The following is a 223,819-nucleotide window of genomic DNA, read 5'->3' as shown; positions in this document are numbered from 1 at the left end:
CTCATGATCGCCGCCGGGAACAGCAGCGATTCGAACACCGCCGCCATCACCACATAAATCATCACCACCGCGATCAGCAGGTTGAACAGCATCTGCTTCATGGCGTCGTCGTCGTTGCCGAAGTTGCCGCCGTCGAACGTGTAGCCATAGCCGGCGGGGAAGCTCATCGGCTTGAGCACGGCCTCGATCGCCTTGCGGCCATCCGGCGCGGTGACCTTCTCGGCCAGGTTGGCCTTGAGGGTCAGCGTGGTCTGGCGGTTGGTCCGGCCGATCTGCGTGGCCGAGGACATCACATCCACGCTGACCAGGCTCAGCAGCGGTACGGTACGGCCATCGCCGGTACGCACGCTGAAGCTGGCGAGGTCTTCCGGCGTGCTCTGCTCGGCACCGGCGAAGCGCACCCACACCGGCACTTCGCTGTCACCCCGGCGGAACTCGCGCAGCGGCGCGCCACGCAGGGCCAGGCCGACGAAGCTGGCCACCTGTTCGGCATTGAAGCCGAACGCCGCCGCGCGCTCGCGATCCACCCGCACTTTCAGCTCACTGCCCTTCTCGCCGTTGTCGATACGCACATCACGCAGTTCCTTGCGCTGTGCCAGCAGCGGCAGCACTTCCTGGCCGATTTCCTGCAGCATCGTGCTGGAATCGCCGATCAGCTGGACCTGCACGCCCTGGCTGCCGCCGCCATCGCCCTGGTTGCCGCCGATGAAATAGTCGGTGCGCGCCGAGCGCGGCAGGTTCTTGCGGATCTCCTCCTGCAGCGCCTTGATGTCCTTGGCATGCGCCGCATCCAGGGTGACCGTGGTCGAACTGCCTTCCTGCTCGCTGTACCAGGAGTAGATCTGCTGGATGTGCAGGCGCTCCCGGTTCTGCTCCAGCCAGCCCTCCACCCGGGCCACCTCGTCGGACATCTGCCGGTAGGTGTAAGCGCCCTTCCACATGTAGCCGATGAAGATGTCCTTGCCCCCTTCACCGCCGAACATGTCGATCTTGGTCAGTTTCATCGGCACCAGGCTGACCAGCACCACCAGCACGATGCCGAAGATGCTCCAGCCCCGGTGGCGCAGGGTCCAGTCCAGCAGCACCGCATAGTGGCGCTGCACGCGGGCGATCACCCCATTCTGGTCATGCACCAGCTTGGGCGTGGCCATGCGCGCGGACAACATCGGGATCAGGCTGACCGCCACCAGCCAGGAGGCCAGCAGCGAGACCGAGATGGTGATGGCGATCTGCGCCATGAAGATGCTGATGTTGTTGGTTTCACCGAACAGGTTCGGCACGAACACGATGCAGTGGCACAGGGTACCGGCGCTGAGCGCGATGGCGACGTTGCGCGTGCCGATGATCGAGGCCAGCCGCGGCTGGTCAGGCATGCGCTCGCGTTCCTGGTAGATGCTCTCCACCACCACCACCGCGTTGTCCACCAGCATGCCCACAGCCAGAAGCAGCCCCATCATGGTCAGGATGTTCAGCGTCACCCCGGCGAAGTACATGAAGCCCAGGGTGATGACGAAGCAGATCGGAATGGCCAGGGTGACCATCAGCGTGGATGGCCAGTGGCGCAGGAAGAAGAACAGCACCGTCACCGACAGCAGCAGGCCCACCGCGCCGGCCTCGGCCAGTTCCAGCAGCGAGGAGGTGACCACCTTGCCCTGGTTGTTGATGACCTTGATCTGCACGTCACGCATCGAGGGCTGGGCACGGATGGCTTCCACTTCCGCCAGCGCCGCGCGCGACACCTCCACCAGGTTGGCGCTGCGCTCCTTGTAGATGTCCAGGCCGATGGCCGCATTGCCATCCAGGCGACGGCCGTAGTTCATGCGCGCCGGCTTCAGCCGCACATCGGCGATGTCGCCCAGCCGCAGGCCCTTGGCATTGATGACCAGGTCACGCAGTTCCTGCAGGTCGGTGATTTCACCCACCGGCTGCACGCGCACCCGCTGGCCGTGGTTGTCGATCTGCCCGGCGGAAATGGAGAAGTTCAGCGTACGCAGGCGCTCGCTGAGCTCGTTGATGCTCAGCCCATGCGCGTTGAGGCGGTTGGAATCGATGGCGATCTCCACCTCGTTCGGTGGCGCACCGGAGATGTTCACGCGGGCCACGCCGGGAATGCGTTCGATGCGGCGCTTGAACTCCCGGTCGAGCATGTCGTAGGCAGTGGTCAGGTCCGTGTTGCTGGCCAGGCGCACCTTCAGCACCGGATCATCGCTGCTGGACCACTTGAATACGTTGTAGCGCTGCAGGTCGTCGGGCAGCTCGCTGCGGATGGCATCGATACGCTCGCGTGCATCGGAGGCGGCGATGGCGATATCGCGGTCCCAGTCGGTGAACTCGATGAAGATGCTGGCCCCTTCCGAGGTGGCCGACGAGCGCATGCGCTTGATGCCGGTCATCGTCGCCAGGGTTTCCTCGACGGGCCGGATGATGGTGCGCTCCACTTCTTCCGGGGTCGAACCGGTGTAGGGCACCTGCACGAACAGGAACGGTGCGGAGATGTCCGGCAGCGCCTCCAGCGGCAGCCGGAACGAGGCGATCAATCCCACCACCACCAGCGACACGAAACACATGATGGTGGTGACCGGACGGCGGATGGAAAACTCGGCAACGCTCATGCCGGCTCCCCTTCACCTGCCGCCGGCACGGCCGTCGCATCGTCCTGCCGGCCACGCTGGCGGTAGTACGCATCACCGCGGCGGTCCATCAGGTCGTACACCACCGGAATCACCAGCAGGGTCAGCAGGGTGGACACCAGCAGGCCGCCGATCACGGTGATGGCCATGGGCGCGCGCACCTCGGCACCCTCGCCCATCGCGATCGCCAGCGGCAGGAAGCCGAACAGCGTGCACAGCGTGGTCATGATGATCGGCCGCAGGCGCGAACGGGCACCTTCCACCAGCGCTTCGTGCTTGGCCACGCCGGTTTCGCGCAGCTGGTTGACCTTGTCGATCAGGATGATCGCGTTCTTGGTCACCAGGCCCACCAGCAGGATCAGCCCGATGAACACCACCACCGAGATCGGCTTGCCGGTCAGCAGCAGGGCCAGCACGGCACCTACCAGTGCCAGCGGGATGGTGAACAGGATGACGAACGGATGCAGCAGCGATTCGAACTGCGAGGCCATCACCAGGTAGACCAGGAAGATCGCCAGGCCGAAGGCGAACACCAGCGAGCGGGCCGACTGCTCCAGCTCCTCGCCCTGGCCGCCGATGTGCATGCCGACACCGGCGCCCAGCGGCTGTTCCGCCACCATCGCCTGCACCTCACGCATCGCCGCACCCAGGTCGATGTCGCGCAGGTTGGCCGACACCACCGCCACGCGTCCCTGGTCGGCACGGTGGATTTCGCTGGGGCCACTGGTGGCGACCACCTCGGCCACCGCATCCAGCGTGACCGGACGGGTGCTGCCGGGATTGACGATCAGGCGGCGGATGCTTTCCACGCTTGCCCGGTCACCTTCCTGCGCACGCACCAGCACGTCGATCTTGCGGTCGCGGAAGCTGTAGCGGGTAGCCACGTCACCGCGCACCTTCTTCACCACCACATCGGCGATCTGCCGGGTGGTCAGGCCCAGCGCACCGGCACGTTCCTGGTCGAAGCGGATCTGGATTTCCGGGAAGCCTTCTTCCACGGTCGACTTGACGTCGGCGTAGTGCGGGTTGGTGCGCAGCATTGCCGCCAGGCGCTGGCCGGCGGTTTCCAGGCCTGCCATGTCCTGCCCGCGCAGTTCGATTTCCAGCGGGGTGGAGAAGGAGAACAGCGCCGGGCGCGCGAAATCCACCTGCACGCCGGGGTGCTGTGCCATCGAGCCGCGCAGACGATCGGTGATCGCCGCCTCGGCGCGTGCACTACCGCCACCGGCCATGACCACGGTCAGCTTGCCGATGTTTTCCCCGCTTTCGGTGGGGTTGGCATCCAGCCGCGTACCACTGCCGCTGACGCCGTACAGCGAAGCAACATCCTCTCCCTTGCCATGGGCCAGCTGCAGCTCGCGCACCAGTGCATCGGTGTCCTTCAGCGGCGTGCCGGCCGGCAGCTTCACGGTCATCTCGAAGCGGTCCTGGGCCAGCTGCGGAATCAGGTCCGCGCCCAGCATCGGCACCAGGGCCATGGTGCCGACAAAGGCTGCGGCCGCCAGTGCCAGGACCTTGCCCGGGTGGGCCAGTGCGCTGGGCAGCAGGCGCAGGTAGCCGCGTTCGGCACCGGCATAGGGTTTCATCGCCAGGTCGCTGGCCTTGCGCATGACCGGGCCGACCACGGCCACCACCAGGCGCCAGCTGCGCACCACCAGCCATGCCACGGCGAAGCAACCGCCGCGCAGCACGGCACCCAGGCCACGGCGGGTACCCGCCACCGGCTTGAGCCAACGGCTTTCCGGGCGCCACGGCGCAGCGGCGTCCTCTTCCGGGAATGCCAGCGGCGGGCGGCCCTTGAGCGAACTCAGCATCGGGATCAGGGTCATCGACACCAGCAGCGAGATGGCGATGGCGATGGCCACCGTCAGCGCCTGGTCGCGGAACAGCTGGCCGGCGATGCCATCGACGAACACCAGCGGCAGGAACACCGCGATGGTGGTCAGGGTGGATGCCACCACCGCCATGCTCACTTCACGGGTACCGGCAATGGCCGCCTGCAGGATGCCCAGGCCGCGCTCGCGTGCCTTGGCGATGCTCTCCAGCACGACGATGGAGTCGTCCACCACCAGGCCGGTAGCCAGTGCCAGGCCGCCCAGCGACATCACGTTCAGGCTCAGGCCGAGCTGGCCCATGAAGAAGAACGTGGCGATGATCGAGACCGGCAGCGACAGGCTGATCACGAACGTGCTCCAGCCATCGCGCAGGAACAGGAAGATGATCAGGATCGCCAGCAGGCCACCGATCACCGCATCCTTCTTGACGTCGCTGATCGCGTGCTCGATGAAGTGCGACTGGTCCTCGATGGTGGTCAGTTCGGCATCGGCCGGGAAGGTCGACTTGATCTGCTCCAGGCGTTCGCGCAGCGCGGCCGAGGTGGTCACCGTGTTGGCATCACCTTCCTTGTAGATGGCCAGTTCGACCGCTTCCTTGCCGCCCAGGCGGATGATCGCCTCGCGTTCCTTGTAGCCCTGGCGAACCGTGGCCACGTCCTTCAGGCGCACCGGCATGCCATTGGCCACCACGCTGGAGCCACCGCCGGACGAGGCGCTCTGTGCCGCCGAGGCGGCCGCCACCGCCGCCGCCGAGCCGGTGGATGCGGCGATGGTGAACATCTGCTGCAGGGCGGCGTCGGCCGCGCTGCCGTTGGACGACTGCGTGGTGACCAGCAGGTTGCGGATCTCCTCCAGGTCGGCGAACTGGTTCACCGTGCGCACCAGGAAGCGCTGCGAGCCTTCTTCCAGGCGCCCGCCGGAGATGTTGATGTTCTCTTCCTTCAGGCGCTTGATGACGGTGTCGATCGGCAGGTTCAGCTGGGCCAGCTTCTGCTGGTCGATGTCCACCTGGATTTCGTCCTCCAGGCCACCGCCCACCTTCACTGCGGCCACGCCGGCCACCGGCTCCAGCTTCTTCTTCAGGTCTTCATCGGCATAGCGGCGCAGGCTGGTCAGTTCGCGCACCGCATCCGCATCGCTGGCCGGGGCCACCTTGGCCGACAGCGCCAGGCGCATGATCGGCTCGGTGGAGGGATTGAAGCGCAGCAGGACCGGCTTCTTGGCCTCCAGCGGCAGGTTCAGCGCCTCCATCTTGTCGCGCACTTCCAGGCTGGCCTGGTCCATGTTGGTGCCCCAGGCGAACTCGAGCACCACATCACTCTGGCCCGTGCGCGAGACCGATTTGAGCTTGCGCAGGTTCTTCACCACGCCGACGGCTTCTTCCACCGGCTCGGTGATCAGCGTTTCGATTTCCATCGGCGCCGCACCGTTGTATTCGGTGCGCACGGTCAACGTGGGGTAGCTCAGGTCCGGCAGCAGGTTGACCTTCAGGTTGCCCAGCGCGATGAAGCCGAACAGCAGCAGCGTCACGGTGCACATGGCGATGGTGACGCGGCGGCGGGTGGCGAATTCCACCAGGCCACCGCCCATGCTGCCGGGGGCGCGGCCGCTGTGCGGGTCCGCGCCGTGGTCGTTGCCCGCAGCGGTCATTGCGTGCTCCCGGCCTTGGCTGCCGGGGCCGCCGCCTGGGCCACCGTCTTGGCCTTGGGATCGGCGATCACCTGCACGGCGGTGCCGTCGCGCAGGGCCACCTTGCCGGCGGTGACCACCTGGTCACCGGGCTGCAGGCCTTCGCGGATCTCCACCCACGGCCCTTCGGCGTACCCCAGCTTCACCGGCACCCGCGCGACCTTGCCTTCGCGGACCCGGAAAACAGCCGGTTCGCCATCGTCAAGCAGCGCCAGGCGCGGGACCACGAGCGCGTCGGTACGCTGGTCATAGTCGATGCGGATACGGCCGAACATGCCCGGCTGCAGCCCGATGGCCGCATCGCCGAAACTGCTGACGACACGAAACGTGCCGCTGCCCGAATCGACCACCGGTGCGGTGCGGTCCACCTTGCCGGTGAAGCTCTTGCCGGGCAGCGCATCGGCCACCAGCGTCACCGGCTGGCCGGCCCGCAGGGTCGCCAGTTCACGTTCGGGCACGTTGAGGGTGGCTTCCAGGCGCGAGTTGTCGACGATGCGGAAGATCGGAGTGTTGATCTGCACGAAGTTGCCGGTCTTGATCGAACGCGAGGCGATCACGCCGGAAATCGGTGCCACCACCGTGGTGTAGGACAGCTCCAGGGTGGCCAGCCGGTACTGGGCGCGGGCATGTTCCAGGTCGAAACGCAGCTGGTCCACATCCGAGGCACTGACCATCTGCTGCCCGACCAGCTTCTGCGCACGCTGGTAGTTGTTTTCCAGCTTGCGCATCTGCGCTTCGCTCTGCGCCACCGCCAGGCGGGCGCGGTCCGGGTCCAGCCGGACCAGCGGCTGGCCCGCCGTGACCTGCTGGCCTTCTTCCACCAGCACGGCCAGGGCGACGCCGGAGGTCTTGGCGACCACCTGCGATTCGGCCCGTGGTTCCAGCGTGGCCGTGCCCGTGTAGGACGCCGCCACCGCGCGGCGGCTGGCCTGGGCAACCTCGACGGGCACCGCCTCGACTTTGGCTTCCTCGGCGGCCTTGCCGTCCTTGGTTTCAGCGGCCTTGGCTTCACCGGTGGCGCTGGCGCCGCAGCCGGACAGCAGCAACGTGGTGGTGATCAGCAGGGCGGCAGCGCAGAGTCCGCTGCGGCGGCCGGCAGGAGTGATTTGGTGCGACATCGTCGGGTCCCTGGAGGATGGCGTGGGCAGGTGTGGTAGCAAAGTAATGCACCACTTCACGGCAACACCATATCCCAAAGGTCATGGTGCCCTGCCGCCCGTCGGCCGCCCCCCATTTCAGCTAGATGAAACCTGAGGCTATACTCGGGTCGTTCCGTACCCCACGCCGGAACGACCAGACCCGAATCCCCGGAAACGACATCATGCGCCCGCAGCCGCTCGCCGCTTGTCTCGCTCTGGCCGTCCTCCTGCCCCTTGGGGCCGCCGCACAGCCCGCTCCTGCAACACCCGCCCCCGCCGCTCCCGTGGCGGCTCCGGCCCCCGCTGCCGCCACGCCGGCCGGCAACTTCGACAATGGCCGTGTCCTGGCCTACACCTGCCAGGGGTGCCACGGCATCACCGGTTACAAGAACGCCTACCCCAGCTACCGCGTGCCCAAGATCGGCGGGCAGAGCCAGCAGTACCTGGTGCAGGCCCTGAGCGAATACCGCCAGGGCAAGCGCAAGCACCCGACCATGCAGGCGCAGTCGATGAGCTTCAGCGAACAGGAGATCGCCGATCTCGCTGTTTACCTGTCCACCGTCAAGTAAGGCCCGTCCATGTCGAAAGCCGCGCATTGCCTGCGTCACGCCATCGCCCTGTCCGCTGCCCTGCTGCTGGCCGCCTGTTCGCAGTCGCAGGTGGAAAACAGCGATAAATCCGCCGCCGATCCCGGCCACGCCAGCGGCGAGCACGGTTCCTCTTCCTCGGCCGGCCTGCCCGCCGGGCGCATCGCCGCCGGCGAGGCCCGTGCCAAGGTCAAGGGCAAGGCCACCCACCAGAGCTGCATCGACTGCCATGGGGCGGACGGCAATGCGCCGATCGACCCGACCTACCCGAAGCTGGGTGGGCAGTACGGTGATTATCTGGCCCATGCCCTGCAGGCCTACCGGGCCGGTGATCGCCAGCATGCGCTGATGACGCCGCAGGCGGCGGATCTGAGCGACCAGGACATCGCCGACCTGGCAGCGTACTTCGGCAGCCGGCCCAGCCAGCTGCGGGACCTGCACGGGTTGAAGTAGCGCCGTTGTCGGTGCGGACCGTGGGTGGGTGCGGACCGCTGGTCCGCACCGATGGATCCATCCACGCATGGCATGGATCTACAGCAACCGGCGCAGACAGCGCCGATCAACGGCCGACGGTCAGCCTTCCAGTTCTTCCCAGCGCGCGTAGGCGGCATCCAGCTCGGCCTGCACCTTGGCCAGCTGCTGGGTATGCGCGGTGACTTCGGCGCTGCTGCGGGTATAGAACGACGGGTCGTTCATCGCTGCGGTCAGGCCCTCGACGTCACCTTCCAGCTTCTCGATGGTCTTCGGCAGCTGCTCCAGCTCGCGCGCTTCCTTGTAGGCCAGCTTGCGCTTGGGCGCGGCAGGCGCGGTCGCGGCAGCAGCCGGTGCGGCCACCGCCGGCTTGGCAGCAGCCACCACGGCCGGTGCCGGCGCCACACTGGCCGCATAGCGCTGCCAGTCGCTGTAGCCACCCACGTACTCACCGATGACGCCATCGCCTTCCATCACCAGCGTGGAGGTCACCACGTTGTCGATGAAGTCACGGTCATGGCTGACCAGCAGCAGGGTGCCGGTGTAGTCGCCCAGCAGCTCTTCCAGCAGCTCCAGGGTTTCCACGTCCAGGTCATTGGTCGGTTCGTCCATCACCAGCAGGTTGGACGGCTGCGCGAACAGCTTGGCCAGCAGCAGGCGATTGCGCTCGCCACCGGACAGGCGGGTGATCGGTGCGCGCGCCCGCTCGGGGGTGAACATGAAATCCTGCAAGTAGGCGTGCACATGCTTGCGCTTGCCGTTGAATTCCAGGAAGTCACGGCCTTCGGCGACGTTCTCGATCGCGCTCCAGTCTTCGCGCAGTACCGCGCGGTACTGGTCGAAATAGGCGATCTGCAGGTTGGTGCCGGCGTTGACTTCACCCTGGGCCGGCTGCAGTTCGCCCAGCAGCAGCTTCAGCAGCGTGGTCTTGCCGCTGCCATTGGGACCGATCAGGCCGATGCGGTCGCCGCGCAGGATGGTGGTGGTGAAATCGCGCACCATGCTGCGCTGGCCGAAGGCGAACGAAACATCCTTGACGTCGATGACCTTCTTGCCGGAGCTGACACCCTGGGCGGCCTCCATCTTGACGTTGCCACTGAGTTCGCGACGCTGCGACCGTTCGGTGCGCATCGCCTTCAGGCGGCGCACACGGCCCTCATCGCGGGTACGGCGGGCCTTGATGCCCTGGCGGATCCAGACTTCTTCCTGCGCCAGCAGCTTGTCGAAGCGGGCGTTCTCCTGCGCCTGGGCGTTGAGCCGCTCTTCGCGGCGGCGCTCGTAGTTGGCCCAGTCGCCCGGCCAGCTGGTCACCTGGCCACGATCGATCTCGACGATGCGGGTGGCCAGCGCGCGCAGGAAGCGGCGGTCGTGGGTGACGAACACCACGCTGCCGCTCCAGCCCTTGAGGAAGGCTTCCAGCCAGTCGATGGCCTCGATGTCCAGGTGGTTGGTCGGTTCATCCAGCAGCAGCACGTCCGGGCTGGACACCAGCGCGCGGGCCAGCAGCACGCGGCGCTTCATGCCACCGGACAGGCGCCCGAACTCGGCCTCGCCATCCAGATCAAGCTTGGTCAGGGTTTCGCTGACACGCTGGTCCAGGCCCCAGCCGTTGGCGGCGTCGATCTTGGCCTGCACGTTGCCCAGCGCTTCGCCATCGAATTCCTCGGCATGGCTGAGGTGGTGGAATTCGGCCAGCCACTGGCCCAGTTCACCCAGGCCATCGGCCACCACGTCGAACACGCTGCCGGCCGCGCCGTGCGGCACTTCCTGCTCCAGGCGGGTCACGCGTACGCCCTGCTGCACGCGGACTTCGCCGTCATCGGGCTTGTGGTCGCCGGACAGCAGCTTGAGCAGGGTGGATTTGCCGGCGCCGTTGCGGCCGATCAGGGCGATGCGCTCACCCGGTTCGATCGCCAGTTCGGCTTTTTCCAGCAACAACGGGCCGCCGACGCTGAAGTCGACGTTCTGCAGAGTGATCAGAGGCATCCGGCCATTGTACGGGCTGCGGGCGCCGGCCGGAATGTCACCTGCGGCGCCAAGGCAATGACCGATCGCGCGTCGGCATTTCAGGCATTCCCCGCACTCCCTGCATGTCCGGGAACCTGCGCATCCCCCAGCAGCGCCTGCAGGCCCGGCAGCCATTGCTTGCCGGGATGCCTGACCAGCCACAGCGTGCGCTGCAGCGGGGGCAGCGGGGTCTCAAGTAGCCGCAGCCGCCCCAGGGCCAGGGGCTCTTCCAGCGCATGACGCGACAGGCAGGCCACGCCCAGCCCGGCGATGGCCGCCTGCTTGATGGCCTCGGTATTGCCCAGTTGCAGGGTCTGGCCGAACCCATGCAGGTGCGGCAGCAGCGCCTGCTCGACCGCCTCGCGGGTGCCCGATCCCGGCTCGCGCAGCAGCCAGCGCGTGCCGCGCAGGTCATCCAGCGACCAGCGCGGCGGCTGATCGGCAGCGGCCACCACCACCAACGGGTCCTGCTGCCAGGGCGTGACCTGCAGCCCACGCTCGTGGCAGGGCCCTTCGATCAGGCCCGCGTCGACCTCCAGCCGCTGCACCGCGGCGACCACCCCGGCACTGTTGTCGATGCGCAGGTCGACCTCGGCCTGGGGGGCCCGGCGCAGCAGCGCGGCGATGCGTGCTGGCAACAGGTAGTTGCCGATGGTGGTACTGGCGGCCAGCACCAGCCGCAGGGGGCCGCCACTGGCCGGATCGCTGCCGGCGGCAAGCTGGCGCTCAAGGTCGGCGGCGTTGACCAGCAGGGCCCGTGCCGGCGCGAGCAACGCCCGGCCATGGCCGTTGAGGACCAGGCGGCGGCCGACGCGGTCGAACAGGGGCGTGCCGAAGTGTGCCTCCAGCTCCTGCAGGGCCGCACTGCTGGCCGACTGGGACAGGGCAATCGCCTGGCCGGCAGCGGTGGTGCTGCCGTGGTCGGCGACGGCGATGAACACCTGGAGTTGGCGCAGGGTCAGGCGCATTCACTTACCTATTGAACAGGTAGATTAAAGAAATATTATCCGTTTTACAGGTCATATGCCGGCAGGCACGCTGTGATGGTCCCCACCACCTGTGGTTGCCATGAACGCCCCCGCCCTCTCCTCCTGGTCCCTGCCGGCCCTGCGCCAGCGCTGGCAGCCGCGCCTGCCCGGCCTGCTGCTGGTGGCGGCCCTGTCGGCCGTCGCCCTGTGGCTGGCCGGTTTGCCCTGGCTGCAGAGCCATGGCCTGAGCGCCCTGACCGTGGCCATCGTCGCCGGCATCGTCATCGGCAACACGGTCTATGCGCCGCTGGCCCCGGCCAGTGCCGCCGGCGTCGGCTTCGCCAAGCACTGGCTGCTGCGTGCCGGCATCGTGCTGTACGGGCTGCGCCTGACCTTCCAGGACATCGGCCATGTCGGCACGGCCGGCATCCTGATGGACGTGCTGGTGGTGGCCAGCACCTTCGGCCTGGCCTGCTGGCTGGGCACCCGTGTGTTCAAGCTCGATCGTGATGCGGCCATGCTGATCGGCGCGGGCAGCGCGATCTGCGGTGCGGCGGCGGTGATGGCCGCCGAGCCGGTGGTACGCGGCCGCGCCGCGCAGGTGACCGTGGCGGTGTCCACCGTGGTGGTGTTCGGCACGCTGTCGATGTTCCTGTACCCAGTGCTGTACGAGCTGGTGCAGGCGCACGGCTGGCTGGCGATGGACGCACGGCAGTACGGGCTGTTCACCGGCGCGACGGTGCATGAAGTGGCCCAGGTGGTCGCCGCCGGGCGCGCGGTCAGCGAAGCCGCCGCCGATACCGCTGTCATCACCAAGATGGTGCGGGTGATGCTGCTGGCCCCGTTCCTGGTGGTGCTCTCGCTGTGGCTGGCGCGTGGCAGCAAGGGCACGCATGACGGCACCGGCAAGGCACGCATCGTGGTGCCGTGGTTCGCCTTCGGTTTCGTCGCGGTGGCCGGCATCAATTCACTGCACCTGCTGCCGGCCGGGTTGCAGGCCGCGCTGATCCAGGCCGATACCGTGCTGCTGGCGATGGCCATGGCGGCGCTGGGCCTGACCACGCATGTGTCCGCGCTGCGCCAGGCCGGGCTGAAGCCGCTGCTGCTGGCGCTGGTGCTGTTCGGCTGGCTGCTGTTCGGCGGGCTGGCGATCCACCAGGGCGTGCTGGCGCTGCTCGGCTGAGAACACCGGCAACAGCATCCACGCATGGCGTGGATCTACCTGCAGCCCGGTGTCGATCCACGCCACGCGTGGATCGCCCAGGCCCAGGATCGACCCATGCCACGCGCGGACGGCCCGGCCCCACGATCGATCCATGATCGACCCGCACCAGGCGTCCCCCGGTAGATCCACGCCATGCGTGGATCAATGCCCGCCCCGGGGCAGGACCTGCCGCGCGCGCAGGTACAATGTGGCATGACTGACTTTTCGACCCTGCCGCTGAGCCCGGCCCTGCAGCCCGGCCTGGATGCCCTCGGCTACACCACTCTCACGCCTGTGCAGGCGCAGAGCCTGCCCGCCATTCTCGAGCGCCGCGATGTGATCGCGCAGGCCCCCACCGGCAGCGGCAAGACCGCCGCCTTCGGGCTGGGCCTGCTGCAGGCGCTGGACCCGGCGCTGGTGCGCGTGCAGGCGCTGGTGCTGTGCCCCACCCGCGAACTGGCCGACCAGGTCGGCAAGCAGATCCGCAAGCTGGCCACCGGCATCCCCAACCTGAAGCTGCTGGTGCTGACCGGCGGCGTGCCGCTGGGCCCGCAGCTGGCCTCGCTGGAAGGCCATGACCCGCATGTGGTGGTGGGCACCCCGGGCCGCGTGCAGGAGCTGGCCCGCAAGCGTGCGCTGAACCTGGGCGCGGTACGCACCTTCGTGCTGGACGAGGCGGACCGCATGCTCGACATGGGCTTCGAGGAGCCCATCCGCGAGATCGCCGGGCGCACCCACAGGGATCGGCAGACGCTGCTGTTCTCGGCCACCTTCCCCGACAGCATCCGCGCCATCGGCCGCGACCTGCTGCGCGATGCGGTGGAAGTGACCGTGGAAGGGGCCGACCATGCCCCGGCCATCCGCCACGTATTCTGCGAAGTGGAACCGGCACACCGGCAGAAGGCGCTGGCCGGCCTGCTGCTGAAGTACACGCCCGAATCGGCGGTGGTGTTCTGCAACACCCGCAAGGACGTGGACGAGGTGGCCAATTCGCTGCAGCAGTTCGGCTTCTCCGCACTGCCGCTGCACGGGGACATGGAACAGCGCGACCGCGAGGAAGTGCTGGTGCGCCTGGCCAACCGCAGCTGCAACGTGCTGGTGGCCAGTGACGTGGCCGCACGCGGGCTGGACGTGGAAGAGCTGGCGGCGGTGATCAACTATGAGCTGCCCACCGACGTGGAAAGCTATCAGCATCGTGTCGGCCGCACCGGCCGCGCCGGTGCCAGCGGCCTGGCGATCAGCCTGGTCGCCGGGCGCGAAAAGACCCGTGCCGAAGCCATCGAAGCCGTGCGTGGCGAGCCGCTGGACTGGCAGAAGACGCCGCTGGCCACCGCGCGCCCGGCCGAGCTGCCGCAGGCGGCCATGCGCACGCTGCGCATCGATGGCGGCAAGACCGACAAGCTGCGTGCCGGTGACATCCTCGGCGCGCTGACCGGTGATGCCGGCCTGTCCGGCAAGCACATCGGCAAGATCGCGATCTACGCCACCCGTTCGTACGTGGCCATTGCCCGCGAACAGGCCAGCAAGGCCGTGGCCAAGCTGGAAGCCGGCAAGATCAAGGGCCGCCGCTTCCGGGTGCGGATGATCTGACTGCCGTCGGGCGGCGATTCGACGTGGTGGTGGCCAACCTTGGTTGGCCCATCCAGGCAGCGCCAACCAAGGTTGGCGACTACCGGCTCATCGGGATTCGCTGGAACGCCAACCAAGGTTGGCGGCTACCGGTTCATCGGGATTCACTGGAATGCCAACCAGGATTGGCGACTACCGGCTCATCGGGATTCGCTGGAATGCCAACCAAGGTTGGCGGCTACCGGTTCAACGGGATTCGCTGGAACGCCAACCAAGGTTGGCGGCTACCGGCTCATCGGGATTCGCTGGAACGCCAACCAAGGTTGGCGGCTACCGGTTCAACGGGATTCACTGGAACGCCACCAAGGTTGGCGGCTACCGGTTCAACGGGATTCACTGGGTAGTGGCCAACCTTGGTTGGCCGTTCCAGGCGGCCGGGGTCAGAACACCAGTTCGGTGTGCAACGGCAGGCTGGCGTCCCAGCGGCCGCGGCCACCCAGGCCATCCAGCTCGACCAGCACCCCGGCGCCGACCACGTCCACGCCCAGGCGGCGCACCAGCGACAGCGCCGCCACCAGCGTGCCACCGGTCGCCAGCACATCATCGATGAGGGCCACCCGCGCGCCGGCCGGCAGTGCGTCGGCATGGATCTCGATGCAGTCGCTGCGGTATTCCAGCGTGTACTCCTCGCGCAGCACCTTGCCCGGCAGCTTGCCCGGCTTGCGTACCGGCACGAAGCCCACGCCCAGTTCCAGTGCCATCGCCGCGCCGAGGATGAAACCGCGCGATTCGATGCCCACCACCGCATCCAGCTTCTGTTCGCGCCAGCGATCGGCCATGGCACTGATCGCCCCGCGGAAATCCTCGGCATGGGCAAGCAGCGGCATGATGTCCTTGAACAGGATGCCGGGCTTGGGGAAGTCGGCGATGTCGCGCAGGCGGGAGGCCCACTGCGGAGCGACGAGGGCGTCGGTCATGTCACGTTGGCTATCTGATGGCGGCATAGGGTACCTGTTCCCGGCGCCGCCTGCCTGCCGGGGGTGTCGGCCGGGCTGCGCGCAGCCTTCGTCTGCCAGAGGGCGCGCGCAGCCCTGACCCAATCGCTCACGAACTGCAGGACAGCATCGAGCAGCCGGCGCGGTTGTCGGCCCAGGCCGGGCGCTTGCCGGCGAAGTGCGCCAGCCCGTCCCGCTCGGTGTACGGATCACGCAGCACGGCCTGCAGCGCCTCCACGCCCTCCATGTCGCCCTGCTCGGCACGGTCGATGGCTTCCTGCGCCAGCCAGTTGCGCAGCACGTACAGCGGGTTGGCCGCGCCCATCCTGGCCTGCCGCTCGGGCGCGGCCAGCGGGTCGTCACGCAGGCGCGCGGCATAGTCCTGCAGCCACTGCGCCAGCGGCGCCTGCACGGCCTGCCGGCGGGCCTGGTCGTAGTACACCGCCTCCAGTACGGCAGCATCGGGCGCCGCCGGGTCGATCCGCATCAAGGCACGCCAGGCCAGGGTCATGTCCATGCTGCCCTCGTGCATCAGCTGCTGCCAGCGCTGGTACAGCTGCAGATCGGCATCGCTGGCGGCGGACAGCCCCAGCTTGGCGGCGGCGTCGCGGCGGGTGCAGGCCACGAAGGTGGACTGGAACGCGGCCAGCCCGGCCTGCAGCGGGGCCACATCGGCAAACAGCGGCGACAGCGCCTGCGCCAGCCGGCCCAGGTTCCAGTAGGCCACCTGCGGCTGGGTACCGAAGCGGTAGCGCCGCCCCTGCGCATCGGTGGTATTGGGGGTCCAGTCCGGGTCGTAATCCTCCACCCAGCCATAGGGGCCGTAGTCCAGGGTGAGGCCCAGCACGGACAGGTTGTCGGTATTCATCACCCCGTGCACGAAGCCGACCCGCATCCAGTGCGCGACCATTTCGGCGGTACGCACGGCGATCTGCGCGAACCAGTCACCCAGCAGCGTCTCGCCCTGCCCCTGCAGCGCGGGGAAATCACGGCGGATGCAGGCCTCGGCCAGCTGGGCCAGCAAAGTGGTTTCACCGCGCGATGCCGGCAGCTCGAAGGTGCCGAAGCGGATGAACGACGGCGCGACGCGGCACACCACCGCACCGGGCTCCGGTTGCGGGTGGCCGTCATAGAACATGTCCCGCACCACCGCCTCGCCGGTGCCCACCAGCGACAGTGCCCGCGTGGTGGGCACGCCCAGGTGGTGCATGGCTTCGCTGCAGAGGAATTCGCGGATGGACGAGCGCAGCACTGCGCGGCCATCGGCGCCCCGCGAATAGGGCGTGGGCCCGGCGCCCTTCAACTGCAGTTCCCAGTACCGGCCATCGGCCGCTACCAGCTCCCCCAGTGAAATCGCCCGGCCATCGCCCAGCTGCCCGGCCCAATGCCCGAACTGGTGGCCGCCGTAGTTGGCCGCCCACGGCTGCATGCCCGGGTACAACGCGTTGCCGCCGAATACGCGGGCGAAATCCGCCGTGGCGACGCTGGCCGCATCGAAGCCAAGCAACCCGGCCACCTCCGGCGACCAGGCCAGCAACGTGGGATCGGCCACCGGGGTGGGCAGTACCTCCGACCAGGCAGCACCGCGCACCTCGCGGCGGCGCGGGCCGGTTTCGGGATCACCCGGCAGCAGGGTGCGCAGGCGGTTGTCGAAGCGGGGGGCATAGGCGTCCATGCAGCACAGCATGGGGGCGCCACGGCCCTGCCTCAATCGCCGCGCAGGGCCTGCAGGCTGCCGCCGTGCGCCTCGGCACGCTGGTAGGCAGGGCGTTCGGCGATGCGCTGCAGGAAACCGCGCAGTGCCGGCTTGTCCGCAAGGCCGTCGCCGCGGGCTGCCGCCGCCTGGATCGGGAAGCTCATCTGGATGTCGGCCGCGCTGAAGCGCTCGCCGGCAAACCATGGGCTTTGGCCCAGGCGCTGTTCCATCCAGTCCAGGTGCAGGCGGCGCTGCGGGCCGACGAAGCTGCGTTCGGCCTTGTCGGCAATGCGCCGGGCGATCGGGCGCGCGAAGAACGGCATCGGTGCCGTGCGGATGCGGCCGACCACCAGGGTCAGCAGCAGCGGTGGCATGGCCGAGCCTTCGGCGTAGTGCAGCCAGTAGCGGTAGGCGATGCGCTCGGCGCTGTCGGCCGGTGCGGCCGCGGGCGAGAACTGGCGCTGGGTGTCGTAGCGGTCGGCAAGATAGTCCAGGATCGCCCCGGATTCGGCCAGGACATGCCCGCCATCCTGCAGCACCGGCGCCTTGCCCAGCGGGTGGACCTGCCGCAGCGCCGGCGGCGCCAGCAGGGTTTTCGGATCACGCGGGTACTGCCGCAGTTCGTAGTCCAGCCCCAGCTCCTCCAGCATCCACAGCACGCGCAGCGAACGGGAGTTTTCCAGGTGGTGGACGATGCGCATGGCGGTTTCCGGAAAAGGGGTGATCCGAGGGTAGTGCCGGGGCCGTGAACCGGCGGTCCCCAAAACAAAAACGCCGGAAGCTTTCGCTTCCGGCGTTCTGGCTACCGTAGGGCAGCAGACGGATTAGACCGCCTGCACCTGGTCAGCCTGCATGCCCTTCTGGCCCTGGACGGCGATGAAGGTGACCTTCTGGCCTTCCTGCAGGGTCTTGAAGCCGGTGCCCTGGATGGCGCGGAAGTGCACGAACAGGTCCGGGCCGCTTTCCGGGGTGATGAAGCCGAAGCCCTTGGCGTCGTTGAACCACTTGACGGTGCCGGTCTGACGATCAGACATTTTACTAACTCCTGGAACTATGTTGAAAAAAATCGCAGCCACCGGGTATCGGGGCCGAGACTGAGTTGCAGGCGTTGGTAAAGCGGATCGATGAGCGGATCGTGAGATCAACTGCACCAGGCCACGATTCACGGTGACCCTAGCAAACACAGTGGGTCGCACGATACGCGGGTTTTTTGGAAAAAGCGATAGCCCCGCTATTCATTGGCGGCCGCCGGGCGCTAGGCGTGGCAAGGGCTGACAGCCAATCGCGGCTAAACCCGAGTCCCCATTCAGGTTTTTCCTACTCTACACTGCCCGGATGAATGAACCTGAATCCGCCCGTCCCCGCATCTGGGTGGACGCTGACGCCTGTCCCGTGGTCATCCGCGACATCCTGTTCCGCGCCGCCGAACGGGTTGGCCTGGAGCTGACCCTGGTGGCCAACCAGTGGATCCGCACCCCGCCCTCGCGCTGGATCCGGGCCATCCAGGTCCCGCAGGGGCTGGACGTGGCCGACAGCGCCATCGTCGAACGGGTCGCCCCCGGCGACCTGGTGGTGACCCAGGACATCCCGCTGGCCGCCCTGGTCCTGGAGCGTGGCGCGCTGGCCCTGCACCCGCGTGGCGAGCTGTATACCGCCGACACCATCGCCCAGCGCCTGTCGGTGCGCAATTTCATGGAGGAACTGCGCGGCGCCGGGGTACAGACGGGCGGCCCTCCCCCGCTGCACGCGCGCGACCGCCAGGCCTTCGGCGCCGCGCTGGACCGCTGGCTGGCCCGCATCGGGCGGCACTGACCCGGGCTGCATGGGCAGCCTGCCGGCCGACCCTCTATCATGGGCGGTCTTTGCCCCCGGAATTCCCATGGCCCTCACCGCCACCATCCGCAAGGCCGAGCTGCAGATCAGCGACATGGATCGCGGCTACTACGCGACCCACAACCTGACCCTGGCCCAGCACCCGTCGGAAACCGACGAGCGCCTGATGGTGCGCCTGCTGGCCTTCGCGCTGAATGCCGACGACCGCCTGGAATTCGGCCGCGGCCTGAGCACCGATGACGAACCGGACCTGTGGCAGCACGACTACACCGGCGACATCCTGCAGTGGATCGACCTGGGCCACCCCGACGAATCGCGCATCCGCAAGGCCTGCAACCGCAGCCGGCGGGTGCAGGTGGTCAACTACGGCGGCAATGCTTCGGACATCTGGTGGGGCAAGCAGGGCAAATCCCTGGCCCGCTTCGACAACCTGTCGGTGCTGGACCTCGACGGCGGCTTCGTCGAGCAGTGGGGGCAGCAGATCCAGCGTGCCATGCGCTGGAGCGTGCTGATCCAGGACGGCGAGGTGCAACTGCTGAACGACCAGCTGCAGCTGGACGTCATTCCGGCCTGGCGCAAGCGCGCCAAGGAATGAGCGCGGCGATGGAGGCGCGCGGCGGGGGCTCGCCCGGCAGGAACGGCGTGATCGCCTGCGATGTGCTGGTGATCGGTGCCGGCGCGGCCGGCTTGATGTGCGCGCTGACCGCTGGCCAGCGCGGCCGCTTCGTGCAGGTCATCGACCATGCCAACAAGGTCGGCAAGAAGATCCTGATGTCCGGCGGCGGCCGCTGCAACTTCACCAACACCGGCACCACCCCGGCCAATTTCCTGTCGGCCAACCCGCATTTCTGCAAATCCGCGCTGGCCCGCTATTCGCCGTGGCACTTCATCGAGATGGTCGAGCGCCACGGCATCGCCTATCACGAAAAGGAACTGGGCCAGCTGTTCTGCGATGTGTCCTCCAAGCAGATCGTGAAGATGCTGCTGGACGAGTGCCAGGCGGCCGGCGTGCAGATCCGTACGCACTGCGGCGTGGACCGCATCGAGCGCGGCAGCGACGGGTTCCGCGTGCATACCGCACAGGGGATGTTCCATGCGGCCTCGCTGGTGGTGGCGACCGGCGGGCTGTCCATTCCCAGCCTCGGCGCGACCGGCTTCGGCTATGAGATCGCCCGCCAGTTCGGCCATGCCGTGCTGCCTACCCGTGCCGGGCTGGTGCCGCTGACCCTCAGCGGTACGCACCAGGAACGCCTGGCCGAGCTCAGCGGTGTCGCGTTGCCGGTCGAAGCCCGCTGCAACGACGTCAGCTTCCGCAACTCGATGCTGATCACCCACCGTGGCGTCAGTGGCCCGGTGATCCTGCAGATCTCCTCGTTCTGGCAACCCGGCGATGCGCTGGCGCTGGACCTGCTGCCCGGCCAGGACGCTGCCGAGTGGCTGCGCCAGATGAAGCGCGAGCGCCCGGCCGCCGAGCTGCGCACGGTGCTGGCCGAGGTGCTGCCCAAACGCCTGGCCCAGCGGTTGTGCGAACACTGGCTGCCGGACCGCCCGGTGCGCCAGATCGATGAGCCGCAGCTGCGCCAGGCCGCCCAGCTGCTGGGCGCGTTCCCGCTGGTGGCCAGTGGTACCGAAGGCTATCGCACCGCCGAGGTCACCCTGGGGGGCGTGGATACCGCCGAGGTGTCCTCGTCCACCTTCGAATCCCGGCGCTGTCCCGGCCTGCATTTCATCGGCGAAGTGCTTGACGTGACCGGCTGGCTGGGCGGCTACAACTTCCAGTGGGCCTGGGCCAGCGGCCACGCCGCCGGCAGCGTGGTGTGACCCCCTTCGCCGTTCCTGCGCCGCGACAGCCGCGCGCATGGACGCAGCGGCGCGCATCGTGTATCTAATCTGCAGATCGGGGAGTAGTACATGCAAAACGCCAACGACATCACCATCCGCCTGCTGATCGTCGAAGACAGCGGGGAACACGCCGAAGCCATCGTCAGCGCGCTGCGCAACAGTGGCATCGCGGTACGCCCGTGGCGCCCGCAGAATGCCGACGAGCTGGTGCAGGTGCTGGGCAGCCAGGCCATCGACCTGGTACTGGTGTCGCCGTCGCAGGGCATTCCGCTGCTGCTGGTCAGCCAGCAGATCGCCGCCAGCGGCAAGGACATCCCGATGATCCTGCTGGTGGAGCGCATCGACGAGGAGCAGCTGGTGCAGGCCAGCGCCCAGGGATTGCGTGCCCTGGCCCTGCGCAGCCGGCCCGAGCACCTGCTGGCGGTGGTCCGCGACCAGTGGGTGGACCTGCAGGCGCGTCGCGGCCTGCGCCGCATCGAGGCCCAGATGCGCGAGACCGAACGCCGCTGCGATGCGCTGATCGCCTCCTCGCGCGATCCCATCGCCTACGTGCACGAGGGCATGCACATCCGCGCCAACGATGCCTACCTGGACATGTTCGGCTACGAGCATTTCGACGATGTCGAGGGCATCTCGCTGCTGGACATGGTCGCCGCCCAGCACGTGGACGACTTCAAGCAGCTGCTCAAATCGCTCAGTCGGGGTGACGCGCCGCCGCCGCAGTACCAGCTCGACGCACGCCACCAGGACGGCAGCGCCTTCCCGGCCACGATGGAATTCACCGCCGCCACCTACGAAGGTGAAAGCTGCCTGCAGGTCGTGTTCCGCCGCCGCCTGGCCCTGGACACCGAGCTGGCGCGCGAAGTGGAAGACCTGCGCCAGCGTGACCAGGTTACCGGCCTGCTCAACCGCCCCACCTTCATGGTCCACATGGAAAACGCGGTGGCCCAGGCCGGGCGCAGCGAAGGCCAGTTCGGCCTGCTGCTGGTCGAGCCGGACCACTACGCACGCCTGCTGCCGGATATCGGCCTGGATTCGGCCGACGCCCTGATCGGCGCACTGGCCACGCTGCTGGCCGATGTGGTCGGTGACCCGGCCGCCGTGGCACGGTTCGGCGAGCACAGCTTCGCCGTGCTGCAGGCCGGTGCCTATGCCGAGACCATGGCCCTGGCCGAGCGCATCCGCGCCGCCTATGCGGCCCATGTGTTCAGCATCGGCGCCCGCTCGGCCACCGTCACGGTCAGCATCGGCGGCGTGCAGGTGGGCGAGAAGATCGCCAGCGTCGGCCAGGTACTGGCACGGGCGACCGAATGCGCAAAGGCCGCATCGGCGCTGGGCAACACCGTGCGCGTGTTCGACCCGGCGGCGGTCGACCGGGTGGAGGAGGAACGCATCCAGCGCTGGGTTGCCCGCATCCGCGAGGCACTGGCCGGTGACGGCTTCCAGCTGCACTACCAGCCGGTACTGAACCTGCAGGGCGAGCCGCTGGAACTGTACGAGGCCTTCCTGCGGCTGGAGAACCACGGCGAACTGCTGAGCCCGACGGCCTTCCTGAGCATCGCCGAGGAACATGGCCTGCTGTCGGACATCAATTGCTGGGTCGCCGCCCGCGCCATTGCCGTGCTGGGCGAGCGCGCACGCGCCGGCCATGCCACACAGATGCTGGTCAAGGTCACCCCCGACTCCTTCGACGACCCTCGCATGATCGCCACGCTGCGCAACGAACTGCACAGGCACGGCGTGCCCGGCGAGCGGCTGTGGCTGCACGCGCCGGAGGCGAAGGTGTTCACCCACCTGCGCAGCGCACAGAATTTCCTGGCGGCTGTGGCGCCACTGGGCTGCCGCGTGGGCCTGGAACAGTTCGGCTCGGGGCTGGACTCGTTCCAGTTGCTGGCGCACTTCCAGCCCCAGTTCCTCAAGCTCGACCGTGGCTTCACCAGCGACCTGGCCGCCACCCGCGAGAACAGCGAACGCATCAGCCAGATCACCACGCGCGCGCAGGAAGCCGGCATCCGCACCATCGCCGAGTTCGTCAGCGATGCCAATTCGATGACCCTGCTGTTCAGTGCCGGCGTGGATTACGTGCAGGGCGACTTCGTCGGCCCTGCCCTGCCCGCGATGAATTTCGAGTTCGGCTGACGGCAGCGCCGGGCATCGCCCGGCGCTGCCTGTGGCCTCAGGTCAGATCGACCAGGTTGTCGATCTTCACGTCCGGGTTGACGTCGGCCTCGTAATCCACGCCTTCGATGCCAAAGCCGAACAGGCGCAGGAAATCCGCCTTGTAGCCGGCCAGGTCGCTGATCTCGTACAGGTTCTCGTTGGTCACCTGCGGCCACAGCGCCAGTACCTTGCCCTGCACTTCCGGGGCCATTTCCTTGTAGTCGGCACGCAGGCGGCCTTCCTCGTCCACCAGGGCGACCGTGCGGCCCTGGCCATCGACCTGTTCGTGACGCAGGCGGTCGACCGCCACACCGTCGGCCTTGCCGCCGTAGAGGATGTCGTACAGCACGTCGAGCTGCTCGATGCAGCCTTCGTGCGTGCCCTGCGCCTTCATCACCTTGAACAGCAGCGACAGGTACAGCGGCATGGTCGGAATGGCCGAGCTGGCCTGGGTGACCACGGCCTTGAGCACCGACACGCGCGCATCGCCGCCGATCTTCGCCAGCGACGCGCGCAGGCCCAGCACCTTGTCGTCGAGGTCCTTCTTGGCTGCGCCGATCGAACCGTTCCAGTAGATCGCCTGGGTGATCTCTTCACCCACGTAGGTGAAGGCGGTGGTGGTGCAGCCGTTGGCCAGCACGCCGGCATCGGACAGCGCATCGATCCACATCTGCCAGTCTTCGCCGCCCATCACCGCGACGGTACCGGCGATTTCCTCGGCCGTGGCCGGCTGCAGGTGGGTCTCGGTCAGCACTTCCTTGTCGGTATCCAGGCCGCGCAGGACGATCGGCTCGCCGATCGGCTTCAGCGTGGAGCTGATGATCTCGCCGGTTTTAGGGTGCTTGCGGCGCGGTGCGGCCAGGCTGTAGACCACCTGGTCGACCTGGCCGAGGTCGGCCTTGATCATCTCGATGGTGCGGGCCTTCACTTCATCGGAGAAGGCATCGCCGTTGATGCTCTTGGCATACAGGCCGGCTTCGCCCGCGTACTTATGGAAGGCGGCCGAGTTGTACCAGCCGGCAGTGCCCGGCTTGGTTTCGCTGCCCGGGCGCTCGAAGAAGATGCCCAGGGTGGCCGCGCCGCTGCCGAACGCGGCGGTGATGCGCGCGGCCAGGCCGTAGCCGGTGGAGGCACCGATGACCAGCACGCGCTTGGGGCCGTTCTGGATCGGCGGGCGGGCGCGGATGTAGTCGATCTGCTGCTTGACCGCGGCCTCGCAGCCGGTCGGGTGGGTGGTGACGCAGATGAAGCCGCGGACGCGCGGTTTGATGACCATGGATACCTCGGGTTGGCAGGTGCGGCGCGCCAGGCGCGCGGCAGGAACACGGGCGCGCGGGCGCGCGCGAACCGCAGGATCGTAGTGTGCGGGGGCCGAATGCACAACCGACGCAGGCGTAGGGTGGGGTTTCTTCTGCAGGGTTGCACCCTGCACCTGCCGAGGCTTGAAGCCAGGCAACGTCAACGTCAAGAGCAGCGCGGGCCTTCTGTTGGTTGGGCGGGGCGGTGTGGGGTGGCAGGACACGCCGTAAACCCATCCATGGGGGCTCGTAGGCGCCATCCATGGCGCCTGCGGTCCTGCCACCCCACACCGCCCCACCTCTGACAGATCCTCGTGATCGGGTAGATCCACGCCATGCGTGGATGCCTTTCGATCACCTATCGAACTATTCGATGTCGATTGGCATTGATCCACGCATGGCGTGGATCTACCAACCGATTGCGGCCAACTGTCGAAGGCGGGGTGGGTCCGGTTGCGGGGGCGTGAGCGCCATGGATGGCGCGACCGAGCCTACAGGGACGTATTTACGGCGTCCCCCGCAACCGGACCCACCCCGCCATCCCACGGATAGCCCGCTGTTGCGGTTGCGGTTGCTCCGGCAGGTGCAGGGCGCAGCCCTGCAAACAAAAAACCCCGCTTGCGCGGGGTTCTCTGTGTGCTGCGTGCAGCAAAGGCTTATGGGCGGCGCGCCAGCGCTTCCACGTCCTTGGCCTTGGGCAGCAGGTCCTGCTTGCTCACGCGCAGGAAGCCCACGGTCAGCATCGGCACGGCCACCAGGATCGAGGACAGCACCACGATCACGGCACCGATCATGTGCGTCTCGGCCAGGCCTTCCATCGAGCTGCCGCCGTACATGTACAGCGCCAGGGCCGACAGGAAGAACATCACCGCGGTGATCACCGTACGCGACAGCGTCTGGTTGATCGAACGGTTCAGCACTTCCAGCGGCTCCACGCGCAGGCTGCGGAAGTTTTCACGCACGCGGTCGAACACCACGATGATGTCGTTGATCGCAAAGCCCATCACCGACAGCAGGCCCGCCAGCACCGTCAGGTCGAATTCGCGGCCCAGAAGGGACACGTAGGCGACCGTGACCAGCAGGTCGAACAGCGCCACGATGCTGGCGGTCACGGCGAACTTCCATTCAAAGCGCACCGCGATGTAGATCAGGAAGCCGGCCAGCATGAAGATGGTGGCGTACAGGCCGTTCTTGGCCAGGTCCTTGCCGATCTGCGGGCCGACGAACTCGTTGCGCAGGATGGTGGCCGGGTTGTCAGCGCTGGACACGGCCTTGAGCACCGCATCGGCGGTGGCCTTGTCCTCAGCGCTGGCGCCGCCACTGCCCGGGGCATGCTCGCCATGCGGGGCCAGGCGGATCAGCAGGTCGGTGTTGCCACCGAAGCTCTGCACCTGGGCACCGTCAAAGCCGTTGGATTCCAGCTTGGTACGCACCTGCTCGACGTCCACCGGGCGCTCGAAGCGGGCTTCGATCAGGGTGCCGCCGGTGAAGTCCAGCGCGTAGTTGAAGCCCTTGAAGGCAATGATGCCGACCGAGGCCAGGAACAACACGATGGTGACCACCATGGCGGCATTGCGCCATCGCATGAAGTCGATCTTGGTGTCGTTCGGGAGGATGTGCAGCGGAAACAGTTTCATTGTGCGTGTCGTCCCGTCAGATGGCCACGTTCTGGAGCTTCTTGCGGCTGCCGTAGATCAGCGTCGCCAGCGCGCGCGACACGGTGATCGCGGTGAACATGGAGGCGAAGATGCCGATGATCATGGTCAGGGCGAAGCCCTTCAGCGGGCCGGTACCGAAGGCGAACAGGGCCAGGCCGACAATCAGGCCGGTCAGGTTCGCATCGAGGATGGTGCCGGAGGCGCGCTCGTAACCGGTCACGATGGCGGTCTTGCCCGGCACGCCGGCGCGCAGTTCCTCACGGATGCGTTCGTTGATCAGCACGTTGGCGTCCACCGACAGGCCGACCGACAGCGCCAGACCGGCAAAACCCGGCAGGGTCATCGTCGCGCCGAACAGCGACATCACCGCCACCACGATCAGCAGGTTGAACAGCATCGCGGCCGAGGTGATCACGCCGAACATGCGGTAGTACACGCTGAAGAACACCAGGGTGAACAGGAACGCGAACACCACCGCGCGCATGCCGTTCTGGACGTTCTGCGCACCCAGGCTCGGGCCGACCACGCGCTCTTCGACGAAGTCCATCGGCGCGGCCAGCGAGCCGGACTTCAGCAGCTTGGCCAGGTCCTCGGCCTCCTTCTTCTGCAGGCCGGTGGTCTGGAAGTTCTTGCCGAACACGCCGTTGATGTTGGCCACCGAGATCACTTCCTCGTTGACCTTGAAGCCACGCACTTCCTGCCCATCGACCTGGGTCACGGTCGGCACGCGCTCGGTGTAGACCACGGCCATCGGCTTGTTCACGTTGGCGCTGGTGAAATCGAACATGCGCTGGCCGCCGACGTTGTTCAGCGTCACGCTGACCGCCGGGGCGCCGCTGTTCTGGTCGGTGACGGCCTGGGCGGCCACCATCTGGTCACCGGTGACGATCACGCGCTTGTTCAGCATGATCGGGCCACGGCCGTCACGCTGCTGGTAGATCTTCGCTTCCGGCGGGATGCGGCCGGAAGCGATCGCATCCTGGGCATTGCCTTCAACCACGGCGCGGTATTCCAGCGTCGCGGTGGCACCGATCATGCGCTTGGCCTCGGCGGTGTCCTGCACGCCCGGCAGCTGCACGACCACGCGGTCGGCACCCTGGCGCTGGATGATCGGCTCGGCCACGCCCAGCTGGTTCACGCGGTTGCGCAGGGTGTTGATGTTCTGCTCGATCGCCCCGTTGGCGATCTGGCTGATTTCCGACTCCGGCACGGCCACGGTGATGCGGTTGCCGGTCACGTCATAGCTCAGCGTCGGCTGGGCCTTGACCAGTGCGGTACGTGCACGGGCACCGGCATCGTCACCGGCCGAAGGGCTCAGGTTGGCGACGATGGTGTTGTCCGCGCGGCGCTCCACCGACTGGTAGGCGATGCGGGCATCACGCAGGGTGCTGCGCACGTCTTCGGTGTAGGCATCCAGGCGCTTGTCCAGCGCGGCCTTCTGGTCGACCTGCAGCACGAAGTGCACGCCACCCTGCAGGTCCAGGCCCAGCACCATCGGGCGACCGCCCAGGCGGCCCAGCCAGTCCGGCACGGTCGAGGCCAGGTTCAGGGCCACGGTGTAGTTCTCGCCCACGCTGTCGCGCAGTGCATCGCTGGCGGCGGACTGTGCCTTCAGGTCCGGCAGGCGGACGATCAGGCTCTCGCCTTCCTTCTCCGCACCGATCGTGGTGATGCCCGCCGTCTTCAGGTCGGCCAGCACACGGTCACGCAGCGCATCGTCGATCTGCCCGCCGCGGTTGGCGGTGATCTGGATGGCCGGGTCCTTCTGGTAGATGTTGGGCAGCGCGTACAGCGCACTGAGCGCCAGTACGATCAGGATGACGACGTACTTCCAGCGTGGAAATTCGAGCATTGCTAGGGTCCCGCGCGGCGCCAGTCCCGGCGCCGCGGTTGTGCTTCGGAAAGGAAGGAGCTTACTGGGCCGACTTCAGGGTGCCCGGCGGCAGCACGTTGCCGACGGCGCCCTTCTGCACGCGGATGCGCACGTTGTCAGCCACTTCGACGGTGATGAAGTTGTCGCCGATGTCGGTGACCACGCCGGCGATGCCGCCGTTGGTCAGCACTTCGTCGCCACGCTTGATCTTCTCCAGCATGGCCTTGTGTTCCTTCTGCCGCTTCATCTGCGGGCGGATCATCAGGAAGTACATGATGGCGATCAGGATGATCGGGAACAGCAGCGTGGTCAGGCCCATGCCCTGCGGCTGGCCACCAGCGGACTGGGCGTGGGCGGCGGGGATCAGGAAGGCAAGCAGGTTCATCGTTGGTCCTTTGGTTGGGCGGCGCTTCGGCCGTTTCACGGGCACGAGGTGTCGACCGCGGATCTGGGTCAGCCTTGAAGTATGCCACGGGCCCGGACATTCGTCCCCGGGCCCTTCGGCAGGGGGGCCCGGGCTACAGGGCCGGGGCAACCGCCCCGCGGGCTGAATAGAAGGACTCGCGGAAGGCCAGGAAGGTTCCCGCCTCGATGGCCGCGCGGATGTCGGCCATGAGCTTCTCGTAATAGAACAGGTTGTGCAGGGTGCCCAGCATGGGCGCCAGCATCTCGTTGCAGCGGTCCAGGTGGCGCAGGTAGGAACGGGTGTAGCCGCCGGCGCAGGCCACGCAGCCGCAGCCGGGCTCGATCGGGTCCATGTCCCGGGCGTACTGCGAATTGCGGATGCGGACGGTGCCGAACGAGGTGAAATAGTGGCCGTTGCGCGCGTTGCGGGTCGGCATCACGCAGTCGAACATGTCCACGCCCCGGGCCACGCCCTCCACCAGGTCCTCCGGCCGGCCCACGCCCATCAGGTAGCGCGGGCGGTCGCCGGGCAGTTCCGGGTCCAGGTGGTCGAGCATGGCGTTGCGCTCGTGCTCGGGCTCGCCCACGGCCAGGCCGCCGATGGCATAGCCATCGAAGCCGATCTGCTGCAGGGCGTCGGCCGAACGGCTGCGCAGGCCGGTGTGCACGCCGCCCTGCACGATGCCGAACAGCGCCGCGTCGTTGCCCAGTTCGTCATGCGCGTTGCGGCTGCGCTGGGCCCAGCGCAGGCTCAGCTCCATCGAACGGCGGGCGACGTCTTCGGTGGCCGGGTAAGGGGTGCACTCGTCGAAGATCATCACCACGTCCGAATCGAGCACCTTCTGGATCTTCATGCTCTCCTCCGGCCCCAGGAAGACCCGGGCACCGTCGGTCGGCGAGGAGAAGGTCACCCCCTGCTCGGTGATCTTGCGGCGGTGGGCCAGCGAGAACACCTGGAAGCCACCGGAATCGGTCAGGATCGGGCCATCCCACTGGCAGAAGCCATGCAGGCCGCCGTGGTCGGCGATGATGTCCAGGCCCGGGCGCAGGTACAGGTGGAAGGTGTTGCCGAGGATGATTTCCGCCCCCAGCGCGCGCACCTGGTCCGGCAGGATGCCCTTGACCGAGCCATAGGTCCCGACCGGCATGAACGCCGGCGTCTCCACCGTGCCACGCGGGAAGGTCAGGCGGCCACGGCGGGCGCGGCCGTCACGGGTCTTGAGCTGGAACTGCAGTCGGGACATGGAGCGGTCGTTCAGGCAAATAGTCGTCCATTATCCCCCCAAACCGGCCATTCCCGGTAGCGGCGGGCCCTACCCCGCCTGCGGGAACAGCAGCATCGCATCGCCATAGCTGAAGAAGCGGTAGCGCTGGGCAATGGCGTGCCGGTAGGCCTCGAACACCCGATCCTTGCCGGCGAAGGCGGAAATCATCATCAGCAGGGTGCTTTCGGGCAGGTGGAAATTGGTCACCATCGCGTCCACGCTGCGGATGCGGTAACCGGGGGTGATGAAGATCTGCGTCTCCCCGGCGAACGGCAGCAGTTCGCCCTCGCGCATGGCGCTTTCCAGTGCGCGCACCACCGTGGTGCCCACGCCGATCACGCGGCCACCGGCCGCCCGGGTGCGCCGCACCTGCTGTACCAGTTCGGCACCGACGTTCAGCCACTCCCGGTGCATCACGTGATCCTTCAGGTCATCGGCGCGCACCGGCTGGAAAGTACCCGCCCCGACGTGCAGGGTGACGTGGCCGAAGGCCACGCCGCGGGCCTGCAGCGCGGCCAGCAGCGGCTCGTCGAAATGCAGCCCGGCGGTCGGTGCGGCGACCGCGCCCACTTCACGGGCGAACACGGTCTGGTAGCGCTCGCGATCATCCAGGCCCGGCTCGCGCTGGATGTACGGCGGCAGCGGCAGGCGGCCGGCGTGCAGCAGCCACTGCTCCAGCGCCTCGGGCACATGGAACTGCAGTACATAGAACTCGCCATCGCGGCCCAGCACTTCGGCCTCGCCACCGGCATCCAGGGCGATGCGGCTGCCGGCCTTGGGCGACTTGCTGGCCCCGACCTGCGCGCGTGCCTGCTGCCCGCCGAGCAGGCGCTCGATCAGGATCTCCACACGGCCGCCGCTGGCCTTCTGCCCGAACAGCCGGGCCGGGATCACCCGGGTGTCGTTGAACACCAGCAGATCACCCTCCCGCAGCAGCGACGGCAGGTCGCGCACCTGCAGGTCGGTGAAGGCTTCGGGGGCCGGCGGCACCAGCATCAGGCGGCTGGCCGAACGCTCGGCCAACGGCGCCTGGGCGATCAGTTCATCCGGCAGGTCGTAATGGAAATCGGACTTCTTCAAGGTGGCAGCTGGCAACAGGTCGGCAATGGCACGCATTGTACGGCGCACGCCACCGGCGCGGCCCGCCCCCGCGCGAACATCGCGCAAAATGCTGCTATGCAGCAGCTTATTGCGGGGTTATCGCGCAAAAAAACAAGTGCTAGCATCGAACCGGAAGTCCGATGCATGTGCCCTGCCCCAGCGCGCGGTCGACGCGCGTTTTGCTTTTCAGGGGCACCTGCGACCCATCGTTTCAGGAGATCTGCAATGAGCTTCATCGAACGCCTCGCCCCCCTGCGCACCCAGCCCGGCACCCGCCTGACCACCGGCCTGGACGACACCACCCTGGCCCGCCTGGCGGAACGACACCCGCAGCTGGTGGACGCCGTGGACGCCGCCGCTGCGGAATTCGAGCGGGTCAAGGCCGGCCTGGGCGACGTGCTGGCGCTGGATGAGCATGCGCAGATCGAGGCGATGCAGGACGGCTTCGTCAACTTCTATGCCGACGATGCGGTGACCCCGTACGTAGCGCTGGCCGCCTGCGGGCCGTGGGTGGTCACGCTCAAGGGCGCGGTACTGTATGACGCCGGCGGCTACGGCATGCTCGGCTTCGGCCATACGCCCGACGCGGTGATCGAGGCCATGGCACGCCCGCAGGTGATGGCCAACATCATGACCCCGAACCTGGCGCAGCACCGCTTCATCACCGCCCTGCGCGCGGAGATCGGCCAGCGCCGCGGCGGCTGCCCGTTCACCCGTTTCATGTGCCTGAATTCCGGCTCCGAAGCCGTCGGCCTGGCGGCGCGCATCGCCGACGTCAATGCTAAGCTGCAGACCGACCCGGGCGCCCGCCACGCCGGGGCGGCCATCAAGCGCGTCGTGGTCAAGGGCAGCTTCCACGGCCGCACCGACCGCCCGGCGCTGTATTCCGATTCCAGCCGCCGCACCTACGTGCAGCACCTGGCCAGCTACCGTGGCGAAGATTCGGTCATCACCGTGCCGCCGTATGACGAAGCCGCCCTGCGCCGGGTGTTCGACGAGGCCGCCCGCAACCAGTGGTTCATCGAGGCCGTGTTCCTGGAGCCGGTGATGGGCGAAGGCGACCCGGGACGCTCGGTACCGCCGGCGTTCTATGCGCTGGCCCGCGAGCTGACCCGCGCCCACGGCAGCCTGCTGCTGCTCGATTCGATCCAGGCCGGCCTGCGCGCCCACGGCATGCTGTCGGTGGTGGACTACCCGGGCTTCGAGGGCCTGGATCCGCCGGACATGGAAACCTATTCCAAGGCCCTCAATGCCGCGCAGTACCCGCTGTCGGTACTGGCCGTGACCGCGCATGCCGCGCAGCTGTACCGCAAGGGCATCTATGGCAACACGATGACCGCCAACCCGCGCGCCCTGGATGTGGCCTGCGCCACCCTGGCCGGGCTGACCCCGCAGGTGCGTGCCAACATCACCGAACGCGGCGCCGAAGCCGTGCGCCGGCTGGAGCAGCTCAAGGCCGAGCTGGGCGGGCTGATCACCAAGGTGCAGGGCACCGGCCTGCTGTTCTCCTGCGAACTGGCCCCGCAGTTCAAGTGCTACGGCGCCAATTCAACCGAAGAATGGCTGCGCCGGCACGGCATCAACGTGATCCACGGCGGTGAGAATTCGCTGCGTTTCACCCCGCATTTCGGCATGGACAGCGAAGAACTCGAGCTGCTGGTGGGCATGGTCGGCCGGGCCCTGCGCGAAGGCCCGCGCCGGGAACAGGCCGCGGCGGCCTGACCCCGCCGCCCGCCCTGCCGCCCGGGGTACCTGGCGGCAGGGTCATCGAGCACGCGCCACGCCGAAGGCGCATAATGGTCCGGACACCCCGTCCCCTGAGCGGCCCCGCCGTGCAGCGACGGGGCGTTTTCGTTTCCGGCCAAGACAGGAACTTCCATGAAGTCGATCTGTGTGTACTGTGGTTCCAACGCCGGCAGCAAGCCGGCCTACACCGAGCGCGCCATTGCCCTGGGCGACCGCATCGCCCGTGATGGCATGCGCCTGGTCTATGGCGGCGGCAACGTCGGCCTGATGGGCACCGTGGCCAATGCCGTGCTGGCCGCCGGCGGTGAAGTGACCGGCGTGATCCCGCGCCAGCTGGCCGACTGGGAAGTCGCCCACCGCGGGCTGACCGAGCTGGAGATCGTCGGCTCGATGCATGAGCGCAAGTCGCGCATGTTCGACCTGGCCGACGGCTTCGTTGCCCTGCCGGGTGGCTTCGGCACGATGGAAGAAATCTTCGAGATGCTGACCTGGCGCCAGCTGGGCATCGGCAACAAGCCCTGCGCGTTCCTGGACGTGGACGGCTTCTATGCCCCGCTGATCGGCATGATCGACCGCATGGTCGAAGAGCGCTTCCTGCACCCGGAGCAGCGCCAGGACCTGTGGTACGGCTCGGACATCGAGGACATGCTGGCCTGGATGAAGAACTACCAGCCGGCCCAGGCCTCCAAGTGGATCGACGAGAAGCGCCGCGCCGCGCTGCGTTGATCCGGCCCGGCGCGACGGCTCAGGCCGTCGCCGCCGACCACGGCCCGGGGCGCCCCAGCAGGTAGCCCTGGCCGTAATCGCAGTCCAGCTCCTGCAGCGTGTTGCGCTGGGCCTCGGTTTCGATGCCCTCACCGATCGTCTCGATGCCCAGCGTGCGCGCCAGCGAGATCACGCCCTGTACCAGTGCGCGGGTGCTCTGCGTTTCGCCGTGCAGGCCGGCGATGAAGCTCTGGTCGATCTTCAGCGTATTGATCGGGAAACGGTGCAGGTAGGACAGCGCGGAGAAGCCCGTGCCGAAATCATCCAGCTGCACCTGGATGCCGCGTTCGCGCAGGGCCTGCAGGATGCGCAGGGTACGCGGGCCATCATCGAGCAGCGCCACTTCGGTGATCTCCAGCCGCAGCCGGCGGGGATCGGCGTCGAAGGCTTCGACCAGGCCGAACAGGCGCTCGGTGAAATCGACCGAACGGAAATGCCGCGGTGACACGTTCACCGATACGTAGCCATGGCCGCCACGGGCCAGGGTGGCGATCACCTGTTCGTAGAGCAGCCAGTCCACCTGCTCGATCAGGCCGCTTTCCTCGCCCAGGTCGAGGAAGGCGCTGGGTGGCAGCACGCCACGGCGCTCATGCTGCCAGCGCAGCAGGGCTTCATGGCCCACCACCACCCCATCGACCAGGCGCACGATCGGCTGGTAGTAGGGAATGAAATCGCGGTTGTTGATCGCCCGCCGCAGGTCGGCTTCCAGGTCCAGGCTGCGCATGGCCTGCTCGCGCATGTCTTCGTCGAAGATCGCGCAGCGGTCCTGGCCCTGCGCCTTGGCCCGGTACATGGCCGCGTCGGCATCGCGCAGCAGCTCCTCGCCGTTGCGATAGCGCGGGTTCCACAGGGCGATGCCCAGGCTGCCGGACGGGAACAGCTCACGCCCAGCCACCCACATCGATTCCTGCAGCGCCAGCAACAGCCGCTGGCCGAAATCCAGCGCCTGCACCAACCCCTGTGGGCACTGCAGCAGCACGGCGAACTCATCGCCGCCCAGCCGGGCAACCACATCATCGGGCCCGACCATCGACACGATGCGCTTGGCGACCTCCACCAGCATGCGGTCGCCTGCGGCGTGGCCGATGCTGTCATTGACCAGCTTGAAGCGGTCCAGGTCCAGGAACAGCATCGCGAATATCGCCCCGTCGCTGCTGCGCGCCCGCAGCAGCGCATCGTCCAGGCGGTCGAGCAGGTGCAGGCGGTTGGGCAGCCCGGTCAGCGCATCATGCATGGCCTGGTGGGTCAGCCGCTGCTCGGCGCGCAGGCGCTCGGCGATCTGCCCGAGCAGTTTCTCGTTCACCTCGGCCAGTTCGCGGGTACGTTCTTCCACCCGCTTTTCCAGCTCGGCATGGGCCAGCCGCAGCCGCTGCTGGTCGCGCTGGCGGGCCAGGCCCGTCCCGATGTTCTGCGCCACGAACGTCAGCAGCCGCTGGTCATGCACCGTGAAACCAACCGCATCGCTGTAGCTCTGCACCACGATCACGCCCACCGCTTCGTCGTCACGCAGCAGCGGCACGCCCAGCCAGCAGCGGGCGCGCACGCCCGAGGCCCGCACCTCGCCGCTGGCGTTGAGCGCGGCGATCTTCGCGGCCGAGGCCAGCAGCGGCACGCGGTTGCGCACCACGTATTCGGTCAGCCCGTCGCTGAAGCGCCGCGGCGCCCGTGCGGGGGTGTACTCGTCCACCGAATAGACGAACTCCAGGCCATCGCCAGCGGCATTGACCAGGGCGATATAGAAATTGCGGGCATCGAGCAGGCTGCCAACGACCCCGTGCACCTGCCCGTAATACTGTTCCAGGCTCTCGGCGGACATCGCCATGCCGGCGATGTTGAACAGCGCCGTCTGCAGCTTCTCGGCCCGGCGGCGCTCGAACACCTCATCCTGCAGGTTGCTGTTGGCGCGCTGCAGCTCCTGGGTGCGCCGTTCGACCTGGCGTTCCAGCTGTACCTGCGCCTGGCGCCGGTCCATCGCGGTCTGGATGTGCTGGGCGACAAACCCCAGCAGCGCCCGCTCGGATTCGCCATAGCGCCCCCGGTGCTCGTAGCTCTGCACCACGATGGCACCGGACACCCGCCCATCGCGCAGCATCGGCACGCCCAGCCAGTCCAGGCTTTCCGGGCCGCGCTGCGGGTCGGGCGATTCGTGCTCGCGCGCCAGCAGTTCGCGTGACGGGCCACTGAGCGGCCGCCCGTGGCGCAGCAGGGCGAACGTCAGGCTGCGCGGCATTTCCCGTTCTTCGTAGAACCGTTCGGGGTCGGCCACGAAATCGTCGAGCTGGTCGGCGAAGTACAGGAAGCGGATGCGCCGGCGAACATCGTCGTACTCGACGATGTAGCAGTTCTGCGCATACATCAGCGTGTTGAGCACGCCGTGCACGCGGTGCAGCATCTGCCCCATCTCCAGGTCCGCACCCGCCAGGTCGGCAATCTGGAACAGTGCCTGCTGCAACCGTTCGGCATCTTCCAGTGCGCGGATCTGCCCGGCCTGGCGGCCCCGTTGCAGCGCCAGTTCCATGGCCAGCCGCGCCAGCGCCCACCACGAAGCGGCCGGTGAGGCACCTTCCACCGCCAGCACGAACCGCGCACCGTCATGCATCCAGTGCTCGCGTGGAATCGCGCCGCCGCCTGCGGCCGCACCGGCCCACGGGTCCAGGGCAGGCAGGCTTCCATCATCGGGGTAGCTGCGCTGGCCGCGGCCCAGCCGGGCCTCGTCCCAGCCGGCCGTCAGCCGGCCCGGTCCGGGCATCAGGGCATGCAACGCCTGCAGCAATGCCTCCGACACCACGGCATCGCGTTGCGGCTCATCCTGCGCACTGGCTGGCTGTTTGGACAAATGGACATCTCATGGCACCGGAAGCCCGGCACCTCCCCCTGAATTGTCGAGCATAACGCGCCGATGGGGGGGCAATGGAAGCCCGGCAACCCCATTGTGTGCGCTGGCGCGTTGTTACGGGTGAATACCGATGGCCCCCCGCATGCTGCCCACCCGCTCCCCCGCCTGCCATGGCTATGCGCCACCGTGTCCAGCCGCTACGCTGTGCGCCGTGGACGCCACTGCCCTGCCAACCGATGAAGCCTTGATGCTGGCCTGGGCCGGTGGCGACCTGCAGGCGTTCGAAGCGTTGTACAGCCGCCACCGCAAGCGCCTGTTCGGGTTCCTGCTGCGCCAGCTGCGCGACAGCGCCCTGGCCGAAGAACTGTTCCAGGACGTGTGGCAGCGGGTCATCAGCGCCCGTGCCGGCTGGCAGCCGGAGGCAGCCTTCACCACCTGGCTGTTCCGCATCGCCCACAACCGCCTCAATGACCACTGGCGTGCCTCGCGCCATCGGCCAGCGGCGCCGGCCGACGCCGACCTGCGGCTGGCCGCGCTGGAAGACGGACAGACCCCGGAAGCGGAACTGTCCGACTTCGAGCAGCGCCGGCGCATCCAGCTGGCAATGGAACAACTGCCGCCGGAACAGCGTGAAGTGCTGGCCCTGCGGCTGGAACAGGAACTGAGCCTGGAGGAAATCGGGCAGATCACCGGCGTTGGCCGGGAAACAGTGAAATCGCGGCTGCGCTATGCGATGGACAAGCTGCGGTCGGGGTTGAACCCATGAACGCAAACGAACCACTGACGCCGGAAGAACGCGACCTGGCGCGCCTGCTCGGGCGCGCGGGCGACAAGGCCCCGCCGCCTGCGCTGGATGCGGCGATCCTGGCCGCTGCGCGCGCCGCCACCGAAGGCACGCCTGCGCCTGCCCGCCGCGATACCGCGCCGGTACAGCGCGCCGTGCGGAAGCGCCCACGCTGGCCGGCCGTGTTCGGCGTGGCCGCCTCGGTGGTGTTCGCCGTGGGGCTGGCCTGGCAGCTGCGCCCCGAAGCGCCCCGCCTGACAGCACCGGACGCCGCACGCGACGACACCACTCCCCAGGCAGCCGCCGATGTCGCCGCCACGACGGATGCCCCGGCCGCCGCCGAGATGGCAAGCGCCCGCGTGGAGGCCGCTCCGGCGGCACCTGCCGCAGCGGACGCCGCGCCCCCGCCCCCGCCTGCCCCCATGGCCCGCCATGCCGCGCCCGCCCCGCCACCGCCGGCCGAACCCGCCGCACCGGTGCAGCGCCCCCGGATGGCCGAGCGCAGCGTCGCCCCCCCGTCCCCGCCGGCACCACCGGCGCCACCGGCGCCCGCTGCATCGGCCGCCTATGCAGCGCCGGTGCCAGCGCCCGAACTGGCCGCCGTGGCCCCCCCACCGGCCGCGGCGGACATGGCCGACAGTGTGGCGATGGACCGTGCCACAGGGAGCGCCGCCGCCGTGGCCGCCAAGCAGTCCCGGCCGTTGGCAGCCCCGGGGGTCATGCGCCGCAGTGCCGCCGGGGCGCTCAGCGCCGAGGCCGTGCAGAGCGAGATCGCTGCCGATGCACAGCTGGCGCGCCGCCAGTGGCTGCGCAAGATCCGCGACCGCCGTGATGCCGGCCAGCGTGACCTGGCCCGTGCCAGCCTGGAGCGTTACCTGCAGCAGTATCCGGAAGCGCGCCTGCCCCGGGACCTGCGCCCGTTGCTGGACGACTAGCCCGGCGCTGCGCCGGCGACCTGCCATGCAGGCAGGCCGTAGAATGGCGGGGATGTCCGACACCCTCGCCACCGCTGTCAGCCACAGCCTGGAAATCAAGCACAGCCGTTTCACGGCCCACGCGGCACCGATCGACGGCCCGGCCCATGCCCTGGCGTTCCTGCAGCAGGTCGCCGTGGCCGATGCTACCCACAACTGCTGGGCCTACCGTCATGGACAGGATTACCGGTCCAGCGATGACGGCGAACCCTCCGGCACTGCGGGCCGGCCGATCCTGGCCGCCATCGATGGCCAGGGCTTCGACCAGGTGATGGTGGTGGTCACCCGCTGGTACGGTGGCATCAAGCTCGGCGCCGGCGGCCTGGTGCGGGCCTATGGCGGCACGGCAGCCGAATGCCTGCGCACGGCGCCGCGCCAGCCCCTGGTGGCCCTGGCACAGCTGCAGCTGATGGCCGGATTCGAGGATCTGGGCGCCCTGCATGCCGCCCTGGCCGCACACGGTGCCGACAAACAGGATGAACAGTTCGATGCGCAGGGCGTGCGCCTGCAGGTCAGCCTGCCCCGGGACCAGGTCGATGCATTGAAAATGCGTCTGCGCGACGCCACTCGTGACCGTATCCGTTTCCGTGATGATGCCTGAGCATGACTGACAAGGACGCTTCCCCCGCCCCGCCGCTACGCCGCCTCGGCAGCCTGCGCACGCTGTGGCCGTTCGTGCGCCGCCATCGCGGCCTGTTCGTGGCCTGGCTGATTGCCCTGGCGGTGTCCTCGGCGGCCACCCTGAGCATGCCGCCGGCGGTCAAGCAGATGATCGACAACGGCTTCAGCGGCGGCGGCCAGCAGATCAACCAGGCCTTCGCCCTGCTGATGGCGGTGGCCGTGGTGATGGCGCTGGGCACCGCCGCGCGCTTCTTTTTTGTCTCGCTGCTGGGCGAGAAAGTGGTCGCCGACCTGCGCAGCCAGCTGTACGCCCATCTGATCCAGCTCGATGCCGGCTTCCATGACCGCAACCGCAGCGGTGAACTGGTCTCGCGCCTGACCGCCGACAGTGAGCTGCTGCGCAGCGTGATCGGCTCGACGATGTCCGTGGCCCTGCGCAGCAGCGTCACCGTGGTCGGCAGCCTGGGCATGCTGTTCGTCACCAGCCCGCGGCTGGCGGCGTGGACGCTGCTGGGGATTCCGCTGGCGGTGCTGCCGATCATCATCGGTTCGCGCAAGCTGCGCGCGGTCTCGCGTGCCAGCCAGGACCGCATCGCCGATGCCAACAGCCTGGCCGCCGAAACCCTGGGAGCGGTGCGCACCGTGCAGGCCCACGCGCGCGAGCCCTACGAGCGCGGCCGCTTCGAGCGTGCGCTGGGCGATGCCATCGGCGCCGCCCGCACGCGCATCCGCGCACAGTCGGTGGTGACGGCCGCAGCGATCCTGCTGATCTTCGGCGCCATCGTCGGCGTGCTGTGGCTGGGCGCCCACGATGTGGTCGATGGCCGCCTGAGCGCCGGTACGCTGGGCCAGTTCGTGCTGTACGCCCTGATCGGTGGCGGCTCGGTCGGCGCCCTGGCCGAGGTGTGGAACGAGCTGCAGCGCGCGGCCGGCGGCATGGGCCGCATCAGCGAGCTGCTGCAGGAACGCGTGCAGATCCAGGCCCCGGAACAGCCTGCCACCCTGCCGGCGCCGCTGCGTGGCGAGATCCGTTTCGACGATGTGGTCTTCCATTATCCGCAGCGCCCCGACCAGGCCGCGCTGGACCATTTCGACCTGCACGTGCGTCCCGGCGAAACCGTTGCCCTGGTTGGCCCGTCCGGCGCCGGCAAGAGCACGGTGCTGTCGATGCTGCTGCGCTTCCACGACCCGGCCTCCGGCACGGTCAGCGTGGATGGCAGCGATGTGCGCCTGCTGGACCCTGCCGCACTGCGCGCACAGCTGGCGCTGGTGCCGCAGCAACCGACCCTGTTCGCCGCCAGTGCCCGCGACAACATCCGCTATGGGCGGCTGGAGGCCAGCGATGCCGAGGTGGAACAGGCCGCGCGCGCCGCCGAAGCCGATGAGTTCCTGCGTGCGCTGCCGCAGGGCTATGACAGCGAACTGGGGGAGCGCGGCGCACGCCTGTCCGGTGGCCAGCAGCAACGCATCGCCATTGCTCGTGCCCTGCTCAAGGATGCACCGATCCTGCTGCTGGACGAAGCCACCAGCGCCCTGGACGCACAGAGCGAACGCAGCGTGCAGCAGGCGCTGGAACGGTTGATGGCCGGGCGCACCACGCTGGTCATCGCCCACCGCCTGGCCACCGTGCTCAAGGCCGACCGCATCGTGGTGATGGACCACGGGCGCATCATCGCCCAGGGGACGCACGCGCAGCTGCTGGCCGAAGACGGGCTGTACGCTGAACTGGCCCGCCTGCAGTTCATCGATTGACGACAGGGCGCTAACAACGGCCAGCGCAGGCTGGCCGTGTACCGCCACCGGCTGCCCACAGGAGGTCGCCATGTCGTTCCGCCAGTTTCCCGCCACCGATCACAATGGCGACAGCCACATCATTCTCGAATTCAAGCCGGAACCAGCTGCCATCAGCCACGGCAGCGATGCGACGCCACGCTACGAGCTCGATGACGGGCGTGCGCTGGTGCGCAACGGGCGCGAATTCAGCACCGAGGGTGGCGAACTGCGCTTGACCCTCTGATCGGAAGTGGGCACGGCCATCGGCCCGCGCGGCCTGGCCGCTGCGCGCGCCGGGCAGGGCCCGGCGCTGCCGCACAGGACTGGCCAATTTTTCGCCAGCCATCTTGACAGCCTTTCCCGGCAAGGGCTGCCACGGGTTATCCACATGTTTGCGCAGCGCTCATCCACACCACCTGTGGATGATTGCCCCGGTGTCAGCGTGGCAGTACCCGGCCGATGCCGCTGGCATCGACCTCGGCAGCCGCTGCATCCACGGCCTGCACCGGCGTACCGGCAACGAAACCGATGCGGAAATGTACTTCGCCGCCTGGCGTGCGCGAGGAATGGATCGACGCCAGGCTGATGCCATGCTGCTCGAACACATGCAGCAGTTCACGCAGTGAACCCGGGCGGTCCTCGGGCAGATGCACCGACAGCGCGTTGGTTTCGGTCAGGTCGGCCAGCAGATAGCCGACCCGCTCGAAGGTGTAGTTGCCCTCGGCCAGTACCTGCGGCCCGAAGGCGGCCTGGTTGTCGGCCAGCAGCTGCTGGCGGAAGGCTGCACGCGCGGCATCATCGCCCTGCCCGACCTGCGCCTGCAGCGCGCGCAGCTGCCCCACCAGGCGTTCCAGCATCGGCGCCACATAGGGGTTGCCGAACTGGATGTCCTCATAGATGGCCGGGTTGAGCGAGAGGATGCGGGCGATGATCGCCGTGTTCAGTTCGAACGAGGCCGAACGGTAGGGCATCAGTGCGGCCAGCGCACCCAGCTGCGGCTGGTACTCGCGCAGCACGCCGGCCTGCGCGAGGTGGCTGGCGTGGACCATGGCCTGCACCAGCGCCATCACCTGGTCGTGGTGATCGGGCGTGGCCTGCACACACTCGGCCTGCAGCGCAGCACACAGCGCCTGTACCCACGGCTGCCAGGCCTGCAGGCGCGCCTCGCAGACCACCATCACCCGACCCTTCAGCGTCGGCGCCTTGGGCGGTGCGGTCATCGGATGCAGGCCGACCACCTCGGCGTGGGAGGTGAGCATGGCCTGCACCGGCGCCTCCTTCACCGAGGTCACGTCCAGCCACAACCGCCCCTGTTCACGCCCTGCCGAGCGCTGCACGTACTCGGCGATCAGGGCGGGCGTGTGCCGGATCGGCGCGGAGAACACCAGCACGTCGGCCTGCTCCAGCAGCATGTCCGGCGAATGCGAGCCCGGGTCGGCCGGATCATGGCCGATCACCTGCAGCTGCATGCGCTCGCGGAAGAAGCGGGCCAGCCAGCGGCCGTAGGCACCGTCGCTGCCGACGATGCCCACGATACGGGGGGCTGCGCTCATGCGATGCGCTCGGCACGGAAACGATTGGCATCGGCCAGCGCCGCCGGCGCCGCGGACAGCACGTCAAATTCCTCGTAGCCGTGGGCCAGTGTTGCTTCAAGCGCGGCATGGGTACCGGCCACCGCCCGGGAGATGGCCTGCTGCATGGTTTCGCCGCGCAGCAGGAAGGCCACGATCAGCGCCATCAGCACATCGCCGGTGCCGGCCACATCCACCGGCAGCAGCGGCGAGGTCCAGCGCCAGGTTTCCTGCGCGCTGACCGCCAGGGTGACCAGTTCACCGGGGGCACCGCCCACGCTGTGTGCCAGCACCCACTGCGGGCCGCGTGCCAGCAGCACCCGTGCTGCAGCGATGGCATCGGCTTCGGCCAGCGCCGGCAGGCCGGTCAGGCGGCCCAGTTCGAAGGCGTTGGGGGTGACCAGCCACGCATGCGGCAGCAGCCGCTCGGCGAAGATCGCCTCCAACCCGGGCTCCACGTAGGGACCGGTGTGGGTATCGCCGATGACCGGGTCCAGGCAGTAGCGCAGCTGCGGGCAGGCCGGCAGCACCGCATCCAGCCAGTCGGCAAAGGCCGCGCCGTTGCCGACGCTGCCGAAGTAGCCGGATACCAGCATCTTCGCGCGCTGTGGCAGGCCGCGTTCGGCGGTGCCGCGCAGCAGGTCGGCGAACCAGTCGCTGGGCAGCACGCGGCCCCGGGTGGTGTCGTAGAACGGGGCATTGCTCAGCAGCGTGGTCGGGATTTCCGCCACCCGCACGCCCAGCGCGCGCAGCGGTGGTACCGCGGCGCTGTTGCCGGCATGGCCGTACACCAGTTGCGACTGGACCGAAATGACATCGATCGGCGAGGGCCCGTCGGGCCGCTGGCGGCGGCCGTGGACCAGGTGGTTGTCGAGGGATTCGCTCATGCCCGCATTCTACGCCCAAGGGGGTTTTCGGCAGGGCTGCGCCCTGCACCTGCCGAAGCCTCAAGCAACGGCAACGGCAACAGCAACAGCGGGCTATCCGTGGGATGGCGGAGCACTGTGGGTTTGCGGGGACGCCGTAAACCCGTCCATGGGGGCTTGGTCGCCGCATCCATGCGGCTCACACCCCGCAATCCCACAGTGCCCCGCCTTCGACAGTTGGCCGGAGGCCAGTAGATCCACGCCATGCGTGGATGCTTCTCGATGGCTCATCGAATATTCGATTTCGATGGAAATTCATCCACGCATGGCGTGGATCTACCGTGTCGACCAAGGTCGACACCTACCAACAGCCGCGGGAAACTGTCGAAGGCGGGGTGGGTCCGGTTGAGGGGGCGTGAGCCGCATGGATGCGGCGACCGAGCTTACAGGGACGTACTTGCAGCGTCCCCCTCAACCGGACCCACCCCGCCTCCCCCCAGGAAACCAGCCTCTGCTGTTGCTTCTGCTCTGGTTTCGGCAGGTGCAGGGCTGCAAGCCCTGCAACCCACCCCACCCTCAGTGTGCAGTCGGCCGCGACGGCGGCAGCCAGGCGGCCACGATACCCAGCAGCGGCAGGAACGCGGTCAGCTGGTACACGTATTCGATGCTGGTGTGGTCCGCCAGCAGGCCCAGCACCGCCGCCCCCAGCCCGCCCATGCCGAAGGCGAAACCGAAGAACAGGCCCGACACCATGCCGATGCGGTGCGGCATCATTTCCTGCGCATAGACCACGATGGCCGAGAACGCCGAGGACAGCACGAAGCCGATCAGCACCGCCAGCACCGTGGTCCACAGCAGGTCGGCATGCGGCAGTGCCAGTGCGAACGGCGCCACGCCCAGGATCGAGGTCCAGATGATCGGCTTGCGGCCGATGCGGTCACCCAGCGGGCCGCCGAGGAAGCCACCGGCCGCCGACGCCACCAGGAAAGCGAACAAATGCAGCTGCGCCTGCTCCACCGGAATGCCGAAGTGGTGGATCAGGTAGAACGTGAAGTAGCTGCCGATGCTGGCCATGTAGAAGTACTTGCTGAAGATCAGCACCAGCAGGATGGCCAGCACGCGGGCGACCGTGCGCGGCGGAATCTGCGGCGCGGCCACCACATGCCCGGCCGGACGCGGCGCCCCCAGGTGCAGCGCGTACCAGCGGCCGACATAGGTCAGCAGCGCAATGCCGATCAGCGCAGCCCCGGCGAACCAGGAGGCCGCATGCTGGCCATGCGGCACGATCACCGCCGCGGCGATCAGCGGGCCCAGCGCGGTACCGAAGTTGCCCCCCACCTGGAACACCGACTGGGCCAGGCCATGACGGCCACCGGACGCCAGCCGCGCGATGCGCGAGGCCTCGGGGTGGAAGATCGCCGAACCGATACCCACCAGCGCCGCAGCCACCAGCACCAGCGCGTAGTTCGGGGCAAAGCCCAGCAGCAGCATGCCGCACAGGGTGGAGGCCATGCCGATCGGCAGCGAGTACGGCGCCGGATGGCGGTCGGTCTGCAGGCCGACCAGCGGCTGGAAGATCGAGGCGGTCAACTGGTAGGTGAGCGTGATCAGCCCGATCTGGGTAAAGCTCAGGGCGAATTCGCCCTTGATGACCGGATAGATGGCCAGGATCAGCGACTGCATCATGTCGTTGATGACATGCGAGGTGGAGACGGCGGCCAGCACGCGGGTGGCGGCTGAACGCTGGGGGGCGGAGGTTGAAGCCAATGTCGACATGGGGGCGCAGACAGGAACCGTGGGGCCGACCATGCTAGGGTGGCGGCCCGCCCCCTTCCGCCGCGATCTGGTCATGCCCTATCGCAAAAAGGACATTTCTCCACCCTGCCCGCTGCGCGAAGGCGCTCCCTGGCGGGAAGTCCCCACCCAGCGCCCGGTCACCTGCCGGGTCCGCGATTACCCGGCCGGCTTCCATATCTCGCCCCATTGGCACGAGCGGCACCAGCTGGTGTATGCGATGTCCGGCCTGATGGTGGTGCGCTCGGAAGTTGGCCGCTGGGTGGTGCCGTCCACCCGGGCGATCTGGATGCCGGCCGGCATGGCACACGCGGTGGACTGCATCGCCGACGTGCACATGCGCAGCCTGTACATCGACCCGGGTTTCGCGCCGGCCCTTCCAGCCGAACCTTTCGCGGTGGGGGTGTCGCCCCTGCTGCGTGAACTGCTGCATGCGGCCAGCCTGATCGATGCGCCCTTCGAGGAACACACCCGTGACGGGCGGGTGGTGCGGCTGCTGCTGGACGAACTGCATCGCATGGATGTGCTGCCACTGCACCTGCCGGAACCGGCCGATCCGCGCCTGCGCCGGATCTGCCAGCATCTGCAGCGCCATCCCGAAGACGAAGCCACCCTGCCGGACTGGGCCCAACTGCTGGGTGTTGACGTGAAGACCATCCAGCGCCGCTTCGCCGCCGAACTGGGCATGACCTTCGGGCAGTGGCGGCAGCAGGCCCGGCTGCTGGAGGCGATGGAACGCCTGGCGACCGGCGCGAAGGTGATCGATGTGGCCCTGGCCACCGGCTATGACAGCCCCAGCGCATTCACCAGCATGTTCAAGCGGCAGCTGGGGCAGACACCGGCGGCATTTTTCCGTTGAAGCGTTGAGCCGCATCCACGCATGGCGTGGATCCACCAGGGCGCGTCACAGGCCCGAGCGCCCGGAAACGAAAACGCCGGGCAGTGCCCGGCGTCATCGTCGTTGCAGGCTGCCGCCGGGAATCAGGAGGTCATCCGGTCCCAGAAACCCTTCACGCCATCGAGGAAGGTCGCCGACTTCGGCGAATGCTTGCGCGCTTCCTCGCCGATGAAGGTGGCTTCGAACTGTTCCAGCAGCTTGCGCTGGTCGCTGGTGAGGTTGACCGGGGTTTCCACCACCACGCGGCAGTACAGGTCGCCTTCGCTGCGGCTGCGCACCGACCGCACGCCCTTGCCGCGCAGGCGGAACAGCTTGCCGGTCTGGGTTTCGGCCGGGATGCGGATTTCCGCTTCGCCGCCCAGCGTGGCCACGCGCACGGTATCGCCCAGCGCCGCCTGCGAGATGCGGATCGGCACTTCGCAGTGCAGGTCGTCGCCATCGCGCTGGAAGATGTGGTGCTCGCGCACGCGCACTTCCACGTACAGGTCACCCGGCGGTGTTCCGGCGGGACCGGCTTCACCCTCGCCGGCCAGGCGGATGCGGTCGCCGGTATCGACGCCCGCCGGCACCTTCACCGACAGCACCTTGTCTTCCTCGACACGGCCGTTGCCGTGGCAGGTCTTGCAGGGCTTGGCGATGATCTGGCCACGGCCACCGCAGTTGTGGCAGGCCTGCTGCATGGCGAAGATGCCACGCTGGATGCGCACCTGGCCGCGGCCATGGCACACCGTGCAGGTTTCCACCTTGCCGTCTTCCGAGCCGCTGCCATCACAGTCGCCGCATTCGGCCAGGGTCGGAATCTCGATGCGGCGCTCGATGCCCCGTACCGCTTCTTCCAGGTCCAGCTCCATCACGTAACCGATATCGGCACCGCGACGGGCCTGGCGTGGGCCACCGCCGCCGGCACCGCCAAAGATGTTGCCGAAGATGTCGCCGAAAATATCGTTCATGTCCGGGCCACCCGGACCGCCGCCACCGCCCATGCCATGCTCGAACGCAGCGTGGCCATGGCTGTCGTACATGCGGCGCTTGTTGCCGTCGGACAGCACTTCGTAGGCTTCCTTGCACTCCTTGAAGGAGGCTTCGGCCGCCGCATCACCCGGGTTGCGGTCCGGATGGAACTTCATCGCGCAGCGACGGTAAGCCTTCTTCAGCTCCTCGTCGGTGGCGGTGCGGGCTACGCCCAGGACTTCGTAGTAATCGCGCTTGCTCATAGAGTGAATCAGGTTCCAGTACGTCGGGATTCGTCAAAGCGCAAGAGCGGAACCAGGTCCGCTCTTGCGTCGGGCGCCCCGACACGCCGGTTGGCGGCCAGGACCCTGATGCGACGACGGGACGCTGGCTGGCAGCGTCCCGCGTCGTTCTGGATCAGGACTTCTTGTCGTCCTTGACTTCGGTGAACTCAGCGTCCACCACGTCATCGTGCTTGCCACCGGCGGTACCGGCATCGGCAGCCCCCTGGGCGCCGCCCTGGTCGGCCGAAGCAGCGGCGAACAGCGACTGGCCGGCTTCTTCCAGCACCTTCGACTTGGCTTCGATCTGCGCCTTGTCGTCGCCCTTCATCGCGGTTTCCAGGTCGGCCAGTGCGGCCTCGACCTTGCCGATGACATCGCCGCCGACCTTGCTGCCGTGCTCGGTGATGGCGCTGCGGGTGCCGTGGATCAGGGCATCGGCCTGGTTACGGGCCTGCACCAGTTCCTGGAACTTCTTGTCTTCTTCGCGGTTGGCTTCCGCGTCGGCGACCATGCGCGCGATCTCTTCCTCGGACAGGCCCGAACCGGCCTTGATCTCGACCTTCTGTTCCTTGTTGGTCTTCTTGTCCTTGGCCGACACGTGCAGGATGCCGTTGGCGTCGATGTCGAAGGACACTTCCACCTGCGGCAGGCCACGCGGGGCCGGCTCGATGCCGGACAGGTCGAACTTGGCCAGCGACTTGTTGAAGCGGGCCTGCTCGCGCTCACCCTGCAGCACGTGCACGGTCACGGCCGACTGGTTGTCCTCGGCGGTGGAGAACACCTGCGAGGCCTTGGTCGGGATGGTGGTGTTCTTCTCGATGATCTTGGTGAACACGCCGCCCATGGTCTCGATGCCCAGCGACAGCGGGGTCACGTCCAGCAGCAGCACGTCCTTGACGTCGCCACCCAGCACGCCGCCCTGGATCGCCGCACCCAGTGCCACGGCTTCGTCCGGGTTGACGTCCTTGCGCGGTTCCTTGCCGAAGAACTCGGTCACCGCCTGCTGCACCTTCGGCATGCGGGTCTGGCCACCGACCAGGATCACTTCGCTGATGTCGCTCGAACGCAGGCCGGCATCGTTCAGCGCGACGCGGCACGGCTCGATCGACTTCTTGATCAGGTCTTCCACCAGCGCTTCCAGCTTGGCGCGGGTCAGCTTGATGTTCAGGTGCTTCGGACCCGATGCGTCAGCGGTGACGTACGGCAGGTTCACTTCGGTCTGCTGGGCGCTGGACAGCTCGATCTTGGCGCGCTCGGCAGCGTCCTTCAGGCGCTGCAGGGCCAGCGGATCCTTGCGCAGGTCGATGCCCTGGTCCTTGTTGAACTCTTCCACCAGGTACTCGATGACGCGGTTGTCGAAATCTTCGCCGCCCAGGAAGGTGTCGCCGTTGGTGGCCAGCACTTCGAACTGCTTTTCACCATCGACGTTGGCGATTTCGATCACCGAGACGTCGAAGGTGCCGCCGCCCAGATCGTAGACGACGATCTTGCGGTCCTTGTTGTCGCCCTTGTCCAGGCCATAGGCCAGCGCGGCCGCGGTCGGCTCGTTGATGATGCGCTTGACGTCCAGGCCGGCGATGCGGCCGGCGTCCTTGGTCGCCTGGCGCTGGCTGTCGTTGAAGTAGGCCGGCACGGTGATGACCGCCTCGGTGACCTTCTCGCCGAGGAAGTCCTCGGCGGTCTTCTTCATCTTTTCCAGCACCTTGGCCGAGATTTCCTGCGGCGCCATCTTCTTGGCATCGCTGGTGGCCACCCAGGCATCGCCATTGTCATGGGCCAGGATGCTGTACGGGACGTGGGCGATGTCCTTCTGCACTTCGGCGTCGGTGAACTTGCGGCCGATCAGGCGCTTCACCGCATAGAAGGTGTTCTTCGGGTTGGTCACGGCCTGGCGCTTGGCCGAGGCACCGACCAGGACTTCGCCGTCCTTGGTGTAGGCGACGATCGACGGGGTGGTGCGATCGCCTTCCGAGTTTTCGATGACGCGGGCCTTGCCGCCGTCCATGATCGCCACGCACGAGTTGGTGGTGCCGAGGTCGATACCAATGATCTTGCCCATGGGGGAGACTCCTGAAAATGTTCGGTCAGTCCGGCCCTTCGGCCGGTGGATGAATGGGATGTGGGGGAGGCTCGTGGAACATTCAAGCCGTCACCCGAACGCTGTGTTCAGCGGTTTGAAACTTTCGCCGGGCAGGACCCGGCGCTACCGGTCCGGGCAGGCAGCGCCGGGCGATGCCCGGCGGCCCTGCGCCCGGACCGAGGGGTCAGTCGGCGGCCACCACCACCAGCGCCGGCCGCAGCAGGCGCTCGTTCAGCAGGTAGCCCTTCTGGAACACGGTCACCACGCTGCCCGGGGCGGCACCCGGGGCGGGCACCTGGCTGATGGCCTGGTGGTGTTCAGGGTTGAACGGCTGGCCGGTCGGGTCCAGCAGCACCAGCCCGTTGTCGGCGGCAACCTTCAGCAGCTGCTTGTAGGTCAGCTCCAGGCCTTCGCGCAGCGGGTGGGCCTCATCGCCGGCAGCCTTCAGGCCGGCATCCAGGCTGTCGAACACCGGCAGCAGTTCGCCCAGCAGCTTCTCGTTGGCGAACTTGCGGGCCTGATCGATGTCACGGGCCACGCGCTTGCGCTGGTTCTCCAGGTCGGCACGTTCGCGCAGGGCGTCGGCCCTGACCTGCTCGACCTCGGCGCGCAGGCGCTCCAGTTCGTCGTTGACGCCGTGGGCGGCGGCTGCATCGGCCGCGCTCTGCTGGGATTCGATATCTGGATGTTCTTGGTTCATGTCTGGGTCCCTGGCGGTCACTCCCCGCCTCCATCCCCCCTAGTGTGGGCGGGATGCTGCGTTTCAAGCGTCGGTGGCCCCCGAACCCCGTCCGGACGGCGAAAAGGCCGCGCCCAGGGCCTCGGCCGTGGCCTGTACCAGCGGAATCATGCGGTCATAGGCCATCCGCTTGGGGCCGATCACCCCCAGCACGCCCAGCACCTGGCCGTTGGCCGTATACGGGGCGGTGACCAGCGAGACCCCCTGCAACGGCACCACCCCGGTCTCCTCACCGATGAAGATGCGCACGCCCGGGGCCTGGATGGTCCGCTCCAGCAGCTGCAGGATCTCGCGCTTGCTGGAAAACAGTTCGAACAGCTCGCGCAGGCGCTCCAGGTCGGACAGGTCCTGTACGCCCATCAGGCGGGTCTGGCCCGCCACCAGCATGTCGTCAGCCGGCGGCTGCAGGGCCTGCTCGGCCAGCTCGATGCTGTGCGAGAGCAGCTGCTCCAGCTCCGACTGCGCATCGCGCAGCTCCAGCAGCAGGCGGGTGCGGATCTCGGCCACCGGCAGGCCGGCGAAGTGCGCATTGAGGTAGTTGGCCACCCGTTCCAGTTCGCCCGGGTCGAAACCACGCCGGGTCTCGATCACCCGGTTCTGCACTTCGTTGTCGGCAAACACCAGGATGGCCAGCACCCGGCGCCCGTCCAGCGCCACGAAATCGATCTGGCGGAAGGCGAACTGCTCGCGCCGCGGCGCACTGACCACGCCGACGAAATGACTCATCGCCGACAGCAGTTCCGAGGCGCTGCCCAGCAGGGCCTGGGTACTGCCGCCGCCGGCCAGCTCCTGCCGCAACCGGGCCAGTTCCCCCTCGCCCGGCGGCTGCATCTGCAGCAGGCTGTCCACGAACATGCGGTAGCCATGGGCGGTCGGTACCCGGCCGGCGGAGGTGTGCGGCGAGGCCAGCAGGCCCAGGTCTTCCAGGTCCCCCAGGATGTTGCGGATGGTCGCCGGGCTGACATCCAGCCCTGCCACCCGGGCCAGCGTCTGCGACCCGACCGGCTCACCATCCTGGATGTAGCGGGCGATCAGCGTACGCAGCAGGTGGCGCGCGCGCGGCGCCAGGGGGTCGGAAGAACCGTGCATGGAATCAGCCTGTGAGACACAGGCACTAGATAATGGCCTGACCCGACCTTGGCAAGTCATTGGAGCCGCCGCCCGCGCATGCTAGCGTTGCGCGGCTTGCCAGACCCACTCCCCATGCTCAGACATCTTTCCATCAAGGATTTCGCCGTCGTCCGCGCCACCGAACTGGAATTCGGCCCCGGCATGACCGTTGTTTCCGGTGAAACCGGTGCCGGCAAGTCGCTGATGGTCGACGCGCTGGGCTTCCTGTCCGGCCTGCGCGCCGACAGTGGCGTGGTCCGCCATGGCGCGGCCCGCGCCGAGCTGTCGGCCGAATTCGCGCTCGACGCCCTGGAGGGCGCCCGTCGCTGGCTGGCCGACAACGAACTGGATGACGACAACCAGTGCCAGCTGCGCCGGGTGATCCGTGCCGACGGTGGCTCACGGGCCTGGATCAACGGCCGCCCCGTCACCCTGACCCAGCTCGGGGAACTGGCCGCGTTCCTGGTCGAGATCCATGGCCAGCACGAACAGCAGGCGCTGCTGTCGCGCCCGTCGCAGATGGGCCTGCTCGACGCCTACGCCGGCAACGCCGCCGAACGCCGCCGGGTACGCCAGGCGGCGGCCGTCTGGCAGGCGCTGGTGGACGAAGCCGAGGCCCTGTCGCAGCAGGGCGATGTCAGCGACCGCATCGGCTTCCTGGAACACCAGCTGCGCGAACTGGAACGCGAAGACCTGGAGCCCGACGCGATCGCCGCGCTCGGCGCCAGCCACCGCCGCCAGGCCCATGCCAGCGCCCTGCTGGCGGCCTGCGAAGGGGCCAGCGGCCAGCTCAACGGCGATGACGGCATTTCCGCACTGGGCCTGCTGCAGCAGGTCCGCCACGACCTGTCGCGCGTCGCCGAACACGATCCCCGCCTGGGCGAGGTGGACGGCCTGATCGACAACGCCGCCATCCAGCTGCACGAGGCGCTGGCCCTGCTCGACCGTGTCCACGACGACCTGGACGCCGACCCCGAGCAGTTCGAGGAGAACGAACGCCGCCTGGGCCGCCTGCACGACCTGGCGCGCAAGCACCGCGTGCCGATGGACGAACTGGCTGCCCAGCGCGAACGCATGCAGGCCGAGGTGGAACAGCTGCGCGGGGCCGACGTGCGCCTGCAGCGCCTGGCCGGTGAGATCGACAAGGCCGCCAGCGCCTGGCGCGAGCAGGCGGCCGTGCTCAGCGCCAGCCGCCAGCGCGCGGCCACCGAGCTGTCGGCCACCACCACCGGCCTGATCGCCGAGCTGGGCATGGGCGGCGGCCAGTTCCTGATCGCACTGGAACCGCTGGACGTGGCCCGGCCCGATCCGCTGGGCGCCGAGCGCGCCGAGTTCCTGGTGGCGGCCAACGCCGGCCAGCCCCCGCGCCCGCTGCGCAAGGTGGCCTCCGGCGGCGAACTGTCGCGCATCTCGCTGGCCATCGAAGTGGCTGCGCTGGACCTGGATGCCGTACCGACCATGGTGTTCGATGAAGTCGATTCGGGCATCGGCGGCGCGGTGGCCGACATCGTCGGCCAGAAGCTGCGCGCCCTCGGCGAGAAGCGCCAGGTGCTGTGCGTTACCCACCTGCCCCAGGTCGCGTCCAAGGGCCATGCCCACTACCGCGTCAGCAAGGCGCCAGTGGATGGCATGACCCAGAGTGCCGTGGAGAAGCTGGACGCCAAGGCCCGCGAGGAAGAACTGGCACGCATGCTCGGCGGCGTGGAAGTGAGCAAGGAAGCGCGCGCGGCGGCCCGCAAGCTGCTGCAGGCCTGAGTGGCGGTAACGCGCCCGCTGGGCGCGCAGGCAACCTCAGCGGGCACCCACCGGGCCGTCGTTGCCGCTCACCCCAGAGGCCGCGACAGGTCCACCTGCCCAGCCAGGAAGTCCAGGAAGGCGCGCACCCGCAGCGGCAGGTAGCCGCCCTGCCCCAGGTACACCGCGTGCACCTCCTCCAGGTCGCCCGGGTTGGACTCCTCCAGCACCGGCAACAGGCGCCCGGCGGCGATGTCCGCCAGCACCTGGAACGTCGCAAGGCGGGCCAGCCCCACCCCGGCGATGGCCAGTTGGCGCAGGGCATCCCCATTGCTGGCGCGGACACTGCCCCGTGGCGGCACGACATGCAGTTCCCCGTCCACCTGCAGCGGCCAGCCCGGCTGTGCCCGGGCATGGCCGATGTCCAGGCGGTTGTGGCCCTGCAGCGCATCGACGCTGCGCGGCAGGCCATGCCGCGCGGCGTAGGCCGGCGAGGCCACGATCATCATCGGGGTCGCCCCGAGACGGCGCGCCACCAGGCGTTCATTCTTCAGCGGCCCTGCACGCACCGCCACATCGGTCCGCTGCTCCAGCAGATCGATGACTTCATCGTTGAGCGCGACATCCACCGTGACCATCGGGTGCGCCGCCAGGAATGCCGGCAACAGCGGCAGCAGGAAATGCTGGCCGAACGGCACGTTGGCATTCACCCGCAGCCGGCCACGGGGCACTTCATGGGCGCTGGCGCAGCGCTCGGCCTCGTCCAGGTCGGCCAGCACCCGCACCCCGCGCTCGTAGAACGTGCGTCCTTCGCTGGTCAGCTGCACCTGCCGGGTGGAACGCTGCAGCAGGCGCGTGCCCAGCCGCTGCTCCAGCCTGGCCACCAGCTTGCTGACCGCCGAGGGGGTCATCTCCAGGGTCCGGGCCGCGGCGGAAAAGCCGCCCGCCTCGATCACCCGGATGAAAACCTCCAGTTCCCCGGACCGGTTGATGTCGTTGCGCGCCATGGCAGTGAATCCAATTCACGGATCGGGACAGGAACGCATTCTATTTCACAACCGGACCCGCGTACGCCGGCAGGCGCCCCAACGAAAAACCCCGGGCCGGGCCCGGGGTCTGCTCGCCTTCGCCACGCCGGTGTCAGCGTCGCTTCTTGCGCACGTACAGCACCAGCGAATGCTCTTCCAGCTCGTAACCATGTTCGGCGGCGATCTTGCGCTGCAGCTCTTCGATCTGGCTGCTTTCGAACTCGATGATCTTGCCGGTGTCCACATCGACCATGTGGTCGTGGTGGCCGCCACGGTCCAGTTCGTAGACGGCCTGGCCGCCTTCGAAATTGTGCTTGAGCACCAGCCCGGCCGCCTCGAACTGGGTCAGCACGCGGTAGACCGTTGCCAGGCCGATCTCGTCGCCATGCTCCAGGAGCTGGCGGTAGATGTCTTCGGCCGTCATGTGGTGATGGGGGGTGCGCTGCTCCAGCAGTGCCAGGATCCGCATCCGCGGATGGGTCACCTTCAGGCCGACTTTGCGCAGGTCGTGGGTTTCCATAAAGCTCCGTTCATTGGCGATTTAGCGCCAGCTGCCTCGGATTGGGTCGCGGTGGCACGCCGGGAGTGTATCATCGGATCGATTTCCTCAACCGCCCTTCCTCGATGCGCAATCTCCTGCTGGTCGCCGCCGTCGCCCTGTCCACCACGGGCTGCGGCATCATCTACAAGCAACCCATCTATCAGGGCAACCTGATCCGGGAAGATGCCGTGGCCAAGCTGCAGGTCGGGCAGAGCAAGCAGCAGGTCAATGCGCTGCTGGGCACCCCGTCCATTCCGGACCCGTTCCACGCCCAGCGCTGGGATTACACCTCCAGCCAGCGCGTGAACCGCTTGGGCCGGACCGAAGTGAAGAACTTCACCGTGTACTTCGACAATGAAGCGGTCACCCGCTGGGAAGGCGACTACTTCCCGGCCAACGACCAGACCCTGGCCCAGCAGACCGTGCGCCAGTTCGGCCGCAACCTGCCGAAGGAAAAGAAGAAGGGCGGTCGCTGAGGCGCCATCGGCCCGCCCGCACCGGGCGGGTCCGGTTCAGCCGCCGCGCGCGCGCCGCCGGCGGTTGTCCTTGGGGTCGGCCAGCAACGGCCTGAGCAGTTCGACCCGGTCACCGTCCAGCAGGAGCTGGCCCGGCGCTGCCAGAACCCCGTGCACCGCCACCGCCGGGCAGTCCGCGGCCCCGGGAATCGCGCAGGCGGCCACGGCATCGGCCACTGTCGCCTCGTCCGGCAGCTGGAGCAGGCGGCTGTCCACCCGGTCCGGCCAGGCCAGCACCACCTCGACGGCAATCATCGGCTCAGCCCTCGTCGGCGACGCGGACGAAATCATTCACCATCCGGTCGGCCAGCCCCTGGAAGCCGATCGCCAGCGCCGGCCCCAGCAGCCGCGAACTGGGCTCGAACTCCAGGATCAGGCTGACCTTGCAGGCATCTTCGGCCAGCGCATGGAATTCCCAGCGGCCATGCAGCTGCTTGAACGGGCCGTCGCGCAGCTGCATGTCGATGCTGTGCGGGCGCTGCAGGGTGTTTTCGGTCATGAACCAGGTGCTGAACGAACCCAGCCCCAGGTCCAGCCGGGCCACCAGCCGGTCCTGCCCCTGCTCGAGGATGCTCGCCCCGGAGCACCAGCGGAAGCGGCGCGGATAGGCCTGGACATCGTTGACCAGATCGAACATGTGCGCGGCCGAGTGTTCGACCAGGGCGCTGCGGCGGATGGTAGGCATAAGACGGAAGCGTTCGGCAATCGACCGGGCGGGCCCGAATCGGAGACAATACGGAAATGAGCAAGAACAGCGGCAAGGATAAAGCAAAGAGCGCGACGGCCAACAAAACCATCGCGTTGAACAAGCGTGCCCGCCACGAGTACCACATCGAGGAGCGCTTCGAAGCCGGCCTGGCCCTGCAGGGCTGGGAGGTGAAGTCGATCCGCGCCGGACGCGGCAACATCATCGACGCCTACGCGTATGTGAAGCGCGGGGAGATCTACCTGATCGGCGCGCAGATCACCCCGTTGATCCAGGCCTCCACCCACGTGGTGGCCAATGACCGGCGCGAGCGCAAGCTGCTGCTGCACCGGAACGAGATCGACAAGCTGATCGGCAAGGTCGAGCGCGACGGCTACACGATCGTGCCCACCGCGATGTACTGGAGCAAGAACAAGATCAAGCTCGAGGTTGCGCTGGCCAAGGGCAAGCAGAACCACGACAAGCGCGATGCCGCCAAGGACCGTGACTGGGCGATCGAAAAGCAGCGCGTGATGCGCCGGGGCAACCGGGACGCCTGAGCGGGCACTGCCCGGCGGTACGCCGCTGGGGACCGGTCAGCCCGCCAGCATGCGGCGCTGGCAGCGCGGCGCCAGCGCCGCATGCATCACCGCCAGGTGCATCACCACCGCCAGTTCCGGGGCATGGCGGTCATCGCCCTCCCGCCACTGGCGGGCCATCTGCGCGGCATCGGCCGGCAGCAGGGCCATCAACTGGCCGTCATCCATCGCGTCGGCCGCGCACTGCAGCTGCCGGGCCATCTGCCGGGACTGGTGCACATAGGCCAGCACGCTGGTACCGGCCAGCGCCATCAGCACCAGCGCCAGGCCGTGCTCGAACCACAGGGCCAGGACATCCGGCCCCCAGGCCGCCAGCGCCAGCACGGCCAGGCCGAACACCCGCCACCCCATCCACTGCGCCTGGTTGCGGCGCGGCCAGTGCACCACCACGGCGCTGGCCAGCAGCGCCGTGGCCGCGATCGCCGGCAGCGCGGCCAGGCAGGCGGCCAGCAGGGTCAGCGACAGCAGCGCCCAGACCCAGCCCGGCGGCAATGCACGCTGCTGGTAGGCCGCACCGACCGGCCCCACCAGTTCCCGCAGGCTGCGCTGTTGTGTCACGTCCGTCACCGAAGGCCTCCGACTCGCACTGTCCTGATCCTCGCCCTCAGTGTGTCGCAAAAAGGTTTGGATGACGTTAGCAACTCGCTATGACCGTTTCCCTTCATCGCCCACGGCCCGCCAGCAGCCCTCCATGAATGGAAGCCACCATAAGCAGCAAGGCAACCGCGCCCGCTGTCGGCGACCATGACGCAGCGCACACCCGGCCACGCCGCCGCCTGCCACGATCTCCCTCCCCCACGCCTGCTTATCTGGATACTGATGGACACCTCGACGCACACGCTTCCCCAGGGCATCGCCGCAACGCTCCGCTCCCCCGCCGGGGATGGCAGGAAGCCGGCGGTCATCCTGTGCCACGGCTTCTGTGGCATCCAGGACCTGCTGCTGCCCGATTTCGCCAACGCCTTCGCCAACGCCGGTTTTGTCACCGTTACGTTCGACTACCGGGGCTTCGGGGCCAGCGAGGGCGAACGCGGCCGGCTGGTGCCGGCTCTGCAGATCGAGGACATCCTGACCGTCATCGGCTGGACCCGGAGCCTGCCGCAGGTGGACCCGGCGCGCATCGGCCTGTGGGGCACCTCGCTGGGAGGCGGCCACGTCTTCGGTGCTGCTGCCCGCGATGGCGACATCCGCGGCATCGTCAGCCAGCTGGGTTTCGCCGATGGCGAGGCGGTGGTGACCGGCCAGATGAGCGACACGGAAAAGGAAGGCTTCATCGCGACCCTGGACAAGATGGCGGAGAAGCAGAAGGTCACCGGGAAGGAGATGTTCGTGGGCGTCACGCGCGTGCTGAACGACCCTGAATCCAAGGCGTTCTTCGAGGAGAACCGGGTCAAGCACCCGGCCATGGACATCAAGATCCCCTTCCTGACGGTCAGGGAGACGCTGAACTACGCACCGGCCCTGGCCGCCGCGCAGGTCACCTGCCCCACGCTGGTGGTGGTGGCCGGCCAGGACACGGTCAATCCCCCGGCCCAGGGCCGCGCCCTGTTCGATGCCGTCGCCGCGCCGGTGAAGCAGCTGCACGAAGAACCCGGCGCCCGCCATTACGACATCTACACCGGTGACCACTTCGGCAAGGTCGTTGCACTCCAGACCGGATGGTTCCAGGCGCACCTGTGATCGGCGCGCGGCCTGCCGCGTGACTGTTCAGGAAGATTGCCGTAGTATTCGCCGTGTTGGGCAGGACCCATGCCAGCGTTTCCGGCCGGGGTCCTCAACGCCTTGCAAGACTTGAAGAAACCGGGGGTGCATTGGTTTCGACGGGGGTTGTGAAGTTGCCTGGCGCATGCCGAGGGGGTAGCTTTCCTCGTAAATCCAGCTGCAAAACTCTAGTTGCCAACGACGACAACTACGCTCTGGCCGCTTAAGGCCTAAGCCTCGAAACCGCTTGTGTCCATGCTCGCGGTGTAGAGTCACTATCATGGAATCGCGCTGGACGGCTGCCTGTCAGTCCGGCACTAGAACACAACAGGCTGGTTCCCGGATGCGCTTTGCGCACCGTGCTGTTCGGGGACGAGATCCAACGGTGAGCTAAGCATGTAGTGCTGGGGATGGAGTGCCTTCGGACGGCGGTTCAATTCCGCCCACCTCCACCAACTGTAAGCGGAATCTATCGCTAAGCGACTGATTTCGCAAGGGTTAGGCCCGGAGTTTGATAGACACGTTTGAGCCGAGCGAGGTATCAAACGAGGTATCAAACTCCGGTGCCGAAGCCTTATCTCCTACGCCGCAGCAGCGGCGTCTACGCTCGGTTCTTTGTTCCCACGCCGCTGCAGCCCTTGGTTGGGTCGCGCTACCTACTGCGCCCCCTGTATTTGCCAATGGGCGATGCCGCACGGCTGGTCGCCGCCCAGATGGCAATGGCACTATCCCAAGCATTCGACACAATGCGAGGGGGCGTGAACGTGGATTTGGAAGAAGTCCTGCGGAGCATCCGCGAAAACGGACACCGCGACTTGACGATCAAGGGAGTGACGCTGCCCAACGGAGTTTCCATCGCCGAGGCAGAGATCAACACCCCGCAAGACGAAGCCATGCTGTTGCGGGTCTTGGAGGACCTTGCGAAGAAGGATCCACTCCAAGCTGCCGTGCTCGGGATATCCCCAACCTCTATTGCCAGACCGGGACCCCTGCTGTCCGAACGCATCACCGTCTATCTGGGCGACATGCGGAGGGCCGAGCGCAGCGCCAAGAACGTGCTGGACACCGAACACAGCCTTGGCCTCTTCCTGGCGCTGGGCCAGGACAAACCGATCGAGCAGGTCACGGCCACAGACGTCCGCTCTTTCCTCGATGCCCTGGAGGTCTACCCGAGCAATGCGAGCAAGAAAAAGGAGTTTGCGGGCTTGGCCCCAGCCGACATTCTGGCAAGGGCCAAAAACGGTGGCTACGCGGGGTTGAGCATGCGGACGAAAGAGAAGCATCGCGATCGCATCGCCGCATTCTTCAACGCCCAAGCCGCAGAAGACCTCATCCCCAAAGCGCCTCACAAAGCGATCCTCAACCGCGCCAAGACGAAGACGGACGCACCCAGCCGCGAGCCCTTCTCAGCCGAAGAGTTGGCGTTGCTGTTCGACCACGATGCGTTCACTGCATGGGCAATCAAATACCCTCACCGCTGGTGGGGAACCGTCCTCGGCTTCGCCACAGGAGCCAGAGTTGGCGAAATCGGCCAGTTGTATACAGATGATGTGGCGCAAGAGAGCGGCCAATGGGGTGTCCATATCCGGGCCCGTCGCACTGATCAGCGACTGAAGAACGCCCATAGTTCGCGTTTCGTACCGTTGCCTACCTCAGTGCTTGCTGCCGGCTTTCTGGCCTTCATCGACGATGTGAAACGCGCGGGCCATGACCGCGTGTTCCCTCACCTGCCCTATTCCGATACGAACGGTTACGGTGACAACCTGGGCGATCAGTTCCGGAGATACGCTATCCAGCGCGGGCTGACTGGCCGGCTGAAGTCGTTCCACTGCTTCCGGCACAACGTCGCCAATGCCTTGGTCAACGAACATCACGTGGCCATTCAAGTGGTCCAGGAAATCACGGGACATGATCTGACACTGCCACCCGGGCTGAAGCATTACGTCAACCCTGGCACCATCCCGAGCCGTTTGGCTGCACTTGAAGCCTACGGCCCACCAATGCCATTGCCCGCATACACACCGGGGCAGTTCGACCGAGCGTTCAAACAGGTCCGCCACATGGAGCGTCGGCGGGGTCAGGCTGCCGACAAGCGTAAAATTTCCGCCAACAAGAATTGAGGTAAGCACATGGAAGAACCCACAAAATCATTGAAAGCTGCATCCATCAATGAGATCGAAGCCGTCATTGCAGAAGCCCTTTCCCGCTTTACGAAGTTTGCTCCTGAGGTTGATGTCAGAGCCTTTGAAACAGTCAAGGTGGACGGTCCCGATGCCATCGGATTCGACACCTATCGGTTTGAGCTGAAGGTCAAGGTTCCGCTGTATCAGCGTTCAGACCGTGATCTGAACGATACAGACGTAGTTTTCTAAAGCGGCCGCGCGTCGGATCTGCTTTTCGGGAAGGGGAAAAGCTTGCAAAAGCTTTCCCTTAACCCCTAAGAGCTTTGCTAAAGCCCCCCCTGCTTTGCCCTTCAGCTGTCGGGTCCCCTCCGGGGCCCCTCCAGCCGAAGGGCAAAGTCTCCCCTAGGACCCGACACCGAAAGGCGCCCGGGGATGACTTTGGCCCCGTGAGTTGGCCTCCTACGGAGGCCCCCAGCACTCAGGGCGCGGTGATAATCAGACGACACCGCTTCGACAGGTTCAGGCAGTCTGACTGCCCCGGCTCTGGGTCCTGTCACCAAGCTCTCGCCTGGCGTCTCTCCAGTGGGCTACCCCGCCCCCAGGCGCGTTCTTCCTGGGAATAACTCCTAGCTGCATTCCATTGACCACAAACCCGTTGGTGGACGGACAGAGAAGGGGATACGCTCCCGGGCCAGATTGAGCACTCCCGGTTACCCCTCGACAGATGATCCACCTGGGTTGGCGCAAGTTGCAGGCCATACAGCGCCCTGTCCCCTTGCTTCAAAGCTCATGCGCTCCGGTGGCGGTCAACCCAAGCCCCACAATGAGGCTCCCGTTCCTTGTGCATGACCCGGCTTGTTTCATCCGGGCACCGTGATACGGCTACCAATGGCCTTGGGAGCGGCTGACGAGGAGGCGAGAAAGGAAGGGGCTTGCGGTCCATCCGAGGCTTGCTAGAGTGGCCTCGAGGGGCCAGTGCCTGGGCATGTCGTAGCTGCAACTACCTTGCTCGCCTCCGGGTCTGGACGCCCGGGGGCCACAAACTCAGCGTAGTCCGCCCCTGCAATCTGTCAATAGGAGGGAGCGGGCTGTGAATAGGTAGTGCATAATCGGCCAAGGGGGAGGAGTATCAGTCCGTGAGACGAGCATCCCCCATAATTTTTCACAGGGGGAAATTAGGATGCCTACCTACCGATTTGATGCATTCAAGCTCAATGTTACCGCAACTGGTGAAGTGGCTTCAGCTGGCGACGTCATGCGATTGCTTAGCGAAAGTGAAGATGACAATTCTGCGCAGGTAGGAGCATTCACCCGAGACCTATGGCGACTTAGGAGGAATAGGAGGCCCACCGGCTGGTTCGGTCAGTTTCGAAAATTTCGCGAAGGGGATCTGCCGTTGGTTGGTGCCCCTGGCGAAGAAGGTGAAGAGCTGGCAATTGCTGAAGACAAGGGACTAATTGAGAAGAATTTCTTCTTGGTATGTGCGCCCCACGATATTCTGCTCTGGCACGTAAATGGCCATGCGAATACGCCGAACCAGTTCACTCAGTTCTTGAGTGAGCTTGTAGGCGCTCGCGTCGTCGCGGATCCAATCGTTCAGCCCAATGCAATGCGTAGGCTAATGAGGGGGGGCGTCGAGCTGCGCAAAGTGCATATGCGGGTAGCTAGACCGACAAATCCAGAATGGTATCCGAATGATGATTTTAGTCGCGAGATCATTGATCTTCTCGCGAAGGGCGGTGGCGATAGCCTGACGTTGCAGTCGAGCGTCGATGGCCGCTTGGCACCGACTAACCAGACTGAGCTTGCGGGTCGATGGAAGCGAGCCATTCGCGAACTGGTCGGTGACGGTCTTGCAACATCAGCAAGGGTTGAAGTCCTTGAGGATGGAGTTGATTATCCCATTGATCTCATCGCGGACAGACTTCTTTCACACATCACGGTCGAACACGATGGCCGCTATGCTCCCACCGAAACCATGCTCCAAGCACTTGCTGATGCTTGGGCGGACATAAGAGGTTCGGTTGATGAAATATTTGGAGAAGAGGGTGCTTCGCTTCGCCGGTGAGGCATTAGTATCATTAGGTTGCGGGGCTGCGTTTTACTTGTTTGCCAAGTATGACGCCGCCCGTCTTTATAGTCTTGCCAACACGCTGGCCACAGTGAGTGGCGTGCTATTTGGTTTTCTTCTGACAGCAATTGCAATGATGGTGAGCCTTCCCGATCGGAAGTTAGTGGCAAACATGCGTCTAACGGGTCACTATGGAGTGCTGGTAAGGGGGGCGCTACAGACATGTGGTTTCCACTTTTTAGCACTATCCGTATCGCTTCTCTCTATATTTTTGGAGGGTCGCGCTTTGGCTCTTGTGGTCGGGATCGCTCTGGTTTGCGAGGTCTTTGCAATACTTAGGACGTTTCAGTCTGGGCGACGATTTTGGGTCATACTCGAGGCATTGGACGCCGCCAAGTAGGTTTTTTCGCGGAGCTGAATGACCATGAATTGGGATGAAGATATCTCTTGCCTTGGAATTAGTGATTACGAGAAGAATGGCTTGCAGGTTTACCGCAACTACACGCTTGCCTTTGAACGTGAAAGGCTCAAGAGGTTCGTTGGCCATGTGGATCGCGCGGCTACAGATACCTCTGGCCTCGAGAAGGTTTTAGATCATCTGCTTTCAATTGAAGTCAGGGCCGCTCCGGTTGTGGTCTGTGCTTACGTTGATGACGAATTGGCAAGAATGTTCCGGCGGGAAATTCCCGCAGATGTCCCGGGCGGCCGCTCTGATTTGCTTACGGGTTATGGTTCGCTATCCCGGCTTTCACAGCGCATACAAATTTCCCATGCTTTTAACTGGCTTTCGGCAGACCTGGCGACAGAGCTCAATGTGCTTCGAAAACTAAGAAATGAGATCTCGCACAGTTGGGACCTGGATGATCTTGAGGCAAAAATAGATCGTGTGGTGAAGCGCAGGCAGAAAAGAATCGAAACAGTCCTACTTCCGCCTGATGACTTGCTTATCGAGAGGATGGAGAGTTTGCCGCTCGGGCAGATCTTTAAGGTTCGTTTAATCTGGATATTAGCAAGGGCATTCTATGAATGTGAGCTATGGGCTAAGGCGGTAAAGGCTCGTCTCGATCCCTTCGATGCCATCTATGGTGAGCCACGCACCAATCTGCTTTCTGCAGTCTCAAAAATAGCGACAAATGCTACGATACAAATATTGAGAGTGTAAATTTAGTTTTTTGGAATTACTCCAAGGCGGTTGATTTGATGGCGCTATAGACTAGAGCCACTAGCGGGGGCAGTAAGATGTAAGCAGGTGCCGCCCCAAGTGATAAAATGGCCAAAACTGCCCGCACTTGCTCAGAGTGGGGCAGTAGATCTGCCGCGCTGCCGATCAGGCATGCCATCGTATGGGCGACGACGACCCCGGCCCAAGTCCAGAGAAAAGCGCGCCAGAAGCCTCCACGCGGAAGACTGTGCTCTGCGTAGTGAGGGAATGGCTGGCGGCTGATCCATGCTCGCCGTCGGTTGGCTCGATGGGTTATCCAGAAGAGAAAAGCCAACAGCAGCCACAGCCCAAGGCCGGCTAAGACAGCGAGCCAGCCGAATGGGCTGCCATTTTGAAGCATCTCCAAGCCGCCGCTGGCGAGAACCAGCCCAGCGCCTCCCAAAAGGACAGAGGCGCAGCCCACGTTCGCGTAAGAGTTCATGGGTCAGGGCTTGTGAGCGGTCCAAGCGCCATTGGACTTGCTGAAACGAACGGGCTCCACGATGGGCCGCACCAGCTCAGTGCCCGAGACATTGAGGACCACCTCGCCCCCAAGGTCACAAATGACCCCATCCGCAGGAGCTGCATCCCGACACCCTGAAAGCTTGAAGTCCCGGTAGCCAACAACGGTCATGGATCCACCGGAGACCTGGGCGAACTCGGTCCCGATGGCAGCCTGGGCTTCCTTAGTGGATGGCTGACTGCTGCCACAGGCGGAAAGCCCGAAGGCGATGATGGTGAAGGCCAACGCAACACGGATGAATTTCATGGTTCCCCCAAGGTCGGCAGCGGAAGTGCTACCTTTCAGGTAGAAACTACCTCAAAGGGAGCCTTGCCGTCATGCTTTGGGTCGTCGCCTTCTTCGGCTGTTCATGTGTCCAAGGCTCCACCATCGCCCCGCAGCCTCTTCGCGGCCCGCTTGAAACAGGCACGGACGCTGCGTGGCGTTCCCAGTCAAAGGGCGCTGGGGCTGCTCATGGGGCTTGAAAAGCACGTGGCAGCCAATCGGGTGAACCGTTACGAGAGCCAAGCCAGGGGCATCGATCTGGACGGGCTGGGTAAGCTGGCTGAGGTGCTGGGTGTGCCCGTGGCCTACTTGGTAGCCGAGGACGCCGCTACGGCAGACGCGGTCCTGGCGCTTGCCCAGCTCTCTCCGGAACAGCGCGCAAGAGCGGTTGCGGCGCTGCTCAAGGTCGCGGCGACGGGCGACGGTGCGGACTGACGGGGCTTGCCTCCGGCAAGCCTTGCCCCGCCGCAGGCAACGTTGGGAAACTCTCGCGCTTGGGCTCAGATGAGAAAGCTGGCTTGTGCGACGACAGCAGTTCGGGGAACTGTGTGAGGAATTCCACCTGCACCACATCGAAGGCCACCACCGCTTTGTTCCGGGCTTCTCTAGTCTTGTCCCGCCTCTGGCGTGCCTGTTTCTCCGCTGCTTGGGCTTTCTGCTTTTCCTCCTGCGCCATCTGTGCGGCCAAGCTCTGGGTTGTAGGCCTGCCGATGGCCCGCAGCACGCGGTTACGTAAATCATCGGGCTGGGGCCTGACATTGGCGTCGGCCTCCGCACGTCGCCGGTCCAGCCCGGCCAATTTCCTTCCCTCCTTGGCCACCACATGATCCCGCCGCTTCTGGACAAGGTCGTCATGCCGTTCAATCAGCGTCCGGGCACTGGCCCGCTGTAGAGGCGTCGCGTCCTGTTGCTGGAGTGCCAGGCGTGCGCGCTTCAGCATTTGCTCAATCATCTCGTTCAGATCTTTTGCGATTTGCTCTGCTGCCATGGTTTCCCCCTGTCTTGAAGCAGTGTTTTTGCGTGAGGCCCGCTCGACGGCTGCCGCCGCCTTGCCCTGGAGACCGGCCGCAGGTGCGGCCTGCCGGGACACGGAAGTCCCGGCTTTGTGCGAAGCGGGACGCTTTGCACGCGCCCGGACGGCGGCTTTTCGCTGTGCCGCCTGGTCGATGGCCTGAACCTCGGCAACGGCTTCGATTCGCAACCGCTGGACGCCTTCTTTCCGCCGCTCAAGCAACGCCCGCGCGTGCAAGGCTTGCTCGTCCACCTGCACCAACGTTCCGTCCTTGGCGGCCTTTGCTTTGAGTTCTTCAAAACGGCGGGTGTGGCGGTCGAAGCGCCGGGCTGCAGCGGCTTTTACCCGGTCGTTGTTCCGCACGCGCTTGGGCGTGTGGCCCCGACGGCGGGCCGCGGTCAGGTCTTTGCCTTCGTGCTGCGTGGCTCGGCGGTCCAAGCGGGCCGCGGTGGCAAAGTCGCCCCGTTGGGCGGCGTCGGCTTGTTGGGCATCCAGGCGACGGTGGTCCACCCGAGCGGTGGCCCCGGCTTTCGCCAAGGCGGTGTTGACCATCCGTGCCCAGTGCTCGCGCTGGGTGTCGGCCATGGTGGGCCGTTGGGCCTTCTTGCAGGCGATGGGGTCCAAGGCTTCGGCCTTCTTCCCCAAGGTCCCGTCCGCGTTGACCGAGCACGCGCTGAGCAGGATGTGGGCGTGGTGGTTGCGCTCGTCGCCGCCCTTGCTGGGTTCGTGGATAGCGAGGTCTGCGGCAACACCGTAGGTGTCAGACAAATGCTTGGCGAAGGCATGGGCCAGTTCGCGCCGTGCATCGGCGTCGAGCTCGGCGGGCAAGGCGACTTCCACTTCGCGGCAAGTGATGGCATCGCCGCGCTTGTGGTGGGCTTCCACCCGGTTCCAAAACTCGGCACGGTCGGCGGTGGCGTCACCGGGTAGGCACAGCGCGGCAAAGGCAACGCCGCTGCGGCGGGTGTAATCGTGGACTTCGCCCGTGCGCGCGTCTTCGATGCAACCCCCCGCCCGATAGGCAGCGCCCGCCGTGGAGGACTTGCCGTCCTTGCGGGAATACGCCTTCGCGGTGAGGTGGTAAATCGCCAATCGGGTCTCCAAGCGCAGCCCCCTGGGGGGCGAGCAAGGGGGACAGGCGTGCGAAGCGCGCCGGGGTGTCGGGGGCATAGCCCCTGACCGCACGTAATCCCGAAGGGATTACTCTAAGTGCGCTCTTGCTTTGCTGTCGGGGTGGGAACCCCCCCCCCTCGCAACGCTCGAGAACCGGGGCGCTCGCTCAGGTTCCCATGCACGTGGGAACTGTCAAATGCAGGGAAAAGCTAACGTCAAAAGCATCGGCCGGCTTCGCCGCCCGGCGGTTCGGCTCGCTTCGCTCGCCGTCGTTTGGAGGCTTCGCTCCGTTGCGCTCCGCGCCCATGCAAAGGGGATTGACGGATGGCCTGTGCATGGTTGCATGCATAGAGACAGGCAACGAGCAATGGCATGGCAACCGATGTAGAGAAGCAACGCGAGAAGTTGGACCGCATGATGACCAGCTTGGCGAAAGAACAAGCCAAGCTCTTGATGGCGGAGAAGGCCGAGCAGCGAAAGCAGCAACGCGAAGCCGCGAAAGCCAGGCTCAAGGAACGTTCGGCATTGTTCCGTTCGGCGGACGCCCATCGAAAAATTGTTCTCGGCGGGCTGACCATCGCGGCTGGTGCCGACGACTGGGATCCAGCGGAAATCGTTGGAGCGTTGCTGCTGGTCGCTGAGCAACTGGCACAGCATCCGGGCAAGCGCGAGCACCTCCGGCAAAAAGGCATTGCACACCTGGAAGCGCGCGAAGCGACGCGCAAGGCGGCCCAGTCATGAGCGCGTTTCGGTTCATTCAACAACGGCCAGGACGGGGCTTCGGGCTGGTGGAAGTGCTGCTGGCTCTGGGCGTGATTGCCGTCATGGCCGCCGCCGTTTGGTGGGTGTTTGGCCCGACCAGCGTGGCCGCACAAGTAAAAGAGACGCAGTTGGACTTTAGCCAAACGGCCACCTCCATTGAACGGTCGATGGGCATTTTGGGGGGCTATTCGGGGCTGACAACTGCAATGGTCCGTGCCGATGGGTTGGCACCCCAGCGGCTTCTGCGGAACGGCACGTTGACCAACACGTGGGGCGGCAGCGTGACGGTCATGGCCAGCACAGTGAAACAGGGCAACGACGCCTTCTTGTTGGAGACCCGCAACGTGCCCAAGTCCGCCTGCGCAAAGCTGGTGGCTGCCATGGCAGCAGACCCCAGCGTCTGGGACGCTCAAGTCAACGGCCAATCCGTCTTCAAGGACAACATGTATGACCCGGCAGCCGCTGCTGCGGCCTGCCAGGCTCACGGTGGAGACCGCATAGGCTTCGTCTACTTCTCCGGACTAGCGGCGGGTTCATCGGTCGCGGCCCCGCCGCTTGCCCTACCCTCTGTTCCTCCCGGAGTAGCGCCCCCCGCCTCCGAACCCGTAGGTGCCCCAGTCGGTCCCGTTGGACCAGTGGGGCCCGCCACTCCGGTGGGCCCGATAGCCCCCGCCCCGCCAGTCGCGAACCCCGCTCCTCCCTCCGTTTCCCCTCCTGGCATCACGCCGGTAACGCCGCCCCCTCCGGCCGAACCGCCTGTTCGGCCAGTCCCCCCTCCGATCCCATCGGTGGCACCGTGCACGGTGCCACCGACGCAGACGCAAAACCTGAACTGCCCAGCGGGACAAATTGGGACCGTGACGCAACAACGTGTGGGCTATTGCGGCGAAATCGGTGGGCCATACGAGGCCTGGGCCACGGCGGCCTATGGCCCATGGACCACTGTTTCCAACACCTGCGCCCCCGCATGCGTGCTTCCTTCGCCCAGCACCGTGACCGATACCGAAACCAAAACCGTCTCTCAAACCCTGGGGTGCCCTGCTGGTCAGACCGGTTCCATCGTGCAAACCAGGCAAGAGCAGCGCAACCAGACACGCTTCGCCTACTGCCCCGCGCCGACCGGTTCACCGGCTTGGAGTGGATGGTCAGGGTGGTCGGACTGGACCCCGATCACCGGCTGGGCCACGACATCCAACACCTGTGTTCCTTCCAAATCCTACGCCTGGAAGCTGGTCAAGCATGAAGGAGACATCCTCAACAGCGGGATGATGTGCACCTCCGCGAGCTATACCTACAACGGCGCAACAGTGCCCGGTTCCTCAATCCCGAGCTGCTCGGCAGCCGTCGAGGGGCAGACATACCTTTACAGGCTGACCCGTGCGGCCTGCCCGCCAGTGTTCATGCCGGGCGTGTCCATTGACACCTACCAATGCGTGGGACAGTGACACTTGGCCGGCGGGGCCTATGTCACGTCGGTTCTTCTTGCCACGGCCGCTCTGGAACAACAGACGGCCGTTGGTGATCAGGTAGCCGGGGCCGGCGTTGAAATCCCGCTCGGAGAACTCCCCGCCGTTCTCCACCCGCAGTTGCCGAACCCGGCGCAGGGAGGCATCTCCCAAAGCAGCGGCTGCTGCCTTGGTGCCTTCCGTAAGGGTGACGTAACCGCCGCCATCGGCCGGGGGGTGGGAGTGAAACGTCTCATTGGTGGTGGTCATGCCCTCGGGGACCACGCCATAGGCGAACACGCACTCGAATTGGCTCCGCAGGGTGATGAGCTTCAGCCCCCACCGCTGCCCATCGGTGGCAACAAAGGCGCAGGCCTCAGCCTGGTTCTCTGCCGTCCAGGCGGCAACTTCGGGGGCGATGCGGAGCAAGAACGCTTCTTTGGCTTCGCCGGGTTCACTGGTGTAGGTCGCCACCGGCCATGCCTTGGCTTGAACCGTCTTCAATTCAATTCCGGTGGGCGGAATTGAACCACCCTGCGCCCAAGCTTGCCCGCAGGCCAAAAGAGCCACAACCACCACAACGAATGAGATCCGCACAACTGCTCCTCACAGTTGTGCCTTTGCACCCCGGCACGGTGCAGGGGTATCATTCGAGGTATCAAATCTGGCGCCATGTCTTGCTCAAGAATCGTGCAAGATCAATGAGTTACCAGAGGGCGTCAATCGGCTCCGCCCACCTCCACCAATAGATGGTCCGTCATGGACCGCAAGAGCCCGGAAACCCTTACACCATAAGGATTTCCGGGCTTTCTTGTTTTCGGCACCGCCCGCCTGTGTTCGTTGCAACCCACGAAATGGCAGGGGCACACGGGCGGCAGGAGAACTGACCGCGCAAGAGTTTCTGCGGGGCGCCTGGTCGATTGAAGGCCGAGGTGCCATCAAGTCCGCCCACCGCATCCTGCAGCAGGTGGTCGATGGCACTGTTGGCGGACAGGCCGCGATCGATGGGCGGCCTGGACGGCTTCATGGGTGGCCGGGCGTTTCCCCTCGAACTCCGACGGCCCAGCAGGCTGCTGGTCGGCAGAGCCGAAATCACACAGCGTGATTCGTGATTATTTACTAAAAGCCACAAAAGCCCCGGCTTGCAAGGCTTTGGACGATACTTGCCAGGAGGGGAACCTACGGAGAGCTGAGCTCGACTGCAGCCTTGGCGCGCCTCCAAGACTCGTTCGAGTCGCTAGTGCCCTCTGGCTGATTGACCGAGATCGTTTCAACGTTCACCAGCCAAGAGGTCATCAGATCACTGGCCAGGTTGAGATCTGCGGGTGTGCGCTTCCCCTTCTTGAATGCGGCGTAGGCTGCCTTGCCTTTAGGTACCGCATCCGATACACAGGCTGCGACCTCGGCATTCCGCTCTTTATTGATGAGTATGCCGCGCTCGTTAGCTTCTTTATCCAGTTTTGACTGGTTTTTCATCAAATCCAGCATGTAGCGATCCGTACTCGCACGACCGTGGCCAATGCTGTACAACTCGACATCGTTTCGAATTTTCTGCCTTGCAGCCTGAGAATCCAGACTGAGTTGCTGGATGTCTCGCTGCTCGCTGCTGCGATGGGTCGCCGCCAGTGTGCTGCAAGCGGCTCTCGTGTCATTGACGACAGAGGCAAGCGAGGCCACGTTACCCACGCTCTGGGCAGATGCTGGCGCCGCAGCCACTACCGCAAGAAGTATCCATTTGCTCATAGCGTCTCCATACATGTGTTGGCCGGGCTTGGTCGCCCTTTATTTTCCCGAATCGATCGCTCAATGCCGGCCCGCCTCATCCTGCCGACCAGCACCTTGAACCACTTCATCCGCGATTTCCAATAGCACTGGATCCTATACCATCGCCAAGAGCTTTCCCATCAACGCAAGACAGGTCCGAAGCACGGTGACCGTGGTCCAAATCCTTGCAAAGTCCTGGCGTTGAACCGGCACCCCTCCGAACAGCGCTGCGATTGCAACTCCCAACGCGGAAGCGACAAGGGGCACCTCGGAATGGACGCCCCCCCCCTATGGTGAAGATCCATGCGTTGGTGATTACGGCCAACGATCTGTCTGCGGAAGACGAACCGGGGCTCATCGAGTCGGACGAGTTCATTATCCCGCCGACGCCAGATGCGTGGATGCGCCGCCCGGCCACATTCCCACTGCATTTCGAAGCAGCAGGAGTGCGGCCGACCAGCTTTTCAGGCCTGTGTCCCCCTACTGCATGGCCATGAATGTTTCCGATGCCTTCTACGACACCGTCCACCAGCGCCCCGCCCGCCGGGCGTGCAGTTACGGGCCGACGAACACCAGGTTGAACCGCGCATCGACAGACCAGCGGCCGCTGTTGTTGCTGGCGGCGACATTGAACGAAAAGCCGCTGCCACCGCCCCAGTTGGTGCCGGAGAAGCTGACCCCCAGGCCACCGTTCAACGAGCCGGTGATGCCTGCGCTGATGCCGCCGCCGAAGTCGTAGCGTGCGCCGATGCTGCTGTCATTGAAGTTCACCGTGGTGCTGCCGAACTTCAGCTGGCCACCGATGGCCAGGCCGGTCCCGGTGTCGTAGGTGGTGGTGACGTTGGCGTTCTGGTTGCCCACGGTGTAACCCACCGACGCCGTCACGCGGTCCTGTGCATAGGACACGCCCAGGTTGGACAGGCCTTCCCTGACCTGCAGCGTGGCCGCGCCGCTCTCGATCGCGCCGGTGAACTGGGCACGGTCGAAGGCGCCCTTGTAATCAACCCCGACGATGTCAGCGCCCAGGAAGCGCGGATTGGCTTCGACCGACCAGCGATCATCCGGTACCGGCTCCGAATCGGTGGGGTCCTTCGGGCCCATCGGGCGGACGTCCGGCAGGTCCTTCAACTTCAATGTCAGGTCTTCATTGCTCATGGTGTGTTACCTCCTTGGTTTGCCCAGCGGGCGGTTGATCCAGGCCATCGTCTGAAAAAGAAAAGGGCCGCTTCTGGCGGCCCCTGCACACGCGTTTTTCCACAGCCGTCTTCACCGCGAGGGCGGCGGCTGGGGCTTGCCCTGCACGGCTTCGATCGCCTCCAGTTGTGCCTCGTACTGGTCAAGGCAGCGCTTGCGGCCACTGCTCACCTCGAACACGGCCGAGGGCGCGCCGGTGCGCACCCAGGCGCAACGCCGGGTCAACGCCGCATCAAGGGGGACATAGGTCGCCACCGGCACCGGGATGATCGCCGGCGCCGGCGGATTGTTCCTGGGCGGCGCAGCGCCACAGGCGGACAGCAGCACGACGGCGGCGGCAGGCAGCAGGCGCATGTCAGTACCCCTTCAGGGCCGGGCAGGCCGAATCGAGCAGCGCCAGTGCGGCCTTGCAGCTTTCCGGGCGCTGGCCATAGCGCGCCTCCCAGGACGCGGTTGCCTGTCGGGACGCCTGGAGCCTGCCGGCCAGTGCTTTCAATGCGGCGGCACTTTCAGCCTTCAGTGCTTCGCGCTTGGTGGCCTCCGCCTGCAGGGCGGCAGCAATGGCCGCCAGGCGCTGGTCGCGTTCGCGAACATCGGCCTGCAGCCGCCTGGCATCGGCATCCCAGTCGACTTTGATCTTCGCTACCTGCGCGCCGAGATCACGGATGCGCTGCTTCCTGCCGTGGGCTACCAGGCTGCTGGCAAGGCAGCCCAGCGCCAGCACCACGCAGGCCAGCCGGAGCTTGCTGCCCGGCCTGCCCAGCCATGCCAGACCATCGGCAGCACCGCCAATGACCAGGCGCCAGAACATCTGTACGAATCGAATCAGGGAATACATCGGGTACTGCCTCCAGAATGCACCGCAGGCACTGGCCATATTGGCCAGCGCCCTGACAGCGGCGATGAATGACGCGGGGAAGGAAAGGATGTCCGGCGGCGGGCACGCCACGCGGAATGCCGCATGGCCATCGGCAGGTTTCCAGACCCCGGAAACGCAGAAGCCCCGGCGCGGGCCGGGGCTTCAGGAACAGTTGTTGACTGTTGCATTTATTGAACATCGCGCGGTGCACCTTGTCAACACCGCTGCGCCTTAGCGGCACCCTCCCCCCGCCCGACGCGCTGCCGGCAGCACGCGATCGGCAGACGTCCCACGCTGCGTGCTGAGGCACTACAATCGCGCCGGATCCGCCCCCGCGCTCGCCGATGGCAGCCCAGGGGCGCAAGCACCAGGCAAGGCCAGCCGGAAGCGATGAAGGCGCTTCAGGGCCTGCGCCTGCAGGGAGGACGCCGCGATCGTCGCGATCACGGCAATGACCGGTGGCCGATGCCACCTGACAGGGGAAACACATGCGCACGCTTGCACTCACCATCACCATCGCCGCACTGCTTGCAGGCTGCAGCGGTCCCAGGGACACGGTCATACCGACCGATCCGGCGAAGCTGGACAGCATCAAGCAGGACGTTCAGAAACTCTCTCCGGAAGACCAGGCGCTGTTGTCGGCCTACATGGTCCGCCGGGTGCTGCAGGCGGCATTCACCGGCGGCGACCCGGCCGGGAAGATGGGTGTTCCCGCCGGCACGACCATCGGCGCGGCCATCGATGAACAGAAAAAGTTCATCGCCGACCAGAAGCTGCAGGAAGCCAAGGAAGCCGCGCTCAAGGCCGAACTCAGCGCAAAGCGCGAAGCGGCGATGAAGCAGATGCGCGATGCCGTAACGGTGGCCCTGGTCAGCAAGGAAATCACCCAGGAGCGTGGCTACAGCGGCATTGTCATGGACGAGTTCATCTCCATCCGTGTCGGCTACCAGAACAACACGCAGAAGCCTGTTTCCGGCGTCAAGGGCATCCTGTCGATCACCGACCTGTTCGGCGACAGGATCACCGAGTTCGCCATCTCCATGGACGACACGATTGACGTGGACCACACCGTCACCTGGACCGGCCGGCGCAGCGTCAAGTTCCCGCAGGGCGACAATGACGACCGGAAGCTGGTCGCGCTGGAGGATGCCAAGTACAAGGTGACGTGGAATCCTGAGGTGATCGTCTTTGCAGATGGCAGCAAGATGGAGCTTCCCCCGGGCTGAACCCCTGCCCGGGATGCGTGGCGGCCGCCGGCTGGTGCCCACCGGCGGCCTGCGCGCACAATGCGGGCTCACCCCTGCAGGAATGGACGCATGCACCCGGTTCTGACGCTGCTGCTGGCCAGCAACCTGGCCTTGGCAGCCCCCGCACCTGCCGCACCCGCCGCACCCGCCGCACCCGCCGCACCCGCAGAAGGATTGCAGTCGCTGGCCTGGCTGGCCGGTTGCTGGCAGCACGACAATGCCGAAGCCGGTACCGGCGAACAGTGGATGCCCCTGGCAGGCGGAACATTGATCGGCACCAGCCGCACCATCCGCAACGGGCGCACGGTGGCCCATGAGTTCATGCAGCTGCGCCAGCGCGAGGATGGCAGCGTCGTGTTCATCGCGCTGCCATCAGGCCAGCGCGAAACCGCCTTCGTGCTGACCGGCCAGGATGACAACGGCACGACCTTCAGCAACCCGGACAACGATTTCCCGCAGCGGATCATCTATGCGCAGCGCGGCACCGATCGCCTGCATGCCCGCATCGAAGGCGCGCACGCTGGCACGCCCCGCGCCGTGGACTTCCCGATGCACCGCATCGCCTGCGCAGGACCATGATGCACTGCGCAAGGAATGCGTACTGCCAGGTGCCTGCCGCTACGCAATGACGGGGATTACCCCGATGCCCTCGCGCCGGCGCTGGCTTGCGCCGCGCAGCCATGCTATGCAGCGGCTGCGCATGAGCGCGGATGCAAGGAGAGCTTAAGGATGATCCGTAGTCTTCCATGGGCCATGCTGATGGCCGCTGTCACCGCCACGGCAACCCTGGCGCCAGCCGGCCAGGCACATGCCCAGCGCGTCGATGAACCGCTGACCGAGTGCGTGCAGATCTGGGTGAGCCATTCGTATTCGTACCAGCGCTGCTACGAGTACTACATCGACGAGCATGGCAACCGGCAGGTGACCTTCATCTACCACATCGGCCCGGACGGCCAGAAATACGTTCCCAACGAGTAAGCCATCGGCTGCAGGAACGCAGCCCATCCCGCATTGAACGACAAGGAGAGCATGCAATGTCGCTTCGCAGTCTGTTCACCGCTTCAACCCTGGGCATGGTCCTGGCCCTGGGCAGCCTGGGCCCGGTCGACACCGCCCGGGCGGATGTACCCGGCTTCGTCACCGAATGCGTACCGTTCCAGGTTGGCCGCGGCTACCACCAGCGCTGCACCATCTACGAAGTACACAGCGACGGAACCCGTACCGAACAGGGCGTCTACCACATCGACGAAAACGGCCAGTGGTACGTGCCGAACGAATGATGCTGGCTGATCCCACAGTGCTTGACCCACAAGGAGGTAAGACATGCAACTGAAGGCCCTGGTACTGACAACGGCAACCGTGCTCGTGGCGGTGGCATCCTGGACGGCGGTTCCCGAGGCGAAGGCGCAACGCCTGCCCTCGGACATCGCATGCGAACCCTTCAAGGTCCATGCGAACGTCTACCACCAGCGCTGCACGCGCACCCATTACGATGCCAATGGCAATGTCATTGGAACGTCGGTGTTCTATATCGACCACAACGGCCAGTGGTACATGCTGCCCGATTGATGGCGATGGCGTCCGGGGGCCGGAGCTGCCTGCCGGACGCCACACCTGCGATGTGCCATTGCGGTCGGCACGGAAGATCGTGACAGGCACAGGCGCTTCCAGACATGACCACGACAAGGAGAGCACGACATGCTTCAACATCTGCTGCGGGCATCGGTACTCGGCCTGCTGATCGCCGCCGGTACGCTGGTGCCCAGCGTCCCCGCACAGGCCTCGCCGCAGGGCGTGGTGACCGAATGCGAGCAGATCCGGGTAGGCCGGGCCTGGCACCAGCGCTGCACCGTCTATGACGTTGCCGCCGATGGCACCCGCGAAATGATCTCGGTGTACTACATCGATGAGTTCGGGATGCCTTACGTGATCTAAGCCGGCACCTGCGCCGGGCGGCCACCCGTGGTCGCCCGGCGTCCAACCCCATCGCCGTCACCCGGCCGTTCACGCGGCATGCCCACCTCGACAGGAGGCCGCATGCGCCCCGATTTCAGCACGACGCTTGACCGTTGGTTCGACGTCACCGTCACCACCCGCTACCACCAGGCATCGATCGTACTGGCGCCGCTGCTGGCGCTGCCCTTGATCTTCCTGCTGGGGCCGCGGATCGGCATCTGGGCACTGCCCATCGCCCTGGTCGCCACCGTGCTGCTGCCCGCCTTCGTGTATGCCTGCTGGCCGCGGCGTGATGCGCTGCACGTGGGCACCGACGGCCTGGTGTTCAAGCGCGGCCGCTTCGTGCCCTTCGTGGAGATCACCCGTTTTGGCACCGGTGACTACCTGCGCATCGACCGCTACGACGCCCCCACCCTGCTGGTCGGCTGCCGCCTGGGGCGCGAGGAACTGCGCGCACTGGAAGAGCGCTTCCAGGCCTCCTTGCGCGCCTGGGAACGCTTCGCACCGCCGGGCACACCGCCGGTACCCGGTACGCCGTTCTACGGCTCGGGGCTGGCACGCGTGATCGGCGTGCTGCTGTGCCTAGGCGGATGCGGCGCGCTGATCTTCAGCCTGATGGCCGGCTCGGCCCTGGCGGGAACGGCGTGGTTCCTGGTCACCCTCACGGTGGCGATACCGATGCTGCTGGGCGGGCGGCCCTGAACGACCCGGACCGGCATACCGCCGCCGGTCGGATTCATGACATCCTTGAGAAAACGTTTTCATGGAGGGAGGAATCCACGATGCTGTCCATCCTGCGCCGTCCGGCGCTGTTCGCTCTGCTCGCCCTTGCCCTGCCCGCCGGCGCGGCCTGGGCGGCGTCGCCCGCACCGTTGACGGTGATGTCATTCAATGTCCGCACGCCGGCCGACACCGCGCCCGGCAAGCGCTGGGAAGACCGTCGCGATGCCATGGTCAAGGTCATCCGCGATGCCCATCCGGCGGTGGTTGGCACCCAGGAACTGGTGCAGGCGCAGGCCGATTACCTGGTGGCGCACCTGCCGGGCTATCGCTGGTTCGGCGAAGGCCGCCGGGGCGGCCACGGCGATGAACACATGGGCGTGTTCTACGACACCGCGGTGCTGGCAGTGGAGGACTCGGGCAACTACTGGCTGTCCGATACACCGGAGGTCCCCGGCAGCATCACCTGGGGCAACCTGTACCCCCGCATGGTGACCTGGGCCGTGTTCCGCCGCCTGGAAGACGGCCGCCGCTTCTACTTCATGGATACCCACCTGCCCTACCGGGACGAGGATGAGCCGCGCCGGGTGAAGGGTGCCCACCTGATCGCCACGCGGTTGGCACAGCTGCCGCCCGACCTGCCGGTGGTAGTGACCGGTGATTTCAACAGCGAGCCGGGCGGCACGACCTACGCCGCCTTCACGCGGGTGCTGCAGGACACCCGTACGCAGGTGGCCGCCCCCCAGGGGCCGCGCCTGACGTTCCATGATTTCACCGGAACGCCCACCGCCGAGCTGGACTGGGTGCTGGTGCGCGGCTTCCGTGCCCGTGAGTTCGCCACGCTGGATACGCGCGTGGACGGCATCCTGCCCTCGGACCACTTCCCGCTGCGCGTCGTGCTGGACTGGCCCTCCCGCTGAGGGCTCACGGCGCCCGCCGGCCGGACGGCGGGTGCCGCGCCAGCAGGCGGTACAACGCCTGGTGCTGGTTGCGCGCCTGGCAGATGCGGGCGCAGATGGCCAGGAACACCGCCATGCACATCAGCCCGACCCCCAGCAGTGAGTCGGGCAGCCGCAGGATGCCCACCGCCGCCGCCAATGCGGCCAGGACCAGCAGCAGCACCACACCCACCGACAAGCTGGCCCCGGGCGGCCCGGGATCACCGAACAGGAAGCGCTGGGCGTCCCAATTGCCTGCCATCGCACGTTCTCCCGGAAACCTGCGGCTGTTGTTGCACGCAGGCGGACGAAAAGGCAGAGGCATTGGCGTCAGAACAAGGGCAGATGACGCGGCCCAGGCCGTTTACTGCCACCGGTCATGGATCGCACGCGGCATGCGGCACGGTTTCCCCACCCCTCCCACCCTGTGCGTGGCAGGGGTCAGGACCTGAATAGTGATGAAAATCACACTGTTAAACCGGCCCATGCGCGCTACGATACTGAAAACGACACGATCGCCGCATCGGCAAGGAGCAGCACGATGGCACGTACATGGATTGTCCTGGGAGACCGCCTGAGCAGCGGGGGCCAGGTGCTGCAGGGATCGACCACCACGGACATCGACGGCAAGCCGGTCGCCCGCATAGGCGATCCTGCGCTGTGCGCGCGCCATGGCAGCACGCGCATTGCCAGCGGTGACAGCACGGTGGTCATCGACGGCCAGCCCGTCGCACGCCACGGCGATGTCTGTGCCTGTGGGTGTTCATTGATCGCCGGCAACCAGGCGCGGGTGTTCCTGGACGGCGGTGGCGGTGGCGGTGGCAGCGGCGGCGGCGCGGCATCGACCGCCGCAGCGGCGGCCGCCGTGGCCGGCCTGCTGGGGGCGGCGGCCAAGCAACTGGACAAGTCCCCTTCGAGCGGGCGCTTCGATCAGGCGCTGCGCTTCCTCACCCCGTCACGGGAACCGCTGGCCAACGTCCCCTATGTCCTTGAGCTGGACAACGGTGAGCAGGTCTCGGGCACCACCGACGCCGACGGTGCCACCGCTCGCATCGAAACCGATGCCGCCGTGCGCATCGTGCAGGCCACCCTGCGCGAGGCCAGCGGCAGCGCGACCTGCTGTACGCCCGAAGCCGGCACCGAAGACAGCGTGACCTTCCCGGTGCAGGGCGCGGCCACCACCGAGGAGGCCTATGGCGCATCGGTGGTCGAGGTCGAGGCGAGCGGGCATGAGCGCAGCCTCACCGCCGGTGAGCTGGAGATCGCACGCAAGGTCTTCGGCAGCGCGGTGGACTACAGCAAGGTCAAGGTGCACAACCACGGCTACTGGTTGTTCTTCGGCTTCCAGGACAAGAACACCGCTGTCACGCCCAACGGCGAAATGTATTTCCCCAAGGGCATCTATGAAGAAGACTACGCCGCCCTGGGCGTGGACAAGCAGCACTGGTTCATCCACGAAATGGTACATGTCTGGCAGTACCAGCTCGGCTACGCCATCAAGTGGGTGCGCATGTTCCGGCCGAACATGAAGTACGAGTATGCCCCGTCCAACGAGAAGCGGCTGTGCGACTTCAACATGGAACAGCAGGGCGACATCGTGGCCGATTACTTCGTGGCCAACTTCACCACGTCCCCTTACCAGGCCACCATCGCGGCGCGCGTCGGGGCGGCGAACGTGGCCTCGGTGCTCGCGCCGATGATGGCCGACTTCCTGGCCGACCCCACGGCCACCAGCAACCTGCCCAATACGAAGGAGTGACCCGGATGCGCGCGCTACCCCTGCTCGCCGTGCTGTGCCTGCCCATGCTGGCCTGCGCATCGACATCACGGCACCAGCCCGCCAGCGTCAGCGACCGCCAGGGCACCCCCTGCGTGGCCGCCACCGGCGATGCACGCGCCACCGTCACGGTCAGCCACGTGGAGCTGTTCGAGCGCAGCGCGGGCCGCGAACGGCCGTTGGCCACGGCCGAACTGGGCGCGACAGGCCGTGCACTCCCGGCCGGGCAGTGCCTGCCGCTGGATGAAGCGCCGGCGCTGGCAGCCATCGCACTGGCACCGGGCCAGGCCTACGGCGTGGTGCTGGTGGCGACGGTGCCGGCCACCGATGGCCCCTCGCGTCGCTGGTACCGCGGCCTGTTCTGCGTGGTCGGTGAACCGGGACATCGCCGCGTGCTGCCGCTGCGTGCCACCCCGGGTGAGCAGCAGCAGGACCTGGCGGCCTGCCAGCTGCGCCAGGCGCCGTGAGCGGCTGTCCATGAGCCGGCCCGTTCCTGCCGGAGACATCCGGTGAGTGACGTCGAGCGATGCTCCTTCACCCGGCACTCCCCTGCCCGATCGGCTGCCACCAGGCAGCGCAGGGCACTCAGCCCGTGCCCATCTGCTCGGCGTCCGCGCGCTTGAAGGTGGTGCGCGGGCTGATGCGCCCGATCAAGCGGATCAACCTGCTCGCCCCGGGCAGCACCTCGTCGCGCTCTTTCTCAAGCCCCCGCAACGCGGCACGGCAGAGTGTGGCAACGTCCATCTGCCTGTGGGCATTCATGTCCTGCTGATCCGTGTTGAACGCCGTACCCGTGGCGGGCGGCGCCAGTTCGACAACCTTGACCCGCGTTTTCGCCAGCTGTACGCGGAGCGATTGCGTGTACGAGTGCATGGCCGCCTTGGTGGCACAGTAGATGGGCTTGAGCGCCATCGGAACGAATGCAAGACCTGAGGTGACATTCACGATGGTGGCGCGCTGCTGACGCTTCAACAAAGGCAGCAGCTGGTTGATCAACTGGATCGGACCTGTCAGGTTCGTTCTGATCTCATCTTCCAGATCATCCAGCGGGCGATCCGTTTCGTTCAGATTGCGCTTGCGCCCGATGCCGGCGTTGTTGATCAGCATGTTCAAGGAAGGAAAGGTTTCGGAAATCGACCTGCAGGCGCTCACGATCGATGCCGGATCACGCTGGTCGCAGATGAACGTGTGCAAGGCAGGGACTGCACTGCGGACCTCTGCCAGGCGGGATGCCGACCTTCCGGTGATCAGCACGGTGTTGCCCGCTGCGAGCAGCTGCCTGGCCAGCTCCAGCCCGATCCCGCTTGTACCGCCGGTAATCAGGATGGTGTTGTTGGAAAGATTCAAAGGGAGCCTCCCGTCAAAACCGTCGATGATGTAGCCAAGTGCCAGGGGTGCCGCAGCACACAGTGCCTGGGTGAAATATGCCGCTGCCCGGCGCGCCACCAGGCAGGCGCGCTCATGCCTGGTGGCGGGCTTGCCGCTCGCGCCAGCGATTCGGCGTGGTGCGCTCCCATTCCCGGAATGCACGGGTGAACGAGTTGGGCTCCGCGAAGCCGAGCAGCATGGCGATCGCGATGGCATCCAGATCGGTCATGGCCAGCAATCTGCTGGCCGTGGTACGCCGCACGCCGTCCAGCTGCTGCTGGTAGGTCGTTCCGAGTTCCGAGAGGCGGCGCTGCAGGGTCCGGCTGCTGGCCCCGATGCGCCTGGAGACTGCGGCGATGCTGGATGGACGACCTTCACTCAGCTGCCGTGCGATGGCCACGCGCACCTGGGCAACGAGCGCTGGAAATCCCGCCCCCCCAGCAAGCCTGTTCTCGATGCCCTCCACCACGAGCGCAAAAGCACCGCCGTTCGCCGTTACAAAGGGAACGTCGAGGGCCGCGCGATCGAACACCATTGCATCGCTCGTCGCCGAGAAAGCAATGGGGCACCCGAAATGGTGGCGCAGAAGGGCATGGTCCATCGGCCGCCGCGTTAGCTCGAGCCGGAGGGGAGCGATCCTGCCGGCACTGCCTTTGTGCGCCATCGCCTTCAACGCGGCCATTGTGGTATCCACCAGCAGGCGCGGCACTTGGCCCGTTGCCTGAAGCCAGCGATAGCGAACGATGGCCTCCTCACCCTTGAGTTCGACCTCGACCAATTCGGGACAGGTGAGGTGCTTGTAGCGGGCAAGCGCCGCGATTGCCTGGCGGAAGTCCGGTGCATGCAGCGCGACGATGGAGGGGGTTCCGTAGCCGCGGCCAATGCCTTCCGAGCCGAAACGAAGGCCTGCCGACCGGTCGTTGATCTCGCCTTCGACGGCTTTCCAGAGACGGAAGAAATCGTCTGTCGCGAATGCATGCGATGGCTTCACGCCGGCAAGCGCACAAAGCCGCTCGACCGAGAATCCAGCGCTGGCGATCACCCCCGGGGGTATCGCGAACATGTCGCGGCCTTTCATGACCGCTGCCACGCCATCTGATGCCACCCATCCGGCGGAAAGTGGCCATACGGGAGTACCTGCGGCGTCAGCCGGGGCTGCCGCAGTGAATGGGATGCACCAATCGTCCCTGATGCCTGGAGGGTCTGCACGGTGTCATCCTGCGCAGGCACTGCCGGATGTGTGCGGGTGCACCGGATGCACGGCAATGGCATCTGCAGCAGGGGGGCCAGCGCACGATGGCGTGCTTTCATGTTCAGCATTGTCACGAGGGTCTCGTTCATAACCGTGCCTGTCCAGATGGGTGCAGCGCTGGAATGGAAAGGGGGCTGTTGTGCGCTGTGGCCAATGGGATCGAACGGAACATCCGCACCTTGCATCATCGTGCGGCGGCCATGGAGAGAACGAGAACCGCAAACAGCCCCATCAGGATCCTTGGCGGCAGGTACGGGATGAAAACACAGGCGAAAACAAGCCAGCTTGCGGCCGCCAGCACCAAGAGCAGGAGCCCGGGCCACTGGCTGAACATCGCAGGTGCCTGCCTTGCCACGAGCAGGCCCAGGCAACCGAAGAGCACAAGCCCCAGCCCATAGGCCGTGTGAAGGCCGTAATAGAGCGTTGTTTCCACGCCGGGAGCACGCACCTGCCGAGCGAACGGTGCCACGACGTCGATCACGAAATGCAGAACACCGGCCGCGATCAGCCACGAGAAGGAAAGGTAAGCCAGAAATTGACGCATGGTTTGGACTCCGCGGGGGACGCGCCGGGGCCACCACAACATCGGGACCGGTCATTCGGGGAAGATACGCAGCCTCCGGAGGCGCACCAAATCCGATCGCGCCAGATGCAGGCCCCTCCTCCCGGTAGCAGGCTTTGCTGGAGAAGCACCGTTGCGTCCGCACCCGACGCCCTCCGGCGTACCGGCGGCGAACCCCGGGGAAACAAAAAACCGGCAGGGTCCTGCGACCCTGCCGGTTCCTGTCCACAGCGATGGCGCAGGCTCAGCGCGCCATGGCCACCGACGGCTGCGGCGATTGGCCCCAGCCGCCCAGCGCCTTGTACACGCCCACCACGCTGACGTTGACGTCCGCTTCGGCCGAAGCCAGCGCATCGTCGGCCACCAGCTGGGTCCGCTGTGCATCAAGCAGGGTCAGGAAGTCCTCCGAACCCTCGCGGTAGCGCACCTGGGCCAGCGCGGCAGCGCGGCGTGCCGACTGTGCCTGTTCGGCCACGATCGACAGGCGCGACTGCTGCTTGGCATAGCGGGTCAACGCGTTTTCGGTATCTTCCAGTGCCAGCAGCACGGCCTGTTCGTACTGCGCAGCCACCCCATCGGCTTCGGCCTTGCTGGCACGCAGGCGCGCCCGCACGGTACCGAAATCGAACGCGGCCCAGCTCAGCGACGGGGTCAGCGACCACGCCTTGTTGTTGCCGTTGACCAGGCCGTTGGCATCGCCGCCGAGGAAGCCGACGAAGCCACTCAGCGACAGCCGCGGGAACAGGTCCGCCGTGGCCACGCCGACACGCGCGGTGGCGGCCGCCAGCCGGCGTTCGGCCACGCGCACGTCGGCGCGCTGGCGCAGCAGTTCGCGGGTGTCACCCAGCGGCAGTGCCTTGGCGAAGGCCGGCATCTCGCGCGGGGCCAGCAGGTCCTGCACGGCTTCCGGGCGCATGCCCATCAGCACGGCCAGGCGATGGCGCGACTGTGTTTCGGCCACTTCCAGCAGCGGGATGTCGGCCTCGATCGCCTTCAGGCGGGCGCGACTGCTCTGCACGTCCAGTTCGCTGCCGGCACCCAGTTCCCAACGGGTTTCGGTCAGCTTCTGGGTATCGCGCAGGTTCACCAGCGTCTGCTGGGCCACGGCGATGCGCTTCTGCGTGCCACGCAGCTCGAAGTAGTTGCGCGCCACTTCGGCGGCCACCAGCACCTGCGCATCGGCCAGGTTGGCCTGCTCGGCGTCCAGGTCGGCACGCGCGGCTTCTGCAGCACGGCGCTTGCGGCCGAACAGATCCAGCTCCCAGCCGGCGTCGAAGCCGAGCTGGTAGCTTTCACTGAACACCCGCTGCCCACCCAGCTGCGGATCGGGTTGCTTGCGCCGGTCGTAGCTGCCATCGGCAGTCACGTGCGGCGCCTGGTCGAAACGGCTTTCCACGAACACGGCGCGGGCCTGGCGCACGCGGCTGACCGCCACGCGCAGGTCCAGGTTGTCGGCCAGTGCGTTGTGCACCAGCTGCTCCAGCACCGGGTCATCGAACTGTGCCCACCAGCTGGCCACCGGCGATGCGGTGCTGAACACCGGTGCCGCCGATCCTTCCAGGGTCACCGGTGCCTGCACCGGTGCCTTGTAGTTCGGGCCAACGCTGAGGCAGCCGGCCAGCAGCAGGGCGCTGGACACGGCCAGGGTCATCGTGCGGATCACCATGGCAGCACCTCGCCCAGGTAGGTGAAGCTGCCGCTGGGGCCACCCTCGCCGACCAGTGCCATCTGCACGCTGGAACGCGCGCCTTCGGCGATTTCGATCTCGCCGTGGCCACCGTTCATGTCGGTCTTCACGTAGCCGGGGTGCACGGTGTTGACCTTGATCGGGGTGTGGCGCAGCTCATGGGCCAGGCTCAGGGTCCAGCTGTTCACCGCCGCCTTGGAGGCGTTGTAGGCCGGAATCTTGAAGTCATAGATGCCCGAGGCCGGGTCGGCATGCAGGGTCTGCGACCCCAGCATGCTGGACACGTTGACGATGCGGCCCGACTTGGCCTGCTTGATCAGCGGCAGGAACGCCTGGGTGACCGCCACCAGCGCATGCACGTTGGTGTCGAAGGTGCGGCGCCAGGTGTCCTGCGACTGCTCGGAGGGTGCCTGGGCCGGGTTTTCGATCATGATGCCGGCGTTGTTGACCAGGATGTCCAGGCGACCATGGCGCTGGCGCACCTGCTCGGCGGCCTCGGCGATGCTGGCCGCATCGGTCACGTCCAGCTGGATGGCTTCCACCGGCAGGCCCTCGGCCTGCAGCTTCAGCGCCTGCTCCACCGCGGTTTCGCGCTTGCGGCCGGCCAGCAGCGTGTGCACGCCGGCTTCGGCCAGCTGGCGCACGGTTTCGGTACCGATGCCGCGGGTGGCGCCGGTGACCAGCGCGATCTTGTTGCTATGGGAATTCATGGGTACATGCCTTTTGAAGAGGAAGCAGGCGCCGGCCGGAGCCGGCGCTGCCAGGTTGCATGTCAGTGGTGGATGGTCGGCTCACCGTGCTGGACCAGCTTGCCGCCACCGTTGCGGGTGACCAGCTTGCGCAGTGCCACGTAGAACACCGGGGTCAGGAACAGGCCGAACAGGGTCACGCCCAGCATGCCGGCGAACACCGTGATGCCGGTGACCGAGCGGACCTCGGCGCCTGCACCATGGGACAGCACCAGCGGCACGGTGCCGGCGATGAAGGCGATGGAGGTCATCACGATCGGGCGCAGACGCAGGCGGCAGGCTTCCAGTGCCGCTTCGACGATGCCCTTGCCGCCCATTTCCAGTTCACGGGCGAACTCGACGATCAGGATCGCGTTCTTGCACGCCAGGCCCATCAGCACCACCAGGCCGACCTGCACGAACACGTTGTTGTCACCGCCGGTCAACCAGACACCAAACAGCGCCGACAGCAGGGTCATCGGCACGATCAGGATCACCGCCAGCGGCAGCGACCAGCTCTCGTACAGCGCCGCCAGCACCAGGAAGGCGAGCATGATGGCCACCGGGAACACGATGAAGGCGGCCTTGCCCTGCGTGGCCTGCTGGTAGCTCAGGTCGGTCCATTCGGTGGTCATGCCCACCGGCAGCACCTTGCCGGCGATCTCGGTCAGCTTGTTCATGGCCTGCGCCGAGGACAGCAGGCGCGGGTCGGCTTCACCGGCCAGGTCAGCGGCCGGGTAGCCGTTGAAGCGCAGCACCGGGTCCGGGCCGAAGGTTTCCTTGATGGTGACCATCGAGCCGATCGGCACCATCTCGCCACGGTCGTTGCGGGTACGCAGCTTGCCGATGTCTTCAACGCTGTTGCGGAACTGGCCGTCGGCCTGGGCGATCACCTGCCAGGTACGACCGAACTGGTTGAAGTCGTTCACGTAGGCCGAGCCCAGGTAGGTCTGCAGGGTGTCGAACAGCTCGGTCAGCTGCACGCCCTGCGCCTTGGCCTTGACGCGGTCCACTTCCGCATCCAGCTGCGGCACGTTGGCCTGGTAGCTGGAGATCGGGAACGCCATGCCCGGGGTCTGCGCGACGGTGCCCTGCATGGCCTGAACGGCATTCTGCAGCGCGCCGTAGCCCAGGTTGCCACGGTCTTCGATGAACATCTGGTAGCCGTTGCCGTTGCCCAGGCCCAGGATCGGCGGCGGCATCAGCGAGAAGGCGAAACCTTCCTGCAGCCCGGCGATCTTCTGGTTGATCTCGGCGTTGATCTGCGCGGCGGTACGGCCATGACGCTCGTTGAACGGCTTGAGCGGGATGAACGCCACGCCGGTGTTGGGCGTGTTGGTGAACTGCAGCGCGTTCAGGCCGGGGAACGAGATGGTATGGGCAACACCCTCGGTTTCCTGGGCGATCTTGGCGACCTTGCGCAGCATTTCATCGGTACGCGCGATCGAGGAACCTTCCGGCAGCTTCACGCCCGCGATCAGGTACAGCTTGTCCTGGGTCGGGATGAAGCCCGGCGGCACCAGCTTGAAGATCACGCCGGTACCGACCAGCAGCACTGCATAGACCACGAACACCGCACCACGACGGCCGAGGATGCGCGACACGCCGCGCTCGTACTTCTCCGAGCTGGACTTGAAGAAGCGGTTGAACGGGCGGAACACCCAGCCGAACAGGCGGTCGATCAGGCGGCTCGGGCCATCCTTCGGTGCACCGTGCGGCTTGAGCAGGCGGGCGGCCAGGGCCGGCGACAGGGTCAGCGAGTTGATCGCCGAGATCACCGTGGAAATGGCGATGGTGACGGCGAACTGCTTGTAGAACTGGCCGGTGACGCCGGACAGGAAGGCCATCGGCACGAACACCGCGCACAGCACCAGCGCGATGGCGATGATCGGGCCGGACACTTCGCGCATGGCCTGGTGGGCCGCGGCGAGCGGGGTGAGGCCTTCTTCGATGTTGCGTTCAACGTTTTCCACGACCACGATCGCATCGTCGACCACGATGCCGATCGCCAGCACCAGGCCGAACAGGCTCAGCGTGTTGATCGAGAAGCCCAGCAGGTACAGCGCGGCGAAGGTACCCACCACCGACACCGGCACGGCGATCAGCGGAATGATCGACGCACGCCAGGTCTGCAGGAACAGGATCACCACCAGCACCACCAGGGCGATGGCTTCCAGCAGGGTGGAGACCACGGCCTTGATCGAGTCGCGCACGAAGATGGTGGTGTCATACACCGCTTCGTACTTGACGTCGGCCGGCATCGTCTTCTGCATCTCATCCATGGTGTGGATGACCGCATCGCGGATTTCCAGCGCGTTGGCGCCCGGGGCCTGGAAGATACCGATGCCCACCGCGTTCTTGCCATCCAGCTGCGAACGCAGGGTGTAGTCGCCGGCACCCAGTTCCAGGCGGGCGACGTCGGACAGGCGCACCACTTCACCATCGGTGCCGCTCTTGAGCACGATGTCACCGAATTCCTTTTCGGTCTTCAGCCGGCCCTGCGCATTGATCAGGGTCAGGAACTGGCTGTTGGGCATCGGCTCGGCGCCGAGCTGGCCGGCCGAGACCTGCACGTTCTGCTCGCGCATGGCACGCACGACGTCGCTGGCGGTCAGGCCGCGGGCGGACACCTTGTCCGGGTCCAGCCAGGCACGCATGGCGTAGTCGCCGCCACCGAAGATCTGCGCGTCACCCACGCCCTGGATACGGGCCAGCGCGTCCTTGACGTGCAGGCGGGCGTAGTTGCGCAGGTACAGGGTGTCGTACTTGCCCTTCGGCGAGGTCAGGTGCACCACCATCAGGAACGTCGGCGACTGCTTCTGGGTGGTCACACCCTGCCGGCGCACGTCCTCGGGCAGGCGCGCCTGCGCCTGCGCCACGCGGTTCTGCACCTTCACCGCAGCATCGTCCGGGTCGGTGCCCGGGCGGAAGGTGATGGTCATCTGCAGCACGCCATCGGAACCGGCGACCGACTTGATGTACATCATGCCTTCCACGCCGTTGATGGCTTCTTCCAGCGGCGTGGCGACGGTTTCAGCGATCACCTTCGGGTTCGCGCCCGGGTAGACCGTGCGCACGACCACCGACGGCGGTACCACTTCGGGGTACTCGCCGATCGGCAGGATCGGGATGGAGATCAGGCCAGCGGCGAAGATCACGATCGACAGCACCGCCGCGAAAATCGGCCTGTCGATGAAGAAACGGGAAAAGTCCATGGAGGAATATCCTGGGGAAAGGCCGGCGTCGGCATGCAGCCGCCCTGCCCTCGCCCGGCGGGGCGAAGGCAAACGCGGCCGGCGACAACACCGGCATCAAACGGAAACGCGGATCAGTTCAGAGCGGTCGCGTCGTGCCCGGCGCCCGGTGCAGCCGGCGCTGGCTGCATCGCCACCGCCTTGGCCTGCACCGGCATGCCCGGCATGAAGACCTTCTGCACGCCATCGATGATCACCCGGTCGCCCGCGGCAAGGCCCTGCTCGACGATACGCAGGCCGTCGGCGCTGCGGCCGAGCTGGATGTCACGGCGCTGGGCCTTGCCATCCTTGTCAACCACGTAGACGTACTTGCGGTCCTGGTCGGTCAGCACGGCCTTTTCATCGATCAGCTTGGCCTCGAACTGGCCGCTGCCCAGCAGCTGCACGCGGGCGAACAGGCCCGGGGTGAACTGGCGGTCGCGGTTGTCCATGAGCGCGCGGACGCGGATGGTGCCGGTGCTGCGGGTGACCTGGTTGTCGAGGAAATCGACCTTGCCTTCGTGCGGGAAGCCTTCCTCGCCGCTCAGGGCCACCTTCACCGGCAGCGCGCTGCCGCTGTCGCGCTCGCTCGGGCGCTCACCCTTACGTGCCATCTGCGCATAGCGCAGGAAGGTGCCTTCATCGGCATCGAAGTAGACGAACACGGTGTCCAGCGAGACCAGCGTGGTCAGCACGCTGGCGGTGTCGCCGGCGGTGACCAGGTTGCCGGCGGTGACGATCGCGCGGCCGGCACGGCCGTCGATCGGTGCGCGGACCTTGGTGAACTCCAGGTTCAGCGCGGCGGCATCCAGCGCGGCCTGGGCGGCCTGCACCGCGGCAACGGCCTGGTCGGACGCGGCGCGGCGCTGGTCGGCGGTCTCGGTGGAAATGGCCTGCTGCTCGGACAGGCGCGCGGCACGGTCCGATTCGCTGCGGGCCAGGGTCGCCTGGGTGCGGGCGCGGGCCAGTTCGGCGCGGGCACGATCGTACTCGGCCTGGTAGCTGCGGGCGTCGATGGTGAACAGCACATCGCCCTTCTTCACTTCCTGGCCTTCGACATAGTTGACCTTGTCGATGTAGCCGGACACGCGCGGGCGCAGTTCGACGCTCTGGACCGCTTCGACGCGGCCACTGAACTCATCCCACTGGCTGACCTGCTTGACCAGCACCGGGGCGGCGCTGACCTGCGGCGGCGGCGGCATGCCGGCTTCTTCGGCATGGCCGCCACTGCAGGCCGCCAGCACGGCCGCGGCCAGGATCGACACGCCGGCCATGGCCAGCCGTCGGGTGAAACGATGCGGGGTGGAATTGGGGGAAGTCATGAGATGCATCCGTACGGAGGGGTGGTTACAGCAAATTCGGGAACAGCGATTCCAGGAGCAGGAAAACGCGGGGCCGCCTAGCGTGCGACCTCAACCAAGGTCAAGGTCAAGTGTTGCCTGCGGCGTCGTGCCACATCGCCTGGCGGTCCAGGCGCAGCAGCCCGCGGGGCAGTTCGGCATCACGGGTGTCGCAGCGCACGATGGCGCGGTTGTCACGGCAGTTGTCGAGCAGGGAAACCAGGCGCCGGCCGACCAGCAGGGCGCTGGGCCATTCGATGCAGGCGTTGGCCGCATTGGCCGGGGTGCATACCGGGCTGCACACTTCCAGCATCTGCGCGCGCACGCCCAGTGCCTGTGCTTCCTGGTGCAGCACCTGCGCATACATGCGCGTGGCCGAGGTGGTGATGGACGCTTCCCCGTAGCCCGCCCACGGCTTCAGGCCGGCCGGACTGCCAACCAGCACGTAGCGGCGCGGGTAACCGTCATCCTGCAGCAGCGGCAACAGGTGGCGACCGGCATGCACGTGCGGCATCAGGTCGGCCTGCAGCGCCTGCAGCAGCGCATCACCGGAGCGGTCGGTCACCCGGCCGCGGTTGTAGGGACCGCCCATGGCATCGACCACGGCCGCCAGCGGCCGCGGGCGGGCCGCAACGCGTTCGGCCACGGTACGGGCCGAGCCATCGTCGCTGAGCGAGCCCAGCAGGGTCTCCAGACCCGGCTCATCGGCGAACTGCTCGCGCAGTGCCGCCAGGCGCCCCGGATCGCGGCCCACGACCAGGACCGGGCTGCCAGCTTCCAGCAGCGCGGCCACCAGGCCCTGACCGACCGCACCGGTGCCACCAAGCACCAGCACTTCCGGGGTCAGCGTCCCGTTCATGGGATATTACCTCCCATGCTCGGGATAATCCCAATCCGGCCCAGTCGGTCCAGATGGCGGGGGCCGAGACGGACCGAGCCGCCACGCTGCTGACGCAGCGGCGCGGTAAACTCACGGAAATCCTTGTGTACCAAGGAACTGGGGCGCGCTTCCACGGTCATTGCCTGGTCCAGAGCGTCCTGGCCGACAAGGCGGAAGCGGGCAAGAATGTTGCGCAGGCTCATGGCTCGCGGGCTCCATTTCGAGAATGGCGCCACGATAGACCTCAAACCTTTACTTGATTAGTCCTGATTAAGGGGAATAATCATCCCGCTCCCGGCACAATCTTTCGGGCAATCTACTACCGTCCCCTCCTCCCAGGACCCCCGACCATGTCCCACGATCTCAACGAGACGCTGATCTTCGTCAAGGTGGTCGAACAGGGCAGCTTCATCGCTGCGGCCAAATCCCTTGGCCTGCCCAAGACCACCGTCAGCCGCAAGGTGCAGGAACTGGAGACGCGCCTGGGCGCGCGCCTGCTGCACCGGACCACCCGCCGCCTCGGCCTGACCGAAGCCGGTTCGATCTACCACGAGCACTGCCAGCGCATCGCCCGTGAGCTGGAAGAAGCCGAAAGTGCGGTCAGCCAGCTGCAGTCCGGCCCGCGCGGCTGGCTGCGTTTCACCGTGCCCTACACCATCGGCATCACCTGGATCGCCCCGTTGCTGGGCCAGTTCCACGCGCAGTACCCGGAAATCCGCGTGGACATGCACCTGGGCAACGAAAAGCTGGACCTGATCGCCGGCGAGGCCGATCTGGCGCTGCGCGTGGGCACCCTGCCCGACTCCAACCTGGTGGCGCGCAAGCTGGGCACGCTGCGCACGCAGGTGTTCGCCGCACCGTCCTACATCGAGCGCTACGGCGAACCACTGCACCCGGATGAACTGCAGTTCCACCGCATCCTGGCCATGCGCAAGCCGTACCACAGCCACCCCAACCGCATCACCTGGCAGCTGGGTGAGAACGGCGGCGAACTGCGCGAGTTTCCGGTATCGCCACTGATGGTGGCCAACGATGCCTCGGCGCTCAACGGGGCGCTGGTCTGCGGCGAAGGGCTGCTGCTGACCGGTGATGTGATGGCCAAGCCGTTCATCGAATCGGGCATGGTGCGCCGCGTGCTGGCCGGTTGGACCGGCCCGGAAATGGACTTCAACGCGGTCTTCGCCGGTGGCCGTCTGGTGTCGCCGAAGGTGCGCGCCTTCGTCGATTTCCTGGTGGAAAAGCTCAACTTCGACGCCAACTACATGCTGGCGCAATGCCCGGCGGCGAAACTGGCCCAGCAGCAGAGCGAAAAGGCCGAAGCCGAACTGGAAGCCACCGGCAAGCGGATCCTGGAAAAGGTGGCCGCACCGGCGGCGTGAACCACCGGTGCCCTGCCGGCGCGCCACGGTGTGCCGGCCACGGGCGCCACCTGCAGAAATGCCGCCTGCGAGGGCGGCATTTCTGTTTCCGGCGGCTCCGGCTGCACCGGAACCGCAACACCGCTGCGCGTTACTGCTTCAACGGAATCACGCGGATTTCCACGCGGCGGTTCTTGGCGCGACCGGCGTCGGTGCTGTTGTCGGCGATCGGATAGGCCTTGCCCGCGCCCAGCGTTTCGATACGCACGCTCTGCACACCCTGGCCGATCAGGTACTGCGCCACCGAATCGGCGCGCTCCTTGGACAGGCGGTTGTTCACCGCATCGCTGCCGATGCTGTCGGTGTGGCCAACCACTTCGATCATGGTCTGGTTGTAGTCACGCAGGGTACCGGCCACGCCATTGAGCGAACCGTAGAACTGCGGCTTCAGCGTGGCCTTGCCGAAATCGAAGGTGATGCCATCGGGCAGGTTCAGGGTGATGTTGTCGCCCTGGCGCTGCACATCGATGCCGGTGTTGGCGGTGCGCTCGCGCAGCGCGCGCTCCTGGCGGTCCTGGTACTGGCCGATGGCCGCGCCGCTGAGCGCGCCGATGCCGGCGCCGATCAGCGCATGCTGGCGGCGTTCGGTCGCGCTGTCGCCGCTGAGCAGGCCGGCGGCCACGCCGATCGCGGTGCCGATCAGGGCATTGCGGCCGGTGCGGTTCTGCTGCTCGGTCGGATTGCCGTACTGGTCGCTCTGGACGTAGGAGCCGCCGGTGGCGCACGCACTCAGCGCGGCGGCAGTCATCAGGGCCAGTGCGAGATTGCGGGTGGTGTTGCGGATCATGGATGGTCTCCTTGTATGCCGGCCGGTGCGGCGTGCGAACGCTCCGGAGCATATACAGCCCGGTGCGATGCCGGGATGATGAGTGTGAAGGCCGGACGCCCGGCATTCAGCTTTCTGACCAGCCCTTCATTCCGCTGCTTTACGCCCCGCCCATACTCCGGTAGGCGGCCAGTGCCGCGTCGCGTCCCGCGGCCAGGTCGACCAGTGGCATGCGCGGGTAATCGGGCACCTTCTCGGCCAGCAGGTGCGGATGCTGCCATGGCGCGAAGCGCGCCTTGACCGGCAGCGCGGCCAGTTCCGGCACCCAGCGGCTGATGTAGCGCGCGTTGGGGTCGAACTTCTCTGCCTGGGTGACCGGGTTGAACACGCGGAAGTACGGTGCGGCATCGGCTCCGGTGCCGGCCACCCACTGCCAGCCCAGGGTGTTGCTGGCCAGGTCCGCATCGACCAGCGTGTCCCAGAACCAGCGCGCGCCATGCAGCCAATGCGCACGCAGGTGCTTGCACAGGTAGCTGGCCACGATCATGCGCACGCGGTTGTGCATGTAACCGGTATGCCACAGCTCGCGCAGGCCGGCATCGACGATCGGCACGCCGGTACGGCCCTGTTGCCAGGCCTGCAGCTGCGCAGGGCTGGGCGATGCCCACGGGAAGCTGTCGAAGCGCGCGTTGAGGTTGTGGTCGGTGGTACGCGGGAAGTGGTGCAGCAGGTGGTAGGCGAACTCGCGCCAGCCCAGCTCCTTCAGGTAGACATCGATATCGGCCGTGCGCCCGGCACTGCGCCGGGCTTCCAGTGCTTGGGCGATACGCCAGGGCGCGATCTCGCCGAAGTGCAGGTGCGGCGACAGCAGCGAGGTGCCGACGCGGTCCGGCAGGTCCCGCTGTTCGCGGTAGCCGGACAGGGCGCCATCGAGGAACACCGCCAGCGCTTCCAGCGCACCGGCTTCGCCCGGCTGCCAATGCGCCCAGAAGCCGGTATCCCAGTCCAGCGCAGGGGCCAGCTGCAGGGCGTCCAGCGCCACGCCCTGCAGGGCAGGCCCCTTCAGCTGGCGCGGTGCAGGCTGTGGCAACGGCAGACGCAGGCGGGTCAGCGCGTTGCGCCAGAACGGGGTGAACACTTTGTACGGCTGGCCCTGCTGGGTGGCCAGGTCCCACGGTTCGAACATCAGGCTGCCGTTGCTGCTCTGCGCATTGATGCCCTGTTCGCGCAGGGTGCGCTTGATCAGCGCATCGCGCGGCTGGGTGGCCGGTTCGTACTTGCGGTTCCAGTACACCGCTTCGGCACCGCTTTCCTGCACCAGTGCCAGCAATACCTCCAGGCTGTCGCCCTGGCGCAGCAGCAGGCTGGAACCGCACGCCCGCAGGTCCGCATCCAGCGCCGCCAACGAACGGTGCAGCCACGCATCGGAGGCGGCGCCCGGCGCCCACGCGCCTTCTTCATGCGGGGCGTGGATGTAGACCGGCACCACATCGTGGCCGGCATCGAGCGCAGCCTGCAGGGCGGGATTGTCCTGCAGACGCAGGTCACGACGGAACCACACCAATGCTACCGACACGCAGGCCACCCTCTGGAAACAGGGACACATGATAGCCAGCGCGGGTGAAGGCCAGGCACGCGCGGCACGCCGCGGCGCGGCCCTAGATCGCCGGGCGGTCGCCGTCGGGGCGGTGCCAGGTGACCAGCACCATGTGCGCCAGCGGCACCATCACCGGCAGGCCGAGCATCCCGACCAGCGAAACGCCGTCCAGACGGTCGAACAGGGCGCCGGCCAGCAGGCTCAGCAGGCACAGCGCGGCCCCCAGCCCGGCACTCAGGCATGCCCACCAGGGCGAGCCACGCAGCGTCAGGCCATTGAACAGGAACCCACCGGCAAGGCGCCAGAAGCCCAGCAGCGCGATGCTGGCAAGCACCACGCCCAGCAGTGTCGGCAGGCGATCGGGATGGTCATTGGGCTGCAGCATCACCAGCAGGCCGAAGCCATCGAGCAGCGTCAGCGGGAACGCGAGCAGCAGCAGTTCCAGCACCAGCAGCGTGGCACCGACGCCACGTACCCAGGTCGAACCGGCCATCAGCACCCCCGTGGTGGAAGCGGCGAGCATACCGCAGCGCCCTCACCTGCGCGCGCTGCGCAATGCGTTGCCCGGCAGGTGCCTAGCGCGCCTGGAAGCGCTGCATCGCCTCGCCGATCAAGCGCTTCGCCTCGGCGGCATTGCCCCAGCCATCAAGCTGGACCGGGTTGCGACCGGCGGGCAGATCCTTGTAGGTGCGGAAGAACGCCTCGATGCGCTGGCGTTCGATCGCGGGCAGGTCGGCCAGATCGCGGATGCCCGCATAGGTCGGATCAACCGCGTCGGTCGGCACGCCGATGATCTTCTGGTCATGTTCGCCGCCGTCGATCATCTTCAGGTAACCGATCGGGCGGAAGCGGATGATCACGCCCGGGTGCAGCGGCTCGCGGGTCAGCACCAGCGCATCCAGCGGATCGTTGTCGCCGGCCAGCGTGCGTGGCATCGAGCCGTAGTTGGCCGGATAGGCCACGGGCATCGACACGAACCGGTCCACATGCACCAGCCCGTCGTCCCTGATTTCATACTTGGTGATGCTGCCGGCGGGAATCTCCACCGCCAGGTGCACTTCTTCCGGTGCCTGCGCGGGTTGCGCGGCCAGCAGCGGGCGCAGCACCGCCGTCCCCGCCAGGCTGGCCCCGGCCACCAGGGCCAGGGCGGCAGCCAGCGCCGCCACCGCCCCTGCACGTCGGATACCCATCATCGTCTCCCCGCATCGAAAGGCGATGCACCGGGCCCGCCGGTGCACGGCACATGGTTCATTCCCAGCAACGGTCGGCGCGTCCCTTCAGGGTCTGCGCGCGCTGACAGTCGCGGGGTGCGATGCGTCCCTGCGTGAGCTCCACCTTCTGCTTGCGCCCATCGGCGCCGCGGACCAGCTCGAAGCCATCGTACAGCTGCCCGGTGACAGTACGCGCCTGGTAGCGCAGGCGCTGGCCATCGATGTCCAGCACCTGGAACAGCTGGGTATCCTCGGCGACCGGGTCCATCGTCCGCCGCGCCTGGCCGGACAGCCGGTACTGCTTCGGCCCGGCCACGGTGACCACGAACTGCGGCGTGGCCGCATTGCCTTCGCCGCGGCGCCCGTAGGTGTGGTCGTGGCCCTGCAGTACCAGGTCCACCGCATGCCGGCGCAGCACTGGCAGCAGCACTTCGCGCAGCGCGGTGTTCTCGCGCCCTTCGCGTGGCGAATAGAACGGCTGGTGCAGCAGCACGATGGTCCAGGGATTGGGATTGCCGGACAGGACCTGATCCAGCCACCCGGCCTGGGCCTGGGCCGTACCCAGGTCCAGCGCGGAGGTGCCATCGAGCACGACGAAACGCACGCCCTGCTGGTCGAACCAGTACGTGGTCGACGCCACGCTGCCTGCCCCGTTGCCGGGCAGCGCGAAGGTCACCGGCCAGTGGCGGCCGAGCACCCGCCGCTCCTGCGGGGTGTCCTCGAATTCCTCGAAATACTCATGGTTGCCGATGGCCGGTGCGACCAGCGTCTCCTGTGCCAGCCAGCCGGCTGCGGCGAACCACTCGCCCCATTCGCTGTCATCGGCATGGTCACCGCCGCTGACCAGATCACCGGCGAACAGGCTCAGCGTCGCACCCGGCGCGGCTTTCTGGCCAGCCCGGATGACCCGGCTGACATGGCTGAGGTTCTTGTTCTGCGTATCGCCGAAATACAGCACGGTGAGCGGTGTGCCCGCCTCGCCTGCGGTCCGCAGCTGGTTCCAGGCCCCCCAGGTGTCCTTGCCCTGCACGCGATAGACATACAGCGTGCCCGGCTGCAGCCCGGTGATATCGGCGCGGTGGTGGTGCGACAGGCCGTTTTCACTCTGCAGCGTGCGCGTGCTGGCGGTAATCCGGGTGACCGGGCCGATCGCAGGGGAATCACCGGCGATGGCGATTTCCAGCAACGGTGCCTGCACGCTGGCATCCGTGCGCCAGGCTACAGCGAATCCATGCCGCGGGTCGGCCGACGGTGAGGCAACGATACGGTCGGGGAAGCCGCTGGCCGCGTAGTGGCGGTTGCCGGCCGGCACCTGGGTGTTCGGCTCGGCCACCACGCCCGCCGTGGCCGCCAGCGCGGCCGTACTGCCGAACAGGCAGGCCAGGCCCAACGCCAACGCTGCCATGCGTACACCCCTCATGCGCCGCACTCCAGCGGCAAGCCAAACTGGCGGGCGATCACCTCCCAGTCGAAGGCCACCACGCCCTGGTCGTCGTGCACGGCGTACAGCGCGCCCTGCGGGAAGCGCGGCGACGGCTGCTGCATCATCCAGATGCCATCGGTGTTGGCCACCGTGTTGCCCTGGAATGCGCCGACCGGCGCCAGCGTATGCCGGTCGAACAGGTGGAACACGCTGCGCTGCTTGCCCTGTTCGGTGGTGATCCACCAGCCGTCCTTGCCACAGGTCCGCAGCATCACGCCTTCGGCCTGCGCCTTGAACACGTCCCGGCCGAAGGTGGTACCGGTGAAGCGGCCTTCCAGCGTGTAGACCTTGAACTCGCTGGCGTAGCTTTCGTCTTCCTCGGCAATCAGCAGCCGATCGTTGGCCGGATCGCCCCAGATCGATTCGACCACCCGCAGCGCACCGGCCTGGCTGGTGTCACCGATGCTGGCAACCAGCTTCGCCTGCACATCGGCACCGTTGCGGGTCACGTGGTACTGGCGTACGCGCTTGTCCAGCTCAGCCAGCGGCGGCAGCTGGTCATTGCCCTGTGCATCCTTGCCGTTGTCCCAGGAGTCGGTCACGTAGACGGCGTAGCCGTCGCTGCGCGTGTCCACCCACAGGCCATACGGCTTGCGCAGATCCTGCGCGCCAAACACCGCCAGCGGGGTGAAGTCCGGCAGGGAGAAGACCTGCACGCGGTGGTTGTCACGCTCGACGATCCACAACAGGTCGCCAGTGATGGAGATGCCGTTGGGACGGTCGAACGTTCCCGGCGCGGTGCCGTGGCTGCCGACATCACGCAGGTGGGCGCCGGTGCTGCCGTCGTACACCACCAGCTTGTCGGTGGTCTTGGCGGTGGCGATCAGCCAGGTCGTGCCATCAGGCGCCTGCCAGGCCGCCGGCGAATCAATGTTGTCGGCCGGCGTCATCGGAGTGAGGAATGCCTCGGCGATGGTCGCCACCGTGCGCGTGGCCGGTGCGGCGGCGCCGGTGGCCGTGCCCGATGCCTGCCGGTCGCAGCCGGCAAGCAGCACGGTGGCCATGGCAGCCGCCAGCACCATCGTGGTACGCGCGCCCATCACAGGGCCACCTTCAGGCCGACCGCATAGGTCCGGCCGTATTCTTCCATCTGCAGGGTGCGCGAGCGCGTGCCCTGGTACAGCTCAAGTGGCTTGTCCAGCAGGTTCTGTGCTTCCAGGTACATGCTCACGCGCGGGCTGAACTTGTAGTCCAGCGAGAAATCCAGCTGGGTATTGGGCGCCACGTAGATATCGAATGCACGGCCCGCGCCGAGGGTATCCAGGTACTCGCTGCGGTGCACGGCGGCCAGGCGGGTGCTCAGGCCATATTTTTCATAGCCCACATGTGCGCTGTACACGTTCTTCGAAGCGCGCGGCAAGGTGAAATCCTCACCCGCGCGGCTGGCGATGCCGGCATCGAACGAGGTGTCCAGCCAGGTACCGCTGGCGCCCACCAGCAGGCCATCCCAGCCGGCCGGCAGGAAATCCAGTTGCTGCTGCCAGTTGAACTCGGCACCGCGCACCTTGGCCTTGTCGCCGTTGATGGCGGTGATGACCGGCAGGCCGTCGTAGCCGGGCACGCCCTGCTGGCGGGTTTCCACGATGTAGCCATCGATGGACTTGTGGAACACGCCCAGTGACAGGATGCCGCTGTTGCCGATGTACTTTTCCACCGACAGGTCCAGGTTGGTGGATTCGTACGGGTCCAGGCCAGGGTTGCCCAGGCGCACTTCATTGTCGTTGCGGGCCACGCCCACACGCGGCGAGGCGTCACCGAAGCCCGGGCGCGCCACGGTCTTGTTGGCGGCAAAGCGCAGCACCCAGTCGTTGCCGGCGTCATAGCGCAGGTGCAGGCCCGGCAGCACATTGGTGTAGCTCTTGCTGGCCTGCACCGGGGTGACGGTGAAGGTGCGGCCGTTGGACGCCACGTCCAGGCGGTTGCCGGTCGCGCTGAAACGGGTGCTTTCCACGCGTACGCCGCCGATCACGCGCAGCGCGCCGATGTCCCAGGTACCCATCGCGTAGCTGGCGAAGATGTCTTCGCGGGCAGTGTAGTCGCCTTCCAGCGAGGTTGCCGCGTTGCTGCCGGCATCCTGCGGGCGGCCGCTGTACTCGCCGCTGTGCTGGGCCCAGTAGGCACGCATCGCATCCGAATCCATGCCCTGGCCCAGGGTGCCGTGACGGTGGTCGGGCGAGCCGGTGGTCCAGTCCTTGAGGTTGATCGCCGGGCCGACGCGCAGCGAGGTTTCATCCACGTTCGCGTCGCGGTCGCGCCAACGGCCCAGCAGGCCGAACTTGTAGCTGCTGTTGTCACCATCGAAACGCAGATTGACCTGTGCGCTGCGCTCCTGGTCGTTCACCTGCTTGGGCTTGTAGACGATGCGGTCGAACTTGTAGTTGGCGTTGTCCAGCCACTGGTCGTTGTCGAAACTGTAGCTGGGCAGGCGGCTGCGCTGGTCCAGCGTGCCGTTGAAGGCCTTGCCGTTGAGCTTGAAGCGCGCCTCGATCTCGTCATCCACGCGCTCTTCGGTACGGGTATAGCCGACCTTGTAGTCGAGCACGGCACCGGTCAACATGTTCTCGCCGCCGGCACTGACCGCGAAGGTGTTTTCTTCCTTGGTGCGATAGCGCACGCGCTTGTCGATCGAATCCTTGGGCATGCCCACCAGGCGGTACTGGTCTTCGCCGGTACGCACCATGTTGGCCGCATCGAAATTGAAGATCACCCGCTGACGGGTTTCGGCATCGTCGAACTGGCTGTACAGCGTGCGCAGGTAGTAGCGGTTGTCCGCGTCGGGGCGCCAGTCCAGGTTGAGGTTGGCGCCGATGCGCTTGCGCTCGATTTCATACTTGCGGTGCTGCAGGTTGATGGCGTGTACATCGCCCGGTGCCACCTTCGTCGGATCGACGCCGTCGGCACCCTCGTATTCCACTTCGCTGTTGTCCGACTCGAAGGTGCGCTTCTGGTAGTTCACGCCAGCGGCCACGCCGAAGGTGTCGTTGAATACTTCGCTGTAGTTGATCGAGGCCTTCGGGCTGGTTTCACCGGACAGCTGCTGGTGGCTGCCCTCGATCTTGCCGCGCAGGCTGCGGCCACTGCGGTCGAACGCCGAGGCCGATTCGACCAGGATCGCACCGCCGATGGCATCGCCGGGCATGTCCGGGGTCGGCGACTTCACCACGCGCAGGCGCTCGGTGGAATCGGAAGGAATCACGTCCAGCGGCGCAGCACGGCTGGAATCCTCCGGTGTGCCGATGGCGATGCCGTCCACGCTGACGCTGTTGAGGTTGGCATCCAGCCCGCGCACCACCACGAAACGGCCTTCGCCCTGGTCGCGGGTGACACTGATGCCCGGCAGGCGCTGCAGGGATTCGGCCACGTTCTGGTCCGGGTACTGGCCCAGCGCATCGGACGACACCGCGTCTTCGATGGCATCGCTGCTGCGCTTGAGGTCCACCGCGCGGATCTGTGATTCCAGCTGTGCGCGTACTTCGATGCGGTCCAGGTCGACCGCATCGGCGGCCACTGCGCCGGTTGCTGCCACCACCTGCTTCCCGGCCGCCTGCAGCGGTGCTGCAGCCCCCATGGCCAGGGTCAGGGTGATGGCCATCGCCAGCGGCGTCTTGATGTGCACTGTGAAGCCCCATGCGTGTTAAGAATGGGTCCGCACGGTATGTCCGCAACGTTGCATGCCCGTGACATGGATCTGCACAATCCCGGTCCCGGCCGGTGCCCGGACCGGCCCTGGCACCGGCGCCACAGGGGGCCCGGCAGGGTCTGGCACTACTGCGTACAGCGGCGATCCGGCACACTGTACGCCTGTTCAATTTCCCTTTTCCGACCATGAAAATCGTCGAAGTGCGCCATCCGCTGGTGCAGCACAAGATCGGCCTGATGCGCAACGCATCGCTCAGCACCAAGGATTTCCGCGAACTGGCCAACGAACTGGGCACGCTGCTGGCCTACGAGGCCACTGCCGATCTGGACACCGAAGCCCACACCCTGCCCGGCTGGGCCGGCCCGGTCACCGTGCAGCGCATCGCCGGTGCCAAGATCACCGTGGTGCCGATCCTGCGTGCCGGCCTGGGCATGCTCAGCGGCGTGCTGTCGCTGATTCCGGCCGCGCGCGTGAGCGTGGTCGGCCTGCAGCGTGACGAGGAAACCCTGCAGCCGGTGCCGTATTTCGAGCGCCTGACCGGCCGCCTGGAAGAGCGCGATGCGCTGATCCTGGACCCGATGCTGGCCACCGGCGGCACCCTGATCGCCACCATCGACATGCTCAAGCGTGCCGGTGCCCGCCGCATCAAGGGCATTTTCCTGGTCGCCGCGCCGGAGGGCATCGCCGCCGTGCAGGCTGCGCACCCGGATGTAGAGATCTACACGGCCGCCATCGACGCCCAGCTCAACGACAAGGGCTACATCCTGCCGGGCCTGGGCGATGCCGGGGACCGCATCTTCGGCACCCGCGTGGTGGGTTGATACCAGCAGAAAGGGGACGGGTCGGACCCGTCCCCCCGGGCGTGGAGGCCATCACCGGCAGATTTCACGCCGTCTTCCCCCACCCCGCCGAATGCTCCGCGCACCCGCCCCGTGCTTTGGAGATCGCGATGATCCGTTCGACCCTGTTGGCCGCCCTCCTCGTGCTTGCCGTGCCCACGCTCGCGCAGGCGACCACCCCGCAGCAGCAACGCATGGCGGACTGCTCGGCCAAGAACAAGGGCAAGACCGGCGAGGAGTACAAGGCCGCGCAGAAGGCCTGCCTCAGTGGCCAGCCGGCCAAGGCCACCACGCCGCAGGAGCGCATGAAGCAGTGCAACGCCGATGCCGCCAGCAAGAAGCTGGCCGGTGATACGCGCAAGACGTTCATGAGCAGCTGCCTGAAGGCGTCGTAACAACGGCCACGCGTGCAGAGCTGGGCATGGCCCGGCCCTGCACCCCCTGGGCAGGCGCTCAGCCCAGCGCGCGCGCCCTCAGTTCGCCCTGCTCGTGCAGGGTCACGAACCGGCCCTTGTCATCACGGCCCAGCTGCGCCAGTGCGATCTGCGGGTCATGGGTGAAGAACAGGTGCACGTTGCGCGCCAGCTTGTCTTCCAGGAACTGCCGCTTTTCGTCGATCAGCAGCTCGGCATTGCGGTCATAGCCCATGGTGATCGGCACGTGCACCCAGGACCGGCCGGGAATCAGGTCGGCGCAGAACACCACGCCCCCATGTGCCTGGCCGTCTCCACCTGCCTGGCCGACGATTTCGGCCAGCATCAGGCCCGGCGTATGGCCGTCGCTGAAGCTGAAACGCACGCTGCGGCCCAGTGCCTGCGAATACTCGCCATCGACCACCTCCAGCCGTCCGCTGGCCTCCAGCAGGGCCGGCAGTTCGGGAATGAAGCTGGCGCGGTCGCGCGGATGGGGGTTCAGGGCACGCTGCCAGTGCTCGGCACCGACCACGAAGGTCGCGTTGGGGAACAACAGTTCCGGCCCCCGCCCTTCGATCCACGGCGCCAACAGCCCGCCGGCATGGTCGAAATGCAGGTGGCTGAGCACCACCACATCGATGTCTTCATGCTCGAAGCCGGCCTCGCGCAGTGACTCCATCAGCACGTGGTTGCTTTCCTGCACGCCATAGCGCTCGCGCAGGCGCGGCTCGAAGAACGCCCCGATGCCGGTCTCGAACAGCACCGTCTTGCCTTCCAGCGGGCTGGCCAGCAGCGCACGGCAGGCCAGCTCGATGCGGTTGAGCTCATCCGGTGCCGCCCATTTTTCCCACAATGCACGCGGTGCATTGCCAAACATCGCCCCGCCGTCCAGGCGCTGCGTGTTGCCACGAATCGACCATAGTTTCATCCGGCAATTATCTGCCCGGGCTTGTTAAGGATTCGCTAGGCGGAGCGATGGCAACCGTAACAAAAGGCCCGGCCGGGTGGCCGGGCTCCGGTCGCGCCGGGCCGGGCCCGGCGCGCGCAATGCTTACCGTGCCGGCACAACCTCGGCGGCACCCACCGGATTGCGCGGGTCGCTGCCACCGAACAGGGCATTGCTGCGACGGTCCCATTCCACGGTCTGCAGGTTGCCCCAGACATGACTGGACCCGCGGCCGCCGGCGGCCACATCGCCCGGCAGGTCGATGGTGTGGCCCATGGCGCGCAGCTGCTTGACGGTTGCCGCGTCGAAGGCGGCGTCCTCGGCCTCGATCACGTCCGGCAGCCACTGGTGGTGGTAGCGCGGCAGCGCCGCGACCTGCTGCGCATCCAGCCCGGCGTCGTAGCCGAGGATGCCCAGCAGCACCATGGTGATGATGCGGCTGCCGCCCGGCGTGCCCAGCACCACCACCTTGTCGGCATTTTCCATGAAGGTGGGCGTCATCGAGCTCAGCATGCGCTTGCCCGGCTTCGGCGCGTTGGCCTCGTAGCCCATCACCCCGAACGCATTGGGCGTGCCCGGCTTCAGCGCGAAATCGTCCATTTCGTTGTTCAGCAGCACGCCGGTGCCCTTGGGAATCAGGCCCGAGCCGTACAGCAGGTTCACCGTCTGGGTGGCGCCGACGCGGTTGCCCTCACGGTCGATGATCGAGAAATGCGTGGTTTCATCATCCTCCAGCGGCGTGGGGTTGCCCGACAGCAGATTGCTGGGGGTGGCCTTGTCCGGGTGGATGGTCGCGCGCAGGCCCTGCGCGTAGTCCTTGCTGGTCAGCACCTTCTGCGGGATCTGCACGAAATCCGGATCGCCCAGGAAGAACGTGCGGTCGCGGTAGGCACGGCGCATGGCCTCCACCACCAGGTGGGTGCGGTGCGCCGGGTCCATCGCCTTGATGTCCCAGCCTTCCAGGATCTGCAGCATGGCCGCCAGCGCGATGCCACCGGAGGACGGCGGCGGCGCGGTGGTGATCTTCCAGCCGTTGTAGTCGAACACGATCGGCTCGCGCAGCTTGACCTGGTAGCCGGCCAGTTCCTCGGCCGTCCAGCGGCCACCGGCCTGTTTCACCCCGGCCAGCAGCGCCTTGCCGGTCTGCCCGCGGTAGAAACCATTGAAGCCGCCGTCGGCCAGCCGCTGCAGCGTCTGCGCCAGTTCCGGCTGCTTGAACAGATCGCCTTCGGCGATCGGGCGGCCATTGCGCAGGTAGACCTCGCGCGTGCCGGGGTAGCGCTCCATCACCTCGCGGCGCGAGGCATAGCCCTTGGCCATGCGCTCGTACACCGGGAAGCCGTCGCGGGCGATGCGGATGGCCGGCTGCAGCGAGGCCTTCAGCGGCAGCCGGCCGTGCTTGGACGACAGTTCCACCAGCGCGGCCGGCAGGCCGGGAATGCCGGCCGACCAGGGGCCGTTGACCGAGCGGTCGCGGTCCAGGTTGCCCTTGGCATCCAGGTAGGCCTGCGGCGTGGCCGAGGCCGGTGCGGTCTCGCGCGCGTCGAGCATCACATCCTTGCCGGTGGCCGCATCATGCAGCAGGAAGAAACCGCCACCGCCCAGGCCCGAGCTGATCGGCTCGACCACGGCCAGCGTGGAGGACACCGCCACGGCGGCGTCGAAGGCGTTGCCGCCCTGCGCCAGGATTTCCAGGCCGGCCTCGGTGGCCAGCCGGTGGCCGCTGGCCACGGCGGCGCCGTCAGGGTGGGCCGCACGGACCGGGCCATCGGCCCACGCCAGCGGCGTGAGCAGCAGGCCAAGCAGCAGCAGGGGGCGGGCGATCAGCTTCATTCGGATGGGGGCTCCGCATAGAGTTCGGGATGATCGTGCTGCAGCTGGCGCAGCTTGGCCAGCAGCTGGTCCTGCGTTTCCACGATCTCCGGGTCCGGGTCGATGCACTCGACCGGGCAGACGACCACGCACTGCGGCTCGTCGAAGTGGCCCACGCATTCGGTGCAGCGGGCGGGGTCGATCACGTAGATGGTTTCACCCATCGCAATGGCCTGGTTGGGACAGGCCGGCTCGCATACGTCGCAGTTGACGCAGAGCTCATTGATTTTCAGCGACATGGCGGTACTCCTCGCCCGCGCCTTGGACCAGAACCGGCCTGCGCGGGCGCGCAGGCCGGTCATCGGCGGCTTCCTGGCCGGAAACCGCCCGGGCCACGCCAGGGGCGTGGCCGCCACGGCGGGACTTACTTGGCTTCGACGAACACGTACTCGGCGCCGGTCGGCTGCACGGCAGCCTGCACGCGGGCATTGTCGGCAGTGCTGCCGATGTAGACCACGCGGACCTTCTTCATCGAGTCAGCCGGCACGTCCTTGAACACGGCCAGGATCATGTCGGCCATCTTGCCCGAGGCCGACGAACCGAAGGCCAGCATGTTGCCCGGCTGCACGCCACGGGCAACGGCCTGGGTGGCGCTCTCGACCTGGCGCTCGTACTTGGCGGCGAATTCCGGATCGCTTTCCGGCGGCAGGTAGTACAGGAACGGGCTGTTGGTGATGTTGCCCATGTTCTGGATGGCAACTTCCTGCAGGTACTTCTTCCAGCCGGCATCGTCTTCCTTGGCCGGAGCGACCAGGGCCTGCTTGGCTTCATCGGCCGGTGCGACGGCCTCTTCCTTCTTGCAGGCGGTGAAGGCCAGGGCAAACGAGGCGATCAGCATCGCGCGCATGGTGGTGTTCATGGGTTTCCTCCCGTGGTGGTTCAGGTGTTGGGGGTGTTACGACTGGGCCGACTTCGCTTCGCGGACCTTGCGCAGGGCGTCGAGCACCGAGGCCGGCACGAAACCGGACACGTCCCCTCCCAGGCGTGCGATCTCGCGGACCAGCGAGGACGAAATGAAGCTGTGCTGCTCGGCCGGGGTCAGGAACAGGGTCTCGACCTCCGGGATCAGGTGGCGGTTCATGCTGGCCATCTGGAATTCGTACTCGAAGTCCGACACCGCGCGCAGGCCGCGCAGCAGCACGCCGCCCTGCACCGAACGCACGAAATGCGCCAGCAGGGTGTCAAAGCCACGCACTTCCACGTTGGGGTGGTGGCCGAGCGCGCCCTGGGCCAGCTGCACGCGCAGCTCCAGCGGCAGGGTCGGCCCCTTGGACGGGCTCTGCGCCACGCCTACCACGACCTTTTCAAACAGCGGCGCGGCCCGGCTCACCAGGTCGATGTGACCGTTGGTGATCGGATCGAACGTCCCGGGGTACACGGCGATGCGGCGGTTGGCCACGGTCATGGGCGATCGGACATGTTCAGATGAAGTCAAAGTGTAGCAGCGGCGCGCCGGTACAGGGCAAAGCGCACCTCGCGGGTGCCCCCCTCGCGGTGCAGCAGCCAGTCCGGCGGCAGCACGGGCGCATGGCCGGCCGGCGATTCCAGGTACAGCCAGGGGGTGCCGGCCAGGTGCCGCGGCAGCTGCTCCAGCACGCCCTGCCAGAGGCCATCAGCGAACGGCGGGTCGATGAACACCAGATCGGCCTGCTGGGCCGGAGCGCCCTGCAGCCAGCGCAGGGCATCGGCCTGGACCACGGCAACCTGGTCGGCGGCCTGCAGCTTGGCCACGGCGGCGGACAGGTTGCGCCCCAGCTGCGCGTCGCGCTCGACCAGGGTGGCGTGCGCTGCCCCGCGCGAGACCGCTTCCAGCCCCAGCGCACCGCTGCCGGCGAACAGGTCCAGCACCCGCGCGCCGGGCAGTACCGGCATCAGCCAGTTGAACAGGGTTTCGCGCACGCGGTCGCTGCTGGGCCGCAGCCCGGGCAGGGTCGGCACCGGCAGGCGGGTGTTGCGCCAGCGGCCACCGATGATGCGGACCTGGCCGTCATTGCCGCCACGGCCGCTCACCGGCGCCCCCGGCAGGAGGTGTTCGAGAAATTCAGCATGAGCAGGATTGTAGTTCGGCCGGCCCGCGGCCGGCACCCGCAGAAGCAACGTCAACGTCTACGTCAAAAGCTGGCTTCCTGAGAGATGGCGGGGTGGGTCCGGTTGAGGGGGACGCCGTAAACCCATCCATGGGGGCTTGGTCGCCGCATCCATGGCGCTCCCCCCCCTCAACCGGCCCCACCCCGCCTTCGACAGTTTCCCGCGATCTGCAGTAGATCCACGCCATGCGTGGATGAACATCTGTCAGATATCGAAGGAATTGATGAAATCAGAAGCCCAGCCGTTGCCACCGTCACCAGGAACCTGTCGAAGGCGGGGCACTGTGGGTTCGCGGGGTGTGAGCCGCATGGATGCGGCGACCAAGCCCCCATGGATGGGTTCACGGCGTCCCCGCGAACCCACAGTACCCCGCCATCCCACGGAATGCCCGCTTTGGCTTTGGCTTTGGCTTTGGCTTTGGCTTTGGCTTTGGCTCCGGCCTCTGCGGGTGCAGGGCGCCGCCCTGCCCGACCAACCCCTTGATTTCGGGACAATCACCCCTACCCCTTGGGCAGGCCGCACGCGCTGGCGCGGCATTGCACATGGAGCCCTACCCGATGACCGAGACGATCCAGACCGAAACCCTTGGCTTCCAGACCGAAGTCAAGCAGCTGCTGCAGCTGATGATCCACTCGCTGTATTCCAACAAGGAAATCTTCCTGCGCGAGCTGGTCTCCAACGCCGCCGACGCCGCCGACAAGCTGCGCTTCGAAGCGCTGACCCAGCCGGCCCTGCTGGAAGGCGACGGCGACCTGCGCGTGCGCGTCAGCTTCGATGCCGCCGCCCACACCATCACCATCGAAGACAACGGCATCGGCATGAGCCGCGCCGAGGCCATCGCCCACCTGGGCACGATCGCCAAGTCCGGCACCGGCGATTTCCTGCGCCAGCTGTCCGGCGACCAGAAGAAGGATTCGCAGCTGATCGGCCAGTTCGGCGTCGGCTTCTACAGCGCCTTCATCGTTGCAGACGAAGTGGAAGTGACCTCGCGCCGCGCCGGCCTGGCCGCCGCAGAGGGCGTGCGCTGGACCTCCCGTGGCGAAGGCGATTTCGACGTTGCCACCATCGACAAGGCCGAGCGCGGCACCCGCATCGTGCTGCACCTGAAGGACGGCGAGCACGATTTCGCCGACGGCTGGCGCCTGCGCAGCATCCTCAAGAAGTATTCGGACCACATCGGCCTGCCGATCCAGATGCCGAAGGAAGGCGAAGACGCCGCCGGCGAGTGGGAGACCGTCAACCGCGCCAGCGCGCTGTGGACCCGCCCGCGCACCGAGGTCAGCGACGCCGAGTACACCGAGTTCTACAAGCACGTCGCCCACGACCACGCCGACCCGCTGGCCTGGAGCCACAACAAGGTCGAAGGCAAGCTGGAATACACCTCGCTGCTGTACGTGCCGGGCCGGGCACCGTTCGACCTGTACCACCGCGATGCCCCCAAGGGCCTGAAGCTGTATGTGCAGCGCGTGTTCGTGATGGACCAGGCCGAGCAGTTCCTGCCGCTGTACCTGCGCTTCATCAAGGGCGTGGTCGATTCCAACGACCTCTCGCTCAACGTCTCGCGCGAGATCCTGCAGTCCGGCCCGGTCATCGATTCGATGAAGTCGGCGCTGACCAAGCGCTCGCTGGACATGCTGGACAAGCTGGCCAAGGACAAGCCGGAACAGTACGCCACGTTCTGGAAGGAATTCGGCCAGGTGCTGAAGGAAGGCCCCGCCGAGGACTACAACAACCGCGAAAAGGTGGCCGGCCTGCTGCGCTTTGCCTCCACCCGTGGCGAGGCCGATGCGCAGAGCGTGTCGCTGGCCGATTACATCGGCCGCATGGCCGAAGGACAGGACAAGATCTATTACCTGACCGGCGAGAGCTACAGCCAGGTGCGCAACAGTCCGCACCTGGAAGTGTTCCGCAAGAAGGGCGTGGAAGTGCTGCTGCTGACCGACCGCATCGACGAGTGGCTGATGGGCTACCTGACCGATTTCGACGGCAAGGGCTTCGTGGACATCGCCCGCGGCGACCTGGACCTGGGCGCGCTGGAAAGCGAAGCCGACAAGCAGGAACAGGAAGCGGCGGCCAAGGACAAGCAGGGCCTGGTCGAGCGCCTGAAGACGGTACTGGGCGATGACGTGGCCGACGTGCGCGTGTCGCACCGCCTGACCGACTCGCCGGCGGTGCTGGCCATCGGCGAACAGGACCTGGGCCTGCAGATGCGCCAGATCCTGGAAGCCAGCGGGCAGAAGGTGCCCGACAGCAAGCCGGTGCTGGAGATCAACCCGAGCCACCCGCTGATCGCCAAGCTGGAAGGAGAGGCCGATGGTGCGCGCTTCGACGATCTGGGCCGGGTGCTGTTCGACCAGGCAGCCCTGGCCGCCGGTGACAGCCTGAAGGATCCCGGTGCCTACGTGGCGCGCCTGAACAAGCTGCTGCTGGAACTGTCGGCCTGACCGATGGGGTGGTCGCCGGGCATGGCCCGGCGCCGCGATGGGTAGATGCCAACCTTGGTTGGCGCGCCTCCGCCCCGGTAGACGCCAACCTCGGTTGGCGCTCCTCCGCCCTGGTAGATGCCAACCTTGGTTGGCGCCCGCAGAAGAGCGTGCCAACCAAGGTTGGCACCTACCAGGCCGGGTCAAGCATGCCAATCGAAGGGTTGCACGCACCAAGGCAGGTCAGGCATGCCGCCCCAAATTGCCCATCGCGGTTGTCCGCCATCCGGCGGGTCTGCTCAGGCCTGCCGGTCCAGCAACGAACCCAGCAGCTGGTCCTGCCGACGGATGACGGTGGCGTTGGCGGCGAAGGCCAGGACCTCGGCCTTGGCCGCAAGCAGGTCGCCCAGCGGTGCCATCGGGTCCGGGGTGGTGGTGCCCACCTCGGCCTGCACGCCGCCCTCGGCGGTGGTACTGCGCTGCACCTGCAGGCGGGTCGCATCGGGCGTAGCGACGTTGGCCACGTTGTGCGCGGCCACCTGTACGCCCCGCTGTGCCGCGCGCATCCCGCCAAGCGCGGTTCCCATCACATCGTTCATGGCGGTCTCCGGGCCGCACGGCGCAACCCTCCGGACCGGTTATCGGCCGCTGCGCGCCCCACTTGAGTACACACGGGCCGGACGGGCCCGGGTGGTAGCATATCTCCCTGACTTCAGTGCCTTTTGCCAATGCTCAGTTTTTTCCGCCGCAAGAAGCCCCAGGACGCCGCTGCGACCGAGGCACCCAAGACCCAGCACTATTCGGCCGATGAGCTGGCGGCGGCCTTCCCGCCCGCCGCCCCTGCCGAGAGCGCGCCGGCCGGGCCTGCCCCTGTGGAGGGCGCACCCACTGTCCCGGTAGCGCCCCCGCCGGCCGCGCAGGTCACCCCGCCCACCCCGGTGGCACCCGCTGCGCCCGCGCTGGCGCCGGAACAGGTGGCTGCACCGGAAGACACCGGCGCCGAGGCGCTTGCCGCGGCTGCGGTGCTGGCACCGCTGGCCCCGGTCACCCCGGTGGCGCAGCCGGCCGCACCCGCCGCGGACCTGCCCGTCCTGATCGACGCCGAACCGGCGCCGGCCGGCAAGCCCGGCTGGCGCGAGCGGCTGCGCAACAGCGCCTTTGCCCGCAGCTTCGGCGGCCTGTTCTCGCGCAACCCCAAGCTCGACGATGACCTGCTGGATGAAATCGAGACGGCACTGCTGACCGCCGATGTCGGCGTGGGCGCCACCACCGACCTGGTGGAAGGCCTACGCAAGCGCATGAAGGCCCGCGAGTTCGCCGATGCGCAGGCGCTGCTGGCCGCGTTGCGCGCCGAGCTGATCGCCATCCTGCAACCGGTGTCCAGGCCGCTGCTGATCGATCGCAACGCCAAGCCGTTCGTGGTGCTGACCGTCGGCGTGAACGGCGTCGGCAAGACCACCACCATCGGCAAGCTGGCCAAGCGCTTCAAGGACGAAGGCCACAGCCTGATGCTGGCCGCGGGCGATACTTTCCGCGCCGCCGCCGTGGCACAGCTGCAGGCCTGGGGCGAACGCAACGGCGTGTCCGTGGTCGCCCAGGGCCAGAACGCCGATGCCGCCTCGGTGGCGTTCGATGCACTGCAGGCCGGCAAGGCCCGCGGCACCTCGGTGCTGATCGCCGATACAGCCGGCCGCCTGCACACGCAGTCCGGGCTGATGAACGAACTGGGCAAGATCCGCCGCGTGCTCGGCAAGATCGACCCCAGCGCCCCGCATGAAGTGCTCATGGTGATCGATGGCACCACCGGGCAGAACGCGCTCTCGCAGCTTCGCCAGTTCAAGGCCGCTGTGGATGTCACCGGGCTGGTGGTGACCAAGCTCGATGGCACCGCCAAGGGCGGCGTGGTGTTCGCACTGGCCCGTGAGTTCGGCATTCCGATCCGCTTCGCCGGCATCGGCGAACGCCCGGAAGACCTGCGCGTGTTCGATCCGGAAGCGTTCGTGGACGCACTGCTGCCCGAAGCACTGGGCGGCTGACCTGCCGCGCAGCCACGCATGGCGTGGCTCTACCCGCAGCACCGCCCCTGGTAGAGCCACCCCATGGGTGGCTGCCCCTCTGGAATGCCGATGCCCCGCCAGCCCAACGCCAGCGCCACGACTCCGCAGGACGACGCCTTCGTCGCGCGCCTGCTGCACTGGTTCGATGGCCATGGCCGCCATGACCTGCCCTGGCAGCACCCACGCAGCCCCTACCGGGTATGGCTGTCGGAAATCATGCTGCAGCAGACCCAGGTCGCTACGGTCATCGGGTACTTCCACGCCTTCCTGGCCGACTTCCCCACCCTGCCCGCGCTGGCGGCCGCCGACAACGACGCGGTGATGGCCCGCTGGGCCGGGCTGGGCTACTACGCCCGCGCCCGCAACCTGCACGCCGCCGCCAAGCGCTGCGTGGCCGAACACGGCGGCGAGCTGCCACGCGATTTCGATGCCCTGCACGCATTGCCCGGCATCGGCCGCAGCACGGCCGGCGCCATCCTCAGCCAGGCCTGGAACGATCCGTTCGCGATCCTCGACGGCAACGTCAAGCGCGTGCTGACCCGCTACCACGGCATCGAGGGCTTTCCTGGCCTGCCGGCAGTGGAAAAGCAGCTGTGGGCACTGGCCCAGGCCCACGTGGCACATGTACCGGGCGGCCGCATGGCCGACTACACCCAGGCCCAGATGGACCTGGGAGCAACCGTGTGTACGCGCAGCCGGCCCGCCTGCGTGATCTGCCCGCTGCAGGATGGCTGCGTGGCACGCCGCGACGGTCTGGCCGCACAGTTGCCCACCCCCAAACCCAGCAAGGCCTTGCCCGAACGCGAAGCCGTGGCGTTGCTGCTGCGCGATGGCCAGGGCCGCACCCTGCTGCAGAAGCGCCCGGATACCGGCATCTGGGCGCAGCTGTGGACGCTGCCACAGGCCGACAGCGGCAGCGCCCTGCAGGACTGGTTCGACAGCCACATCGACGGTTCGCTGGAAGACGCCGAAGAACTGCCGGGGCTGCAGCACACCTTCAGCCACTACCGGCTGCACCTGCAGGTGCTGTCGCGCCGGGTCAACGGCCTGCGCATGGCGGCGCCCAGCCTGCGCTGGGTCACCGATGACGAGCGTGCTGCACTGGGCCTGCCCGCACCGATCCGTAAACTGCTCGACGGCGCGGCACCTGCCGCACCGAAGAAGCGTTCCCCTGCCAAATCCCGCAACCGAGACTGACCACCATGCCCCGAACCGTCTTCTGCCAGTACGAACAACGCGATGCCGAGGGCCTGGATTTCGTCCCCTATCCGGGCGAGCTTGGCCAGCGCGTGTTCAACGCCATCGGCAAGCCGGCCTGGGCGGCGTGGCTGGCCCACCAGACCATGCTGATCAATGAAAACCGTCTGTCGCCGCGCGATCCGCAGCACCGCGCGTTCCTGGAACAGGAGCTGGTGAAGTTCCTGTTCGAGAAGGACGCGGAAAAGCCAGCCGGGTTCACCCCCGAGGCGTGACCCCCGGGTATCGGCGCGCCCACGCAGCGCGCGGGCCTGCCGGACGCACGGGCAAGGCACGTCCCACCGGGCCCGGCCCGGCCGCTCACCTGGCCGGCGCGGCCGCTGCCTCGCGCTCCTGCAGCTGGGCCTGGCGCAGCTCCTGCTCGGAGGCCTTGAGCGCCTTCACGTCCAGCTTCTGGATGGTGTCGATGAAGCACGGTACCTGCGGCAGGCCCGTCGGGTCGCGTACCAGCACCTTGTCGAACGCACGCGATACACGCGAGCCCTGGCTGGTGATGCCGATGGCGCTGGCGAAATCCAGGCCCTGGCAGGAACCGCGCAGCTTCAGCAGGTAGGCCTCGCTGGGACGCGTCCACACCGCCAGGGCGCGATCGCCCAGCGCCGTCCAGCCGTTGAGGCCGCCGAACAGCAGCATGTCATTGACCGGCGGACCGGCGTGGGCGCTGTACAGCGCCAGCTTCTGCGCGTCGTCCAGGCGGCCGGTCGTGGCGCATGCTGACAAGGCCAGGGACAGGACGGCGATGACGGCAAACGGCTTCATGGCGCGGCTCCAGCAAGGGGTATGGCCCCGATGATGCGCCTGCCGGCGTGACGGCGGAACCGTGCCGTCACGCCTGTTCAGGCAAGGGCAGGCATGCCCCGGCCGGGCTCAGACCTCGGCGTGGGCGAGCGCGTGCAGGCGCCCCTCGCGCAGCTCCAGCACCCGGTCCAGTCGGCGTGCGAGCGAACGGTCATGGGTGACCAGCACCAGGCTGGTGTGGCGTGCACGGTTGAGTTCGAGCATCAGTTCGAACACCGTGGCCGCCGTGCGGTCGTCCAGGTTGCCGGTGGGCTCATCGCCCAGCACGCAGGCGGGGTGGTTCACCAGCGCCCGCGCCACGGCCGCACGCTGGCGTTCGCCGCCGGACAGTTCACCCGGCTTGTGGTCCAGGCGATGGCCCAGGCCGACCGCCTCCAGCAGCGCGGTGGCGCGCTGGCTGGCATCGGGCACGCTGGTGCCGGACAGCATCACCGGCATCATCACGTTTTCCAGTGCGGTGAATTCCGGCAGCAGGTGGTGGAACTGGTAGACGAAGCCCAGCGCCTGGTTGCGCAGCAGCCCGCGCGCGGTATCGGACAGCGCCGACATGCGCTGGCCGGTCACGTAGACCTCGCCGGCGGTCGGTACGTCCAGCCCGCCCAGCAGGTGCAGCAGCGTGCTCTTGCCGGCACCCGACGCGCCGATGATGGCCACCGTCTCACCGGCGTTGACCTGCAGCGACAGGCCATCGAATACCGGGGTCTGCATGCGGCCCTCGGCGTAGGTCTTGCCCAGCGCCTCGGCACGGATCACTTCATCGCCGCGGTTGACGACCTTATTCATAGCGCAGGGCCTCCGCCGGCTGGGTGCGTGCTGCCCGCCAGGCGGGGTACAGGGTGGCCAGGAAGCTCATCAGCAGCGCCACCAGGGTAATGACCACGATATCCCGGGGCTGCATGTCGGTCGGCAGGCCGGTGATGTAGTACACGTCCTCCGGCAGCAGCTTGATCTTGAACACGCTTTCGATGGCCCCCAGGATGCGCTCCAGGTTCAGGGTCAGGGTGATGCCACCGATCACGCCGGCCACGGTGCCGAAAATACCGATCAGCGACCCCTGCACCATGAACACCGACATCACCCCGCCCGGGGTCAGCCCCAGCGTGCGCAGGATGGCGATGTCCGCCTGCTTGTCGGTGACCAGCATCACCTGCGACGACACCAGGTTGAAGGCGCCCATGGCGATGATCAGCGAGAGCAGGATGCCCATCACCGTCTTTTCCATGCGCAGGGAGTGGTAGAGGTTGGCGTTCTGCTGGGTCCAGTCGCTGACCCGGAACGCGCCGCCCAGGCCATGCGCCAGGTCGACACCGACTTCCAGCGCCTTGTCCATGTCATGCAGCTTCAGGCGCACGCCGGTGGCACCGTCGGCACGCAGCACGCGCTCCAGGTCCTGCATGTTGGCAAAGCCCACGCCACGATCGACTTCGTTGTAACCGGCCTCGAAGATGCCGCTGACGGTGAAGCGCTTCATGCGCGGCACCGCACCGGCCGGGGTGCCCTGCACTTCGGCGAAGGTGACCAGCACCTGGTCGCCGACATCCACGCCCAGCCAGATGGCCAGTTCCTTGCCCAGCAGCAGATTGAAGCTGCCCGGGGTCAGGCTGTCATACCGCCCCTTGGTGACCTTCTGGTCGATCACCGACACCTTCGGTTCCAGCGCCGGCTCGATGCCCTGGATGATCGCACCCTGCACGCGCGGGCCGCTGATCATCGACTGGATCTCGATGTACGGCGCGGCACCGGCCACGCGCGGATCCTTGCGGGCCACGTCGACGACGTGCTGCCAATCGTCCATCGGCTCGCCGTCACGGCTGATGGTGGTGTGCGCGGTCATCTGCAGCAGGCGGTCACGGATTTCCTTCTGGAAGCCGCTCATCACCGCCAGGGTGGTGATCAGCACCGTCACCCCCAGCGCGATGCCCAGGATGGAGGCCATGGAAATGAAGGAAATGAAGCCGTTGCGGCGCTTGGCACGCAGGTAGCGCAGGCCGATGAAGACGGGGATGGGTTTGAACATGCAGGCACGCCGGTCGATTCAGCCTATGGTGCCATCGTCCGGGGCCGACGGGAAACGCTGCGGATGGCCACGGCCAGACGCAGTTCACGTCGTTGCGCGCGATCCAGCACGTCCGGCCAGAACAGCAGGCGCTGGCGGTGCCCGGCCTTCCCGCCCAGCAGCAGCCAGGGCCCCTGCACCCGCAGGGTGGGCGCCGACAGCGGCTGGCCATCGAGCTGCAGCGGCTCCGGCGGCGGGCACAGCAGCAGCACATGGCGTGGCCGCCGCAGGGCAACCACCAGCTGGGCCAGGCCGATGCCCCACACGCCCGCCAGCATCGGCCAGAACAGCGCGACCGGCAGGTCGCTGGCGCTCAGCAGCCAGGGAGCGGCCAGCAGCACCATCACCTGCGCCCCGGCCTGCAGCCGGGACGGTCGCCACTCAAGCCTTGAGGGCGCGGATACGGTCGAGCAGCGGGACGGCATGGGCATGCGGGCACTCCTCGTAGCCCATGAACCACCGCCACAACTTATCGTCTTCGCAATCGAGCAGGAACAGGAAAACCTCGCGCTCTTCGGTCGGTGCCTCGGCCCATTCGTGGTCAAGGTAATGCTCGAACAGCTGGTCCAGTTCGCGCATGCCGCGGCGGCAACGCCAGCGCAGCTTCTTCAGCAGGATGTCTTCTTCCATCGTGTTTCTCCAGATACAGCAAAGCCACGCATGGCGTGGCTCTACCGGGTGGTGCAGGTGGATCGGTGAAGCCACGCATGGCCTGGCTTCACCCGGCCGATCAGGCGCGGCGTTCCATCATCAGCTTCTTGATCTCGGCGATCGCCAGTGCCGGGTTCAGGCCCTTCGGGCAGGTCCGGGCGCAGTTCATGATGGTGTGGCAGCGGTACAGCTTGAACGGATCTTCCAGATCGTCCAGGCGCGCACCGGTGTCTTCATCGCGCGAATCGATGATCCAGCGGTAGGCCTGCAGCAGGATCGCCGGGCCCAGGTAGCGCTCGCCGTTCCACCAGTAGCTCGGGCAGCTGGTCGAGCAGCAGGCGCACAGGATGCACTCGTACAGGCCGTCGAGCTTCTTGCGGTCTTCCGGCGACTGCAGGCGCTCGCGGTCCGGCGGTGCCGGGGTCTGGGTGCGGATCCACGGCTTGATCGAGGCGTACTGCGCGTAGAAGTGGGTCAGGTCCGGAACCAGATCCTTCACCACGTTCATGTGCGGCAGCGGGTAGATCGGCACTTCCTTCTTGCCGCAGTCCGCGATGGCGCGGGTGCAGGCCAGGGTGTTGGTGCCGTCGATGTTCATCGCGCACGAACCGCAGATGCCTTCACGGCACGAACGGCGGAAGGTCAGGGTCGGGTCGATCTCGTTCTTGATCTTGATCAGCGCGTCCAGGACCATCGGCCCGCAGCTGTCCAGGTCCACCTCGTAGGTGTCGGTGCGCGGGTTGCTGTCGTCATCCGGACTCCAGCGGTAGACCTTGAAGGTGCGCACGTTCTTGCCGCCGGTCTTGGCGGGGAAGTGCTTGCCCTTCGTGATCTTTGAATTCTTCGGCAGGGAAAACTCGGCCATGGCTGCTCTCGTTGGCTCAGGCGGCCCGCGCCCCCATGGGCGCGGATTGCATGGTAGTCGGGGTGGGCTCAGTACACGCGCGGCTTCGGCGGCACCACGGCCACGTCATCGGTCAGCGTGTACATGTGCACCGGACGGTAATCGAAGCTGCACTTGCCCTTTTCGTCGACGGTGACCAGGGTGTGCTTCTGCCAATTGACGTCATCGCGATCCGGATAATCCTCGTGCGCGTGTGCACCGCGGCTTTCCTTGCGCTGTTCGGCCGAGTTGATCGTCGCCACCGCGTTCAGCAGCAGGTTGTTCAGCTCGTAGGTCTCGATCAGGTCCGAGTTCCAGACCAGCGAACGGTCGGAGACCTTCACGTCCTGGAACGAATCGAACACGTCGGCCATCTTCTCGCAGCCTTCCTTCAGCGACTGGCTGGTGCGGAACACCGCCGCGTCGGCCTGCATGGTGCGCTGCATGCGGTCACGGATGACCGAGGTCGGCGTATCACCATCGGCGTAGCGCAGCTTGTCCAGCAGGCCCAGCGCCTTGTCGCAGGCATCCGAGGGCAGCGGCTTGTGCGAGGCGCCCGGCTTGATGGTGGCGGCGCAGCGGTTGGCCACGGCACGGCCGAACACCACCAGGTCCAGCAGCGAGTTGGAACCCAGGCGGTTGGCGCCGTGCACCGACACGCAGGCTGCTTCGCCGATGGCGTACAGGCCCGGCACCACGGCGTCGTTGTCCTCGCCCACCTTGCGCACGACTTCGCCGTGGAAGTTGGTCGGAATGCCGCCCATGTTGTAGTGCACGGTCGGGATGACCGGGATCGGCTGCTTGTGCACGTCGACGCCGGCGAAGATGCGGGCGCTCTCGGCGATGCCCGGCAGCTTCTCGTCGATCACGCCCGGGCCCAGGTGGGTCAGGTCGAGCAGGATGTGGTCCTTGTGCTCGCCGACGCCGCGGCCTTCGCGGATCTCGATGGTCATCGAACGGCTGACCACGTCGCGCGAGGCCAGGTCCTTGTAGTGCGGTGCGTAGCGCTCCATGAAGCGCTCGCCGCTGCTGTTGCGCAGGATGCCACCTTCACCGCGGACACCCTCGGTGATCAGGCAGCCGGCGCCGTAGATGCCGGTCGGGTGGAACTGCACGAACTCCATGTCCTGCATGGCGATGCCGGCACGCATGGCCAGGCCGCCACCGTCGCCGGTGCAGGTGTGCGCCGAGGTGGCGCTGAAGTAGGCGCGGCCGTAGCCACCGGTGGCCAGCACCACGCCCTGGGCGCGGAACAGGTGCAGGGTGCCATCGGACATGTCCAGGGCCAGCACGCCGCGGCAGGCGCCCTCATCGTCGAAGATGAGGTCCAGCGCGAAGTACTCGATCATGAAGCGCGCGTTGTGGGCCAGCGACTGCTGGTACAGCGTGTGCAGCATGGCGTGGCCGGTACGGTCGGCCGCCGCGCAGGTACGCTGCGCCGCCGGGCCTTCGCCGTACTTGGTGGTCATGCCACCGAACGGGCGCTGGTAGATCTTGCCCTCTTCGGTACGGCTGAACGGCACGCCGTAGTGTTCCAGCTCGATGATGGCCGGAATCGCTTCGCGGCACATGTACTCGATGGCGTCCTGGTCGCCCAGCCAGTCCGACCCCTTGATGGTGTCGAAGAAGTGGTAGCGCCAGTCGTCTTCACCCATGTTGCCCAGCGCGGCGGAAATACCACCCTGCGCGGCCACGGTGTGCGAACGGGTCGGGAACACCTTGGTCAGGCAGACCGTGTTCAGGCCCTTCTGGGCCAGGCCGAACGTGGCGCGCAGGCCAGCGCCACCGGCGCCGACGACGACCATGTCGTACTTGTGTTCGGTGATCTTGTAAGCGGACATCTAATCTGGATTCCTGTCTTGGTGCCTGGGCTCAGGCAACGCCGAGGGCGATGCGGCCCACCGCGAACACGCTGACGATCATGCCGAGGATGGCGACGAACTTGACTGCGGTCTGGAGGATCAGCGCCAGCAGCGATTCGTGGATGTAGTCCTCCAGCACCACCTGCAGGCCGAGCTGGGCGTGCCAGAACATGGCGATCAGCAGGCCGATCAGCGGCACTGCGTTCCACGGCTTGGCGATGGCGGCGGTGGCGGTCGGGTAGTCGGAGCCGAGCAGGCCCAGCACGAACACCAGGAACCAGATGCCCAGCACGACCAGTGCCGCAGCGGTCAGGCGCTGGTGCACGAAGTGCTCGGTACCGGTCTTGGCCGAACCCAGGCCACGGACATTCTTCAGCGGGGTACGGAACCGGCTCATGCGGCACCTCCAACCATTACATAGGCCCACACCAACAGGGTGATCACCAGGCTGCCGATGACCGAGATCCAGCTGCTGCGGACGAAGGTGGCGATGCGGAAACCGATCGCGAAGTCCTGCACCACATGGCGGATGCCATTGCACAGGTGGTAGGCGAACGACCACGTCCATGCGAACAGGAACAGCTTGCCGTACCAGGCACCGGCGTGACCGGTGAAGCAGTTCCATGACTCGGGCCCGATCATCAGGGCCAGCAGGCCTCCGGCGATGAACAGGGCTCCAACAGACAGAAAGACGCCCGTGGCTCGATGCAGGATCGAGGTGGCCATCTGAATCTGCCAGCGATACACCTGGAGGTGCGGGGAAAGGGGACGTTCTCTGGTCGCCATTCGCTGGGCTCGTTGTCTCGGCTGGGCGGCACATGGCCGCGTTGGCTCAATGCTGATCAGAAATCGATGCAGCGTCCGTTTTTCTCCCAATCGCCATACCGCACCGGATCAAGTCCGCCGCGGCCGCCGATCTCTTTCTGCTCCCGCACCGGAGAGGCAGGCACAGGGGCCTGTTCCGCCAGCGGAGCTTCAGATTCGTCGTCGGGAGTGGGGGTTGTTTGGCCTATCATGTTCGGTCTCGCAACGCACAAATTTTAGACCTCGTTCACGTGCCTGACAACCTTCCCCCTGCTTTCGTCGGATATCCGCGCCTTCCCGGCCACCAGCTGCTGAGCCTGCTGGGCCCGGAAGCGGCCGTGTTCGCCCATGCCCAGTTCAGCAGCGATGTCACCGCCCTGCCCCTGCGCCACTGGCAGTGGAGCGCCTGGCTGAGTGCCAAGGGCCGTACGCTGGCGGTGTTCCAGCTGCTGCGGATCAGTGAAGACCACGTGCTGCTGGTGCTGGCCGATGGCAATGCCGATGAGATTGCGACGCAGTTGCAACGCTTCGTGTTCCGCCGCAAGGTGAAGCTGCAGGTCCGCAGCGACATTGCCGTTGCTGGCGCTTTCACGGCGCCGGAGGCCGCCAGCGGCGCGGCGATCGCCTTTGTCGGCGAACAGGACTGGGAGCTGGACATGGGCAGCGACGCGCTGCCGCGCACCCTGCGCATCGGCCACCGCGAGCAGGTACCGGCCGCCGAGGGTGCCGATGAAGACCGCTTCGCCCTGGCCTGGCGCCAGGCCGACCTGCGCTTCGGCCTGCCGCGGCTGGAGGCCAGCCAGCGCGAGACCTGGACCCCGCAGCAGCTGGGCCTGGACCGGCTCAACGGCTACAGCGTGAAGAAGGGCTGCTACCCCGGCCAGGAGATCGTGGCCCGCACCCATTTCCTGGGCAAGGCCAAGCGCGCGCTGCAGCTGCTGCATACCGCGGCCCCGGCCGCGCCGGGCACGGCCGTGGAACAGTCTGGTGCGGCGTTGGGCACGGTGGCCTGCGTGGCGGGCGAACTGGCCCTGGCCGTGCTGCCGCTGGAGACCAGCGATGAGGCGCTGCAGGTGGAAGGCCAGCCGGCGCAGCGCCTGCCGCTGCTGGAGGGGTTGGCGCGCTGAGCGGTTCATCCACGCATGGCGTGGATCTACAAAGGCCCATCCACGCGTGGCGTGGTTTTACAGGGGCCATCCCCGTGGGGCGCGGATTTACGGGCGCCCCATCCACGCATAGCGTGGATCTACCGCGGGTGTGGGCCCGGGCCCACACCCGCCCTGGCCTACAGGCGTTCGCCGCTGTCGGCGTTGAAGAAATGCAGGCCCTGCGGGTGGATCGCCACGCGCATCGTTTCGCCCACCGCCGGCAGCGCCTGCGGGGCCACGCGCATGGTCAGCGCATGCTGGCCGCTGCTGAGGTTGACGAAGATTTCGTTGCCGACCGGTTCGATGCCCTCGATGCGCGCCTCGAACGCATGCGCGTCATCGGCGGCGGCCGGCTGCAGGTGCTCCGGGCGCACGCCCACGGCGATCGGTGAGCCCAGCCAGGCCGGGTTGATGGCGGCCTGCCCCAGCGGGGCACGCCAGGCACCCTCGACCGCCGCCGCGCCACTGGGATCGTCCTGCAGGGTACCGCGCAGCACGTTCATCGCCGGGCTGCCCAGGAAACCGGCCACGAACAGGTTGGCCGGGCGGTCGTACAGCGCCATCGGTGTGTCGATCTGCTGGATGATGCCGTCCTTGAGCACCACGATGCGCTGGCCCAGGGTCATCGCCTCGACCTGGTCATGGGTCACGTAGATCATGGTGGTGCCCAGCTTGCGGTGCAGCTGGGCGATGTCGGTGCGCACGCTGTGGCGCAGCTTGGCATCGAGGTTGGACAGCGGCTCGTCCAGCAGGAACACCGCCGGTTCGCGCACCAGCGCACGGCCCAGTGCCACGCGCTGGCGCTGGCCACCGGACATCGCCTTGGGCAGCTTGTCCATCATCTCGGTCAGGCCCAGGGTCCGCGCCGCTTCGCCGATGCGCCGCTCGATCGTCGCCTTGTCGTGGCCGCGCAGCTTCAGGCCGAAGGCCAGGTTCTCGGCCACGGTCATGTGCGGGTACAGCGCGTAGCTCTGGAACACCATGGCGATGTCGCGGTCCTTCGGCGCCACGTCGTTCACCACGCGCTCGCCGATGGTCAGCGTGCCGCCACTGATCTCTTCCAGGCCGGCGATCATCCGCAGCAGGGTGGACTTGCCGCAGCCCGACGGCCCCACCAGCACCATCAATTCCCCGTCGGCAACCTCGAAGGTGGCGTCCTTCACCGCGACCTGGCCGTTGTCGTAGACCTTGCGAACACCCTGCAACTGCACTTTTGCCATATCACTCATCCAGTCCGCCCGGCAGCCGGGCCATCGTGTGGGGACTGCCTTCGGCCCTCCCGATGGCAGCATGATCGCCTCGCTGCCGCATGACGGACACCGCTGCAATCGAATACAGTTGCCCATTCTGCCATGTAAACGTTTTCACGTGGCACTATCCGTGAGTCGGTGCGCGCCGACCTGCTCCGGGGGCTGCCGTATGGTTCGCCGGTGTAGTGGTTTCGCATGAAACAGCATGCTCCGGAGCCCCGGAATTTGCTCATGATGCGCCCCGGACTGGCAGTTGCGCACATGTCCCAAGACCTTAGCCAAGAAGCGATTGACAACGATGTCACCCGGATCTGAAACTCGAGCGATGCACGACACCCTTTTCCTGTTCGGTGCCACAGGTGATCTGGCCCAGCGCTACCTGTTCCCTTCGCTGTTGCGCCTGCTCGGAGACGGCCTGCTGCCGGAAGACTTCAAGGTCCGCGCACTGGCCCTGTCGGCCCACGACACCGCCGCCTTCCATGACATCCTGCGCCCGCGCCTGCAGCAGGCCAATCCGCTGGCCACCCAGGACGACATCAACAACCTGCTGTCACGCATCGACTACCGTTCCGTCGACCTGCGCGATGCCGATTCGGTCGCCGCCGCCGTTGCCGACCTGGTGCACCGCAAGTGCGTGAGCTACCTGGCCATCCCGCCGGGCCTGTACATCTCCACCTGCGAAGGCCTGGCCAAGGGCGGCGCGCTGGCCTCGCCCGCGCGCCTGATGCTGGAAAAGCCGATCGGCAGCGACAGCGAAAGCGCCGAGCAGATCCTGACCACCATCGGCCAGTGGATCGACGAAGACCGCGTGTTCCGCCTGGATCACTACCTGGGCAAGGCCGCGGTGCAGAACCTGATCGCGCTGCGCTTCGGCAACACGCTGCTGGAAGCGGTGTGGAACCGCAACTACATCGAGTCGGTGCACATCCTGGTGTCCGAGAGCGAAGGCGTGGACGGCCGCGATGCCTACTACGCCCGCTCCGGTGCGCTGCGCGACATGGTGCAGAGCCATATCCTGCAGCTGCTGTGCCTGGTGGCGATGGAGCCGCCGGCCTCGCTGGAAGCCGACCGCATCCGCGACGAGAAGGTCAAGGTGCTGCGTGCGCTGCGCCCGCTCGACGCCAGGCACGCCGCGCGTGACAGCGTGCGTGGCCGCTACACCGCCGGCACCATCAACGGCCAGCCCGCGCAGGCCTACCAGCCGCCGGAAGGCAGCGACGTGGAAACCTTCGCCGGGGTCACCGCGCACATCGACAACTGGCGCTGGAGCGGCGTGCCGTTCCACCTGGTCACCGGCAAGCGCCTGCCCGAGCGCACCACCCGCGTGGTGGTCACGCTCAAGCCGGTCACCCACTGGCTGTTCGAGCGCCCGCAGCGCAGCCAGGCCGCGCCGAACCGCCTGGTGTTCCAGCTGCAGCCGCAGGAAAACATCGAACTGGGCCTGATGAGCAGCCTGGCCGGCCCGGAGTGGGGCGCGCTGGAACTGCACCCGCTGGAACTGGAACTGTCGGTGCCGACCGGCCTGCACCGCCGCATCGCCTACGAGCGCCTGTTCCTGGATGCGTTCAACGGCAACCACGCGCTGTTCGTGCGCGATGACGAAGTGCGCGCGGCCTGGGCCTGGATCGACAGCGTGTCCCAGGCCTGGAAGGACGCCAAGCTGCCGCTGGAACCGTATCCGGCCGGCCAGTGGGGCCCGGCCATCGCCGCCGACTTCCTGCCGCAGGGCGTGGAAGCGGCCGAGCGCGGGGCGGCCGAATGAGCGCCGCCAGCCAGCCGGTCCTGGTGGCCGACATCGGTGGCACCAATGCCCGCTTTGCCCTTGCCGACACGTCACTGGATGCGCCGCTGCTGACCGACAGCATCCGCGAATTCGCGGTGGCTGATTTCCCGTCGCTCGGCGATGCCGCGCGCCACTACCTGGAACAGGTGGGCGCGCAGGCGCAGCGCGGCGTGTTCGCCGTGGCCGGCCGCGTCGACGGCGATGAGGCGCGCATCACCAACCACCCGTGGGTGATCTCGCGCAGCCGCACCGCGCAGATGCTCGGCTTCAACGAACTGCACCTGATCAACGACTTCGCCGCCCAGGCGATGGCCGTGTCGCTGCTGCAGCCGGCCGACGTGGTGCAGATCGGTGGCGCCACCTGGACCCCGCGCCAGCCCGGCCAGCCGCGCAACTACGCGGTGATCGGCCCGGGCACCGGGCTGGGCGTGGGCGGCCTGGTGATCCGCCACGGCCGCTGCTATCCGCTGGAAACCGAAGGCGGCCATGTCAGCTTCCCACCCGGCACGCCGGACGAAGTACGCATCCTGGAGATCCTGTCCGAACAGTTCGGCCGGGTGTCCAACGAACGCCTGATCTGTGGCCCCGGCCTGGTCAACATCCATCGCGCCGTGTGCGAGATGGCCGGGGTCGACCCGGGCAAGGTGGTGCCGGCCGATGTGACCGCGCGCGCCGCGCTGGGCGATCCGCAGGCGATGCGCACGGTGGACGTGTTCTGCGCCGTGTTCGGTGCCATCGCCGGCGACCTGGTGCTGATCCAGGGGGCCTGGGACGGCGTGTTCCTCACCGGCGGCCTGGTGCCGAAGATGCTCGATTCGCTGCAGCATTCCGGTTTCCGCCAGCGCTTCGAGCACAAGGGGCGTTTCTCTTCGATCATGGCACGGGTTCCGTCGCTGGCGATCATGCACCCCTGCCCCGGGCTGCTGGGTGCCGCCGCGTACGCCGCCGATGCCGAGCGTGACGCCCAGGAGGCTGCATGACCGTGAATTTTTCCAGTGACCGCCTCGACTTCATCGCCCACCGCGATGCCGATGGCTGGATCGAGGCCGTCGCTGCTGAAATGGCCAAGGCCATCAACGAGGACATCACCGAACTGGGCCGTGCGCGCATCCTGCTGTCCGGCGGTACCACGCCGGCACCGGTGTACCAGGCCCTGGCCGAACTGGACGTGCTGTGGGACCGGGTGGAAGTCAGCCTGGCCGACGAACGCTGGCTGTCCCCGCAGGACCGCGACAGCAACGCCTGGCTGGTGCGCGAAAGCCTGCTCAAGCGCGCTGAAGGCGCCCACTTCGACCCGCTGGTACGGGTCGGCAAGCCACTGCCCGAATGCGTTTACACCGCCAACCTGCAGGCCCAGCACAGCCAGCGGCCGAGCCTGGTCGCCCTGGGCATGGGCAACGATGGCCACACCGCCTCGCTGTTCCCCGGGTCCAAGGACCTGGCCCGCGCCGTGGAAAGCACCCTGCCCTACGCTGCCCTGGATGCCACCGGCTGCCCCGGTTCCAACCAGTGGCCGCTGCGCATCACGCTGACCCCGCATGGCCTGCAGCAATGCCGCCAGCGCCTGCTGCTGCTGCGTGGCAAGCAGAAGCTGGAGGTGCTGCAGCAGGCGCTGGACAGCAATGATGCCCAGCAGTACCCGATCCTCAACGCGATCAACCTCGACGGTGCCCGCCTGCGCGTGCACTGGGCCAACTGACCGCATGCCCGCCCCTTCCCCGCGCGCGCCTCTCGCCACCTTCCTTCCCCGGTAGCCAATGAGCCTCCATCCGCAACTGCACGCCATCACCGAGCGCATCATCCGCCGCAGCGCCCCCTCGCGCGCGGCCTACCTGGCGGCCATCGATGCCGCCCTGCGCGACGGCCCGTTCCGCAGCCGCCTGAGCTGCGGCAACCTCGCCCACGGCTTCGCCGCCTGCGGCGGCACCGACAAGAGCCGCCTGCGCGGTGGCGTGACGCCCAACCTGGGCATCATCACCGCCTACAACGACATGCTCTCGGCGCACCAGCCGTTCGAGACCTACCCCGAGCAGATCCGCGAGATCGCCCGTGAACTGGGCGCCACCGCACAGGTCGCCGGTGCGGTACCGGCGATGTGCGACGGTGTCACCCAGGGCCGCGGCGGCATGGAACTGTCGCTGTTCTCGCGCGATGTGATCGCCCAGGCCACGGCCATCGGCCTGAGCCACGACATGTTCGACACCACCGTCTACCTCGGCGTGTGCGACAAGATCGTACCCGGCCTGCTGGTCGGCGCGCTGGCGTTCGGCCATCTGCCGGCGGTGTTCGTGCCGGCCGGCCCGATGACCCCCGGTATTCCCAACAAGCAGAAGGCCGAAGTGCGCGAGCGCTATGCGGCCGGCGAAGCGACCCGCGAGGAGCTGCTGGAAGCCGAGTCGGCCTCCTACCATGGCCCCGGTACCTGCACCTTCTACGGCACCGCCAATTCCAACCAGGTGTTGCTGGAGGCGATGGGCGTGCAGCTGCCCGGCGCCTCGTTCGTCAACCCGGGCACGCCGCTGCGCGATGCGCTTACCCGCGAAGCCACCGAGCGCGCCCTGGACATCACCGCACTGGGCGATGATTTCCGGCCGCTGGGGCGGATCATCGACGAACGGGCCATCATCAACGCGGTCATCGCGCTGATGGCCACCGGCGGCTCGACCAACCACACCATCCACTGGATCGCGGTGGCGCGGGCGGCCGGCATCGTGCTGACCTGGGACGACATGGACGAGCTGTCGCAGCTGATTCCGCTGCTGGCCCGCGTCTACCCGAACGGCGAGGCCGACGTGAACCGCTTCGCCGCGGCCGGTGGCCCGGCCTTCGTGTTCGGCGAACTGATCAAGGCCGGGCTGATGCACGGCGACCTGGTCAGCGTGGCGCGTGGCGGCATGGCCGACTACGCCCGCGAGCCGCAGCTGCGCGATGGCAAGCTGGTCTACCTGCCGGGCCTGGAACACAGCGCCGACGAAGAAGTGGTGCGCCCCATCGGCAACCCGTTCGAGCACCAGGGCGGCCTGCGCCTGCTGCGCGGCAACCTGGGCCGTTCGCTGATCAAGCTGTCGGCGGTGAAGCCGCAGTACCGCACGATCGAAGCGCCGGCGGTGGTGGTCGATGCGCCGCAGGTACTGAACAAGCTGCATGCAGCCGGCCTGCTGCCGCAGGATTTCGTGGCCGTGGTGCGCTACCAGGGCCCGCGTGCGAACGGCATGCCGGAACTGCATTCGCTGGCGCCGTTGCTGGGCCTGCTGCAGAACCAGGGCCGGCGCGTGGCGCTGGTGACCGATGGCCGCCTGTCCGGTGCGTCCGGCAAGATCCCGGCGGCGATCCACGTGACGCCGGAAGCGGCGCGCGGTGGTCCGCTGGCGAAGGTGCGCGAGGGCGACATCATCCGCATGGATGGCGAGGCGGGCACGCTGGAAGTGCGGGTGGATGCGGCCGAGTGGGCAGCGCGCGAACTGGCACCGAACACGGCGCCGGCGGCGCATGACCTGGGTCGCAACCTGTTCGCGGTGAACCGCCGCGTGGTGGGGCCGGCCGACCAGGGGGCGATTTCGATTTCGTGCGGCCCGGCGGCGGCTGATGGCAGCCCGTGGGATTACGACGCGGAGTATGAGCTGGGGCACGATGCGGCCGCAGCGGCGGCACCGCATGAGGCGAAGGACGCCTGAGGGTTTGAAGAGCGCTGCGGGTTTGTCGCGGCGGCAAGTCTCCTGGCTGAGGGCGCGGTCGGTCCCAGCCGGGACACGCCGTGAACCCCTCCATGGGGGCTCGTAGGCGCCATCCATGGCGCCTGCGGTCCCGGCTGGGACCGACCGCGCCCTCCTGACACTCCCCGGCGCATCAACGCCGCGAAGTGGTCACTGAAGAGCACAACAAGAGCGAAAGCAAAGGCAGAAGCGGATCATGGGTATCGAACAACATCAGGTGCGGGCGGCGGAGCTGTTGCGGGCGGCGGGCATCCTGCCGGTGGTGACGATTCATACGTTGGACCAGGCACGCGCGGTCAGCGCGGCGCTGCTGGAAGGTGGCCTGCCGGCGATCGAGCTGACGCTGCGCACGCCGGTGTCGATGGAGGCGCTGGCCATGCTCAAGCGCGAGCTGCCGGACGTGGTGGTGGGTGCAGGCACGGTGCTGACCGTGGAGCAGATGCAGCAGGCCATCGATGCCGGTGCGGATTTCCTGGTGACGCCGGGCACGCCGCCGGCGCTGGCCGATGCACTGGCGGCCGCGCCGCTGCCGGTGGTGCCCGGGGCGGCGACGCCGACCGAGCTGCTGTCGCTCTACGCGCGGGGGTTCCGGGTATGCAAGCTGTTCCCGGCCACGGCCGTGGGCGGGCTGGCGATGATCAAGGGCCTGGCCGGCCCGGTTGCGGACCTGAAGCTGTGCCCGACCGGTGGCATCACCGAAAACAGCGCGGCCGAATACCTGGAGCAGAAGAACGTGGTCTGCATCGGCGGCTCGTGGATGGTGCCGGGCAACTGGATCGCCGATGCCCAGTGGGACAAGGTGCGCGCCAGCGCTGCGGATGCGGCGGCCATCGTCAAGCGCGTACGCGGCCACTGAGAAGGACCGGATCCCTTTCCGCAGGGAAAGGGATTCCCACGGCACGCCGGCTCGCCCAGGGCGGCCGGCCAGCTGCCAGGCCCTGCACGGGCCGTACTTAACATTGCTTACAGCGGACGGGCCGGATCCACCAGGCCGTACTGGCTGGCCATGCGTGCCAGCGCGATGTTGTCGTTGATGCCCATCTTCTCGAACAGGCGCGCCTTGTGCGTGTTCACCGTCTTGGCGCTCAGGCTGAGACGGCGTGCGATGTCTTCCTGGCGCAGGCCCTGGGTCAGCAGCAGTGCCACTTCCAGTTCACGCGGGGAGAGATTGTCGAACGGCGAGCCGTTGCCTTCCACCGTGGACAGCGCCAGGTGCTGGGCGATGCTGCTGCCCAGGTAACGGCGGCCACCGGCCACGTCGCGCACCGCGCGCAGCAGTTCCTGCGCATCGCATCCCTTGCCGATGTAACCGGCCGCCCCCGCTTCCAGCAGCCGCTTGGGCAGGGGCCCGTCCTCGAGCACCGACACGATCACCACGCGGATATCGCTGTGGCCACGCACGATGCGCTCGGTGACTTCCAGCCCGCTCACACCCGGCAGGTGCAGGTCGCACAGCACCACATCGGGCATCAGCTGGCGCACGTCGCGCAGGGCATCCTCACCGGTCTCGGCTTCACCCACCACTTCGATGTCGGCCTCACCGGACAGGATCATCTTCATCCCGGTACGGACCAGTGCATGGTCATCGACCAGGTAGACTCGAATCGTCATTCATGTACCTCGTTGGATGCAGCAGCGGCGTTCAGCCTAGGCACGCGGGCGACCACGCAGCAAGCGCGCAGACGGCGCAGTTGCTGCGTACTGGTCGGTGAATCACAGTCCCCGTACCACATGCCAAACCTCTGTCTTGCAGCCGCTGCTGCAATGAAACAACCCGTCTATTGGAAGGACGGACCAGCCGGACCATCCACGTCAACGCCCCCTGTTGGCACTGCCACCCCGTCTCCCATGGGGTTGGTCCTGTCGGCGCCAGGGATGCCGGCGCCGGAACATGACCAGATAGCACCCTACCACCCAAACCAGCGCCGCACACCACCCGGCGAGGATGTCGGAGGGGTAATGCACGCCCAGGTACACCCGCGACAGGCTGACCAGCAGGCTGAACGCGGGGGCCAGCAGCAGGACCGGCCAGCGCCAGCGGGTGTTCCAGGCCAGCAGCACCAGGGTCATCGCCAGGGTCATCGACCCCATGGCATGGCCGCTGGGAAAGCTGAACGTCGATTCCGGGGCGACCGATTCCCACAGGCTCGGGCGCTGGCGCTGGAAGAACTGCTTGCTGCCCAGGTTCAGCAGCGCCGAACCGACGAAGGCCAGGCCGACGAATGTGGCTTCACGCCAGCGCCGGCGCCACAGCAGGGCCAGCACGATCAGCACATCGGCCGGGATCAGGAACCATTCATAGCCCAGCTTGGACAGCAGCACGAAGAAGCGGTCCAGCCCCGGGGAATGCAGGCCGTGCATCTGCCACAGCAGCGGCGCATCGAAGTGGAACGACTCGAACGCGTGCACGTCATCGGCCAGGGTCACGAAACCGGCCAGCGGCAGCAGCACCCCGGCAAACAGCAGCACCAGGCGCCACGCGTTGTGGGCCATCCACCTGCGGAACCCGGCCGCCGCCTCGGGGGCGGCCAGGATGGGCGGTTTATCCGCCGACCCGGGCATACGTCCGTTCGACGTAATCGTCGATCAGCGCGACGAATTCCTGGGCGATGTTCTCGCCACGCAGGGTCACCTTCTTCTCGCCGTCGACGAACACCGGCGCGGCCGGTGTTTCGCCGGTACCCGGCAGGGAAATGCCGATGTTGGCATGGCGCGATTCACCCGGGCCGTTGACGATGCAGCCCATCACCGCCAGGGTCATGTTCTCCGCGCCGGGATGGTGCACGCGCCAGACCGGCATCTTTTCGCGCACGTGGTTCTGCACGACCTTGGCCAGTTCCTGGAAGAACTCGGAGGTGGTGCGGCCACAGCCCGGGCAGGCAGTGACCAGCGGCGTGAAGGCCCGCTGGCCGGTGGTCTGCAGCAGTTCCTGGGCGACGATCACTTCCTGCGTGCGCGACTGGCCCGGCTCGGGCGTCAGCGAAATGCGGATGGTGTCACCGATGCCTTCCTGCATCAGCACCGCCAGCGCCGCCGAAGACGCCACGATGCCCTTGCTGCCGATACCGGCTTCGGTCAGGCCCAGGTGCAGGGCGAAATCCGAGCGCTGTGCCAGGTCGCGGTACACCGCGATCAGTTCCTGCACGCCGCTGACCTTGGCCGAGAGCACGATGCGGTCGCGCGGCAGGCCCAGCTCGACGGCCTGCTCGGCCGAATCCAGCGCCGAACGGATCAGCGCCTCGCGCAGCACGCGGCCGGCATCCCAGGGCTGGGCGCGCTGGCTGTTCTCGTCCATCAGCTTCGCGGCCAGGGCCTGGTCCAGCGAGCCCCAGTTGGCGCCGATGCGCACCGGCTTGTTGTAGCGGATGGCGAATTCGATCAGCTGGGCGAACTGCAGGTCCTTCTTCTTGCCGAAGCCCACGTTGCCCGGGTTGATGCGGTACTTGGCCAGCGCCTCGGCACAGGCCGGCTCGGCCGTCAGCAGCTGGTGGCCGTTGTAGTGGAAATCGCCGATCAGCGGCACGTCGATGCCCATCATCGCCAGCTTGTCGACGATGCGCGGAATGGCCGCCGCCGATTCGGCGTTGTTGACGGTCAGCCGGACCATTTCCGATCCAGCGCGCCACAGTTCGGCCACCTGCTTGACGCTGGAGGCCACGTCGGCGGTGTCGGTATTGGTCATCGACTGCACCACCACCGGCTTGCCACCACCCACGGTGACCCCGCCGATCTGTACGGCATGGGTCTGGCGGCGGGACCAGGCGGTGGCGTCGGAAGGGGGCGTAGGGCGGGTAACGGCGTCGTGCATGGCGCCATTCTAGCGCCCGCCGATGACGCTCGCGCGTTCCGCATTCAGGCAATGGCGGGATGGCGCCCCCGTGCGGCCTATTGTCGCAGGCAGCGCAGGCCGGGAACGCATACGATGGGCGGGCATGACCGGTCCCGACGCTCCCTTCCTGCAAACCCTGTGCAGCCTGCGCTGGCTGGCCGTTGCCGGGCAGGCGGCCACGATCCTGGTCGCCAGCTGGGTGCTCGGCCTGCCCCTGCCGCAGCTGCCGCTGTGGGCCGGCGTGGCCGCGCTGGCGCTGTTCAACGTGTACGCCCAGCTGCGCGTGCACGGTGCCGATACCGCGCCGATGACCGCCTTCGGCCACATCCTGGTGGACGTGGCCGTGCTGACCTGGATGCTGGGCTGGAGCGGTGGCATCGCCAACCCGTTCGGCTCGCTGTTCCTGATCCTGATCGCGCTGGCCGCGCTGGCCCTGCCCCTGCGCTGGACCCTGGCCGTGGCCGTCAGCTGCCTGCTCGGCTATGCCGCCAGCGCCGTCTTCGGCCAGCCGCTGCCGCCGGGCTACTTCCGCGCCGACGACCTGCACCAGTGGGGCGTGGTTGCCAACTTCCTGATTTCCGCAGCGGTGGTGCTGGCCTTTTCCACCCGCCTGGCCATCGCGCTGCGGCGGCGCGAGCTGGAACTGTCGGCGCTGCGCGAGCGCTTTGCCCGCAACGAGGGCATCGTGGCCCTGGCCACCCATGCCGCCTCGGTGGCGCACGAACTCAATACCCCCCTGGCCACCATGACCCTGCTGGCCGACGATGTGGCCGAACGCAGCGAGGAACCGGAAGTCCGGGAGGACATGGAGACCCTGCGCGAACTGCTGGTGCAGTGCCGCGAGCGCGTGCTGGCCCTGGCCGCCCCGGCCTCGGCCCGGGCCGGTGACCCCCGTTCCACCACGGCCCTGCAGGTACTGGAACAGTGGCGGCTGGTGCGCCCGACCATCGCGCTGAACCGCAACGACGACGCCCCCCTGAAGCTGCCCCTGGACCCGGGCGTGGGCCACCTGCTGATGGTGCTGCTCAACAATGCCGCCGATGCCGGCGAAAAGGCCGGCCGCCCGCAGGTCGATCTGGAACTGCGCATCGAGGGCGAGGACCTGATCGGTGAAGTGCGTGACTACGGCCACGGCTTCGACGCACGCGACGCCGCCCTGCCCGGCACCCTGTTCAGCAGCAGCAAGCGGCAGGGCATGGGCGTCGGCCTGGCCCTGTCCCATGCCACCATCGAACGCCTGGAGGGGCAGATGTGGATGCGCCCGGCCCAGGGGGCCGGCAGCCGCGTCGGCTTCCGCCTGCCCCTGGCCCCACGTGAGGACACCCCATGAGCCCCGCTTCTTCCCTTGGCCTGCTGGTCGACGACGACGAACTGTACCTGCGCACCCTGCAGCGCAGCCTGGCCCGCAAGGGCCTGGACACGCAGACCGCGCAGGACGCCGCCAGCGCGCTGGCACTGGCCCGGCAGGCACCGCCGGCGTTCGCCCTGATCGACCTGAAACTGGGCAACGATTCGGGCCTGGCCCTGATCCAGCCGCTGCGTGCCCTGCGCGCGGACATGCGCATCCTGCTGGTGACCGGCTACGCCAGCATCGCCACCGCGGTAGAGGCGATCAAGCTGGGCGCCGATGACTACCTGCCCAAGCCGGCCACGGTGCCGATGATCCTGCGTGCGCTGGGCGAGGAGGATGACGGCCCGGCTGACGAAGGTGAAATGGAAGTGCCCGACGCGATGACGCCGATCAGCCGCCTGCAGTGGGAACACATCCAGCAGGCCATGCACGAGACCGGCGGCAACGTGTCGGCCGCCGCGCGCCTGCTCGGCATGCACCGGCGTTCGCTGCAGCGCAAGCTGGCCAAGCGCCCGAGCCCGGAACGCGATCCGAGCCGTTGAGGTGGTATCGCGCCGGCCGGGCATGGCCCGGCGCCACCGGCGTGAGGGAAGGCAGCGCCGGGCCCTGCCCGGCGGCCTTCCCTGCCCGGCTCAGCCCTTCAGCTGCGCCAGGATCTCGCGGGTCATCGGATCGGCGATCTCGACCGCTTCGCCCTGCAGGGCCGGCAGCAGGCCGCTGGCCAGCTGCTTGCCCAGTTCGACGCCGAACTGGTCGAAGGCGTTGATGTTCCAGATGACCGACTGCACGTACACCGCGTGTTCGTACATGGCGATCAGCGCCCCCAGCGCCTGCGGGGTCAGCGCGTCGAGCAGGATCAGGGTGCTCGGGCGGCCACCGGGGTAATCGCGGTGCGGGTCGTCGCTGGACTGGCCATTGGCCAGGGCCTCGGTCTGCGCCAGCAGATTGGCCAGCAGCGCCTGGTGGTTGATGGTGTAGGGATCGTCGCTGCGCACGCAGCCGATGAAATCGGCCGGGATGATGCTGGTGCCCTGGTGCAGCGCCTGGAAGAAGCTGTGCTGCACATCGGTGCCCGCCCCGCCCCACCACACCGGCACGGTGTCGGTGGTGACCGGCTGGCCGTCACGCTGCACGCGCTTGCCCAGGCTTTCCATCACCAGCTGCTGCAGGTAGGCCGGCAGCAGGGCCAGGCGCTGGTCATAGGTCATCACCGCGTGCGTGGCGCGGCCGAGCACGTTGCGGTTCCAGATATCGGTCAGGCCATGCAGCACCGGCAGGTTGCGTTCCAGCGGCGCGTCCAGGGCATGGGCATCCATCTGCGCGGCACCGTCGAGCAGCTGCTCGAAACGCTCGAAGCCGATCGCCAGCGCGATCGGGAAACCGACCGCCGACCACAGCGAATAACGGCCCCCCACCCAGTCCCACATCGGCAGCACGCGGCCGGGTGCGATCGCGAAGGCCTTGGCCGCACGCTCGGGGTTGGCACTGACCGCGTACAGGCGCTCGCTGCCACCCAGCCAATCGTGCAGGATCTGGCCGTTGAGCAGGGTTTCCTGCGTGCCGAACGTCTTGGAGATCAGGATGCCGGCGGTGCGCGCCGGGTCCAGCGTGGCCAGCGTGCGCTGCATGGCCGCGCCATCCACGTTGGACACGAAATGCACGCGCAGGCGCGCGCCGTCGACCGGGCGCAGCGCGTCGGCGACCAGGCGCGGGCCCAGGTCGGAACCGCCGATGCCGACGCTGACCACATCGGTGACACCACTGGCCTCCAGCGCATGCACCAGCTCGCCCATGTGCCGGCGCACATCGCGCGCGGTGGCGAACGCATCGGCCGCCACCGGCGCATCCACCGGCTCACCGCGCAGCGCGGTATGCAGCGCGGCGCGGCCTTCGGTCAGGTTGACCTGCTCACCACGGAACAGGCGCGTGATCGCGCCGCCCACGTCGCGCTCGGCGGCAAGCGCCAGCAGCGCCTGCAGCGCCGCGGCATCGTAGGTCTGCCGGGCGAAATTGACATACAACGGACCGACCCGCAGTGCCAGGTCCTGTACGCGGCCGGGTTCGGCGGCGAGCAGGCTGGGGATGCTTGCGCCCTTCAGGCGCTGGGCGTGGGAATGCAGCGAGTCGAATCCGTTGTGCGTTGTCATGCGGCCTGGGTCGGGATGGTGTCGTTGGTATGGGTGATGGCGTTGCTGCCATCAACGTAGACCAGCTTCGGCTTGAAGCTGTCCGCTTCCTGCTCGGTCATCGTAGCGAATGCGGCGATGATGATGATGTCGCCCACCTGCACGTGGCGCGCTGCGCCGCCGTTGAGCGAGACGATGCCGCTGCCGGCTTCGGCGCGGATGGCATAGGTGGAGAAACGCGCACCGTTGGTCACGTCCCAGATGTGCACCTGTTCGAACTCGCGGATGCCGGTCGCCTGCAGCAGGGTGTCGTCGATCGCGATCGAGCCTTCGTAGTTCAGCTCGGAATGGGTGACGGTGGCGCGGTGGATCTTGGTCTTGAGCAGGGACAGGTGCATGGGACAGGGTGACGGCAAAGGAAAGTGCGGATTCTAGCACCCGCACCGGGCGGGGCATCAGGGCCGGCAACCTGTTCAGGTAGCGCCGGGCCACGCCCGGCGGAACTCAGAATTCCAGGTTGTCGATCAACCGGGTGGTGCCCAGCCGCGCAGCGATCAAGGCCACGCGCGGGCCGTCGAAGGCCGGTTCGGCCAGCTCCGGGGTGCGCAGCACGGCGTAGTCGACCTGGAACCCGGCGGCCTGCAGCGCGGCCGTGGCCTCGGCCTCGATGCGCTCGCGCGGCAGCCCGGCCACGTAGCCTTCGCGCATGCCCAGCAGGGTGCGATGGATCGTCGTCGCCAGCGGGCGCTGCTCGGCGCTCAGGTACTGGTTGCGCGAGCTCTTGGCCAGGCCGTCAGGATCACGCACGATCTCCGCGCCGACGATCTGGATCGGGAAGGACAGCTCGGCCACCATCTGCCGGATCACCGCCAGCTGCTGGTAGTCCTTGCGGCCGAACACGGCCACGTCCGGCTGCACCTGCAGGAACAGCCGCGCCACCACCGTGCAGACGCCATCGAAATGGCCCGGGCGGTGCGCCCCTTCCAGCACGTCGCTCACGCCCGGCGCATGCATCTGCGTGGTGTTTTCCACACCCAGGGGGTACATGGTCTCCACGCTGGGCAGCCACACCGCATCGCAGCCCGCCTGCTCCAGCCCGGCCACGTCGGCATCCGGGGTACGCGGGTAGCGGCTGAAGTCCTCGTTCGGGCCGAACTGGGTCGGGTTCACGAAGATGCTGGCCACCACCTTGTCGGCGTACTGCCGGGCCAGGGCCACCAGCGAATGGTGCCCGCCGTGCAGGTTGCCCATCGTCGGCACCAGCGCCACGCGCAGGCCCTCGCGCTTCCACCGGGCGATCTGCGCGCGCAGCGCGCCAAGTTCGTTGAAGGTCTGGATCATTGGGCGTAGGCGTGCTGTTCGTCGGGGAAGCTGCCCTCGCGCACGGCGGCAGCATAGGCACGGACCGCACCGGCGACCGAGCCACCTTCGGCCAGGAAGTCCTTGACGAACTTCGGGCGCCGGTGGCCACTGTCCAGGCCCAGGAAATCGTGCAGCACCAGCACCTGGCCATCGCACTGCGGGCCGGCACCGATGCCGATGGTCGGCACCGCCACCGCGGCGGTGGCTTCGGCGGCCACCGGCGTCGGCACGCATTCGAGCACGATCAGGCTGGCACCGGCCTCGGCGGCAGCGCGGGTGTCTTCCACCAGCTGGCGCGCGGCATCGCCGCGGCCCTGGATCTTGAAGCCGCCCAGGCGCAGCACCGACTGCGGGGTCAGGCCCAGGTGCGAGCAGACCGGAATCTCGCGCTCGACCAGGTAACGGATGATGTCCAGCTTGAAGCCGGCGCCTTCGATCTTGACCATCTCGGCACCGGCCTGCAGCAGCTGCAGCGATGCATCAAGCGCACGTTCCGGGGTGGCATCGGCACCGAACGGCAGGTCGGCCACCAGCAGCGCACGCTGCAGCACGCGGGACACCGCACGGGTGTGGTAGACCATGTCGGCCACGGTCACCGGCAGGGTCGAATCATGCCCCTGCACCACCATGCCCAGCGAATCGCCGATGAGGATCAGGTCGGTGCCGTTGGCGTCGAACGTACGCGCGAAGCCGGCGTCGTAGGCGGTCAACATGACCAGCTTCTGGCCATTGCGCTTGGCCTCGGCCAGGGCGGGAATGGTCCAGGGCTTGCTGTCTGCGTGGGTGCTCATGTGCTGATAACCGGGGGAGATAACCCGGGCATTATCACCCTATCGGCGCGATCCCGCAGGCATCCACCCGCACCACTGCATCCCGCACGCGGCCGTGGCCGGGAATGGCCAGATCCGCAGCGATTTCGGCCAACGGCACCAACACGAACGCCCGCTCGTGCAGGTAGGGATGGGGCACTTTCAGGTGCGGCAGGTCCACCTGCTGCTCGCCATACAGCAGCAGGTCCAGATCCAGGCGGCGCGGGCCCCAGTGCACGGCCGGGTCGCGCACCCGGCCAAAGTCCCCCTCCAGCGCCAGCAGCGCGGCCAGCAACGATGCCGGCGCCAGCGTGGTGCGTACCGCCGCGACGGCATTGACGAACGGCGGCTGGTCTTCATTGCCCCAGGCCGGCGTGGCGTACAGGCGCGAGGCCTGCAGCAGCGCAGTGGAAGGCAGACGGTCCAGCGCGGCGATGGCCGCGCGGACGGTGGCAGCGGCATCGCCCAGGTTGGCCCCCAGGCCGACCCAGGCGGTGACCGGAGCGGGCGCCATCACCTACTCGGCAGCCGCACTGCCGGCAGCACCGGTGCGGCGGCGGCGACGGCGACGCTTGCGCGGCGCCCCGCCCTCTTCCTCATGCGCGTCGGCCTGCAGGGTATCCAGCGCCGATTCGAGTTCGCGGCCGGACTGCTGCTGTGCCTCACGCCAGAACTCGACATCGGCATCGTGTTCGGACGACGCCACCTGGCGCAGGATCAGGAAATCGAACGCGGCGCGGAAGCGCGGGTGGGTCAACGTACGGAACACGCGCTTGCGCTGGCGCGAACCGAAGCGCGACTGCAGCAGCCAGATTTCCTGCATCGGCAGCGAGAAGCGGCGCGGCAGCGCGATGGTGGTCAGCTGGTGCAGGGTGACGCGGTCGGCAGCGCGGCGCTGGGCTTCTTCCGGCGCCACGCCCTGCTTGAGCAGGGTGGCCTGGGCACGGCAGAACGCCGGCCACAGCAGCAGCGCGAACAGGAACGCCGGCGACACCGGCTCATCGTTGGCCACGCGCGCATCGGTATTGGCCAGGCCTTCGATCAGCATGCGACGCAATGCGCCGGTGCGGTTGGCCTTCAGCGCCTTGGCGCTTTCCGGGAACAGCACATCCAGCAGGCCATAGCGTTCCAGGCCCTCGAAGCTGGCCACGCCGTGCCCGGACAGGAACAGCTTGAGCACTTCCTCGAACAGGCGGGCCGGTGCGGCTTCGTTGAGCAGGCCGGCCAGCTGCGGGATCGGCGCGGCCGTGGCCGTTTCGATCTGGAAGCCGAGCTTGGCGGCCAGGCGCACGGCACGCAGCATGCGCACCGGGTCTTCGCGATAGCGCTGTTCGGGATCGCCGATCAGGCGCATCACGCGTGCCTGCACATCCTCGAAGCCACCGGTGTAGTCACGCACCGAGAAATCCTCGATGGCGTAGTACAGCGCATTGCAGGTGAAGTCACGGCGGATGGCGTCGTCTTCGATCGTGCCGTAGACGTTGTCGCGCACCAGCATGCCGTTTTCCATTTCGCGGTCGCCACTGCCGTCATCGCTGTTGGCACGGAAGGTGGCCACTTCGATGATTTCGCGGCCGAACACCACGTGGGCAAGGCGGAAGCGGCGGCCGATCAGGCGGCAGTTGCGGAACAGCTGCTTGACCTGCTCGGGCGTGGCGTCGGTGGCCACGTCGAAATCCTTGGGCTGGCCGTTGACCAGCAGGTCGCGCACGGCACCGCCCACCAGGTAGGCGCCAAAGCCAGCGTCACGCAGGCGGTACAGCACGCGCAGGGCGTTGGGGCTGATGTCCTTGCGGGAGATGGTGTGCTGGTCGCGCGGGATCACGCGCAGACTGAACGGAGATGGAGCAGAAGAAATGATGTTGGCGCTTCCGGTTGGAGTTTCGGGATTGCCCACTGGCATCGAGGCGCATATACTAGCGCGCCTGCCTCGGCAGCGACATACATCACGCTCCCTTCGTCTAGTGGTTAGGACGTGGCCCTCTCAAGGCTAAAACAGGGGTTCGAGTCCCCTAGGGAGCGCCAGTCGCCGTCGCAGCAACCGAAAAAGCCCGCCTTGTGCGGGCTTTTCTGTTTTCCGGGGATGGGTTCCGGGGATTGGCCGCTCCGGCTCGGCGGGCGCATTGGCGCCTCCATGCTCCTGCGCAGGAGGGGGCGGGCCCCTCCCTGCGCCAGGCACCGGCATCCACGATCCGTCTCAGCCCTCCATCTGCTCCAGTTCCTTGCCCTTGGTCTCGCGCACGTAGCGGGTGACGAAGAACAGCGACAGGATCGCGGCGGCCGCATACAGCCCATAGGCCCCGGCCAGGCCGATACCGGCCAGCAGCATCGGGAAGGTGACCGTGATGGCGAAGTTCGAGGTCCACTGCGCGGCGCCGGCCACGGCCAGCGCCGACCCTCGGATCTGGTTCGGGAACATCTCGCCCAGCATCACCCACATCACCGGCCCCCAGGACAGGTTGAAGAACACCACGTAGGTATTGGCCGCCACCAGCGCCAGCCGCCCCATGCCATCGGACAGGTGCAGCCGCCCATCGGCCAGGGTGCCACTGGAGAAGGCCACCACCATCAGCACCAGTGCCACCGACATGCCCAGCGAGCCGATCCACAGCAGCGGCTTGCGGCCGATACGGTCAATCAGCGCCACGGTAAGCAGGCAGGCGCCAATGCTCAGGCCACCGGACAGTACGTTGATCAGCAGCGCATCGCTTTCGGAAAAGCCCACCGCCTGCCACAGCACCGCACCGTAGTAGAACACCACGTTGATGCCGACCAGCTGCTGGAACACCGCCAGTCCCAGCCCGACCCAGACGATCGGCCGCAGCCTGCCGCTGGCCTTGCTGACCAGATCGGACAGGCGCGGCGCCTGCGCGCCCTGGTCCAGGCTGGCCTCGATCTCGCCCAGCTTCACCCGGGCTTCGACAGCGCCATACAGCCGCGCCAGCACGGCAGCTGCCTGCGCCGTGCGCCCCTTGGCCACCAGGAAGCGCGGGCTTTCGGGAATCAACAGCAGCAGGATCAGGAACAGCAGCGACGGGAAGGCCTGCATCCAGAACATCCAGCGCCAGGCCTCCTGCCCCAGCCACAAGGGCTCGGTGGACGCGCCGGCCGCGCGCGCCAGCAGGAAATTGCTCAGGAAGGCCGCGAACAGGCCGCAGATGATGGCCATCTGCTGCACCGTGGCCAGCCGGCCACGGTAGCGGGCCGAGGCCACCTCGGCGATGTAGGCCGGGGACATCACGCTGGCCGCCCCGACGGCGAATCCGCCCAGCACGCGGGCGGTGACGAACAGCCATGACGCGTGCGCGGCGCCGGCCCCCAGGGCCGACAGCAGGAACAGCACGGCGGCGATGATCAGCACGCCGCGGCGTCCCAGGCGGTCACCCAGCCAGCCGGCCACGAAGGCGCCGATCGCACACCCCAGCAGCATCGAGGCCACCTCGAAGCCCAGTGCGGCCTCGCTGGAATTGAAGGCCTGGCGCAGGCCGTCCACGGTCCCGTTGATGACCCCGCTGTCAAAGCCGAACAGGAAGCCTCCCAGGGTCGCCACGCAGCTGATCAGGATGATGAAAGCGGTGTTTTCGCCCTGGGCGATGGGGGAAGCGGACGCTGCCGTGGTCATGGGCCTGCCTGTGAAGGAATGGACGGCCCCGGCCCTGCCGGCCGGCGCCCGTCGCGCAGCGTCGCACAGCCCTGCCTGGCGCGCCATCGGGCCGCGGGAACCGACACCGGGGGCCAACCTGTTCTAGAATTGTGCGGCTTAGAGACGGATCTGCCTTTTCCCATGCCTTTTGTCGTCACCGAAAACTGCATCAAGTGCAAACACACCGATTGCGTGGAAGTGTGCCCCGTGGATTGCTTCCACGAAGGCCCGAACTTCCTGGTGATCGACCCGGATGAATGCATCGACTGCACGCTGTGCGAGCCGGAATGCCCGGTCAATGCCATCTTCCCGGAAGACGACGTACCGGCCGGCCAGGAGGTCTTCGTGGGCCTGAACGCCGAACTGGCCAGGGAATGGCCAGTGCTGACCGTGCGCAAGGACCCGCCCGCCGATGCCGGCGAGTGGGACGGCAAGCCGGACAAGCTGAAGCTGCTGGAACGCTGAGGCGCCAGCAACGGCGGAAGAAAAAGGGCGCCAACGGCGCCCTTTTTTCATTTCCGGCCATACCAGGCCATGCCCGGCTGCCCCCGGAGGGCGCGGGCCGGGGCCCGCACCCGCCGGACCGGTGTTTACTGCGCCAGCTTCGCCTTCAGTGCGGCGATCAGCTTCACCGGCGCCTCGGCGGTGGCCGGCAGGCCACGCGGGTCGACGGCCGAAACATAGGCACCGGCATCGACCGCAACCACACGGACCAGGAAGTTGCTGCCTTCATAGGCGACATCGTAGGAGCCCAGCAGCTGGGCACGGCTGGCAATGGTCACGCCCTGCACGCCTTCCAGCGCGGTGCCGACCTTGCCGAACACATCCTCCTTGCTGCCGGCGACAGTGAAGCCGCTGGCGCTGGCCGCCGGAGCAGCGGCCGGGGCGACCGCCGCCGGCTTGGTCGAGGACGACGCCAGCGCCGGGATGCGGGTGTCGCCATTGGTCGCCGGCACGTTCAGGTCCGGCGGCACTTCCAGCGGACGCATCTCCGGGGCCAGGGCGTAATCGCCGCGCACACCCTTCTTGAAGCAGCCGGTGGTGCCGACGGCGGTGCCGAGAGCGAGGATCGCGAAGGACAGCACGCGGACGGCGGAAACGGATTGACGCATGGGAATCTCCTGGATCAGGCCAAGGCCACGATCGGTCAGTGGCTGGAAAGGGCTTCAAGCGCGGCGATATCGCCGGCCAGGTGGTCGGCGGCCGCGTGGTGTGCCGCAGACAGCGGCAGCAACGGCAGGCGCAGGTCGTGGCCGATACCGATGCGACGCAGCAGCGCCTTGACCGGGATCGGATTCGGTTCAACGCCGCAGAAGTCGTGGAACGGCTCCAGGCGTGCATCCCAGGCCTCGGTGGCCTCGAAATCGTGTGCGGCCGCCAGGTCGACCATGCGGCGGTAGGCGCCGGGCAGCGCATTGGAACCCACCGACACCAGGCCATCCATGCCGGCATGGATGGAGCGGGCAGCGGTGCCGTCATCGCCACTGAGCACGGCGAAGGCCGGGCCGCGCAGCGCCAGCAGCGCCTTGACGCGCCCGGTATCGCCCACGGCTTCCTTGATGCCGACGATGTTGGGATGGCCCGCCAGCTCGGCCACGGTCTCCGGCAGCATGTCGCAGCCGGTGCGCCCGGGCACGTTGTACAGCACCACCGGCAACCCGCCCTGGTCGGCGACCGCACGGTAATGGGCGATCAGCCCGGCCTGGGTCGGGCGCACGTAAGGCGGGGTCACCACCAGGGCGTGGCTGGCGCCCAGCGCCGCGGCGCGGCGGGTCTGCTCGATGGTCTTGGCGGTACCCGACAGGCCGGTGCCGGCAAGTACCGGCAGGCGGCCGCCGATGCGCTCCACGGCACTGGCCAGCAGCAGGTCATATTCGGCGTCGGACAGGGTGGCCGCTTCGCCGGTGGAACCGGCAACGACCACGCCATGGACACCCCCCTCCAGTTGCAGGTGCAGCAGGCGCTGCCAACCGTCGGGATCGAGTGCGCCGTCGGCCCGGAACGGGGTCGCCAGCGCGGTGATGAGGCCGGAAAGGGACAAGGACGTGCTGCTCTTGGCTGGAAAGGGGGGTCAAACGCCCGCCGCGCGGGGCCGCAGGTGCCCTGAATGTTACTTGCGGCACGAAAGCGCGGGCAAGTATGCTGGACACCGGTGGATCCCCGCCTGAGCGGGCATTCAGACTAACGCATCGCATTACCCGGAATCGCCTTGACCGACACCACCCCGCGCCCTGCGCCGAGCGAAAACCACCTCCTGATCAACGCCTACACGACGCATCCGGAGTCCCCCCTGCTGTCCGTCACCCGCCGCATCGCCGACAGCGGCTGCAACCTGGTGGACGCACGGCTGGCCACGGTTGGCCGCGATGTCTCGGTCACCGCCCTGGCCACCGGCTCGTGGGATTCGGTCGCCAAGCTGGAAGCCATGCTGACCCGGCTCGAGCGCGAGGAAGGCCTGAAGCTGGTGTGGTACCGCACTGCCGCCAAGCAGACCCAGTCCAACCTGTTGCCCTACATCGTGGAAGTGATCGCCGCGGACAAGCCCGGCATCCTGTTCCAGCTGGCCGACTTCTTCGACCGCCAGGGCATCACCATCGAGAACCTGCAGAGCACCCGCTACCGCGCCATGCAGACCGGTGCGGAAATGTTCAGCGCGCAGGTGACCATCGGCGTGCCGGCCAACATGCACATCGCGGCGCTGCGCGACGACTTCCTCGAATTCTGCGACCACCTGAACCTGGACGCGATCATGGACCCGATGAAGTTCTGAGTGGCTCTGATGCTTTTTCGCGCGTTCCTCACGGGCGCGTGGCGTTTCATGCAATTGTCGTAGAAAGAACCCAGGCTCGACAGAAGGACTCCATGAACAACGGCGATACCCTGGACAGCACCACCCTCTCCCTGCCGCTGGCCCTGTCCGGCGGCGCCCACGCCACCCTCGGCGACCATGCCGGCCAGTGGCTGGTGCTGTACTTCTACCCCAAGGACAGCACCCCCGGCTGCACCACCGAAGGCATCGACTTCAATGCCCTGCTGCCGGACTTCAGGAAAGCCGGCGCGGCCGTGCTCGGCGTCTCCCGCGATTCGGTGAAGTCGCACGACAACTTCTGTGCCAAGCAGGGCTTCGCGTTCCCGCTGGTCAGCGATGCCGACGAAGCGCTGTGCACCGCCTTCGACGTGATCAAGATGAAGAACATGTACGGCAAGCAGGTACGTGGCATCGAACGCAGCACCTTCCTGATTTCCCCCGACAGCCGCATCGTGCAGGCCTGGCGCAAGGTCAAGGTCGCCGGACATGCCGATGCCGTGCTGGCCGAACTGAAGGCCGCCCAATCCAAGTGAGCCCCCTCGCCTACTTTGTCCGCCACCACCCTGCCCTGCAGGCCGTGGTGGCTTTTCCCTGCCCGTAACCAGGAACTGACGATGACCCGAGGCAAGCGCATCTACGTGCTGGATACCAACGTGCTGATGCACGATCCCACCGCGCTGTTCAAATTCGAGGAGCACGACGTCTACCTGCCCATGCAGGTGATCGAGGAGCTGGACAACGGCAAGAAGGGCACCTCCGAAGCGAGCCGCAACGCCCGCCAGGTCAGCCGCTTCCTCAACGAGCTGGTGCAGGCCTCGGGCCTGGACAATCTGGCCGACGGCATTCCACTGCAGCGCCCGCAGGGCCTGCAGCTGCGCGGCAAGCACAGCGCCGGCAAGCTGCGCTTCCAGACCAGCCATTTCGACGCCGGCAAGAGCTTCGGCGCGGTGATCCCGGACAATGCCATCCTCGGTGCCATCCTGGCGCTGAAGGAAGAAACCCCGGAAATCCCGGTGGTGTTCGTGTCCAAGGACATCAACCTGCGGATCAAGGCGGCCATCGCCGGCATCGTGTCGGAAGACTACGAGAATGACCGCGCGCTGGACGATTTCAGCCTGCTCTACACCGGCGCCACCGAGCTGCCGGAGGATTTCTGGAAGCGCCACGGCAACGATCTGCGCAGCTGGAGCGACAAGGGCCGCACGCATTACGAAATCGAAGCGCAGGATGGCGAGGAGTGGTACCCGAACCAGTACGTCTACCTGCCCGGCGAAGACGAGGTCGAACTGCGCGTGAGCCGCGTGGTCGGCGATGGCAAGGTGGTGCTGTCGCTGGTGGATGACTACCGCCATGGCAGCCATGCCGTGTGGGGCATCAGCGCGCGCAACCGCGAGCAGAACTTCGCGCTCAACGCCCTGATGGACCCGGACATCGACTTCGTCACCCTGCTCGGCACCGCCGGCACCGGCAAGACCCTGCTGGCGCTGGCGGCTGGACTTGCGCAGACCATGGACCAGCAGCGCTACCGCGAGATCATCATGACCCGCGCCACGGTCAGCGTCGGCGAGGACATCGGCTTCCTGCCCGGTACCGAAGAAGAAAAGATGACGCCGTGGATGGGGGCGCTGACCGACAACCTGGAAGTGCTGACCCACAACCAGGAGGGCGGCGCCTGGGGCCGCCAGGCCACCAACGACCTGCTGGCCAGCCGCATCAAGATCCGCTCGATGAACTTCATGCGCGGCCGCACCTTCCTGAGCCGCTACCTGATCCTGGACGAGGCGCAGAACCTCACGCCCAAGCAGATGAAGACGCTGATCACCCGTGCCGGCCCCGGCACCAAGATCGTCTGCCTGGGCAACGTGGAGCAGATCGACACGCCGTACCTGACCGAGACCACCTCGGGCCTGACCTACGCGGTGGACCGCTTCAAGAACTGGCCGCACAGCGCCCACATCACGCTGCGCCGCGGCGAGCGCTCGCGCCTGGCCGACTATGCCTCGGAGGTGCTGTGAACCGCCCCGCCCACTGGCTGCTGCCGCTGGCCGCAGGCGCCCTGCTGGGCGCCTGCACCCCGGTCAAGGGCCCGCCCAGCATTCCCACCACCCTCAAGACCGGCCAGTCATGGGTGGTCACCCGTCCGGTCGTCGCCGCACAGGTACTGGACACCTGCTCACGCCCCAGCCCGGGGCGTGACCCGGGCCGGGTGACCGGCTACTGGGCGCCCAGCCGGCAGCAGGTGGACCAGCTGGAGACACGGCTGTCCTCGCTGGAAGCGCAGGTGCCGAAGGTGCTTGATTTCGACCGCCAGTACGTCGGCATCGAAGCGGGCGGGCGCAAGCTGGTCTACATCAACGCCTTCCACCTGCCCGACGACAACAGCATCAACCCGGCGCGTGAAGCGATCCGCGTCTGCGATGGCGGCGCGCAGTTCTGGGGCGCCCTGTTCGATCCGGCCAGCAATACCTTCAGCGAGCTGCAGTTCAATGGCGGCTTCGGCGGGCCCTGAAGGCCCGGCCGATGGGAATCCGCCTGCCCACCTGGGTCTGGATCGGCGCGGTCGCGCTCTCGTGCGTGGCCGGCATGGTGAATGTCGTCGGCTTCCTGGGCTTCGAACACCAGGCCGTCAGCCATATGACCGGCACCACCAGCCAGCTGGGCATGGCGCTGGCGCAGGGTGACTGGCGTGCCGCGCGCCATCTGTGGGCGCTGCTGATCGCGTTTTCGCTGGGCGCCATGGTCAGCGGGCTGTTGATCCAGGACAGCACGCTGCAACTGGGCCGCCGCTATGGCCTGGCACTGGCCCTGGAATCGGTGTTGCTGCTGGCAGCGATTCCCTTGTTCAAGCAGCAGCAGATCTGGGGTGCGTTGTCGGCGGCGATGGCCTGCGGCCTGCAGAACGCACTGGCGACCACGTTCAGCGGGGCCGTCGTACGCACCACCCATCTCAGCGGCATGTTCACCGACCTGGGCATCGGCCTGGGCCACCTGCTGCGCGGCCTGCCCCTGCAGGTGCGACGGCTGACCCTGAGCGGCCTGATCATCACCGGCTTCCTTGCCGGGGGCATCATCGGTGCGTGGCTCTTCGCCCACTGGCATTACGACGCGCTGCTGGCACCGGCGCTGCTGACCGGCCTGGCCGGCGTAGGCTATGTGCTGTTCCAGCAATGGATACGCTGGCGGCACCGGTAGCGCCAGGCCACGTTGGGACGCGTTCCGGACGGGTGCGCGCGGCCACGGCCCATCCACGCATGGCGTGGATCTACGGCACGGTGGCGCCAGGCCACGCCTGGCGGCTTTCCACCGACGGGCACGCCCCGCCCTACCCCTGCCGCAGGGACCACGGCACAATCGGGGCATGAGCCCGACCACTCCCGTTTCCGCCCTGACCATCGCCGGTTCCGATTCCGGCGGTGGCGCCGGCATCCAGGCCGACCTGAAGGCCTTCGCCGCCCATCGCGTGCATGGCCTGTCGGCGATCGCCGCACTGACCGCGCAGAACACCCGTGGCGTGACCGCCGTGCACGTGCCGCCGATCGACTTCCTGCGGGCGCAGATCGATGCGTGCTTCGATGATTTCCAGATCCACGCGGTCAAGCTGGGCATGCTGGCCAACGCCGAGGTCATCCATGCCGTGGCCGATGCGCTGGAGCGCTACCGCCCACCACAGGTGGTGCTGGATCCGGTGATGGTCGCCACCAGCGGTGCCAAGCTGCTGGAAGACAGCGCGCTGACGGCTCTGCGCGAGCGGCTGCTGCCGTTGGCCACGCTGGTTACGCCCAACACGCCGGAAGCCGAACTGTTGGTCGGCCACCGCATTGCCAACGCCGACGATGCCGAGCGCGCGGCCGCCACGCTGCTCGACCGGGGGGCGGGCGCGGTGCTGCTCAAGGGCGGCCACCTGCAGGAAGGCAGCCGCGTGGTGGATCGCTTCTTCGACGGCGTCAGCAGCGAGGAATTCATCCATGCGCGCCTGCCGGTGGATGCACACGGCACCGGCTGCACGCTGGCCTCGGCCATCGCCGCGCAGCTATGCAACGGGCTCAGCGTGGCCAACGCCTGTGAGGCGGCCATCGATTACGTGGCGCGCGGCCTGCAGCAGGGCTACACGCCCGGGCGCAGCGAGGTCCTGGTGCTGGACCACTTCGGCGCCGCGCCGCACGCATGAACGACATGCCGCAGAGCGCGGGGCCCCGCATGCTTCCCGTCACCAGCGGCGATGGCCACCGCTTCGACCTGATCGCCGCCGTGCCCGATGCACCGCAGGCACGCCTGTTGTGGCTGCCGGCGCTGGGCGTGGCCGCGCGCCACTACCTGCCGCTGGCCCAGGTGCTGGCGGCCCAGGGCATTGCCGTGTACCTGCACGAATGGCGCGGCAACGGCAGCAGTTCACTGCGCCCGTCGCGTGCGCAGGACTGGGGTTACCGGCAGATCCTTGAACAGGACCTGCCGGCCAGCCAGGCCGTGCTGGCCAACGCGGACACCGATGGGACCGCACTGCCCTGGATCATCGGTGGCCACAGCCTGGGCGGGCAGCTGGCCTGCGTGCATGCCGGCCGCCATCCCGCGGCCTTCCACCGCCTGTGGCTGGTGGCCAGCGGCACGCCCTACTGGCGCAGCTTCCCTCCACCGCGTGGCTGGCTGCTGCCGCTGTTCTACCGTTTCCTGCCCTGGCTGGCCCGCCGCCAGGGCGTGCTGCATGGGCGCCGGCTGGGCTTTGGCGGCACCGAAGCACGCGGCCTGATCGCCGACTGGGCCCGCGTGGGGCTGAACAACCGATACGCCGCTGCAGGCATGAGCGAAGACCTGGAAGCACAACTGGCCCGCGTGCAGGGCACGGCCCAGGCCGTACTGATGGCCGATGACTGGCTGGCACCGCCCGGCTCGATGCAGGCCCTGGTGGACAAGCTGCAGCAGGTCGATGCACAGATCACCGTGCTGTCGGCCGCACGGCTGGGCACGCCTGCCGATCACTTCGCGTGGATGAAAGCGCCGGACGCCGTGGCCGACGTACTTCTTCATTCAGTTGAATAAATATCTTCACAAAAACGTTGACGAACCCGGCGTTCATCCGCATAATTCCGCTCCTGTCGCAGGGCGCCCGTAGCTCAGCTGGATAGAGTACCTGGCTACGAACCAGGCGGTCGGGAGTTCGAATCTCTCCGGGCGCACCATCGACAGACCATTGCAGTACGCAGTAAACCGCGCGCCCGTAGCTCAGCTGGATAGAGTACCTGGCTACGAACCAGGCGGTCGGGAGTTCGAATCTCTCCGGGCGCGCCATTTTTGATGCAGGGTTCTTTGCGGAATCCTGTGGCAGTAGAAAAACCAAGTTTGTAATGCGCGCCCGTAGCTCAGCTGGATAGAGTACCTGGCTACGAACCAGGCGGTCGGGAGTTCGAATCTCTCCGGGCGCGCCAATTACACCGAACAGCAGGCCTTGGCCTGCTGTTTTTTTTTGCGTGATGCTTGCTTCCTGTAGAGCCAGGCCATGCCTGGCTGATGCTCGATCGCGCGGGATGGCACAGGCATCCACGCATGGCGTGGATCTACAACACCGTCGCCCCCATCCGCCGCGGCGTGGATCTACGCCTCGGCCATCGCCTGCCACCACTGGGCCAGCAGGCCCGGCCGGCGCAGGCGTTCACGCCACCAGCGCAGGGCGGCGCCCTCCTCGCCGGTGCGCCAGGCCAGCCAGAACGTTTCCTCCGGCTTGTGCTCCTCCACCTCGCGGATCACCAGTTGGCCACGTGCCACCGCCGCACGCGCACAGGGTTCGGGCAGGAAACCGAAACCCAGCCCGGCACGCTGCAGGTGCAGCTTGCTGGCCATGTCCGGCACGGTCAGCGTTTCCTGCCCCATCAGCAGGCCGACCGTGCGCGGCAGCAGTCGGCGCGCTGAATCGGCCACCGCGATCGCACAATGCTCGGCCAACTGCTCGCGCCCCAGCACGCCCGGTACCGACGCCAGCGGATGCTGTGGCGATACCGCGAACACGAAACCGATGCTGCCCATCGGTTCGACCACGTAGCCGCCCCCGCTGGGCCCCTCGCCTGCGGCCCCGACCAGCAGGTCCGCGCGCCGGTCCAGCAAGGCTTCCCAGGTCCCTGACAGCGCCTCGCCGATCAGCCGCAGCCGGGTGGGAGCGGCGGCAGCGCGGAACGCGGCGATCTCCCCGCCCAGCAGCCCGATCGGAAACATCGAGTCCACCGCCAGGGTCAACTCGGCTTCCCAGCCGGAGGCTACGCGCCGCACCCGCATTTCCAGATCGCGGGCGGCGCGCAGCAGGTGGCGCCCCTCCTCCAGCAGCGCACGCCCGGCGGCGGTCAGTTCCGCGCGCGGACCGACCCGATCAAACAGCTGCACCCCCAGATCCTCCTCCAGCCTGGCCACGGTGTAGGAAATGGTCGAGGGCACCTTGTGCAGGGCCTTGCCAGCGGCCGCAAACGAGCCACGGCGGTCAATGGCATCCAGGATCTGCAGGGCATCGAGGCTGAGCTTGAGCATTCGAAATTTTCGATGATGGCTGTCAAAACTATCCGTTTTTCAAACCACGGGCGCAAGCGGATACTTCTCCGCAACGGGGAAACAGGGCCAATAACCTTCAGGCCACCCCATCGAAACCATCGAACAAGGAGAATCCTCATGCTGCAGATCCGCAAGAGCGCTACCCGTGGCCTGGCCGAGCATGGCTGGCTGTCCTCCCGCCATACCTTCTCCTTTGCCGGCTACTACGACCCGCGCCATGTCAGCTTCGGGCCGCTGCGGGTGATCAACGAAGACAAGGTCATCGGCGGCCAGGGCTTCGGCACCCACGGGCACAGCAACATGGAAATCATTTCCTACGTGCTGGATGGCGCGCTGGAGCACAAGGATTCAATGGGCACCGGCTCGGTACTGCGCTACGGCGATGTGCAGCGCATGAGTGCCGGCAGCGGCGTCACCCATAGTGAATTCAACCACTCGCCCAGCGAGCCGGTGCATTTCCTGCAGATCTGGATCTTCCCGGAAACCGAGAACATCGCCCCGTCCTACGAGGAGCGCCACTTCGCACCGGAGGCCAAGCGCGGCCAGCTGCGTCTGGTCGCCTCGCCCGATGGCACCGACGGTTCGCTGCGCATCCATCAGGATGCCCGCATCTATGCCACCATTCTCGATGGCCCGCAGGTGCTGCACCACGCACTGGGCGCCGGCCGTGGCGCGTATGTGCAGGTGGCCCGTGGCCAGCTGCAGGTCAACGGCATCACGCTGGAGGCCGGCGATGCACTGCAGGTCAGCGACGAGGCGCAGCTGACCCTGGAAAACGGCAATGGCGCCGAAGTGCTGGTGTTCGACCTGCCGCTGTAAGCGGCGCATTGCCCGCCGCCGCGGACAGGAACGGCAAGGCCGCTCCTGTCCGTGCCGCCGCCTGTCAGAAGCGGTAGTTCACCGTCAGCCGCACGTTGCGTGGCTCACCCCAGGTGTAGGTGCTGTACCAGCTGAAGATGGTGTAGTACTTCTTGTCCAGCAGGTTGTTGACGTTCAGCGTGGCCGACAGCCGGTCGTTGAATTCGTACCGGGTCATCGCATCGAACAGCCAGTACGGCGTAGCGCTCATCCCAGCGCCCGACGCGCAGCGAACTACTGCCCTTGAAGTGCCGCCCGGCTGCTCGAGAATCAGGTTGATCGTTGATCTCATATCATCGACACCAGCCAGCACACCAGTGGCGCACTTGAGCACTTCGACGAGACCATAGCTCGCGACGGGATTGACCAGAGCCCCTACCCCTCCACCTGAGCTTTACCACCCAATTACTATAGAAAATTCCCCCCCACATTTCCCGACCCAGCAGCCAGCGCAGACTTGGACATTCGCGCGTATGGGAATCCATTCTTCTCTGCGAAAATCCATGAAAACCCAGGTCACATGGAAATTCGTGACAGCGTATGGCTCCAGAGCGATTTTGGCACCGATAGACGCTTCAAACTCAGTAACCGGTCACGTCGATCACCATTGCCGCCGCTCTGGAACTTCTGACGGAAGATCCCATACCAGGACGTGGCAACTGGAATTGTCCACTATGGTATGGGAAGCGGCCCCAGGAGAGCTGAGCTCCGGATATCGCATACCCGAACTGCTCGGCATCATCGATATAGAACCAAGGTCCCGGCGCGCTGGGGTTGCCAGGATTGGGCGGTGATGGGGCCAGCCTGCGTTCGTTGAAGAAGGCCGCGCTGGCATGGGCAACGGCGTAGGTGCGACCAGGGACAAGATCAGCGCTTCCAGGCTGATCCGTCATCTGGTTCTGAAAGAATCCGTCTACGCGCATGTAACGACCGTCGCTATCGAAAGTTGCCTCGCCTTGCGCGTTCCGCATCACCACCAATCCAGTTCCCGGCAATCGTGCGGCAGGCACATCGAATATGAAATATGTGCCCTGCCTCCCCCCCGCTGCACTTGCAGCCGATACATGCCATGTGTGCGTATTGTCCAACCTTGTATACGCTACAACCGTATGGAAGTACGGAAACTGTAGCGCCAGCATTGGTGGATAGGGCGAATTGGAGGTATAGCTGATAGTTCCAAACCGCGCACCCACGCTCGTCGTACCGGACAAGACGAAAACCCCTTGCTCGGCCACGCACAAATTAACGTACTCATCATCAATCAGCACAGTACTACTATCGTTTTTGATCCTAATAAATGCCATAGGTAATCCTGAAAGGCGTCGAAGTACCGGCCCATGACAGCGTGGCCCCCGCAACACTCACTGCCGGCGCTGGAACCAGCATGGCTGTTGAGTCGGTGGCGATGTAAAACCATGGAGATCCGTCTAGAAAGCCTGGCACCTGTATTGATTCATTGAACGTCCCGGTGGTTACAGACCCAAGCACCTTTGCAACCTTACGGCTTAGGTCAAGCTGCAATGAGCCGTCAGCGTTTCTTAGAATGAACCTAGGCATGCTCAGAGCCCGATTTCGACACGAGCCACGCCATTCGAGTCGCGCAGAATCCACTCCCTGCCGGTGAAGCGCGACGAACCCGATCCGTCCGCAGCGTTGAACTCGGCAACGCCTCCCTTATCCAGACGCCAGAGCGGCCTACCCTGAGAATCAATCGCATTCGACTTGACTTCGCTTCCGATCATTGCATTGGTAATCCAAGCATCTCCGATCAGCGCCTGGCTTATGAACGTCTGTCCTCCGTGAATCACGAAGGGGCTGGTCACATTGCCGTTGATCACATTGACCAGCGCAAAGCGATCTGCCTGGAACAGGATCTGACTCTGAAAACTGCCATCAGGCTGGTTCTCGATACCGATACCCATACCGGCAGCGTAGTACTGACCATTGGCGTTGATCTGCAGCTTCAGGTTCCATGAAGCAGAGATCCTGCCTTTAAGATCGGCTACGGCCTGCGTGTTTTGCTCAACCATAGCGCCCGTTTCGCCAACAGTGACCTCGGTGGTCTCCACCCGCTTGGACAGCGCATAGTCACCGCTAGCAACGATCGACAGGGTCGTAATCGTGCCGGCAAAAGATGTCTCATCGCCAGCATTCCAGTCGTCATCTCCGGCATGTTCAGCGCTGTGCTGCGCCACCAAGCCGCTTACCTGCTGGCCTACCGCGGCCACCTTGCCATCCACCTCTGTTGCGCGCAGATCCAACTGGTCCACCCGCCGGATTAACGAACCTGCGTCTGTGACAGCCTGGCCAACATCCAGCCACTTTGTACCGGGTGGCGTCTCGTTGCCGCTACCTGGCCCTTTCCATTGCCAGATGCGGCCGTTGTGGACCACGGTCTGTCCGGGTTCGTAGGCCCCTCCCACGGTCCACACCAGTGGCACCAGCCCGCTGATGCTGCCGATTTTGGACTGCAAACTCTTGCCCAGCGCGCTCTCGCTGATCTTGCCGACGAAGTAGGCATCATAGTCGGACTGCTTGGAACTAGCCTCACCCATGACTCCAGTACTGGCCGGGTACCACGGACCGATGTTGCCGCTGCGGTCCACCAGACGGCCCCAGAAGTAGAACCGTACACCGGCAGCCAACCCGTCCAATTGCAGGCGATTCTGTGGATAGGCGTAATCGCCCAACTTCACTGCATCGACCCGGTTCGGGCCAGTGCTGCGCCAGATTTCAGTACGCTCAGTATCGGTAGCCCCAGGTGGGAAGGCCCAGCCCAGCGCAATCGCGAACGGCAGCGGCGTGGTCGTGAGCGAAGCCAACGCTGGCGGCAACGTGGTCTTGCCAGCGATGGTAGTCAGCGGGCTCAGGGCAGGCTGCGATATCGCACCGACAGCGTTGATCCCCCGCACGCGCGCCAGATACTGTCCGGAATAGACACCCCGCACCTCGATGCTCTGCGTAGATACCCTGCCTGCCCGAACCCAGTCAAGATCACCACGGCGCCATTCCACGTCGTAGGCGATAGCCTTGTCGGCCTGTTCCCAAGCGATCGTCAATATATGCGTGGCAATGCCCTGATCGATAATTGAATGCGCAGACAGCTTCACACTGGCGGGAGGCAACTGCACACTGGGCGGAATGATGCTGACAGGCGGCAGCTCGATCCGCGTGCCGTCATCGATGGCCGCGAATTTCCCAGGCACATGCTTCAGGCCTACCACGTTGTAAGTGGCCCCATCATCACTCTCGGTGATTGACATGACCCTGAACAGCTGCAACACCAACTCCGGCGATTCCATGGCCCAGGTGGATTCCGCCACCGGTAAGGCTGACCAGGGCACGGTCAATCGCACCTCGTTGCCGGTGATGGCCTGAATGGTCCGGGTCTCGGTGCGACCGTTGGGCAGGGTCGCGTGCAACGTATGGCCGGCGGCGGCCCCGTCGGGTACACGGTCCACGACCAGCGTGCTTGCGCCCGCGCTACGTGCCCGCCCGCCCATGCGGCGCCCGGTCTTGTCTGGATCCGCTACACGTATGACATCCCCTACGGACACGCGCAGCGCGTCCAGCCCCACCGAAAACGCCACCGTCTCGGTTTCCAGCCCCTCGCTTACCAGAATGTGGTTGCCGATGCGCTGCGCTTGACCTCGACTGTGGCAACCGAAGGCAATCACGCTAGTACTGTTGATGCCATAGCGCGCAATCCCACTGCGCAGCTGTACAGCCTCCACCTTCTGCCTGCCGAAGTCATCCGGGTCGGTCCAAGACACCTGAGCAACCGTATGACGCGAACGACGTGAGGTGCCCTCGTAGGTGAAGCGCCCCGCCACCACGTTAGCCTGGGTATAGGTGAACGCCGGATCGCGCGGCATGTCTGCCGAGGCAAGCACCTGGCCGGCGGCATAGAAGCTGATGCCCCGGAACATGCTCGCCATGTCCTGTAACACCCGGAAGGCATCAACCTCTGTCTGCAGATACAAGCTGCATGTGAAGCGCGGCTCCATGCCCCCCATGCCGTCACTCACCAACTGGTCACAGTACCGGGCAATTGCATACAGGTTCCATTTGTCCACATAAGCTTGCGGGATGCGATGGCCAAGGCCGAAACGGTCATTGGTCACGATGTCGTAGAAAACCCAGGCCGGGTTATTCGTCCAAGCAGCCTTGAACGTTCCATCCCAGGAACCGGTATAGGTACGCGTCATCGGGTCATAGTTGGTCGGCACTTGGATGATACGGCCCCAGATGCGGTAGGCCGTGGTCGGCTTGCTTTGGAACTGGCTAGCATCTACCTGCACTGCGGCGATGGCGCAATTCGGATACCGCAACTTCGCATCAATCACTTCCGTCAGTGAAACCACCGTGACTGTATCAGCGATAGTGCTGCTGTTGGCGTTGGGCGTCAGGCGCCGGATTCGCACCTGCCACTGGCTCCCCTCTGGCAGATCGATGCGATGGCTACGCTCATAAGGGGTAGTGGTCTTACCCGAGAACGCTGCAGTCAATATAGTGGTGAAGGGACCGTTATTGGTGGACAGATCGATGGCATAACTGATGCTATACCCATCAATCTCGCCATTGCTGGAATTTATCTTCTGCAATGCGGGCACAGCCAGGCGCACACGTACTGCTGACAGCGATACGCCGGAAATGGACCGGGTCACTGGGGTATTGCTTCGCAGCTCCACATTGACCGGAACCTCATTCTCTACAGAAGGGAAGCCCGGGATGGATGTCTGCTCCTGAGTGCCGGCGCGGGTGTCCACGCGCACGTTCTGAAAGTTCAGGCCGCCATCGGCGTTCTGGATCGGCACCTGGTCCAGGTAGATGGACTGGTTACCAGCAACCAGCCCGCGGATTTCACCCTCACTAATCAGGTCCAACACACGGGCATAGGACATCGAGCGTAGCGAATCGGGGGCCTCGACTGGTTCGCGGCCTTTGCTCTGTCCCTTCTTCGCACCAACGATGGGAAGCTTGCGCATCACAGTTGCGCTCGGCGGGGTCATGTTCAAAGCTGGTCCTCCGCGTAGATACCACCGCTGATGATGGCCGACCCCACCATCATTCCCTTGGTGTCGTGCCCACCGTAGGCGAGCGGCACCGGGCCGCCCTGCGCCTGCGTGTTGACAGTTCCATTCATGCTGTAACTGGGCTGGTTCTCAGGCTTGTCTTTGCTACCCACCCCCTTGGGTACAGGCGCCAGCATCTGGGAAACACCGCCCAACGCCAGAGCCACACCCATGTTGGCAGCGGCAGACCAGGCAGCGAGAGCAAAGCCTGCAGCGCCAATGGTCATGTACGTCGCAACAGCCCAGAGCGCCGCGCCAACGATGGTCTGCAGTGCGCCACCTTTTGCCCCAATCAGCACCGGTGCGATCTTGATCACCTCGGAGCCCGGCGGATCTAGCAACTGCTGCTCGCTGATGTTCTGCCGACCAATGAAGACAACAAACTGTACACCTTTGCCTTCAGCCTCCAGCAAGTACTGTTGAAACCCTTCATGCAGCACACCCAACGCGCGCACAGCCTCAGCGGTGTTGGCCACGGCCAAGCGGTGCTCACGCCCAAAGCGGCGGCCCAACTCTCCATACAGGCGAATCGTGCGCATGCGCTCAGTCATGGCGCACCTCACTATGGCGCACGATGTAGCGGGTCCGTTCGGCCCACATCCCACCGTAGACGGTCTTCTCTGACAGGCGTCCGTACAGGTGGTGCAGCATCAGGTCATCGCCCAGATAGACCCCGGCATGGTTCGGCACCGGTGATCTCACCTGCATCAGGATCATGTCCCCACGCTGCGGCTGCCCACTGATCAACTCGAAGCCCTCGGCACGCAGACGCTCCAAACTATAGAGATCCTGGCCGGTATCCCACCAGCCATCATCACGTTGGTACTGAGCCAGCTGGACGCCCAGTTCACGCGCGTAGAAGTCACGCACCAGGCTGTAGCAGTCCAGCACTCCATGAGCGAATTGCCGCCCCTCCAGCGGCGCTACATAACCACAGGGCTCAATCGTCTGCACATCAGCGCAGGCCGGGGCCTCACCGGCCACCTGCCCCACGCTGACGATATGCCACGGCAGGCCGCTGGCTTCGCACATAACCCGGTCGGCATCCGATGCCGCGGCCGAAGCATCCGGGTGGCTGTGCACCACCGCCAGCACCTCGCCCTGGTCTTCCGCTGCTGCATAGTCTTGCGCCGGCAGCTGGAAGTGATCGGAGGGCTTGGTCGCGGTGTTGCTGCAGGGAATGTAGGCCTCGCCGGAAGCGGCGGCCACGATCAGGCCGCAGCACTCACGCGGGTACTCAGCCAGGGCATGTGCCTGGATGGCATACAGGGTGCTCTTTTCCATCGGGTTTCTCACTAAAAAGCCCGCACTGGGCGGGCTGTGGTTATGCAGCAGCAGGGGAGCGACTGGATCAAGTGCGGATCAAGCCGGCTGCGGGAAAGCCGCCATAGGGAAGCTCACTGTCTTGGCCGAACCGCCGCTGGCAACTGCGAACAAGGCCGGCACACACGTCCTGACTTGGGTCACTTGTCGGATTGTCGTTAATATCAAAACAGGCAGCGCCGGAATAGCCACAGTATGGTCCCCGGTAGCCACCTCGTAATACCCAGGTGCATAGGTTGGACATAATCTGCCGGCCGGGTAACACCTCACCATTTAGATCGATAGCAGTGGCCAGTTCGAATTCCACTACTTCCTTGGTTTCAACCACCTTGCGCTCGATGAACCACAACTCATCCGGAAAGAACTCGTCGGGATCGGCAGTCGGATTGAAGCCACCTACAACGGGTTGCGCTCCCGTAGCAATGAAGAAGCCCTGAGGTGCCACTGCATTTTCGATCTGGATACCGTAAGCCACCACATCGGCGCCCACCACGACCGAATCAGGTCCGATGCTGGCAGTCGTGCTGATACCGTCCTTGTTAAGCACGACCTTGAACACCACCTTACGCACGCCACCACCGACATCATCTTGCGAAAGGATGGTCGTCACGCCTGCGGTCGAGGTGTTCACCGAAAACACGCTGGATCCGGTTCCGGTCACGATTGAATAAACCACACCACCGACGGTAGCGTGATTGAGGCTGACCCGTGCCCTGCTTGACGTACCCAGCCGCAGGTATGCGGTAACGATGACGGTATCGCCGGCTGCGAAGCCCACGGCCCCGGCTGTCGTGACACGGTGCCAGCTGGCACCCGCACTGGCATAGCTCACGGGGTAGAACGTCACACCTTCGATCACCTGCGGTGCCAGGCTGATGCCCGTGCCGCTACCTTCATAATTCCAGCGGAAGCCTCCGTTTATGCCACCGGGATTATTGCTCCAGCGTATGCGGTTCTCACCTGGAAAACTGGCTGCATCGAGGTACTTGACCAGCGTCTGCCGGCGGGTCAGGCGCGCTCCCACAAGATCCCCGTATAGCTGGCACATAACGCCGATACGGCCATCGATGTTGCTCACCCTCAGCCGCGGGGCGGGCTGCTGATCGCTGGTCCTAGCAAACCCGGACGCCTCGACGGGCCATGCACCGTACTGCTGGCCCTGCCACCAGATTACCCCGCTTTGCAGGTGCTGGTGGAACCGAAGCTGATCGGCCCCAATGGGCGTTGCATCCAGCTCAAACAAGGTCACCCGGCCGCCCGGCTCCAGCTGCTGTGCATCAGCGGTGATCATTCCAGTACCGCCGTGCTGCCGTCATCGCCCAGTGGGATCCCTAGCGGACTTGGCCAGTTGAATGCACTCGGCTGCGGCAGCAGCGCCCGAACCGGCTCCCAGGCCTCAATCCCGGGCGGTGGATCGGCTACCAGCGCCTCCAGGGCCACATTCACCGCATCGCGCCAGGCAATCATGGCCCGGGCCTCGGCGCGGTAGCGCTGCACCTCGCTGTTGAAGTAGCTGCAGCAGCTCTCGATCGTGTCGTAGCGCCGCTCCCGCACCCAGGCCGTCATCCATTCCCAGGCCGCAGCCCGGATCGCCTGGTAGTGCTGCGGGGTGTGCGGCAGATAAAGCGGCGGCACCGGCAGTGGCACGCCGCCCCCATCCAGCCATACCTGGTAGTCGTCCCACAGCCGGTGGCTGCGCGGGATCTCGGCACCGGTGTCCTGGCACCGGATCACATCGGGGTTGGTAGTCAGCTGATACATGATCAAATCTCCGAATCGGCCACCCAGTGGCCGGCAGCAAGGTAGGAAGAACCAACCGTCAGGCCAGAACCCATGTCGATCTGGACGCCGAAGCCGCTGGCGTTGAAGCCGATAGCCGTAGCGTTCCCACGCGCCCAGGCGGTGCCGTTGAACAACGCCCAGAAGGCGGTGCCAGCCGTGACCGCCGCCGACGTGTAGAGCGTCAAGGCCGGAACGGCCCGCTTCTTCACCCGGAACAGGATCCGCGCGGTGCGGGCCTGGCCGGTAGAGAACGCCCCGGCGATCGTGTCGCCGGCGGCAGCGCCGCCGCTCGGAGCAACGCCAAGATTGAAGCTCGTCTCGAAGTAGGCCTGGCACAGCATCAGCTCCAGCGCCTGCGGCCGGGCATCGAACACCGTTGCGTTCGTCCCGCGCTCCAGCTGCGGTCGGCTGTAGGTCGCAGCGGTGGCCATCAGCTGCACGGTCATGTTGCCGCTACCCGAAGGGGTGATGGTCACACCGCGCCGGCCGCTGCCGGCGGTGATGGTGCCGGTCACACCACCTACGTTGACCGTGACCGCAGCACTGGGGTTTTCCACGCTGATGGTCAGCGGCTGGCCCCAGGCCATGTCCGGGGCCTCAATGACCTGCTGCAGCGGCCCGCTGGTGTGCGTGAACACGCCCGTGGTGGCGCTGATCGCCACGTTGCAGCCGCCAGTGCCGGCCTTCCAGCGGTCGTAACCGTACACCCCGGCCGTCAGCACACCGCCGGCGAATCCGCGCTGATTGATCGGCACGCCGCAGTTGATCAGCATGTTCCTGCCACCACTGGCATTGAGATCGTGCACCAGCGGATAAATCTCGGCGAAGTTGTCGTTGACTTTCTGCGCCATCAATCGTGCGGGGTCGCCCTTCTTCCCATTTGACTGAATGGTGTCGATATCGATGATTTGGCGTGCCATGAAAAATCCTTAAACCCTGAAATTTTTATTGAATGTCGCATTGAGGTCGGTCCAGACCTTACTGGTGCGAATCGGAGTGTGCATCGCATTACCACAGGCACAACCGAGAGGGAGCAGCCTAGGCAAACCAAATATCCACATAGGTTCTGGGACAGAGGGCTGCCTGTGCGATCTGCTGCTTAGTGGTGACGAAACGGTGTGTTGGATGAAAATGGTGTGGTCATTTTTCATGTGGTGTTTTGCCGGAAATGAAAAAGGCCACCTCGCGGTGGCCTGTAAGCTCGGCACCATCCAGGCTCGGGTCAGCCCGTATGGCATTGTTTACTGCTGACCTGCCGCAGTGACGGCACCCCACGTATGAGTCACGGAAACGCAATACCCGAAACCATAACCAAAGCCAGGCACCAACAAAAAAGCCCCCGGCTTACGCCGAGGGCTTCTATGTCATCGTTGCACATATCATCAGCCTCCGGTGTGCACCTGTCAAGCCGTTTTTCTGGCAGCAACTGGAGGAAAAAGAAGCAACGGGTCGTACCACCGTTCAGCATACTAAGTTCAATAGTCTACCCGGCCCCGGCTCAGCCGCGTGCCGGTGCCACCGGTGCCACCGGCCGGTCCTGCTTGAGCGCCATCAGGTTGGCTTCGGCCGGCATTTCCGGCGAGGGGCAATGGCGCGTGCCACGGTGGTCGCTGGCCAGCCAGTCATCGACCACGCCGCCCAGCAGATCCAGCCGCAGCGGCAGGGTGATGTGGTCTTCCCCGCGCATTTCGATGTAGTGCACGCGTGGGCTGGACAACGCCAGTTCGCGCCCCTGCGCCACGGGAATGTGCTGATCGTTGTCGCCGTGCATCAGCAGCACGCAGGCGCGCGTATCGGCCAGCGCACGGGTTACGTCCACGGCATCCAGGTCCAGGTCCAGCCGCCGGCTGGCATCGGTGATGACCGCATTGATGTCCTGGCTGCCATAGCGCCAGCGTGCATAGCCGGCCACCGCCTGCGCCATCCAGCCGTCGGGCCGCAGCGACATCAGGTGCGGGATCATCGTGCGGATGGCGGCACCGGCATTGGCGAACGATTCCATCGCCACCACGCCGGTCACCTGGTCGCCCAGCTTGTCGGCGGTGAACAGCGCGGTAGCCGCACCGTAGGACACGCCGAACAGGTACAGCGGGCCGGTCACTTCCCCGCGTGCACGCAGGGCGCTGATGACATCGACCACATCATCCGACTCGAACGTGCCGTAGCCGGAGGGCCCATGCCCGGAATGGCCATGGTTGCGCAGGTCGATGGCCACCACGCGGTAGCCGGACTGCGCCAGCTGCAGCGACCAGGGCAGCATCGCATCGCCGTTCATCATCCAGCCGTGCAGGACCACCACGGTGCCACGCGGGGCCTGGGGCTGGAACGGCTGCGGCAGGTCCAGGCTGAGCCCGGTGTCCAACGGCCGGCCCGCGTCGTGGCGCTGCGGCAGGTAGTGGTAGCTCAGGCCATAGTTGCCCGGATCGAACACGCGCCAGAAGATCGGCACGCCGTCGCGGCCAGGCACCGTGCCATTGCGGTGCGGCACGCGCGCGACAGCCTCGGCGATGCGCGACTGGTCCAGCAGCGTGGACACGCCGCCGGGCGCGACCAGGCGGTCGGCCAGCGAGGTGGAGGACGAGGATGAGGTCGAGCAGGCAGCCAGCCACAGGCCGGCACCCGCCAGCAGGAGCAGCAGCAGGCGCTTCATGGCGATCCGAAAAGGGGGGGAAACGAACAGTGGGCCCAGCCTAGCGGCCACGGCCGGGGCCATCTATCGCAGACAGATGACGCCTTGATGACACCGCAGGAACGATTCAGCTTGGTCGTGGTGGCGCGCATGACGCGATTGCCCCTCCCAGCGCCGGCCATCGCAGGTCACCAAGCCCGGCATGACAAGGCCCGCACCGGCGGATTGATCCGGATCAACACCGCCGCTCCCGCCCGGACCTAGGGTGCACGCATGCGTACCTCCTTCAAATATGTCCTGGCACTGGCCACTGCCGTGGCCGCCGCCTATGGCATCGCCCGCAGCACGCCCTACTGGTTCGTTCCCCGCCAGGACGCCACGGTGGACATCCACGACCCGGCATTGATCGCCCGTGGCCAGTACCTGGCGCGGGCGGCCGACTGCGCGGCCTGCCACACCGCGCCTGGCGGACGGCCCTTCGCCGGCGGACTGGGCATGCAGACGCCGATGGGAACCCTGTACGCCACCAACATCACCCCGGATGCACAGACCGGCATCGGCCGCTACGACTACGCCGATTTCGAGCGCGCCGTACGCCGGGGCATCCGCCGTGACCAGCAGCCGCTGTACCCGGCCATGCCCTATGTGTCCTACATGATCGCCAGCGACGAAGAGATCAAGGCGCTGTACGCCTACTTCATGGGCGCCGTGAAGCCGGTGAAGCAGGACAACGCCGACAGCACCATCCCCTGGCCGGCCAACCTGCGCTGGCCGCTGTCCTGGTGGCAGCTGCTGTTCGCGCGGCCACGCACGTTCACGCCCGATCCGTCGCTGGACGCCGGCCAGCAACGGGGCGCGCAGCTGGTCGAAGGGCTGGCCCATTGCGGTGCGTGCCATACGCCACGCGGCATGGCCTTCCAGGAAAAGGCACTGGCCGATGATGGCAGCGGCCATTTCCTGTCCGGCTCGGTGCTGGAGGGGTGGTACGCCAAGAACCTGCGCAACGAGGCCACCGGCCTGGCCAGCTGGAGTGAAGCGGAGATCGTCGATTTCCTGCGCACCGGCCGCACCGGCCGTACCGCCGCCTTCGGCGGCATGGCCGAGGTGGTGGAACACAGCACCCAGTACCTCAGCGATGCCGACCTGCTGGCCATGGCGCGTTACCTCAAGCAGCTGCCACCCCGCCAGGGGCGCAGCACAGCCTGGACGCCAGGGCCGGACACCACCACCGCCGCACTGCGCAGCGGCGACTACCAGGTGACCGGCGCCCTGGCCTATGCCGAACACTGCCAGGCCTGCCACCGGGCCGACGGCCGCGGCATGCCGCGCGTCTATCCGGCACTGGCCGGCAACTCCATCGTCTTCGCCGACGATGCCAGCTCCCTGGTGCAGGTGACGCTGGCCGGTGGCCGCATGCCACAGACACCACACGACACCATGGCATTTTCGATGCCCGGCTTCGCGCACCTGCGCAATGAAGAGCTGGCGCGCATCCTGACCTTCATCCGCAACAGCTGGGGCAACCATGCCAGCCCGGTGAGCAAGGAAGAGGTCGCGCGCATGCGCGCGGTGGTGCGCGACAGGCCTGCCCCTGTCCTGCCAGTGGAGGATCAGCCATGACGCGCCGGCCGATGATGCGATGGGCCGTCGCCCTGGCCGGTGGGGCCCTGCTGGCCGCACTTGCCGTGGCCGGCTATCGCCACCTGTACCCGGATTTGGATGCGCCGATGGCGCGCACGATGGCCATCCTCGACGCCCGCGGCACCGTGCTGGGCCAGTACCGCACGCCCAGCGCCGAGGAGATCCGTGGCCTGCCCAACGCCGATTCGGTGATGCTGGGCCGGCGCCTGCTCAACGAGACCGCGCGCCTGCTGCCGGACAACGTGGGCAACGCATTGAACTGCAACGCCTGCCACATGGCCGAAGGCAAGCGCCCGCTGGGCAACCACTACCTCAATGCCGGAAGCCGCTACCCACGCTACATGCCGCGGCCCGGCCGCGAGATCGACCTGGCCGACCGCATCAACGGCTGCCTGCAGCGTTCGATGAATGGCCGCCCGCTGGCCAAGGACGCACCGGCCATGGTGGCCATGCTGGACTACATGCACTGGCTCAACCGGGGCCTGGTACCGGGCAGCCGTGTGGCCGGGCTGACCGAGGGCCCGATCGACAGCACGCTGTCGCCGGACCCGGCGCGCGGGCAGGTGCTGTACGCCGCCCAGTGCGCCGCGTGCCATGGTGCCCAGGGCGAAGGCCAGCGCGACGCCAGCGGTGACATGGCCTTCCCGCCCCTGTGGGGGGATGACAGCTTCAACATCGGTGCCGGCATGGCGCGCCTGTACAAGGCCGCCGCCTTCGTGAAGCACAACATGCCGCCGGCCGCCACCCTGGAGCCGCCGCTGGGCCAGGCCGTGATGGCCGACCAGGATGCGGTGGACATCGCCGCCTACTTCACGGCCCAGCCACGGCCGGACTTCGCCGGCAAGGGCAAGGACTGGCAGCACGACCCGAAGCCGAAGGATGCCCGTTACTGAATGCGCAGGTGCCAGCGCAATCCCGCGGACACCCGCGTGCAGCGGTAAATCGAGGATTTTGATCGATCCAAATACTTGACCGATTCCGGCAACCGCCGTGACGCTGAGCGCCCGTTCGGCACTGTGCAGGACCGCTGAACACAAACGTCACGGATGTGTCATTGCCGCTGCCGAGACTCGCGCCTTTCCCCTCCACAGAAAGGCCTGTGTCAATGCGTACGTTTGGTCGTTTGCCCCGTGTCTCCCTGCTCGCCCTGATGCTCGCCCCGGTGCTGGACGCCATGGCCGAAGCCCCCGCCGCTGCCCCGGATGCGGCCGCCGCAGAGACCCGCTCGCCCGACGCACGGACGCTGGACCAGGTGGAAGTGATCGGCCAGGCCACCAGCTACGCCAAGACCTCGGTGCGCCAGGAATCGCTGAACCGCCAGCACGTGCAGAGCAGCGTCAACGACGCGCTGAACGAAGTGCCCGGCGTGGTGGTGACCGAAGCCGACCCGACCGGCTCGTCGGTATGGGGCACGCAGATCAGCATGCGCGGCTTCACCACCAACCGCGATACGCAGCAGATCGGCACCACCATCGACGGCCTGCCCAACGGGGGCTCCAGCTACGGCGGCGGTTCGCTGGCCAACCGCTACATCGACACCCTGGACCTGGAAACGGTGGAAGTCAGCCAGGGCACCGCGGACATCTCCTCGCGCTCCAACGAAGCGCTGGGCGGCACGCTGAACTTTCTCACCGCCGACCCGCTGCAGGACAAGCGCCTGCGCATGGTGGTCGGTGCCGGCGACAACGATGCCCGCAAGTACTACGTGCGCTATGACACCGGCGTGCTGGGCGGCAACACCCGCGCCTGGGTCAGCGCCTCCTCGGCACGCGGCAACGACTGGATCGACGGCAGCGGCCACACCCGCAACGACCGCATCGCCGGCAAGTTCGTCAGCGAACTGGACAAGTGGACGCTCACCGGCTACCTGTCCTACGACGATACCGACGAACCGGAATACACCTCGGTCACGCCCGAGCAGTTCGCCACCAACCCGGACAACGACAACCTGACCGGCAAGCTGACCGGCATCCCGTACCTGGACCAGAACTTCCGTTCCGGCTCGCGCGCGCTGCGCAAGAACACCTTCGGCTACCTGCGCGCCGCCTTCGATGGCGACAACGGCTTCAAGGCCTCCGTGGCCGCCTATGGCCACCACATGGAAGGCCGCGGCGACTGGATTCCGCCGTACCTGGTGCAGGTCAACCCGGATGCAGCGGGCACCCCGGCCACCGAGCTGTCCAGCGGCAAGACCGTCTACGGCGGCAGCAACCTCGGCCAGATCTACTTCGTGAACCCCGACGGCAGCATCGCCAAGCCGATCGCCGGCTGCACCCCGCGCACCGGCTTCAGCGCCGAGTACGACCCGAACTGCTACGCCAGCAACGTGCACGGCGTGCAGTCCTACCGCCACAGCCACTACGACAACGACCGCATCGGCTTCACCGCCGACGTGGAATGGCGCCAGACCTTCGGCGCCATCGACAACACCATCCGCGGCGGCCTGTGGTATGAGAAGTTCGACCGCAGCGTGACCCGCGACTGGCACCGCCTGCTCAACCCCGGCACCGACATCTCCTTCGACCACGTGCCGTACTGGGTGCAGTACAAGGACAACTACTCCACCGACGAGCAGATGTACTACGTCGAGGACGTGGCCCGCTTCGGCGCGTTCAGCGCGCGCGTGGGCGTCAAGCAGTTCTTCGTGGACCAGTCGCGCAGCCGCGTGATCGGTGCCAACGAGAACGTCGATTCCGATTCCAAGTCCGATCCGCTGGTGTCGGCCGGCGTTACCTGGGCCCCGCCGATCCAGGGCGTTGAACTGTTCGCCGGCTATTCGCAGAACTATGCCGCCATCCCCTCCACCGTGCTGGGCGAGACCGACCCGGTGCGCTTCCGCAACGTCAAGCCGGAAACGGCCGACAACATCGAGCTGGGCGTGCGCGTGAGCCGCTGGCCGCTGACCGCGGCAGTCACCCTGTACAACATCAAGTTCGACAACCGCATCGTCTACCTGCCGGCCAGCTTCGTGCACGGCATCGACTACCTCAACGAAACCGACGGCGTGTACGAGAACTTCGGTGGCGTGGAGAGCAACGGCGTGGAAGCCACCCTGGGCTATGGCTGGGACAACGGCTGGCGCCTCAATGGCTCCTACACCTACAACCGTTCCAAGTACCTGGGCAGCGGCGATACCGCACGCGATACCCAGCTGGGCATCGTCGATGGCGCCATCGTGATCGGCCAGCCCAAGCAGATCTTCGTGGTGTCGGCCGACTGGCAGGGCGAGAACTGGAACTTCGGCCTGTCCGGCCGCTACCTGGGCTCGCGTTACCTCAACGCGTCCAACACCGCCAGCGTGCCGGCGGTGACCACCTTCAACGCCAACATCGGCTTCGACCTGCAGGGCCTGTCGCCGAAGCTGAAGGGCATGGGCGCCAACCTGGTGGTCAGCAACCTCACCAACAAGCATTATCTGGCAGGCGTGGACGGCAGCGACAGCGCCTTCATCGGTGCACCGCGGACCGTCGGCGTTTCCCTTCGCGTAGACCTGTGAGTGACTTGTGACTGATATCGGCCGACGCCGATTGCTGCAGGCCGGCCTGGTGGCCGGCACTGCACCGCTGCTGCCCAGCATCGCCCGGGCAGCAGCGATCGCCCCGGATGCGCGCACGCGCAGCCTGGAGGATCTGCAGCACATCGTGATCTTCATGCAGGAAAACCGCTCGTTCGACCACTACTTCGGCACCCTGCCGGGCGTACGTGGCTTCGGCGACCGGTTCGTGGCCCCGGCCGCGCCACTGGCCGGCAGCAGCGGCCCGCGCACGCTGTGGCTGCAGCCCGATGCCAGCGGCCAGCGCGCGATCGCCCCGTTCCCGCTCGATACCGCCGCCCACTTCGGCTACATGCGCGTGGAAGGTACGCCGCACACCTGGCCGGACGCACAGCGCGCGTGGGACAACGGCCGCATGGGGCACTGGCCGATGGCCAAGCAGAACCATTCGATGGGCTACTTCCAGCAGGGCGACCTGCCCTTCCAGTTCGCCCTGGCCAACGCCTTCACCCTGTGCGATGCCTACCACTGCGCCCTGCAGACCGGCACCAACCCGAACCGGGTGATGCTGTGGGCCGGCAACAACGACGGCCTGGCCCGCAACGGCGGCCCGGTGATCGCCAATTCGCACGACAACTTCGTCGAGCTGGGCGGCCACCCCAGCGGCTACCGCTGGACGACCTACGTCGAACGCCTGCAGCAGGCGGGGGTGTCCTGGCAGATCTACCAGGACATGGCCGACAACTTCACCGACAACCCGCTGGCCGGCTTCGACAGCTTCCGCCGTGCCTGGCAGGGCGCACCCGGCCATGACGAGCAGCTGCGCGCGCGTGGCGTCGGCACCCGTGGCCTGGCGCAGCTGCGCGAGAACGTGGTCAGCGGCCGCCTGCCGCAGGTCACCTTCATCATTGCCGATGCGGCCGGCAGCGAGCATCCCGGGCCGTCCAGCCCGGCACAGGGTGCGGCGTACACCGCGCGCGTGCTCGACGCACTGACCGCCGATCCGAAGGTGTGGAGCCGCACCGCACTGCTGCTGATGTTCGACGAGAACGACGGCTTCTTCGACCACATGCCGCCACCGGCACCGCCCTCGCCCGATGGCGAGGGCTGGGCCGGTGCGTCCTCGGTATCCACCGAGGGCGAGTACCACCTGCACCCGGCGCCGGGTGACGAGAAGCTGGACGATCCGGCGCTGCGTGGCCGCCCGTACGGGCTCGGCCCGCGCGTGCCGCTGTATGTGATCTCGCCCTGGAGCCGGGGCGGCTGGGTGGATTCGCAGGTGTACGACCACACCTCGGTGCTGCGCCTGGTGGAGCGCCGCTTCGGCGTGGCGGCGGACATCTCGCCGTGGCGTCGCGCGGTCTGTGGCGACCTGACCGCTGCCTTCGATTTCGCCCAGTCCGATACGCGCCCGTTCGTGGCCGCGCTGCCGGATGTGCGCGAGGTTGCTGCCCGTGCCGCTGCGCTGCCCGGCCGCACCGTGCCGACCCTGCCCGAGGGGCTGCAGGCGGCACGGCAAGCGGCCGGTGTGCGCCCGGCACGCGCGTTGCCGTATCGCCCGCAGGTGCATGCCAGCGCGATCGGCCAGGGGCAGGTGCAACTGACCCTGGCCTGCGAGGGTGCCCCGGCGGTGCTGCATGTCTACGATCGCCTGCGTCTGGACGCCGTGCCGCGCCGTTACACCCTGGTACCGGGCACACCGGTGAAGGCCGCGTGGGCGTGCGATGCACAGGGCCGCTACGACCTGTGGGTGCTGGGGCCGAACGGCTTCCATCGGCACCTGCTGGGCGGCGGCGAGGCGATGCCGGTGCAGGCCCACATCGAACGCGACCACGACAGCGTGCGGTTGCAGCTGCACAATCCCGGCAACACCTCCCAGCACCTGCAGCTGCGCGCCGGCGCCTATGCGGGCCACATGCCGGAACCGGCACTGCAGCTGGCCGCAGGTGCACGCACCACGCTGGCCTGGAAGGCCGCCCCGACCGCCGGCTGGTATGACCTGCACGTGGAGCAGGAAGGCGTGCGGCAACGCCTGGCCGGCCGTGCCGAGGATGGCCGCCCGGGCACCAGCGATCCCGCCATGGGCACGGCCCCGCTGCAGTTCGAGCACGGCACGGCGTAGATCCACGCCGTGCGTGGATGGATGCGTCCCCCTCCCCGGCCAACGCCGCGGGAGGGGAGTTGCCTGCGTAGATCCACGCCATGCGTGGATGGGGCGCTACCGGCCATGCGTGATCGCAGGCGCTACGTATCCAGGCATGGCCTGGATCTACCCGGGCTGATGTAGATCCACGCCATGCGTGGATGGGGCGCTACCGACCACGCGTGATCGCGGGCGCTACGTATCCAGGCATGGCCTGGATCTACCCTGGGCTGATGTAGATCCACGCCATGCGTGGATGAGGCTCTGCCAGCCATGCGTGATCGCGGGCGCTACGTATCCAGGCATGGCCTGGATCTACCCTGGGCTGATGTGGATCCACGCCATGCGTGGATGGGGCGCTACCGGCCATGCGTGATCGCAGGCGCTACGTATCCAGGCATGGCCTGGATCTACCTGCGGTGTGACCTCAACTCGCCATCTCACGCACCAGCGTGGCAAACAACTGCGCCGCCGGCAGCGACCGCGCCAGCGGCGCCCCCTGCCCGGCCCAGTGGGCTGCGAATTCCAGGCTGCCCTGTGCGCTAGCTGCCGCATGGAGCTGCTTGGCTGCGTCATAGGCCACCGGATAGTCCGCCGGATCCGGACTGCCATCCGCTTCACCGAACTCCACCAGCCGGTTGACGATGCCACGCGCCGGCCGGCCGGAAATCACCCGGGTCATCCGCGTACGGTTGGCGCGGGCGCTGCCCAGCAGCTGCCGGTAACCCGCATTGGCCGCCGATTCGGGGCAGAGGATGAAGGCCGTGCCCAGCTGCGCGGCCACCGCGCCCAGGCCCAGCGCGGCGCGGATGCCCTGCCCGTCCATGATGCCGCCGGCAGCGATCACCGGCAGCCGGGTACGCGTCACCAGCCGCCGCACCAGCGCCATGGTGCCCAGTCCTTCGTCGGCGGCCTCGGGATCGAACACGCCCCGGTGGCCGCCGGCTTCCACGCCCTGCGCGATGACGGCATCCACTCCTGCCAGTTCGATGCGGTCCGCTTCGTGGTCGCAGGTCGCGCTGGCCAGCAGGATGATCCCGGCCTCGCGCAGCGCGGTGATGGCCGATGCGGCAGGCAGGCCGAAATGGAAACTGACCACCGCCGGGCGCTGCTCGACCAGCATCTGCACGCAGGCCGGGTCATCGCGGAAGCTGCGGTAGATTTCGTGCAGCCCGGCTGGCCGGGCCACGCCGAGCTCGTCATACAGCGGGGCCAGGTACTGCAGCCACGCCGCTTCGCGGCTGGTGTCGCGCACAGCGGGCCGATGGCAGAACACATTGACGTTGAACGGCCCATCGGTCAGCGCACGGGTCTGTTCAATGGCCTGCCGTGCACGTTCCACGCTGTCGGCACCAATGCCGATCGAGCCCAGGCCACCGGCATTGGAAACCGCCGCCGCCAGCTGTGGCGTGGATACGCCCGCCATGGGTGCCTGGATGATCGGATGCGCCATGCCGATGCGCGCCAGGAGGCTGTGTGCCGCTGCCATGTCCACTCCGCGAAGACGACGGGAAGGTCGGGGATGATGCGGCGATCATTCTATTTATGAGAATCAATGTCAATAAATATTCTTTAAAAGAGAATTTGCTACAGTACCGGCCACTCTCCGCCCCGAGCCCCTGCGCATGGATGACACCAGCCTGGACCTGCTCCGCACGGTCGCTGCCGAACTGAGCATCACCCGCGCCGCCGAGCGGCTCGGGCGCGCACCGTCGAACGTGACCACGCGCATCCAGCAGCTGGAGGCCGAACTGGGCGTTGAACTGTTCATCCGCCATGGCAAGCGGCTGGCGCTGTCAGCCCAGGGCGAGCGTTTCCTGGACTACGCACAGCGCCTGCTCGCGCTGGCTGAAGAGGCCCGGCAGAGCCTGCATGCGGAACGCCCCAGCGGCCTGCTGCGCATCGGCACGATGGAGAGCGCCGCCGCCAGCCGCCTGCCGGTGCCGCTGGCGCGCTTCCATGCGCGCTGGCCGCAGGTACGCCTGGAGGTCAGCACCGGCCCTACCGCGCAGTTGCTGGAACGCCTGCGCCAGCAGACCATCGACTGCGCACTGGTATCACTGCCGGCGGCCATCGCGGCCGCCCCCCTGGCAGACACCGGCCTGCAGTCGCAGCCGGTGTTCGAGGAACAGATGCTGCTGGTGCTGCCGGCCACGCACCCGCCCGTCAGCAGCCCACGCGCGGTGCAGGCTGGCAGCCTGGCCGCCTTTGCCGCCGGCTGCAGCTACCGCGCCTTTGCCGAACAGTGGCTGGCCGAGGGCGGCCAGCGGCTGGACGTGCAGGTGGTCGGCTCCTACCACGCCATGCTGGCCTGCGTGGCGGCCGGCACCAGCGCCTGCGTGATGCCACGCAGCGTGCTGGCGCTGTGCCCCGGGGCGCAGCTGCGCACCCTGGAACTCGGCACGCTGGCCACCCAGCTGGTCTGGCGCAGCGGCTACGCGACCCCCGCCCTGGACACCCTGCGCGACACGCTGGCCAACGCCTGACGGCAGCCCCGTTGACAGCGGAGAATGATCGTTCTACGGTATTGAGAACGATCATTCTCAGGCGTTGCCATGCCCGCTGCCCCCTCCCCGCCGCAGGCGCTGCTCGACAGCACCGAACAGCTGGTCTACCGCGATGGCGTGCACGCCACCGGCATGGACGCCATCGTCAAGCGCTCCGGCATTTCACGCAAAACCATCTACCAGCAGTACCCCAACAAGCAGGCGCTGGTGGAAGCCGCGCTGGAGCGCCGGCATGAGCGCTGGATGGGGTGGTTCATCGCCGCCAGTGCCGAAGGCCGCAATGCCGCCGAGCGCCTGACTGCCGCCTTTGCGGCGCTCGGGCAGTGGTTCGCCTCGCCGGATTTCCACGGCTGTGCCTTTCTCAATACCGCCGGTGAGATTGCTGATCCGGCCAATGGCCTGCGCACCCTGGCCCGCCGCCACAAGCAGGACCTGCAGGACCACCTGCACGCCCTGCTGCAGGCCGATGGCCACCGCGATGCGGCGCTGCTGGCGCGACAGATCGCCATGCTGGTCAACGGTGCCATCGCCGATGCGCTGGTGTTCGGCACGGCCGGTGCCGCCGATGCCGCGCGCGATGCGGCACTGGCCTTGCTGCCCTCTCCCGCTTCCCTTCCCCCACCGCAGGACTGAGCCATGTCAGCCACCGCCCCCGCCCAGCGCCCGCCGCTGCCGCCGTTCACCGACCACAGCGCCGCCGAGAAGGTCCGCTTGGCCGAAGACGGCTGGAACTCGCGCGATCCTGATCGCGTCGTGCTCGCCTATACGCCGGGCACCCGTTGGCGCAACCGCGCCGAATTCGTCGACGGCCGCGAGCAGGCGCGCGCACTGCTGCAGCGCAAATGGGCGCGCGAGCACGACTACCGGCTCATCAAGGAACTGTGGGCGCACAGCGGCGACCACATCGCGGTGCGCTTCGCCTACGAGTGGCACGACGACAGTGGCCAGTGGTACCGCTCCTATGGCAACGAGAACTGGCAGTTCGATGCTGACGGCCTGATGCACACGCGCTTTGCCTGCATCAACGACCTGCCGATCCGCGAGGACCAGCGCCTGTTCCACTGGCCGCCGGGACGTCGCCCCGACGACCATCCTGGACTGTCGGCACTGGGGCTGTAATCTGCGGCTGCCAAGCTGTCCGGCTGCTCCGGATGGAACCTGCCGCCATGCCCTCACCCCGCCTGCTGCTGTGCGCACTGCTGCTGCCCTTGCCGGGCCTGGCCGCCCCACCGGCGGCGCAGGTCGATCCGTTCGTGGGCACGCTGGCCGACTTCGGCCAGCTCACGCCCTCGGCGGTGGCGCCGTTCGGCATGGTGCAGCTGGGGCCGGATACCACCCCGGCCAACCACGCCGGTTATGACCATGCCGCCACCACGCTGCTCGGCTTTTCGCACACCCGCGCCGTGGGCGTGGGGTGTGGCGGTGCCGGTGGTGACCTGCGGATCTCGGTGGACTACAGCGGCCAACCGCGCGCGGCAGTCATCGACAAGACGCGTGAACGTGCGCAGGCGGGCTACTACCGCGTGCGCTACGGCGATGGCATCGATGCCGAACTGACCGCCACGCGCGGCAGCGGCATCCTGCACATCACCGCGCCCCACGACGGCCAGCTGCAGATCATCCTGGATCCCACGCAGGGCGTTGCCAAGCGCCATGGCAGCCGGTGGCTGGCCACCCGCGCCACCGACCTGCGGGTACAGATGGACGCCGGCACGGTCTGCGATGCGGGCCGCTACCGCCTGTTCGCGGCGACCACGCTGCTGCACAACGGCAAGCCCCTGCAGCAGGCCGTCCGCATCGATGCCGCGGGCGCGGCCCACCTGCAGCTGCCGGTGCGCGCCGGCGATGTGCTGGAAGCGCGTACCGGGCTGTCGTCGGTGGATGATCGCGGCGCGGCGCTGGCACGCGATACCGAAGCCGGCCAGCGGCCCTTCCCGCAGGTGGTCGCCGCCACTGCCGCCGACTGGAACCGTGAGCTGTCACGCATCCAGCTCGATGCGCCGGCAGAACAACAGGCCCTGTTCTACACCGCGCTGTTCCGTGCCCTGCAGACCCCGGTGGCGATTGCCGACCCGGATGGCCGCTACCGCGGCAGTGATGGCGTGCAGCGGCAGGCACCCGCCGGGCACCAGCGCTATGCCAGCTGGGCGATGTGGGACAACTACCGCACGCTGATGCCGTTGCTGGCCTGGGTCTACCCGGACCGTGCCGCCGACATCGCCGCCTCGCTGACCGAGCTGTACCAGCACGGCAAGGTGCGCTGGGCCACGCAGACCGAACCGTTCCTTACCGTGCGCACCGAACACAGCGGCGTGGCGCTGCTGGACTTCCACCGCAAGGGCATCACCGGTTTCGACGCGCAGGCCGCACTGGACGGCATGGTGGCCGAAAGCTCGTCCCTGGCCCGCAGCACGCCGGACGAGCAGATCGAGGCGGCCTACGATGACTGGGCCATTGCCGGGCTCGCCCGTGACCTGGGCCACGATGCCCTGGCCCGCCGCTTCAGCGCGCAGGCCCTGGCGTACCGGCCGATGTGGCGGGCGGTGTTCATGGATCTCGGTGCGGACGCCGATGTGGTGAAGGCGCGCGGCCTGTACCAGGGCACGCTGTGGCAGTACCGCTGGGCACCGGTGTTCGACCTGCCCTGGCTGCGCGACACGCTGGGGCCGGCGCGCTTCGATGCCGAGCTGCAGCAGTTCTTCCAGCAGGATCTGTTCAACATGACCAACCAGCCGGACATCCAGGCGCCGTTCCTGTTCGCCTGGCGCGGCCAGCAGGCGCGCTCGGACGTGCTGGTCAGGCGCATCCTCACCGAGGCCATCGACCACCCCTACACCAATGCCGGCAAGCGCACGCAGCCCTGGCACGGCCGCAGTTTCGCACTGGCCCCGCAGGGCTTCGCCGACGGCATGGATGACGATGCCGGCGGCATGTCCTCGTGGTACGTGCTGGCCGCACTCGGGCTGTACCCGCTGACCCCCGGCCTGCCGCAGTACACCGCACTCTGCCCGCTGCACGCACGCGCCACCGTGCACGTGCCCGGCCGCGCGCCACTGTCCATCGTGCCTGGCAGGGCAGCCGCAGGCACGGTGACGCTGGATGGTCGCGTCCTGCCCCCTGGCCCGGTCGAGCACGCCGTGATCGTCAACGGCGGCGAACTGGCGATCGGGTGTGGCCCCCCCGCAGTGCCATGAGCAGGCAGCTGCATGCCTGCTCACGCCGGGCTGGGTATGCTCCCCTTCCTGGCTCACACAGGAATGCACCATGCGCACGCTGTACCCGGACATCACGCCCTTCCGCGAACACCGCATCGCCGTTGACGGCCTGCACACCCTGCACGTGGAGGAATGCGGCAATCCCGATGGCATTCCCGTGCTGTTCCTGCACGGTGGCCCCGGTGCGGGCGTTTCGCCCCTGCACCGCCGCTTCTTCGATCCGGCGCGCTACCACATCGTGCTGATCGACCAGCGTGGCAGTGGCCGTTCCACGCCGTTCGGCGAACTGCGCGACAACACCACCGCACACCTGGTGGCCGACATCGAAACCGTGCGTGCACAGCTGGGCATCGAACGCTGGCTGGTGTTCGGCGGCTCCTGGGGCTCGACCCTGTCGCTGGCCTATGCGCAGGCACACCCGCAGCGCGCGACCGGCGTGATCGTGCGCGGCATCTACCTGGGCCGCGCCGAGGAAAACCGCTGGTTCAACGAGTGCGATGGTGGCGCACGCTGGGTGTTCCCCGAACGCTGGGCGGCCTATGAAGCACATATTCCCGAGGCTGAGCGCGGGGCCATGATCGAAGCCTACTGGCGGCGCCTGGACAGCCCCGATACGGCCATCGCCATCGCCGCCGCACAGGCCTGGCTGGGCTGGGAGGACAACACGGTGTCGCTGGTGCACGACGTGCAGGCCGTTTCCACCGGCGATCCCCTGCAGGTGCTGGCCAAGGCCCGCATCGAAGCCCACTACTTCCGCAACAACGCCTTCCTCGACCACGGCCAGCTGCTGCGCGACATCGACCGCATCCGCCACCTGCCCGGGGTGATCGTGCAGGGGCGCTACGACATGCTGTGTCCGGCCCGCAACGCCTGGGAGCTGTCACAGGCCTGGCCGGAAGCCACGCTGGAAATGGTACTGGGCGGGCACAGCGTGATGGATGCGGAAGTCACCGACGCGCTGGTGCGTGCCACCGATGATTTCGCCGACCGGTACGCCCAGCGCTGACACCTGCCTTCGCCAGTGGCACGCCACGCGCGCGCCTGCCGTGCCATTGACGTCATCGCCTATCATGTCCAGCCCTTGGGCCTGCGCCGCACGCAGGCCCGCACCACGCAGGCAGGCAGCAGGACCGGATGGCGAACGATTGGCACCCCTCGGCATGGGGCAGGCGGCTGACCCGCTCCCCGCGCTGGACGCTGCGGCGCGAAGGCGCACACCTGCAGCTGCACCGTGACGATGGCCCGCCGCAGCCCGTCGCATTGGATGATGAGCGGTGCCTGCGCCGGGTCCCCGGCCTGTTCTGGTCGCGCCTGGACATCCTGCTGGCCCACGGCCAGCGCGTGGTGCTCGACGGCCTGCCCAACGGCCAGGCTGCTGCGCTGGAGCGCACCATCGAGGCGCTGCACGCACAGCACCGGCAGCCAAGGCTGGACCGGCTGCTGCAGGACATCCGGACCTGGCTCGATGCCGCCCATGCGCTGATCGACCGCGGTGCCGCTGGCCGCCGCTGGATCACCCACGAACAGCAGCAGGCCCTGCTGCAGCAGCGCGCGGCCCTGCCGGTGCAGGAGGCGGCACTGCAGGTGCTGTCCGGTGATGACCTGCACGATTGGCAACAGGACTGGCCGGCGCTGTGGGCCCAGGCCAACGCTGCCATGGCCGCCCGCGAGCAGGTGCTGGCCCGTGACTTCCTCGCGAACGTCGAACGCCAGCCCTTGACCGCCGAACAGGCCCACGCGGTGATCTGCTTCGACAACCGCGTGCAGGTGGTGGCCTCGGCCGGTTCCGGCAAGACCTCCACGATGGTCGCCAAGGCGGCCTATGCCATCGACCGCGGCTTCATCGCGCCCGAACGCATCGTCATGCTGGCCTTCAACAAGGACGCCGCACAGGAACTGCAGGCGCGCACCGACAGCGCCTTCGCCCGGCTCGGGCTGGAGACCGGCCGCGTGCAGGCCCGCACGTTCCATGCGCTGGGCCTGCACATCATCGGCAAGGCCACCGGCCGCAAACCGGACATCCCCGCGTGGGCCACCGACGCGCAGGCCGGCTTCCGCAAGCTGGCCGAGCTGGTGGACGACCTCAAGGACCGTTCGCTGCACTTCCGCACCCAGTGGGACATGTTCCGCCTGGTGTTCGGCCGCGACCTGCCCGCGTTCGGCGCCGCGCTGCAGGGCGAAGGCTTCGAGCGCGATGGCACGCCCTATGTCCGCACGCTGCAGGGCGAGCGGGTGAAGAGCCTGGAAGAGTGCGTCATCGCCGACTGGCTGTTCTACAACGGCGTGCAGTACCAGTACGAGCGGGCCTACGAATTCGACACCGCCACCGATACCTACCGCCAGTACCGCCCCGATTTCTACTACCCCGACGCTCGGCTGTACCACGAGCACCTGGCGCTGGACGCACGCGGCAACGCACCGGCGCACTTCGGTGGTTACCTCGATGGCGTGCAGTGGAAGCGGCAGGAACACCGTCGCAACGGCACCGCGCTGATCGAAACCACCTCGCACCAGCTGCGCAGCGGCGCGGCCCTGCCGCATCTCGGCGAGCAGCTGCGCGCAGCGGCGGTCACCCTGGACCCCAATCCCGACCGCGAGCTGCCCGACACCGGCGCGGCACCGATGCCCGACGACGACCTGATCGGGCTGATGCGCACCTTCATCGCCCACGCCAAGAGCAACAGCCTGGGCCTGGATGACCTGGCCGAACGCCTGCGGCAGATGCCGGAAGACAACTTCAAGGAGCGCCATCGCCGTTTCCTGGAAATCGCCGGCCCGGTGTTCCAGGCCTGGGACGCGGCACTGGCTGCCGAGAACGGCATCGACTTCGAGGACATGCTGAACCTGGCGGCCTCGCTGCTGGAACAGGGCCACTACACCGCTCCGTTCGATCTGGTGATGGCCGACGAGTTCCAGGACGCCTCGCGCGCACGCGCGCGCCTGTGCCGCGCACTGGTCGCGGCACCGGGCCGGTACCTGTTCGCGGTCGGCGACGACTGGCAGTCGATCAACCGCTTCGCCGGCGCCGATGTAGCGGTGATGACCGGCTTCACCGAATGGTTCGGCCCGGGACAGGTGTTGAAGCTGGAACAGACCTTCCGCTGCCCGCAGGCACTGTGCGATGCCTCCAGCCGCTTCATCGCCCGCAACCCGGCACAGCTGCGCAAGCAGGTGCGCTCGGTCACGCCCGCGCAGGGCCCGGCCCTGCTGGCGTTCCAGCTGGCATCGCGCGAGCAGCTGCAGGACGGGGTGCGCCAGTACCTGGCCCAGCTGCACGCACAACTGCTGTCCGGCCAGGCAGCGCCCGGCCGCGATGGCCGCGTACGGGTGTTCGTGCTTGGCCGCTACAACGCCGACCGCGCTGCCGTGCCGCCGGACTGGCAGCGCCTGTTCGGCAGCACGATGGAGGTGGTGTTCCTCACTGCGCACCGCGCCAAGGGGGCCGAGGCCGACTACGTGATCCTGCCCGGCCTGGTCGCGCGTGGCTTCCCCAGCGTGCGCGCCGATGACCCGGTGCTGTCGCTGGCCATGCCCGGTGGCGATGCCTACCCGCTGGGCGAGGAACGCCGCCTGTTCTATGTCGCGCTGACCCGCGCACGGCGCAGCGTGGCGATGTTCACCGTGATGGGGCGGCGGTCGCCGTTCCTCGATGAACTGGTGGACGATGGCGCGGTGAGCGTCACCACGCTGGAAGGCCAGGCCATCCACGAGCAACGCTGCCCGGCCTGTGGCACCGGTGTGATCGTGCAGCGCAACGGCAGGCACGGCCCGTTCCAGTCGTGCTCCGGCTACCCGCGCTGCGAGTACAAGCCGCCCCGGCCACGGCGCTGAGTGCCCGTTGATCGCTCAACGGGCAACCGCCAGGCTTACTTGCAGCCCACCAGCATCGAGCGGGTGGCGATCTGCGAGGACGTGAAACCGTCCTTGTTGCCCACGGCAAACTTGTTGCCGTCGTCGCCATCCTTGCTGAAGACCACATAGCCGCCGGGGCACATCTGGCCTGCCTTCTCGTAGCAGGCACTCCAGGAACTGCCGCCGGTGCAGTCGATGGAAACGCCACGGCGGCCATCCGGGGTGACGGTCATCTTGGCGGTGGTACAGCCGCTCAGCGCGGCCAGCAGCAACAGGGGAACGAACAGCTTCATGGTGACTCCAGGGAGATTGGGGAACGGCAAACCCGCGCGGGTGTCGGCGCCGGCGCATGGCCGGCTGCGCAGCGATCGAGCCTCCATGCCGTACCTCGACTCGATCCGGCGGCGATGGTGGGTGGCATGGATTGCGTGAACCTTGCGCGGCCGCAGGCCCGGCAGGACGGCCAGAACGGTCGCTTTTCACGCCATGTTGGCGCAATGTTTCTGTAATACGGTGCCGGCGGCCCTTTCCATGCCCGCCCTGCGGGATCCGCCCTTCTCCTGCCCGAGCCCTGCCGATGCACATCCTGCTGGTTGAAGACGAAGCCGAACTGGCCGCCACGCTCCGCTCCGCCCTGCAGCGCGAGCGCAACGTGGTGGACCTGGCCGATACCTTCGCGCTGGCCCGCGAAGCGGCGTTGTACGGTGCGCATGACCTGATCCTGCTCGACCGCACCCTGCCCGATGGCGACGGCCTGGCGCTGATTCCCCTGCTGCGCGAACGCAATCCCGGCGTGCCGGTGATCGTGCTCAGCGCGCTGGGCGAACTGCCCGACCGCGTGGAAGGGCTGGACGAAGGCGCCGATGACTACCTGGCCAAGCCTTTCGCGCTGGAGGAACTGTTCGCCCGCATCCGTGCGGTCAGCCGGCGGCCCAGCGACATGCAGGTCGATACCATCAATGCCGGGCGGCTGGTATTCGACCCGGTCTCGGGCGAAGCCACCGTCGGCGGCGAACGGCTGGAACTGCCACGCCGCGAGATCCGCGTGCTGGCCGCACTGGCACGCCGCCTGGGCCGCACCGTGCTGCGCGAATCCATCGAAATGGCGGTGTACGGCTTCGACGACGGCATCCATTCCAACACGCTTGATTCGCACGTTTCGCGGTTGCGCCGCAAGCTGGCCGATGCCGATGCCGGCGTGGAGATCCATGCCATCCGCGGCGTGGGTTACCTGATGCGGGAAAGCACGTGAGCAAGCGCCGTCCGTCGTTGAAGTGGCCGCTGATCATCAAGCCGCTGATCCTGCACCTGCTGGCCTTGACCGTCGCCCTGTTCGCCCTGCTGATCGTGCTGGTACGCATCGACAGCGGCGGCTACTACACGGTGCAGACCTTCGCCCAGGTCGCGGCGGAAGCGGTGCACCGGGACAGCAGCGGCGCACTGTACGTCAAGCGCACGCCCACGTTCGAGGACCTGCTCAGGATCGCACCCGGGGCGTGGTTCACGGCCCAGGACGAACACGGCCGGCACGTGAGCTTCGGCACCGTACCGCCGGCCTACGCATCACTGGCCAACGCGCTGCGCGACATCCCCTTCGGTGACCTGCGCGGGCGCGACCCCGGCGACGGCATGGCCATCGTCATCCGTGAGCACACCGGCCCGGCCGGCAAGCTGACCATCATGGCCCATGGCGAAGTGGATACGCTGACCTGGCAGATGGCCATGGCCGCACACGTGATCACCCTGCCGATCTTCGCGCTGCTGGCCCTGGTGACACTGATCGCCACCCCGATCATCGTGCGCAAGGCCCTGGCCGGCGTGGAGCGCATCGCCCAGGAGGCCAAGAACATATCTGCCAGCCATCGCGGCATCCGCCTGACCGAGACCGCGGTGCCGGTCGAGATCGCTCCGCTGGTGACAGCGGTCAACGAGGCCCTGGATCGCCTGGATGAGGGGCATGAACGGCAACGCCGCTTCATCGCCGCCGCCGCGCATGAACTGCGCACGCCGATCGCCATCCTGCGGGTGAAGATCGACGCGGCCGACGACGCCACCTCGCGCAGCCTGGCGGTGGAAATCGCGCGCCTGGCCACGCTGGCCGAGCAGTTGCTGGACCTGCACCGGATGGAGACCTCCGGGCAGCGCGAGACCATCCACCTTGCGCGGCTGGCCAAGCGCGTGGCGGCCGATCTTGCGCCCCTGCTGATCCAGTCCGGGCGCAGCGTCGCCGTCGTGGTCGAGCCGCACCACCCGATCCAGGGCGAGACCGGGGCGGTGGAGCGCGTGCTGTCCAACCTGGTGCTCAATGCCGCCGAACACGGTGGCCGCCATGTGATCGTGCGCGTGCAGGGCACCTGTATCGAAGTGGAAGATGACGGCCCGGGTATTCCGGAAGCCGAGCGCGAGCGCGTGTTCGAGCCGTTCCAGCGTCTGCGCCCCCGGCAGACCGGCACCGGGCTGGGCCTGAACCTGGTGCGCCAGGTGGTCGACCGCCATGGCGGACGGGTCACGATTCTCGACGCGCCCGGCGGCGGTGCGCTGATCCGCGTGGAATTCCCGCCCCATGCCGGTGCCAACGGTGCGTCCGCTGCGCTCCCCCCGGGATGATCCCCCTCGGCGTGGCAGCCGCGGCGATGACTGCCGGCTGTCCCCGCGCCGTACGCAGCTACGGCAGGCAAGGTTGCGGCAATGTTGGCTTTCCAGCATGGGGACAGTAGGGCGCGAACGCGCCATGACGTACCCCCCCGACAGGAAGCCCGCCACGTGTCCCACGGCGCCCCGCCACCACCGCCCGCCCATCCGGACCGACCCACGCCCTCCCCGCCACCGCCCACGCTGACCGGTGCCGCCTGGAACCATCGTCACGCACAACGTCCGCTGCCCGGGCTGGCGCACTGGCCGGGCTGGCTGCGGTCGATGCCCGAAGGCACCCGTGGCCAGGGACTGATCCACCTGTTCGGCGCGCTGTTCTTCGCGCTGCCGGGCAGCCTGCTGGCGTTTTCCGGCAGTGGGCACGCACCGCCACCGCTGTCGCTGGCGGTGCTGCTGTTCGTGGCCGTGCACGCCCTGCTGCACGGGCTGTGCGCACTGCAGCACACCCGCCCCACCCCGCCCCGCCCGCTGCTGGCCGCACTGGAACGGCACCTGCCCTGGCTGCTGGTCGCATCACTGGCACTGCCGCTGGCCGCCTATGCCGGCGGCCACGGTGCCGCCGGACTGCTGGTCGTGGGCTGCACGACCACGCTGCTGATTCCCGGTTCGGCCTGGCGCGGGCAGCCACGGTACCCGCCTGCCCGCCGTGGGCTGCAGGCCGCCGCCGCTGCGGTCGTGCTGGTCTGCACCACCCTGCTCTGCCTGCCCTTGCCGCTGCAGCCCCTGGCCTGGGTCTGGGCCGGTGGACTGGCCTATGTCCTGGGCCTGGCGCTGCAGCTGCACCCGCTGCACCGGGCAGGCCGCCTGCTGTGGTCGTGCCTGATGGTGCTGGGCAGCCTGCTGCACTTCATCGCGGTCGCCCTGATCACCATTCCCGCCGGCCCCTGAACCGTCCCGGGCGCGACGCAAGGTTCGCGCAATCCTGCCTGCCGAGACTCGACCTTCGTCGACGCGTGACCGCACGCGGCCCATCTCCATCACGCAAGGATTCCCGATGCCTTTCACCCCCTGGATGCTGCCGGCATGACCCCGGCCGCCCCCCGGCGCCGCCGGCGCATGCTGCTGATTGGCGCTGCCGTGCTGTGCACCGCCGCACTGGCCTACGCGGTGCTGGCACCGGCCCCGCCACCGCCACTGGAACTGGCCCCGGTCACCCGCAGCGACATCGAGCAGGTGGTGGAAGCCACCGGCACGCTGAAGCCTTCCCGCCTGGTCAGCGTCGGTGCCCAGGTCTCCGGGCGCATTGAAACGCTGCACGTGAAGCTGGGCGACAAGGTGCAGGCCGGCGACCTGATCGCCGAGATCGATTCGCGCACCCAGCGCAACGCGCTGCAGAGCGCGCAGGCTGCCCAGCGCAGCGCGCGTGCCAACCGCCAGGCCCTGGCCACCGACCTGCGCCAGCTTGAACTCACCCTGCACCGGTTGCGGCGCCTGGGGGCCGCGCAACTGGTGGCACGTGCGGATGTGGACGCCGCGCAGGCCCGCGTGGACGCCACGCGCGAACAGATCACCGCACTGGACGGCGAGATCGTGCAGCGCCAGACGGACGTGGACAGCGCCCAGACCAGCCTGGGCTACACGCGCATCACCGCCCCCACCGATGGCACCGTGCTGGCCGTGGTCGCCCGCCAGGGGCAGACCGTCAACGCCGTGCAGAGCGCCCCCACCATCGTCATGCTCGGCAACCAGGACATCATGACGGTGTATGCCGAAATCTCCGAGGCCGACGTAGTGCACACCGCACTGGGTCAGGAAGCGTTCTTCACCATCCTGGGCGATGCCGGCCGGCGCTACAGCAGCACCCTGCGCGACATCGCGCCGGCGCCGGAGTCGATCACCCGGGAAGACACCTCCAGCCTCGCATCACCCGGATTGTCCGGCAGCAGCAGCCGCGCGGCGATGTACTACAACGGCCAGTTCGATGTGGACAATGCCGACGGCCGGCTGCGCAGCTACATGACGGCGCAGGTCCGCATCGTGCTCGGCCGGGCCCGTGGCGTGTTGACCATTCCCTCCGCCGCACTGGGCGCGCGCGCCGCCGATGGCAGCTATACCGTGCAGGTTCCCGGCGCGGACGGGCGCCCCGCCACACGCCGCATCACCACCGGGCTGGACGACCAGATCAAGGTGGAAGTGCGCAGCGGGCTCAAGGAAGGCGAACAGGTCGTGCTGGCGCAGGCCGCTGCCGCTGGACACAAGGCGGGCGCCGCCCCGGCACAGCCGTGACGGCGGCACCGATGCCGCAGCCGCTGCTAAGCGTGCGCGGGCTGCGCCGTGAATTCCCCGCTGGCGACCAGGCACTGGTCGTGCTGCACGGTATCGACCTGGACATCCACGCCGGCGAGCTGGTCGCCATCGTCGGCCAGTCCGGCTCGGGAAAATCCACGCTGATGAACATCCTGGGCTGCCTGGACCGGCCCTCGGCCGGCCAGTACCAGGTGGGCGGGCGCGATACCGGGCAGATGGACCCGGATGAACTGGCGGCACTGCGCCGCGAGCATTTCGGCTTCATCTTCCAGCGCTACCACCTGCTCAACGACCTGTCGGCCATCGGCAACGTTGAAGTGCCGGCCATCTATGCCGGCGTGCCCGCGCAGGCACGCCACGCACGGGCGGCCCAGCTGCTGGCGCGGCTGGGCCTGGGCGAGCGGATGGACCATCGCCCCGGCGAGCTGTCCGGTGGCCAGCAGCAGCGCGTGTCGATCGCCCGGGCACTGATGAACGGTGGTGCGGTGATCTTCGCCGACGAGCCCACCGGCGCGCTGGACACGCAGTCGGGCAAGGAAGTGATGAAGATCCTGGCCGAGCTGCATGCCGAGGGCCATACCGTGGTGCTGGTCACCCATGACATGGCCGTGGCCGAGCATGCCCAGCGCATCATCGAAATCCGCGACGGCCGCATCGTGTCCGACCGGCCCACCCGGCAGGCGACGGCCATGCCCGGCCAGGCCGCGCAACAGGTGGCAGCGCAGGCCGGGAGCAGCAGCCTGCAGGCCGTGCGCGACCGCTTCAGCGAAGCCTTCCGCATGGCGCTGCGGGCCATGAATGCCCACCGCATGCGCACCTTCCTGACCATGCTGGGCATCATCATCGGCATCGCCTCGGTGGTGTCGGTGGTCGCGCTGGGTACCGGCGCGCGTCAGGCGATCCTGTCCAACATCGCCTCGCTGGGCACCAACACCATCGAAATCTATCCCGGCGCCGGCTTCGGCGACCTGCGTGCCGCGCAGGTGGAAACCCTCACCCCCGGTGACAGCGTAGCCCTGGCCGGGCAACCCTTCATCGACAGCGCGACCCCGGGGGTGGCCACCACCGCCACGGCAATGCGCGGCAACCGCACCGCCAGCACCCAGGTGCACGGGGTCAGCGAGCAGTACTTCCGTGTGCGTGGGCTGGAACTGGGCGAAGGCCGCTTCTTCGCGCAGGCCGCGGTGGATGGCTACCAGCAGGTGGCGGTGATCGATGCCAATACCCGTGCCCGTCTGTTCGGCGCACGCGACAACCCGGTCGGGCAGACCCTGCTGCTGGGCAACGTGCCGGTACGCGTGGTCGGCGTGACGAAGAAGGATGCCGCTGCCGTGGGGGATGCTTCGGTCCTGAGCATCTGGGTGCCCTACACCACCGCCATGGCGCGCATGCTGGGCCAGAGCCACGTATCGAGCATCACCGTGCGCGTGTCCGATGCGATCACCATGCAGGCCGCTGAAGCGGCCATTGCCCGGCTGCTCATGCGGCGTCATGGCAGCCGCGATTTCTACATGAGCAACAACGCGCAGATCCGCCATTCCATCGAGCAGACCACCGGCATCCTGACCATGATGATCAGCGCCATCGCCGCCATCGCGCTGGTGGTCGGTGGCATCGGCGTGATGAACATCATGCTGGTGTCGGTGACTGAACGCACCCGCGAAATCGGCGTGCGCATGGCTGTCGGCGCGCGCCGCAGCGACATCCTGCAGCAGTTCCTGATCGAGTCGGTGCTGGTATGCCTGCTCGGCGGCGTGCTCGGCATTGCGCTGGCGTTGGGCCTGGGCCTGCTGCTGGAACTGGCCGACGTCGGCTTCAGCCTGGTGTTCTCGGCCGCCTCCATCGTCGCCGCGTTCGCCTGTTCCAGCCTGATCGGGATCGGGTTCGGTTTCCTGCCGGCGCGCCGTGCCGCGCAGCTGGACCCGGTGGAGGCGCTGATCCGCTGAACGGCCGGCCTGCATGGCCGGCAGATGAACCGGATCCTGCAGCCGCGTGCACTGCAGGTTGGCGCAATGTTCGCGGGGTGTACTAGCGCCACACACCCACAACCGCACAGGAGCGGACAATGTTTCTCAGGACAGGACGCGTGGCATTACTGGTAATCGCTCAACTGCTGGTCATGATTCCGTACGCAGGCAACGTGCAGGCCAAGGGACAGGACGGGTACTGGGAGCGCCAGCGCAAGGAAGAATCCGAACGCGCGGCGGCAGCGGCACTGGGCGTTGCCCTGACAGCGGGCGTCATTGCGGGAGCGGCGGAGCAGGAAGAGCGCGAGCGCCGCGAGCGGGAACGCCGTGATCGTGAAAGAACCCGCAACGTCGTCGCCGGCACGGTCGGCGTGGCGGTGGTGGCAGGCGTGATTGCCGCAGCCGCCAAGCGTGAACGTGAAAACCGCGAGCGTGCCGACTACTGCATCAGCCGCTACGGCAACTATGACCGCGGGACCGACACCTACCGCGGCAATGACGGCTACACCTACCGCTGCCGCTGAAAGCATGCAACGCCCCTGCGGCGTGCCCGCGTGCATCTGTTTCCTTTCATTCCAGGATTCCATCGACCATGAAGATTTCTCCTCTGCTGTTCGCCCTCGCCCTGGTTCCGGCATTCGCCCACGGCGCATCCTCTGATCCGAAGCAGGCCTATATCGATTCCACCTTCAGCGAAATGGACGCCGACAAGGACGGCAAGGTGGACAAGAGCGAGTACACCCGCTACCAGCAGTCGCGCTTCAACAAGCAGGCCGATTCCATCACCGAAGCCTTCAAGGCCATGGATGCCAACAGCGATGGCAAGATCAGCAAGACCGAAGCCGCCGTCGTGCCGGAGATCGCCCGCTACTTCGACGGCCTGGACACCGACAAGGATGGCTTCCTGTCGCTGAAGGAACTGCAGCAGGCCATGGTGGCGGCGCAGACCGCCGAGGCAGCGAAGAAGTAACCGGAGCGCACCATCACCGGCGCGACAGGGCCGGTGATGGTGATGCCTGTACGGTGCGCCTGCCGGCAGCTGCTAGCGGCAGCTGCCCAGGCTGCTGCAGGCCAGCCACTTCTCGATGGCAGGCCTGCCCTGGCGCGTGTAGCGGACGCGGTACAGCGCCGAATCACCGTTCCCCGCGTGCTCCAGCACCTCGACCGTGTCCCCTTTCACCAGATACATGCGCGAGCGATCGTCGGCATCGGCGCTGTTGAACAGGCTGGCCCTGTCCACGACGATGCGGGCCTGGACCGGCGTGCGGTCCTCCATCCGCGGTGCATCGCTGACCAACAGGCGCTGCACCGGCGTGCCGTCGCTGAAGCGCTCGCGCGCCACGCGCCCACAGCCCACGCAGCTGTCCCGCAGCTGCAGCACCAGCCGGCCGTCGCGGGCCATGTAGCGTTCCTCCACGAGCGTGGCACCCTCGCGGGTCTGGCTGTACAGGTAGCCATCGCGCAGCCGGTAGTTGCAGATCGCCGCCGGTCCCGGCGTGTACTCGCGGATGCTGCCGTCGGTAGCGGACGGCTTGTAGATCGTGATGCAACGATTGACACCTGCCGGCCCGGACATCACCAGCTCGGGACGCCCATCTCCGTCCAGATCGACATAGGACACCGCATCGCCCTCGTCCAGCTGCAACTGCAGGTTCTCCGGCGCGGCGGCCGCGTGGCAGCGCGCGCCATTGCAGACGCTCACCTGGTGGCCCTTGGGCGCCACGCCTTCAAAACGGTAGCCGGGCGCAGGCGCGCCAGCCGCATGGCAGCCACCGGCCAGCGCCAGCGTCGCCAGCAATGCCAACATGCGTGCTGTGGTGCTCATGTTCCGTCTCCCTCTTCACCGCGTTGAACAACCCACCGTGCATTGGACCTGATAAGGCGCCGTCTTGCTGCTCAGCCATTGGGCTTCGAAGAGGTACATCCCTGGGGGCGGGAGCACCACCGACACCGTAGCCACGCCGGAGTTCAGACTGCATCCGGCGAAGTTGCAGGCACGCCCCCGACAGGCATAGCTACCGTTGCCCCGGCTGGCGCCAAAGCTGTTCGTGCCACCGCTGTACACCACCGTCCAGCCAGCACTGTTGGCGCTTGCCTCCAGCACGAAGCTCTCGCTGTTGGCCGGTGCCGGCCAGCTCAGGCTGTACTGCGTCACATTGACCAGACCGGGTGCACTGACCACCGGCTCGATCGTCGGCAGACCGATCACCGCTACCGTCGCCAAGGCGCGAACGTCTACAAGGCTCGCCAAGCACCTGCCACCAACCCACTCGACTCATCCGCTACAAACTTAAATCAAGGCCTTCCATTACACCCATCCGATCTACATCCACTGGAGCACCTGGGGACCTGGGAGCACCCTCGCGATTCCAGCGAAACGTCCCGGTCACCCGCAAGAATTTCCCTTTCCCATCCTCAACCGAAGACATTTCTCGAAAGGCAGCCGGACTTGATTCTGGATAGGCGACCAATGAACTGAATGAGTCCCTTGCATCCAGTTCATCACGGGAGGGAAAGAGCAAGATCGCACCGTTGACCTGATCCGTCCATGCATGGAAGGAAACCAAGCGCCCATCAAATTTTTCCGGCTGAGACAACAGCGCAGACATCGTGGTCATGCAGGTTTCAGCTCCCAACTCATTACCACGAAACTTACACGCGCCTGGAGCCCCCGCGGAGCCCACATCCTGGCTGGATGAAGAACAAGCGCCAAGGATAAAAACCAGCGCAACAACTGAAAACCACCGGCGTCCGGGATCCATCATTTCACCTTGAAGAAGTAGTCTTCAGCCGCAATGTACGCGCCACGGCTCGTTCGGGTGGTGATGCAGGTGATCACCCGCCCCAAGGACGGCTCATGCAGGAACCAATCGGCGAAGTCCAGGCGGGTCAGCGCCTGCAACAGGACCGGGCGCCCATTCTTGCGCTGCCCTGCCAAGAAGAGCTCCAGGTCAACCTGTGCTTTCCGCTTCTGAACGATGGTCCTGCCAACGTTCTTGCCCTGGATGCCGAGCAGGTACTTATCGCGCGCGTCCGCAAGCGTCATGCCCACCGGCACGGGTGGCCGCTCCTTGCCCACCGCTTGAGAAGGGCGAGGCGCCGAGGGCGGCAAAACGCCTTCGACGACGGCAGCCAATGGTCGAACGTCAGGAGGTCGCGAACGGTCTGCTGAAACAACACACGATCACGATCGTCGTTGATCTCGACACGCCCCAGCTCCACCCCACCCGGCAGCGTGCCCCCTTGAAGGGTCAACTCGCGGATAGGCTTTCCCTTGAGCATCTTCAAGAGCTCATCCAGCTCCGGTCCCATACCGTCATTCCTGAGGGCAGCGAAGATCTGAGCATAGGCTGCCTGCATCACCAGCGCACAAGCGGTGGCGACACGCGCACAGGTCGTCGCCGTGGCGCGCTTGATGACTTTGCAGCCCAGCAGGGATTGAAGATCGCTCGGCACCTTCAGCCAAACGTAGAAGCGGCCGGTGTGATGCCGCGAACCAGGTAGCGCGCTACTCGCATGACAACGCGTCCAAGCGAGTGTCCAAGGCCGGAAAAGAAAAACGCCCGCAAATCATTGATCTGCGGGCGTTTCCTATCAACTGGCGGAGTGAGAGGGATTCGAACCCTCGATAGAGCTTTTGACCCTATACTCCCTTAGCAGGGGAGCCCCTTCGGCCACTCGGGCATCACTCCGGGGTTTTCAGCCTCGCTGGCGTCCGTTCAAGGTTGCCGTCGAGGGCGTGAATAATAGCCTTATTCACGCGGAAAGGTAAAGCATTATTCCGCAGAATTTTCGCTGCCGGCGCCACCGGCTTCATCACCACGCTGGATGCGCTGGTAGATCTCTTCGCGATGCACGGCCACGTCCTTCGGCGCAGTGATGCCGATACGCACCTGGTTACCCTTGACGCCGAGCACGGTGACGCTGACCGAGTCTCCGATCATCAGGGTTTCGCCGACGCGGCGAGTCAGGATCAACATTTTGGTAAGTCTCCATGGAACCGTGTGGAAGGGTATCCCCCACCGGCTTGGCGTCCTGTCAAGGCCGCCCCACGACAAAGGGAAAAAGAGTAGGCAATGGTACCGTCTGCCGTTCCCCCCCTTCAAGGGAGGGAACCGGCCAGAAACGTTTACAGGCGGGGGCTGACCCACTCGACCACGGCGGCCAGCGCAGTGGCAAGGGCGGGCCCGTCCTCGCCACCACCCTGGGCGAGGTCCGGGCGTCCGCCGCCCTTGCCCCCGATCTGACTGGCGACATGGGACAACAGTTCCCCGGCCTTGACCCGGCCCATTGCACTGCCGTTCACGCCCGCGACCAGGGCTGCCTTGCCGTCCTGGGTGCCGGCCAGCAGGATCACCGCATCGCCCAGCTGCTGCTTCAGGCGATCGATGGCATCACGCAGGGCCTTGGCGTCGAAGCCTTCCAGGCGTGCGGCCAGCACCTTCACACCGGCCACCTCGACCGCCTGGCTGGACAGATCGGCGGTGGCACCGGCGGCCACCTTGGCCTTCACGGCCTCCAGTTCGCGCTCCAGCTGCTTCTGGCGCAGGCCCAGGGCACGGATCTTCTCGACCACATCGGCGGCGCTGCCGCCCAGCAGTTCGGCCGCCTCGGCCAGGCGTGCCTCTTCGGCATCCACATGATCCAGCGCCCCCTGGCCGGTGACGGCCTCGATGCGGCGCACACCTGCGGAGACACCGCCCTCGGAGGTGATCTTGAACAGGCCGATATCACCGGTACGGTTGACGTGGGTACCGCCGCACAGCTCGGTGGAATAGTCGCCCATCTTCAGCACGCGCACGTTCTCGCCGTACTTTTCACCGAACAGGGCCATCGCACCGAAGTCCAGCGCTTCCTGCATGCCCATCTGGTGCACTTCGGCCGCATTGTTGGCGCGGACCTGCTCGTTGACCTTGCGCTCGATCACGGCCAGCTCGGCCGCGGTGATCGGCTGGAAATGCGAGAAGTCGAAACGCAGGCGGTCCGGTGCCACCAGCGAGCCCTTCTGCTGCACATGGGTGCCCAGCACTTCGCGCAGGGCGGCGTGCAGCAGGTGGGTCGCCGAGTGGTTGAGGATGGTGGCGCCACGGCGCTGCCCGTCCACCTGGCCGGCCAGCACGTCACCCACCTTCAGGCCGCCCTCGGCCAGGGTGCCGACGTGGCCGTGGAACTGGCCCGCGAACTTCTGCGTGTCCTCGACCGCCAGGCGTACGCCGGCCCCCGTGATGACGCCGGTATCACCGACCTGACCGCCGGATTCGGCATAGAACGGGGTGCGGTCGGTAATCACGATCACCGCATCGCCGGCCTCGGCGGCCTGTACCGGACGGCCGTCCTTGAGCAGGGCCAGCACGCGCAGGCCGTCGGCCTGCAGGGCGTCGTAGCCCAGGAACACGGTCGGGCTCAGGGTGGCGACCAGTTCGGCCGGCAGGGTCACACCGCCTCCGAACTTGCCGGCGGCACGGGCGGTTTCGCGCTGGTTCTCCATCGCGGCATTGAAGCCGTCGATGTCCACGGTCAGGTCACGCTCGCGCGCGATGTCCTGGGTCAGGTCCAGCGGGAAGCCGTAGGTGTCGTACAGGCGGAACGCATCCACGCCCGGAATGACGCCGTTGCTGACCTTGGCCGCCACGTCGTCGAAGATCTTCATGCCCGAATCCAGCGTCTCGGCGAAGCGCTCTTCCTCGGCCTGCAGGGCGCGGATGACCGTCTCGGCCTGCGCCGGCAGCTCCGGGTAGGCCTCGCCCATCAGATCGACCAGGGTCGGTACCAGCTTGCTGAAGAACGGCTGGCGCACGCCCAGCATCCAGCCGTGGCGCAGGGCGCGGCGGATGATACGGCGCAGCACGTAGCCGCGGCCTTCATTGGACGGCAGCACGCCATCGACGATCAGGAACGAGCAGGCACGGATGTGGTCGGCGATGACGCGCAGCGACTTGTTTTCCAGATCGCCGGTACCGGTCAGTTCGCTGGCCTTGCGGATCAGCGCCTGGAACAGGTCGATCTCATAGTTGGTGTGCACGTGTTGCAGGATCGCGGCCAGGCGCTCCAGGCCCATGCCGGTGTCCACGCACGGCGCCGGCAGCGGCACCAGGGTGCCGTCGGGCTGGCGGTCGAACTGCATGAACACCAGGTTCCAGATTTCGATGAAACGGTCACCGTCCTCATCCGGCGACCCCGGGGGACCACCGGCAATGTGGTCGCCATGGTCGTAGAAGATTTCGGTGCACGGGCCGCAGGGGCCGGTGTCGGCCATCTGCCAGAAGTTGTCCGAGGCGAACGGGGCACCCTTGTTGTCGCCGATGCGCACGATGCGCGCTTCCGGCACGCCGACCATGTCGCGCCACAGCGCGTAGGCCTCATCGTCGGTCTGGTACACGGTGACCAGCAGGCGGTCGGCCGGCAGCTTCCAGACCTGGGTCAGCAGCTCCCAGGCCCAGGCAATGGCGTCCTTCTTGAAGTAGTCGCCGAAGGACCAGTTGCCCAGCATTTCAAAGAAGGTGTGGTGGCGGGCGGTGTAGCCCACCTGGTCCAGGTCGTTGTGCTTGCCACCCGCGCGCAGGCAGCGCTGGACGTCGGCGGCGCGCACGTAGCTGCGCTTTTCCGCGCCCAGGAACACGTCCTTGAACTGCACCATGCCGGAGTTGGTGAACAGCAGGGTCGGATCGTTGCCGGGCACCAGCGGTGCCGACGGCACGATGGTGTGGCCTTTGCCCTTGAAGAACTCAAGGAAATCGCTGCGGATCTGGGAGGTGCTGAATTTGGCGGATGCGTTCATGGGGGGCTGGCAGTGTGCGGGCCGGCAGCCCCGCCGCCACGGCCGCCTGGCCGCGGCCGGAAATCGGACCGCCGAAACCTCAAAGAGTAACAGGCCCGGCGCCCCCAGTCCTCAGTCATCCGGGTCGTAGCGGGTCGCACGACGGATGCAGTCGCCGTCGAAGCCCCGGCGGGCCAGCAGATCGGCCGCCTTGCGCCGCTGCGCCAGCTCCTGTGGCCCTGTCTCGCCGAAGCGGCGGCGGACCAGATCCCGGGCGTTTTCCTGCCAGTCACCGTCATAGCTGTCCATCGCCTCGGCAATGGCACTGCTGTCCAGGCCATGGGTACCCAGTTCAGCACGGATATGGATCGGCCCATAGCCGGTATTCGCACGCATCCGCACCAGGTTCTCGGCAAAACGGGTGTCGTCCTGCCAGCCGGCCTCGGTCAGCTTGTCCACCGCCGCGCGGGCGGCATCGCCCTCCACGCCCTTGGCGGTGAGCTTGCGGGTCAGTTCCTTGCGGGAATGCTCGCGCCGGACCAGCAGGCCCAGCGCCCGCTGCACCGGGGTCTGTTCACGCGGCTGGCGCTTGCGGCCAGGCCGGGCATCGGCATCGGCGTCGGCGTCGGACATCAGTTGCTCCAAGGGTGGCGCCGTCCCTGGCACCCATGCCCATCCCTGGGCGGTACGAACCTGCGGGACAGGGCGACGTCACTGACGGCGCCGCCCTGCCCCACAGCAAGCCTTACTCGTCGTCGCCGTCGTCGTCGCCTTCTTCGCGGTTGGCTTCGGCCGGCTGGAACTTCTCGCGCAGCTCGGCCTCCAGCTTGGCGGCGACCGTCGGGTTGTCGCGCAGGTAGCCACGGGCGTTGTCCTTGCCCTGGCCGATGCGCTCATCGCCGTAGCTGTACCAGGCACCGGCCTTCTCGACCAGCTTGGCATCCACGCCCATGTCGATCAGTTCGCCTTCACGGCTGATGCCTTCGCCGTACAGGATTTCGGTGACAACCTGCTTGAAGGGGGGGGCCAGCTTGTTCTTGACCACCTTGATCTTGGTCTGGTTGCCGATGATCTCGTCGCCCTTCTTGATCGCGCCGATGCGGCGGATGTCCAGGCGCACCGAGGCATAGAACTTCAGCGCGTTGCCGCCGGTGGTGGTTTCCGGGCTCTGGCCCGGCATCATCACACCGATCTTCATGCGCAGCTGATTGATGAAGATCACCAGCGTGTTGGAACGCTTGATGTTGCCGGTCAGCTTGCGCAGGGCCTGGCTCATCAGGCGGGCCTGCAGGCCCGGCAGCTGGTCGCCCATTTCGCCTTCGATTTCGGCTTTCGGCGTCAGCGCGGCGACCGAGTCGATGACCAGGATGTCCACCGAGCCGGAACGGACCAGCATGTCGGCGATTTCCAGGGCCTGTTCGCCGGTATCGGGCTGGGACAGCAGCAGGTCGTCCACGTTCACGCCCAGCTTGCCGGCGTAGATCGGGTCCAGCGCATGCTCGGCGTCGATGAAGGCCGCGGTACCGCCCAGCTTCTGGCACTGCGCGATGGCCTGCAGGGTCAGGGTGGTCTTGCCCGAGGATTCCGGACCGTAGATTTCCACCACACGGCCCTTCGGCAGACCACCAATGCCCAGTGCGATGTCGAGCATCAGCGAACCGGTCGGGATGGCTTCGACGGGCTCGACCACGCGGTCGCCCATGCGCATCACCGAGCCCTTGCCGAACTGCTTTTCGATCTGGCCCAGAGCAGCGGCCAGGGCGCGCTTTTTGTTCTCGTCCATCGTATTGGTCCTTGCAGAGGTCATGTCGTTGGGGGTGCTGTCTTTCGGGGTCTTCTTCGCCATGGGTTCACTTTAAAACGGGGGTATCGCACAGGCTGAGATTGTGCCCGGCGGTGGAACGGAAATTATCGGACATCCGTACCAACCTCGGTGGAACCAGAGAATCGCCACAAAAGACCGCGGGAATAGCTGGGGAAACGGCTCAACGGTTGGGTCGCAACAGGCCGCAATAGAGACCTTCAATCGCAAAATCCTGGTCCGGCAGCACTTCGATCGGCTTGTAGTCCGGGTTGCGCGGCAGCAGGCGGATGCGGTCCTTGGCGATCTTGAGCAGCTTCACGGTGATCTCATCGTCGATGCGTGCCACCACGATCTGGCCCGAATGCGCATCGCGGGTACGGTGCACGCCGATCAGATCGCCATCGAAGATGCCCTCGTCGATCATCGAATCGCCCTGCACTTTCAGCAGGTAGTCCGGCGCCGGCGAGAAGAACACCCGGTCCAGCACCACGAAATCGTCCGAGCCGATGTCGGCCCCGATCGGCAGGCCCGCCGCGACCCGGCCCAGCACCGGCAGCCGCAGCAGGCTGTCGGGCAGGTCGGGCTCGGCGAGCTTTTCCACCGCTGGTGCCTGCACCAGGCGGATGCCTCGGGCCTGGCCGGGAATGCGGCGGATCGCTCCGGCCTGCTCCAGCGCCTCCAGGTGGTACTGGGCGGCACGGACGCCCTTGAAGCCGAAGGCGCGGGCGATTTCAGTCTGCGACGGCGGTGCGCCGTCGGTCTCGATACGCTCGGCGATCAACTGCAGGATCGCCTGCTGGGTGTCGGTGAGGTCCATGGTTAGTAGTATTACTACTAATGATGGGGAGTGCAAGGGGGGGGCGAGGCCGAGGGGTGCCGCGTGGTCTGCCTGGCATCCGTGCGGCAGCGACACTAGGTGTGCCTGCCGCTTCTCCATATCGAGAACAGGATCCAGACACCGCACAGGCCGGCCCCGACAAAGCCGCACACCCCCAGCGCCAGCAGCCAGCGGCTGGAAATGCCGCCTACGCTGTGCATGACGATCGATGAGCCGATGATCAGCGCCGCCGTGACCACGCCCATCACCAGCCGGTTGGCCGCGCGGTTGACCTGGTCGCCGAAGCCCTGCAGCGCGCTGGTTTCCACCTTCAGCTGCAGGCGCCCGCGACGCGCGGCCTGGACCAGCCGGCGCAGGTCGCGCGGCAGGTCACCGGCAAAGTCGATCATGCCCTGCAGGCTGCGCCGGCCCCGCTTGAGCAGCGCGCGCGGGGCATAGCGCTGCACCACCACCCGCTCCAGGAACGGCCGTGCCGCGCCGGCCATGTCGAAATCGGGGTCGAGCTGGCGCCCCATGCCTTCCAGGGTCAGGAACGCCTTGATCATCAATGCCAGATCGGCCGGCAGGGTCAGGCTGTAATGGCGCAGCAGCTGGGTGATGTCGGCCAGCATCAGGCCGATGCGCAGGTCCTTCAGCGGTACGCCACGGTACTGGTCCACGAACTGGCTGATGTCCTGCTGCAGGCGGTTCTCGTCCACCTCCACGCCACCGGCCCAGTCCAGCAGGATGTCCGCCACCGCCTCCGGGTCCTGGTCGACCAGCCCATGCAGCAGCTGGGCGACCTGGAAGCGCCGCGCCTCGGACAGCGCGCCGACCATGCCGAAATCGATCACGCCGATGCGCCCGTCGCGCAGGTAGAAGATGTTGCCCGGGTGCGGATCGGCGTGGAAGCAGCCGTCCTGCAGCACCATCTTCAGCACGATGTCCGCACCGCGCCGGGCCAGTTCCACCCGGTCCAGCCCGGCCGCATCGACCGCCGCCAGGTCGCGGCCGGGAATGCCGTCAACGAAATCCTGGACGTTCAGGCTTTCGCACGTCCACTGCCAGTGCACGCGTGGAATCAGGATGTCGTCACGCCCCTCGAAGTTGCGCGCGATGCGTTCAGCGTTGCGGCATTCGGCGGCGAAATCCAGTTCGCGGCGCAGCGAAACGGTGAACTGCTGCACCACCTCGGCCGGCCGGTAGCGGCGCAGGTCCGGCAGCCGCGCCTCGACGATCTCCGCCAGCCGTGCCAGCAGGCGCAGATCCGCTTCGACCACATCGCGGATACCGGGACGGCGCACCTTCAGCACCACCTCACGCCCATCATGCAGCCGCGCGCGATGGGCCTGCGCCAGCGACGCGGCGGCCATCGGGGTTTCATCCAGGAATGCGAACACGTCCTGTGGCGGCGCACCGAGATCACTTTCCAGCTGCGCACGGATCTGGGCATACGGCAGCGCGGGCACCGCATTCTGCAGCTCGGACAGTTCGTCGATCCATTCCGGCGGCAGCAGGTCCACGCGCGTGGCCAGCACCTGGCCCAGCTTGACGAACGTCGGGCCCAGTTCTTCCATCGCCCGCCGCACACGGGTGGGCGCGGTCATGCGCAGCATCTGCTGGCTGTCGTTCCAGTGCAGCAGCTTGCCGGCACGCTCCAGCACGGTGGCCAGGCCAATGCGCCGCACCACGTCACCGAAGCCATAGCGGATCAGGACGGCAGCGATTTCCTGCAGCCGGCCCAGGTCACGGACAGTGCCCAGCGTTTCCCACATCGGCGATCACTCCGGTTGCCTACCGGGCCAGCATCTCACAGCTGGGCGTGGACACCATGCAACGCGGCGGCGACGGTCTGCCGGCGGATGGCTTCGCGGTCGCCGTCGAAGTGGAACAGTTCCGCGCGCGCATAGCCGCCGCGACGCTTCCAGCCGATCCAGACGCTGCCCACCGGCTTGTCCGCACTGCCACCGCCGGGGCCGGCGATACCGGTCACCGCCACCGCCATGCCGGCGCCGGAATTGACCAGGGCACCGGACACCATTTCCAGCACGGTCTCGCGGCTGACCGCGCCGAACTGCTCCAGCGTCTGCGCGCGCACGCCCAGCAGGCGCTGCTTGGCTTCGTAGCTGTAGACCACCATGCCGCAGTCGAAGAACGCCGAGGATCCGGCGATATCGGTCATGGCCTTGGCGATCCAGCCCCCGCTGCAGCTTTCAGCGGTCACCAGCAGCAGGCCGGCCTGCTGCAGGCGCTGGCCCAGTGCAACGGCCTGGGCGTTGAGATCGGCATCGGTGGGAAGGGACATCGGCGTCACGGTGGGGTGAAGAACCTGCACGTTGTACCGCAGATGACGGGCGCATGTCAGGCCATCGGCCCGCCCTGCCGGCGGGCAAGGCCCGGCAGGGCCTCACCACTCCGGCAGTTTCTCCGGCAGCAGGGTCCGGATCGGGCCGCCATCGGCACTGGCCGCCAGCTTTTCGGCCTCGGCGATCGGCAGGTCCACCTGCAACCGCCAGCCGTCCTCGTCCACGCTTTCACCTCGGACCACTTCCAGCTGGTGCAGCCGGGCCCGCAGACGGCCGGCACTGGGCGGCAAACGCAGTTCACCGGTGATGTGCTGCAGGCCCAGCCGCTTGCCCAGCACCGACTGCAGCAGATCCAGGCCACGCCCGTCACGTGCGGAAATCCACACGCGCTCACGCCGGGCATCATCGGGCACCCCGTCCTGGCCATCGTGGCGCACGTCGGCACCGTCGATACGGTCGATCTTGTTGAACACCAGCAGTTGCGGCAGGTCACCGGCGCCGACGGCAGCCAGCACTTCATCCACCTGGGCGATGCGCTCCTCGCGGTGCGGATCGGCGGCATCGACCACATGCAGCAGGAAATCGGCTTCGCGCGCTTCGGACAGGGTCGAGCGGAACGCGGCGACCAGGTCGTGCGGCAGGTCGCGGACGAACCCCACGGTATCGGCCAGCACCACGCTGCCTCCCGGCACCGCGATACGTCGCACGGTCGGGTCCAGCGTGGCGAACAGCTGGTCGGCCGCGTAGGCTTCCGCGCCGGTCAGCGCATTGAACAGCGTGGACTTGCCGGCGTTGGTGTAGCCCACCAGAGCGACCCGCGGCAGCTCGCTGCGCACGCGCGCACGGCGCATCTGGGTGCGCTGCACTTCGACCTTCTCCAGCCGCTTCTGCAGCTGCTCCACCCGCTTCTGCAGCAGGCGGCGGTCGGTTTCCAGCTGGGTTTCACCCGGGCCACGCAGGCCGATGGCACCACCGCGCTGGCGTTCCAGGTGGGTCCAGCCGCGCACCAGGCGCGTGGCCAGGTGGCGCAGCTGCGCCAGTTCCACCTGCAGCTTGCCTTCGTGGCTGTGCGCACGCTGGGCGAAGATATCCAGGATCAGACCGGTGCGGTCGATCACCCGGCGCTCCAGGAAGCGTTCCAGGTTGCGTTCCTGCACCGGGCTGAGCGCATGGTTGACCAGCACCAGATCGGCGCCGGTCGCCTCGGCGGCGGCCTTCACCTCATCCAGCTTGCCGCTGCCGATCAGCGTCGACGGGCTGGGCCGGTCGATGCGCGCCGTGATGGTCGCAGCGATGCTGGCGCCTGCCGAACGGGCCAGGTCGCCGAATTCTTCCAGCACATCGTCTTCCAGCCGGCCAGCATGCGGCTGGATCAGCAGGGCATGTTCACCCTTTTTCGAGCGGTCAAACACGAACCACTCCCGACTTACTCGACTTCATCACCCGCCTGGTCACCTTCACTGGACTGCACATAACCGCCACCCGGACCAACCTTCACATTGCGTGCCGGCACCACGGTGGAAATGGCGTGCTTGTAGACCATCTGGCTGACGGTGTTACGCAGCAGCACCACGAACTGGTCGAACGACTCGATCGTGCCCTGCAGCTTGATGCCGTTCACCAGGTACACCGACACCGGCACACGTTCGCGCCGCAGTGCGTTGAGGAAAGGATCCTGCAGCGATTGTCCCTTGGACATTGCACACTCCTGTTTATTGTTCTTATTGGTTATCGGCGCTGGCCGCGTTTTCCCCAGCGGCCACCGACCGCTGATGGTACACGGCTGGCCGGTAGTCAGCGTGCGACGAAGGTCGATACGGCCTGTGCCAAGCGCTCGCCATCGACATGGGGGTCGAACCAGCGCGCATCAAGTTCGCCGCGCAGCCAGGTCAGCTGGCGCTTGGCCAGCTGCCGGGTCGCGAAGATGGCCTTGTCACGGAAGCAGGCGGCATCGCCCTGCCCGTCCAGGTACTCCCAGGCCTGCCGGTAGCCGACCGCGCGCACCGCCGGCAGGTCAAGCGGCGCGGCGACCCGGGCCATCTGCGGCAGGGCACGCAGGGCCCTGACTTCGTCCAGGAAGCCCTGGGCCAGCATGGCATCGAAGCGGGCCTCGATGCGCTGGTGCAGCACGGCACGCTCACGCGGGGCCAGGATCAGCTTCAGCGTCCGCACCGGCAGCGGGTCCACCCCGGGGCGGCGCTGCCATTCACTGATGGCGATACCGGTCAGCCGGTAGACCTCCAGGGCCCGCTGGATGCGCTGCGGATCGGTGGCGTGGATGCGTGCGGCTGCCGCCGGATCGACGGCGGCCAGTTCAGCATGCAGGGCCGCCCAGCCGCGCTCGGCCGCCTCGGCCGCCAGCTGGGCGCGGGTCGCCGGGTCGGCTTCGGGCATCGGCGACAGGCCTTGCAGCAGCGCCCGGAAATACAGGCCCGTCCCCCCCGCCAGGATCGGCACCTTGCCACGGGCCACGATGCCGGCCACCACCTGGGCGGCATCGGCGGCGAACTCCGCCGCCGAATAAGGCTGCCAGGGATCGCGCAGGTCCAGCAGGTGGTGCGGCGCCCGCGCGCGCTCACCGGCATCCGGCTTGGCCGAACCGATGTCCAGCCCCCGGTAGACCAGCGCCGAATCGACGCTGACGATCTCGCCGTCCAGTTGCCGTGCCAGGGCGATCGCGGTGGCGGTCTTGCCACTGGCGGTCGGCCCCATCACGGCGATCGCCAGCGGTCGCCGGTCAATGCCCATCAGTCTTCATCCGGCCAGCGCAGGGCCGGCGCGGGATCCTTGCGTGGGGCAGGCACCGCCTCGACGGCCTGCCAGACCTTCAGTGCATCGACCGTGGCAGCCACGTCATGCACCCGTACGATGCGCGCGCCGCGCTGCACTGCGATCAGATGGGCAGCCACGGAGGCCGCCACGCGGTCGGCGGGGGCATCGCGCCCGGTCAACTCGCCCAGGCTGCGCTTGCGCGACAGTCCCGCCAGCATCGGCACGCCCAGTTCCAGGAAACGCTCCGCGCGCGCGAGCAGGGCCATGTTGTGGCCGGTGTCCTTGCCGAAGCCGAAGCCCATGTCGATCACCAGGTGCTTCTTTGCGATGCCGGCCATCTCGGCGGCAAACAGCCGCTGCACGAGGAAGCCATGCACCTCGGCCACCACGTCGTCATAGTGCGGCGCGTCCTGCATCGTGCCCGGCTCGCCCTGCATGTGCATCAGCACCACCGGCACGTTGGCCTCGGCGGCCGCCTCCAGCGCCCCCGGCTGGCGCAGGGCATGGATGTCATTGATCATGCCGGCGCCGGCAGCGACCGCTGCACGCATCACCGCCGGCTTGAAGGTGTCCACGCTGATCGGCACCGCGGTGCGCGCAGCCAGTTGTTCGATCACCGGCAGCACGCGGCGCAGTTCTTCCTCGACCGAGACCGGCGCGGCACCCGGGCGGGTCGATTCGCCGCCGATGTCGAGCAGGTCGGCCCCCTCCTCCACCAGCCGCAGGCCGTGGGCGACCGCCGCTTCGGTGGTGTCATGCACGCCGCCATCGGAAAACGAGTCCGGGGTGACGTTGACGATGCCCATGACCCGGGTGCGGTCCAGGCGCAGGACGCGGCCGGCGCAGTCGAGCTGGGGGGAGGTGTCGAACATGGGCGATCCTGCAGGCAACGGCGTTTAGTTTAGTGCGGCAGGGCTGCGCCCTGCACCTGCCGAGGCCAAGGCAACGTCAACGTCAACGTCAACGTCAAAAGCTGACATTCCGTGGGATGGCGGGGTGGGTCCGGTTGAGGGGGACGCCGTAAACCCATCCATGGGGGCTTGGTCGCGGCATCCATGCCGCTCACACCGCCTCAACCGGCCCCACCCCGCCTTCGACAATTTCCTGCGATCCGTTGTAGATCCACGCCATGCGTGGATCCATCCCAATCGAAATCCAATATTTCGATGATTCACCGAAAAGCATCCACGCATGGCGTGGATCTACCCGATCGCGGAGATCTGTCAGAGGTGGGGCGGTGTCGGAGTGCGGGGTATCAGCCGCATGGATGCGGCTGCCAAGCCTACAAGGACGTACTTGCGGCGTCCCCGCACTCCGACACCGCCCCGCCAAACCACGGAATGCTGCCGTTGCTGTTGCTCTGCCTTGAAGGCCTCGGCAGGTGCAGGGCGCAGCCCTGCCGAAAACCCTCAGCGCTGCCGGCGGCGCTTGCGGTCCACGTACAGGGTCTTGGCAATGCTCAGCACGATGCCCACGCCAATGCCGATCGCGCAGCCCAGCAGCAGGTTGTCGGCCCCCAGGCCTACGCCCACGCCCACCACCGTGGCGATGACCATTTCAGCGGTGTGGGAAATCGGTTCGGGCTTCGGGGCGGACATGCAGGCTCCAGCGTCAGGTCAGGGCATCAAGGACGCGATGCAGCGTCCGGAAACGACGAGGCCGGGTTGCCCCGGCCTCGTCTGGTCTTGCGTAGCGCAGGCCGTCAGTGCGACTCGGCCGGGCCGGCAATCGGCGGCACCGGACGGGCGTCACCGCCCTTGTCGTTGCTGCCACCGTCCTTGCTGGACTTGTTCCAGCCCGCCGGCGGCGGCGGCTCACGGCCTTCCATGATGGCGTCGATCTGCGGCGCATCGATGGTTTCGTACTGCAGCAGCAGCTGCGACATGGTGTGCAGCTTGTCCAGGTTGGCCGTCAGCAGCTCGGTGGTACGCGAGTAGGCCTTGTCCAGGATGTTGCGCACTTCCTCGTCGATGCGGCGGGCGGTGTCGTTGGACACGCTCTTGTGCTGGGTGACCGAGCGGCCCAGGAACACTTCATCGTCCTCTTCGCCATAGGCGATCGGGCCGAGCTGCTCGGACAGGCCCCACTTGGTGACCATGTTGCGCGCCATCTTGGTCGCCCGCTCGATGTCGTTGGACGCACCGGTGGTGACCTTGTCGGCGCCGAAGATCAGCTCTTCGGCCACGCGGCCACCGTACAGCGAGCACAGCTGCGACTGGATCGCCACGCGGTTCATCGAGTACTTGTCGCCTTCCGGCAGGTACATGGTCACGCCCAGCGCACGGCCGCGCGGGATGATGGTCACCTTGTAGACCGGGTCGTGCTCGGGCACCAGGCGGCCGACGATGGCGTGGCCGGCTTCGTGGTAGGCGGTGAGGGTCTTCTCCTCCTCGCTCATGGCCATCGAACGGCGCTCGGCACCCATCAGGATCTTGTCGCGGGCACGGTCGAAGTGGTCCATGCGGACGTCCTTCTCGTTGCCACGTGCGGCGAACAGGGCCGCCTCGTTGCAGAGGTTGGCCAGGTCAGCGCCGGAGAAGCCCGGGGTACCGCGCGCGATCACCATCGGCTCGACGTCGTCGGCCAGCGGCAGCTTGCGCATGTGCACCTTCAGGATGTGCTCGCGGCCCTTCACGTCCGGCAGGCCGACCACCACCTGGCGGTCGAAGCGGCCCGGGCGCAGCAGCGCCGGGTCCAGCACGTCCGGACGGTTGGTGGCGGCGATGACGATCACGCCCTCGCCCCCCTCGAAGCCGTCCATTTCCACCAGCAGCTGGTTCAGGGTCTGCTCGCGCTCGTCGTGACCGCCGCCGAGGCCGGCACCACGATGGCGGCCGACGGCGTCGATTTCATCGATGAAGATGATGCACGGTGCGTGCTTCTTGGCCTGCTCGAACATGTCGCGCACGCGGCTGGCGCCGACGCCGACGAACATTTCCACGAAATCCGAACCGGAGATCGAGAAGAACGGGACCTTGGCTTCACCGGCGATGGCCTTGGCCAGCAGCGTCTTGCCGGTACCCGGCGGGCCGACCATCAGCACGCCGCGCGGAATCTTGCCGCCCAGCTTGGTGAACTTGGACGGGTCGCGCAGGAAGTCGACCAGTTCGCCGACTTCTTCCTTGGCCTCGTCGCAGCCGGCGACGTCGGCGAAGGTGACCTTGATCTGGTCTTCGCCCTGCAGCTTGGCGCGCGACTTGCCGAAGGACATCGCGCCCTTGGCCCCGCCGCCACCGCCCTGCATCTGCCGCATGATGAACAGCCAGAAGCCGATGATCAGGATGACCGGCAGGAAGTTCATCAGGATCGCGCCCAGCGAGATCCCGCTGGAAGGCTCGTCCTGGACGATGTCCACGTTCTTGGTGCGCAGTACGTTGATCAGGTCACGGTCGAACGGTGCGGTGATGGTCGAGGTCTGGCCGCCGCGGGTCGTGTACGTGATCTGGTTGGTGCCGCCGCGCATGTCGCCGCCAAAGGCGACCTTCTGCACGTTGCCGCTGTCCACCTGGTCCAGGAACTGCGAATACGACATCCCCTGCGCACCCGCCCCGGAGGACTTGGGCGAGAAGCTCTGGAATACCACCATCAGCACGACGGCGACGACCACCCATAGCAGGAGGTTCTTGGTCAAGTCGTTCATCCTCATTGGCTCCGGTGTTCCTCTTGGTCCTGGCGTTGCGTTGGGGTCGAGCTTACTTCATGTGGGCGCGTTTGCCCTGACCCAAGGCGTACACCTCGGGCGATCGCTTGCGCGAGGCTTCCGGCTTGCGGATGGTGACCTTGTCGTACCGCCGGCGCATTTCGCGCACGTAGTCGTCAAACCCCACGCCCTGGAAGAGCTTGATCAGGAACGCCCCACCGGTCTTGAGGTGGTTGTCGGCGAAATCCAGGGCCAGCTCGGCCAGGTACATCATCCGCGGCTGGTCGACCGCGTCCATACCACTCTTATTGGGGGCCATATCCGAGAGCACAAGGTCCACCGGCTGGCCCCCCAGCATGGCTTCGAACTGAGATAGGACGGCTTGCTCCCTGAAGTCACCGTGAAGGAACTCCACGCCGGCCAGCGGCGGCATCTCCAGGATGTCCAGCGCGAACACCCGGCCGGTGTCGCCCAGCTGTCTCCGGACCTGCTGAGACCAGCCGCCCGGGGCCGCGCCAAGGTCGACCACGACCATGTTCGGCTTCAGCAGCCGGTCACGTTCGAGCAGTTCTTCCAGCTTGTAGGCCGCGCGCGAGCGCATGCCTTCGGCCTGCGCCTTCTTCACGAAGGGGTCGGAAAAGTGTTCCTTGAGCCAGCGCTGGCTGCTTTTGCTGCGGGTAGCCATTGGAAATAGGGGCTGATGGGGTCGTCATGATACCCTGATCGCCCCATTCAACCGCCTTTCCTGCATGTCCATTGCCCTGACCGCTTCCCAGACCCGATTCCTGCGCGGCCAAGCCCACGACCTCAAAGCGCTGCTGCAGACCGGCGGCAAGGGCATCACCCCGGCCTTCATCGCCGAGCTGGAAGAGGTGCTGGAACGCCACGAACTGGTCAAGGTGAAGGTGGCGGCCGAAGATCGCGAAGCCCGCGAGGCGATGGTTGCCCAACTGGTGGAATCCACCGGTTGCGCGCTGGTGCAGCGCATCGGCCACGTCGCCGTGCTGTACCGCCCGAGCCGGGAACAGCGCCAGATCGTCCTGCCGCGCGGCTGACCGCGCCCGCCCCGCATGCAACTGCATCACGAACTGCCCGACTATGCCTACAGCCTGCGCGCCGCCAGCGGCCGCGCGGCGACCGTAAACGACAAGGTGCTGGGCCACAGCTTCATCGTGACCCCCGACACCCTGGTCGAGCATTGGCCGGTAACGGCCGCGGCGGGGCTGCAGATGGACCACCTGGAAGCCGTGCTGGCCCTGAACCCGGCGCTGATCGTGCTGGGCACCGGCGAGCGCCAGGTGTTCCCGCCGGCGCAGTTGATGGCGGCCTGCCTGTCGCGCGGCATCGGCCTGGAAGTGATGAACAATCCGGCCGCCGCGCGCACGTTCAACATCCTGGCCGCCGAAGGCCGCCGGGTCGCTGCGGCGTTCATCCTGGAAGGTTGAGGCCCGCCGGGCATGGCCCGGGGCGGCCATACCATCCACGCAGGGCGTGGATCTACCACCATCGGTAGCCGGGCATGGCCCGGCGCTACCGTTGCGGCTTACTTCGCCGGCAGGTACTGCATCGGGTCGACCGGCTTGCCGTTGTAGCGGATCTCGAAGTGCAGCATGTCGCGATTGGCGCCGGTGCGGCCCATCTCGGCGATCTGGTCGCCCGCCTTGACGTTCTGGCCCTCGTTGACCAGGCGCTTGCGGTTGTGGCCATAGGCCGACAGCCACTGGTCGTTGTGCTTGATGATGATCAGCTCGCCATACCCCACCAGGCCGGCACCGGAATACACCACCACGCCGTTGGCCGCCGCGCGCACGGCTTCACCGCTGGTACCGGCGATGTCCACGCCCTGCTTGGTGGTTTCACCGGCCACGAAACGGCCGACCAGCTGCCCTTCGGCCGGCCAGCGCCAGCTGATGTTGCTGCGTACGGGCGCCGCCGGGGCCACCGGCGTACTGCCCCCGGCCGTACCCGGGCGCGGTGCGGTGACCACGGTGGTCGGCGCACGGTCGCCACCGGCCCCCTGCGGATACAGGCGGATCACCTGCCCCGGATGGATGGTCGAGGGATTGTCCAGATGGTTCCAGGCGATCAGGTCGGCCGGGGTGATGTCATGGATGCGGGCCAGGGCATAGATGGTGTCGCCCTTGCGCACGGTGACGCTCTGCCCCGGCTTGGGCACCGACGTCTTGGGCGTCGTGGACACGGCACCGATGCTGCCACCACCGCCGCCGCCCGCCGGGCGCACCACGGTGGCGGTCCCGCACGCGGCCAGGGTGGACACCAGCAACGCCAGCGCGGACAGACGCACTCCCTTGCTCAGACGGACTGCACTCATGCGAACTTCGACCTCCATACAAGCCAGGCGACCAGGGCCACCACCAGCGCGGTGGCGATCCAGCCCAGCGGTTCAATCCAGCGGCGCAGCGCCGCTTCGGCGCGCGGGCCACCGATGCGGATCACGGCAGCCAGCACGTACACGCGCTTGCCGCGCCCGATCAGCATGCTCAGCACATACTGCGGCAGCGGTACGCCGACGATACCCGATGCCCACGTGAAGACCTTCATCGGGATGGGCATGAAGCCGCCGAGCACCAGGAACGTGAACACCGCCCACGGCGATTCGGCCATCTTGGCCTGCACGGTGGCGATGCCCTGCTCGATGGCCGGCAGCATGCCCATCATGTCCAGCAGGGGCTTGATGGCCTCGTAGGCGAAATGGCCCAGGGCATAGCCCACCAGCGCGCCGACCATCGAACCGGCCAGGCTGAGGGTGGCGAACCACCAGCCGCGCTTGGGTTGGGCCACGCACATCGGGGCCAGCATCACTTCCGGCATGACCGGGAAGATGATCGCTTCGATGAAGCTCAGCACCGTCAGGTAGGTCGGTGCCCGCTCATGGCTGGCCCACTTCAACGCCCGCTCGTACAGCGGCCCGAAAATCTTCATGCAGCCCGGCTCCTTGGAATCAGTCCAGCATGCCAGACAGCAGCGGCACGAAGGTGACCGGCGCCAGCACGCGTTGTTCGATACGGCCATCGGCCATGCGGTCCAGCTGCACCAGCGACTGCCCCCCTGGCCCGCCGACCGGCGCCACCAGGCGGCCGCCCTCGGCCAGCTGTTCCACCAGCGCCTCCACCAGCGCCGGTGCGGCAGCGGTGACCACGATGGCGTCGAAGGGGCCATGCTCGGCCCAGCCGACACGACCATCGTCATGCTTGGTGCGGATGTTCATGCCCAGCGCACGGAACCGCTTGCGCGCCTGCCGCAGCAGGTCGCCGATGCGCTCGACGGTATAGACCTCCAGGCCCAGCGCGCCCAGCACCGCGGCCTGGTAGCCCGAACCGGTGCCCACTTCCAGCACCTTCTTCGGTGCCCCCTGCAGCACGGCCTCGGTCATGCGTGCCACCACCCAGGGCTGGGAAATGGTCTGGCCATGGCCGATCGGCAGCGCGGTGTCTTCGTAGGCACGCGAGGCCAGGGCCTCATCGATGAACAGGTGCCGGGGTACCACGCGGATCGCATTGAGGGTGGCTTCATCGGCGATGCCCGATTCGCGCAGGCGGTCGACCAGGCGGTCACGCACGCGCTGGGACGTCATGCCGATCCCGACCGCTTCAGGCTGCAGGCGCAGGCGCGGACTCATGCCGGCCGGCCCAGCGAAGCACTCAGGCCACCGACCCAGCTGGCGACCTTTTCCAGCGCCTGGTAGCGGGTCAGATCGACCTGGATCGGGGTGATCGACACATGCCCGGTACGTACCGCGTGGAAATCGGTGCCGGGGCCGGAATCCTGTTCACGGCCGGCCGGGCCGATCCAGTAGACCTCGTTGCCGCGCGGGTCCTTCTGCGCGATGCAGCCTTCGGCGCGATGCCGGTTGCCCAGCCGCGTCACTTCAAAGCCCTTGACCTCATCCCACGGCAGGTCGGGCACGTTGACGTTGAGGATGGTGTCGGCCGGCAGCGGGTCGGCTTTCAGGCGGGTGACGATCTCCACCGCGGCGCGCGCGGCGGTCTCGAAATGCTTCGGCGCGTGGTTGCGGCTGACCAGCGACATCGCCACCGCCGGCAGGCCGAGAAAACGGCCTTCCATCGCCGCCGATACGGTGCCGGAGTAGATGACGTCATCGCCAAGGTTGGCGACGTTGTTGATGCCGGACACGACAATGTCAGGTTCGAATTCGAGCAGGCCGGTCAGCGCCAGGTGCACGCAGTCGGTCGGCGTGCCAGCCACCGACACGGTGTAATGGTCGATACGCTTGAGGCGGATGGGCAGGTCCAGCGTCAGCGAATTGCTGGCACCGGAACGATCGCGGTCCGGCGCGACCAGCGTGACTTCGTGGCCGGCCTGGCGCAGCACCTCGGCCAGCATCCGGATGCCCGGCGCGTCCACCCCATCATCATTGCTGACCAGAATGCGCATCGGCGATTTAACCGCTTGATTTTCCAAGAATTCGACCCCGTACCCTTCCAGCGTTGGCGGGCTGGCCGGTCCCTCGTCAGGACAGCGGCAGCCGCGCAAGTGCGTCAGGTATTGTGCCGCATGCGAGCCGCCGGTCCTACCCTGCCAGCGGTCACACCCGGCATCCATCGGCCATATGCACCATGTACGTCACGGTTTACCCTGTACGCATGTCGCATCCGGAAGACGAAGATCCCGCCGCCCTGTTCCGTGCAGCCATCGGCGAAGTGAAGCCGCTGCGCAAGGAGGCCGAACCCGCCCCCAGCACACCGCGGCCGAAGCCACGCGCCCGCATGGCCGAACGCGACGAGGCCGAAGCGGCCGGTGAGTTCGCGCGGCTGCTGCGCGACAGCAGCCCGCTGGAGGCCGGTGACACCGCCAGCTACCGCCGCGACAACCTGCCGCCGCGCATGTTCCAGCGCCTCAAGCGTGGCCAGTACTCGGTGCAGGACGAACTGGACCTGCATGGCGCGACGGCCGCGCAGGCCGAAGGGCTGCTGCGCCAGTTCCTGCTCGAGGCACATGCCCATGAATACGGTTGCGTGCGCATCATCCACGGCAAGGGCCTGCAGTCCGATGGGGGCGCACCGGTACTGAAGAACCTGGTGGACCGGTTGCTACGGCTGCGCAACGACGTGCTGGCCTTCCATTCGGCGCCAACCGGCCAGGGGGGCACCGGCGCGGTGCTGGTGCTGCTGGCACGGCGCTGAGTACGGTGTCGGAAGCGGACAGCAGCCACGCATGGCGTGGCTCTACCCATTCCCCGCACGGATGCCAGGGTCGCCGCAGGTCCACACCATGCGTGGATGCCGCATCACCGTAGATCCACGCCATGCGTGGATACCCCATCACCGTAGATCCACGCCATGCGTGGATACCCCATCACCGTAGATCCACGCCATGCGTGGATGCTTTCCGCGGGAATCACCCCTGCGAGGCGTCGTCCACCGGGCCCAGCTCGTGCAGTACCGCCGTGGCATAGCAGCCCGGCGGCAGTGCGAAGGACAGCTCCAGCACGTCGTCGGCCAGCCACTGGTGCTGCAGCAGGGCCGGACGCAGGCGCAGCGCACGGCGCTCCTGTTTCAGCTCCGCAGCCTCCAGGCCGGCGCGCAGGGCCTGCGATTCGGCATCCTCCAGCGCGGCCAGCTCCAGCGCACGCGCGGCATCGCCGCTGCGCAGTTCGCCGGCACCCCACAACGGACCACTGGGGTGGATGTCGAACCGCGCCAGCCGTTCGGCCAGTGCATCGCTGTAGGCTTCCGGGCCGAACACGCTGCGGCTGCCATCGAGCATCCACACCTCACCGTCCAGCGGCTGGTCCCAGCTGCCCTGCGCCACCCGTGCGGCCAGCACACGGTTGAACAAGGCAGAGCGCGCCGCCGACAGCAGCAGCGAACGCTGGTCCTTGCGCATGCGACGGCCACCGAACATCGCCAGCGCGGCCGGCACGTTGCCACCGTCCCGGCCGAAGCGCTGCTCGCCGAACCAGTTCGGCAGGCCACGGGTGGCGATCTGCTGCAGGCGCCCGCTGATGGCAGCGGCATCGCCCTGCACATCGCGCAGCACCAGCTTGAAGCGGTTGCCGGCCAGGGCACCGCGCTGCAGCTTGCGGTTGTGCCAGGTGGAGGTGACCACCTCCACTTCGTCGCTGGCCAACGCGGCCAGGTCCGGCGCCACGCGCTTGGGCAGGTGCACGCTGAAGCGCTGGGTGGTCACCGCATGGCGGTCCTTCATGCCGGCATAGCTGACCGCCATCTCCGGCAGCCCGGCCCACTGCGCCAGCAGCTTGGCCACATGCACGGTGTTGGCGCCGCGCTTGCGGATCTCCAGCAGCAGGTGCTCGCCCTCGCCGGTGGCCTCGAACGCGGGCAGCTCATCGACCTGGAAATCTTCCGGCGTGGTGCGGATGCGGGCGCGCAGCAGCGGCGCGCCGAACGCCAGCGGCACCGGAATCATCGGGCCACCAGCAGCACGGCGGCCTGCGCGGCGATACCCTCGCTGCGCCCGGTGAAACCGAGCTTCTCCGACGTGGTGGCCTTTATGCTGACCGCGTCCAGCGGCAGCTGCAGCAGGCCGGCGATGCGCTCGCGCATGGCCAGCGCATGCGGGCCGACCTTGGGCCGTTCGCAGATCACGGTGATGTCGGTGTTGCCCACCTGCCAGCCGCGCTCGCGCAGCAGGGCATCGCAGTGGCGCACGAAGTCGCTGCTGTCCGCGCCTTTCCAGCGATCGTCGCTGGGCGGGAAATGCTGGCCGATGTCCCCCAGCGCCAGCGCGCCGAGCATGGCATCGCACAGCGCGTGCAGGATCACATCGCCATCGCTGTGCGCCAGCACACCGGCCGTGTGCGGCACGCGCACGCCGCCAAGCATGATGTGGTCGCCATCGCCGAAGGCGTGGACGTCATAGCCCTGGCCGATGCGGATGGGCGGGAAAGGAATGGTGCTCATGGATACAGCCCTTGCAACAGGGCCGCGCGGCGCGATCAGCCGGCGCGGCGGGAAAGTACGAACTCGAAACGGTCCAGGTCGGCCGGGGTGGTGACCTTGAAATTGTCTTCGCTGCCTTCCACCAGCAGCGGGCGCAGGCCCTGACGTTCCATGGCCATGGCCTCGTCGGTGACCTCCACGCCAGCGGCGGCCGCTTCGGCCAGCGCGCGGCTGAGCTGATGGCGGCGGAACAGCTGCGGGGTCAGCGCGCGCCACAGGCGTTCGCGCGGCTCGGTACCGTCGATGCCACCGTCATCACCGGCGCGCTTGAGGGTATCGCGCACGGGCGCGGCCAGGATCGCGCCGACAGGATCGGCACGGCCGACTTCCAGCAGGCGCCCCAGATCGGAAAGGGCCAGATTCGGCCGCGCGGCATCGTGCACCAGCACGAATTCATCGGCGCGGACGCTGTCCGGCAGCGCCTGCAGGCCCGCCAGTACCGAGGCGGCACGGGTGGCACCGCCGGTGCAGGTCAGCACCGGCTTGCCGGCACGTTCCTGCCAGCCGGGCCAGTCCGCATCATCGGCGCCGATCACCACCATCGCCCCGGCCACGGCCGGGTGGGCCAGCAGGGCATCCAGGGCATGGCCGAGCAGGATCTGCCCGCCCGCCTGCAGGTACTGCTTGGGCAGCGGCGCGCCGAAGCGCGTGCCCCGCCCCGCCGCCGGAACCACGACCCAGATCGCCGCGCTCATGGCACGTCCGTGCTGTGGTCGGGGGCCTCGGCCAGCGGTGCCGGCGGACGCGCCGGCGGCACCGGCGCATCCTCGACCACGCGGTAGAACTTCTCGCCGGGCTTGATCATGCCCAGCTCGCTGCGCGCGCGCTCTTCGATGGCCGCCTGGCCTTCCTTGAGGTCCTTGACCTCGGCAGCCAGCGCATCGTTGCGCTGCTGCAGGCCTTCATTGTCCCGTTTCTGGTTTTCGACCTGGGCCTCGAGCATCATCACTTCGCCCGAGTTACCCGGGCCGAACCAGAAACGGTACTGCAGCCATGCCAACAGCAGGGCCAGCACCAGCAGCAGCCAGCGCCAGTCGCGCATGGGCTCAGCGCTTCAGCGAAACGAACGCGTCACGACCGGCGTAACGCGCGCCGGCACCCAGGGCTTCCTCGATGCGCAGCAGCTGGTTGTACTTGGCCACGCGATCGCTGCGGCACAGCGAGCCGGTCTTGATCTGGGTGGCGGTGGTGGCCACGGCGATGTCGGCGATGGTGGTGTCTTCGGTTTCGCCCGAACGGTGCGAGACGATGGCCGCATAGCCGGCACGGTCGGCCATGGCGATCGCTTCCAAGGTTTCGCTCAGGGTGCCGATCTGGTTGACCTTGATCAGGATCGCGTTGGCGGTGCCCGATTCGATGCCTTCCTTGAAGATGCGCGGATTGGTGACGAACAGGTCGTCACCCACCAGCTGCACCTTCTTGCCGATGCGGTCGGTCAGCAGCTTCCAGCCGGCCCAGTCGTTCTCGGCCAGGCCGTCTTCGATGGTGATGATCGGGTACTGCGCGGCCCAGTCGGCCAGGAAATCGACGAACTGCTCGGAGGTCAGGCGCTTGTTCTCGCCGACCAGGTTGTACTTGCCGTTCTCGTAGAACTCGCTGGAGGCCACGTCCAGGCCCAGCAGCACGTCTTCACCGGCGGTGTAGCCGGCCTTGCCGATGGCTTCCAGGATGGTGTCCAGCGCTTCGACGTTGCTGCGGAAATCCGGGGCGAAGCCGCCCTCGTCGCCCACGGCGGTGCTCAGGCCATGGCCCTTGAGCACGGACTTGAGCGAATGGAAGATCTCGGTACCGGCACGCAGCGATTCGGAGAACGAGGTGAAGCCCACCGGCAGCACCATGAATTCCTGGAAATCGACGTTGTTGTCGGCATGCGCGCCGCCGTTGATGATGTTCATCATCGGCACCGGCAGGGTGACATCACGGCCCTTGGCCAGGTACTGCCACAGCGCCTGCTTGCGCGAGGCGGCGACCGCATGGGCGGTGGCCATGGAAACACCCAGCAGCGCGTTGGCGCCCAGGCGGCCCTTGTTCTCGGTGCCATCCAGATCGATCAGGCGGCGGTCCAGCCCTTCCTGGTCGGCGCCATCGAAGCCCTTCAGGGCCGTGGCGATCGTGGTGTTGACGTTGTCGACGGCCTTGCGCACGCCCTTGCCCAGGTAACGGGTCTTGTCGCCGTCACGCAGTTCCACGGCCTCCTTGGTGCCGGTCGAGGCGCCGGAGGGAACCGCGGCGCGACCGAACGAACCGTCCTCCAGGATGACGTCGGCTTCCAGCGTGGGATTGCCACGGCTGTCGAGGATTTCACGGGCGTGGATGCTGCGGATCGTACTCATGGTCGGACCGGGTACCTGTCTTGTGAAGGGGGCGACATGTGAAGTGCCGCGTGATTATCTCCGGCTACCCCCCGCTTGCCAAATGGCATGAGGGCCGCCGGCCCGATCCCCATCAGCGCAGCAGTGACAGCAGCGGGGGCGCGACCACGGCCAGCATCACCCCCAGCAGCAGCGCGGACACCGCCGCACTGGCGCGCCAGCGGCGCAACTGCCAGCCCAGCATGGCCGCCACGCTGCTGCCGAGGCTGGCCAGCAGCAGGGCCACCAGGGCGGCCGTGATCCTGGCCTGGGCGTCGGCGATGCCCTGGCTGCCGTCACCCGGCGGCCGGAAGGACGCAGCACCGACCAGCACGCCGTATCCCAGCGCGCACCAAGCCAGGCCGGCGAGAACCAGCGCGATCAAGCCCCAGGGCCAGCTGCGCCAGTGCCGGCGGCGGCGCCGGGCTTCCTGCGCCGCCTGCATGCCCGGGGTCACGCGAAGCGCGAGAAGCCGTGCTTCTTGGTCACCGCGTCAAGCTCCATCAGGGTCTCGAGCAGGGCTTCCATCTGGTCCAGCGGCCACGCATTGGGGCCATCGGACAGCGCCTTGGACGGGTCTGGATGGGTTTCGGCGAACAGGCCGGAAATGCCCACGGCCACGGCGGCACGGGCCAGCACCGGCACGTGCTCGCGCTGGCCGCCCGAGCTGGTGCCCTGCCCGCCCGGCAGCTGCACCGAATGGGTGGCGTCGAACACCACCGGGCAGCCGGTATCACGCATCACCGCCAGCGAGCGCATGTCGCTGACCAGGTTGTTGTAGCCGAAGCTGGCACCGCGCTCGCAGACCATGATCTGCTCGTTGCCGGTGGACTTGGCCTTCTCCACGACCGGCTTCATGTCCCACGGCGCCAGGAACTGGCCCTTCTTGATGTTCACCGGCTTGCCCGCCGAGCACACCTTGCGGATGAAGTCGGTCTGGCGGACCAGGAACGCCGGGGTCTGCAGCACATCCACCACCGAGGCCACCTCGTCCATCGGGGTGTATTCGTGGACGTCGGTCAGCACCGGCACGCCGATCTGCTTCTTGACCTCGGCCAGCACCTTCAGGCCCTCTTCCATGCCCGGGCCACGGAACGCCGTGCCGGAGGTGCGGTTGGCCTTGTCGAAACTCGACTTGAAGATGAAATTCACCCCCAGCTTGCTGGTGATTTCCTTCAGCGTGCCGGCGGTATCGAGCTGCAGCTGCATCGACTCGATCACGCAGGGGCCGGCGATCAGGAACAGGGGCTGGTCCAGCCCGACCTCGAATCCACACAGTTTCATGGCGTTTCCTTTGGGTCCGTGGCGCCGGACGGGGCCGGCGCACTGGCAATGAAGCGTTCAAGATGGGGGCCGGCGGCCCCCGGGGCAAGTCAGGCGCGCACTTCGGCCAGCAGCGTACCGCCGGCCTTGCGCTCGCGCGCGGCACGGATGAAGCCGATGAACAGCGGGTGGCCGTCACGCGGGGTGGACAGGAATTCCGGGTGCGCCTGGCAGGCCAGGAACCACGGGTGCGCATCGCGCGGCAGCTCGACCACTTCCACCAGGGTGTCGTCCATCGACTTGCCGGCAATGACCAGGCCGGCGTCTTCCAGCTGGGTACGGTAGCGGTTGTTGAACTCGTAGCGGTGGCGGTGGCGCTCGGCGACCACGTCCTTGCCGTACAGCGCGCGGGCCAGCGTGCCCGGCTTCAGGCGCTGTTCCTGCAGGCCCAGGCGCATGGTGCCGCCCAGGTCGCTCTTGTCGTCACGCTTCTCGACATCGCCGCTGGCGGTGCGCCATTCGGTGATCAGGCCGATCACCGGGTTCGGCGACTGGCGGTCGTTCTCGGTGCTGTTGGCGCCTTCCAGGCCGACCACGTGGCGTGCGTAATCGACGACGGCCGCCTGCATGCCGTAGCAGATGCCGAAGTACGGCACCTTCTGCTCGCGGGCGTACTGCGAGGTCAGCACCTTGCCCTCGAAACCACGGTCACCGAAGCCGCCCGGCACCAGGATGCCGTCGACATCGGCCAGGGCCGACATGTCGCTGCCTTCCAGGTCCTGCGCCTCCAGCCACTTCAGGGTGACCTTGGTGCGCTGGCGCAGGCCGCCGTGCTTGAGGGCTTCGCCCACGGACTTGTAGGCGTCCTGGTGATCGACGTACTTGCCGACCACGGCGATGGTCACCTCATCGATCGGGTGCAGGGTGGCATCCACCGCCGCTTCCCACTCGCCCAGGTCGGCCGGGCCGACCTTGTCGGCCAGCTTCAGCTGGTTGATGACGATCTCGTCCAGGCCCTGCGCGTGCAGGCCGAACGGGATGCGGTACAGCACGTCCACGTCCGGCACGCTGATGACCGCGCGCTCGGAGACGTTGGTGAACTGGGCGATCTTGCGGCGCTCCGAATCGGGCACGGCGTGCTCGGAACGGCACAGCAGCACGTCCGGCTGGATGCCGATCGAGCGCAGTTCCTTCACCGAATGCTGGGTCGGCTTGGTCTTCAGTTCACCGGCCGCACCGATGTACGGCACCAGGGTGAGGTGCATGAACAGCGCCTTCTCGGCGCCACGCTCGGTACGCACCTGGCGGATGGCTTCCAGGAACGGCAGCGATTCGATGTCGCCGACGGTGCCACCGATCTCGACCAGGGCCACGTCGAAGCCTTCGGTGGCTTCATCGATGCAGCGGCGGATTTCATCGGTGATGTGCGGAATGACCTGCACGGTGGCACCCAGGTAGTCGCCGCGGCGCTCCTTGCGGATGACGTTCTCGTAGATGCGGCCGGTGGTGACCGAGTTCTTGCGGCTCAGGCGCGTGCGCACGAAGCGCTCGTAGTGGCCCAGGTCCAGGTCGGTCTCGGCACCGTCGTCGGTGACATAGACCTCACCGTGCTGGAACGGGCTCATCGTGCCCGGGTCCACGTTGATGTACGGGTCGAGCTTCATCATCGTGACCTTCAGGCCACGGGCTTCGAGGATGGCGGCCAGTGACGCTGCGGCAATGCCTTTGCCGAGCGAGGACACCACGCCGCCGGTTACGAAAATCAAGGGAGTCATGGCTGCAAGCATCCTGTCTGGAAATGGAAAACGGCCGCACCACCCCGTCCCGGGGGCCGGGCGGTGGGCAGGAAGGGGGTTTTCCGGTTCGCTGGGACAGCGAGGGAGGTGCCGGACCGGCTGGCGGCGGGCGCCAGGCAGGGACCATCGTGCGAGGTCGGGGCGACCGTGCCGGCCATTTCGACCGTCACCTGCGACCCACGTTGCTGGAGGCCACGCATGGCCGCGCCAGCCCATTCGCAAATGGTGGACACGCACTACTCCCGGAAAGCCATAGTCTACAGATAGATGGCCGCCAACCCAAGGGCCTGCGGCGACTTTCACGCAAAAAAGAAGCCCCGGCCGCTGGCCGGGGCTTGGAAAACGACGGTCGGGGATCAGCGCTTCTTGCGCGCTTCTTCCTCTTCCTCTTCACGCTGCGGCGCCTGCTGGCCCTTGGCCTTCATGTCGGCGGTCGCCTGCGCACGGCGCTTGGCCTTGGCATCGGCCTCGGACTGGGCCTTGTCGGCCTGCTCGCCCTGTTGCGGGGCCGGCTGGGGCGCGCTCTGCGCCATCACCAGGGGAACGGCAACGACAGCGGCCGCAATGGCAGCGATGGTCAGCAACTTCTTCATGGACTCCTCCTCGCAGTATCGGCTCGGATATGGGGGTGCCGGGTCCGACGTTCCAGCGGGTCCCATTTTACCCCCTCCCCGCGGCCGAGGCTGAACCGCAGGCGTGCAAAATCGCCGCCCAGACCGCACACTTGCGCGTCGCTCCGCGCTTTGAAGATAGATGAACGCCCGCTATAACGCCGCCGATATTGAAGTCCTGTCCGGCCTTGACCCGGTCAAGCGCCGTCCCGGCATGTACACCGACACCGCGCGCCCGAACCACCTGGCGCAGGAAGTGATCGACAACTCGGTGGACGAGGCCCTGGCCGGCCACGCCCGCTCGATCGAGATCACCCTGTACAAGGATGGCAGCGTGGAGGTCAGTGATGACGGCCGCGGCATGCCGGTGGACATCCACCCTGAGGAAAAGATCCCGGGCGTGGAACTGATCCTGACCCGGCTGCATGCCGGCGGCAAGTTCAGCAACAACAACTACACCTTCTCCGGCGGCCTGCATGGCGTGGGCGTGAGCGTGGTCAACGCGCTGTCCACCTTGGTGGAAGTGCACATCAAGCGCGAAGGCGCCGAGCACCGCATCACCTTCCGCAACGGCGACCGCGCCACCCCGCTGGAAGTGGTCGGCACCGTCGGCAAGAAGAACACCGGTACCCGCGTGCGCTTCTGGCCGGACCCGAAGTACTTCGACACGCCCAAGTTCGCCGTGCGCGCGCTCAAGCACCTGCTGCGCGCCAAGGCCGTGCTGTGCCCGGGCCTGACGGTGAAGCTGACCGATGAAGCGACCGGTGAAGTCGATACCTGGTACTACGAAGACGGCCTGCGCGATTACCTGAAGCTGGAACTGGGCGAGCGCGAATCGCTGCCGGCGGACCTGTTCGTGGGCAACCTGAAGAAGGACACCGAGGTGGTGGACTGGGCCGTGGCGTGGCTGCCGGAAGGCGAGCTGGTGCAGGAAAGCTACGTCAACCTGATCCCCACCGCCCAGCACGGCACCCACGTCAACGGCCTGCGTACCGGCCTGACCGAGGCGCTGCGCGAGTTCTGCGACTTCCGCAACCTGCTGCCGCGCGGCGTCAAGCTGGCCCCGGAAGACGTGTGGGACCGGGTGTCGTTCGTGCTGTCGCTGAAGATGACCGACCCGCAGTTCAGCGGCCAGACCAAGGAACGCCTGTCCTCGCGCCAGGCCGCCGGTTTTGTCGAAGGCGCGGCGCATGATGCCTTCAGCCTGCTGCTGAACCAGAACGTGGAGCTGGGCGAGAAGATCGCGCAGATCGCCATCGAGCGCGCCAGCGCACGCCTGAAGACCGAGAAGCTGGTCGTCCGCAAGAAGGTCACCCAGGGCCCCGCCCTGCCCGGCAAGCTGGCCGACTGCATCAGCCAGGACCTGTCGCGCACCGAGCTGTTCCTGGTGGAAGGTGACTCGGCAGGCGGCAGCGCCAAGCAGGCCCGTGACAAGGATTTCCAGGCGATCCTGCCGCTGCGCGGCAAGATCCTCAACACCTGGGAAGTCTCGTCCAACAGCGTGCTGGCTTCCGAGGAAGTGCACAACCTGGCCGTGGCCATCGGCTGCGACCCGGGCAAGGATGACATCGGCGGCCTGCGCTACGGCAAGGTGGTGATCCTGGCCGACGCGGACTCCGACGGCCTGCACATCGCCACGCTGCTGACCGCCCTGTTCCTGAAGCACTTCCCCGCACTGGTCGATGCCGGCCACGTGTTCGTGGCGATGCCGCCGCTGTTCCGCATCGACGTGGGCAAGCAGGTGTTCTACGCCCTGGACGAAGAGGAAAAGCGCACGATGCTGGACAGGATCGAGCGCGAGAAGATCAAGGGCACGGTCAACGTGACCCGCTTCAAGGGCCTGGGCGAGATGAACCCGAACCAGCTGCGCGAGTCGACCATCCATCCCGACACCCGCCGCCTGGTGCAGCTGACCGTGGATGACAGCGAGCAGACCCGTTCGCTGATGGACATGCTGCTGGCGAAGAAGCGGGCGAGTGACCGCAAGGGCTGGCTGGAAACCAAGGGCGACCTGGCGTCGCTGGAAGTCTGATCCCGGCACGGGATTGAACGGGGCCGTGGCAACGGCCCCACCCCGGGTGGCGGATGAAGCCCCACCGTACCGGCCGCGGGATGCAGCAGCCCAGGCCCCCCCCATCGGCAAAGCCGGCGGCGCGATAATGCACGCTGACCTGCGCGGACACCGCCTTGCCCTCCAATGCCCTGCTGTTCCCCGGCCTGCCGCTGCACAGCGCACGGCTGGTCCTGAGCCCGATCCGACGCGACGATGCGGCGGCCCTGTTCGCCCTGCACACCGATCCTGCCGTGAGCCCCTGGTGGCACCTGCCGGCCTGGACACGCCCGGCCGAGGCCCGTGCACAGATCGATGACGACCTGGCCGCCTTCGCCACCGGCACCCAGCTCAAGCTGGCCGTGCGTGAGGCCCGGGATGGCCCGCTGCTGGGGCTGTGCGTGGTATCGGCCATCGACCGCGCATCGGCGCGCGCGGAAGTCGGCTACCTGCTTTCGCCCAGCGTGCAGGGCCGTGGCTACATGCACGAGGCCTTGGCCTGCCTGCACGGCTACCTGTTCGGCACCCTGCGCCTGCACCGCCTCGAAGCGGAGATCGACCCGCGCAACCAGCCCTCGGCGCGCGTGCTGGAGCGGCTGGGCTACCACCACGAGGGCGTGCTGCGGCAGCGCTGGCACCGCCACGGCGAATGGGCCGATTCGGCCATCTACGGGCTGCTGGCCCCCGAAGCGGCCTGACTTGACCGGATCGGGCCACACGCATGGCCCATGCCTTTGGACACATACGGGACGGCGGCCGCAGGCCTAGCATCGAAGCCCCCTTCCCCACCCCCGTTGGTGCCATGACTTCCCTGCTGCGCAAGGCCGCCTTGTTCGCCGGCCTGCTTCTTGCCGTTCCTGCCGCGACCTGGGCGGCCGACACGCCCCACCCTGACAAGGCGGCGGCCGATGCCACCGACGCCCCCGCGCTGCCCGCCGATGCCTCGGTCAAGCAGAGCATCCGCCTGGCCGGCCGCACCCTGGACTACACCGCCACGGTCGGCACCCTGCCGGTGCGTGATGCACAGGGCAAGACGATCGCCGATGTGGTGTTCACCGCCTACACGATGCCGGGCAAGAACCGTCCGGTGACCTTCGCCCTCAATGGCGGCCCCGGCGCCTCCTCGGTCTACCTCAACATGGGGGCGATCGGCCCGAAGATCGTGACCTTCGGCGCCGAGGGTGACAGCGCATCGGCACCGGCGACCCTGCACGACAACCCCGGCACCTGGCTGGACTTCACCGATCTGGTGTTCATCGATCCGGTCGGCACCGGCTTCAGCCGCTCGCGCATTCCCGATGAGGAAGCAAAGAAGGCGCTCTACACGCCGACCGCCGATATCGAGTACCTCTCGCGCAGCATCTACGACTGGCTGCTGCGCAACCAGCGCATGGGCGCGCGCAAGTACCTGACCGGCGAGAGCTACGGCGGCTACCGTGGCCCGCGCATCACCCATTACCTGCAGACGCGCCTGGGCGTGGCGATGAACGGGCTGGTGCTGGTCTCGCCGTACCTGAGCCCGACCCTGGAAGACAACGCCGACGTCTCGCCGATGGCGTGGATGCAGACGCTGCCGTCGATCGCTGCGGCCAACCTGGAACGCAAGGGCAAGCTGACCGATGCGGCGATGCGCGAGGTGGTCGAGTACACCCGTGGCGACTACGCCACCGCGCTGATGAAGGGCCGCAGTGATCCGCAGGCCACCGAAGCGATGCTGCGCCGGGTGAGCGAGCTGACCGGGCTGGACCCGCAGTTCGTGCGCCGTGCCGGCGGCCGCCTGGAAACCCAGGCGTACCTGCGTGAAGTGTTCCGCGACAAGGGCACCCTGGGCAGCCGCTACGACTCCAACGTGACGGCGTTCGATCCGTTCCCGAACGATCCGGAGCAGCGCGCCAACGACCCGCTGCTGGACAGCATCGTGGCCCCGACCACCACGGCGATGGTCGACTTCGTCACCCGCGTGGTGGGCTGGAAGGTCGATGGGCGCTACCAGGCGCTGAACTACGAGGTGAACCGGCTGTGGGACCGCAATGGCGACCTGCGCCAGGGCTCGGTGACGCAGCTGCGCCAGGCGGTGGCGATCGATCCGCGCCTGCAGGTGCTGATCGCCCACGGCTGGAACGACCTGTCGTGCCCGTTCATGGGGTCGATCCTGACGGTGGACCAGATGCCGGCCATGGGCAGCGACCCGAACCGCGTGCAGGTGCGCAGCTATCCGGGCGGCCATATGTTCTACAGCCGTGCGGAGAGCCAGGCGGCGTTCCGCAATGACGTGAAGGCGCTGTTCGAGCGCAACTGAGGAGTGGTGGTGGCCGGGCCTGCGGCCCGGCACCCGCGGTAGTGCCGGCCGCTGGCCGGCAACCTCAAAAGCAACAGCGGGATGTCCGTGGGCTGGCGAGGTGGGGTGGATATGCAGGACACGCCGTAAACCCATCCATGGGGGCTCGATGGCGCCATCCATGGCGCCAACGGTCCTGCATACCCACCCCACCCCGCCACTTACAGTTTCCGGGCGCTGGCTGCTGGTGGGTGCCGACCGTTGGTCGGCACGGCATCCGACCCTGGTTCTGCTCTGGTAGGTGTCGACCTTGGTCGACACGATGGGTACGGGAGAATTCTTTGCCCATGAAAAAAGCCCGCCGGAATCCGGCGGGCTTTTTCGTTGCTGCGGCGAAACCGGGACTCAGGCCCAGCCGAGCAGTTCGAACAGTTTCAGGATCAGGTACGCACAGCCGCCGGCAGCGGGGATGGTCAGGATCCAGGCCCAGACGATGCGCTCGATCACGCCGAACTTCAGCGAACGCGGGTTCTTGGCGAAGCCCACGCCCATGATGGCGGTGGAGATGCTGTGGGTGGTCGAGACCGGCATGCCGAAGTGCGCGGCCAGGGTCAGGATGGTGGCCGAACTGGTTTCCGCGGCGAAGCCGTGGATCGGGTGCAGCTTGACCATCTTGTGGCCCAGGGTCTTGATGATCTTCCAGCCGCCGGACGCGGTACCGGCAGCCATCACCACGGCGCAGGTCAGCACGATCCACATCGCGATGCCGTCGCCGGCGCTGGCGTCCGGGTGCAGGAAGGCCAGCCAGGACGGCAGGTCATCCAGCGCACCGGTGGCCTCGGCGCCGATCAGGGTCATGGCGATGATGCCCATGGTCTTCTGCGCATCGTTGTGGCCATGGGCGAAGCCCATGTACGCGGCCGAGGCGATCTGCGCCTTGCCGAAGAACGCATTGACGATGCGCGGGCGGGCCAGGCGGCCGATGGCGCCCCCGATCTTGGCCAGGCCGGCGATCATCGCCCACAGCAGCACCATCACCACGATGCCGAGCAGGAAGCCGGCGATCGGCGAGGTGATCATCGGCACGAACACCTTCCACAGCAGGCCCTTGTTCTGCGCCCAGCTGCCCAGGCGTTCGGACCAGATCAGCGCATCCCAGTTGTTGTGGGCGGCGGCCAGGCCGGCGCCGCACAGGCCACCGATCAGCGCATGCGAGGAGGAGGACGGCAGGCCCTTCCACCAGGTGATCAGGTTCCAGATGATGCCGCCGAGCAGCGCGCACAGGATCACCTGCGGGGTCACGTCGACCACGTTGGTGTTGAGCAGGCCGGAGGCGATCGTCAGGGCCACCGCGGTGCCGGTCAGCGCACCGATCAGGTTCATGAAGGCGGCGAGCATCACCGCCCAGCCGGGCGAGAGCACTTTGGTCGCCACCACGGTGGCGATGGAGTTGGCGGTGTCGTGGAAGCCGTTGATGAACTCGAAAACGAGCGCGGCCAGGATCACCACCAGGACGAGGGTGAGCATCGGTAGCGGTCCGTCAGCTGTTCTTCAACACGATCTGGTACGCCACCACGCCGGCCTCGCGGCAGCGGTCGATGGCCTTTTCCAGGATCTCGAAGAATTCCTTGAGCAGGAACATCTGCAGGTTGTCCAGGCGGCCGGAATAGATGTCGCGGTACAGCTCGAGCATCAGGCGGTCGGCTTCGTTTTCCAGCGAACGCAGCTTCTCGTTCAGCGCGGTCATCCGGTCCAGGTTCATGTGGCGCAGGTCGGCGACCATTTCCACGACCACGTTGGCGGCCTGTTCCAGCATCGCCGCGCGCGGCGCGAAATCGATGTGTTCCAGGTGGGTGGTGGCCAGCGAATAGCGATCGGCGAACTTCTCGATCTGCTTGGGAATCTTGTACAGCGCCGACCCCAGCGCTTCGATGTCCTCGCGCTCGATGGGGGTCATGAAGCTGTCGACCAGGGCCTGGCTGATCTTGTCCGAGGCGGCGCGTTCGCGCAGGCGGGCGAGCTTGAACGCATCCAGCGCCGGCTGGCGGTCGGCCTCGCGCAGCATGGCGTGCAACGCCTTGGCAGCGTCCGACGCCGCGACAGCGGCCTCATCAAGCAGGGTGTAGAACTGTTTGCCGGAACCAAAAATGGTCTGCAGTGAGAACATGAGAAACCTGTTCGCCGTCGCGGGATGGACGGCACCAATGGGGAATTATGACGGCTTGATGACCGTTCCGGGTATCCCCGGGGCGATCGCAGCGCTGCGGACGACAAAGCTGAATAGGCGCTTGCACGGCGACCGCCCTGCTTTGCTAAGATGCCCGCGCGCCTTCCGGGCGCACCCTATGGACGACGACCCTTACCCCCCCGCGCCGCGCCGGACCCTGCTCCTGAGCGCCAGCCGCCATCGCCAGCACCCGCCCTCCCTGCCACCAACCGGGGACGACGCCCGTGTTTGAGTTCCTGATTGTCCTGGCCCTGATCGTGTTCAACGGCTTCTTCGCCATGTCCGAAATGTCGGTCATGACCTCGCGCAAGAGCCGCCTGAAGCAGATGGCCAGCACCTCCAAGCGTGCAGCCAAGGCGCTGGAGCTGTCCGAAAAGCCCGAGAATTTCCTGTCCACCGTCCAGATCGGCATCACCCTGGGCGGCATCCTGACCGGTGTGTACGGTGGCGAGGCCATCGGCAACACCATCGCCCAGCACCTGCAGGCGATGTTCCCGGCCCTGTCGGCCTCCATCTCGCTGTTCGGCGACCCACAGCCCTGGTCGCTGCTGATCGGCAAGACCCTGGCGGTGGCGCTGATCACCTTCCTGACGCTGATCTTCGGCGAGCTGGTGCCCAAGCGCCTGGCGATCACCCGCTCGGAAGACATCGCCGGCCTGGTGGCACTGCCGATGAGCGGGCTGGCCCGCATCGCCTTCCCGGCCGTCTGGCTGCTGTCCCACTCCACCCGTCTGGTGCTGCGCCTGTTCGGCCTGGGCAAGGACGAGGCCGCCTCGGTCACGGAAGAGGAGATCCGCATGCTGGTGGCCGAAAGCCACGAAGCCGGCGTGATCGACAGCCACGAGCGCGACATGATGAACCGTGTCATGCGCCTGGGGGACCGCACCGCCGACAGCCTGATGACGCCGCGCAACCGCATCGCCTGGCTTGATACCCAGGCCAGCCACGAGCGCAACCTGGAAATCATGGCCGAGCATGAGTTCTCGCGTTACCCGGTGTACCGCGACAACGACCAGGACGTGGTCGGCGTGCTGGAACTGAAATCGCTGGCCACGCGCATGGCGCGTGGTGACAACGCGCTGTTCCAGACCCTGCGCGAACCGCTGTATGTCTCCGAATCGACCCATGCGATGAAGCTGCTGGAGATCTTCCGCGAAGAACAGCAGTCGATGGCGCTGGTGGTGGACGAATACGGTGAGATCCAGGGCCTGGTGACCATCAGCGACCTGATGGGCGCGGTGGTCGGCCGCCTGCAGGCGGTGGAGAACGCCGACGAGGATGCGCTGGTGGTGACGCGCGAGGACGGCTCGCTGCTGGTGGACGGCTCGCTGCCGGTGGATGACCTGCGCGAGCTGATGGGCACCAGCGAGCTGCCCGACGCCGAAGAAGGCGATTACTACACGCTGGCCGGCATGTGCATCCATTTCTTCGGCCGCATTCCACATGCGGGCGAGTATTTCGACTGGGCCGGCTGGCGCATCGAGGTGATCGATCTGGATGGCGCCCGCGTGGACAAGCTGCTGCTGCGCACGCTGTCCGACGAGCAGGCCGATGAGCTCACGGCCTGAGCACGGCCCGGACCGGGGCAAGGCGCGCCCGGTCTACCGCAACGAAGGCATCCGCACGCTGCAGGCGATGTTCGAGCACGGCGATCCGGCCCAGCACATGCCCCTGGGCCAGATCCTGCAGGGACTGCAGCAGAGCGCCTTCGGCGTGTTCCTGTTCGTGGCCATCCTGCCCTCGTTCATCCCGATTCCCGGCATGGGGGGCGCGGTCAGCGGACCGCTGGTGATCCTGATCGGGCTGCAGATGCTGTGCTGCAGGCGCCGCCCCTGGCTGCCCGGCTTCATCGCCCGGCGTGGTCCGCGCCGCGGCACCATGCACCGCTTCCTGGACCGCATCGACCGGCCACTGCGGCGGCTGGACCAGCTGCTGACGCCCCGCCTGCCGCGCCTGCTGGTGCCGCCCCTGGCCCATGCCTTCACCGGGCTGCTGCTGGTGCTGCTGGGCATCCTGCTGTCGCTGCCGATTCCGTTCACCAACTACCTGTTCGGTTTCCAGCTGCTGCTGTTCGCGTTGGCCCTGCTGGAACGCGACGGTGCCCTGATGCTGTTCAACTGGATCGCGGGCGTGGCCGCGATCGCCTTCTTCGGTTTCAGTTCCGGGCAGCTGGTGAACTACACCGTGGATCTGTTCCAGCGCTGGTTCTGAGCACCGGCGTTGATCGGGATCGCCCCATCCACACATGGCGTGGATCTACTGGGCATCGCGGCCCCGGCAGCCATTGGCGGAACGATCACCGCAGATCGACGAAACCGTTGTCGCCCAGCTGCGCCGGCCCGTCCTGTACGGCGGACAGCACGAAACTCAATGCCTTGCCCAGCAGCGTCCCGGGGCCGTCCCAGTATTCGGCCGTCTCGGCACGCACATGGATCAGGCGCAGGTTCGGGTCGTCCTTGCCACCGGGGAAGAACAGCTTCATCGGCGGCGACCACAGTGCCTCGATCCGGGCCCGGTCGTCGACGATGCGCGCGCGCCCGGTCACCGATACATAGGTGTTTTTCG

At 67.0% G+C, this 223,819-nt stretch carries 214 protein-coding genes, 5 tRNA genes, 1 other RNA gene and 1 pseudogene (2 of these 221 cut by a window edge); 90 read left to right on the top strand and 131 right to left on the bottom strand.

The window, feature by feature from the left end:
- The 3 genes in view from Q9R17_RS17060 to Q9R17_RS17050 are tightly spaced (each overlapping or abutting the next) and all read right to left on the bottom strand, a layout consistent with a single transcriptional unit that may run on beyond the window.
- Positions 1-2,612, bottom strand: the 5' portion of a protein-coding gene (locus Q9R17_RS17060) for an efflux RND transporter permease subunit (RefSeq protein ID WP_308155770.1). 469 nt of this gene lie to the left of the window's left edge; 2,612 of the gene's 3,081 nt are visible here — the first part of the coding sequence; the start codon lies at positions 2,610-2,612; its stop codon lies off the left edge, out of view.
- The gene (locus Q9R17_RS17055; RefSeq protein ID WP_308155769.1) at positions 2,609-6,115 is read right to left on the bottom strand and encodes an efflux RND transporter permease subunit; all 3,507 of its coding nucleotides are present in this window, start codon (positions 6,113-6,115) and stop codon (positions 2,609-2,611) included. Before Q9R17_RS17055 ends, Q9R17_RS17060 begins: the two co-directional genes overlap by 4 nt.
- Positions 6,112-7,272, bottom strand: coding sequence for an efflux RND transporter periplasmic adaptor subunit (locus Q9R17_RS17050; protein ID WP_308155768.1), 1,161 nt, complete (start codon positions 7,270-7,272; stop codon positions 6,112-6,114). Before Q9R17_RS17050 ends, Q9R17_RS17055 begins: the two co-directional genes overlap by 4 nt.
- A gap of 203 nt (positions 7,273-7,475) precedes the next feature.
- Here Q9R17_RS17050 and Q9R17_RS17045 point away from each other — a divergent pair, with 203 nt between their 5' ends.
- The gene (locus Q9R17_RS17045) at positions 7,476-7,862 is read left to right on the top strand and encodes a c-type cytochrome (protein WP_308155767.1); all 387 of its coding nucleotides are present in this window, start codon (positions 7,476-7,478) and stop codon (positions 7,860-7,862) included.
- A gap of 9 nt (positions 7,863-7,871) precedes the next feature.
- Positions 7,872-8,333 carry a cytochrome c gene (locus Q9R17_RS17040; protein ID WP_308155766.1) on the top strand — a complete coding sequence of 154 codons (462 nt, stop codon included), beginning with the start codon at positions 7,872-7,874 and terminating at the stop codon, positions 8,331-8,333.
- A 120-nt stretch (positions 8,334-8,453) separates the two neighbouring features.
- On the opposite strand, the gene Q9R17_RS17035 is transcribed toward Q9R17_RS17040, so the two are convergent.
- Together Q9R17_RS17035 and Q9R17_RS17030 are read right to left on the bottom strand one after the other, a co-directional pair.
- On the bottom strand, positions 8,454-10,337 hold the full coding sequence (locus Q9R17_RS17035; protein WP_308155765.1) for an ATP-binding cassette domain-containing protein: 1,884 nt from the start codon (positions 10,335-10,337) through the stop codon (positions 8,454-8,456).
- Positions 10,338-10,417: 80 nt separating this feature from the next.
- Complete coding sequence (locus Q9R17_RS17030; RefSeq protein ID WP_308155764.1) at positions 10,418-11,326, bottom strand: LysR family transcriptional regulator; 909 nt, start codon at positions 11,324-11,326, stop codon at positions 10,418-10,420.
- Between the two features lie 100 nt (positions 11,327-11,426).
- On the opposite strand from Q9R17_RS17030, the gene Q9R17_RS17025 reads away from it, so the two are divergent.
- Together Q9R17_RS17025 and dbpA are read left to right on the top strand one after the other, a co-directional pair.
- The gene (locus Q9R17_RS17025) at positions 11,427-12,509 is read left to right on the top strand and encodes a YeiH family protein (protein ID WP_308155763.1); all 1,083 of its coding nucleotides are present in this window, start codon (positions 11,427-11,429) and stop codon (positions 12,507-12,509) included.
- Between the two features lie 234 nt (positions 12,510-12,743).
- Positions 12,744-14,120 carry an ATP-dependent RNA helicase DbpA gene (gene dbpA / locus Q9R17_RS17020; protein ID WP_308155762.1) on the top strand — a complete coding sequence of 459 codons (1,377 nt, stop codon included), beginning with the start codon at positions 12,744-12,746 and terminating at the stop codon, positions 14,118-14,120.
- Between the two features lie 419 nt (positions 14,121-14,539).
- On the opposite strand, the gene Q9R17_RS17015 is transcribed toward dbpA, so the two are convergent.
- From Q9R17_RS17015 to Q9R17_RS17000, 4 genes are all read right to left on the bottom strand, one after another.
- Positions 14,540-15,076: an adenine phosphoribosyltransferase gene (locus Q9R17_RS17015; protein WP_308155761.1), complete on the bottom strand. Its 537-nt coding sequence runs from the start codon at positions 15,074-15,076 to the stop codon at positions 14,540-14,542.
- Positions 15,077-15,203: 127 nt separating this feature from the next.
- Positions 15,204-16,769: a YdiU family protein gene (locus Q9R17_RS17010; RefSeq protein WP_308155760.1), complete on the bottom strand. Its 1,566-nt coding sequence runs from the start codon at positions 16,767-16,769 to the stop codon at positions 15,204-15,206.
- A 32-nt stretch (positions 16,770-16,801) separates the two neighbouring features.
- Complete coding sequence (locus tag Q9R17_RS17005) at positions 16,802-17,491, bottom strand: glutathione S-transferase (protein ID WP_308155759.1); 690 nt, start codon at positions 17,489-17,491, stop codon at positions 16,802-16,804.
- A gap of 123 nt (positions 17,492-17,614) precedes the next feature.
- A complete protein-coding gene (locus Q9R17_RS17000; protein ID WP_004153307.1) occupies positions 17,615-17,824 on the bottom strand; it encodes a cold-shock protein in 210 nt (69 codons plus the stop codon).
- 301 nt (positions 17,825-18,125) lie between these two features.
- On the opposite strand from Q9R17_RS17000, the gene Q9R17_RS16995 reads away from it, so the two are divergent.
- From Q9R17_RS16995 to Q9R17_RS16980, 4 genes are all read left to right on the top strand, one after another.
- Positions 18,126-18,602, top strand: a complete 477-nt coding sequence (locus Q9R17_RS16995) for a YaiI/YqxD family protein (RefSeq protein ID WP_308155758.1) — start codon at positions 18,126-18,128, stop codon at positions 18,600-18,602.
- Positions 18,603-18,669: 67 nt separating this feature from the next.
- Positions 18,670-19,218, top strand: coding sequence for a YaeQ family protein (locus tag Q9R17_RS16990; RefSeq protein WP_308155757.1), 549 nt, complete (start codon positions 18,670-18,672; stop codon positions 19,216-19,218).
- Between the two features lie 8 nt (positions 19,219-19,226).
- Complete coding sequence (locus tag Q9R17_RS16985) at positions 19,227-20,444, top strand: NAD(P)/FAD-dependent oxidoreductase (RefSeq protein WP_308158368.1); 1,218 nt, start codon at positions 19,227-19,229, stop codon at positions 20,442-20,444.
- Positions 20,445-20,534: 90 nt separating this feature from the next.
- Positions 20,535-22,604 (top strand): EAL domain-containing protein, encoded by a 2,070-nt coding sequence (locus Q9R17_RS16980; protein ID WP_308155756.1) that lies wholly within the window; start codon positions 20,535-20,537, stop codon positions 22,602-22,604.
- 37 nt (positions 22,605-22,641) lie between these two features.
- Here the strand turns inward: Q9R17_RS16980 and fabV are convergent, their stop codons facing one another.
- From fabV to queA, 6 genes are all read right to left on the bottom strand, one after another.
- The gene (gene fabV / locus Q9R17_RS16975; RefSeq protein WP_308155755.1) at positions 22,642-23,901 is read right to left on the bottom strand and encodes an enoyl-ACP reductase FabV; all 1,260 of its coding nucleotides are present in this window, start codon (positions 23,899-23,901) and stop codon (positions 22,642-22,644) included.
- Positions 23,902-24,579: 678 nt separating this feature from the next.
- On the bottom strand, positions 24,580-25,560 hold the full coding sequence (secF, locus tag Q9R17_RS16970; protein ID WP_308155754.1) for a protein translocase subunit SecF: 981 nt from the start codon (positions 25,558-25,560) through the stop codon (positions 24,580-24,582).
- 16 nt (positions 25,561-25,576) lie between these two features.
- A complete protein-coding gene (gene secD / locus Q9R17_RS16965) occupies positions 25,577-27,433 on the bottom strand; it encodes a protein translocase subunit SecD (protein WP_308155753.1) in 1,857 nt (618 codons plus the stop codon).
- 61 nt (positions 27,434-27,494) lie between these two features.
- Complete coding sequence (gene yajC, locus Q9R17_RS16960) at positions 27,495-27,839, bottom strand: preprotein translocase subunit YajC (protein ID WP_308155752.1); 345 nt, start codon at positions 27,837-27,839, stop codon at positions 27,495-27,497.
- A gap of 133 nt (positions 27,840-27,972) precedes the next feature.
- Positions 27,973-29,103: a tRNA guanosine(34) transglycosylase Tgt gene (gene tgt / locus Q9R17_RS16955; RefSeq protein ID WP_308155751.1), complete on the bottom strand. Its 1,131-nt coding sequence runs from the start codon at positions 29,101-29,103 to the stop codon at positions 27,973-27,975.
- A 69-nt stretch (positions 29,104-29,172) separates the two neighbouring features.
- Complete coding sequence (gene queA, locus Q9R17_RS16950; RefSeq protein ID WP_308158367.1) at positions 29,173-30,240, bottom strand: tRNA preQ1(34) S-adenosylmethionine ribosyltransferase-isomerase QueA; 1,068 nt, start codon at positions 30,238-30,240, stop codon at positions 29,173-29,175.
- A gap of 210 nt (positions 30,241-30,450) precedes the next feature.
- On the opposite strand from queA, the gene Q9R17_RS16945 reads away from it, so the two are divergent.
- Positions 30,451-31,947, top strand: a complete 1,497-nt coding sequence (locus tag Q9R17_RS16945; protein WP_308155750.1) for an aminotransferase class III-fold pyridoxal phosphate-dependent enzyme — start codon at positions 30,451-30,453, stop codon at positions 31,945-31,947.
- A gap of 156 nt (positions 31,948-32,103) precedes the next feature.
- Positions 32,104-32,697, top strand: coding sequence for a TIGR00730 family Rossman fold protein (locus Q9R17_RS16940; RefSeq protein WP_308155749.1), 594 nt, complete (start codon positions 32,104-32,106; stop codon positions 32,695-32,697).
- A 19-nt stretch (positions 32,698-32,716) separates the two neighbouring features.
- Here the strand turns inward: Q9R17_RS16940 and Q9R17_RS16935 are convergent, their stop codons facing one another.
- Complete coding sequence (locus Q9R17_RS16935; protein ID WP_308158366.1) at positions 32,717-35,485, bottom strand: bifunctional diguanylate cyclase/phosphodiesterase; 2,769 nt, start codon at positions 35,483-35,485, stop codon at positions 32,717-32,719.
- 298 nt (positions 35,486-35,783) lie between these two features.
- Between Q9R17_RS16935 and Q9R17_RS16930 the strand changes: the two genes are divergently transcribed.
- From Q9R17_RS16930 to Q9R17_RS16910, 5 genes are all read left to right on the top strand, one after another.
- Positions 35,784-36,338 carry an RNA polymerase sigma factor gene (locus tag Q9R17_RS16930; RefSeq protein ID WP_308155748.1) on the top strand — a complete coding sequence of 185 codons (555 nt, stop codon included), beginning with the start codon at positions 35,784-35,786 and terminating at the stop codon, positions 36,336-36,338.
- Complete coding sequence (locus Q9R17_RS16925) at positions 36,335-37,291, top strand: hypothetical protein (RefSeq protein WP_308155747.1); 957 nt, start codon at positions 36,335-36,337, stop codon at positions 37,289-37,291. Before Q9R17_RS16930 ends, Q9R17_RS16925 begins: the two co-directional genes overlap by 4 nt.
- Before the next feature lie 52 nt (positions 37,292-37,343).
- Positions 37,344-37,931: a YigZ family protein gene (locus Q9R17_RS16920; RefSeq protein WP_308155746.1), complete on the top strand. Its 588-nt coding sequence runs from the start codon at positions 37,344-37,346 to the stop codon at positions 37,929-37,931.
- A 2-nt stretch (positions 37,932-37,933) separates the two neighbouring features.
- A complete protein-coding gene (locus tag Q9R17_RS16915) occupies positions 37,934-39,703 on the top strand; it encodes an ABC transporter transmembrane domain-containing protein (protein ID WP_308155745.1) in 1,770 nt (589 codons plus the stop codon).
- Positions 39,704-39,773: 70 nt separating this feature from the next.
- Entirely contained in the window at positions 39,774-39,968 is a 195-nt protein-coding gene (locus Q9R17_RS16910) for a hypothetical protein (RefSeq protein WP_308155744.1), read from the top strand.
- A gap of 193 nt (positions 39,969-40,161) precedes the next feature.
- On the opposite strand, the gene Q9R17_RS16905 is transcribed toward Q9R17_RS16910, so the two are convergent.
- From Q9R17_RS16905 to Q9R17_RS16895, 3 genes are all read right to left on the bottom strand, one after another.
- Complete coding sequence (locus tag Q9R17_RS16905) at positions 40,162-41,277, bottom strand: prephenate dehydrogenase (protein WP_308155743.1); 1,116 nt, start codon at positions 41,275-41,277, stop codon at positions 40,162-40,164.
- Entirely contained in the window at positions 41,274-42,182 is a 909-nt protein-coding gene (gene pdxY, locus Q9R17_RS16900) for a pyridoxal kinase (RefSeq protein WP_308155742.1), read from the bottom strand. The genes Q9R17_RS16905 and pdxY overlap by 4 nt, the downstream gene beginning before the upstream one ends.
- A 555-nt stretch (positions 42,183-42,737) precedes the next feature.
- Entirely contained in the window at positions 42,738-43,937 is a 1,200-nt protein-coding gene (locus tag Q9R17_RS16895; protein WP_308155741.1) for an MFS transporter, read from the bottom strand.
- A 73-nt stretch (positions 43,938-44,010) separates the two neighbouring features.
- Here Q9R17_RS16895 and Q9R17_RS16890 point away from each other — a divergent pair, with 73 nt between their 5' ends.
- Positions 44,011-44,814 (top strand): helix-turn-helix transcriptional regulator, encoded by an 804-nt coding sequence (locus Q9R17_RS16890; protein ID WP_308155740.1) that lies wholly within the window; start codon positions 44,011-44,013, stop codon positions 44,812-44,814.
- A 122-nt stretch (positions 44,815-44,936) separates the two neighbouring features.
- Here the strand turns inward: Q9R17_RS16890 and dnaJ are convergent, their stop codons facing one another.
- From dnaJ to hrcA, 4 genes are all read right to left on the bottom strand, one after another.
- Positions 44,937-46,067 carry a molecular chaperone DnaJ gene (gene dnaJ, locus Q9R17_RS16885; RefSeq protein WP_308155739.1) on the bottom strand — a complete coding sequence of 377 codons (1,131 nt, stop codon included), beginning with the start codon at positions 46,065-46,067 and terminating at the stop codon, positions 44,937-44,939.
- Between the two features lie 154 nt (positions 46,068-46,221).
- Complete coding sequence (dnaK, locus tag Q9R17_RS16880) at positions 46,222-48,147, bottom strand: molecular chaperone DnaK (protein ID WP_308155738.1); 1,926 nt, start codon at positions 48,145-48,147, stop codon at positions 46,222-46,224.
- Between the two features lie 205 nt (positions 48,148-48,352).
- On the bottom strand, positions 48,353-48,868 hold the full coding sequence (grpE, locus tag Q9R17_RS16875) for a nucleotide exchange factor GrpE (protein ID WP_308155737.1): 516 nt from the start codon (positions 48,866-48,868) through the stop codon (positions 48,353-48,355).
- Positions 48,869-48,931: 63 nt separating this feature from the next.
- On the bottom strand, positions 48,932-49,996 hold the full coding sequence (hrcA, locus tag Q9R17_RS16870) for a heat-inducible transcriptional repressor HrcA (protein ID WP_308155736.1): 1,065 nt from the start codon (positions 49,994-49,996) through the stop codon (positions 48,932-48,934).
- Positions 49,997-50,110: 114 nt separating this feature from the next.
- Between hrcA and recN the strand changes: the two genes are divergently transcribed.
- On the top strand, positions 50,111-51,772 hold the full coding sequence (gene recN, locus Q9R17_RS16865) for a DNA repair protein RecN (RefSeq protein WP_308155735.1): 1,662 nt from the start codon (positions 50,111-50,113) through the stop codon (positions 51,770-51,772).
- A gap of 68 nt (positions 51,773-51,840) precedes the next feature.
- Here recN and Q9R17_RS16860 read toward each other — a convergent pair whose 3' ends face one another.
- Together Q9R17_RS16860 and fur are read right to left on the bottom strand one after the other, a co-directional pair.
- Entirely contained in the window at positions 51,841-52,758 is a 918-nt protein-coding gene (locus Q9R17_RS16860) for a LysR family transcriptional regulator (RefSeq protein ID WP_308155734.1), read from the bottom strand.
- Between the two features lie 133 nt (positions 52,759-52,891).
- Positions 52,892-53,299, bottom strand: coding sequence for a ferric iron uptake transcriptional regulator (fur, locus tag Q9R17_RS16855; RefSeq protein WP_308155733.1), 408 nt, complete (start codon positions 53,297-53,299; stop codon positions 52,892-52,894).
- Positions 53,300-53,403: 104 nt separating this feature from the next.
- Here fur and bamE point away from each other — a divergent pair, with 104 nt between their 5' ends.
- Positions 53,404-53,796, top strand: coding sequence for an outer membrane protein assembly factor BamE (bamE, locus tag Q9R17_RS16850; protein ID WP_308155732.1), 393 nt, complete (start codon positions 53,404-53,406; stop codon positions 53,794-53,796).
- A 36-nt stretch (positions 53,797-53,832) separates the two neighbouring features.
- On the opposite strand, the gene Q9R17_RS16845 is transcribed toward bamE, so the two are convergent.
- Positions 53,833-54,090: an RnfH family protein gene (locus tag Q9R17_RS16845; protein WP_308155731.1), complete on the bottom strand. Its 258-nt coding sequence runs from the start codon at positions 54,088-54,090 to the stop codon at positions 53,833-53,835.
- A gap of 4 nt (positions 54,091-54,094) precedes the next feature.
- Positions 54,095-54,520 carry a type II toxin-antitoxin system RatA family toxin gene (locus Q9R17_RS16840; protein ID WP_308155730.1) on the bottom strand — a complete coding sequence of 142 codons (426 nt, stop codon included), beginning with the start codon at positions 54,518-54,520 and terminating at the stop codon, positions 54,095-54,097.
- 56 nt (positions 54,521-54,576) lie between these two features.
- Between Q9R17_RS16840 and smpB the strand changes: the two genes are divergently transcribed.
- Entirely contained in the window at positions 54,577-55,080 is a 504-nt protein-coding gene (gene smpB / locus Q9R17_RS16835) for an SsrA-binding protein SmpB (protein WP_308155729.1), read from the top strand.
- Between the two features lie 36 nt (positions 55,081-55,116).
- On the opposite strand, the gene Q9R17_RS16830 is transcribed toward smpB, so the two are convergent.
- Complete coding sequence (locus Q9R17_RS16830) at positions 55,117-55,686, bottom strand: hypothetical protein (RefSeq protein WP_308155728.1); 570 nt, start codon at positions 55,684-55,686, stop codon at positions 55,117-55,119.
- A gap of 252 nt (positions 55,687-55,938) precedes the next feature.
- Between Q9R17_RS16830 and Q9R17_RS16825 the strand changes: the two genes are divergently transcribed.
- The 6 genes from Q9R17_RS16825 to Q9R17_RS16800 all read left to right on the top strand — a co-directional run bounded on the left by Q9R17_RS16825 (position 55,939) and on the right by Q9R17_RS16800 (position 62,176).
- The gene (locus Q9R17_RS16825; RefSeq protein WP_308155727.1) at positions 55,939-56,799 is read left to right on the top strand and encodes an alpha/beta fold hydrolase; all 861 of its coding nucleotides are present in this window, start codon (positions 55,939-55,941) and stop codon (positions 56,797-56,799) included.
- A gap of 122 nt (positions 56,800-56,921) precedes the next feature.
- Positions 56,922-57,275, top strand: a transfer-messenger RNA (tmRNA) gene (ssrA, locus tag Q9R17_RS16820).
- Between the two features lie 264 nt (positions 57,276-57,539).
- Complete coding sequence (locus Q9R17_RS16815; RefSeq protein WP_308158365.1) at positions 57,540-58,940, top strand: site-specific integrase; 1,401 nt, start codon at positions 57,540-57,542, stop codon at positions 58,938-58,940.
- Positions 58,941-58,949: 9 nt separating this feature from the next.
- On the top strand, positions 58,950-59,192 hold the full coding sequence (locus Q9R17_RS16810; RefSeq protein ID WP_308155726.1) for a hypothetical protein: 243 nt from the start codon (positions 58,950-58,952) through the stop codon (positions 59,190-59,192).
- Positions 59,193-60,123: 931 nt separating this feature from the next.
- Entirely contained in the window at positions 60,124-61,011 is an 888-nt protein-coding gene (locus tag Q9R17_RS16805; protein WP_155760639.1) for a hypothetical protein, read from the top strand.
- Between the two features lie 427 nt (positions 61,012-61,438).
- Positions 61,439-62,176 (top strand): hypothetical protein, encoded by a 738-nt coding sequence (locus Q9R17_RS16800; RefSeq protein WP_308155725.1) that lies wholly within the window; start codon positions 61,439-61,441, stop codon positions 62,174-62,176.
- A gap of 484 nt (positions 62,177-62,660) precedes the next feature.
- Here the strand turns inward: Q9R17_RS16800 and Q9R17_RS16795 are convergent, their stop codons facing one another.
- A complete protein-coding gene (locus Q9R17_RS16795; RefSeq protein WP_308155724.1) occupies positions 62,661-62,984 on the bottom strand; it encodes a hypothetical protein in 324 nt (107 codons plus the stop codon).
- 105 nt (positions 62,985-63,089) lie between these two features.
- On the opposite strand from Q9R17_RS16795, the gene Q9R17_RS16790 reads away from it, so the two are divergent.
- Positions 63,090-63,437, top strand: coding sequence for a helix-turn-helix transcriptional regulator (locus tag Q9R17_RS16790; protein WP_308155723.1), 348 nt, complete (start codon positions 63,090-63,092; stop codon positions 63,435-63,437).
- Here the strand turns inward: Q9R17_RS16790 and Q9R17_RS16785 are convergent.
- Complete coding sequence (locus Q9R17_RS16785; protein WP_308155722.1) at positions 63,403-65,118, bottom strand: MobA/MobL family protein; 1,716 nt, start codon at positions 65,116-65,118, stop codon at positions 63,403-63,405. The genes Q9R17_RS16790 and Q9R17_RS16785 overlap by 35 nt on opposite strands.
- Before the next feature lie 381 nt (positions 65,119-65,499).
- Between Q9R17_RS16785 and traD the strand changes: the two genes are divergently transcribed.
- Positions 65,500-65,868 carry a conjugal transfer protein TraD gene (gene traD, locus Q9R17_RS16780; RefSeq protein WP_308155721.1) on the top strand — a complete coding sequence of 123 codons (369 nt, stop codon included), beginning with the start codon at positions 65,500-65,502 and terminating at the stop codon, positions 65,866-65,868.
- Between the two features lie 205 nt (positions 65,869-66,073).
- On the opposite strand, the gene Q9R17_RS16775 is transcribed toward traD, so the two are convergent.
- The 6 genes from Q9R17_RS16775 to Q9R17_RS16750 form a co-directional block, all read right to left on the bottom strand.
- Positions 66,074-66,271 (bottom strand): hypothetical protein, encoded by a 198-nt coding sequence (locus Q9R17_RS16775; protein WP_308155720.1) that lies wholly within the window; start codon positions 66,269-66,271, stop codon positions 66,074-66,076.
- 937 nt (positions 66,272-67,208) lie between these two features.
- On the bottom strand, positions 67,209-67,931 hold the full coding sequence (locus Q9R17_RS16770; RefSeq protein WP_308155719.1) for a hypothetical protein: 723 nt from the start codon (positions 67,929-67,931) through the stop codon (positions 67,209-67,211).
- A gap of 582 nt (positions 67,932-68,513) precedes the next feature.
- On the bottom strand, positions 68,514-69,077 hold the full coding sequence (locus tag Q9R17_RS16765; RefSeq protein WP_308155718.1) for a hypothetical protein: 564 nt from the start codon (positions 69,075-69,077) through the stop codon (positions 68,514-68,516).
- Between the two features lie 576 nt (positions 69,078-69,653).
- Complete coding sequence (locus Q9R17_RS16760) at positions 69,654-70,253, bottom strand: hypothetical protein (protein ID WP_308155717.1); 600 nt, start codon at positions 70,251-70,253, stop codon at positions 69,654-69,656.
- A 111-nt stretch (positions 70,254-70,364) separates the two neighbouring features.
- Positions 70,365-70,646, bottom strand: coding sequence for a hypothetical protein (locus tag Q9R17_RS16755; RefSeq protein WP_308155716.1), 282 nt, complete (start codon positions 70,644-70,646; stop codon positions 70,365-70,367).
- 1 nt (position 70,647) lies between these two features.
- Positions 70,648-71,130, bottom strand: a complete 483-nt coding sequence (locus Q9R17_RS16750; protein WP_308155715.1) for a hypothetical protein — start codon at positions 71,128-71,130, stop codon at positions 70,648-70,650.
- 509 nt (positions 71,131-71,639) lie between these two features.
- Between Q9R17_RS16750 and Q9R17_RS16745 the strand changes: the two genes are divergently transcribed.
- The 8 genes from Q9R17_RS16745 to Q9R17_RS16710 all read left to right on the top strand — a co-directional run bounded on the left by Q9R17_RS16745 (position 71,640) and on the right by Q9R17_RS16710 (position 75,994).
- Positions 71,640-72,377 (top strand): hypothetical protein, encoded by a 738-nt coding sequence (locus Q9R17_RS16745; protein WP_308155714.1) that lies wholly within the window; start codon positions 71,640-71,642, stop codon positions 72,375-72,377.
- Positions 72,378-72,467: 90 nt separating this feature from the next.
- Positions 72,468-72,977, top strand: coding sequence for a DUF6265 family protein (locus Q9R17_RS16740; protein WP_308155713.1), 510 nt, complete (start codon positions 72,468-72,470; stop codon positions 72,975-72,977).
- A 150-nt stretch (positions 72,978-73,127) separates the two neighbouring features.
- Positions 73,128-73,376: a hypothetical protein gene (locus Q9R17_RS16735; RefSeq protein WP_308155712.1), complete on the top strand. Its 249-nt coding sequence runs from the start codon at positions 73,128-73,130 to the stop codon at positions 73,374-73,376.
- Positions 73,377-73,432: 56 nt separating this feature from the next.
- Positions 73,433-73,678 carry a hypothetical protein gene (locus tag Q9R17_RS16730; RefSeq protein WP_308155711.1) on the top strand — a complete coding sequence of 82 codons (246 nt, stop codon included), beginning with the start codon at positions 73,433-73,435 and terminating at the stop codon, positions 73,676-73,678.
- A gap of 43 nt (positions 73,679-73,721) precedes the next feature.
- Complete coding sequence (locus Q9R17_RS16725) at positions 73,722-73,967, top strand: hypothetical protein (RefSeq protein WP_308155710.1); 246 nt, start codon at positions 73,722-73,724, stop codon at positions 73,965-73,967.
- 129 nt (positions 73,968-74,096) lie between these two features.
- On the top strand, positions 74,097-74,333 hold the full coding sequence (locus Q9R17_RS16720) for a hypothetical protein (protein WP_308155709.1): 237 nt from the start codon (positions 74,097-74,099) through the stop codon (positions 74,331-74,333).
- 102 nt (positions 74,334-74,435) lie between these two features.
- Complete coding sequence (locus Q9R17_RS16715; RefSeq protein ID WP_308155708.1) at positions 74,436-75,056, top strand: hypothetical protein; 621 nt, start codon at positions 74,436-74,438, stop codon at positions 75,054-75,056.
- 80 nt (positions 75,057-75,136) lie between these two features.
- On the top strand, positions 75,137-75,994 hold the full coding sequence (locus tag Q9R17_RS16710) for an endonuclease/exonuclease/phosphatase family protein (protein WP_308155707.1): 858 nt from the start codon (positions 75,137-75,139) through the stop codon (positions 75,992-75,994).
- A gap of 4 nt (positions 75,995-75,998) precedes the next feature.
- On the opposite strand, the gene Q9R17_RS16705 is transcribed toward Q9R17_RS16710, so the two are convergent.
- Positions 75,999-76,274, bottom strand: coding sequence for a hypothetical protein (locus tag Q9R17_RS16705; RefSeq protein ID WP_308155706.1), 276 nt, complete (start codon positions 76,272-76,274; stop codon positions 75,999-76,001).
- A gap of 279 nt (positions 76,275-76,553) precedes the next feature.
- Between Q9R17_RS16705 and Q9R17_RS16700 the strand changes: the two genes are divergently transcribed.
- The gene (locus Q9R17_RS16700) at positions 76,554-77,771 is read left to right on the top strand and encodes a PAAR domain-containing protein (RefSeq protein WP_308155705.1); all 1,218 of its coding nucleotides are present in this window, start codon (positions 76,554-76,556) and stop codon (positions 77,769-77,771) included.
- Positions 77,772-77,776: 5 nt separating this feature from the next.
- Positions 77,777-78,256 carry a hypothetical protein gene (locus Q9R17_RS16695; protein WP_308155704.1) on the top strand — a complete coding sequence of 160 codons (480 nt, stop codon included), beginning with the start codon at positions 77,777-77,779 and terminating at the stop codon, positions 78,254-78,256.
- Positions 78,257-78,374: 118 nt separating this feature from the next.
- Here Q9R17_RS16695 and Q9R17_RS16690 read toward each other — a convergent pair whose 3' ends face one another.
- From Q9R17_RS16690 to Q9R17_RS16650, 9 genes are all read right to left on the bottom strand, one after another.
- Positions 78,375-79,136: an SDR family NAD(P)-dependent oxidoreductase gene (locus tag Q9R17_RS16690; protein WP_308155703.1), complete on the bottom strand. Its 762-nt coding sequence runs from the start codon at positions 79,134-79,136 to the stop codon at positions 78,375-78,377.
- 112 nt (positions 79,137-79,248) lie between these two features.
- Positions 79,249-80,235, bottom strand: a complete 987-nt coding sequence (locus tag Q9R17_RS16685) for an AraC family transcriptional regulator (RefSeq protein ID WP_308155702.1) — start codon at positions 80,233-80,235, stop codon at positions 79,249-79,251.
- Between the two features lie 358 nt (positions 80,236-80,593).
- On the bottom strand, positions 80,594-80,953 hold the full coding sequence (locus Q9R17_RS16680; protein ID WP_308155701.1) for a hypothetical protein: 360 nt from the start codon (positions 80,951-80,953) through the stop codon (positions 80,594-80,596).
- Between the two features lie 262 nt (positions 80,954-81,215).
- Positions 81,216-82,637 (bottom strand): efflux transporter outer membrane subunit, encoded by a 1,422-nt coding sequence (locus Q9R17_RS16675; RefSeq protein ID WP_308155700.1) that lies wholly within the window; start codon positions 82,635-82,637, stop codon positions 81,216-81,218.
- The gene (locus Q9R17_RS16670; protein ID WP_308155699.1) at positions 82,631-83,368 is read right to left on the bottom strand and encodes an SDR family oxidoreductase; all 738 of its coding nucleotides are present in this window, start codon (positions 83,366-83,368) and stop codon (positions 82,631-82,633) included. Before Q9R17_RS16670 ends, Q9R17_RS16675 begins: the two co-directional genes overlap by 7 nt.
- Positions 83,369-83,430: 62 nt before the next feature.
- Positions 83,431-86,601, bottom strand: coding sequence for a multidrug efflux RND transporter permease subunit (locus Q9R17_RS16665; RefSeq protein WP_308155698.1), 3,171 nt, complete (start codon positions 86,599-86,601; stop codon positions 83,431-83,433).
- A gap of 113 nt (positions 86,602-86,714) precedes the next feature.
- Entirely contained in the window at positions 86,715-87,941 is a 1,227-nt protein-coding gene (locus tag Q9R17_RS16660; protein ID WP_308155697.1) for an efflux RND transporter periplasmic adaptor subunit, read from the bottom strand.
- A 106-nt stretch (positions 87,942-88,047) separates the two neighbouring features.
- Entirely contained in the window at positions 88,048-88,818 is a 771-nt protein-coding gene (locus Q9R17_RS16655) for an SDR family NAD(P)-dependent oxidoreductase (protein WP_308155696.1), read from the bottom strand.
- The gene (locus Q9R17_RS16650; protein WP_308155695.1) at positions 88,815-89,042 is read right to left on the bottom strand and encodes a hypothetical protein; all 228 of its coding nucleotides are present in this window, start codon (positions 89,040-89,042) and stop codon (positions 88,815-88,817) included. The genes Q9R17_RS16655 and Q9R17_RS16650 overlap by 4 nt, the downstream gene beginning before the upstream one ends.
- A gap of 147 nt (positions 89,043-89,189) precedes the next feature.
- Here Q9R17_RS16650 and Q9R17_RS16645 point away from each other — a divergent pair, with 147 nt between their 5' ends.
- Positions 89,190-90,218 carry a LysR family transcriptional regulator gene (locus Q9R17_RS16645; protein WP_308155694.1) on the top strand — a complete coding sequence of 343 codons (1,029 nt, stop codon included), beginning with the start codon at positions 89,190-89,192 and terminating at the stop codon, positions 90,216-90,218.
- Between the two features lie 130 nt (positions 90,219-90,348).
- Here the strand turns inward: Q9R17_RS16645 and Q9R17_RS16640 are convergent, their stop codons facing one another.
- The 7 genes from Q9R17_RS16640 to Q9R17_RS16610 form a co-directional block, all read right to left on the bottom strand.
- Positions 90,349-91,044, bottom strand: coding sequence for an OmpA family protein (locus tag Q9R17_RS16640; RefSeq protein WP_308155693.1), 696 nt, complete (start codon positions 91,042-91,044; stop codon positions 90,349-90,351).
- A gap of 139 nt (positions 91,045-91,183) precedes the next feature.
- Positions 91,184-92,599, bottom strand: a complete 1,416-nt coding sequence (locus Q9R17_RS16635; protein WP_308155692.1) for a deoxyribodipyrimidine photo-lyase — start codon at positions 92,597-92,599, stop codon at positions 91,184-91,186.
- Between the two features lie 82 nt (positions 92,600-92,681).
- Complete coding sequence (locus Q9R17_RS16630; RefSeq protein ID WP_308155691.1) at positions 92,682-93,143, bottom strand: hypothetical protein; 462 nt, start codon at positions 93,141-93,143, stop codon at positions 92,682-92,684.
- Positions 93,144-93,195: 52 nt separating this feature from the next.
- Complete coding sequence (locus tag Q9R17_RS16625) at positions 93,196-93,810, bottom strand: inorganic diphosphatase (RefSeq protein WP_308155690.1); 615 nt, start codon at positions 93,808-93,810, stop codon at positions 93,196-93,198.
- A gap of 58 nt (positions 93,811-93,868) precedes the next feature.
- A complete protein-coding gene (locus Q9R17_RS16620) occupies positions 93,869-95,251 on the bottom strand; it encodes a metallophosphoesterase family protein (protein WP_308155689.1) in 1,383 nt (460 codons plus the stop codon).
- Complete coding sequence (locus tag Q9R17_RS16615) at positions 95,248-96,354, bottom strand: phytase (RefSeq protein WP_308155688.1); 1,107 nt, start codon at positions 96,352-96,354, stop codon at positions 95,248-95,250. The genes Q9R17_RS16620 and Q9R17_RS16615 overlap by 4 nt, the downstream gene beginning before the upstream one ends.
- Positions 96,354-98,930, bottom strand: a complete 2,577-nt coding sequence (locus tag Q9R17_RS16610; protein ID WP_308155687.1) for a TonB-dependent receptor — start codon at positions 98,928-98,930, stop codon at positions 96,354-96,356. Before Q9R17_RS16610 ends, Q9R17_RS16615 begins: the two co-directional genes overlap by 1 nt.
- A gap of 209 nt (positions 98,931-99,139) precedes the next feature.
- Between Q9R17_RS16610 and upp the strand changes: the two genes are divergently transcribed.
- Both upp and Q9R17_RS16600 read left to right on the top strand, forming a co-directional pair.
- Complete coding sequence (upp, locus tag Q9R17_RS16605) at positions 99,140-99,775, top strand: uracil phosphoribosyltransferase (protein WP_308155686.1); 636 nt, start codon at positions 99,140-99,142, stop codon at positions 99,773-99,775.
- Between the two features lie 128 nt (positions 99,776-99,903).
- Positions 99,904-100,188: a PsiF family protein gene (locus tag Q9R17_RS16600; RefSeq protein ID WP_308155685.1), complete on the top strand. Its 285-nt coding sequence runs from the start codon at positions 99,904-99,906 to the stop codon at positions 100,186-100,188.
- Between the two features lie 58 nt (positions 100,189-100,246).
- Here the strand turns inward: Q9R17_RS16600 and Q9R17_RS16595 are convergent, their stop codons facing one another.
- The 6 genes from Q9R17_RS16595 to rsmD all read right to left on the bottom strand — a co-directional run bounded on the left by Q9R17_RS16595 (position 100,247) and on the right by rsmD (position 105,049).
- The gene (locus tag Q9R17_RS16595; RefSeq protein WP_308155684.1) at positions 100,247-101,134 is read right to left on the bottom strand and encodes an MBL fold metallo-hydrolase; all 888 of its coding nucleotides are present in this window, start codon (positions 101,132-101,134) and stop codon (positions 100,247-100,249) included.
- Between the two features lie 123 nt (positions 101,135-101,257).
- Positions 101,258-102,985 (bottom strand): gamma-glutamyltransferase, encoded by a 1,728-nt coding sequence (ggt, locus tag Q9R17_RS16590; protein ID WP_308155683.1) that lies wholly within the window; start codon positions 102,983-102,985, stop codon positions 101,258-101,260.
- Positions 102,982-103,263 carry a YfhL family 4Fe-4S dicluster ferredoxin gene (locus tag Q9R17_RS16585; RefSeq protein ID WP_057496857.1) on the bottom strand — a complete coding sequence of 94 codons (282 nt, stop codon included), beginning with the start codon at positions 103,261-103,263 and terminating at the stop codon, positions 102,982-102,984. The genes ggt and Q9R17_RS16585 overlap by 4 nt, the downstream gene beginning before the upstream one ends.
- Before the next feature lie 125 nt (positions 103,264-103,388).
- Positions 103,389-103,883 carry a hypothetical protein gene (locus Q9R17_RS16580; protein WP_308155682.1) on the bottom strand — a complete coding sequence of 165 codons (495 nt, stop codon included), beginning with the start codon at positions 103,881-103,883 and terminating at the stop codon, positions 103,389-103,391.
- 36 nt (positions 103,884-103,919) lie between these two features.
- Positions 103,920-104,429 (bottom strand): pantetheine-phosphate adenylyltransferase, encoded by a 510-nt coding sequence (gene coaD / locus Q9R17_RS16575; RefSeq protein ID WP_308155681.1) that lies wholly within the window; start codon positions 104,427-104,429, stop codon positions 103,920-103,922.
- A gap of 26 nt (positions 104,430-104,455) precedes the next feature.
- The gene (gene rsmD, locus Q9R17_RS16570) at positions 104,456-105,049 is read right to left on the bottom strand and encodes a 16S rRNA (guanine(966)-N(2))-methyltransferase RsmD (RefSeq protein ID WP_308158364.1); all 594 of its coding nucleotides are present in this window, start codon (positions 105,047-105,049) and stop codon (positions 104,456-104,458) included.
- Between the two features lie 620 nt (positions 105,050-105,669).
- Between rsmD and htpG the strand changes: the two genes are divergently transcribed.
- Positions 105,670-107,556, top strand: coding sequence for a molecular chaperone HtpG (gene htpG, locus Q9R17_RS16565; RefSeq protein ID WP_308155680.1), 1,887 nt, complete (start codon positions 105,670-105,672; stop codon positions 107,554-107,556).
- Positions 107,557-107,834: 278 nt separating this feature from the next.
- Here the strand turns inward: htpG and Q9R17_RS16560 are convergent, their stop codons facing one another.
- Positions 107,835-108,134 carry a hypothetical protein gene (locus Q9R17_RS16560; protein WP_308155679.1) on the bottom strand — a complete coding sequence of 100 codons (300 nt, stop codon included), beginning with the start codon at positions 108,132-108,134 and terminating at the stop codon, positions 107,835-107,837.
- A 129-nt stretch (positions 108,135-108,263) separates the two neighbouring features.
- Between Q9R17_RS16560 and ftsY the strand changes: the two genes are divergently transcribed.
- From ftsY to Q9R17_RS16545, 3 genes are all read left to right on the top strand, one after another.
- Positions 108,264-109,571 carry a signal recognition particle-docking protein FtsY gene (gene ftsY, locus Q9R17_RS16555; protein ID WP_308155678.1) on the top strand — a complete coding sequence of 436 codons (1,308 nt, stop codon included), beginning with the start codon at positions 108,264-108,266 and terminating at the stop codon, positions 109,569-109,571.
- 90 nt (positions 109,572-109,661) lie between these two features.
- The gene (gene mutY / locus Q9R17_RS16550) at positions 109,662-110,789 is read left to right on the top strand and encodes an A/G-specific adenine glycosylase (protein ID WP_308155677.1); all 1,128 of its coding nucleotides are present in this window, start codon (positions 109,662-109,664) and stop codon (positions 110,787-110,789) included.
- 5 nt (positions 110,790-110,794) lie between these two features.
- The gene (locus Q9R17_RS16545; RefSeq protein ID WP_308155676.1) at positions 110,795-111,064 is read left to right on the top strand and encodes an oxidative damage protection protein; all 270 of its coding nucleotides are present in this window, start codon (positions 110,795-110,797) and stop codon (positions 111,062-111,064) included.
- Positions 111,065-111,149: 85 nt separating this feature from the next.
- Here Q9R17_RS16545 and Q9R17_RS16540 read toward each other — a convergent pair whose 3' ends face one another.
- From Q9R17_RS16540 to Q9R17_RS16495, 10 genes are all read right to left on the bottom strand, one after another.
- A complete protein-coding gene (locus Q9R17_RS16540; protein ID WP_308155675.1) occupies positions 111,150-111,608 on the bottom strand; it encodes a DUF6491 family protein in 459 nt (152 codons plus the stop codon).
- A gap of 108 nt (positions 111,609-111,716) precedes the next feature.
- Positions 111,717-112,430: a lipoprotein-releasing ABC transporter ATP-binding protein LolD gene (gene lolD, locus Q9R17_RS16535; RefSeq protein WP_308155674.1), complete on the bottom strand. Its 714-nt coding sequence runs from the start codon at positions 112,428-112,430 to the stop codon at positions 111,717-111,719.
- Complete coding sequence (locus Q9R17_RS16530; protein ID WP_308155673.1) at positions 112,423-113,664, bottom strand: lipoprotein-releasing ABC transporter permease subunit; 1,242 nt, start codon at positions 113,662-113,664, stop codon at positions 112,423-112,425. The genes lolD and Q9R17_RS16530 overlap by 8 nt, the downstream gene beginning before the upstream one ends.
- 23 nt (positions 113,665-113,687) lie before the next feature.
- Positions 113,688-114,047 carry a hypothetical protein gene (locus tag Q9R17_RS16525; RefSeq protein ID WP_308158363.1) on the bottom strand — a complete coding sequence of 120 codons (360 nt, stop codon included), beginning with the start codon at positions 114,045-114,047 and terminating at the stop codon, positions 113,688-113,690.
- A 37-nt stretch (positions 114,048-114,084) separates the two neighbouring features.
- Positions 114,085-114,333, bottom strand: a complete 249-nt coding sequence (locus Q9R17_RS16520; protein WP_308155672.1) for a succinate dehydrogenase assembly factor 2 — start codon at positions 114,331-114,333, stop codon at positions 114,085-114,087.
- A 100-nt stretch (positions 114,334-114,433) separates the two neighbouring features.
- Positions 114,434-115,219, bottom strand: a complete 786-nt coding sequence (locus Q9R17_RS16515; protein WP_308155671.1) for a succinate dehydrogenase iron-sulfur subunit — start codon at positions 115,217-115,219, stop codon at positions 114,434-114,436.
- Between the two features lie 68 nt (positions 115,220-115,287).
- Positions 115,288-117,078: a succinate dehydrogenase flavoprotein subunit gene (sdhA, locus tag Q9R17_RS16510; protein ID WP_308155670.1), complete on the bottom strand. Its 1,791-nt coding sequence runs from the start codon at positions 117,076-117,078 to the stop codon at positions 115,288-115,290.
- A gap of 31 nt (positions 117,079-117,109) precedes the next feature.
- A complete protein-coding gene (gene sdhD / locus Q9R17_RS16505) occupies positions 117,110-117,496 on the bottom strand; it encodes a succinate dehydrogenase, hydrophobic membrane anchor protein (protein WP_308155669.1) in 387 nt (128 codons plus the stop codon).
- Entirely contained in the window at positions 117,493-117,885 is a 393-nt protein-coding gene (gene sdhC, locus Q9R17_RS16500) for a succinate dehydrogenase, cytochrome b556 subunit (protein ID WP_308155668.1), read from the bottom strand. The genes sdhD and sdhC overlap by 4 nt, the downstream gene beginning before the upstream one ends.
- A 56-nt stretch (positions 117,886-117,941) precedes the next feature.
- Positions 117,942-118,115, bottom strand: a complete 174-nt coding sequence (locus Q9R17_RS16495; RefSeq protein WP_308155667.1) for a DUF1674 domain-containing protein — start codon at positions 118,113-118,115, stop codon at positions 117,942-117,944.
- 39 nt (positions 118,116-118,154) lie between these two features.
- Between Q9R17_RS16495 and Q9R17_RS16490 the strand changes: the two genes are divergently transcribed.
- On the top strand, positions 118,155-119,030 hold the full coding sequence (locus Q9R17_RS16490; protein WP_308155666.1) for a folate-binding protein: 876 nt from the start codon (positions 118,155-118,157) through the stop codon (positions 119,028-119,030).
- Positions 119,031-119,188: 158 nt separating this feature from the next.
- Here the strand turns inward: Q9R17_RS16490 and ugpC are convergent, their stop codons facing one another.
- Positions 119,189-120,271: a sn-glycerol-3-phosphate ABC transporter ATP-binding protein UgpC gene (ugpC, locus tag Q9R17_RS16485; RefSeq protein WP_308155665.1), complete on the bottom strand. Its 1,083-nt coding sequence runs from the start codon at positions 120,269-120,271 to the stop codon at positions 119,189-119,191.
- Between the two features lie 355 nt (positions 120,272-120,626).
- On the opposite strand from ugpC, the gene zwf reads away from it, so the two are divergent.
- From zwf to eda, 5 genes are all read left to right on the top strand, one after another.
- Positions 120,627-122,063 (top strand): glucose-6-phosphate dehydrogenase, encoded by a 1,437-nt coding sequence (gene zwf, locus Q9R17_RS16480; RefSeq protein WP_308155664.1) that lies wholly within the window; start codon positions 120,627-120,629, stop codon positions 122,061-122,063.
- Positions 122,060-123,064 carry a glucokinase gene (gene glk, locus Q9R17_RS16475; RefSeq protein WP_308155663.1) on the top strand — a complete coding sequence of 335 codons (1,005 nt, stop codon included), beginning with the start codon at positions 122,060-122,062 and terminating at the stop codon, positions 123,062-123,064. Before zwf ends, glk begins: the two co-directional genes overlap by 4 nt.
- Complete coding sequence (pgl, locus tag Q9R17_RS16470) at positions 123,061-123,783, top strand: 6-phosphogluconolactonase (protein WP_308155662.1); 723 nt, start codon at positions 123,061-123,063, stop codon at positions 123,781-123,783. Before glk ends, pgl begins: the two co-directional genes overlap by 4 nt.
- A 58-nt stretch (positions 123,784-123,841) precedes the next feature.
- Complete coding sequence (edd, locus tag Q9R17_RS16465; RefSeq protein WP_308155661.1) at positions 123,842-125,758, top strand: phosphogluconate dehydratase; 1,917 nt, start codon at positions 123,842-123,844, stop codon at positions 125,756-125,758.
- Between the two features lie 235 nt (positions 125,759-125,993).
- A complete protein-coding gene (eda, locus tag Q9R17_RS16460; RefSeq protein WP_308155660.1) occupies positions 125,994-126,653 on the top strand; it encodes a bifunctional 4-hydroxy-2-oxoglutarate aldolase/2-dehydro-3-deoxy-phosphogluconate aldolase in 660 nt (219 codons plus the stop codon).
- A gap of 107 nt (positions 126,654-126,760) precedes the next feature.
- Here eda and Q9R17_RS16455 read toward each other — a convergent pair whose 3' ends face one another.
- From Q9R17_RS16455 to ispG, 3 genes are all read right to left on the bottom strand, one after another.
- Entirely contained in the window at positions 126,761-127,408 is a 648-nt protein-coding gene (locus Q9R17_RS16455) for a response regulator (protein WP_308155659.1), read from the bottom strand.
- A 201-nt stretch (positions 127,409-127,609) separates the two neighbouring features.
- Positions 127,610-128,359, bottom strand: a complete 750-nt coding sequence (locus Q9R17_RS16450; RefSeq protein WP_308155658.1) for a phosphatase PAP2 family protein — start codon at positions 128,357-128,359, stop codon at positions 127,610-127,612.
- Positions 128,340-129,605, bottom strand: coding sequence for a flavodoxin-dependent (E)-4-hydroxy-3-methylbut-2-enyl-diphosphate synthase (ispG, locus tag Q9R17_RS16445; protein ID WP_308155657.1), 1,266 nt, complete (start codon positions 129,603-129,605; stop codon positions 128,340-128,342). The genes Q9R17_RS16450 and ispG overlap by 20 nt, the downstream gene beginning before the upstream one ends.
- Positions 129,606-129,729: 124 nt before the next feature.
- Between ispG and Q9R17_RS16440 the strand changes: the two genes are divergently transcribed.
- Together Q9R17_RS16440 and Q9R17_RS16435 are read left to right on the top strand one after the other, a co-directional pair.
- Positions 129,730-130,956 (top strand): ATP-binding protein, encoded by a 1,227-nt coding sequence (locus Q9R17_RS16440; protein ID WP_308155656.1) that lies wholly within the window; start codon positions 129,730-129,732, stop codon positions 130,954-130,956.
- Positions 130,953-131,519 (top strand): response regulator transcription factor, encoded by a 567-nt coding sequence (locus Q9R17_RS16435; protein WP_308155655.1) that lies wholly within the window; start codon positions 130,953-130,955, stop codon positions 131,517-131,519. Before Q9R17_RS16440 ends, Q9R17_RS16435 begins: the two co-directional genes overlap by 4 nt.
- 90 nt (positions 131,520-131,609) lie before the next feature.
- Here the strand turns inward: Q9R17_RS16435 and pgi are convergent, their stop codons facing one another.
- The 6 genes from pgi to pcnB all read right to left on the bottom strand — a co-directional run bounded on the left by pgi (position 131,610) and on the right by pcnB (position 137,171).
- On the bottom strand, positions 131,610-133,124 hold the full coding sequence (gene pgi / locus Q9R17_RS16430) for a glucose-6-phosphate isomerase (protein ID WP_308155654.1): 1,515 nt from the start codon (positions 133,122-133,124) through the stop codon (positions 131,610-131,612).
- On the bottom strand, positions 133,121-133,501 hold the full coding sequence (gene panD / locus Q9R17_RS16425; protein ID WP_308155653.1) for an aspartate 1-decarboxylase: 381 nt from the start codon (positions 133,499-133,501) through the stop codon (positions 133,121-133,123). The genes pgi and panD overlap by 4 nt, the downstream gene beginning before the upstream one ends.
- A gap of 106 nt (positions 133,502-133,607) precedes the next feature.
- Complete coding sequence (gene panC / locus Q9R17_RS16420; protein ID WP_308155652.1) at positions 133,608-134,444, bottom strand: pantoate--beta-alanine ligase; 837 nt, start codon at positions 134,442-134,444, stop codon at positions 133,608-133,610.
- Positions 134,441-135,256 carry a 3-methyl-2-oxobutanoate hydroxymethyltransferase gene (gene panB / locus Q9R17_RS16415; RefSeq protein ID WP_308155651.1) on the bottom strand — a complete coding sequence of 272 codons (816 nt, stop codon included), beginning with the start codon at positions 135,254-135,256 and terminating at the stop codon, positions 134,441-134,443. Before panB ends, panC begins: the two co-directional genes overlap by 4 nt.
- 34 nt (positions 135,257-135,290) lie before the next feature.
- Positions 135,291-135,788, bottom strand: a complete 498-nt coding sequence (gene folK, locus Q9R17_RS16410) for a 2-amino-4-hydroxy-6-hydroxymethyldihydropteridine diphosphokinase (protein ID WP_308155650.1) — start codon at positions 135,786-135,788, stop codon at positions 135,291-135,293.
- A gap of 3 nt (positions 135,789-135,791) precedes the next feature.
- The gene (pcnB, locus tag Q9R17_RS16405; protein ID WP_308155649.1) at positions 135,792-137,171 is read right to left on the bottom strand and encodes a polynucleotide adenylyltransferase PcnB; all 1,380 of its coding nucleotides are present in this window, start codon (positions 137,169-137,171) and stop codon (positions 135,792-135,794) included.
- A gap of 53 nt (positions 137,172-137,224) precedes the next feature.
- Between pcnB and Q9R17_RS16400 the strand changes: the two genes are divergently transcribed.
- A tRNA-Glu gene (locus Q9R17_RS16400) sits at positions 137,225-137,299 on the top strand.
- 172 nt (positions 137,300-137,471) lie between these two features.
- Here Q9R17_RS16400 and Q9R17_RS16395 read toward each other — a convergent pair.
- On the bottom strand, positions 137,472-138,896 hold the full coding sequence (locus Q9R17_RS16395) for a sugar porter family MFS transporter (RefSeq protein ID WP_308155648.1): 1,425 nt from the start codon (positions 138,894-138,896) through the stop codon (positions 137,472-137,474).
- Between the two features lie 162 nt (positions 138,897-139,058).
- Between Q9R17_RS16395 and fdxA the strand changes: the two genes are divergently transcribed.
- On the top strand, positions 139,059-139,382 hold the full coding sequence (gene fdxA, locus Q9R17_RS16390) for a ferredoxin FdxA (RefSeq protein ID WP_308155647.1): 324 nt from the start codon (positions 139,059-139,061) through the stop codon (positions 139,380-139,382).
- Positions 139,383-139,507: 125 nt separating this feature from the next.
- On the opposite strand, the gene Q9R17_RS16385 is transcribed toward fdxA, so the two are convergent.
- Together Q9R17_RS16385 and dapA are read right to left on the bottom strand one after the other, a co-directional pair.
- Positions 139,508-140,029 (bottom strand): hypothetical protein, encoded by a 522-nt coding sequence (locus Q9R17_RS16385; RefSeq protein ID WP_308155646.1) that lies wholly within the window; start codon positions 140,027-140,029, stop codon positions 139,508-139,510.
- A 35-nt stretch (positions 140,030-140,064) separates the two neighbouring features.
- Complete coding sequence (gene dapA / locus Q9R17_RS16380) at positions 140,065-140,958, bottom strand: 4-hydroxy-tetrahydrodipicolinate synthase (protein ID WP_308155645.1); 894 nt, start codon at positions 140,956-140,958, stop codon at positions 140,065-140,067.
- A 168-nt stretch (positions 140,959-141,126) separates the two neighbouring features.
- Between dapA and Q9R17_RS16375 the strand changes: the two genes are divergently transcribed.
- The 10 genes and pseudogenes from Q9R17_RS16375 (at position 141,127) to Q9R17_RS16330 (ending at position 147,146) form a co-directional block, all read left to right on the top strand.
- Positions 141,127-141,687 carry a glycine cleavage system protein R gene (locus tag Q9R17_RS16375; protein ID WP_308155644.1) on the top strand — a complete coding sequence of 187 codons (561 nt, stop codon included), beginning with the start codon at positions 141,127-141,129 and terminating at the stop codon, positions 141,685-141,687.
- Positions 141,688-141,779: 92 nt separating this feature from the next.
- Positions 141,780-142,259 (top strand): peroxiredoxin, encoded by a 480-nt coding sequence (locus tag Q9R17_RS16370; RefSeq protein ID WP_308155643.1) that lies wholly within the window; start codon positions 141,780-141,782, stop codon positions 142,257-142,259.
- Positions 142,260-142,340: 81 nt separating this feature from the next.
- Positions 142,341-143,741: a PhoH family protein gene (locus Q9R17_RS16365; protein WP_308155642.1), complete on the top strand. Its 1,401-nt coding sequence runs from the start codon at positions 142,341-142,343 to the stop codon at positions 143,739-143,741.
- Entirely contained in the window at positions 143,738-144,235 is a 498-nt protein-coding gene (locus Q9R17_RS16360) for a hypothetical protein (RefSeq protein ID WP_308155641.1), read from the top strand. The genes Q9R17_RS16365 and Q9R17_RS16360 overlap by 4 nt, the downstream gene beginning before the upstream one ends.
- A gap of 11 nt (positions 144,236-144,246) precedes the next feature.
- The gene (locus Q9R17_RS16355; protein WP_308155640.1) at positions 144,247-144,918 is read left to right on the top strand and encodes a YoaK family protein; all 672 of its coding nucleotides are present in this window, start codon (positions 144,247-144,249) and stop codon (positions 144,916-144,918) included.
- Between the two features lie 166 nt (positions 144,919-145,084).
- The gene (gene thiD / locus Q9R17_RS16350) at positions 145,085-145,894 is read left to right on the top strand and encodes a bifunctional hydroxymethylpyrimidine kinase/phosphomethylpyrimidine kinase (RefSeq protein ID WP_308155639.1); all 810 of its coding nucleotides are present in this window, start codon (positions 145,085-145,087) and stop codon (positions 145,892-145,894) included.
- A 5-nt stretch (positions 145,895-145,899) separates the two neighbouring features.
- Positions 145,900-146,833: pseudogene (locus Q9R17_RS16345) on the top strand (alpha/beta hydrolase).
- Positions 146,824-146,900, top strand: a tRNA-Arg gene (locus Q9R17_RS16340). Before Q9R17_RS16345 ends, Q9R17_RS16340 begins: the two are co-directional and overlap by 10 nt.
- A 32-nt stretch (positions 146,901-146,932) precedes the next feature.
- Positions 146,933-147,009, top strand: a tRNA-Arg gene (locus tag Q9R17_RS16335).
- 60 nt (positions 147,010-147,069) lie between these two features.
- A tRNA-Arg gene (locus Q9R17_RS16330) sits at positions 147,070-147,146 on the top strand.
- Between the two features lie 166 nt (positions 147,147-147,312).
- On the opposite strand, the gene Q9R17_RS16325 is transcribed toward Q9R17_RS16330, so the two are convergent.
- Positions 147,313-148,233 carry a LysR substrate-binding domain-containing protein gene (locus Q9R17_RS16325; protein WP_308155638.1) on the bottom strand — a complete coding sequence of 307 codons (921 nt, stop codon included), beginning with the start codon at positions 148,231-148,233 and terminating at the stop codon, positions 147,313-147,315.
- 138 nt (positions 148,234-148,371) lie between these two features.
- On the opposite strand from Q9R17_RS16325, the gene Q9R17_RS16320 reads away from it, so the two are divergent.
- Complete coding sequence (locus Q9R17_RS16320; protein ID WP_308155637.1) at positions 148,372-149,073, top strand: pirin family protein; 702 nt, start codon at positions 148,372-148,374, stop codon at positions 149,071-149,073.
- 64 nt (positions 149,074-149,137) lie between these two features.
- Here Q9R17_RS16320 and Q9R17_RS16315 read toward each other — a convergent pair whose 3' ends face one another.
- The 9 genes from Q9R17_RS16315 to Q9R17_RS16275 all read right to left on the bottom strand — a co-directional run bounded on the left by Q9R17_RS16315 (position 149,138) and on the right by Q9R17_RS16275 (position 159,942).
- Complete coding sequence (locus tag Q9R17_RS16315) at positions 149,138-149,323, bottom strand: hypothetical protein (protein ID WP_343238806.1); 186 nt, start codon at positions 149,321-149,323, stop codon at positions 149,138-149,140.
- 370 nt (positions 149,324-149,693) lie between these two features.
- Positions 149,694-150,416: a hypothetical protein gene (locus tag Q9R17_RS16310; RefSeq protein WP_308155636.1), complete on the bottom strand. Its 723-nt coding sequence runs from the start codon at positions 150,414-150,416 to the stop codon at positions 149,694-149,696.
- Between the two features lie 255 nt (positions 150,417-150,671).
- Complete coding sequence (locus Q9R17_RS16305; RefSeq protein WP_308155635.1) at positions 150,672-154,124, bottom strand: host specificity protein J; 3,453 nt, start codon at positions 154,122-154,124, stop codon at positions 150,672-150,674.
- Positions 154,125-154,126: 2 nt separating this feature from the next.
- Positions 154,127-154,738: a tail assembly protein gene (locus Q9R17_RS16300; protein WP_308155634.1), complete on the bottom strand. Its 612-nt coding sequence runs from the start codon at positions 154,736-154,738 to the stop codon at positions 154,127-154,129.
- Entirely contained in the window at positions 154,731-155,471 is a 741-nt protein-coding gene (locus Q9R17_RS16295; RefSeq protein ID WP_308155633.1) for a C40 family peptidase, read from the bottom strand. The genes Q9R17_RS16300 and Q9R17_RS16295 overlap by 8 nt, the downstream gene beginning before the upstream one ends.
- Positions 155,472-155,538: 67 nt before the next feature.
- Positions 155,539-156,801, bottom strand: a complete 1,263-nt coding sequence (locus Q9R17_RS16290) for a phage minor tail protein L (RefSeq protein WP_308155632.1) — start codon at positions 156,799-156,801, stop codon at positions 155,539-155,541.
- The gene (locus Q9R17_RS16285; protein WP_308155631.1) at positions 156,798-157,271 is read right to left on the bottom strand and encodes a hypothetical protein; all 474 of its coding nucleotides are present in this window, start codon (positions 157,269-157,271) and stop codon (positions 156,798-156,800) included. The genes Q9R17_RS16290 and Q9R17_RS16285 overlap by 4 nt, the downstream gene beginning before the upstream one ends.
- A 2-nt stretch (positions 157,272-157,273) precedes the next feature.
- Positions 157,274-158,212 (bottom strand): hypothetical protein, encoded by a 939-nt coding sequence (locus tag Q9R17_RS16280; protein WP_308155630.1) that lies wholly within the window; start codon positions 158,210-158,212, stop codon positions 157,274-157,276.
- A 578-nt stretch (positions 158,213-158,790) separates the two neighbouring features.
- Positions 158,791-159,942, bottom strand: a complete 1,152-nt coding sequence (locus tag Q9R17_RS16275) for an alpha/beta fold hydrolase (protein WP_308155629.1) — start codon at positions 159,940-159,942, stop codon at positions 158,791-158,793.
- Positions 159,943-160,194: 252 nt separating this feature from the next.
- Here Q9R17_RS16275 and Q9R17_RS16270 point away from each other — a divergent pair, with 252 nt between their 5' ends.
- The 4 genes from Q9R17_RS16270 to Q9R17_RS16255 all read left to right on the top strand — a co-directional run bounded on the left by Q9R17_RS16270 (position 160,195) and on the right by Q9R17_RS16255 (position 167,177).
- A complete protein-coding gene (locus tag Q9R17_RS16270; protein WP_308155628.1) occupies positions 160,195-161,541 on the top strand; it encodes a cytochrome c in 1,347 nt (448 codons plus the stop codon).
- 11 nt (positions 161,542-161,552) lie between these two features.
- Entirely contained in the window at positions 161,553-162,455 is a 903-nt protein-coding gene (locus Q9R17_RS16265) for a c-type cytochrome (protein ID WP_308155627.1), read from the top strand.
- Between the two features lie 212 nt (positions 162,456-162,667).
- Positions 162,668-165,058 carry a TonB-dependent receptor gene (locus Q9R17_RS16260; protein WP_308155626.1) on the top strand — a complete coding sequence of 797 codons (2,391 nt, stop codon included), beginning with the start codon at positions 162,668-162,670 and terminating at the stop codon, positions 165,056-165,058.
- A 7-nt stretch (positions 165,059-165,065) separates the two neighbouring features.
- The gene (locus Q9R17_RS16255) at positions 165,066-167,177 is read left to right on the top strand and encodes a phospholipase C, phosphocholine-specific (protein ID WP_308155625.1); all 2,112 of its coding nucleotides are present in this window, start codon (positions 165,066-165,068) and stop codon (positions 167,175-167,177) included.
- Positions 167,178-167,625: 448 nt separating this feature from the next.
- Here Q9R17_RS16255 and Q9R17_RS16250 read toward each other — a convergent pair whose 3' ends face one another.
- Positions 167,626-168,687 (bottom strand): nitronate monooxygenase, encoded by a 1,062-nt coding sequence (locus tag Q9R17_RS16250; RefSeq protein WP_308155624.1) that lies wholly within the window; start codon positions 168,685-168,687, stop codon positions 167,626-167,628.
- 136 nt (positions 168,688-168,823) lie between these two features.
- Here Q9R17_RS16250 and Q9R17_RS16245 point away from each other — a divergent pair, with 136 nt between their 5' ends.
- The 6 genes from Q9R17_RS16245 to Q9R17_RS16220 all read left to right on the top strand — a co-directional run bounded on the left by Q9R17_RS16245 (position 168,824) and on the right by Q9R17_RS16220 (position 176,751).
- The gene (locus Q9R17_RS16245) at positions 168,824-169,684 is read left to right on the top strand and encodes a LysR substrate-binding domain-containing protein (protein ID WP_308155623.1); all 861 of its coding nucleotides are present in this window, start codon (positions 168,824-168,826) and stop codon (positions 169,682-169,684) included.
- A 69-nt stretch (positions 169,685-169,753) separates the two neighbouring features.
- Positions 169,754-170,338 (top strand): TetR/AcrR family transcriptional regulator, encoded by a 585-nt coding sequence (locus Q9R17_RS16240; RefSeq protein WP_308155622.1) that lies wholly within the window; start codon positions 169,754-169,756, stop codon positions 170,336-170,338.
- Positions 170,339-170,341: 3 nt separating this feature from the next.
- Positions 170,342-170,824 carry a nuclear transport factor 2 family protein gene (locus Q9R17_RS16235; RefSeq protein ID WP_308155621.1) on the top strand — a complete coding sequence of 161 codons (483 nt, stop codon included), beginning with the start codon at positions 170,342-170,344 and terminating at the stop codon, positions 170,822-170,824.
- 47 nt (positions 170,825-170,871) lie between these two features.
- On the top strand, positions 170,872-172,899 hold the full coding sequence (locus Q9R17_RS16230) for a glycoside hydrolase domain-containing protein (RefSeq protein ID WP_308155620.1): 2,028 nt from the start codon (positions 170,872-170,874) through the stop codon (positions 172,897-172,899).
- Between the two features lie 70 nt (positions 172,900-172,969).
- Entirely contained in the window at positions 172,970-173,926 is a 957-nt protein-coding gene (gene pip / locus Q9R17_RS16225) for a prolyl aminopeptidase (protein WP_308155619.1), read from the top strand.
- Positions 173,927-174,054: 128 nt separating this feature from the next.
- The gene (locus Q9R17_RS16220; RefSeq protein ID WP_308155618.1) at positions 174,055-176,751 is read left to right on the top strand and encodes a UvrD-helicase domain-containing protein; all 2,697 of its coding nucleotides are present in this window, start codon (positions 174,055-174,057) and stop codon (positions 176,749-176,751) included.
- Positions 176,752-176,786: 35 nt separating this feature from the next.
- Here Q9R17_RS16220 and Q9R17_RS16215 read toward each other — a convergent pair whose 3' ends face one another.
- Positions 176,787-177,065, bottom strand: a complete 279-nt coding sequence (locus tag Q9R17_RS16215) for a hypothetical protein (RefSeq protein WP_308155617.1) — start codon at positions 177,063-177,065, stop codon at positions 176,787-176,789.
- A 284-nt stretch (positions 177,066-177,349) separates the two neighbouring features.
- Here Q9R17_RS16215 and Q9R17_RS16210 point away from each other — a divergent pair, with 284 nt between their 5' ends.
- From Q9R17_RS16210 to Q9R17_RS16180, 7 genes are all read left to right on the top strand, one after another.
- Positions 177,350-178,024: a response regulator transcription factor gene (locus Q9R17_RS16210; RefSeq protein ID WP_308155616.1), complete on the top strand. Its 675-nt coding sequence runs from the start codon at positions 177,350-177,352 to the stop codon at positions 178,022-178,024.
- Complete coding sequence (locus tag Q9R17_RS16205) at positions 178,021-179,379, top strand: HAMP domain-containing sensor histidine kinase (protein ID WP_308155615.1); 1,359 nt, start codon at positions 178,021-178,023, stop codon at positions 179,377-179,379. Before Q9R17_RS16210 ends, Q9R17_RS16205 begins: the two co-directional genes overlap by 4 nt.
- 156 nt (positions 179,380-179,535) lie before the next feature.
- On the top strand, positions 179,536-180,312 hold the full coding sequence (locus Q9R17_RS16200; protein ID WP_308155614.1) for a hypothetical protein: 777 nt from the start codon (positions 179,536-179,538) through the stop codon (positions 180,310-180,312).
- Between the two features lie 135 nt (positions 180,313-180,447).
- Positions 180,448-181,650: an efflux RND transporter periplasmic adaptor subunit gene (locus Q9R17_RS16195; protein ID WP_308155613.1), complete on the top strand. Its 1,203-nt coding sequence runs from the start codon at positions 180,448-180,450 to the stop codon at positions 181,648-181,650.
- 11 nt (positions 181,651-181,661) lie between these two features.
- Positions 181,662-183,617: a MacB family efflux pump subunit gene (locus Q9R17_RS16190; RefSeq protein ID WP_308155612.1), complete on the top strand. Its 1,956-nt coding sequence runs from the start codon at positions 181,662-181,664 to the stop codon at positions 183,615-183,617.
- A 119-nt stretch (positions 183,618-183,736) separates the two neighbouring features.
- Positions 183,737-184,162, top strand: coding sequence for a hypothetical protein (locus tag Q9R17_RS16185; protein WP_308155611.1), 426 nt, complete (start codon positions 183,737-183,739; stop codon positions 184,160-184,162).
- Positions 184,163-184,230: 68 nt separating this feature from the next.
- A complete protein-coding gene (locus tag Q9R17_RS16180) occupies positions 184,231-184,608 on the top strand; it encodes an EF-hand domain-containing protein (protein WP_308155610.1) in 378 nt (125 codons plus the stop codon).
- Between the two features lie 72 nt (positions 184,609-184,680).
- Here Q9R17_RS16180 and Q9R17_RS16175 read toward each other — a convergent pair whose 3' ends face one another.
- From Q9R17_RS16175 to rlmE, 20 genes are all read right to left on the bottom strand, one after another.
- Positions 184,681-185,463 carry a hypothetical protein gene (locus Q9R17_RS16175; RefSeq protein ID WP_308155609.1) on the bottom strand — a complete coding sequence of 261 codons (783 nt, stop codon included), beginning with the start codon at positions 185,461-185,463 and terminating at the stop codon, positions 184,681-184,683.
- 15 nt (positions 185,464-185,478) lie between these two features.
- Positions 185,479-185,889 carry a hypothetical protein gene (locus tag Q9R17_RS16170; RefSeq protein ID WP_308155608.1) on the bottom strand — a complete coding sequence of 137 codons (411 nt, stop codon included), beginning with the start codon at positions 185,887-185,889 and terminating at the stop codon, positions 185,479-185,481.
- A gap of 31 nt (positions 185,890-185,920) precedes the next feature.
- Positions 185,921-186,256 (bottom strand): hypothetical protein, encoded by a 336-nt coding sequence (locus Q9R17_RS16165; protein ID WP_308155607.1) that lies wholly within the window; start codon positions 186,254-186,256, stop codon positions 185,921-185,923.
- Between the two features lie 143 nt (positions 186,257-186,399).
- Positions 186,400-186,696 (bottom strand): hypothetical protein, encoded by a 297-nt coding sequence (locus Q9R17_RS16160; RefSeq protein WP_308155606.1) that lies wholly within the window; start codon positions 186,694-186,696, stop codon positions 186,400-186,402.
- Positions 186,681-187,094: a DUF6538 domain-containing protein gene (locus Q9R17_RS16155; RefSeq protein WP_308155605.1), complete on the bottom strand. Its 414-nt coding sequence runs from the start codon at positions 187,092-187,094 to the stop codon at positions 186,681-186,683. The genes Q9R17_RS16160 and Q9R17_RS16155 overlap by 16 nt, the downstream gene beginning before the upstream one ends.
- Before the next feature lie 143 nt (positions 187,095-187,237).
- Positions 187,238-187,330 (bottom strand) — tRNA-Ser (locus Q9R17_RS16150).
- Positions 187,331-187,414: 84 nt separating this feature from the next.
- Positions 187,415-187,618 carry a carbon storage regulator CsrA gene (gene csrA, locus Q9R17_RS16145; protein WP_006432031.1) on the bottom strand — a complete coding sequence of 68 codons (204 nt, stop codon included), beginning with the start codon at positions 187,616-187,618 and terminating at the stop codon, positions 187,415-187,417.
- Positions 187,619-187,767: 149 nt separating this feature from the next.
- The gene (gene alaS / locus Q9R17_RS16140; protein ID WP_308155604.1) at positions 187,768-190,416 is read right to left on the bottom strand and encodes an alanine--tRNA ligase; all 2,649 of its coding nucleotides are present in this window, start codon (positions 190,414-190,416) and stop codon (positions 187,768-187,770) included.
- 111 nt (positions 190,417-190,527) lie between these two features.
- Positions 190,528-191,028, bottom strand: coding sequence for a recombination regulator RecX (gene recX, locus Q9R17_RS16135; RefSeq protein WP_308155603.1), 501 nt, complete (start codon positions 191,026-191,028; stop codon positions 190,528-190,530).
- A 112-nt stretch (positions 191,029-191,140) separates the two neighbouring features.
- Positions 191,141-192,178 (bottom strand): recombinase RecA, encoded by a 1,038-nt coding sequence (gene recA, locus Q9R17_RS16130; RefSeq protein ID WP_308155602.1) that lies wholly within the window; start codon positions 192,176-192,178, stop codon positions 191,141-191,143.
- A gap of 202 nt (positions 192,179-192,380) precedes the next feature.
- Positions 192,381-193,016 (bottom strand): transcriptional repressor LexA, encoded by a 636-nt coding sequence (lexA, locus tag Q9R17_RS16125; protein WP_308155601.1) that lies wholly within the window; start codon positions 193,014-193,016, stop codon positions 192,381-192,383.
- A gap of 95 nt (positions 193,017-193,111) precedes the next feature.
- Positions 193,112-194,791: a 2-polyprenylphenol 6-hydroxylase gene (gene ubiB / locus Q9R17_RS16120; RefSeq protein ID WP_308155600.1), complete on the bottom strand. Its 1,680-nt coding sequence runs from the start codon at positions 194,789-194,791 to the stop codon at positions 193,112-193,114.
- Between the two features lie 35 nt (positions 194,792-194,826).
- The gene (locus Q9R17_RS16115; RefSeq protein ID WP_308155599.1) at positions 194,827-195,321 is read right to left on the bottom strand and encodes a nicotinamide-nucleotide amidohydrolase family protein; all 495 of its coding nucleotides are present in this window, start codon (positions 195,319-195,321) and stop codon (positions 194,827-194,829) included.
- A 102-nt stretch (positions 195,322-195,423) separates the two neighbouring features.
- Positions 195,424-196,734 carry a ribosome rescue GTPase HflX gene (gene hflX, locus Q9R17_RS16110; protein WP_308155598.1) on the bottom strand — a complete coding sequence of 437 codons (1,311 nt, stop codon included), beginning with the start codon at positions 196,732-196,734 and terminating at the stop codon, positions 195,424-195,426.
- 14 nt (positions 196,735-196,748) lie between these two features.
- Positions 196,749-197,021 (bottom strand): RNA chaperone Hfq, encoded by a 273-nt coding sequence (hfq, locus tag Q9R17_RS16105; protein WP_308155597.1) that lies wholly within the window; start codon positions 197,019-197,021, stop codon positions 196,749-196,751.
- Positions 197,022-197,116: 95 nt separating this feature from the next.
- Positions 197,117-198,070, bottom strand: a complete 954-nt coding sequence (miaA, locus tag Q9R17_RS16100; protein ID WP_308155596.1) for a tRNA (adenosine(37)-N6)-dimethylallyltransferase MiaA — start codon at positions 198,068-198,070, stop codon at positions 197,117-197,119.
- Entirely contained in the window at positions 198,070-198,966 is an 897-nt protein-coding gene (folP, locus tag Q9R17_RS16095) for a dihydropteroate synthase (RefSeq protein ID WP_308155595.1), read from the bottom strand. Before folP ends, miaA begins: the two co-directional genes overlap by 1 nt.
- Before the next feature lie 537 nt (positions 198,967-199,503).
- The gene (locus Q9R17_RS16090) at positions 199,504-199,692 is read right to left on the bottom strand and encodes a hypothetical protein (protein ID WP_308155594.1); all 189 of its coding nucleotides are present in this window, start codon (positions 199,690-199,692) and stop codon (positions 199,504-199,506) included.
- Between the two features lie 104 nt (positions 199,693-199,796).
- Positions 199,797-201,734, bottom strand: coding sequence for an ATP-dependent zinc metalloprotease FtsH (gene ftsH / locus Q9R17_RS16085; RefSeq protein ID WP_308155593.1), 1,938 nt, complete (start codon positions 201,732-201,734; stop codon positions 199,797-199,799).
- A 52-nt stretch (positions 201,735-201,786) separates the two neighbouring features.
- The gene (gene rlmE / locus Q9R17_RS16080) at positions 201,787-202,419 is read right to left on the bottom strand and encodes a 23S rRNA (uridine(2552)-2'-O)-methyltransferase RlmE (RefSeq protein WP_308155592.1); all 633 of its coding nucleotides are present in this window, start codon (positions 202,417-202,419) and stop codon (positions 201,787-201,789) included.
- Positions 202,420-202,483: 64 nt separating this feature from the next.
- Here rlmE and yhbY point away from each other — a divergent pair, with 64 nt between their 5' ends.
- Together yhbY and Q9R17_RS16070 are read left to right on the top strand one after the other, a co-directional pair.
- Complete coding sequence (yhbY, locus tag Q9R17_RS16075) at positions 202,484-202,789, top strand: ribosome assembly RNA-binding protein YhbY (RefSeq protein ID WP_308155591.1); 306 nt, start codon at positions 202,484-202,486, stop codon at positions 202,787-202,789.
- Positions 202,790-202,804: 15 nt separating this feature from the next.
- Entirely contained in the window at positions 202,805-203,179 is a 375-nt protein-coding gene (locus Q9R17_RS16070; protein WP_308155590.1) for an Mth938-like domain-containing protein, read from the top strand.
- A 98-nt stretch (positions 203,180-203,277) separates the two neighbouring features.
- Here Q9R17_RS16070 and Q9R17_RS16065 read toward each other — a convergent pair whose 3' ends face one another.
- Genes Q9R17_RS16065 through surE form a run of 4 tightly spaced genes read right to left on the bottom strand, consistent with a single transcriptional unit; the run spans position 203,278 to position 206,150 of the window.
- Positions 203,278-204,084 carry a peptidoglycan DD-metalloendopeptidase family protein gene (locus Q9R17_RS16065; RefSeq protein ID WP_308155589.1) on the bottom strand — a complete coding sequence of 269 codons (807 nt, stop codon included), beginning with the start codon at positions 204,082-204,084 and terminating at the stop codon, positions 203,278-203,280.
- Positions 204,063-204,677, bottom strand: a complete 615-nt coding sequence (locus Q9R17_RS16060) for a YqaA family protein (RefSeq protein ID WP_308155588.1) — start codon at positions 204,675-204,677, stop codon at positions 204,063-204,065. The genes Q9R17_RS16065 and Q9R17_RS16060 overlap by 22 nt, the downstream gene beginning before the upstream one ends.
- Positions 204,678-204,696: 19 nt before the next feature.
- A complete protein-coding gene (locus Q9R17_RS16055; protein WP_308155587.1) occupies positions 204,697-205,374 on the bottom strand; it encodes a protein-L-isoaspartate(D-aspartate) O-methyltransferase in 678 nt (225 codons plus the stop codon).
- Entirely contained in the window at positions 205,371-206,150 is a 780-nt protein-coding gene (gene surE / locus Q9R17_RS16050) for a 5'/3'-nucleotidase SurE (RefSeq protein WP_308155586.1), read from the bottom strand. The genes Q9R17_RS16055 and surE overlap by 4 nt, the downstream gene beginning before the upstream one ends.
- 209 nt (positions 206,151-206,359) lie before the next feature.
- Between surE and Q9R17_RS16045 the strand changes: the two genes are divergently transcribed.
- The gene (locus tag Q9R17_RS16045; RefSeq protein ID WP_308155585.1) at positions 206,360-206,899 is read left to right on the top strand and encodes a Smr/MutS family protein; all 540 of its coding nucleotides are present in this window, start codon (positions 206,360-206,362) and stop codon (positions 206,897-206,899) included.
- A gap of 214 nt (positions 206,900-207,113) precedes the next feature.
- Here the strand turns inward: Q9R17_RS16045 and truD are convergent, their stop codons facing one another.
- The 9 genes from truD to Q9R17_RS16000 form a co-directional block, all read right to left on the bottom strand.
- Positions 207,114-208,145 (bottom strand): tRNA pseudouridine(13) synthase TruD, encoded by a 1,032-nt coding sequence (gene truD, locus Q9R17_RS16040; RefSeq protein WP_308155584.1) that lies wholly within the window; start codon positions 208,143-208,145, stop codon positions 207,114-207,116.
- The gene (gene ispF / locus Q9R17_RS16035) at positions 208,142-208,639 is read right to left on the bottom strand and encodes a 2-C-methyl-D-erythritol 2,4-cyclodiphosphate synthase (protein ID WP_308155583.1); all 498 of its coding nucleotides are present in this window, start codon (positions 208,637-208,639) and stop codon (positions 208,142-208,144) included. The genes truD and ispF overlap by 4 nt, the downstream gene beginning before the upstream one ends.
- Before the next feature lie 35 nt (positions 208,640-208,674).
- Positions 208,675-209,373 (bottom strand): 2-C-methyl-D-erythritol 4-phosphate cytidylyltransferase, encoded by a 699-nt coding sequence (gene ispD, locus Q9R17_RS16030; RefSeq protein WP_308155582.1) that lies wholly within the window; start codon positions 209,371-209,373, stop codon positions 208,675-208,677.
- Positions 209,370-209,720 carry a cell division protein FtsB gene (gene ftsB, locus Q9R17_RS16025; RefSeq protein WP_308155581.1) on the bottom strand — a complete coding sequence of 117 codons (351 nt, stop codon included), beginning with the start codon at positions 209,718-209,720 and terminating at the stop codon, positions 209,370-209,372. The genes ispD and ftsB overlap by 4 nt, the downstream gene beginning before the upstream one ends.
- A gap of 4 nt (positions 209,721-209,724) precedes the next feature.
- Positions 209,725-211,011 carry a phosphopyruvate hydratase gene (gene eno, locus Q9R17_RS16020; protein ID WP_308155580.1) on the bottom strand — a complete coding sequence of 429 codons (1,287 nt, stop codon included), beginning with the start codon at positions 211,009-211,011 and terminating at the stop codon, positions 209,725-209,727.
- A 112-nt stretch (positions 211,012-211,123) separates the two neighbouring features.
- Entirely contained in the window at positions 211,124-211,486 is a 363-nt protein-coding gene (locus tag Q9R17_RS16015) for a hypothetical protein (protein WP_308155579.1), read from the bottom strand.
- On the bottom strand, positions 211,483-212,313 hold the full coding sequence (gene kdsA, locus Q9R17_RS16010; RefSeq protein WP_308155578.1) for a 3-deoxy-8-phosphooctulonate synthase: 831 nt from the start codon (positions 212,311-212,313) through the stop codon (positions 211,483-211,485). Before kdsA ends, Q9R17_RS16015 begins: the two co-directional genes overlap by 4 nt.
- Before the next feature lie 89 nt (positions 212,314-212,402).
- A complete protein-coding gene (locus tag Q9R17_RS16005) occupies positions 212,403-214,067 on the bottom strand; it encodes a CTP synthase (protein WP_308155577.1) in 1,665 nt (554 codons plus the stop codon).
- Between the two features lie 377 nt (positions 214,068-214,444).
- Positions 214,445-214,681 (bottom strand): hypothetical protein, encoded by a 237-nt coding sequence (locus Q9R17_RS16000; RefSeq protein ID WP_308155576.1) that lies wholly within the window; start codon positions 214,679-214,681, stop codon positions 214,445-214,447.
- Positions 214,682-214,841: 160 nt separating this feature from the next.
- On the opposite strand from Q9R17_RS16000, the gene parE reads away from it, so the two are divergent.
- The 3 genes from parE to Q9R17_RS15985 all read left to right on the top strand — a co-directional run bounded on the left by parE (position 214,842) and on the right by Q9R17_RS15985 (position 219,048).
- A complete protein-coding gene (parE, locus tag Q9R17_RS15995; protein WP_308155575.1) occupies positions 214,842-216,731 on the top strand; it encodes a DNA topoisomerase IV subunit B in 1,890 nt (629 codons plus the stop codon).
- Positions 216,732-216,886: 155 nt separating this feature from the next.
- Positions 216,887-217,447 (top strand): GNAT family protein, encoded by a 561-nt coding sequence (locus Q9R17_RS15990; RefSeq protein WP_308155574.1) that lies wholly within the window; start codon positions 216,887-216,889, stop codon positions 217,445-217,447.
- Between the two features lie 104 nt (positions 217,448-217,551).
- The gene (locus tag Q9R17_RS15985; RefSeq protein WP_308155573.1) at positions 217,552-219,048 is read left to right on the top strand and encodes a S10 family peptidase; all 1,497 of its coding nucleotides are present in this window, start codon (positions 217,552-217,554) and stop codon (positions 219,046-219,048) included.
- 384 nt (positions 219,049-219,432) lie between these two features.
- On the opposite strand, the gene Q9R17_RS15980 is transcribed toward Q9R17_RS15985, so the two are convergent.
- Positions 219,433-220,554 (bottom strand): inorganic phosphate transporter, encoded by a 1,122-nt coding sequence (locus tag Q9R17_RS15980; protein WP_308155572.1) that lies wholly within the window; start codon positions 220,552-220,554, stop codon positions 219,433-219,435.
- Positions 220,555-220,567: 13 nt separating this feature from the next.
- Positions 220,568-221,194, bottom strand: coding sequence for a DUF47 family protein (locus tag Q9R17_RS15975; protein ID WP_308155571.1), 627 nt, complete (start codon positions 221,192-221,194; stop codon positions 220,568-220,570).
- A 284-nt stretch (positions 221,195-221,478) separates the two neighbouring features.
- On the opposite strand from Q9R17_RS15975, the gene Q9R17_RS15970 reads away from it, so the two are divergent.
- Together Q9R17_RS15970 and Q9R17_RS15965 are read left to right on the top strand one after the other, a co-directional pair.
- Positions 221,479-222,822 carry a hemolysin family protein gene (locus tag Q9R17_RS15970; protein ID WP_308155570.1) on the top strand — a complete coding sequence of 448 codons (1,344 nt, stop codon included), beginning with the start codon at positions 221,479-221,481 and terminating at the stop codon, positions 222,820-222,822.
- Positions 222,806-223,465 (top strand): exopolysaccharide biosynthesis protein, encoded by a 660-nt coding sequence (locus Q9R17_RS15965; protein ID WP_308155569.1) that lies wholly within the window; start codon positions 222,806-222,808, stop codon positions 223,463-223,465. Before Q9R17_RS15970 ends, Q9R17_RS15965 begins: the two co-directional genes overlap by 17 nt.
- 85 nt (positions 223,466-223,550) lie before the next feature.
- Here the strand turns inward: Q9R17_RS15965 and Q9R17_RS15960 are convergent, their stop codons facing one another.
- On the bottom strand, positions 223,551-223,819 hold the 3' portion of the coding sequence (locus Q9R17_RS15960) for a pyridoxamine 5'-phosphate oxidase family protein (protein ID WP_308155568.1). 229 nt of this gene lie beyond the right edge of the window; 269 of the gene's 498 nt are visible here — the last part of the coding sequence; its start codon lies off the right edge, out of view — the gene reads right to left on this strand; the stop codon is at positions 223,551-223,553.

Origin of the sequence: Stenotrophomonas sp. 24(2023) (genome assembly GCF_030913365.1) — a bacterium.
In the GTDB taxonomy this organism is placed as follows: Bacteria; Pseudomonadota; Gammaproteobacteria; order Xanthomonadales; family Xanthomonadaceae; genus Stenotrophomonas.
This window is presented reverse-complemented; position numbering and strand designations above follow the sequence as displayed.

Coding starts and splice junctions, on each gene's coding strand:
- Q9R17_RS17055 (WP_308155769.1), bottom strand. CDS start 6,115: ATGACCGCTGCGGGCAACGACCACGGCGCGGACCCGCACAGCGGCCGC.
- Q9R17_RS17050 (WP_308155768.1), bottom strand. CDS start 7,272: ATGTCGCACCAAATCACTCCTGCCGGCCGCCGCAGCGGACTCTGCGCT.
- Q9R17_RS17045 (WP_308155767.1), top strand. CDS start 7,476: ATGCGCCCGCAGCCGCTCGCCGCTTGTCTCGCTCTGGCCGTCCTCCTG.
- Q9R17_RS17040 (WP_308155766.1), top strand. CDS start 7,872: ATGTCGAAAGCCGCGCATTGCCTGCGTCACGCCATCGCCCTGTCCGCT.
- Q9R17_RS17035 (WP_308155765.1), bottom strand. CDS start 10,337: ATGCCTCTGATCACTCTGCAGAACGTCGACTTCAGCGTCGGCGGCCCG.
- Q9R17_RS17030 (WP_308155764.1), bottom strand. CDS start 11,326: ATGCGCCTGACCCTGCGCCAACTCCAGGTGTTCATCGCCGTCGCCGAC.
- Q9R17_RS17025 (WP_308155763.1), top strand. CDS start 11,427: ATGAACGCCCCCGCCCTCTCCTCCTGGTCCCTGCCGGCCCTGCGCCAG.
- dbpA (WP_308155762.1), top strand. CDS start 12,744: ATGACTGACTTTTCGACCCTGCCGCTGAGCCCGGCCCTGCAGCCCGGC.
- Q9R17_RS17015 (WP_308155761.1), bottom strand. CDS start 15,076: ATGACCGACGCCCTCGTCGCTCCGCAGTGGGCCTCCCGCCTGCGCGAC.
- Q9R17_RS17010 (WP_308155760.1), bottom strand. CDS start 16,769: ATGGACGCCTATGCCCCCCGCTTCGACAACCGCCTGCGCACCCTGCTG.
- Q9R17_RS17005 (WP_308155759.1), bottom strand. CDS start 17,491: ATGCGCATCGTCCACCACCTGGAAAACTCCCGTTCGCTGCGCGTGCTG.
- Q9R17_RS17000 (WP_004153307.1), bottom strand. CDS start 17,824: ATGTCTGATCGTCAGACCGGCACCGTCAAGTGGTTCAACGACGCCAAG.
- Q9R17_RS16995 (WP_308155758.1), top strand. CDS start 18,126: ATGAATGAACCTGAATCCGCCCGTCCCCGCATCTGGGTGGACGCTGAC.
- Q9R17_RS16990 (WP_308155757.1), top strand. CDS start 18,670: ATGGCCCTCACCGCCACCATCCGCAAGGCCGAGCTGCAGATCAGCGAC.
- Q9R17_RS16985 (WP_308158368.1), top strand. CDS start 19,227: ATGGAGGCGCGCGGCGGGGGCTCGCCCGGCAGGAACGGCGTGATCGCC.
- Q9R17_RS16980 (WP_308155756.1), top strand. CDS start 20,535: ATGCAAAACGCCAACGACATCACCATCCGCCTGCTGATCGTCGAAGAC.
- fabV (WP_308155755.1), bottom strand. CDS start 23,901: ATGGTCATCAAACCGCGCGTCCGCGGCTTCATCTGCGTCACCACCCAC.
- secF (WP_308155754.1), bottom strand. CDS start 25,560: ATGAAACTGTTTCCGCTGCACATCCTCCCGAACGACACCAAGATCGAC.
- secD (WP_308155753.1), bottom strand. CDS start 27,433: ATGCTCGAATTTCCACGCTGGAAGTACGTCGTCATCCTGATCGTACTG.
- yajC (WP_308155752.1), bottom strand. CDS start 27,839: ATGAACCTGCTTGCCTTCCTGATCCCCGCCGCCCACGCCCAGTCCGCT.
- tgt (WP_308155751.1), bottom strand. CDS start 29,103: ATGTCCCGACTGCAGTTCCAGCTCAAGACCCGTGACGGCCGCGCCCGC.
- queA (WP_308158367.1), bottom strand. CDS start 30,240: ATGCGTGCCATTGCCGACCTGTTGCCAGCTGCCACCTTGAAGAAGTCC.
- Q9R17_RS16945 (WP_308155750.1), top strand. CDS start 30,451: ATGAGCTTCATCGAACGCCTCGCCCCCCTGCGCACCCAGCCCGGCACC.
- Q9R17_RS16940 (WP_308155749.1), top strand. CDS start 32,104: ATGAAGTCGATCTGTGTGTACTGTGGTTCCAACGCCGGCAGCAAGCCG.
- Q9R17_RS16935 (WP_308158366.1), bottom strand. CDS start 35,485: ATGCCCGGACCGGGCCGGCTGACGGCCGGCTGGGACGAGGCCCGGCTG.
- Q9R17_RS16925 (WP_308155747.1), top strand. CDS start 36,335: ATGAACGCAAACGAACCACTGACGCCGGAAGAACGCGACCTGGCGCGC.
- Q9R17_RS16920 (WP_308155746.1), top strand. CDS start 37,344: ATGTCCGACACCCTCGCCACCGCTGTCAGCCACAGCCTGGAAATCAAG.
- Q9R17_RS16915 (WP_308155745.1), top strand. CDS start 37,934: ATGACTGACAAGGACGCTTCCCCCGCCCCGCCGCTACGCCGCCTCGGC.
- Q9R17_RS16910 (WP_308155744.1), top strand. CDS start 39,774: ATGTCGTTCCGCCAGTTTCCCGCCACCGATCACAATGGCGACAGCCAC.
- Q9R17_RS16905 (WP_308155743.1), bottom strand. CDS start 41,277: ATGAGCGCAGCCCCCCGTATCGTGGGCATCGTCGGCAGCGACGGTGCC.
- pdxY (WP_308155742.1), bottom strand. CDS start 42,182: ATGAGCGAATCCCTCGACAACCACCTGGTCCACGGCCGCCGCCAGCGG.
- Q9R17_RS16895 (WP_308155741.1), bottom strand. CDS start 43,937: ATGTCGACATTGGCTTCAACCTCCGCCCCCCAGCGTTCAGCCGCCACC.
- Q9R17_RS16890 (WP_308155740.1), top strand. CDS start 44,011: ATGCCCTATCGCAAAAAGGACATTTCTCCACCCTGCCCGCTGCGCGAA.
- dnaJ (WP_308155739.1), bottom strand. CDS start 46,067: ATGAGCAAGCGCGATTACTACGAAGTCCTGGGCGTAGCCCGCACCGCC.
- dnaK (WP_308155738.1), bottom strand. CDS start 48,147: ATGGGCAAGATCATTGGTATCGACCTCGGCACCACCAACTCGTGCGTG.
- grpE (WP_308155737.1), bottom strand. CDS start 48,868: ATGAACCAAGAACATCCAGATATCGAATCCCAGCAGAGCGCGGCCGAT.
- hrcA (WP_308155736.1), bottom strand. CDS start 49,996: ATGCACGGTTCTTCCGACCCCCTGGCGCCGCGCGCGCGCCACCTGCTG.
- recN (WP_308155735.1), top strand. CDS start 50,111: ATGCTCAGACATCTTTCCATCAAGGATTTCGCCGTCGTCCGCGCCACC.
- Q9R17_RS16860 (WP_308155734.1), bottom strand. CDS start 52,758: ATGGCGCGCAACGACATCAACCGGTCCGGGGAACTGGAGGTTTTCATC.
- fur (WP_308155733.1), bottom strand. CDS start 53,299: ATGGAAACCCACGACCTGCGCAAAGTCGGCCTGAAGGTGACCCATCCG.
- bamE (WP_308155732.1), top strand. CDS start 53,404: ATGCGCAATCTCCTGCTGGTCGCCGCCGTCGCCCTGTCCACCACGGGC.
- Q9R17_RS16845 (WP_308155731.1), bottom strand. CDS start 54,090: ATGATTGCCGTCGAGGTGGTGCTGGCCTGGCCGGACCGGGTGGACAGC.
- Q9R17_RS16840 (WP_308155730.1), bottom strand. CDS start 54,520: ATGCCTACCATCCGCCGCAGCGCCCTGGTCGAACACTCGGCCGCGCAC.
- smpB (WP_308155729.1), top strand. CDS start 54,577: ATGAGCAAGAACAGCGGCAAGGATAAAGCAAAGAGCGCGACGGCCAAC.
- Q9R17_RS16825 (WP_308155727.1), top strand. CDS start 55,939: ATGGACACCTCGACGCACACGCTTCCCCAGGGCATCGCCGCAACGCTC.
- Q9R17_RS16815 (WP_308158365.1), top strand. CDS start 57,540: ATGGCACTATCCCAAGCATTCGACACAATGCGAGGGGGCGTGAACGTG.
- Q9R17_RS16810 (WP_308155726.1), top strand. CDS start 58,950: ATGGAAGAACCCACAAAATCATTGAAAGCTGCATCCATCAATGAGATC.
- Q9R17_RS16805 (WP_155760639.1), top strand. CDS start 60,124: ATGCCTACCTACCGATTTGATGCATTCAAGCTCAATGTTACCGCAACT.
- Q9R17_RS16800 (WP_308155725.1), top strand. CDS start 61,439: ATGAATTGGGATGAAGATATCTCTTGCCTTGGAATTAGTGATTACGAG.
- Q9R17_RS16795 (WP_308155724.1), bottom strand. CDS start 62,984: ATGAAATTCATCCGTGTTGCGTTGGCCTTCACCATCATCGCCTTCGGG.
- traD (WP_308155721.1), top strand. CDS start 65,500: ATGGCAACCGATGTAGAGAAGCAACGCGAGAAGTTGGACCGCATGATG.
- Q9R17_RS16775 (WP_308155720.1), bottom strand. CDS start 66,271: ATGGCAGCCACCAGCTTTGCGCAGGCGGACTTGGGCACGTTGCGGGTC.
- Q9R17_RS16765 (WP_308155718.1), bottom strand. CDS start 69,077: ATGAGCAAATGGATACTTCTTGCGGTAGTGGCTGCGGCGCCAGCATCT.
- Q9R17_RS16760 (WP_308155717.1), bottom strand. CDS start 70,253: ATGAGCAATGAAGACCTGACATTGAAGTTGAAGGACCTGCCGGACGTC.
- Q9R17_RS16755 (WP_308155716.1), bottom strand. CDS start 70,646: ATGCGCCTGCTGCCTGCCGCCGCCGTCGTGCTGCTGTCCGCCTGTGGC.
- Q9R17_RS16750 (WP_308155715.1), bottom strand. CDS start 71,130: ATGTATTCCCTGATTCGATTCGTACAGATGTTCTGGCGCCTGGTCATT.
- Q9R17_RS16745 (WP_308155714.1), top strand. CDS start 71,640: ATGCGCACGCTTGCACTCACCATCACCATCGCCGCACTGCTTGCAGGC.
- Q9R17_RS16740 (WP_308155713.1), top strand. CDS start 72,468: ATGCACCCGGTTCTGACGCTGCTGCTGGCCAGCAACCTGGCCTTGGCA.
- Q9R17_RS16735 (WP_308155712.1), top strand. CDS start 73,128: ATGATCCGTAGTCTTCCATGGGCCATGCTGATGGCCGCTGTCACCGCC.
- Q9R17_RS16730 (WP_308155711.1), top strand. CDS start 73,433: ATGTCGCTTCGCAGTCTGTTCACCGCTTCAACCCTGGGCATGGTCCTG.
- Q9R17_RS16725 (WP_308155710.1), top strand. CDS start 73,722: ATGCAACTGAAGGCCCTGGTACTGACAACGGCAACCGTGCTCGTGGCG.
- Q9R17_RS16720 (WP_308155709.1), top strand. CDS start 74,097: ATGCTTCAACATCTGCTGCGGGCATCGGTACTCGGCCTGCTGATCGCC.
- Q9R17_RS16715 (WP_308155708.1), top strand. CDS start 74,436: ATGCGCCCCGATTTCAGCACGACGCTTGACCGTTGGTTCGACGTCACC.
- Q9R17_RS16710 (WP_308155707.1), top strand. CDS start 75,137: ATGCTGTCCATCCTGCGCCGTCCGGCGCTGTTCGCTCTGCTCGCCCTT.
- Q9R17_RS16705 (WP_308155706.1), bottom strand. CDS start 76,274: ATGGCAGGCAATTGGGACGCCCAGCGCTTCCTGTTCGGTGATCCCGGG.
- Q9R17_RS16700 (WP_308155705.1), top strand. CDS start 76,554: ATGGCACGTACATGGATTGTCCTGGGAGACCGCCTGAGCAGCGGGGGC.
- Q9R17_RS16695 (WP_308155704.1), top strand. CDS start 77,777: ATGCGCGCGCTACCCCTGCTCGCCGTGCTGTGCCTGCCCATGCTGGCC.
- Q9R17_RS16685 (WP_308155702.1), bottom strand. CDS start 80,235: ATGAAAGGCCGCGACATGTTCGCGATACCCCCGGGGGTGATCGCCAGC.
- Q9R17_RS16680 (WP_308155701.1), bottom strand. CDS start 80,953: ATGCGTCAATTTCTGGCTTACCTTTCCTTCTCGTGGCTGATCGCGGCC.
- Q9R17_RS16675 (WP_308155700.1), bottom strand. CDS start 82,637: ATGGTGATCCGCACGATGACCCTGGCCGTGTCCAGCGCCCTGCTGCTG.
- Q9R17_RS16670 (WP_308155699.1), bottom strand. CDS start 83,368: ATGAATTCCCATAGCAACAAGATCGCGCTGGTCACCGGCGCCACCCGC.
- Q9R17_RS16665 (WP_308155698.1), bottom strand. CDS start 86,601: ATGGACTTTTCCCGTTTCTTCATCGACAGGCCGATTTTCGCGGCGGTG.
- Q9R17_RS16660 (WP_308155697.1), bottom strand. CDS start 87,941: ATGACTTCCCCCAATTCCACCCCGCATCGTTTCACCCGACGGCTGGCC.
- Q9R17_RS16655 (WP_308155696.1), bottom strand. CDS start 88,818: ATGAACGGGACGCTGACCCCGGAAGTGCTGGTGCTTGGTGGCACCGGT.
- Q9R17_RS16650 (WP_308155695.1), bottom strand. CDS start 89,042: ATGAGCCTGCGCAACATTCTTGCCCGCTTCCGCCTTGTCGGCCAGGAC.
- Q9R17_RS16645 (WP_308155694.1), top strand. CDS start 89,190: ATGTCCCACGATCTCAACGAGACGCTGATCTTCGTCAAGGTGGTCGAA.
- Q9R17_RS16640 (WP_308155693.1), bottom strand. CDS start 91,044: ATGATCCGCAACACCACCCGCAATCTCGCACTGGCCCTGATGACTGCC.
- Q9R17_RS16630 (WP_308155691.1), bottom strand. CDS start 93,143: ATGCTCGCCGCTTCCACCACGGGGGTGCTGATGGCCGGTTCGACCTGG.
- Q9R17_RS16625 (WP_308155690.1), bottom strand. CDS start 93,810: ATGGGTATCCGACGTGCAGGGGCGGTGGCGGCGCTGGCTGCCGCCCTG.
- Q9R17_RS16620 (WP_308155689.1), bottom strand. CDS start 95,251: ATGAGGGGTGTACGCATGGCAGCGTTGGCGTTGGGCCTGGCCTGCCTG.
- Q9R17_RS16615 (WP_308155688.1), bottom strand. CDS start 96,354: ATGGGCGCGCGTACCACGATGGTGCTGGCGGCTGCCATGGCCACCGTG.
- upp (WP_308155686.1), top strand. CDS start 99,140: ATGAAAATCGTCGAAGTGCGCCATCCGCTGGTGCAGCACAAGATCGGC.
- Q9R17_RS16600 (WP_308155685.1), top strand. CDS start 99,904: ATGATCCGTTCGACCCTGTTGGCCGCCCTCCTCGTGCTTGCCGTGCCC.
- Q9R17_RS16595 (WP_308155684.1), bottom strand. CDS start 101,134: ATGAAACTATGGTCGATTCGTGGCAACACGCAGCGCCTGGACGGCGGG.
- ggt (WP_308155683.1), bottom strand. CDS start 102,985: ATGAAGCTGATCGCCCGCCCCCTGCTGCTGCTTGGCCTGCTGCTCACG.
- Q9R17_RS16585 (WP_057496857.1), bottom strand. CDS start 103,263: ATGTCGCTGAAAATCAATGAGCTCTGCGTCAACTGCGACGTATGCGAG.
- Q9R17_RS16580 (WP_308155682.1), bottom strand. CDS start 103,883: ATGAACACCACCATGCGCGCGATGCTGATCGCCTCGTTTGCCCTGGCC.
- coaD (WP_308155681.1), bottom strand. CDS start 104,429: ATGACCGTGGCCAACCGCCGCATCGCCGTGTACCCCGGGACGTTCGAT.
- htpG (WP_308155680.1), top strand. CDS start 105,670: ATGACCGAGACGATCCAGACCGAAACCCTTGGCTTCCAGACCGAAGTC.
- Q9R17_RS16560 (WP_308155679.1), bottom strand. CDS start 108,134: ATGAACGATGTGATGGGAACCGCGCTTGGCGGGATGCGCGCGGCACAG.
- ftsY (WP_308155678.1), top strand. CDS start 108,264: ATGCTCAGTTTTTTCCGCCGCAAGAAGCCCCAGGACGCCGCTGCGACC.
- mutY (WP_308155677.1), top strand. CDS start 109,662: ATGCCCCGCCAGCCCAACGCCAGCGCCACGACTCCGCAGGACGACGCC.
- Q9R17_RS16545 (WP_308155676.1), top strand. CDS start 110,795: ATGCCCCGAACCGTCTTCTGCCAGTACGAACAACGCGATGCCGAGGGC.
- Q9R17_RS16540 (WP_308155675.1), bottom strand. CDS start 111,608: ATGAAGCCGTTTGCCGTCATCGCCGTCCTGTCCCTGGCCTTGTCAGCA.
- lolD (WP_308155674.1), bottom strand. CDS start 112,430: ATGAATAAGGTCGTCAACCGCGGCGATGAAGTGATCCGTGCCGAGGCG.
- Q9R17_RS16530 (WP_308155673.1), bottom strand. CDS start 113,664: ATGTTCAAACCCATCCCCGTCTTCATCGGCCTGCGCTACCTGCGTGCC.
- Q9R17_RS16525 (WP_308158363.1), bottom strand. CDS start 114,047: ATGGTGCTGCTGGCCGCTCCCTGGCTGCTGAGCGCCAGCGACCTGCCG.
- Q9R17_RS16520 (WP_308155672.1), bottom strand. CDS start 114,333: ATGGAAGAAGACATCCTGCTGAAGAAGCTGCGCTGGCGTTGCCGCCGC.
- Q9R17_RS16515 (WP_308155671.1), bottom strand. CDS start 115,219: ATGGCCGAGTTTTCCCTGCCGAAGAATTCAAAGATCACGAAGGGCAAG.
- sdhA (WP_308155670.1), bottom strand. CDS start 117,078: ATGTCCGCTTACAAGATCACCGAACACAAGTACGACATGGTCGTCGTC.
- sdhD (WP_308155669.1), bottom strand. CDS start 117,496: ATGAGCCGGTTCCGTACCCCGCTGAAGAATGTCCGTGGCCTGGGTTCG.
- sdhC (WP_308155668.1), bottom strand. CDS start 117,885: ATGGCGACCAGAGAACGTCCCCTTTCCCCGCACCTCCAGGTGTATCGC.
- Q9R17_RS16495 (WP_308155667.1), bottom strand. CDS start 118,115: ATGATAGGCCAAACAACCCCCACTCCCGACGACGAATCTGAAGCTCCG.
- ugpC (WP_308155665.1), bottom strand. CDS start 120,271: ATGGCAAAAGTGCAGTTGCAGGGTGTTCGCAAGGTCTACGACAACGGC.
- zwf (WP_308155664.1), top strand. CDS start 120,627: ATGCACGACACCCTTTTCCTGTTCGGTGCCACAGGTGATCTGGCCCAG.
- glk (WP_308155663.1), top strand. CDS start 122,060: ATGAGCGCCGCCAGCCAGCCGGTCCTGGTGGCCGACATCGGTGGCACC.
- pgl (WP_308155662.1), top strand. CDS start 123,061: ATGACCGTGAATTTTTCCAGTGACCGCCTCGACTTCATCGCCCACCGC.
- edd (WP_308155661.1), top strand. CDS start 123,842: ATGAGCCTCCATCCGCAACTGCACGCCATCACCGAGCGCATCATCCGC.
- eda (WP_308155660.1), top strand. CDS start 125,994: ATGGGTATCGAACAACATCAGGTGCGGGCGGCGGAGCTGTTGCGGGCG.
- Q9R17_RS16455 (WP_308155659.1), bottom strand. CDS start 127,408: ATGACGATTCGAGTCTACCTGGTCGATGACCATGCACTGGTCCGTACC.
- Q9R17_RS16450 (WP_308155658.1), bottom strand. CDS start 128,359: ATGCCCGGGTCGGCGGATAAACCGCCCATCCTGGCCGCCCCCGAGGCG.
- ispG (WP_308155657.1), bottom strand. CDS start 129,605: ATGCACGACGCCGTTACCCGCCCTACGCCCCCTTCCGACGCCACCGCC.
- Q9R17_RS16440 (WP_308155656.1), top strand. CDS start 129,730: ATGACCGGTCCCGACGCTCCCTTCCTGCAAACCCTGTGCAGCCTGCGC.
- Q9R17_RS16435 (WP_308155655.1), top strand. CDS start 130,953: ATGAGCCCCGCTTCTTCCCTTGGCCTGCTGGTCGACGACGACGAACTG.
- pgi (WP_308155654.1), bottom strand. CDS start 133,124: ATGACAACGCACAACGGATTCGACTCGCTGCATTCCCACGCCCAGCGC.
- panD (WP_308155653.1), bottom strand. CDS start 133,501: ATGCACCTGTCCCTGCTCAAGACCAAGATCCACCGCGCCACCGTCACC.
- panC (WP_308155652.1), bottom strand. CDS start 134,444: ATGATCCAGACCTTCAACGAACTTGGCGCGCTGCGCGCGCAGATCGCC.
- panB (WP_308155651.1), bottom strand. CDS start 135,256: ATGAGCACCCACGCAGACAGCAAGCCCTGGACCATTCCCGCCCTGGCC.
- folK (WP_308155650.1), bottom strand. CDS start 135,788: ATGGCGCCCGCTCCGGTCACCGCCTGGGTCGGCCTGGGGGCCAACCTG.
- Q9R17_RS16395 (WP_308155648.1), bottom strand. CDS start 138,896: ATGACCACGGCAGCGTCCGCTTCCCCCATCGCCCAGGGCGAAAACACC.
- fdxA (WP_308155647.1), top strand. CDS start 139,059: ATGCCTTTTGTCGTCACCGAAAACTGCATCAAGTGCAAACACACCGAT.
- Q9R17_RS16385 (WP_308155646.1), bottom strand. CDS start 140,029: ATGCGTCAATCCGTTTCCGCCGTCCGCGTGCTGTCCTTCGCGATCCTC.
- Q9R17_RS16370 (WP_308155643.1), top strand. CDS start 141,780: ATGAACAACGGCGATACCCTGGACAGCACCACCCTCTCCCTGCCGCTG.
- Q9R17_RS16365 (WP_308155642.1), top strand. CDS start 142,341: ATGACCCGAGGCAAGCGCATCTACGTGCTGGATACCAACGTGCTGATG.
- Q9R17_RS16355 (WP_308155640.1), top strand. CDS start 144,247: ATGGGAATCCGCCTGCCCACCTGGGTCTGGATCGGCGCGGTCGCGCTC.
- thiD (WP_308155639.1), top strand. CDS start 145,085: ATGAGCCCGACCACTCCCGTTTCCGCCCTGACCATCGCCGGTTCCGAT.
- Q9R17_RS16325 (WP_308155638.1), bottom strand. CDS start 148,233: ATGCTCAAGCTCAGCCTCGATGCCCTGCAGATCCTGGATGCCATTGAC.
- Q9R17_RS16320 (WP_308155637.1), top strand. CDS start 148,372: ATGCTGCAGATCCGCAAGAGCGCTACCCGTGGCCTGGCCGAGCATGGC.
- Q9R17_RS16315 (WP_343238806.1), bottom strand. CDS start 149,323: ATGAGCGCTACGCCGTACTGGCTGTTCGATGCGATGACCCGGTACGAA.
- Q9R17_RS16310 (WP_308155636.1), bottom strand. CDS start 150,416: ATGGCATTTATTAGGATCAAAAACGATAGTAGTACTGTGCTGATTGAT.
- Q9R17_RS16305 (WP_308155635.1), bottom strand. CDS start 154,124: ATGACCCCGCCGAGCGCAACTGTGATGCGCAAGCTTCCCATCGTTGGT.
- Q9R17_RS16300 (WP_308155634.1), bottom strand. CDS start 154,738: ATGACTGAGCGCATGCGCACGATTCGCCTGTATGGAGAGTTGGGCCGC.
- Q9R17_RS16295 (WP_308155633.1), bottom strand. CDS start 155,471: ATGGAAAAGAGCACCCTGTATGCCATCCAGGCACATGCCCTGGCTGAG.
- Q9R17_RS16290 (WP_308155632.1), bottom strand. CDS start 156,801: ATGATCACCGCTGATGCACAGCAGCTGGAGCCGGGCGGCCGGGTGACC.
- Q9R17_RS16285 (WP_308155631.1), bottom strand. CDS start 157,271: ATGTATCAGCTGACTACCAACCCCGATGTGATCCGGTGCCAGGACACC.
- Q9R17_RS16280 (WP_308155630.1), bottom strand. CDS start 158,212: ATGGCACGCCAAATCATCGATATCGACACCATTCAGTCAAATGGGAAG.
- Q9R17_RS16275 (WP_308155629.1), bottom strand. CDS start 159,942: ATGAAGCGCCTGCTGCTGCTCCTGCTGGCGGGTGCCGGCCTGTGGCTG.
- Q9R17_RS16270 (WP_308155628.1), top strand. CDS start 160,195: ATGCGTACCTCCTTCAAATATGTCCTGGCACTGGCCACTGCCGTGGCC.
- Q9R17_RS16265 (WP_308155627.1), top strand. CDS start 161,553: ATGATGCGATGGGCCGTCGCCCTGGCCGGTGGGGCCCTGCTGGCCGCA.
- Q9R17_RS16260 (WP_308155626.1), top strand. CDS start 162,668: ATGCGTACGTTTGGTCGTTTGCCCCGTGTCTCCCTGCTCGCCCTGATG.
- Q9R17_RS16250 (WP_308155624.1), bottom strand. CDS start 168,687: ATGGCAGCGGCACACAGCCTCCTGGCGCGCATCGGCATGGCGCATCCG.
- Q9R17_RS16245 (WP_308155623.1), top strand. CDS start 168,824: ATGGATGACACCAGCCTGGACCTGCTCCGCACGGTCGCTGCCGAACTG.
- Q9R17_RS16240 (WP_308155622.1), top strand. CDS start 169,754: ATGCCCGCTGCCCCCTCCCCGCCGCAGGCGCTGCTCGACAGCACCGAA.
- Q9R17_RS16235 (WP_308155621.1), top strand. CDS start 170,342: ATGTCAGCCACCGCCCCCGCCCAGCGCCCGCCGCTGCCGCCGTTCACC.
- Q9R17_RS16230 (WP_308155620.1), top strand. CDS start 170,872: ATGCCCTCACCCCGCCTGCTGCTGTGCGCACTGCTGCTGCCCTTGCCG.
- pip (WP_308155619.1), top strand. CDS start 172,970: ATGCGCACGCTGTACCCGGACATCACGCCCTTCCGCGAACACCGCATC.
- Q9R17_RS16220 (WP_308155618.1), top strand. CDS start 174,055: ATGGCGAACGATTGGCACCCCTCGGCATGGGGCAGGCGGCTGACCCGC.
- Q9R17_RS16215 (WP_308155617.1), bottom strand. CDS start 177,065: ATGAAGCTGTTCGTTCCCCTGTTGCTGCTGGCCGCGCTGAGCGGCTGT.
- Q9R17_RS16210 (WP_308155616.1), top strand. CDS start 177,350: ATGCACATCCTGCTGGTTGAAGACGAAGCCGAACTGGCCGCCACGCTC.
- Q9R17_RS16195 (WP_308155613.1), top strand. CDS start 180,448: ATGACCCCGGCCGCCCCCCGGCGCCGCCGGCGCATGCTGCTGATTGGC.
- Q9R17_RS16190 (WP_308155612.1), top strand. CDS start 181,662: ATGCCGCAGCCGCTGCTAAGCGTGCGCGGGCTGCGCCGTGAATTCCCC.
- Q9R17_RS16185 (WP_308155611.1), top strand. CDS start 183,737: ATGTTTCTCAGGACAGGACGCGTGGCATTACTGGTAATCGCTCAACTG.
- Q9R17_RS16180 (WP_308155610.1), top strand. CDS start 184,231: ATGAAGATTTCTCCTCTGCTGTTCGCCCTCGCCCTGGTTCCGGCATTC.
- Q9R17_RS16175 (WP_308155609.1), bottom strand. CDS start 185,463: ATGAGCACCACAGCACGCATGTTGGCATTGCTGGCGACGCTGGCGCTG.
- Q9R17_RS16165 (WP_308155607.1), bottom strand. CDS start 186,256: ATGACCACGATGTCTGCGCTGTTGTCTCAGCCGGAAAAATTTGATGGG.
- csrA (WP_006432031.1), bottom strand. CDS start 187,618: ATGTTGATCCTGACTCGCCGCGTCGGCGAAACCCTGATGATCGGAGAC.
- alaS (WP_308155604.1), bottom strand. CDS start 190,416: ATGAACGCATCCGCCAAATTCAGCACCTCCCAGATCCGCAGCGATTTC.
- recX (WP_308155603.1), bottom strand. CDS start 191,028: ATGTCCGACGCCGACGCCGATGCCGATGCCCGGCCTGGCCGCAAGCGC.
- recA (WP_308155602.1), bottom strand. CDS start 192,178: ATGGACGAGAACAAAAAGCGCGCCCTGGCCGCTGCTCTGGGCCAGATC.
- lexA (WP_308155601.1), bottom strand. CDS start 193,016: ATGGACCTCACCGACACCCAGCAGGCGATCCTGCAGTTGATCGCCGAG.
- ubiB (WP_308155600.1), bottom strand. CDS start 194,791: ATGTGGGAAACGCTGGGCACTGTCCGTGACCTGGGCCGGCTGCAGGAA.
- Q9R17_RS16115 (WP_308155599.1), bottom strand. CDS start 195,321: ATGTCCCTTCCCACCGATGCCGATCTCAACGCCCAGGCCGTTGCACTG.
- hfq (WP_308155597.1), bottom strand. CDS start 197,021: ATGTCCAAGGGACAATCGCTGCAGGATCCTTTCCTCAACGCACTGCGG.
- miaA (WP_308155596.1), bottom strand. CDS start 198,070: ATGGGCATTGACCGGCGACCGCTGGCGATCGCCGTGATGGGGCCGACC.
- folP (WP_308155595.1), bottom strand. CDS start 198,966: ATGTTCGACACCTCCCCCCAGCTCGACTGCGCCGGCCGCGTCCTGCGC.
- Q9R17_RS16090 (WP_308155594.1), bottom strand. CDS start 199,692: ATGTCCGCCCCGAAGCCCGAACCGATTTCCCACACCGCTGAAATGGTC.
- ftsH (WP_308155593.1), bottom strand. CDS start 201,734: ATGAACGACTTGACCAAGAACCTCCTGCTATGGGTGGTCGTCGCCGTC.
- rlmE (WP_308155592.1), bottom strand. CDS start 202,419: ATGGCTACCCGCAGCAAAAGCAGCCAGCGCTGGCTCAAGGAACACTTT.
- yhbY (WP_308155591.1), top strand. CDS start 202,484: ATGTCCATTGCCCTGACCGCTTCCCAGACCCGATTCCTGCGCGGCCAA.
- Q9R17_RS16070 (WP_308155590.1), top strand. CDS start 202,805: ATGCAACTGCATCACGAACTGCCCGACTATGCCTACAGCCTGCGCGCC.
- Q9R17_RS16065 (WP_308155589.1), bottom strand. CDS start 204,084: ATGGAGGTCGAAGTTCGCATGAGTGCAGTCCGTCTGAGCAAGGGAGTG.
- Q9R17_RS16060 (WP_308155588.1), bottom strand. CDS start 204,677: ATGAAGATTTTCGGGCCGCTGTACGAGCGGGCGTTGAAGTGGGCCAGC.
- Q9R17_RS16055 (WP_308155587.1), bottom strand. CDS start 205,374: ATGAGTCCGCGCCTGCGCCTGCAGCCTGAAGCGGTCGGGATCGGCATG.
- surE (WP_308155586.1), bottom strand. CDS start 206,150: ATGCGCATTCTGGTCAGCAATGATGATGGGGTGGACGCGCCGGGCATC.
- Q9R17_RS16045 (WP_308155585.1), top strand. CDS start 206,360: ATGTCGCATCCGGAAGACGAAGATCCCGCCGCCCTGTTCCGTGCAGCC.
- truD (WP_308155584.1), bottom strand. CDS start 208,145: ATGATTCCGGTGCCGCTGGCGTTCGGCGCGCCGCTGCTGCGCGCCCGC.
- ispF (WP_308155583.1), bottom strand. CDS start 208,639: ATGAGCACCATTCCTTTCCCGCCCATCCGCATCGGCCAGGGCTATGAC.
- ispD (WP_308155582.1), bottom strand. CDS start 209,373: ATGAGCGCGGCGATCTGGGTCGTGGTTCCGGCGGCGGGGCGGGGCACG.
- ftsB (WP_308155581.1), bottom strand. CDS start 209,720: ATGCGCGACTGGCGCTGGCTGCTGCTGGTGCTGGCCCTGCTGTTGGCA.
- eno (WP_308155580.1), bottom strand. CDS start 211,011: ATGAGTACGATCCGCAGCATCCACGCCCGTGAAATCCTCGACAGCCGT.
- kdsA (WP_308155578.1), bottom strand. CDS start 212,313: ATGAAACTGTGTGGATTCGAGGTCGGGCTGGACCAGCCCCTGTTCCTG.
- Q9R17_RS16005 (WP_308155577.1), bottom strand. CDS start 214,067: ATGACTCCCTTGATTTTCGTAACCGGCGGCGTGGTGTCCTCGCTCGGC.
- Q9R17_RS16000 (WP_308155576.1), bottom strand. CDS start 214,681: ATGAAGAAGTTGCTGACCATCGCTGCCATTGCGGCCGCTGTCGTTGCC.
- parE (WP_308155575.1), top strand. CDS start 214,842: ATGAACGCCCGCTATAACGCCGCCGATATTGAAGTCCTGTCCGGCCTT.
- Q9R17_RS15985 (WP_308155573.1), top strand. CDS start 217,552: ATGACTTCCCTGCTGCGCAAGGCCGCCTTGTTCGCCGGCCTGCTTCTT.
- Q9R17_RS15980 (WP_308155572.1), bottom strand. CDS start 220,554: ATGCTCACCCTCGTCCTGGTGGTGATCCTGGCCGCGCTCGTTTTCGAG.
- Q9R17_RS15975 (WP_308155571.1), bottom strand. CDS start 221,194: ATGTTCTCACTGCAGACCATTTTTGGTTCCGGCAAACAGTTCTACACC.
- Q9R17_RS15965 (WP_308155569.1), top strand. CDS start 222,806: ATGAGCTCACGGCCTGAGCACGGCCCGGACCGGGGCAAGGCGCGCCCG.